Below are 224,932 nucleotides of genomic sequence, written 5' to 3'. Positions count from 1 at the left end.
GTTTGGCACCTCGATGTCGGCTCATCACATCCTGGGGCTGAAGCCGGTCCCAAGGGTATGGCTGTTCGCCATTTAAAGTGGTACGCGAGCTGGGTTTAGAACGTCGTGAGACAGTTCGGTCCCTATCTGCCGTGGACGTTTGAGATTTGAGAGGGGCTGCTCCTAGTACGAGAGGACCGGAGTGGACGAACCTCTGGTGTTCCGGTTGTCACGCCAGTGGCATTGCCGGGTAGCTATGTTCGGAAGAGATAACCGCTGAAAGCATCTAAGCGGGAAACTTGCCTCAAGATGAGATCTCACTGGAGCCTTGAGCTCCCTGAAGGGCCGTCGAAGACTACGACGTTGATAGGTTGGGTGTGTAAGCGCTGTGAGGCGTTGAGCTAACCAATACTAATTGCCCGTGAGGCTTGACCATATAACACCCAAGCAATTTGAGCGAAAGCCAGATTGCGGTGTTGTGAAGACTGCACAGCCGAAGATTTGTAACTCACAAACATCACATACCCGATTCGCTGGAGTGTCTTAAACAAGACCTTCTCGCAACAGAATTTCTTGACGACCATAGAGCATTGGAACCACCTGATCCCATCCCGAACTCAGCAGTGAAACGATGCATCGCCGATGGTAGTGTGGGGTTTCCCCATGTGAGAGTAGGTCATCGTCAAGATTAAATTCCGAAACCCCTATCTGCATATGCAGGTAGGGGTTTTGTCTTTCTGGCTGTTTCCTCTGTGGGCGGTGACCACAGAGGGCCATTCCTACAGCTCAGTTTTCTATGCAATCCCCACCTGCATGGCTATCATGCCCTCCTCATTGTGAGTCGAGATTGGCATGCTGAAGTTGTTGAAGCTCCTCAAGGATGGCCGGTTCCATTCCGGGCAAGACCTGGGCGCAGCCTTGGGCGTCAGTCGCGCCGCTGTCTGGAAGCAATTACAGCTTCTTGAGGCTGAGCTGAACCTGCCCATTCATAAAGTCCGTGGCCGCGGCTACCAGTTGGCCACGCCGTTGTCGTTGCTGGAAGAATCGGCCATAGCCGAGCTTTCCCAGGGCGAACAATGGCCAGTATTGATATTCGAATCCATCGACTCGACCAATGCCCAGGCCCTGCGCTCAATCAGCGAAGGCCAGGCTGCGCCGTTCCTGGTGCTGGCTGAGCGTCAGGCGGCGGGGCGCGGCCGACGCGGTCGTCAGTGGGTCAGCCCATTCGCGGAAAACCTCTATTACAGCCTGGTGTTGCGTATTGAAGGCGGCATGCGCCAGCTGGAAGGTCTGAGCCTGGTGGTTGGCCTGGCGGTAATGCGTACGCTGCAGGCCTTTGGTGTTGCCGGCGCAGGACTGAAATGGCCGAATGATGTTCTGGTAAACAATCAGAAGATCGCCGGTATCCTCCTGGAACTGGTCGGAGATCCTGCGGACGTCTGTCACGTCGTGCTGGGGATTGGTATCAACGTCAACATGCAGGTCAACGAGCAGATCGATCAGTTGTGGACGTCAGTGCGTCGTGAGACAGGGGTGGCAGTCGATCGTAATAAACTGGTGGCTGCGCTCAGTCAGAACCTGCAGCAGGATCTGCAGCGCCATCGGCAATCCGGATTCGCCGCGTTCCAGGCCGAGTGGGAACAATCCCATCTGTGGCAGGGGGCTGCGGTGTCCTTGATTGCCGGAGTCAACCGGATTGACGGAATTGTTCTAGGCATTGACCGGCAAGGGGCGCTGCGGCTCGAGGTCGATGGTGTTGAAAAGAGCTTTAGCGGTGGTGAGCTCAGTTTGAGGTTGCGTGATGATTCTTGAGCTCGATTGTGGCAACAGCTTTATCAAGTGGCGAGTCATCAGCGCTACTGAGGGCGCCGTTATTGCCGGCGGCATTGTGGACTCCGATCAGGCCCTGGTGGCTGCCGTCACGGCGCTCCCTGCAGCGCCCCGGCGCTGCCGCCTGGTCAGTGTCAGAAGTGAGGAGGAGACCGCTGGCCTTTCGGCGCTGCTCGCCCAGCATTTTGGCTTGAGCGTCGTGGTGGCTCAGCCTGCCAGGGAGGTCGCTGGCGTACGCAATGGCTATGAAGATTACCAGCGCCTCGGCCTGGATCGCTGGCTTGCGGTGCTGGGCGGCTTTCACTTGGCCCGTGGCGCGTGTCTGGTGATGGATTTCGGTACGGCGGCCAAGGCTGACTTCGTTTCGGCCGACGGCGAGCACCTGGGTGGCTTCATCTGCCCGGGCATGCCGTTGATGCGTAGCCAGCTGCGTACCCACACCCGACGCATCCGCTATGACGATGCCTCCGCTGAGCGCGCACTGTCGAGCCTTGCCCCTGGGCGTTCTACCGTCGAGGCGGTAGAGCGTGGCTGCGTGCACATGCTTCAGGGCTTTGTCCGCTCGCAGCTTGAGCATGCCCATGAGTTGTGGGGTGATGATTTCACTGTGTTGCTGACCGGGGGCGATGCGCTCCTGGTGCAAAAGGCCGCTCCACAGGCCCGGGTGGTTCCGGACCTGGTATTTGTTGGCCTGGCCATGGCTTGTCCCCTGGATTGAGGTGCCTATGCGTTGGTTGTTTCTGTTGTTGGTGGTGCTCAACGTCTTTTATTACGTCTGGCACCAGCAGGAAGCGCCGTTGAAGGCCAAGGAAGTGGCGCCGTTGTCGCTATACAAGGGAAATCAGCAGGATATTCGTCTGCTGAGCGAGTCGAGCAAGGGTAAAACTGCGCCCGAGCGTGGCCAGGAGTGCCTCTATGTAGGTGGCTTGGTGGGCCAGGATCAGCTTAAAGCGCTGCGTCAGCGCTTGCTGACCCTGGATATCGCTGCTGCTCCGGTGACCGGCCGCCTGGGGGACAGCACGGGTTTGTGGTTGCAGATTGCGCCCCAGAGCCAGCGTTTGCTGGACCAAACCGTGCTCGGGACACTTTCCCATGATTTCAAAGACTTAAAACATAAAATAATGTTGTGCGAGGGTATTGCAACTGGCGAATAGCTTGATAGAATGGCGCCCGCTTCACAGGGAACACCACTGAGGTGGTAGAGCTGGAAGCGGTGTTAAAGCAGCTAAGTTTCAGATTTGATTGAAAAAATTTGAAAAAACGCTTGACACTTGATCGGTATCTGAATAGAATGCCGGCCAATTCTGGAGGGATTCCCGAGCGGTCAAAGGGGACGGACTGTAAATCCGTTGCGAGAGCTTCGAAGGTTCGAATCCTTCTCCCTCCACCAGTTTTAGCGAGAGCCGCAAGCTCCGCGGGTATAGTTTAGTGGTAGAACCTCAGCCTTCCAAGCTGATGATGCGGGTTCGATTCCCGCTACCCGCTCCAGGTTTGCTGTTGTTGCACAGTGTTACGCTCTTGTAGCTCAGTTGGTAGAGCACACCCTTGGTAAGGGTGAGGTCAGCGGTTCAAATCCGCTCAAGAGCTCCATATAACAAGGCAGATATGAAAATATCTGCCTTTGTTTTAATGGTCATATTGACTTGCTTGTTTCTTATTGCTGAGGATTGTCTCGATGGCTAAGGAAAAGTTCGATCGTAGTCTGCCGCACGTAAACGTCGGCACCATTGGTCACGTTGACCATGGCAAGACCACGCTGACTGCGGCACTGACCCGCGTCTGCTCCGAAGTTTTCGGTTCGGCCGTCGTTGAATTCGACAAGATCGACAGCGCTCCAGAAGAGAAAGCTCGCGGTATCACCATTAACACCGCACACGTCGAGTACAACTCGAACATTCGTCACTACGCTCACGTCGACTGCCCAGGTCACGCTGACTACGTGAAGAACATGATCACCGGTGCTGCCCAGATGGACGGCGCGATCCTGGTTTGCTCGGCCGCCGATGGTCCGATGCCACAAACCCGTGAGCACATCCTGCTGTCCCGTCAGGTTGGCGTTCCGTACATCGTGGTCTTCCTGAACAAGGCTGACCTGGTAGACGACGCTGAGCTGCTGGAACTGGTCGAGATGGAAGTTCGCGACCTGCTGTCCACCTATGACTTCCCAGGCGACGACACCCCGATCATCATCGGTTCGGCTCGTATGGCGCTGGAAGGCAAAGACGACAACGAAATGGGCACCACCGCTGTCAAGAAGCTGGTTGAGACTCTGGACAGCTACATCCCAGAGCCTGAGCGCGCTATCGACAAGCCGTTCCTGATGCCAATCGAAGACGTATTCTCGATCTCGGGTCGTGGTACCGTTGTTACCGGTCGTATCGAGCGTGGTATCGTCCGCGTTCAAGACGCCCTGGAAATCGTTGGTCTGCGTGACACCACCACCACCACCTGCACCGGTGTTGAGATGTTCCGCAAGCTGCTGGACGAAGGTCGTGCTGGCGAGAACTGCGGCGTGCTGCTGCGCGGCACCAAGCGTGACGACGTTGAGCGTGGCCAGGTTCTGGTCAAGCCAGGTTCGGTCAAGCCGCACACCAAGTTCACCGCAGAAGTTTACGTTCTGAGCAAAGAAGAAGGCGGCCGTCACACTCCGTTCTTCAAAGGCTACCGTCCACAGTTCTACTTCCGTACTACTGACGTGACTGGTAACTGCGAGCTGCCAGAAGGCGTTGAAATGGTAATGCCAGGTGACAACATTCAGATGACTGTTACCCTGATCAAAACCATCGCGATGGAAGACGGTCTGCGTTTCGCTATCCGTGAAGGCGGTCGTACCGTCGGCGCTGGCGTAGTAGCGAAGATTATCGAATAAGTAGTTGATTTCTCTCGATCAGGCCGGCATAATGGTCGGCCTGATAAGCTTTTAGGTCAGTAGCTCAATTGGCAGAGCGACGGTCTCCAAAACCGTAGGTTGGGGGTTCGATTCCCTCCTGACCTGCCAGATTCACCTCGTGTGTCTGGCTTTCTTTTCACAGGATCTTCCTAGATGACTCCCAAGGCTGAAGCCCAAGACTCTCGTTTTGATCTGCTCAAGTGGCTGGCTGTTGTCGCTTTGGTAGTCGTTGGTGTTGTGGGTAACCAGTATTACTCTGCTTCGCCGATTCTGTACCGCGTACTTGCACTGCTTGCCCTTGCTGCTGTAGCTGGCTTTGTTGCCCTGCAGACCGCCAAAGGCAAGTCGTTCTTTGCGCTGGCAAAGGAAGCTCGCACCGAGATTCGTAAAGTCGTATGGCCAACCCGCCAAGAAACCACGCAGACCACGCTCATCGTAGTGGCGGTTGTCCTGGTGATGGCGTTGCTGCTGTGGGGTCTCGACTCCCTGCTGGGTTGGTTGATTTCCTTGATTGTTGGCTAAGGGTGTCCCGTGGCTAAGCGTTGGTACGTTGTGCATGCTTACTCGGGTTACGAGAAGCATGTCATGCGCTCGCTGATCGAGCGCGTAAAGCTGGCTGGCATGGAAGATGGCTTCGGCGAAATTCTGGTCCCCACTGAAGAAGTGGTTGAGATGCGCAATGGCCAGAAGCGCAAAAGCGAGCGTAAGTTCTTCCCAGGTTATGTGCTGGTCCAAATGGACATGAACGAAGGGACTTGGCACTTGGTCAAGGACACCCCTCGCGTCATGGGCTTCATCGGTGGTACTGCAGACAAGCCTGCACCGATCACCGACAAGGAAGCCGAGGCCATTCTGCGTCGCGTTGCCGATGGCAGCGACAAGCCGAAGCCGAAGACTCTGTTCGAGCCGGGCGAAGTGGTCCGTGTTATCGATGGTCCGTTTGCTGATTTCAACGGTACCGTTGAAGAGGTTAACTACGAGAAAAGCCGGATCCAAGTGGCCGTGCTTATTTTCGGTCGCTCTACCCCGGTAGAGCTCGAGTTCAGCCAGGTCGAGAAGGTCTAGCCGAACAAAGCATCCCATACCCCGCAGCCCTATGTGCTGCGGGGTTTTGTCGTCACTGGGATAAAACGCAAGTCATCCGGGGAGCCATCTGGCGTTCGTACCCGATATTGGAGTAGCTCATGGCTAAGAAGATTCAGGCTTACATCAAGCTGCAAGTAAAGGCCGGCCAGGCCAACCCAAGCCCACCCGTTGGTCCAGCACTGGGTCAACACGGTGTGAACATCATGGAATTCTGCAAGGCCTTCAACGCCCGTACCCAGGGTCAAGAAGCCGGCCTGCCGACTCCTGTGATCATCACTGTTTACAGTGACCGCAGCTTCACCTTCGAAACCAAAAGCACCCCTGCTTCGGTTCTGCTGAAGAAAGCAGCTGGCCTGACCAGCGGTTCTGCACGTCCGAACACCGTTAAAGTCGGTACTGTGACCCGTGCTCAGCTGGAAGAGATCGCAAAAACCAAAAATGCTGATCTGACCGCTGCTGACATGGATGCGGCCGTGCGTACCATCGCCGGTTCCGCTCGCAGCATGGGCCTCAACGTGGAGGGTGTGTAATGGCTAAGCTGACCAAGCGCCAAAAGGCCATTGCTTCGAAAATCGAAGCAGGCAAAGTCTACAACTTCGAAGAAGCAGCAGTGCTGCTGGCCGAACTGTCCACCGTGAAGTTCAGCGAATCCTTCGACGTTGCTGTCAACCTCGGTGTTGACCCACGTAAATCCGACCAGGTCGTACGTAGCGCTACCGTGCTGCCACACGGCACTGGCAAGACCGTACGTGTAGCTGTCTTCACCCAGGGTCCTGCTGCCGAGGCCGCTCTGGCTGCCGGCGCTGACCGCGTTGGTATGGACGATCTGGCTGCCGAAATGAAAGGCGGCGACCTGAACTATGACGTCGTTATTGCTTCCCCGGACGCAATGCGTGTTGTAGGTCAGCTGGGTCAGGTTCTGGGTCCTCGCGGCCTGATGCCTAACCCGAAAGTCGGTACCGTAACTCCAGACGTAGCCACCGCGGTTAAAAACGCCAAGGCTGGTCAGGTTCGTTATCGCACCGACAAAAACGGCATCATCCACACCTCCGTTGGCAAAATCGGCTTTGAAGCTGGCAAGCTGAAGGAAAACGTTGAAGCCCTGATCGCTGATCTGAAGCGTATCAAGCCAGCTTCCTCGAAAGGTATCTACGTCAAGCGCGTTACCCTGAGCACCACCATGGGCCCAGGTCTGGTCATCGACCAGAGCTCGCTGAACGCGTAAGACAAAACCCGGTGCGAGCGATCGCACCAGGTTGAAAAAATTGGGGTCCCTGCCTGGCGGGGGCTATCCAAGACCGTAGGCGACGCAAGTCTTAAACCACAAGCCTACGCAGATGGTGCCCCTGGTTCCTTACCGAATCAGACACCAAAACGACATCCGGCCCCGGCTGGATGAAACGGTAACAAGCAGGAGTTTTACCCGTGGCAATTAAACTCGAAGACAAGAAGGCCATCGTCGCTGAAGTCAACGAGGCTGCCAAAGTCGCTCTGTCTGCTGTCGTGGCTGATGCCCGTGGCGTGACTGTAGGCGCAATGACCGGACTCCGTAAAGAGGCTCGTGAAGCTGGCGTTTACGTACGTGTTGTACGTAACACCCTGCTCAAGCGTGCTGTTGCTGACACTGAATTCAGTGTCCTCAACGACGCCTTCACCGGCCCTACCCTGATCGCGTTCTCCAACGAACACCCGGGCGCTGCTGCCCGTCTGTTCGCAGAATTCGCCAAGGGTCAGAGCAAGTTCGAGATCAAGGCAGCTGCGTTCGACGGCAAGTTCCTTGCCGCAAACCAGATCGACGTGTTGGCTTCGCTGCCGACCCGCGACGAAGCTATTGCAAAGCTGATGAGCGTGATCCAAGGCGCTACCAGCAAGCTGGCTCGTACTCTGGCAGCCGTTCGCGACCAGAAAGAAGCTGCTGCAGCCTAAGGCGCAGAAAGCACTTTCGAAATCATACGTTTAATTTGATGGCTGCGTAGGCTGTCACCCCAATACAGGATTTAAGTCATGTCTCTGACTAACGAGCAAATCATCGAAGCAATCGGCCAGAAAACCGTTCTGGAAGTTGTTGAGCTGATCAAAGCAATGGAAGAAACCTTCGGCGTTACCGCTGCTGTTGCCGCTGCTGGCCCAGCTGCTGCCGCTGCCGTTGTTGAAGAACAAACCGAGTTCAACGTTGTTCTGGTTGCCGCTGGCGACAAGAAAGTAAACGTGATCAAGGCTGTTCGCGAACTGACCGGCCTGGGCCTGAAAGAAGCCAAGGAAAAGGTTGATACCGCTCCTCAGGTTGTTGCTGAAGGCGTTTCGAAAGAAGCCGCTGACAAAGCTAAAGCTGACCTGGAAGCAGCAGGCGCTACCGTCGAACTGAAATAATTTCGACTGTGCGTCTCCAGCCCGAGCGACAAGCGAAAGGCTGATGGCTGGTGGCTCTTGCCACCGGCCTTTTTCCGTTATTGGCAGCTGACCAGGTCGGCGCTGATAACGAGCTGCAACCACCAATGATGGTGGCGCAAACCAAGGGGTTTGCACGATTTTCTGGCTGCTCCCGTCGGGAGAAGCCAAACAAGCAGGTGACCAAGCTGGGGAACGCTGATGGCTTACTCATACACTGAGAAAAAACGTATCCGCAAGGACTTTAGCAAGTTGCCGGACGTCATGGATGTGCCTTACCTCCTGGCCATCCAGCTGGATTCGTATCGTGAATTCTTGCAAGCGGGAGCGACCAAAGATCAGTTCCGCGACGTGGGCCTGCATGCGGCCTTCAAATCGGTTTTCCCGATCATCAGCTACTCCGGCAATGCTGCCCTGGAGTACGTTGGCTATCGTCTGGGCGAACCGGCTTTTGATGTCAAAGAATGCGTACTGCGTGGCGTGACCTACGCGGTGCCGCTGCGGGTAAAAGTCCGCCTGATCATTTTCGACAAAGAATCGTCGAACAAAGCGATCAAGGACATCAAAGAGCAAGAAGTCTACATGGGTGAAATCCCCCTGATGACTGAAAACGGTACCTTCGTAATCAACGGTACCGAGCGTGTTATCGTTTCCCAGCTGCACCGTTCGCCGGGCGTGTTCTTCGATCACGACCGCGGCAAGACGCACAGCTCTGGCAAACTGCTGTACTCGGCGCGGATCATTCCTTACCGCGGCTCGTGGCTGGACTTCGAATTCGATCCGAAAGACTGTGTATTCGTCCGTATCGACCGTCGTCGCAAACTGCCTGCGTCGGTTCTGCTGCGCGCGCTGGGCTACAGCACTGAAGAAGTGCTGGACGCTTTCTACACCACCAACGTTTTCCACGTGTCGGGCGAGAAGCTCAGCCTGGAGCTGGTGCCTCAGCGCCTGCGTGGTGAAGTTGCGGTCATGGACATCCATGACGAAACCGGCAAGGTCATTGTCGAGCAAGGTCGTCGTATCACCGCTCGCCACATCAACCAGCTGGAAAAAGCTGGCGTCAAGCAGCTGGACGTGCCGCTGGAATACGTCCTGGGCCGCACCACCGCCAAGGCGATCGTGCACCCGGCTACCGGCGAGATCCTGGCTGAGTGCAACACCGAGCTGAGCACCGACGTCCTGGTGAAAATCGCCAAGGCCCAGGTTGTTCGCATCGAGACCCTGTACACCAACGACATCGACTGCGGTCCGTTCATCTCGGATACCCTGAAGATCGACTCCACCAGCAACCAACTGGAAGCGCTGGTCGAGATCTATCGCATGATGCGTCCTGGCGAGCCGCCAACCAAGGATGCCGCCGAGACCCTGTTCAACAACCTGTTCTTCAGCGCCGAGCGTTACGACCTGTCGGCCGTAGGCCGCATGAAGTTCAACCGTCGTATCGGTCGCACCGAGATCGAAGGTTCGGGCGTGCTGAGCAAGGAAGATATCGTCGAGGTCCTCAAGACCCTGGTCGACATCCGTAACGGCAAAGGCATCGTCGACGACATCGACCACCTGGGTAACCGTCGCGTTCGTTGCGTTGGCGAGATGGCCGAGAACCAGTTCCGCGTTGGCCTGGTGCGTGTAGAGCGCGCGGTCAAAGAACGTCTGTCGATGGCTGAAAGCGAAGGCCTGATGCCTCAGGACCTGATCAACGCCAAGCCGGTAGCGGCGGCGGTGAAAGAGTTCTTCGGCTCCAGCCAGCTCTCGCAGTTCATGGACCAGAACAACCCGCTGTCCGAGATCACCCACAAGCGTCGTGTTTCTGCACTCGGCCCTGGTGGTCTGACCCGTGAGCGCGCAGGCTTCGAAGTCCGTGACGTACACCCGACCCACTACGGCCGCGTGTGCCCGATCGAGACCCCTGAAGGTCCGAACATCGGTCTGATCAACTCCCTGGCTGCGTACGCTCGCACCAACCAGTACGGCTTCCTGGAAAGCCCGTACCGCGTGGTGAAAGAGGGCGTGGTTACCGACGACATCGTGTTCCTGTCGGCGATCGAAGAAGCTGATCACGTCATCGCCCAGGCTTCGGCCACGATGAACGAGAAGAAGCACCTGATCGACGAGCTGGTAGCTGTTCGTCACCTGAACGAATTCACCGTCAAGGCGCCGGAAGACGTCACCCTGATGGACGTTTCGCCGAAGCAGGTAGTTTCGGTTGCTGCGTCGCTGATTCCGTTCCTCGAGCACGACGACGCCAACCGTGCGTTGATGGGTTCGAACATGCAGCGTCAGGCTGTACCAACCCTGCGCGCCGACAAGCCGCTGGTCGGTACCGGCATGGAGCGCAACGTTGCCCGTGACTCCGGCGTTTGCGTCGTGGCCCGTCGTGGCGGCGTGATCGACTCCGTCGATGCCAGCCGTATCGTTGTTCGCGTTGCCGATGACGAAGTTGAAACCGGTGAAGCCGGTGTCGACATCTACAACCTGACCAAGTACACCCGTTCGAACCAGAACACCTGCATCAACCAGCGTCCGCTGGTTAACAAGGGTGACGCGGTTCAGCGTGGCGACATCATGGCCGACGGCCCGTCCACCGACATGGGTGAACTGGCGCTGGGTCAGAACATGCGCATCGCGTTCATGGCGTGGAACGGCTTCAACTTCGAAGACTCCATCTGCCTGTCCGAGCGTGTTGTTCAGGAAGACCGCTTCACCACGATCCACATCCAGGAACTGACCTGTGTGGCCCGTGACACCAAGCTTGGCCCAGAGGAAATCACCGCGGACATCCCGAACGTCGGTGAAGCTGCGCTGAACAAGCTGGACGAAGCCGGTATCGTTTATGTTGGTGCTGAAGTTGGCGCTGGCGACATCCTGGTCGGCAAGGTCACGCCAAAAGGCGAAACCCAGCTGACGCCGGAAGAAAAACTGCTGCGCGCGATCTTCGGCGAGAAGGCCAGCGACGTTAAAGACACCTCCCTGCGCGTGCCTACCGGCACCAAAGGTACTGTCATCGACGTACAGGTCTTCACCCGTGATGGCGTCGAGCGCGACAGCCGTGCGCTGTCCATCGAAAAGATGCAACTGGACGAGATCCGCAAGGACCTCAACGAAGAGTTCCGCATCGTCGAAGGCGCAACCTTCGAACGTCTGCGTTCGGCCCTGAACGGCCAGGTTGTCGACGGTGGTGCAGGCCTGAAGAAAGGCACTGTGATCACCAACGAAGTCCTGGACGGTCTGGAGCACGGCCAGTGGTTCAAACTGCGCATGGCCGAAGACGCGCTGAACGAGCAGCTCGAGAAGGCCCAGGCCTACATCGTTGATCGTCGCCGTCTGCTGGACGACAAGTTCGAAGACAAGAAGCGCAAGCTGCAGCAGGGCGATGACCTGGCACCGGGCGTACTGAAGATCGTCAAGGTCTACCTGGCAATCCGTCGCCGCATCCAGCCGGGCGACAAGATGGCCGGCCGTCACGGTAACAAAGGTGTGGTCTCGGTGATCATGCCGGTCGAAGACATGCCGCACGACGCCAACGGTACTCCGGTCGACGTGGTCCTCAACCCGTTGGGCGTACCATCGCGTATGAACGTCGGTCAGATCCTCGAAACCCACCTGGGCCTGGCGGCCAAAGGTCTGGGCGAGAAGATCAACCGCATGCTCGAAGAGCAGCGCAAGGTCATCGAGCTGCGCAAGTTCCTCACCGAGATCTACAACGAGATCGGTGGTCGTCAGGAACAACTGGAGACCTTCTCCGACCAGGAAATCCTGGACCTGGCGAAGAACCTCAAAGGCGGTGTGCCAATGGCCACTCCAGTCTTCGACGGTGCCAAGGAAAGCGAGATCAAGGCCATGCTGAAACTGGCAGACATGCCAGAAAGCGGTCAGATGCAGCTGTTCGACGGTCGTACCGGCAACAAGTTCGAGCGTCATGTGACCGTTGGTTACATGTACATGCTCAAGCTGAACCACTTGGTGGACGACAAGATGCACGCGCGTTCCACTGGTTCTTACAGCCTGGTTACCCAGCAGCCGCTGGGTGGTAAGGCGCAGTTCGGTGGTCAGCGTTTCGGGGAGATGGAAGTGTGGGCGCTGGAAGCATACGGCGCGGCATACACCCTGCAAGAAATGCTCACAGTGAAGTCGGACGACGTGAACGGTCGGACCAAGATGTACAAAAACATCGTGGACGGCGATCACCGTATGGAGCCGGGCATGCCCGAGTCCTTCAACGTGTTGATCAAAGAGATTCGTTCGCTCGGTATCGATATCGATCTGGAAACCGAATAACACGTGACGCGAATCGGGAGCGTGGCTGAAAAGCCCGCTCCCTGCTCCGCCAGGAGGAAAGGCCTTGAAAGACCTACTGAATTTGCTGAAAAACCAGGGTCAAGTCGAAGAGTTCGACGCCATCCGTATCGGATTGGCCTCGCCTGAGATGATCCGTTCGTGGTCGTTCGGTGAAGTTAAAAAGCCGGAAACCATCAACTACCGTACGTTCAAACCTGAGCGTGACGGCCTGTTCTGCGCCAAGATCTTTGGCCCAGTCAAGGACTACGAGTGCCTGTGCGGTAAGTACAAGCGCCTGAAACACCGCGGCGTGATCTGCGAGAAGTGCGGCGTTGAAGTCGCCCTGGCCAAGGTTCGTCGTGAGCGCATGGCGCACATCGAACTGGCTTCGCCGGTTGCCCACATCTGGTTCCTGAAGTCGCTGCCGTCCCGTATCGGCCTGCTGATGGACATGACCCTGCGTGATATCGAGCGCGTTCTCTACTTCGAGAGCTATGTCGTTATCGACCCGGGCATGACCACCCTGGAAAAAGGCCAGCTGCTCAACGACGAGCAGTACTTCGAAGCGCTGGAAGAGTTCGGTGACGACTTCGACGCCCGCATGGGTGCCGAGGCTGTCCGCGAGCTGCTGCACGCTATCGACCTGGAGCACGAGATCGGTCGCCTGCGCGAAGAGATTCCGCAGACCAACTCGGAAACCAAGATCAAGAAGCTGTCCAAGCGTCTGAAACTGATGGAAGCCTTCCAGGGCTCGGGCAACCTGCCTGAGTGGATGGTCCTGACCGTTCTGCCGGTTCTGCCGCCAGACCTGCGTCCACTGGTTCCGCTGGATGGCGGTCGCTTCGCGACTTCCGACCTGAACGACCTGTATCGTCGGGTGATCAACCGTAACAACCGTCTGAAGCGCCTGCTCGACCTGTCCGCGCCGGACATCATCGTGCGCAACGAAAAGCGCATGCTGCAGGAAGCGGTCGACGCCTTGCTGGATAACGGCCGTCGCGGTCGTGCCATCACCGGCTCGAACAAGCGTCCTCTGAAATCCCTGGCCGACATGATCAAGGGTAAGCAAGGTCGTTTCCGTCAGAACTTGCTCGGTAAGCGCGTTGACTACTCCGGCCGTTCGGTAATTACCGTAGGTCCGACCCTGCGTCTGCACCAGTGCGGTCTGCCGAAGAAAATGGCTCTCGAGCTGTTCAAGCCGTTCATTTTCGGCAAGCTGGAAATGCGTGGTCTGGCGACCACCATCAAGGCCGCCAAGAAGATGGTCGAGCGCGAGCTGCCAGAGGTCTGGGACGTTCTCGCCGAAGTGATTCGCGAACACCCCGTACTGCTCAACCGTGCGCCGACCCTTCACCGTCTGGGTATCCAGGCCTTTGAACCGGTACTGATCGAAGGTAAGGCTATCCAGCTGCACCCGCTGGTCTGTGCTGCGTACAACGCCGACTTCGACGGTGACCAAATGGCCGTTCACGTGCCGCTGACGCTGGAAGCCCAGCTCGAAGCGCGCGCGCTGATGATGTCGACCAACAACATTCTGTCGCCAGCCAACGGTGAGCCAATCATCGTTCCGTCGCAGGACGTTGTACTGGGTCTGTACTACATGACCCGTGAAGCCATCAACGCCAAGGGCGAAGGTCGCGTGTTCGCCGACCTGCAGGAAGTCGACCGCGTATTCCGCGCCGGCGAAGCTGCCCTGCACGCCAAGATCAAGGTTCGTATCAACGAAACCGTAAACGATCGTGATGGCGGCAGCGTCAAGAACACCCGTATCGTCGACACTACTGTCGGCCGTGCGCTGCTGTTCCAGGTTGTACCACCAGGTCTGTCGTACGACGTGGTCAACCAGCCAATGAAGAAAAAGGCGATCTCCAAGCTGATCAACCAGTGCTACCGCGTGGTTGGTCTGAAAGAGACCGTGATCTTCGCTGACCAGCTGATGTACACCGGTTTTGCCTACTCGACCATCTCCGGCGTTTCCATCGGTGTTAACGACTTCGTTATCCCGGATGAAAAAGCCCGCATCATCGGTACCGCTACCGACGAAGTGAAAGAGATCGAGAGCCAGTACGCCTCCGGCCTGGTAACCCAGGGCGAGAAGTACAACAAAGTCATCGACTTGTGGTCCAAGGCGAACGACGAAGTTTCCAAAGCGATGATGGCCAACCTCTCGAAAGAGAAAGTCATCGACCGCAACGGCGACGAAGTCGAGCAAGAGTCCTTCAACTCGATGTACATGATGGCTGACTCCGGTGCCCGGGGTTCGGCAGCTCAGATTCGTCAGCTGGCCGGTATGCGTGGTCTGATGGCCAAGCCGGACGGCTCGATCATCGAGACGCCGATCACCGCGAACTTCCGTGAAGGTCTGAGCGTGCTCCAGTACTTCATCTCGACTCACGGTGCTCGTAAGGGTCTGGCGGATACCGCGTTGAAAACCGCGAACTCCGGTTACCTGACTCGTCGTCTGGTAGACGTTGCCCAGGATCTGGTGGTTACCGAGATCGATTGCGGCACCGAGCAAGGCCTGCTGATGACGCCGCACATTGAAGGCGGCGACGTTGTAGAGCCACTGGGTGAGCGTGTACTGGGTCGTGTTATCGCCCGTGACGTGTTCAAGCCAGGCACCGACGACGTTATCGTTCCGGCCGGTACCCTGGTCGACGAGAAGTGGGTCGAATTCATCGAGCTGAACAGTATCGACGAAGTGATCGTGCGTTCGCCGATCAGTTGCGAAACCCGCTACGGCATCTGCGCCAAGTGCTACGGTCGCGACCTGGCTCGCGGTCACCAGGTGAACATCGGTGAAGCTGTCGGCGTTATCGCTGCCCAGTCGATCGGTGAGCCGGGTACCCAGCTGACCATGCGTACGTTCCACATCGGTGGTGCTGCAAGCCGGACCTCGGCTGCCGACAGCGTCCAGGTGAAGAACGGCGGTATGGTTCGCCTGCACAACCTGAAACAGGTTGAGCGTGCCGACGGTAACCTGGTTGCCGTATCGCGTTCCGGTGAGTTGGCGATTGCCGACGAATTCGGTCGTGAGCGTGAGCGTTACAAGCTGCCTTACGGTGCGGTCATTTCCGTGAAGGAAGGCGACAAGGTCGACGCTGGCGCAATCGTCGCCAAGTGGGACCCGCACACCCACCCGATCGTTACCGAAATGAAAGGTACCGTGACCTTCGTGGGCATGGAAGAAGGCATCACCATCAAGCGTCAGACTGACGAATTGACTGGTTTGACCAACATTGAGGTTCTGGACGTCAAAGACCGTCCGGCTGCAGGTAAGGAAATCCGCCCTGCAATCAAGATGGTCGACGCCAATGGCAAGGATCTGCTGCTGCCAGGTACCGACGTACCGGCTCAGTACTTCCTGCCGGCGAACGCCCTGGTTGGTGTGGCTGACGGTGCCCAGATCGGCGTCGGTGACGTTATCGCGCGTATCCCGCAAGAAACGTCGAAGACCCGTGACATCACCGGTGGTCTGCCACGGGTTGCCGACTTGTTCGAAGCCCGTCGTCCGAAAGAAGCCTCGATTCTGGCTGAAGTCAGCGGCACCATCGCCTTCGGTAAAGAGACCAAGGGCAAGCGCCGTCTGGTCATCACCCCGAACGATGGCAGCGATCCGTACGAAGAGCTGATTCCGAAGTGGCGTCACCTGAACGTCTTCGAAGGCGAACAGGTTAACCGCGGCGAAGTTATCTCCGACGGTCCAAGCGATCCGCACGACATCCTGCGTCTGCTGGGTGTAAGCGCGCTGGCCAAGTACATCGTCAACGAGATTCAGGACGTTTACCGTCTGCAAGGCGTGAAGATCAACGACAAGCACATCGAGACCATCCTGCGTCAGATGCTGCGTAAAGTTGAGATCACCGAGTCCGGCGATTCCAGCTTCATCAAGGGCGACCAGATGGAACTGACCCAGGTACTGGTAGAGAACGAGCGTCTCGGCGCAGATGACAAGTTCATCTCCAAGTTCTCGCGCGTACTGCTGGGTATCACCAAGGCCTCGCTGTCCACCGAATCGTTCATCTCGGCGGCTTCCTTCCAGGAAACCACCCGCGTACTGACCGAAGCGGCGGTAACCGGCAAGCGCGATTACCTGCGCGGCCTGAAAGAAAACGTGGTCGTGGGTCGTCTGATCCCGGCCGGTACCGGTCTGGCCTACCACAGCGAGCGCAAGCGTCGCCGTGATGCCGACAAACCGCTGCGCGTAAGTGCCAGTGAGGTGGAAGCCGCACTGACCGAAGCGCTGAATTCCAGCGGTAACTGAAAGTAGGATAGGGCCCCGGCAAACCTGTTTTGGCCATCGGCGACATAATTTGTTGCCGATGACCGGAAGGGGAGGGCCGGGGCCTTGTCTTGACTGGGGGCAAGATCCTCTTTAGACTCTTGTACCCCTAAATTTGGTGGGACTCCGTCCTGCCAATTTTTGCTTTTCTTGCAAGACAATAGCGTCGCAAGACAACAGTGGAGCTAGTAGATGGCAACTATCAACCAGCTGGTACGTCAGCCGCGTAAGCGTATCGTCGAGAAATCCGACGTTCCTGCGCTGCAGAACTGCCCGCAACGTCGTGGCGTGTGCACCCGTGTGTACACCACCACGCCGAAAAAACCTAACTCGGCACTGCGTAAAGTTTGCCGTGTGCGTCTGACCAACGGTTTCGAGGTTTCCTCGTACATCGGCGGTGAAGGCCACAACCTGCAAGAGCACAGCGTCGTACTGATCCGTGGCGGTCGTGTAAAAGACTTGCCAGGTGTTCGTTACCACACCGTTCGCGGCTCCCTGGATACCTCCGGCGTCAAAGGTCGTAACCAAGGTCGTTCGAAGTACGGTACCAAGCGTCCGAAGTAATCGGCCGTTTGTCGCAGTTTGCAGTTATCAATTTTATTGAGTCGATAAGAGTAAGGTCGGGCACGCACCCTTAAGGGGCACTGTCCCGGGCTAACCTGAAGACCGTTTGAGGGCTTATCAATGCCAAGACGTCGTGTAGCAGCCAAGCGTGAGATTCTGGACGATCCAAAATACGGAAGCCAGATCCTCGCCAAGTTCATGAACCACGTAATGGAAAGCGGCAAAAAAGCCGTTGCCGAGCGTATCGTTTACGGTGCACTGGACAAGGTTAAAGAACGCAAGAACAGCGATCCCCTGGAAATCTTCGAGAAAGCTCTCGACGCCATCGCTCCGCTGGTCGAAGTTAAGTCGCGCCGTGTTGGCGGTGCCACTTACCAGGTTCCTGTTGAAGTTCGTCCATCCCGTCGTAACGCCCTGGCAATGCGCTGGTTGGTAGACTACGCCCGCAAGCGTGGCGAGAAGTCCATGGCTCTGCGCCTGGCTGGCGAGCTGCTGGATGCTGCTGAAGGCAAAGGTGCTGCAGTCAAGAAGCGTGAAGACGTACACCGTATGGCCGAAGCCAACAAAGCGTTCTCGCACTACCGCTTCTAATTCTGGCATCACTATTTTTGCGAGGGCTCTATGGCTCGTACTACACCAATCAACCGCTACCGTAACATCGGTATTTGCGCGCACGTTGACGCGGGCAAAACTACCACTACCGAGCGGATCCTGTTCTACACAGGCCTGAGCCACAAGATGGGCGAGGTGCATGACGGCGCCGCGACCACCGACTGGATGGTGCAGGAGCAGGAGCGGGGTATTACCATTACCTCCGCTGCTGTTACCACCTTCTGGCAGGGTTCCCGTGGCCAGTATGACAACTACCGCGTAAACGTCATCGATACCCCCGGCCACGTTGACTTCACCATTGAAGTAGAACGTTCGCTGCGCGTACTCGACGGCGCGGTCGTTGTGTTCTGCGGCACTTCCGGCGTTGAGCCACAGTCCGAAACCGTATGGCGTCAAGCCAACAAGTACGGCGTTCCACGTGTTGTTTACGTGAACAAGATGGACCGTGCCGGTGCCAACTTCCTGCGCGTCGTAGGTCAGATCAAGAACCGTCTGGGTCACACCCCGGTTCCTGTTCAGCTGGCCATCGGTTCGGAAGATAACTTCCAGGGTCAGGTCGACCTGATCAAGATGAAGGCTATCTACTGGAACGACGACGACAAAGGCACCACTTATCGCGAGGAAGAAATTCCTGCCGATATGCTGGAGCTGGCTGAAGAGTGGCGCGCCAATATGGTCGAAGCCGCTGCCGAAGCCAACGAAGAGCTGATGAACAAGTACCTTGAAGAAGGTGAGCTGACCGTCGAAGAAATCAAAGCCGGTCTGCGCGCGCGCACCCTGGCCAGCGAGATCGTTCCGGCTGTCTGCGGTTCGTCGTTCAAGAACAAGGGCGTTCCCCTGGTTCTCGACGCCGTTATCGACTTCCTGCCTGCTCCGACCGAAATCCCGGCGATCAAGGGTATCCACCCTGATCTGATCGAGAAGCCGAAAGAAGAGCTGGTTGACGCCGACTACGACGAGCGTCATGCCGACGACAACGAGCCGTTCTCGGCTCTGGCGTTCAAGATTGCCACCGACCCGTTCGTGGGTACTCTGACCTTCGTCCGCGTTTACTCGGGTATGCTGCAGTCCGGCGACTCCGTGATCAACTCGGTCAAGGGCAAGAAAGAGCGCGTTGGTCGTATGGTGCAGATGCACGCCAACCAGCGTGAAGAAATCAAAGAAGTACTGGCAGGCGACATCGCTGCTCTGATCGGCATGAAGGACGTCACCACCGGTGACACCCTGTGCAACGCCGACAAGCCGATCATCCTCGAGCGTATGGACTTCCCGGAGCCTGTGATCTCGGTAGCTGTTGAGCCGAAGACCAAGCAAGACCAGGAAAAGATGGGTATCGCACTGGGCAAGCTGGCTCAGGAAGACCCGTCGTTCCGCGTCAAAACCGACGAAGAAACCGGCCAGACCATCATCTCCGGTATGGGTGAGCTTCACCTGGACATCCTCGTTGACCGCATGAAGCGCGAGTTCAACGTCGAAGCCAACATTGGTAAGCCACAGGTTTCGTACCGCGAGCAGATCACCAAGGACAACGTCGAGATCGAAGGTAAGTTCGTTCGTCAGTCCGGTGGTCGCGGTCAGTTCGGTCACTGCTGGATTCGCTTCTCGCAGCCAACAGTGGACGCACAAGGCAACATCACCGAAGGCCTGGAATTCACCAACGAGGTTGTAGGTGGTGTGGTTCCTAAGGAATACATCCCGGCGATCCAGAAGGGTATCGAAGAGCAGATGAAGAACGGCATCGTTGCCGGCTATCCGCTGATCGGCCTGAAGGCTACCGTGTTTGATGGTTCCTACCACGACGTCGACTCCAACGAGATGGCGTTCAAGGTGGCGGCCTCCATGGCGACCAAGCAACTCGCAGCCAAAGGCGGCGGTAAAGTGCTTGAGCCGATCATGAAGGTAGAAGTTGTGACCCCTGAGGACTACATGGGTGACGTGATGGGTGACCTGAACCGTCGTCGTGGTCTGATCCAGGGTATGGAAGATTCGGTGTCCGGCAAGGTTGTCCGTGCTGAAGTTCCGCTCGGAGAAATGTTCGGTTATGCGACCGACGTTCGTTCCATGTCTCAGGGTCGCGCGAGCTACTCCATGGAATTCTCCAAATACGCCGAAGCTCCGTCGAATATCGTCGAAGCACTCGTTAAAAAACAAGGCTAATCCAGCCCTTTAGGCAAGAGGTTCACTGTCGTGGCTAAAGAAAAATTTGATCGTTCCCTTCCGCACGTCAACGTTGGCACCATCGGTCACGTTGACCACGGTAAAACCACTCTGACCGCAGCTCTGACTCGCGTCTGCTCCGAAGTTTTCGGTTCGGCCGTCGTCGAATTCGACAAGATCGACAGCGCTCCAGAAGAGAAAGCTCGCGGTATCACCATCAACACCGCACACGTCGAGTACAACTCGAACATTCGTCACTACGCTCACGTCGACTGCCCAGGTCACGCTGACTACGTGAAGAACATGATCACCGGTGCTGCCCAGATGGACGGCGCGATCCTGGTTTGCTCGGCCGCCGATGGTCCGATGCCACAAACCCGTGAGCACATCCTGCTGTCCCGTCAGGTTGGCGTTCCGTACATCGTGGTCTTCCTGAACAAGGCTGACCTGGTAGACGACGCTGAGCTGCTGGAACTGGTCGAGATGGAAGTTCGCGACCTGCTGTCCACCTATGACTTCCCAGGCGACGACACCCCGATCATCATCGGTTCGGCTCGTATGGCGCTGGAAGGCAAAGACGACAACGAAATGGGCACCACCGCTGTCAAGAAGCTGGTTGAGACTCTGGACAGCTACATCCCAGAGCCTGAGCGCGCTATCGACAAGCCGTTCCTGATGCCAATCGAAGACGTATTCTCGATCTCGGGTCGTGGTACCGTTGTTACCGGTCGTATCGAGCGTGGTATCGTCCGCGTTCAAGACGCCCTGGAAATCGTTGGTCTGCGTGACACCACCACCACCACCTGCACCGGTGTTGAGATGTTCCGCAAGCTGCTGGACGAAGGTCGTGCTGGCGAGAACTGCGGCGTGCTGCTGCGCGGCACCAAGCGTGACGACGTTGAGCGTGGCCAGGTTCTGGTCAAGCCAGGTTCGGTCAAGCCGCACACCAAGTTCACCGCAGAAGTTTACGTTCTGAGCAAAGAAGAAGGCGGCCGTCACACTCCGTTCTTCAAAGGCTACCGTCCACAGTTCTACTTCCGTACTACTGACGTGACTGGTAACTGCGAGCTGCCAGAAGGCGTTGAAATGGTAATGCCAGGTGACAACATTCAGATGACTGTTACCCTGATCAAAACCATCGCGATGGAAGACGGTCTGCGTTTCGCTATCCGTGAAGGCGGTCGTACCGTCGGCGCCGGCGTCGTAGCCAAAATCATCGAGTAATCGTTGATCGCTTAAAAAGGCCCCCGCTCAGCGGGGGCTTTTTTATTGGGTTGACACTCAGTGGGGCCCTCTATAGAATCACGCCTCCTTTTAACGGGCGTAGTGCGCCCGGTGGGAATAGCAGCCTGGAGTCTGAAATCCAATGCAAAATCAGCAAATCCGTATCAGGTTGAAGGCTTTTGACCATCGCCTGATCGACCAATCCACCCAGGAAATCGTGGAAACCGCGAAACGTACTGGTGCTCAAGTGCGTGGTCCAATTCCACTGCCTACCCGTAAAGAGCGGTTCACCGTTCTGGTCTCCCCGCACGTCAACAAAGACGCGCGTGACCAGTACGAGATCCGTACTCATAAGCGCGTACTGGACATCGTCCAGCCAACGGATAAAACCGTTGATGCTCTTATGAAGCTTGATCTTGCGGCCGGTGTGGAAGTGCAGATCAGCCTCGGCTAAGACACGGTCTTAGTCGTGTAACGCTCTGAAATGGGCGGCCATAGCGGGTGAAAGCCCCGTACACTCATGAGGTTTACAACATGACTATTGGTGTAGTCGGTCGTAAATGCGGTATGACCCGTATTTTCACCGAAGAAGGTGTCTCCATTCCGGTCACGGTCATTGAGATCGAGCCGAATCGCGTCACCCAGTTCAAAACTGAAGAAACCGATGGCTATCGTGCAGTGCAAGTCACTGTCGGTGAGCGTCGCGCTTCGCGCGTGACTGCTGCTCAAGCAGGTCACTTCGCCAAGGCGAACGTTGCCGCGGGTCGCGGTGTCTGGGAGTTCCGCCTTGAAGAAGGTGAGTTCCAGGCCGGTGATTCGATCAACGCTGAAATCTTCGCTGCAGGTCAGCTGGTAGACGTTACCGGCCAGTCCAAGGGTAAAGGCTTTGCCGGTACCATCAAGCGCTGGAATTTCCGCGGTCAAGATAACACCCACGGTAACTCCGTCTCCCACCGCGTCCCGGGCTCTATCGGCCAGTGCCAGACTCCTGGTCGTGTATTCAAGGGCAAAAAAATGTCCGGTCACATGGGCGCCGAGCGCGTGACCGTTCAGTCCCTCGAAGTAGTGCGCGTCGACGCTGAACGCAATCTGTTGCTGGTCAAGGGTGCCGTTCCAGGCGCAACTGGCAGCGATCTGGTTGTGCGTCCGGCTGCCAAGGCTCGCGGTTAAGGGGAAGCTGACATGCAACTAAATGTAAATGACGCTCAAGCGATCGAAGTTTCCGAACTGACTTTCGGCGGCGAATTCAACGAGACGCTGGTACACCAAGCAGTCGTGGCCTACATGGCCGGCGGCCGTCAGGGCACCAAGCAGCAGAAAACCCGTTCCGACGTTGCTGGTGGCGGTAAGCGCCCATGGCGTCAGAAAGGCACTGGCCGTGCTCGTGCCGGTACTATCCGTAGCCCAATCTGGCGTGGCGGCGGTACCACTTTCGCAGCTCGTCCTCAGGATCACTCGCAGAAGCTCAACAAGAAGATGTATCGCGCAGCAATGCGTTCCATCCTCGCTGAGCTGGTGCGTACCGACCGTCTGGTCGTGGTTCAGGACTTCGCTGTTGAAGCACCGAAAACCAAAGACCTGCTGAACAAGCTGAACGGCATGGGTCTGAGCGACGTTCTGATCGTTTCGGACGCTGTTGATCAGAACCTGTACCTGGCTGCTCGTAACCTGCCGCACGTCGATGTACGTGACGTACAGGGTTCCGATCCGGTCAGTCTGATCGCATACGACAAAGTGTTGATCACTGTGTCGGCCGTGAAGAAATTCGAGGAGCTGCTGGGATGAACCAGGAACGCGTATTTAAAGTCCTCCTTGGCCCGCATGTTTCCGAGAAGGCTACCGTTCTGGCTGAGAAAAAAGGCCAGTTCGTATTCAAGGTTGCTACTGACGCAACCAAGCTGGAAATCAAGAAAGCTGTCGAAGGCCTGTTCGGCGTAAAAGTCGAAAACGTGTCGACTGTAAACGTTCTGGGTAAAACCAAGCGTACCGCACGTGGTCTGGGCAAGCGCAATGACTGGAAGAAAGCGATCGTTTCGCTTCAGCCAGGCCAAGATCTCGATTTCAGCAGCAGTGCTGAGTAAGGAAGGGGTGCATCATGGCAATCGTTAAATGCAAACCGACTTCCCCTGGCCGCCGTTTCGTGGTCAAGGTGGTCAACAAGGAGCTGCATAAAGGCGCTCCTCACGCACCGCTGCTCGAGAAGAAATCGAAGTCTGGTGGTCGTAACAACAATGGCCGTATCACTACTCGTCACGTAGGTGGTGGTCATAAGCAGCATTACCGTATGGTCGATTTCCGTCGCAACGACAAAGATGGCATCGTCGCCACTGTCGAGCGTATCGAATACGATCCAAACCGTACTGCTCACATCGCACTGCTGTGCTACGCAGACGGCGAGCGCCGCTACATCATCGCCCCTAAAGGCGTTGCTGCTGGCGACCAGCTGATCGCAGGCGCTCTGGCTCCAATCAAGCCAGGCAACTCCCTGCAACTGCGCAACATCCCAGTGGGTAGCACCATTCACGGCATCGAACTGAAGCCGGGCAAAGGTGCACAGATCGCTCGTTCCGCTGGTGCTTCGGCTCAGCTGATCGCTCGCGAAGGTGTCTATGTGACCCTGCGTCTGCGCTCTGGTGAAATGCGTAAAGTCCTGGCTGAATGCCGTGCGACCCTGGGTGAAGTCTCGAACTCCGAGCACAGCCTGCGTTCGCTGGGTAAAGCTGGTGCCAAACGCTGGCGTGGCGTTCGCCCAACCGTTCGTGGTGTTGCCATGAACCCGGTTGACCACCCACATGGTGGTGGTGAAGGTCGTACCTCCGGTGGTCGTCATCCGGTATCGCCATGGGGCTTCCCGACTAAGGGCGCGAAGACTCGTGGTAATAAGCGTACCGACAACATGATCGTCCGTCGTCGCAAGTAAATAGAGGGATACGACAGTGCCACGTTCTCTGAAAAAAGGTCCTTTTATCGATCTTCACCTACTGAAGAAGATCGAAGTGGCGGCGGAAAAGAACGATCGCAAACCAGTTAAGACCTGGTCGCGCCGTTCCATGATCCTGCCACAAATGGTCGGTCTGACCATCGCGGTACACAACGGTCGCCAACACGTCCCAGTTCTCGTGAACGAAGACATGGTCGGCCATAAACTGGGCGAGTTTGCCGGTACCCGCACTTATCGTGGGCACGTGGCTGACAAGAAAGCCAAGCGTTAAGGGGTAAGGAAATGGAAGTAGCCGCTAAGTTGTCGGGCGCTCGAATCTCCGCCCAGAAAGCCCGCTTGGTCGCCGACCAGATCCGCGGGAAGAAGGTGGGCGAAGCGCTCAACCTGTTGGCTTTCAGCAGCAAAAAAGCCGCTGAAATCATGAAGAAAGTCCTCGAGTCGGCCGTAGCCAACGCCGAGCATAACGAAGGCGCAGACGTTGATGACCTGAAGGTCTCCACCGTTTTCGTCAACGAAGGGCGTTCGCTGAAGCGCATCATGCCGCGTGCCAAAGGCCGCGCTGATCGCATCGTCAAGCGGTCTTGCCATATCACTGTCAAGGTTGCGGACAAGTAACGGAGTCGATCAGATGGGTCAGAAAGTACATCCCACTGGCATTCGCCTGGGAATCGTCAAGGAGCACACCTCCGTCTGGTACGCAGACGGTCGGACTTATGCGGACTATTTGCTCGCAGATCTGAATGTGCGTGAGTACCTCCAAGACAAACTAAAAAGCGCGTCCGTTAGCCGTATCGATATCCATCGTCCGGCCCAAACTGCACGCATCACCATCCACACCGCTCGTCCAGGTATCGTTATCGGGAAGAAAGGTGAAGATGTTGAGAAACTGCGTCAGGACCTGACCAAGCAAATGGGTGTGCCTGTGCACATCAACATCGAAGAGATCCGCAAGCCGGAACTCGACGGTATGCTGGTAGCTCAGAGCGTAGCTCAGCAGCTGGAGCGTCGTGTGATGTTCCGTCGCGCCATGAAGCGCGCCGTACAGAACGCCATGCGCATTGGTGCCAAAGGCATCAAGATCCAAGTGAGCGGTCGTCTCGGCGGTGCTGAAATCGCACGTACTGAATGGTATCGCGAAGGTCGTGTGCCGCTGCACACCCTGCGTGCCGATATCGACTATGCCACCTACGAAGCTCACACCACTTACGGTGTGATCGGTGTGAAGGTTTGGATTTTCAAAGGCGAAGTAATTGGTGGTCGCCAAGAAGAACTGAAACCACAAGCACCAGCGCCTCGTAAAAAAGCTGCTAAGTAAGGGGTACGCCAAATGTTGCAACCAAAGCGTACAAAATTCCGCAAGCAGATGACTGGCCACAACCGTGGTCTGGCACTGCGCGGTAGCAAAGTCAGCTTCGGCGAGTTTGCTCTGAAAGCTGTTGCTCGCGGTCGTCTCACCGCCCGCCAGATTGAGTCGGCACGTCGTGCTCTGACCCGTCACGTAAAACGTGGCGGTAAAATCTGGATCCGTGTGTTCCCGGACAAGCCGATCTCCAAGAAGCCTCTCGAAGTGCGGATGGGTAAAGGTAAAGGTTCCGTGGAGTACTGGGTTGCCCAGATCCAGCCAGGCAAAGTCCTGTACGAGATCGAGGGTGTTTCTGAAGAGCTGGCGCGTGAGGCTTTCGCCCTGGCGGCTGCAAAGCTGCCTCTCGCCACCTCCTTTGTTAAGCGGACGGTGATGTGATGAAAGCGAATGAACTTCGTGAAAAATCAGCACAGCAGCTGAACGAGCAACTGCTCGGCTTGCTGCGCGACCAGTTCAATCTGCGTATGCAGAAAGCAACTGGCCAGTTGGGGCAGTCGCACCTGCTCTCGCAAGTTAAGCGTGACATCGCTCGCGTGAAAACTGTGCTCAACCAGCAGGCAGGTAAGTGATCATGGCTGAAGCTGAAAAAACCGTCCGTACGCTGACTGGCCGTGTCGTCAGCGACAAGATGGACAAAACCATCACCGTACTGATCGAGCGTCGCGTAAAGCACCCGATCTACGGTAAATACGTTAAGCGTTCGACTAAGCTGCACGCGCACGACGAAACCAACCAGTGCCATATCGGCGACAAGGTCTCCATCCGTGAGACCCGTCCGCTGGCCAAGACCAAGTCCTGGGCACTGGTTGAAGTTCTCGAACGCGCTGTTGAAGTCTAAGGGCTAAGGGTCGGAGAAATTTTATGATTCAGACTCAATCCATGCTCGATGTGGCCGATAACAGCGGCGCTCGTCGCGTCATGTGCATCAAGGTTCTCGGCGGTTCGCACCGCCGTTACGCCGGCATCGGTGACATCATCAAGGTAACCGTCAAGGAAGCAATTCCTCGCGGTAAAGTGAAGAAAGGCCAAGTGATGACTGCTGTTGTAGTCCGCACTCGCCACGGTGTCCGTCGTGCTGACGGCTCCATCATCCGCTTTGATGGCAATGCTGCTGTTCTGTTGAACAACAAGCAAGAGCCGATCGGCACCCGTATCTTTGGGCCAGTGACCCGTGAACTTCGTACTGAGAAGTTCATGAAGATCGTCTCGCTCGCCCCAGAAGTGCTGTAAGGAGATCCGACATGCAAAAGATTCGTCGTGACGACGAGATCATCGTGATCGCCGGCAAAGACAAAGGTAAGCGCGGTAAGGTGCTCAAGGTTCTCGCTGACGACCGTCTGGTCGTTGGTGGGATCAACCTGGTGAAGCGTCATACCAAGCCTAACCCGATGTCGGGCGTACAGGGCGGTATCGTCGAGAAAGAAGCGCCACTGCACGCTTCCAACGTCGCCATTTTCAACGGCGAAACCAACAAGGCTGACCGCGTTGGTTTCAAAGTAGAAGACGGCAAAAAAATTCGTGTCTTCAAGTCGACCCAAAAAGCGGTTGATGCTTGAACACTGCTAGGTAGAAGACCATGGCACGACTGAAAGAGATTTACCGGAACGAGATTGCTCCCAAGCTTAAGGAAGAACTTAAGCTGGCGAACGTGATGGAAGTTCCGCGCGTTACCAAGATCACCCTGAACATGGGTCTGGGCGAAGCTGTCGGCGACAAAAAAGTCATCGAACACGCTGTTGCTGACCTGGAGAAGATCACCGGTCAGAAAGCCGTTGTGACTTTCGCTCGGAAATCCATCGCGGGCTTCAAAGTCCGTGAGGGCTGGCCGATCGGCGTTAAAGTTACCCTGCGCCGTGATCGTATGTACGAATTCCTGGACCGCCTGCTGGCGATCTCCCTGCCTCGGGTTCGCGACTTCCGCGGCCTGAATGCCAAGTCCTTCGACGGTCGTGGCAACTACAGCATGGGCGTGAAAGAGCAGATCATCTTCCCGGAAATCGACTACGACAAGATCGATGCTCTGCGCGGTCTGGACATTACCCTGACCACCACTGCCAAGAACGATGACGAAGGCCGCGCTCTGATGCGTGCTTTCAAATTCCCGTTCCGCAACTGATTGGAGTAGGAAAATGGCCAAGAAGAGCATGAAAAACCGTGAGCTGAAGCGTCAGCTCACTGTTGCCAAGTACGCCAAGAAGCGTGCCGAGCTGAAAGCGACCATCGTCAACCTGGAAGCAACTCCAGAAGAGCGTTTTGCCGCTGTCGTAGCTCTGCAGAAGCAACCACGTGACGCCAGCGCCTCGCGCCTGCGTAACCGTTGCCGCATCACCGGTCGTCCACACGGCGTTTACCGCAAGTTCGGCCTCGGCCGTAACAAGCTGCGTGAAGCAGCAATGCGCGGTGACGTTCCAGGTCTGGTTAAAGCCAGCTGGTAAGACGTACCGGCAGCGTCCAGGTGGCGGGGGAGCAATCTTCCGACCACCGGTGACCTTGCAACGAAACAAGCCCCTTCTGGGGCTTGTTTCGTTTCTGGGAACTGTCTAGAATGACCGGCTCTCCTGAGCCCGGGTTTTTACGCCCGGCGATTTCAGGGGACTGTAGTAGCCGAGAGGCTAATTTTTCTTGTATCAGGAGCGTCTAGCCCATGAGTATGCAGGACCCGTTAGCGGACATGCTAACTCGCATCCGTAATGCCCAGATGGCTGAAAAGTCCGTCGTAAGCATGCCTTCGTCGACTCTGAAGGTTGCGGTAGCCAAAGTTCTGAAAGATGAAGGTTACATCGCTGGCTACCAAGTCAGCAGCGAAGTAAAACCATCGCTTTCCATCGAGCTGAAATACTTCGAAGGCCGTCCGGTCATCGAGGAAGTCAAGCGCGTAAGTCGTCCAGGCCTGCGTCAGTACAAGTCCGTCGAAGAACTGCCGAAAGTACGTGGCGGTCTGGGCGTGTCTATCGTCTCCACCAACAAAGGTGTGATGACTGATCGTGCTGCGCGCGCTGCCGGTGTCGGCGGCGAAGTTCTCTGCACAGTGTTCTAAGGGGGGATAAGCATGTCTCGCGTCGCTAAGAACCCCGTTAAGCTGCCAGCCGGTGTCGAAGTCAAATTCGTCGGCCAACAGCTTTCGGTGAAGGGTGCCAAGGGCACTCTCGAACTGAACGTTCACTCGTCGGTTGAAATCGTTGAAGAAGCTGGTGAGCTGCGTTTCGCTGCTCGCAATGGCGATCAACAAACTCGCGCTATGGCCGGTACTACCCGCGCCCTGGTGAACAACATGGTCCAGGGCGTAAGCCAAGGCTTCGAGCGTAAGCTCCAGCTGGTCGGTGTTGGTTACAAAGCACAAGCCAAAGGCACCGTGCTGAACCTGGCACTCGGCTTCTCGCATCCAGTGGATTACGAACTGCCGGCCGGTATCACCGCAGAGACCCCAAGCCAGACCGATATCCTGATCAAGGGTATCGACAAGCAGCTGGTAGGTCAGGTGGCCGCTGAAATCCGCGACTTCCGTCCACCAGAGCCGTACAAAGGCAAGGGTGTGCGTTACGCGGACGAAGTCGTCCGTCGTAAAGAAGCCAAGAAGAAGTAGGGCCTAGCAAATGACCGACAAAAAAGTTACTCGACTGCGTCGCGCTCGCAAAGCACGCCTGAAAATGCACGAACTCGAAGTCGTGCGTCTCTGCGTGTTCCGCTCCTCGCAGCACATCTACGCCCAGGTCATTTCGGCCGACGGCAGCAAGGTTCTGGCCAGTGCCTCGACCTTGGACAAAGAACTGCGTGATGGTGCCACCGGCAACATCGACGCGGCCACTAAGGTTGGCAAGCTGGTAGCTGAGCGCGCGAAAGCCGCCGGTGTATCTCAAGTTGCCTTTGACCGTTCCGGCTTCAAGTACCATGGCCGCGTCAAAGCGCTGGCTGATGCTGCTCGTGAAGGCGGGCTGGAGTTCTAAGTTATGGCAAATAACGATCAAAAGCGCGACGAAGGCTACATCGAGAAGCTGGTTCAAGTTAACCGCGTTGCTAAAACCGTCAAAGGCGGCCGTATCTTCACTTTCACCGCGTTGACCGTGGTGGGTGATGGTAAAGGTCGTGTTGGCTTCGGCCGTGGCAAATCGCGCGAAGTACCTGCTGCGATCCAGAAAGCCATGGAAGCTGCCCGTCGCAACATGATTCAGGTAGACCTGAACGGCACTACTCTGCAGTACGCCACCAAGTCCGCCCATGGCGCGTCGAAGGTGTACATGCAGCCTGCCTCGGAAGGTACCGGTATCATCGCCGGTGGCGCAATGCGTGCCGTCCTGGAAGTTGCTGGCGTTCAGAACGTCCTGGCCAAGTGCTACGGCTCGACCAACCCAGTGAACGTGGTTCATGCCACTTTCAAGGGTCTGAAGGCTATGCAATCTCCTGAGTCCATTGCTGCCAAGCGCGGCAAGAGCGTTGAGGAGATCCGCTGATCATGGCTACCGTTAAAGTAACGCTGATCAAAAGCACCGCCGGCCGTCTCCCTAACCACAAACTGTGTGTTAAGGGTCTGGGTCTGCGCCGCATCGGTCACACTGTAGAAGTCCTGGATACTCCCGAGAATCGCGGGATGATCAACAAGGCTTACTACATGCTGCGCGTCGAGGGTTAATCGATGAAACTCAATGATCTGAGTCCAGCGCCGGGTTCCCGTCGCGAGAAGCATCGTCCGGGCCGTGGTATCGGTAGCGGTTTGGGTAAGACTGGTGGCCGCGGCCACAAAGGTCAGACCTCCCGTTCCGGTGGCACCATTGCTCCAGGCTTTGAAGGCGGTCAACAGCCGCTGCACCGTCGTCTGCCGAAATTCGGCTTCGTTTCCCTGAAAGCCATGGACCGCGCAGAAGTGCGTCTGTCCGAGCTGGCCAAAGTGGAAGGCGACGTTGTCACCGTGCAATCCCTGAAGGATGCCAACGTGATTAACCAAAACGTACAGCGTGTGAAAATCATGCTGTCCGGCGAAGTTACTCGCGCGGTCACCATCAAGGGTATCGCAGCCACCAAAGGTGCGCGTGCGGCTATCGAAGCAGCTGGCGGCAAGTTCGAGGAATAAATGGCTAAGCAAGGTGCTCTCTCTTCGCTCGGCAAAGGCGGGATGTCTGAACTCTGGGCTCGTCTGCGTTTTCTGTTCCTGGCGATCATCGTCTACCGGATAGGCGCACACATCCCAGTTCCAGGTATCAACCCGGACCGGCTGGCGGAACTGTTTCGACAGAATGAGGGGACCATTCTTAGCTTGTTCAACATGTTTTCCGGCGGCGCGCTGGAACGGATGAGCATCTTTGCACTGGGGATCATGCCGTACATTTCGGCATCGATCATCATGCAACTGATGACCGCCGTCAGCCCGCAGCTGGAGCAGTTGAAGAAGGAAGGTGAAGCTGGCCGTCGCAAGATCAGCCAGTACACCCGCTACGGCACCGTTATCCTGGCGCTGGTCCAGGCCATTGGCATGTCCATTGGCCTGGCTGGTCAGGGCGTGGCGTTTTCTGCTGACTTTGGCTTCCATTTCGTTGCGGTGTCCACGTTCGTGGCCGGCGCGATGTTCATGATGTGGCTGGGCGAGCAGATCACCGAGCGCGGTGTAGGCAACGGTATCTCGATGTTGATTTTCGCAGGTATCGTCGCCGGTCTTCCGAGAGCAATCGGGCAGTCTTTCGAGTCTGCACGCACAGGCGATATCAACATTTTCGCCCTGGTCGCTATCGGTTTGCTGGCAGTAGCGATTATCGGTTTCGTGGTGTTCATTGAGCGTGGTCAGCGTCGTATCGCCGTTCACTACGCCAAGCGTCAGCAGGGCCGCAAGGTCTTCGCTGCGCAGACCAGCCACCTGCCGTTGAAAGTGAACATGGCGGGTGTAATCCCTGCCATTTTCGCGAGCAGCATCTTGCTGTTCCCGGCTTCGCTGGGTGCCTGGTTCGGTCAGTCCGAAGGTATGGGCTGGTTGCAGGACATCTCGCAGTCGATCGCTCCTGGTCAGCCGTTGAATATTCTGCTGTTTAGTGCAGGGATTATTTTCTTCTGCTTCTTCTATACGGCGTTGATGTTCAATCCGAAAGACGTAGCGGAAAACCTGAAGAAGTCCGGTGCCTTTATTCCGGGCATCCGTCCAGGTGAGCAGTCGGCGCGCTACATTGATGGCGTTCTGACCCGCTTGACCATGTTCGGTGCTCTTTATATGACGGCCGTGTGTCTGCTTCCCCAGTTCCTGGTGGTCGCGGCAAACGTTCCGTTCTACCTTGGCGGGACCTCGTTGCTGATTGTGGTAGTGGTTGTGATGGACTTCATGTCCCAAGTACAATCGCACCTCGTTTCGCACCAGTACGAATCCCTGATGAAGAAAGCCAACCTGAAAGGCTACGGTGGCAGCGGTCTGCTGCGCTGATTGACCCTTAAGGTTCGAGGAGTTGGTGATGAAAGTTCGTGCATCGGTGAAAAAGCTGTGCCGTAACTGCAAAATTATTCGCCGCGAAGGTGTCGTTCGAGTAATTTGCAGTGCGGAACCACGTCACAAGCAGCGCCAAGGCTGATTGTGATCTGCGCTACAAACCCAGCAGCTAGTGCGCTGCTGGGTTGATTATTTGTTTCTACAGCGATATTATCTCGCGCCCTATTTCTTGGCTTCCGGGGCGTAGGTAGCTGTCAATTGGAGTCCCACTGAATGGCCCGTATTGCAGGCGTCAACATTCCAGATAACAAGCACACTGTTATCTCGCTGACCTACATCTATGGTGTTGGTCGCACTACTGCACAGAAAATCTGTGCAGAGACTGGGGTCAACCCAGCCGCAAAGATCAAGGATCTGAGCGACGAGCAGGTTGAATCGCTGCGTACTGAAGTCGCGAAGTACATCACCGAAGGTGATCTGCGCCGTGACATCAACATGAAAATCAAGCGGTTGATGGACCTGGGTTGCTACCGCGGCCTGCGTCATCGTCGGGGTCTGCCAGTACGCGGTCAGCGTACCAAGACCAACGCGCGTACCCGTAAGGGCCCGCGTAAGCCGATCCGCAAGTAATCGCACCAGCGAATCGACAGGAATTTAGAAATGGCAAAACCTGCTGCTCGTCCTCGTAAAAAAGTCAAAAAGACAGTGGTTGATGGCATCGCCCACATCCATGCCTCTTTTAACAACACCATCGTGACCATCACCGATCGTCAAGGTAACGCTCTGTCCTGGGCTACCTCCGGCGGTTCGGGTTTCCGCGGTTCCCGCAAGTCCACCCCGTTCGCTGCTCAGGTAGCTGCTGAACGTGCTGGTCAAGCTGCGCTGGAATATGGTCTGAAGAACCTCGACGTCAACGTCAAGGGTCCAGGTCCAGGTCGTGAGTCCGCTGTTCGTGCTCTGAACGGCTGTGGCTATAAGATCGCCAGCATCACCGACGTGACGCCAATCCCGCATAACGGGTGCCGTCCGCCGAAGAAGCGCCGCGTGTAATCAGGAGACAGATAAATGGCACGTTACATTGGTCCAAAATGCAAACTGTCTCGTCGTGAAGGCACCGATCTGTTCCTGAAGAGCGGCGTTCGCGCTCTGGAATCGAAGTGCAACATCGAAGCAGCCCCAGGTATCCACGGTCAGCGCCGCGGTCGTCAGTCCGACTACGGCACCCAGCTGCGTGAGAAACAAAAAGTCCGTCGTATCTACGGCGTACTTGAGCGTCAATTCAGCGGTTACTACAAGCAAGCGGCCTCCAAGAAGGGCGCTACTGGTGAGAACCTGCTGCAACTGCTCGAGTGCCGTCTGGATAACGTCGTTTATCGTATGGGCTTTGGCGCTACTCGTGCCGAATCCCGTCAGCTGGTTTCGCACAAAGCGATCAGCGTAAACGGCAAGACTGTAAACGTTCCGTCCTACCAAGTTCGTCCGGGTGACGTGGTCGCGGTTCGCGAGAAGTCGCTGAACCAGCTGCGCATTGTTCAAGCCCTTGAACTGTGCGCCCAGCGTGGCCGCGTTGAGTGGGTAGATGTGGATGCTGCCAAGAAGTCGGGCGTTTTCAAGAACGTTCCTGCTCGCAGCGACCTGTCCGCCGACATCAACGAAAGCCTGATTGTCGAGCTCTACTCCAAGTAAGGGCTAGAAAATAGGTGCATCCATGCAGATTTCGGTAAATGAGTTCCTGACGCCCCGCCACATCGATGTGCAGGTCGTCAGTCCAACCCGCGCTAAAATCACGCTCGAGCCTCTCGAGCGTGGCTTTGGCCATACCCTGGGCAACGCGCTGCGCCGCATCCTGTTGTCCTCCATGCCTGGCTGTGCAGTAGTCGAGGCCGAGATTGACGGTGTACTCCACGAGTACTCGGCAATCGAAGGTGTACAGGAAGATGTCATTGAAATCCTGTTGAACCTGAAAGGCCTGGCTATCAAACTGCACGGTCGTGACGAAGTTACGCTGACCTTGTCGAAGAAGGGTTCGGGGGTGGTTACCGCTGCCGATATTCAGCTGGATCATGATGTCGAGATCGTTAACCCCGATCACGTAATCGCTAACCTGGCGTCGAATGGCGCCTTGAACATGAAGCTCACCGTAGCTCGTGGTCGTGGTTATGAGCCGGCCGATTCGCGTCAGAGCGATGAAGACGAAAGCCGCAGCATTGGTCGCTTGCAGCTCGACTCTTCGTTCAGCCCGGTTCGCCGTATCGCATACGTGGTGGAAAACGCCCGTGTCGAGCAGCGTACCAACCTGGACAAGCTGGTAATTGATCTGGAAACCAACGGTACCCTGGATCCTGAAGAGGCCATCCGTCGTGCCGCAACCATCCTGCAACAGCAGCTGGCTGCGTTCGTCGACCTCAAAGGTGACAGTGAACCAGTGGTAGTCGAACAGGAAGACGAGATCGATCCGATCCTGCTTCGTCCGGTTGACGATCTGGAATTGACCGTGCGTTCGGCCAACTGCCTTAAGGCGGAGAACATTTACTACATCGGCGACCTGATTCAGCGCACCGAAGTAGAACTGTTGAAGACTCCGAACCTGGGCAAGAAATCCTTGACCGAAATCAAGGACGTTCTGGCCTCCCGTGGTCTGTCCCTCGGCATGCGCCTCGACAACTGGCCGCCTGCAAGTCTTAAGAAGGACGACAAGGCGACTGCCTGATCGTCGTAATCACCGAACGTAGTGTTTGGTAAGGAATGAACCCATGCGTCATCGTAAAAGTGGACGTCACCTGAGCCGTACTAGCTCTCACCGTAAGGCCATGTTCCAGAACATGGCGGTGTCGCTGTTCGAGCACGAGCTGATCAAAACTACTCTGCCAAAAGCCAAGGAACTGCGCCGCGTTGCCGAGCCGCTGATCACCCTGGCCAAGGAAGACAGCGTTGCTAACCGTCGTCTGGCTTTCGACCGTACCCGTTCGAAAGAAATCGTCGGCAAGCTGTTCAACGATCTGGGCAAGCGCTATGCCACCCGTCAGGGCGGCTACCTGCGTATCCTCAAGTGCGGCTTCCGCGCTGGCGATAACGCACCTATGGCGTACGTCGAGCTGGTTGATCGTCCTGTTGGTGGCTCGGTTGAAGCTGCTGAGTAAGGCGAACAGTCTGTAACAAGAAACCGGGCCTAGTGCCCGGTTTTTTGTGTCTATATGTATTGTAATAATCTATTGATCTGAGTCAGGCAATAAATTTGTTGTTGTCATAGTTGTGGTCGATACTCCTCCCAAGCCGATTAGCCGGCCGTTCAAGACCGATAGGGAGAGAGAGCATGAGCCAGAACAAAATACTGACCACCGCCAGCGGCGCCCCGGTAGCCGACAACCAGAATTCGCGTTCGGCAGGCCCACGCGGCCCGCTGTTGCTGGATGACTTCCATCTCATCGAGAAGCTCGCGCATTTCAACCGCGAGAACATCCCTGAACGCCGCGTACACGCCAAAGGCTCGGGTGCCTATGGCACCTTCACCGTTACCCGTGATATCACCCAGTACAGCTGCGCCAAGCTGTTCAGCAACCTCGGCAAGCAGACCGAAACCTTCCTGCGTTTCTCCACCGTCGGTGGCGAGCGAGGGTCGGCCGACACGGAGCGCGACCCGCGTGGTTTCGCCCTGAAGTTCTACACCGAGGAAGGTAACTGGGACATCGTTGGCAACAACACCCCGGTGTTCTTCATCCGTGATCCGCTGAAATTCCCCGACTTTATCCACACCCAGAAACGCCTGCCGCAAAGCAACCTGAAAAGCGCACAGATGATGTGGGACTTCTGGTCGCATTCGCCCGAAGCGCTGCACCAGGTCACTATCCTGTTCTCCGACCGCGGCATTCCGGACGGCTACCGGCACATGCATGGTTTTGGCAGCCATACCTACAGCCTGATCAACGCTCAGGGCCAGCGCACCTGGGTCAAATGGCACTTCAAGACCAAGCAGGGCATCAAGAACCTGGCTCCTGCCGAGGCCGCGCGCCTGGCCGGCACCGATCCGGATTACGCCCAACGCGACCTGTTCGAAGCGATCGAGCGCGGTGACTTCCCGAAATGGGCCGTGTGCATCCAGGTCATGAGCGAAGAAGAAGCGGCCAGCCGCGACGAGAACCCGTTCGACGTGACCAAGACCTGGTCGCAGAAGGACTACCCGCTCATCGAGATCGGCGAACTGGAACTCAACCGCAACCCGCTGAACTACTTTGCCGAAGTCGAACAAGCTGCGTTTGGCCCGAGCAACATGGTGCCGGGTGTCGGCCTGTCGCCAGACCGCATGCTGCAGGGGCGCGTATTCGCTTACGCAGACGCCCATCGCTACCGCGTCGGTACCAACCACCAGCAACTGCCGGTAAACGCCCCACGCAGCCCGGTAAACAGCTACCAGCGTGATGGTTCTATGGCGTTTGGCAGCAACGGTGGTGCGGCGCCTAACTATGAGCCGAACAGCTACGCCAATGCGCCCAAGCAAGCGCCGCAGTACGCTGAGCCGCCACTGGCGCTCAACGGTGTCGCCGATCGTTACGATCACCGCGAAGACACCGACTACTACAGCCATGCCGGTGCGCTGTTCCGCCTGATGAACCCGGAGCAGAAGGCGCTGCTGATCAGCAACATCGCCGGCGCCATGGGCGGAGTTTCTGAAGAGGTGGTCCAGCGTCAGTTGCAGCACTTCTTCAAGGCCGATCCGGCCTATGGCGAAGGGATTGCCAAGGCTTTGGGCATAAATCTCGCCTAAGTCGAAGTGATAAGAAGAACCGCCCTCATTTGGGCGGTTTTTCAATGAATATCACTACCGTTTACCCGCTTTTTTGCACTTTTTTGCCCAATTCTCAGTGACCTTCCGGTCATCCTGGTTCAAACTATGACTTTCACACAGGGAGAGGCAGGGCGATGCAAGGTCACCCGGACGTAATCGATTATCTCAACACGTTGCTGACGGGCGAACTGGCGGCACGTGACCAATATTTCATCCACTCGCGGATGTACGAGGACTGGGGCTTGAGCAAGCTCTACGAGCGTATCAACCACGAAATGGAAGAAGAGGCACAACACGCCGATGCCCTGATGCGTCGTATCCTCATGCTCGAAGGCACCCCGCGCATGCGTCCTGATGACCTGGACGTCGGCACCACCGTGCCGGACATGATCGCCGCCGACCTGCGCCTGGAGTACAAGGTACGCGCCGCACTGTGCAAAGGCATCGAGCTGTGCGAACTGCACAAGGACTACATCAGCCGCGACATCCTGCGTCTGCAGCTGGCCGATACCGAAGAAGATCACACCTACTGGCTGGAAAAACAGCAGGGCCTGATCAAGTCGATCGGTCTGGAGAACTACCTGCAATCGCAGATGTAATTTTCCGGAGCAAAAAAAGCCCCGCCAGTGCGGGGCTTTTTCATTTGCGAGCGGGCCGAATCAGGCGCGGTCACGTTCCAGCAGCGGCTTGAGGTAGTAGCCGGTATACGACTGCTTCATCTCGGCCACTTGTTCCGGTGTACCGAAGCCGATGATCTGTCCGCCTTTGGAACCGCCCTCGGGGCCAAGGTCGACGATCCAGTCGGCAGTCTTGATCACGTCCAGGTTGTGCTCGATCACCACTACGGTGTTGCCGTGATCGCGCAGGCGGTGCAGTACATCGAGCAACTGCTGGATATCGGCAAAGTGCAGGCCGGTAGTCGGTTCGTCGAGGATGTACAGGGTCTTGCCGGTGTCACGCTTGGACAGCTCGCGTGACAGCTTTACCCGCTGCGCTTCGCCACCGGAGAGGGTGGTCGCCGACTGGCCGAGCTTGATGTAGGACAGACCGACATCCATCAGTGTCTGCAGCTTGCGCGCCAGCGCCGGTACCGCGTCGAAGAACTCGCGGGCTTCCTCGATGGTCATTTCCAGGACCTCGTGGATGTTCTTGCCCTTGTACTTGATCTCCAGGGTTTCGCGGTTGTAGCGCTTGCTCTTGCACACATCGCACGGCACGTAGATGTCCGGCAAAAAGTGCATCTCGACCTTGATCAGGCCGTCGCCCTGGCACGCTTCGCAGCGCCCGCCCTTGACGTTGAACGAGAAACGACCCGGGCCGTAGCCGCGCGAGCGCGATTCCGGCACGCCGGAGAACAGCTCGCGAATTGGCGTGAACAATCCGGTGTAGGTCGCCGGGTTCGAGCGCGGGGTGCGGCCGATCGGGCTCTGGTCGATGTCGACCACCTTGTCCAGGTGCTGCAGGCCATCGCAGCTGTCGTGCGGCGCCGCTTCCAGGGTGCTGGCACCGTTGAGGGCGGTGGCGCTGAGCGGGAACAGGGTGTTGTTGATCAGTGTCGATTTGCCGGAGCCGGACACGCCAGTCACGCACGTCAGCAGGCCGATCGGAATTTCCAGGTCGACGTTCTGCAGGTTGTTGCCGCGCGCGCCCTTGAGCTTGATCGAGAGCTTCTTGTTACGCGGCGTACGCTTGGCCGGTACGGCAATCTTCACTCGGCCAGACAAGTACTTGCCGGTCAGCGAGTCCGGATGGGCCATGACCTCGGCCGGGGTGCCTTCGGCGACGATCTGGCCGCCATGCACGCCGGCGCCCGGGCCAATGTCGACGACGTAGTCGGCCAGGCGAATGGCGTCCTCGTCATGCTCGACCACAATCACCGTGTTGCCGATGTCGCGCAGGTGATTGAGGGTGCCGAGCAAGCGGTCGTTGTCGCGCTGGTGCAGGCCGATGGACGGCTCGTCGAGGATGTACATGACCCCGACCAGGCCGGCGCCGATCTGGCTGGCCAGGCGGATACGCTGGGCTTCACCGCCGGAGAGGGTATCGGCGCTGCGATCGAGGGTCAGGTAGTCGAGACCGACGTTGACCAGAAACTGCAGGCGCTCGCAGATTTCCTTGAGGATCTTGTCGGCAATTTCGCCCCGGCGACCGGTCAGCTTGAGGCCACCGAAGTAACCGCTGGCATCGCCGATCGGCAGGCAAGTGACTGCCGGCAGGGTCTTCTCGCCGACCCACACGTGCCGCGCTTCACGGCGCAGGCGCGTGCCACGGCAATCCGGGCAGGGCTGGGTGCTGAGGAACTTGGCCAGCTCTTCGCGCACGGTCGCCGACTCAGTCTCGCGGTAGCGGCGCTCCAGGTTCGGCACGATGCCTTCGAACGGGTGCGAGCGCTTGACGATGTCGCCGCGGTCGTTGAGGTATTTGAAATCAACGTTCTGCTTGCCGCTGCCGTGGAGGATGACTTTCTGCTGCTCGGCCGGTAGTTCGCCGAAGGGGATCTCGAGGCTGAAGTCATAATGCGCGGCCAGCGAGCCGAGCATCTGGAAGTAATAGACGTTGCGCCGGTCCCAGCCGCGAATCGCACCTTCAGCCAGGGTCAGCTCGCTATTGACCAGGCGCTTGATGTCGAAGAACTGCTTGACCCCCAGGCCGTCGCAGGTCGGGCAGGCGCCGGCCGGGTTGTTGAAGGAGAACAGCTTGGGCTCCAGCTCGCTGATCGCATGGCCGCAGATCGGGCAGGCGAAGCGGGCGGAGAAGATCATTTCTTCGAACGGTTGGTCGTCCATCGAAGCGACCAGGGCGATGCCGTCGGCCAGTTTCAGCGCGGTTTCGAACGACTCGGCCAGGCGCTGCTGCAGGTCATCACGCACCTTGAAGCGGTCGACGACTACTTCGATGGTGTGTTTTTTCTGCTTGTCGAGCTTGGGCAGTTCATCGAGCTCGAACAGCTTGCCGTTGACCCGCGCGCGGACGAAGCCCTGGGCGCGCAGCTCTTCGAATACCGCCAGGTGTTCACCCTTGCGCTCGCGAATCACCGGCGCCAGCAGCATCAGCTTGCTGCCTTCGGGCTGGGCCAGGACCAGGTCGACCATCTGGCTGACGGTCTGCGCTTCCAGCGGGATGTCGTGGTCCGGGCAGCGCGGGGTACCGACGCGGGCGTAGAGCAGGCGCAGGTAGTCGTAGATTTCGGTGATGGTGCCGACGGTCGAACGCGGGTTGTGCGAGGTCGACTTTTGCTCGATGGAGATCGCTGGCGACAGGCCTTCGATGGTATCGACGTCGGGCTTTTCCATCATCGACAGGAACTGCCGGGCGTACGCCGACAGGGATTCGACATAACGGCGCTGGCCTTCAGCGTACAGGGTATCGAAGGCCAGGGACGACTTGCCGGAACCGGACAGGCCGGTGATGACGATCAACTTGTCCCGGGGCAGGGTCAGGTCGATGTTCTTCAGGTTGTGGGTACGTGCCCCACGAATCAGGATCTTGTCCACTGCGGCCTCGCTCGGCGGGCATAAACGGTTGAGTATACGGCTCCATGCCATTACGCGGCAAAGCGTCGCGTATATGCCGTTATGCGATGGGACTGGTAGAATCGCCGCCGGTTCACACGAGGTTTATCCATGCACGATCCCCACAGCGAACGCATGAGTGGCAGCGAGACCCGCGCCGCAGGCGGCCTGGCCCTGGTGTTCGCCTTCCGTATGCTGGGCATGTTCATGGTCCTGCCGGTACTGGCGACCTATGGCATGGACCTGGCCGGTGCCACCCCGGCACTGATCGGCCTGGCCATTGGTGCCTACGGCCTGACCCAGGCTTTCCTGCAGATCCCGTTCGGGGTGATTTCCGATCGCATCGGCCGTCGCCCGGTGATTTACCTGGGCCTGGTGATCTTTGCCCTGGGCAGCGTGCTGGCGGCCCAGGCCGACTCGATCTGGGGGGTGATTGCCGGACGCATCCTGCAAGGCGCCGGGGCGATTTCTGCCGCGGTCATGGCCTTGCTCTCGGACCTGACCCGCGAACAGCACCGCACCAAGGCCATGGCCATGATCGGCATGAGCATCGGCCTGTCGTTTGCCGTGGCCATGGTCGTCGGCCCGCTGGTCACCCGTGCCTTTGGCCTCTCGGGGTTGTTCCTGGCCACCGCGGCCATGGCCGTAGTCGGTATTGCGATCATTGCCTTTGTCGTGCCGCCGTCCCACGGCGCGTTGCAGCATCGTGAGTCCGGGGTCGCCAAGCAGGCGCTGATGCCGACCCTGCGCCACCCGGACCTGCTGCGCCTGGACGTGGGCATCTTCGTCTTGCATGCCATTCTGATGGCCAGTTTCATCGCTTTGCCGCTGGCTTTCGTCGAGCGCGGCGGCCTGCCGAAAGAAGAGCACTGGTGGGTGTACCTGACCGCCTTGCTGATTTCATTCTTTGCAATGATCCCGTTCATCATCTACGGCGAAAAAAAGCGCAAGATGAAACGTGTCCTGCTGGGCGCGGTCAGTGTGTTGATGCTCACCGAGCTATTCTTCTGGCTGTCAGCAGACAACTTGCACGAACTGGTGATCGGCACCGTGATATTCTTCACCGCCTTCAACCTGCTGGAGGCATCCTTGCCTTCACTGGTAAGCAAGGTGTCGCCCGCCGGCGGCAAGGGCACGGCCATGGGGGTATATTCCACCAGCCAGTTCCTTGGTGCCGCGTTGGGAGGAATTCTCGGTGGCTGGTTGTTCCAGCACGGTGGCCTGAGCACGGTGTTCCTTGGCTGCGCAGCGTTGTGTGCCCTGTGGTGGGTCGTGGCGCTGAGCATGCGTGAACCGCCGTACGTGACCAGCCTGCGCATGCCGTTATCGGCCGAGGCGGTACGGGAAGCGGGGCTGACCGAGCGGCTGATGGCCGTCCCGGGTGTGACCGACGCAGTGGTGGTGGCCGATGAAGCCGCCATCTATATCAAACTTGATACACAAATTTTGGATCGCACGACCCTGGAACGCCTGGTAAACCCGGCTTCCTCCGCGTGCGAAGCCTAGGAGAACGTTATGGCCCGTGGGGTTAACAAAGTCATTCTGGTCGGTACCTGCGGCCAGGATCCCGAAGTCCGCTACCTGCCCAACGGTAACGCCGTGACCAACCTGAGCCTGGCTACCAGCGAGCAGTGGACCGACAAGCAGACCGGCCAGAAGGTCGAGCGCACCGAATGGCACCGCGTATCGATGTTCGGCAAAGTTGCCGAAATCGCCGGTGAATACCTGCGCAAAGGCTCGCAAGTCTACATCGAAGGCAAGCTGCAGACCCGCGAGTGGGAAAAGGACGGCATCAAGCGTTACACCACCGAAATCGTCGTCGACATGCAGGGCACCATGCAACTGCTCGGTGGCCGCCCGCAGAATCAGGACGGCGCCCCGCAAGGCGGCAACAATTACAACCAGGCGCCACGCCAACAGGCTCCGCGTCCACAGCAGTCCGCGCCGCAACAGCGCCCGGCGCCTCAGCAGGCCGCACCGCAGCCGGCTCCGGACTTCGACAGCTTCGATGACGACATTCCGTTCTAGCCCGGACTAGAGCCATTTATGTAAAGAGTGATCTCTTAAATGGCTGAATAAAATCATCTTTCTAGATGATGAGCCTCCACGATTTGTAAAGATCTTGGAGGCTTTTTTTTGCTCGCTGAAAAGCTAGTGGAGAATTCCTGATAAACGGCTTTTGACAAGATGAGAAATCGCGCTAAACCGAAATGTAAACATTGAGGGCTTAGTCGATGAGAGTGGAGCAGATCATTTTTCCAACAGGGGAGCGGTTGCCCATGCTGCTGGATGACGATGATCTTCCTGTTCCACAAGCCTGTGAGTGGTTTCTCAGTCGCAGGCATCTCGAGATTAATACACTAATGCGTAACGCGAATGAAGTTATCGTCATTCATAAGTGGGCTAAAGGCGCCGATTTAACATATATGAGCGAATTCGATCAGGAATACAGTTTACTGAGGCTGATCTGAAAGGTCTTATTGAAGAGTTAAGTCGTCCGCAGCCAAATAGTAATAAGGTCGGAAAGCTTGCAGTAAGTCCTGATACGCGAAATAAGCGTATTTCAACGGGCTTAAAGCACATTCTCTGGTATATAGATGAACTAATTGTTCTTCCTGATACGTCAATAGAGTTGGCGGATCGGCTCAGTGCTATGCGCGCAAAGGTGGTGACGGTTTTTCAGGATTCTTATCAAAAGCCAGAAGGCAATCGTAAGTATCATAAGCATCTAACGCTAGCACAAGCCAGATTTGTTCAGGACGCACTAGACCCGGATGGCACAATTAAATTTGGTACGGACGAGCGTGGTCGAGTACGAAATTTTATCATGGTATGCCTGTTGCTATTCTTGGGCCTACGTATTGGCGAGCTCTTGAGTCTTCGGGTGCAAGATGTGAAATTTGGGCCCATAACCTATATCATGATTAAGCGGCGGGGGATGAGCAATCTAGATACCCGCAAAAGGCCTGCGCGTGTAAAACGACTCGAGCGCTTGTTACCACTTGACAATGCTCGGCTCGCTATCCTCTTAGATAACTACATGCTGGAAGATCGTGAGTGGTGTCTAAAGCATGGTGGGGTCAGCGATAGTGGATTTCTCTTTCTGAGTGATGAAGGGGCGCCACTGTCTTCTGATCGAGTGCAACATTTGTTCAGAGATCTTCGCAAGCGTTTTTCTAAAGATCTCCCAGCCCACCTAACGCCGCACTCGATGCGTTACACGTTTACGAACGCTGTTAATGCAGAGCTTCACAGTCAAGGGTTAAATGAGCAGCTCATTGAGAAGTACCTGGCGTGGCTGAGAGGTGATAGCTCGGTCAAGTCCCAAGACACGTATATCGATTTTGGAGAGCAGACGAAAGAGGCGGTAGCCCGTTATCAGGCACGTTTCGCAAGTGGGAGGAGTTCAAGCGATGTCCCTTTTTAGTTCAAGTCTCTCTTTAGAGCAGCTTGTTTCGGATAATGGCTGGGCGGAGATTCCCGAGGAGTTTGTGACTAGGGAAGGCAAGTTGGCTATTGTCAGGAAGGGGCGCTGGTTCTTGCCATGCGAAACACGGTCAGGGTGGGTGAATATTGAGCGTTTTGGATCGCCCATTCTTAAATGGCTGATGACAAAATTTATGATCCATTCAGCGCAAGTGAACTCGTCCATACACACTGTCTCGTGTCTAAATGCGGTTTACTCTCAACTCAAATGCCGGGATTTCTTTAAAAAAGCAGCTGTTTGCATCGACCCTCAGTTGTTGAGGCCGGCTTTGATTGACCAGATGGAGATTATGCTTAAACGGCTCAAGAGTCAGCGCAAATTGTGGAACGCCTATCGCCCTATACGATGGTATCTCTGGTTGTAGTGGTCAACTAATCCCGGACACTGCGTTAAGTTTTTCTTCGGCAACAGCGGGCGCTAGCCCGCTGTTGAACTGATGCGGTCGCTGCCAGTTGTAGCGCTGCATCAGAAACCGACCAATATCCTGCTGTGCTAGCGAAGCACTCATATAGCCCACGGTCGGTACCCATTCCGTTTTCAGGCTGCGAAACAACCGTTCCATCGGTGCATTATCGTGGCAGTTTCCACGCCGACTCATGCTCTGCTTGAAGCGATAACGCCACAGCCGCTGACGGAAGCTTCGGCTGCTGTATTGGCTTCCTTGGTCGCTGTGAAACAGTACATTCTGAGGCCGGCCACGCTGCTCATAGGCCATATCCAAAGCCTTGATGACCAGGTCAGAATCGGGCTTCGATGAAAACGCCCAGCCCACTACACGACGAGCGAAAAGATCGATCACGGCCGCCACATAGTGCCAGCGGCCTTGAGCCCAGACATACGTGATGTCCCCGCACCAGACTTCATTCGGCGCCGAAACGGTAAACGCTCGATCCAGCACGTTCGGGATATCCGGCCGCTCCACCGTCGCCTTTTTGTAGGCGTGTGAGCCAGGCTGTTTGCTGATCAGCTTCATCTCATTCATCAGCTTGCGTACCTTGAATCGGCCAATTGCTATGCCGTCCTCGCGCATCATGAACATGATGCTTCGGCTGCCCGCCGCGCTGCGGCTTTGGGTAAACAGTTCGTTGACTCGACTGCGCAAAATCAGCCGCTTAACGTCTGGAAATCGGTGCTTGCGACAGTGCGCGTAATAGCAGGATCGGGTGACTTCAAATACCGAGCACAACAGATCAACAGGCTCTTGAGCACGGAGTTGATCAATTAACGCGAACGCTCGTGTTCCTCGGCCATCAAGAGCGCGGTGGCCTTTTTTAATATACTTTTTTCCCGTTCCAGGCGATTGATCCGAGCTTCCAGCTCCTGGATTTTCTGCTGTTCGGGCGTCAGCGCTTTACTGGTCGGAGTCACACCGTTTCGCTCTTCCTGATGCTGGTTAACCCATCGACGCAGGGCCGACTCCACCAGCCCAAGCGAACGGGCTGCTTCGATATGGCTGTAGCCCTGGTCGAGCACCAGACTGGCTGCTTCTCGCTTGAATTCGGGTGTAAAGGAACGACGTTGCTTGGTCATCGGACACCTCTCTGTGGCGAGCATTCTCGCCTAAATGGGTGTCCGGTTTCATTAGACCACTACAATTCGTGGATCGGCCAAGTCTCGAAAACAGCTGTGGGATGGAGGGCAGTCGTAACCAGCGCGGTTGCCTGGGCGCGTAGGAACGGTGAGGCCAAGATAAGGCCTGGGGTGCAGGTGATCGACCGAGCGACCATATGGGCTTGCTCCAAGCCTTTTGCCGTCAAAGGGATGCTCGCGTGATCCCTGGTAGGCTCGCCAGCGTTGGCGGCGCTCTCACCATGGCGTATCAGCCTGACGTCCTTCATGGAGTGACGGCACATTCGCCTAGGTGCGGGGGCTGATAGATCGAGGTGGTAATGGCTATTTGCCTCAATGCCAGTTAGATTTGGAGCTTTCTAAGCTCAAGGACGGACATGAAAAAGCTCATTGCAGCCATAGGTGTGTGTGTGGCGCTCAGCGGTTGTGCTACATCGCACTTCACAGCAGGTCGAGACTTCCCGTCGACAGGTGTCGCGAGCATCACTAAGGGTAAAACCACCACTGCTGAACTGAAGTCGCTATTCGGAGAGCCGTTCGCCAAGAGTGCTGTTTCTGAGACTGATGAGAAGTGGGTTTACACATACAGTAATGGCTCAGCCCATGCTCAAAGCTACGTCGTAACCATGAAGGTGACGACCACGGGCACCCAAAAAACTCTCGACGTTTTGATTCGCAATGACGTGGTCATCAATTACACGTTTAGTGAGGGGCCCGCGCCCGGCACAACCACCGCCACGAACTGACATCTTCGCCTTTAGAACGAGCAATCTGCCACGCTGGGTCAGATGGTGATGGAGCACGGCCATGAATAGAACGTATGCCTTCGTGGATGAGTCCGGGAACTCCAATCTTGATGTATCAAAGGGTGGGAGCTCGAGGTTCTTCATCGTGTGCTCCATCCTGGTTGCCGAGAAAGACCTGGATGCTGCCTATGCTCAGGCTGAAGCTATTAGGAGGGGTCATTTCCAAACAGGTGAAATCAAGTCCAGCAAGCTGAAGGCCAAGGATTCAGATCGCCGCGCCCGGATACTCACAGAGCTGGCTGAGCTACCATTTAAGCTCTATTTCACCGTCGTCGATAAGTCCCGGATTCACAAGGATGGTGGCCTCCGTATCAAAACCTCGTTTATTAAATACGTGAATGGGTTGCTCTATGAGCGTCTGTTTAGCGCCTTCCCTGACCTTCGCATGATCGTCGATGAGCATGGTGGGCAAGAGTTCCAGGAGAGCCTCAGAGGCTACGTCGTAGACCGATTCGTCAACGATTTGTTTGGTGATCAAGACGCGTTCCAAACCATATCCAGCAAAGACAACGTTCTGGTTCAGGTTGCCGATTTTTTCGCAGGCTCAGTCGCTCAGATTTATGAAGAAAAAGCATCGGAAGGAGCGGTTCTTGCGTACAAGAAGATCCTGCGCAATCTGACCCTTGGCATGCTTGAATGGCCGTCCAAGTACCAGTCTCTTTTGCCACCGCCGACGAATGAGTCTGGATACGCAGACTACCAAGTACACCAAGAAGCTCTCCGCCAAGCTGACCGTTTTTGCGAGCGGGTTGGTGCCCATCCTGATGAGGATGAGCGACTGCAGCTCAGCATCCTTCGGTTCTTAAGATTTCAGAGCGAATTCGTCACAAAGGACTACGTGCTTACTACGGAAATCATGGGCCACTTGAAGGACAAAGGGTTCGGGGAAGTCACAGGTCAGCGAATTCGCTCTAGTGGCGTGGCAAAGCTTCGTGACTCCGGTGTCATCATTTCCAGTGCGGTGAAGGGTTACAAGATTCCCCAGACTCGTGCGGACATCAACGACTTCCTCGAACGAGCATCTGGCATCGTCGTCCCTCTCCTTGAACGCGTCAAAAAAGCTCGTGAGGTCTATCGGCTAAGCAGCCAAGGTGAATATGACATTGTGACGGCAGCCAACCTTACTGAGCTAGCCAAACTGCTTGCTGCGCTCGAGGCGTTTGCGGATAACTGAACGCAAGTCGTGATAGTCGGATATTTATAGCCTAGTTGACCGAGGAAGTAATTGATGCAGCAGGACATCTTGAATCACCTACAAGTCATGAAATCGAAGTTTTCCAGCTATGACCAGGAGTGGGTGCGCTATAAAAATGAACCTGAATTTTATTCTGATGTGGCACATGGCTCACCTATTAGAGAACTATATTCCGAGGGTAGAAGTCTGTCCACGTATCTATCGGGGCGTCTGGAAACACAATATGTAAATGCCTCTATGCTTTTGAATGAGTATATAGAGCAAGTGAGGAAAGCTATTCCAAATGACAGCGACTACCTGAAAATTGGAGCAGATGCCCGAGCTGATTACGAAGCCAACTATCCTGGCAATTACACTGTGCGATATATGATTGAATTGTATGAGGAGCAATGGGAGAAGATCCCTATGGTTCGACATTTATTAGACCAATTAGCTGACACATCCTCGCATCAGGCGCTGGTAACCGCAGATCCAATACAGGTAATGACCCAGTGGATCTACGATTGGGAGCAAAATATCCAGCTTCACCAACGCGAAGACGAGAATGGTTTACGCGCGCAGCTTGCACTTGGGCTTAGAAACGCAGGCTTTGCAAGCGTAAGTGAAGGGTTTAATTATCAGGGCCGTGCGGACATCCTGATTCCAAGACCCCCAAAGCGAGGAGGCAATGCAGCAGGCAACGAGTTGGTCGTCGAATGTAAGATTTGGAGCGGACAGATGGCATTCGTTGCCGCTGTCTCGCAGCTATGTAAATATCTGACTCGACACGACGACCAAGCTGCCCTGATCATATTTGTTCGAAATGAAGACTTTGCTAGGGTTTGCGACTTTGCGTATGCAGGCTTGAAAATTTCCTCTGCTGCTAGCGACCTCGAGGGTAGCGGAGCCCTTTACAAATTGAAACTCAAGCCCGCTCAGGATAGTAGGTCGACCGTAGATACAACAGTCATTCTCTGCAACCTGGTGGTAAATCGTTACCAATGACTCCTATCAGCCGACCATCAGCCCCCTGAGCATTCCCGTGTCATCAAAGCACACTGCGTCTGGCTCGGTACGGTAGATCGCGCTTGATGAGTCGAGAATCGTGTCTACTTGAATTAAGTGGACACCATAGCCACGGTGAAAGGACGAGATCATGAAAAGAGATCTGAATAAGGTGCTCATGCCCGATCATCCCCTGTACACCGAGGCTGTGGAAGCGCTGAAGGTCTACCATCAAGCCGAAGCTGACGGGGTCGTGGGGGTGGAGCTGGAGCGTCTTCGGTTAATGGCCGAACATTTCAAGCCGTCACTGATTACCAGCTTCGAGCCCTGGGTGGGCCAGCAGAGGAGAGTCATTAGTGGTGCGCATTGCCACGGCGCGCAATTTTGATTGCCATAGGCTCAGAACGGCAGATCTTCATCGCTAATTGGCTCAGGCTCCATCGGCGGCTTGGGCGTGAGGGCTTGGTGGATGCTCTCCAGTCGTACTTGGAGCTCATCAAAAGTCACCACCAATACATCCTTCAGGCCGCTACGATACTGCTCAAAGGCACGCTGTTTTGCCAGATCCTTGGGGGTTCGGCCAATGATGACGATTGCCGCAATGGCGTGTGCGTAAACGCGCTCATCAAGCTCTTGGGACAGACCGAAGACCTCCCGTTGCAGCACGCTGCGTTGGCTAATGATCTGACCGACTGCACCGCTTAGCTCATAGGAAGGCACGAATGTCTGCCGGTATGACTGACCGAGCAGTTCAGTCTGAGGGTGCTTGATCTCGATGAGGGCAAGATTTCCGGTTGCTCTGGCCGCCATTAGGAAATCCGAGAACTGACCGCCCCGGCCACTGAAGCCCTTACCACCGATGTATGGCTGGTCTGCAATCTTCTTCACCGGATACCCAAATGCCATGTCGAGCACGAATGGGTGTTCGCTCAAGAAGCGCTGCCATCGAGGTTCGCTTACTTTGTTGTCCATCATTTTTCGATAGACCTCAATGAGCTCCCCGAGTGTAACCAGCTCGATTTCTGCCTTGAGGTTGTACAGTGAGCTGGGTGCGGACTTAGCGAGCGCGGGAACGTTCTGCTCTGTGAGTTTGGCTGCCTGCTGCTGATCTTTAGGCGAAAGCCGTGGTGACATTGATCCTAAAGACACGAGGCTAGCAAGCAGATCAGGGGGTAGTTTTCTAGCACGAGGTGGATAGAGCTCTGGCGCCGCTTGATGAAGCAGGCTGGTGTAACAGGCCAGCTTCTTGTCAGAAGCTGTCTCTCGCTGGTGGCGCTGGGTTAACCGATCCAGGCTTTTCCGCAGTTGTTCTAGACGATCAACGCCCAGGTAAAACTCGTTCCCTTTGAGTTTGGCATCGTTATGACCAGCACCCCCGTGGATCACAATGGTATCGACTCCGTTTAGGCTGCTCAGCGCCTGGACGATGCACCTGTATTCGTACATGAACCCCAGACCGTAACGCCAATCCGTATAGAGACCTTCCGGGAGCCCATCGAGCAACTCATCAACTTCGTAGGGAGTGGTTGGATGTGAGTACGGTGTAAATACAGGTCTTGTAATGATGAGCGACCTGATTCCGTGATATCGGGGCTGGCCGTACTCGGGATGATCGAACCTCGGGTTGATGGGGTAAATGGTCAGGGAAGAGGGCGCAACCTCCAGCAGAAGGTGCCAACCTGGCTCATCGTCTGACAAGGCGACGTCGCTGTAATAGACCCTGGAAATGCCATAGATCTGTTCACCGATAGATTCGTATTCATCATCGGATTCAATGGCCGAGAGTTCTACCTCACTCAAAGCTCCAGTGTCTTCGAGATCAAACCGAAGGAAAGGGCCGTCATCGATGCGCTGTTGCATGGCGTATTGAGAAGGACGCAGTGAAGGCATTTGTCATCCCTGATGGTCGGTGCGGTGCATTGCCGGACGCTCGGTGGCGACGCTGGTAGGTCAGGCTCGGGTATAGGCTGGCGTGAGGCTAGAAGGGAATTGGGTCGTCGAACGGATCGTGAGAAGTTTTCGGTGCTTGAGGCACCGTCAGCGGCGACACCACGAAGAGGTTCACGATGTCCTCCCTGTCCATAAAGAGAATCTGGCTTCGCTTGGACTGGTCAAGCTTGCCTCCGATCCAGTTCCGAGCAGCCTTGGTGATTTCGCCACCAGCAACGATGAACGCATGGTCAACCAGTACGCGCCTGTTCAGCTCGGAGTCGAAGATCTCATGGCCAAGCATCATCAGCACTTGGTTATGAATTTCCGCAACGTTAGCCTGTCCCCCTTTGGTGACGCCAGATGAGTCAAGCTTCCCTTTTTTCACCTGAATGCCAAAGTAGATGACATGAAGAGTAGGTAGCACAAACTTCATCCAAATGTCTTTCCCGTACTCCAGAGCCTTGTCTTTGTGTCCTGCTGAGGTGATACGGGTAAAGCCCAGTTGACGAAACAAAGGGAGCAGTACGTGCTCGATCAGGTCATCCTCAGAGCAGCCATCAAGGTAGGCGACTAGACAAGCCTTCTTTTCCGTTTCTGCCGCCGTGAATGGTCGGTGAGGGCTAGCCGATTCGTTAGCCACCGTACCGCTTCCGACATGCCGAAGGTAGCATTGGTCGTCCTGGCCATAGAATGCTTCGAATCCCTCTCGCTTGATTGCTCCATTTAGGGCCGCGAGTGCTTTCAGTCGAGGCGGCTCTTCGTTGAAAGCGTCTTCGCTGTCCATGAGCAGCCGAATGACGCGCAGCATGGCATCAGGTGGCGTCAAAGAGTTTGCGCTTGGAAAATCCAAAGTCTTCTGGAGGGTGTCGGCGACCCAGAACCTGCGTGTGGTGCCGTCGTGAGTGAAATCCGTATCAGCGTCTTTGAAAAACCGGGTTAAGTCGGGGCCGCTGAGGTAGCGGAAGTAGCTTTCGGGCTTGTCCCCGCAGATCATCACCGCTATTTGCTCCAGCGTACGAGACTTCCATTTCATGCTTGTCTACCTACCTTGGTCATCCATCTCTATGGGCGTGCTTTGCGAGCATAACGGTTTGAGTACCCGGAACGAACGGCAGTTGATCACCTGTCGACGGCTTCGTTGAACCCTCATGTGCTGAATATACTGAATATTGCCCAGTCCAGGGTCAGCGCTTACGTGCCTCTGCGTGACACAGCACGAGGCACTGTGACGCTGTATTCTCGCCACGCCAGCGATCTGGCTGAAGGGCATCTGGCTCGACTGCCAGTGACGCAGCTCACAAGGAAGCTTAGGGGAGATCGCCTTTATGACGACATGGGGGAGGCTGCCCGCGCCTAATGTAATGACCTGCGTTTGGTAGTGAGAGACCTGTCTCGAATCCTGCTTCACTAAACAGTCCATCCTTCGGGGCGTGACAGACAACATAAGGTGTTGCGTGATGTCATATTGATATTTGTTGCGTGATGTAATAGCTTGACCGGTCGAGCTCACGCATATGGAAAGCGCACGTGTACATAACCCGAATCAAGATTAAAAATTTTCGCTCATTAGTTGATGTGGAAATTCTGCCTGGTAATTACACCATTTTGGCAGGCGCCAATGATTCAGGGAAAAGTAATGTTTTGCGAGCATTGAATCTTTTCTTTAATAATCAAACAGACATAGGTAGGCAGCTGGTATTTGCAGATGACTACAGCCAAAGCGCCGTAGGTCGTGCAAACAGGGCGAAGGAAATTATGGTTGAGCTCGAGATTCAACCGCCGAAAAATTACACCGATAATGATCCTGTTGTGTGGCGAAGAACATGGCGCGAAGAAGCTACTATGCCATACGATGAATATTTGAGGATGGTTAGTGATAAAGATTTTAGCTCGCGTTCAAAAACGGAGTATTGGTTACGTCAAATAGGCTATGAATACGTACCTGCGATTCGTGGAGAGGAGTTTTTCAACACGCTTAAGAGAAGATTGCATAATACCTTGGCGGAGACTATCGCGCCGAAACTCGCTAGGGCATCAGGGCAATTCTTGAAGAGTCTACGTGCAGAAGTACGAGGAATTGAAGATGAGGCATTGAGGATATTAAATCTAAAGACAGAATTCTCTTTGCCGACGGACTTGGGCAGTCTTTTCGAAATCCTCGACTTCAAAACAGCGGATAAGCATGCCGCGACACCATTGCAGCACCGAGGTGATGGTGTGCAAGGTAGACATATTCCTGTAATTTTGCGATTTTTAGCTGATCAACGGAAGGCGAACTTCGCGAAAGGCAGACCCTCACCCGAAACAATTTTTGGGTATGAAGAGCCTGAAAATAATCTAGAGTTGGCTAGGCAGGTTGAAGAGGCTGAAGAGTTTTACCGATGCTCAGATGTGATTCAGGTACTTCTTACTACGCATTCGCCTGCATTTTATAGCATAGCAAAGTCACAAGATAAAGCACGCGCTTTATATGCCTCTCGCATTAATGGCGCAACGACCTTTTTAGATTCCACAACAACTGTGGCATTGGATAATGGGCTGGGATTGATGCCCTTTATCGAGCCGTACTTGAAAGTTGCTTTGGATCAGCGACATCATCTCTTTGAGCAGTTGAGAGAAATTGAAGGGCAGTCCCTACATGTGGATAAGTCTGTGCTTTGCGTTGAGGGTGATACGGATAAGCTCATTCTTGAAAAGGCCTGCTCTATACTGTTCGGCCCAACCATTCCATTCCAAATAGTAACTAAATCAGGATCTGGGGCTGGCACTAACTGGGTTGTCGGATATGCTACCGCTCGGGCCGTCATGACGGATGTGAAAGGTCGCACTGCAGTTCTGCTGGATGGTGACGAGGCAGGTGCGGCGGCAGAAACCACCTTAAGTCAACGGGCAGACTCATTAGATCTGAAGGGAAAAATAAAATACTTCAAGCTCAACAAGATTAATGGGGATGATGAGCTCCGGCAGGCGCTAAAATCAGGTTTTGAGTTATCCATCGCGATTGAAGAACTGTGCGGTGCTGCGGCTTGGGATCATGCAGAGTCGAAGCTTTGGCTGGAGCCACGCCCGGACGTGGTCAAACTTAACTCTCAAACTTTAAGCGCTGATAAATCCTTTAACAGCATTTTGGCCGAGAAGGTTGCTGATGAAAAATGCCGTAGATTGATTGCTAATCGTATTAGTTGGATGAAAAAGAATGACTTCTCCAAGTTTGTCATAAAGAAAATGGAGGAGACCAAACAGGTTCCTGTGAGCTTGGAAAAGCTAGCCCATGAAGTTCATAAATATTTTTCACGATAGTCTTAGCTGGGGAGCGCGTACCAAAAGTGTCGCATGCCATCCAAGGTTTGAATCGCGACGCATGATTATAATTCTTACCTTGCCGTTCAGTCGCTGTTGTTGGTTGGGCGAGAGATGGATCGTGGATGCCGACGCACGCTAGGCTGATTCAGGGGAGCCCACTGGATGGTCGTCATCATCCTCTAGCCCAGCCCATTCGCCATGAATGCCATGCGGTTATCCGTAGCGTAACTGGTTGGTGGCAACGTGCCTCACGCGAGTGTATTCGTTTGAGGAGGCGATCAGAATGTTGCATTGATACTACAGGTCACGAACAGTCTACCGACGCGTGGAGCAGAGGTTCTAATGCTGTCACGCTCTAAATCTGGATCGGTTCAAAGGCTTCCATTATTAGGGAAAGGGAGCTTTACAGAAATCTTTACAGGACGCATTGCTCAACCCCTTTTTTTGGCCTCCTGCAGCGGTTTTGACACGCTCCCATTGCTTTACAAAGATCAAGGTTGCCTTCTTTACAGAATCTGACGTATTGCTCGAGCGTTGATTTTAAAGAGCTTTTCTTTACAAAAATTCGCCAAGAAAGCCTGATTTAAAAGAAAATTGTAATTTATTCAGTCAGTTAAAGACTTTTGTCAGTACCCCCGTTCTGATTCGCCACGCTGACCGCAATACCCTCAAAACGCCCGGTGCATCGCACCGGGCGTTTTGCTTTTCGCCGACCGACAATCCGTTTTCATCCCGCTCCCGGGAATCTTGACTAGAGTGACAGTTGGCGGCCATCAATCTGCCGCCACCGTGATCGTTTCAAGAGACGCCGGCAACGTCCCGCGCGTCCACCACCTGATCAGGAGTGCACGATGGATCTCAACCGTCGGCAGTTCTTCAAGGTCGCAGCAGTTGGCCTTGGAGGCTCGAGCCTGGCAGCGTTGGGCATGGCCCCGACACCTGCCTTCGCCGAGCAGGTGCGCCACTTCAAGCTGGCGCACACTAAGGAAACGCGCAACACCTGCCCCTATTGCTCGGTCGGCTGTGGCCTGATCCTGTACAGCCAGGGGGACGGCGGCAAGAACGTTGCGCAGAACATCATCCATATCGAAGGCGACGCCGACCATCCGGTGAACCGCGGTACGCTGTGCCCGAAAGGCGCCGGCCTGCTCGACTTTATCCACAGCCCCAGCCGCCTGCAGTACCCGCAAGTGCGCAAGCCCGGCAGCAGCGAGTGGACGCGGGTGTCCTGGGATGAGGCGCTGGACCGTATCGCCGATCTGGTCAAGACCGACCGCGACGCCAACTTCATCGAGAAGAACGCCCAGGGGCAGACGGTCAACCGTTGGCTGACCACGGGTTTTCTGGCGGCATCGGCGGCGTCCAGCGAAGCCGGTTACCTGACCCACAAGGTCATTCGCAGCCTGGGCATGCTGGGGTTCGATAACCAAGCGCGTGTCTGACATGGCCCGACGGTGGCAAGTCTTGCCCCGACGTACGGCCGTGGTGCCATGACCAACCACTGGACCGATATCGCCAACGCGAATCTGATCCTGGTGATGGGCGGCAACGCAGCAGAAGCGCACCCGTGCGGCTTCAAATGGGTGACCGAAGCCAAGGCCCATAACAAGGCCCGGCTGATCGTGGTCGACCCGCGGTTTACCCGTACCGCGTCGGTGGCCGATTACTACGCGCCGATTCGCACCGGTAGCGATATCGCCTTCATGGGCGGCCTGATCAATTACCTGCTGAGTAACGACAAGATCCAGCACGAGTACGTGCGCAACTACACTGACGTGTCGTTTATCGTCAAAGCCGGCTTTGGCTTCGAGGATGGCCTGTTCAGTGGCTATGACGCGGCCAAGCGCAGCTACACCGACAAGTCCGGCTGGGGTTACGAGCTGGGCGAGGACGGCTTTGCCAAGGTCGACCCGACCCTGCAGGACCCGCGCTGCGTCTACCAGCTGATGAAGCTGCACTACAGCCGCTACACCGCGGAACTGGCGAGCATGACCTGCGGCATGCCGCAAGACCGCATGCTGAAGATCTGGGAAGAGATCGCCACCTGCTCGCAACCGGGCAAGACCATGACGATCCTCTATGCCCTGGGCTGGACCCAGCACTCGATCGGTGCGCAGATCATTCGCAGTGCGGCGATGGTGCAACTGCTGCTGGGTAACGTCGGCATGCCCGGTGGCGGTGTCAATGCCCTGCGCGGGCACTCCAACATCCAGGGCCTGACCGACCTCGGCCTGCTGTCGAACTCCTTGCCGGGCTACCTGACCCTGCCGGGCGATGCCGAGCAGGACTACGACGCCTACATCGCCAAGCGGGCGCTCAAACCGTTGCGGCCGGGGCAGCTGTCGTACTGGCAGAACTACGGCAAGTTCCACGTCAGCCTGATGAAGGCCTGGTATGGCGCCAATGCCAGTGCCGAGAACCATTGGGGCTACGACTGGCTGCCGAAGCTGGATATTCCCGGTTACGACGTGCTGAAGATGTTCGACCTGATGGGCCAGGGCAAGGTCAACGGCTACATGTGCCAGGGCTTCAACCCGATTGCCGCGTTGCCGGACAAAAACCGCGTGACTGCGGCCCTGAGCAAGCTGAAGTGGCTGGTGGTGATGGACCCGCTGGCCACCGAGACCTCGGAGTTCTGGCGCAACGTCGGGCCCTATAACGACGTGCAGAGCGAGGCTATCCAGACCGAAGTCATCCGCCTGCCCACCACCTGCTTTGCCGAAGAGGACGGCTCGCTGGTCAACAGCAGCCGCTGGTTGCAATGGCACTGGAAGGGCGCCGACGGCCCGGGGGAAACCCGCACCGACGTGCGCATCATGAGTGAGCTGTTCCTGCGCCTGCGCAAACGCTACCAGACCGAAGGCGGCGCCTTTGCCGAGCCGCTGTTGAACCTCAGCTGGCCCTACAAGGTAGCCGATGAGCCGTCGCCCGAAGAACTGGCCAGGGAGCTCAACGGCAACGCCGTCAGCGACCTTACCGATGCCACTGGCGCTACCCTCAAGGCCGGCCAGCAGTTGTCCGGTTTTGCCCAGCTCAAGGATGACGGCAGTACTGCTTCTGGCTGCTGGATCTTCTGCGGCAGCTGGACCGAGCAGGGTAACCAGATGGCCCGGCGCGACAACAGCGACCCATTCGGCATGAAGCAGAACCTCGGCTGGGCCTGGGCCTGGCCGGCCAACCGGCGGATCCTCTACAACCGCGCCTCGGCCGACCCGCAAGGCAAGCCGTGGGCCTCGAACAAGCGCCTGGTGTGGTGGAACGGCAAAGCCTGGGGCGGCACCGATACCCCGGACTACAAGGCAGACGTGCCGCCAGAAGCCGGCATGAACCCGTTCATCATGAACCCTGAAGGGGTGGCGCGCTTCTTTGCCGTCGACAAGATGAACGAAGGCCCGTTCCCCGAGCACTACGAGCCTTTCGAAACGCCAATCGGCATCAACCCGCTGCACCCGAACAACAAGCAGGCGACCAGCAACCCGGCCGGGCGCATCTTCGATTCGGTGTGGGACACCCTTGGCCAGGCCAAGGATTTCCCTTACGCGGCGACCAGCTACCGGCTGACCGAGCATTTCCACTTCTGGAGCAAGCACTGCAAGCTCAACGCCATTGCCCAGCCCGAGCAGTTTGTCGAGATCGGCGAAGTGTTGGCGCAAGAGAAGGGCATCGTCGCCGGCGACCGCGTGCGGGTCACTTGCAAGCGCGGGCATATCGAGGCGGTAGCGGTGGTCACCAAGCGCATCCGGCCGTTGCAGGTCAACAACCAGACCGTGCACCAGATCGGCATCCCGCTGCACTGGGGCTTCACCGGCAGTACCCGCCACGGCTACCTGACCAACACCCTGGTGCCGTTCCTCGGTGATGGTAATACGCAGACGCCGGAATCCAAGTCGTTCCTGGTCAACGTGGAGAAAATCTGATGGCTAGCCAAGACATCATCGCCCGTTCGGCCACCACCACGCCGCCCTCGTCGATCCGCCAGCTGGAGGAGGTGGCCAAGCTGATCGACACCACCAAGTGCATCGGTTGCAAGGCCTGCCAGGTGGCCTGTTCGGAATGGAACGAGCTGCGAGACGAGGTCGGTCACAACCATGGCACCTACGACAACCCCCAGGACCTGAGCGCCGAAACCTGGACGCTGATGCGCTTTACCGAGCACGAGACCGGCGACGGCAACCTGGAGTGGCTGATCCGCAAGGACGGCTGCATGCACTGCGCCGATCCCGGTTGCCTGAAGGCCTGTCCGAGCCCGGGGGCAATCATCAAGCATGCCAACGGCATCGTCGACTTCAACCAGGACCACTGCATTGGCTGCGGCTACTGCATCACCGGCTGCCCGTTCAACATCCCGCGAATCTCGCAGAAGGACCACAAGGCCTACAAGTGCACCCTGTGTTCCGACCGGGTGTCGGTGGGGCTGGAGCCGGCCTGTGTGAAAACCTGTCCGACCGGCGCCATTGTCTTCGGCAGCAAGCAGGACATGAAGGAGCACGCCGCCGAGCGCATCGTCGACCTCAAGTCGCGGGGTTTCGACAACGCCGGCCTGTACGATCCCGATGGTGTCGGCGGTACCCACGTGATGTACGTGCTGCACCATGCCGATACCCCGCGTTTGTACGCGGGCCTGCCGGACCAGCCGATCATCAGCCCGCTGGTAGGCCTGTGGAAAGGCGTGACCAAGCCGCTGGCGCTGCTGGCCATGGGCGCGGCGGTGCTCGCCGGGTTCTTCCACTATGTGCGCGTCGGCCCGCAGCGGGTCGAAGAGGACGAGCACCCGAGCCCTGCGGATACCAGTGTGCAGGTGGTCGACCCGGCGGTGCATGTCTATGACCCGAACCGGCCGGGCGGGCAAGGGGAGGAACGACCATGAACGACAAACCTATCCTGCGCTACAACGCCAACGAACGGACCAATCACTGGCTGGTGGCGATCCTGTTCATCATGGCCGGGTTGTCGGGGCTGGCACTGTTTCACCCGGCACTGTTCTGGCTCAGCCATCTGTTCGGCGGCGGGCCGTGGACACGGATTTTGCATCCGTTCATGGGCGTGTTGATGTTCGTGTTTTTTGTTGGCCTGGTGCTGCGTTTCTGGCGGGCGAACTACTTCATCGCCAACGACCGCCTATGGCTCAAGCGTATCGACCGGGTGATGCGCAACGAAGAGGAGGGCGTACCGCCAATCGGCAAGTACAACCCCGGGCAGAAGCTGCTGTTCTGGACCTTGCTGCTGTGCATGCTGGTGCTGTTGATCAGCGGCGTGGTGATCTGGCGGGCCTACTTCAGCAGTTATTTCGGTATCGGTTCGATTCGCCTGGCGACCCTGGCGCACGCCCTGGCGGCGTTCGTGCTGGTGCTGAGTATCATCGTCCATATTTACGCCGGGATCTGGATCAAGGGTTCGGTCAGCGCCATGCTGCATGGCTGGGTCAGCCGCGCCTGGGCGAAAAAACACCATGAGCTGTGGTATCGGGAAGTGACCGGCGACAAACAGCCGCCACCGCCGATCAATAAAAAAGGATGAGCGCTTGAGTACTCTTCTGGAACCCGGGCAGATCGAAGCGGCGGCCAGCACGCCGCCGTTTCTCTACCTGCCGCCGAGCAACCTGTTCGCCCTGCGTGCGCAGCGCCTGGAGCAACTGGCCGAGGGCAACCCGCTGGCGGATTACCTGCGTCTGCTGGCCGGCCTCTGCCATGTGCAACAGAGCCTGCTCGACCAGCCGCCTGCCGCAGCTCCCAGCGACAGCGAACGCCAGCGCCTGTGCGTCGAGCATGGCTTGCCGCCGCTGGCCGCCGACAGCTTGGTGCGCGACGGGCATTGGCTGGCTTATCTACAGGCGTTGTTGCAGCGCTATCCGGCTTCGAGTGGCGCCGTGGCCGATGCCGTGTCAGTGCTGCAACGCGCTGGCGATGAACAGCGCAAGCTGTGGGCCATCGCCTTGCTCACAGGTTCGTACAGCCTGGTGCCGGCGGCGCTGGTGCCGTTCCTGGGGGCGGCACTGCAGGCGGCCTGGAGCCATTGGCTGCTGAGCCTGCAGGGGGTCGAACTGAAAGCGGCGGACAGCCTCTGCCAATGCCCGGCCTGTGGCTCGCCGGCCATGGCCGGGGTCATCCGCCATCGCGGCAAGTACAACGGCCTACGTTACCTGGTGTGTTCGCTGTGTGCCTGCGAATGGCATGTGGTGCGGGTCAAATGCGTGTATTGCGAACAGAGCAAGGGCCTCAAGTACTTCAGCTTCGAGGATGACCGCTACGCCAGCGCCAAGGCGCCGCTGCAGGCCGAATGCTGTCCGGGCTGCAACACCTACCTAAAGCATATCTACCTGGAAAACGACGCCGATGCCGAAGCGCTGTCGGCCGACCTTGCCTGCCTGGCGCTGGACCTGCGCCTGGATCAGGAAGGCTTCCAGCGCCTGGCGCCGAACCTTTTGCTGGCACCGGGAGGGGAGTGAGATCGGGTCTACACTGAGGTTTTGCCCATGGCCAGCGCCCACTGAAGTTGAGAACCGTCTGCATGCCGTCCAACCTCGCCAAGCTCCCGATCCGCCTGCCCTCCATCGACACTCTGTTGCGTCACCCCGCCAGCCAGCCGCTGACCGAGCGTTACGGCCGCGACGCGCTGCTGGCGACCTTGCGTCAGTTGCTCGACGACCTGCGCGAGGACGCCCGGCTCGGCCAACTGGACGCCGCTGAACTGGCCGCGCCGGTGCTGCTCGGCCGCGCCGGCGAGCGCCTGGTGGTTCGCCACCGCAGCCAGGTGCGGCGGGTCTTCAATCTCACCGGCACGGTGCTGCACACCAACCTGGGCCGGGCCTTGCTGCCCGAGGAAGCCATCGACGCCGTGCAACTGGCGGCCCGCTATCCGCTCAACCTCGAGTTCGACCTGGCCAGCGGCAAGCGCGGCGATCGCGATGACCTGATTGAAGGCTTGATCCGCGAGCTCACCGGCGCCGAAGCCGTCACCGTGGTCAACAACAACGCCGCGGCCGTGCTGCTGGCGCTCAACAGCCTCGGTGCGCGCAAAGAGGGGATCATCTCGCGTGGTGAGTTGATCGAGATCGGTGGCGCTTTTCGCATTCCCGACATCATGGCCCGCGCCGGGGTAAAGCTGCATGAGGTGGGCACCACCAATCGCACCCATGCCCGCGATTACGAGGCGGCCATCGGCCCGCGCAGCGGCCTGTTGATGCGCGTGCATTGCAGCAATTACAGCATTCAGGGCTTCACCACCCAGGTGCCGACCGCAGAACTGGCGCGGTTGGCTCATCACCATGAACTGCCCCTGCTCGAAGACCTCGGCAGCGGCAGCCTGCTCGACTTGAGCCGCTGGGGCCTGCCGGCCGAGCCGACTGTGCGCCAGGCCCTGGCCGATGGCGCCGATCTTGTCACCTTCAGCGGCGACAAGCTGTTGGGCGGGCCACAGGCTGGCATCATTGTCGGGCGCAAGGACTTGATCGCGCGGATCAAAAAGAACCCGCTCAAGCGCGCCTTGCGGGTCGACAAGCTCACCCTCGCAGCGCTTGAGGCGGTGCTGGGCTTGTACCGTAATCCTGATCAACTGGCCGAGCGCCTGCCCAGCCTGCGCCTGCTGACCCGGCCGCAGGCCGAGATCCACCAGCAGGCCGAGCGCTTGCAGCCAGCGTTGGCGCAACAGCTGGGCGAACAGTGGACGGTCAGCGCAGAGCCCGCACTGGGCATGATCGGCAGCGGCAGCCAGCCGGTGGCGCGCCTGCCCAGTGCGGCCTTGTGCGTGCGCCCGCAGGTGTCCAAGCGCCTGCGCGGTCGCGCCTTGCATGGCCTGGAACGCGCGCTGCGGGCCTTGCCGATTCCAGTGCTCGGGCGCATCGATGACGATGCGCTGTGGCTGGACCTGCGCCAGCTCGATGACGAAACCGCGTGGCTGGCGCAACTGGCGCAGGTGCAGGCGTGATTATCGGTACCGCCGGGCATATCGACCACGGCAAGACCGCTTTGCTCGAGGCCCTGACCGGCCAGGCGGGCGACCAGCGCCGGGAAGAGCGCGAACGTGGCATGACCATCGACCTCGGTTATCGCTATGCCGCACTCAGCCCTGGCGCAGCTCTAACCGGCTTTATCGACGTGCCCGGCCACGAGCGGTTTATCCACAACATGCTCGCTGGCGCCCAGGGCATCGACCTGGTGCTGCTGGTTGTTGCCGCCGATGACGGGGTAATGCCGCAGACCCGCGAGCACCTGGCGATTGTCGAGCTGCTGGGCATTCCCCAGGCCTTGGTGGTGATCAGCAAGTGTGATCGGGTCGAGCCGCAGCGGCTGCAGGAAGTGCAAGCCCAGGTCAGCGTGCTGCTGGCTGCCGGGCCGTATGCGGGGGCATTGCAGTTTGCAGTTTCCAGCGTCACTGGCGAGGGCATCGAGGCGCTGCGCCAGGCCTTGCTGGCGGCTCAGGCTGAGGTTAGCGAGCGCAGCAGCCTGGGCGGTTTTCGCCTGGCCATTGACCGCGCTTTTGCGGTTGCCGGTGCCGGCATCGTGGTCACCGGCACGGCGCTGGACGGGCGTGTGCAACTGGGTGACAGCTTGCTGCTCGGCAAAGCCGGCAAGCCGGTGCGGGTGCGTGGCCTGCATGCGCAGAACCAGGCCGCCGTCGAGGCCCAAGCTGGGCAGCGGGTGGCCTTGAACATCAGTGCCGAGCGCCTGGCCCTTGAGCAGATTCACCGCGGTGACTGGCTGCTTGCCGAGTGGCTGCATGCGCCGACCCAGCGCGTGGACATCGAGCTGCAACTGCTGGCCAGCGAACTGCGCGCCTTCGAGCACTTCAGCCCGGTGCATGTGCACCTGGGCACCCAGGATGTCACCGCCCGGGTAGCGTTGTTGCAGGGCGAGCATGTGCTACCGGGCAAGCGCATGTTCGCCCAACTGCTCACCAATGCACCGGTACAGGCGGTGCACGGTGATCGCCTGGTGCTGCGTGACCAGCGTGCGCAACGTACCCTCGGTGGCGGCCGGGTGCTCGATCCCTTTGCACCTGCGCGCCAGCGCCGCAGCGAGGCGCGCATTGCCCAGTTGCAGGCCCTGGTTGGCGCCGACAGCCTTGAGCAGGCCTTGCCGGCGCTGCTGGCCAGTGATGACCTGGGCCTCGACCCGCAACGCCTGGAGCGCCAGTTCAATCGCCTGCGCAGCCGCTGGCAACTGCCGGCCAATGTCCAGGTAATCGCCACTCGCCAAGGCCCGCTGCTGTTCACCGATGAGCATTGGCAAACATTGCAAACGGCGTTGCTGGAGGGGCTGGCGCGGTTTCATGAACAGGAGCCGGACCAGCTCGGCCCGGATCGCGATCGCCTGCGCCGCTTTGTTGGCCTGACCCTTGAGCGCCCGGCCTTCATCAGCCTGGTGGATGAACTGCTCGCCAGCGGCAGGTTGGTCAGCAGCGGGCCCTGGCTGCACCTGCCCGAGCACCAGATACGCTTGAGCGATGCTGACTCGCAGCTGTGGAGCCAGGTGCAGCCATTGCTGGTCGAGGGGCTGTTCGACCCGCCCTGGGTACGCGACCTGGCCAGGTCACTACAAGTCGATGAAGCCGAGGTGCGCCTGTTGCTGCGCAAGCTTGGGCGTTTGGGCCAGGTGCACCAGGTGGTGCGCGATCTGTTCTATCCTGAGGCCACGATCCGGCAAATGGCGGCTATGCTCTTGCAGCTGGCCAGCGACGATCCGGTGGTGCAGGTGGCGGCGTTTCGCGATGTGCTGGGGATCGGGCGCAAGCGCAGTGTGCAGATACTCGAGTACTTCGATCGCATCGGCCTGACCCGGCGTGTCGGTGACCGACGCCAGGTTCGCGCCGACAATGCCCTGGCCCAGGCGCCGGGGCAGTAACCCGTTTAAGGAAGGCAATCGCGCCCGGTGGCGCGGCCGGGCTTCAAACCCGGTTGGGGACGGCAGCCGTTCCCGGGCAGGTTCGACTCCCGCTGCCTTCCGCCATTTCTACTGGGCGCGCTCGCCGCACAGGTCCTGGGCGAACCAGTGTTCCGCCGCTTGCACATCGAGCCCGGCACCGAGCAAGGCGAACATCTTGCCCAGCGCCGCTTCGCGGGTCATGCCGCCGGCGCTGACCAGGCCGGTATCGCGCAGGCGACTGCCGGCCGCATAGGTGTCGAAGTGCACCGCGCCTTCCGGACACTGGCTGATGGCCGCAATCAACACCCCGCCTTGGCGGGCGTCGTGCAGCGCATCGAGCAGGTCCTGATCGTCCGATGGCCCGGTGCCGCTGCCGTAGCACTCCAGCAGCAAGCCCTGCACGCCGCTAGAGAGCAGGCCGCGCAGATGGCCGACCTGCAGCCCGGGGAACACCGGCAGCACCATCAGGTTTACCGGTTGGCGTGGCTGGCGGTAATCCAGGCAGGCCGGGAGCGACTCGGCGCGTTGTCCATCGCGCTCACGCGGCAGCGCGGCGAAGGCATCGAAGGCTTCGCTGCGCAGCTTCGACGTGCGCGCGCCGTGCAGCAGCTGGCCGTGGAAATACAGCTGCACGCCATTGTCGATACCGGATGCCATCACCCGCAGGGCACCGCAAAGGTTGTCCCAGGCGTCGCTGTCGGCGGTGCCGGCCGGCAACATCGAGCCGGTCAGCAGTACCGGTACTGGCAGGCCGAGCAGCAAAAACGACAGCGCCGATGCGGTGTAGGCCAGGGTGTCGGTGCCGTGCAGCAGCAGGATACCGTCGTGGCCATCGCGCTCCACCGCCTCGACAATCGCCTCGCGCATGGCCAGCCAGTTGCTTTGCTGCATGTTGGCGCTGTCGATCAATGGCCGCAGTTCGCGCAGCCGCCAGCTCAACAGCGGTGCATGGGCCATTTGCTCCAGGTGCTCGCGCATACGCGCTTCAAAGCCGCCGGCAGGCGCCAGGCCCTGCGGGGTTTGCAGCATGCCGATGGTGCCGCCGGTGTACAGCACCAGAAGGTTGTTGACGGCGCGCATGTCAGCTCTGCGTCTGTGCGTTGGCGACGTTGACGTCGGTCCGGGTCTCGACCTGCGGATTCACTGGCCAGGCAGCCGGGTCCAGGTCCAGGTCAGAAAACTTCGACGCATCGAACACTGGCTGGGCGATACCGGCGCGGCGCTGTTCGTCGTAGTCGCGCATCACCCGCAGGCCGACCTTGAACAGCAGCGCCAGGGCCACCAGGTTGACGAACGCCAGGCAGGTCATGGTGATGTCGGCGAAAGCGAACACGGTCGACAGGTTCTGCACCGAACCCCAAAGAATCAGCAGCAGTACCAGGCCGCGGTAGCCCAGCAGCACCAGGCGGTTGCGGGTGAAGAACTGCAGGCTGGTTTCGCCCAGGTAGTAGTTGTAGAGGATGCAGGTGAAGACGAACAGCGACAGCGCGACGCTGACGAAAATCCGTCCCCAGTCACCGACTACCGCAGCCAGGGAGTTCTGGGTCAGGGCAATGCCGTCACCTTCAAAGCCTGGGGTGTAGAAGCCCGACAGCAGGATCAGCAGTGCGGTGCAGGTGCAGATCACGAAGGTGTCGAGGAACACGCTGAACGCCTGGACCACACCTTGGGCGGCCGGGTGTTTCACCGCGGCCACGGCGGCGACGTTCGGCGCACTGCCAAGGCCGGCTTCGTTGGCGAACACGCCACGTTTGACGCCCATGACGATAGCGCTGCCGAGCAGGCCGGCAAAGGCCGGATCAAGGCCGAAAGCGCTCTTGACGATGGTTTCGAGCATGGCCGGCACGTGTTCGATCTGGGTGAAAATCACGTACAGGGTCACGCCGATGTAGGCCAGAGTCTTGACCGGGACCAGCAGGTCGGACACCGAGGCGATACGCTTGATACCGCCGATGAACACCAGGCCGAGCAGGGCGGCGAGGGCGATACCGGTGTATTTCGGCTCGAAGCCGAAGGCGTTCTGCAGCGAGTGGGTCACGGTGTAGGACTGCAGGCCATTGAAGGTAAAGCCGTAGGTCACCAGCAGCAGAATCGCGAACACCATCGCCATCCAGCGCAGCTTCAGGCCGTGCTGGATGTAGTAGGCCGGGCCGCCACGGTACAGGCCGTCGCCGTCGCTACGTTTGTAGACCTGGGCCAGGGTGCACTCGAAAAAGCTGCTGGACATGCCCACCAGCGCGGTCACCCACATCCAGAACACCGCGCCCGGGCCGCCGAGGGTCACGGCGATGCCGACACCGGCGATGTTACCGGCACCGACGCGGCCGGCCAGGCTCAGCATCAGCGCCTGGAACGAGCTCAGCTGGCCTGCCTGGCCGCGCAGGGATTCCTTGAAGACGCTGAACATGTGGCCGAAATGGCGGAACTGGACGAAACGGGAGCGCAGGGTGAAGTAGCTGCCGAGTCCGACGATAAGCACGATGAGGAGTTTCCCCGAGAGGAAATCGTTGAGCGCTTCGAGCATGAAATGACCTCGATTCTTATTCTTCGCATGAAAGACGACAGGTCGGCGTCGATGCGCCGTGTCCGTGGGGCGCATGGTTGGTCATGACAAGACTGGTTACAATTTCGCGGGTTGCTCTCAGTTGATGCGACTTGATGCTAAACTGGCGTCTGTCGCATCACCTGGAACGGCTCACATGAGCGAACATCTCGGCGCCAATCTCAAGCTCGCCTGCAGCCACTACCGCTCTATCTCGGAAGTTTGCCGGCAGCTGTCGATCAATCGTGCACAGTTCAACAAGTACCTGAGCGGGCAAAGCCAGCCGACGGCGTACAACCTCAAGCGCATCGGCGATTTCTTCGGTGTCGAGGATTACGAACTGGGTTTGCCGCCGGAGCAGTTCGCGCGCCTGATTGGTGCGCGCAGTACCGCCAACCAGGCGCTCAGCCACAACGATCCGCTGGCCGAGCTGCTGCGGCCGTTGCGCGAACACGCCGGCAACCTGTCGCGCTATTGCGGTTACTACTTCGAATACTCCAACTGCATGTCGGTACCCGGCTCCATCCTGCTGTCGCTGGTGCACCTGCGCGAAGAGCGCGGCAGTTTTCTGTTCGAGCGCCAGGAGCGTCAGGAGCGCTCCAGCAGTACCGATGTGCAGGCCGAAGACTGGGTGCGCTGCCGTTACCTGGGCGCGGCGTTCCAGTTGCAGGACCGCCTGTTTCTGCTCGATTACGAATCGCTGACCGTCAACGAGATGAGCCAGACCATCCTCATTCCCAGCTTCAAGAGCCGCATCACCCGCCTCAACGGTCTCAAGACCGGGGTTTCCAGTGGTGACCGGCGTACCCCGGCCTGCACCCGGGTGGTGTGGGAGTTCCTCGGCACCGAGATCAACCGCATCAGCGCCTACCGCCAGGTCAAGCTGTACCGCCCGGACGATCCACGGATTGACGATGACGTGCGCGAACGCCTGAGCGCCGGGCCGATCCGCAACGGCCTGTTCGAGATTGAATAACCCGCTTAGCCGAGAATGAACTCGGCCACCACCTGCGCCACCTGATCGGCCACCGCCGGCTTGTCGCGCAGGTGTGCGGCAATGCCGTGATCGCAGTCGGTCAGCAGCAGGCATTCCAGGTGCGGTGCCGGCACGGCGCGCAGCAGGGCCTGGGTGACTTCTTCAGGGATCGGGCTATAGCGCTGGGCGCCGGCCAGCCACAAGGTGCCGGCCGAGGTGCCTTCGGCTTGCCCGTAGGCTTTGGAGTTGAGCCCGTCGAATTCGCCGATCACCAGCAGCACCCGGCCCGCAAACGTGCGCAGAAACTCGTAGCTGTCGCAGTCGAGAAAGCCGTAGGGCTGGCGGATCGCTGCGCTGAAGGCCGGGCCGAACGGCGCCTGGTGGGCGGCGTCCGGGTAAACCGCCGGGCAGATCAGCACCAGTTTGTCGATGGCGGGCGTTTGCGCTGCCAGTTTCAGCGCGATGGCGCCGCCCAGGCTGTGGCCGAGCAGGGTCTGGCAGCGCTCGGCGATATGCCGGTGAAAGCGCTGCGCTTCTTCCAGGTTGGTGGTCAGCGACGGCTGCGGCGCGCCGGGCTCGGCGGCCAGGCTGTGGCCGGAGAGGTTGCCGGTCAGTGAGCCGATCCCCTGCTGCTGCAGGCGATACAGCAGCGGGTTGAGGCGGGTGAAGTCCGAGCGCGCGCCACCGATCACGAACATCGGCGCAGCGCGCTCCTGGTCAGGTATAAGCAGCCGCGCCTGTTGCTGGAAACCGTCGAAGGTTTCGCTGATGAAGCGCTCGGTAGCCGGCGCGGGTTCGTCGTACTGCCAGGTGGACCGTTGGGTCGAAATTGCTTCCAGGTGCATGGACACCGCCTATAGAAACTGATGTTGCAGCCATTCGCCAAGGGGATTGCCGGCGCTGAGCAGCAGCTTGAGGGCCATGATGCAGCACACGCAGACCAGCAGCGGCTTGATCAGTTTAGGACCGAAATGCACCGCGCAGCGAGCCCCCAGTTGCGCGCCGACGAAGGCCGCGCAAGCCATCGCCAGGGCCAGCGGCCAGACGATCGCGCCGCTCAGGGAAAACACCGACAGCGCCCCGAGGTTGCAGGCGGCGTTGAGCAGTTTGCTGTTGCACACCGCGCGCAGCATCGGCTGGCCGAGCAGGACCACGCAGGCCACCATGTAGAACGAACCGACGCCGGGGCCGAACACCCCGTCGTAGAAGCCGATCACCGGCGCCACCGCCAGGCAGAACAGGCTGATCGAGATCCTCGCCTTGCGCTGCTGCTCGTCCGGCTTGGGGCTGAAGGCAAAGTAGGCGGCCACCAGGATCAGCAGCACCGGTACGCAGGCCTGGAGGAAACTCTTGGGCACCAGGCTCACCGACAGCGCCCCGAGGGCGCCACCGGCAAAAGCCATGGCCGCCATGGGCAGGCCGCGCTTCCAGTCGATCATGCCCTTGCGGGCAAAGGCAAAGGTGGCCGAGACCGTCGCCGAGGCGGCCTGGAACTTGTTGGTGGCGATCGCTGCCAGCGGGTCGATGCCGGCCACGAACAGCACCGGCAGGGTGATCAGCCCGCCGCCGCCGGCGATGGCGTCGAAAAAGCCGGCCATCAGCGCTACCGACGCCAGAGTCAGCAACAGGGTGATATCAATTTCCATCATCGGGGGGTTCCCTTGTTCAGCCACGCACCAGCAGCGGGTCATCGTTGAGGACTACCGGGCGCGCAAAGCGCGAGTAGCCGAACAGGCGCACCAACAGGCGCCGGTTGTCCTGGAGAATGTCGCGTCCATGCAGGGCGCGGCAGTTATTGATCAGCAAGGCGCTATCGGGTTGGAGCACGAACGGCAAGGGCTGGGCGTCCCGGACCAGCGCCTGGAAGGCGTCGAAGGCACGGGCTGCGGCGTCGCTGGCGTGATCGTTCAACGAGAAACGATACGAGTTGTAGCGCAGGCTGAAACCGCCGTCGGGATCGAACTGCAGCATCGACGTGGCCTGGCCGGCCTCGCCTTGACCAGCGACAAAGCACTCGCTGCGGGTGAAGTCGAAGGAGGCCGAGGTCAACGCCAGCGCATGCAGGCTGCCCAGTTGCTCGATGATGGCGCGCAGCGGGATGATCCGGGTCGGTTCGCCCGCCGGGTTCCAGCGCGCGGAAAGGATCAGCGCTGACGGCGCAGGTGAGCGGCCCTCGCTGGCGGCAACCGAACAGTTGTAGGGCGCTTCGGTATGCGGGCCCAGGCGCAACCCGGCGTGAGAGCTGAGTTCGACTTCGGTGTGCTGGTGCTCGTCGGGGCGGGGCACGCTGCCGCCGCCTTTGAAGTTGCCGACCAGCCGCATGATCTGGCCTTCGTTGTCGATATCGAAGGCAAAGGCCCGGTAGTTCACCAGCTCCAGCAGCAACTGGTTGCGCGAGGCCAGGTACAGGCAGCGCTCGCTCTGAGCCAGGGTGGCCAGCTCAGGTAGATGCTCGGGCAGCGGATCGCTGCCGGGGCAGGCCATCTGCGAGCACATCAGGGCGGACAACTGGCCATCGGCAAAGCGTTGCAACACGGCCTTCTGGCTGGCGTCGAGGGTAGGGTGCAGGCGTTGTGCCCACTGGCGCGCCTGGTTGGCGACTCCGCGGGCCTGAGGGCCGCCGAGTTCGGCGAGGTGCTGGCTTGCAGCTGCCAGCGTACGGGCCTGGTCCTGGTCGAAACTCAGGTACGCGACTTCCGAATCCTGCATGGGAAACATTCCTTTGTTATTGGTTTTATCTGGCAATCCGTGCCGACCAGGGTGCAGAAAGTGCTGCTGCGCCCCGGCGAACGAATAAGCTAACTATTCTCCTGGTTAATCCATTCAGGCGAGTCAGCTCATTCCGGGCGCAGTATAGGCAGTTTCCGGATTTGTGTAAGCACAGGAAAAACCTTGCCTTCAGCGCCGCGCCGGGCAGGACGGGCGCCCCTGTGTTGGACTTCCCCTGCCGGAAACCGCAAAATGAAGGCTTTCTTCCAATAATCTGATCGGACCTGCTGACTCTATGCGAATGCGCCTGATGCTGTTGGGTGGTGGAAGTGCCCTCGGGCAAGCGCTGATTCGACTCGGGGCCGAGGAAGATATCGGCTTTCTGGCACCGCGCCCGCCGGACAGCGGTTGGGATCCGGCGAGCCTGACCCAGTTGCTCGACGACACCCGCCCTGATGCGCTGATCAACCTGGCTTACTACTTCGACTGGTTCCAGGCCGAAGCGGTCAGCGAGCAGCGCCTGGCCCAGCAGGAGCGCGCCGTCGAGCGCCTGGCCGAGCTGTGTCAGCACCACAACATCATTCTTGTCCAGCCGTCCAGCTACCGGGTCTTCGATGGCTCGCGGGCGACCGCCTACAGCGAAAAGGACGAGCCAGTGCCGCTGGGCCTGCGTGGCCAGGCCCTGTGGCGCATCGAGCAGAGCGTGCGCGCCACCTGCCCGCAGCATGTGTTGCTGCGCTTTGGCTGGGTGCTCGACGAGAGTATCGATGGCGTCCTCGGCCGCTTCCTGACCCGCGCCGAGCAACCGCAGGAACTGCTGCTGGCCGATGACCGGCGCGGCAACCCGACGCCGGTGGACGACGCTGCGCGGGTAATCCTCTCGGTGCTCAAGCAGCTCGATTGCGCCGCGCCCCTGTGGGGCACCTATCACTACGCCGGGAACGAGGCGACCACGCCGCTGGCGCTGGGGCAGGCTATCCTCACGGAAGCGGCCCAGTTGCATAAGCTGGCGGTACAGGCCCCGACCGCGCAGGCCCACGCCGCGCGCCCGGACGCCAGCGAAGAACCGCAGCATGCGGTGCTGGCCTGCAAGAAAATCCTCCACACCTTCGGCATCAAGCCCCGCGCCTGGCGCGCCGGTTTGCCGCCCTTACTGGATCGCTTCTATCGTCATGGCTGATGCCCCTATTCTGATCACCGGTGGCGCCGGCTTCATCGGTTCCCACCTCAGCGATGCGTTGCTGGAAAAAGGCTATAGCGTGCGTATCCTCGACGACCTGTCGACGGGCAAGCGCAGCAACCTGCAGATCGACAACCCCCGGCTGCAACTGGTCGAAGGTGATGTCGCCGACGCCGAACTGGTCAAGCGCGCCGCGGCCGGTTGCCAGGCGGTGGTGCACCTGGCCGCGGTTGCCTCGGTACAGGCCTCGGTGGACGACCCGGTGAAAACCCACCAGAGCAACTTCATCGGCACCCTCAACGTGTGCGAGGCCATGCGCCTGAACGGCATCAAGCGCGTGCTGTTTGCCTCCAGCGCGGCGGTGTACGGCAACAATGGCGAAGGCCAGTCGATTGTCGAAGACACGCCCAAGGCGCCGTTGACGCCTTACGCGGTGGATAAACTGGCCAGCGAGCAGTACCTGGACTTCTACCGCCGCCAGCATGGTCTGGAGCCGGTGGTGTTCCGCTTTTTCAATATCTTCGGTCCGCGCCAGGATCCTTCCTCGCCGTATTCCGGGGTTATCAGCATCTTCTGCGAGCGCGCCCTGAACGGCACGCCGATCACCCTGTTTGGCGACGGTGAGCAGACCCGCGATTTTCTCTATGTTGGCGATCTGGTCACGGTAATGGTCCAGGCGCTGGAGTTGGCACAGGTCGAGGAGGGCGCGGTGAACATCGGCCTGAACCAGGCCACTTCGCTGAACCAGTTGCTGGCGGCATTGAAGTCGGTGGTTGGCGATTTGCCGGCGATCAGCCATGGTCCGGCGCGCTCGGGCGATATCCGCCATTCGCGGGCGAACAACCAGCGCTTGCTGGCACGTTTTGATTTCCCTGAGCCGACGCCGCTGGTAGTGGGGCTGGCGCGACTTTTAGGACGCTGAAAAGCAGCGCGGGGCAAGCCCGCTCCTACATCACGTTGTAGGAGCGGGCTTGCCCCGCGATGTGCGTTTGAAGACGCTTAGAACTTGTAACCCACGCCAACCATGTAGACCCATGGATCGACATCGACGTCGACCTTGGTCTTGCCAACGCCCAGGGCGCTCGGGCCGTCGATGGTGGCCTTGGTGTCGATGTCGACGTACCAGACCGCGGCGTTGATCAGGAAGTTGTCGTTGATCATGTAGTCCATGCCCAACTGACCGGCCAGGCCGACCGAATCTTTCAACTTCATGTTGCTGAAGCCTTGAGCCTTGCGGTTGCTGCTCAGGTCTTCGTCAAAGAACATGGTGTAGTTCAGGCCGATGCCGGCGTAAGGCTGGAACTTCGACGAAGCTTCCATCGGGTAGTACTGCAGCGACAGGGTCGGTGGCAGTTGCTTGATGTCGCCCAGCTTGCCATCCAGGCCAGCGCCCAGGCCCTTGACGCCCACGGTGTGCTGGAACGGAGTGGCGGCCAGCAGCTCGAGGCCGATGTGGTCGGTCAGCATGTAGGCAAACGCCAGGCCCAGCTGGGTGTCGCTGTCCAGAGTAGCCTTGGTGCCGGACATCTTGGTGCCGTCGAGCTTGATGTCGCCGCTGTTCTCGTTGGGAGCGGTAGTGATCGCACCGGCACGCAGGATGAAGTCGCCAGCCTGGTGGGCGTGGGCAACAGGGGCTGCAAGCGCCAGAGCAACGAGCGAGGCGCCAAGCAAGGACTTGTTCATGGAAGCTCCCAAAGGACGTTTAGAATTTAATGAGTCCAATGGTAAGGAGCTGACGGACGGCGACTTTTGACGCAGCTCAATGAAATCGTCAAAGGCTGACAAGCGGCCATTCATTCTAGCTCGTATGCGTAGATTTTCTCGGCTTCCATCTGATATCCGGCATCGGCCAGCTCGCTGCTGGAGGCTTTGACCTGCATCTGGCCTTCAATCCAGTACGGTTGGTAGAGGTCTTCGACCTTGACGCCGATCTCGCTGAAGATGTGAACGATCTGGTTCGACGGCGGTGGCGGTACATGAATGCAGGCGCCGTAGTAAGGCACCAGCAGGAACTCGGTGGTGCGGCCTTCTTCGCTGACCTCCAGCGGCACGATATACCCCGGCAGTTTGACCTGCTGGCCATCCAGGGCCTTGACCACCGGGGCATTGGGTGCGGTTTGCCGCGCAGCGGGTGCCGATTCGGCAGCCAGGGCGTCGCTCAGTTGCGAAAGGTCGTGCAGCGGCGCCAGTTGTGGCTGGATCACCGGCGCCCCGGCCGGGATCAGTTGCTGCCACTCCAGGGTGCGCGGTTCAGCGGCCCACAGGGGCGAGGCAATCAACAGCAGCAACAGCAGCAAGGCGCGGTTCATCGAGTTACTCACAGGTGAATGGACAGGCCGTCGGCCAGTGACTGTCGATAGGCGCGCCAGGCCGGCACGCTGCCCATCAGCAAGGCGGCGCCAAGGATGATGCCCAGCAGGGTCCATTCATGGGCGCTGGGCCAGGCCAGCGGCAGCAACAGGCCGTAGTTGGCCTGCACGTAACCCTGGGCCAGGGCGATGCCGGCGTACAACAAAGCCACCCCGGCGATGATGCCGGCCACCGCCAGGGCCAGTGCTTCGAGCACCAGCAGCCCGGCAATGTGCCAGGGACGCGCGCCGACCGAGCGCAGGATGGCCATTTCCCGGCGCCGTTCGTTGAGGCTGGTGAGGATCGCCGTGAGCATGCCAATCAGGCCGGTCAGCACTACGAACAGCGAGACCACGAACAGCGCCTGCTCGGCCGTGCCCATCAGGCTCCAGAGCTCTTGCAGGGCCACGCCCGGGAGGATCGCCAGCAGCGGCTCGTTGCGGTACTCGTTGATCTCCCGTTGCAGGCTGAAGGTGGCCACCTTGTTGTTCAGGCCGAGCATGAAGGCGGTGATGGCGGCGGGCTTGAGGTCCATGTTGCGCGCCTGATCGGCGCTGATACGCCCGGCGCCGCGGGCCGGCATACCGTTGTGCCAGTCGATGTGGATGGCTTCCATACCGCCCAGGCTGATGTGCAGGGTGCGGTCGACCGGGGTGCCGGTGCGTTGCAGCACGCCGACCACGGTGAACGGTTTGTCATCGTGTTTGACCAGGCTGATGGCCGCCACGCCATGGGCCAGCACCAGCTTGTCGCCCAGCTTGTAGTGCAGGGCATCGGCCACCTCGGCACCAAGCACCACCTCGAACGGGTCGCTGGCGAAGGCGCGGCCCTCGGCCAGTTGCAGGTTCTGCTTGCGGCCGTACTGGTAGTGCTCGAAATAGCGCGCGTCGGTGCCCATCACCCGGTAGCCGCGATGGGAATCGCCCAGGGAGATGGGAATGGCCCATTTCACCCGTTTGTCGCTGGCGTAGTGTTCGAAGCTCTCCCAGCGGATGTTGTTGGTGGCGTTGCCGATGCGAAACACCGAGTACAGCAGCAGGTTCACCGAGCCCGAGCGGGCGCCGACAATCAGGTCGGTGCCGCTGATGGTGCTGGCAAAGCTGGCGCGGGCTTCGGTGCGCACCCGCTCGACCGCCAGCAGCAGGCACACCGACAGGGCGATGGCGAAGGCGGTCAAAAATGCAGTAAAGCGGCGGTTGGCCAGGCTGGCCAGGGCAAGGCGGAGCAGGTACATCAGGCCTCCAGGTCGTTGGCCGGGCGGGCCGCGCGGTTGAGTTCGGCAAGGGACAGCTGGCGGTCGAACAACGGTGCCAGGCTCTGGTCGTGGCTGACAAACAGCAGGCTCGAGCCGGCCGCACGGCATTCGGCGAACAACAGGCGAATGAAGGCTTCGCGGGTGTCGGCGTCGAGGGCTGATGTTGGCTCGTCGGCGATTACCAGCTCCGGCTGGCCGATCAAGGCCCGGGCGGCGGCAACGCGCTGTTGCTGGCCGATCGACAGGCTGCCCGCGCGGCGGGCAAGCAGCGCCGGGTCTTTCAGGCCCAGGTGCGCGAGCAGGCTGGCGGCGGCCTGGTCGATGCTGCCATGGCGCTCGGCGGCGCGTTGTGCGCGGCTGCGCGAGAAGCGGCAAGGCAGTTCGACGTTCTCCCGTACCGAGAGAAACGGCAGCAAGTTGAACTGCTGGAAGATGTAGCCGGTGTGATCGACGCGAAAACGGTCGCGGGCGGCCAGCTTCAGTTCGCTCAAGTCCTGGCCGAGCAGGCGGATGCTGCCGCGATCGGGCTTTTGCACACCGCCCAAAAGGCCCAGCAGGGTGGTTTTGCCGCTGCCGCTGGGGCCTTTGAGAAACAACGATTCGCCGGCTTCCAGGCGCAGGGCGGGAATCTCCAGCAGGGGGGCTTGGCCCGGCCAGGCGAAGCCCAGGTCGGTCAGTTCAATCAGTGCCTGGCTCATAAATGAACGCCCGGGTTACCCCGGGCGTTTCGCTGCAAAAGGGCTATCAGAAGTTGATCGTGGCCTTGGCCGGGGTCGCTTCGACACCTTGCTGGCCGTTGGGCCCGATCAGTTGCAGGGTGATTTTCTGGGTGGCGGGGAAGGCCTTGAACAACGGAGTCAGGTCGAGGCTCTTGAGCTCAGCGGGCTTGTCGCAGGTCAGCCGGTAATGGGCATGGACCTCACTGTGCTCATGGCCTTCGTGCTCGTAGCCGTCATCATCGACTGCCGGCTTGTCGCCGAACAGCGGGCTTTCCAGCTCCTGGTCACTTTCGCTGCAGTTGGCCGCCTTGGCCAGGCCGAACAGCGCCAATGGTTTTTCCAATTGTGAACGCACGGCAGCAACCTTGGCTTTGTCGGCGGCGCTGGTGGCCGGGTGTTCGAAGCCGACCAGGTTCATCGCCGGGCTGTCCAGTTCCAGTTCCAGGGACTTGTCGTCGAGCACCACATTCAAGCGCGCGACGCCGTGTTCATGGGCGCCGAGGCTGCCATGGGCGTGGTCATGATCGTGGTCGTGGCCTACATGGGCGTGGGCGACGGCCAGGGGCAACAAGGCAAACGGCAAGGCGAGCAACAGACGACGCATGGGCTGACTCCGCGGAGGCATTGGATGGATTTAGTAATGTTATAACAACTTGTTCGGCGTGCGCCAGTATGCTTGGCGACGAAGCGCCGGCGTGGGAGCATGGGCCCATTGACTGCGCACAAGGACACCCCCATGCGAATTCGCGGACACATCGGCGACTGGCCGGTAGACCTGACCCTGGAGCTGGACCCGGCGGAATGGGCGCAACTGGGCGGCCAGCTGGCCGCTGTGACGCCAGCGCCTGCAGCAGCGGCGAGTGCGGTTGCGGCGGTGCGACCGGATGATGCGCTCTGGCAGGCGGCGCGCGAGGTACTGCGCAAGGCCGGGCAGCTCAACGGGCCGGAGTTGCTTGAACACTTGGAAGGGCTGGCGGGCAATACCGCGGCGGGCAAGCGACTGCTGGTGCGCCTGCGCCACAGTGCCGAGGTGAAGGTGCAAAGCGGGGCGGATGCGCCGGTTTATCACTGGGTGGGGTAATGAGGGTATCGCGGGCCAAGCCCGCTCCTACAGGATCAGTAGGAGCGGGCTTGCCCCGCGATCAATTCAATACAAGGCAGCAAACAACTTGCGACGGTAGCTGCCGACCAGTGGGTGGTCATTACCCAGCAGGTCAAACACCTGCAGCAAGGTCTTGTGTGCCACCCCGCCGTCATAGCCGCGATTGCGCTTGAACAGCTTGAGCAAGCCTTCCAGCGCCGCTTCGTACTGCTGACGCGACAACTGCTGGATGCACAGCTGGTACGCGGCCTCGTCATCTTCAGCATTCTGCGCCAGGCGCGCTTTAAGGTCGGCGACTTCCGGCAGGCTGGCGGCCAGGCCGAGGAAGGTCAGCTGCGCCTTGGCGCCGGCCAGGGCAGCCTTGTGCTCATCGCTCTTGACTGCGTCGAGCACGGTCTGGGCTTCACCCAGTTCGCCGCGCTCAGCCAGGCAGCGGGCGTAGAGGATCAGCGCGCCGGCATTGCTGTTGTCTTCGCTGAGCAGCGCCTTGAGGGTGCTTTCGGCTTCGCTGAAACGGCCTTCGGCAAACAGCGCCTGGGCTTGCTCCAGCGGGTCGGCGGCAGCCGGGGGCGGCAGTTGTACATGGGGTTCGAGCAGGGCGCGAATCGCCGACTCGGGTTGGGCACCGGCAAAGCCGTCGACCGGCTGGCCATCCTTGAACAGCACTACGGTGGGCAGGCTGCGGATGCCGAAGCGGGCGACGATGTCCTGCTCGATATCGCAGTTGACCTTGGCCAGCAGCAGTTCGCCCTGGTAGCTCTCGGTGATCTGCGCCAGCAGCGGCATCAGTGCCTTGCACGGCGCGCACCACTCGGCCCAGAAGTCGACCAGTACCGGTTTATGGAAAGAGTTCTGGATCACCAACTGTTCGAAGTCGGCGCCAGTGGCATCGAAAATGTACGGGGTAGCAGGGTTCATCGCGACTCTCGAAAATCCGTGAATGGCATCACTATAAAGGCTGGCGGCTGGCGTGGTACAGGCTGACCCGGCGGAATTCGTGCGGCTCGGCCAGGTCCGGCAGGGTCAGGGCATCGAGCACGCCCAGCGACCGGTACAGCGGGTGGCGGAAATCCCGTACCCGCGAATCGGCGACCAGGGCCTGCTGGCCACGGCTGAGAAACTCGTCCAGCAACGGCAGGTTGGCGCGGTCGTAGAGCACGTCGGCGACCAGGATCAGGTCGAAACGGTCGGCCTCCTGGAAAAAATCGCTGGAATAACTCAGTTCCACCTCATTGAGCTCGGCATTCGCCCGGCAGGCCTGCAGCGCCAGCGGGTCAAGGTCGCAAGCCACCACTTCCAGCGCGCCGGCCTTGGCTGCCGCGATACCGGCAATCCCGGAGCCTGCGCCAAAGTCCAGCACGCGCTTGCCTTCGACCCAATGCCGATGCTCATCCAGGTAGCGGGCCATGGCCAGGCCGCTGGCCCAGCAGAAACTCCAGTACGGCGGCTCGTGAAGGATGCGCCGGGTTTCTTCGGAGCTGAAGGCGCGGTCCATGTTCTGCGCATCGATCAGCCACAACTTGAGCGCGCATTCAGGCAGGTCGCTGACCACCAGTTGCGCATCCCCAAGCAACTCGCTCAAGGCCTGTTGCAGTGGAGCGGGCGCCATCATGGCGCCTTTTCGAAGCGCAGCGGGCCGGTGGCCTGGGTTTGCGCCTGGGCGATGCGCAGGGGCGGCAGGTGCAGGATCAGCTGGCCGGACTTGCTCGCGCGACCGCGCAGCTCGACCCGCGCCCCGGCGGGAAAGGCCTCGGGGTTGAAGCGCAGGCGAAACGGCAGCTCCAGGCCATTGCCGCTGAACGTGCTGCTGGCCAGCAAGCCTTGCGGCCGCCCGCGTTCATCGATCACCAGCAGGGCCAGTTCGACTTCGGCGCCGGCCGGAATGTTCTGCAAGGTGCCGCTCAATTCGCGTTGATAGGCCGGCAGTGGCCCGAGCTCCCTGGCCGGTTTGCTGGCTACCGGGGCTTTGGGCGCCGGCGCAGGCTGGGGTTTATCGCTGCTGCACGCGCTCAGCACGGCAGCAAAACTGAGCACGACAAGCGCTCTTGATGGCATGGGGAATTCCTTCGCGGCGTATTTCCTCACTGGATGGTAACCCCTTTGGCTTGTCTTGCCAGTGGGATGCGCTACCATGGCCCTCCCTTTTTTTGTTGCCTGCCACCATGCACTGTCCCTTCTGCGGTGCCAACGACACCAAGGTCATCGACTCGCGACTGGTTGCCGAGGGCGAGCAAGTGCGCCGTCGGCGCGAATGCGTAGCCTGCGGTGAGCGCTTCACCACCTTCGAAACCGCCGAACTGGTTCTGCCCCGGCTGATCAAGCAGGACGGCAGCCGCCAGCCTTTCGACGAAGAAAAACTGCGTGCCGGTATGCAGCGCGCCCTGGAAAAACGCCCGGTCAGCGTCGAGCGCCTGGAAGCGGCGCTGGCGCATATCAAGCACAAGCTGCGGGCTACCGGTGAGCGCGAGATCAAGTCGCTGGTGGTCGGCGAGCTGGTCATGGCCGAGCTGCAAAAGCTCGATGAAGTCGCCTATATCCGCTTTGCCTCGGTGTACCGGCGTTTCCAGGACCTCAACGAGTTCCGTGAAGAAATCGACCGCCTGGCCCGTGTGCCGGCTAAAGAGTGAGCATGTCCAGCGAACGCGCGGTGCTTGATGCGCACTACATGGCCCGGGCCATCGAGCTGGCCCGCAAGGGCCTGTACTCCACCCACCCGAACCCGCGCGTGGGCTGCGTGATCGTCCGCGACGGCCAGGTGGTCGGCGAAGGCTGGCACGTGCGCGCCGGCGAGCCGCATGCCGAGGTGCATGCCTTGCGCCAGGCCGGCGAGCTGGCCCGCGGCGCTTGCGCCTACGTCACCCTTGAGCCGTGCAGCCACCATGGGCGCACGCCGCCGTGTGCCGAGGCGCTGGTCAAGGCCGGTGTGGCGCGGGTGGTCGCGGCCATGCAGGACCCCAATCCGCAAGTCGCCGGCAACGGCCTCAAGCGCCTGGCCGATGCGGGTATCGAGGTTGCCAGCGGTGTGTTGGAGGCCGAGGCCCGCGCCCTGAACCCGGGCTTTCTCAAGCGTATGGAACACGGCCTGCCGTTCGTCCGGGCCAAGCTGGCGATGAGCTTGGACGGCCGCACGGCCATGGCCAGCGGCGAGAGCCAGTGGATTACCGGCCCGGCGGCGCGCTCGGCAGTGCAGCGTTTGCGCGCCCGCTCCAGCGTGGTGCTGACCAGCGCCGAAAGCGTATTGGCCGACAACGCGCGGATGACCGTGCGCGCCGAAGAACTGGGCCTGGACCCGGCAACCACCGCGCTGGCCCTGGCGCGTCCGCCCTTGCGGGTGTTGATCGATGGTCGCTTGCGTGTGCCGCTCGATGCGCCGTTCTTTACCGCCGGCCCGGCCCTGGTGGTCACCGCCGCCGAAGCCGACGCACGTTATGCCCAGGCCGGTCATGAGCTGCTGAGCCTGCCCGGCAGTGCTGGCCGCGTCGACCTGCCGGCGCTGATGCTTGAGCTGGCCGCGCGTGGCGTCAACGAAGTGCTGGTCGAAGCCGGTGCCGGCCTGGTCGGCGCCTTTGCCCGGCAGGGACTGATCGACGAGTACCAGATTTTTGTCGCCGGACGCATCCTTGGCTCCAGTGCCCGGCCGTTGCTCGACTGGCCCCTGGATAAAATGAGCCAGGCGCCCCATTTGCAGATCACCGAAATGCGCGCAGTAGGCGATGACTGGCGAGTCACTGCAGTACCCAAGCCTGCGCCCGGCGTATAATTTGCGGCTAGCGCCATGCGTAGCCCTGTTCTCGAGGAGGACTTCATGTTCACCGGCATCATCGAATCGATTGGCAGCATCCGTTCCCTGACCCCTAAAGGCGGTGACGTGCGGGTATATGTCGAAACCGGCAAGCTCGACCTGGGCGACGTCAAGCTGGGGGACAGCATCGCCGTCAACGGCGTGTGCCTGACCGCGGTCGAGCTGCCTGGCGATGGCTTCTGGGCCGACGTCAGCCGCGAAACCCTCGACTGCACCGCCTTCAACGAGCTCAAAAGCGGCAGCCGGGTCAACCTCGAAAAAGCCCTGACGCCGACCACCCGCCTGGGCGGTCACCTGGTCAGCGGCCATGTCGACGGCGTCGGCGAAGTGGTCTCGCGCAGCGATAACGCCCGCGCCATCCAGTTCCGCATCCGTGCACCCAAGGAGCTGGCCAAGTACATTGCCCACAAGGGCTCGATCACCGTCGACGGCACCAGCCTGACGGTGAACGTCGTCGATGGCGCCGAGTTCGAGCTGACCATCGTCCCGCACACCCTGGCCGAAACCATCATGGCCGACTACCGTCCAGGTCGTCGGGTGAACCTTGAGGTCGACCTGCTGGCACGTTACCTGGAGCGTCTGCTGCTGGGTGACAAGGCCGCCGAGCCAAGCAAAGGCAGCGGCATCACCGAAAGTTTCCTGGCCGCCAACGGCTACCTGAAATCCTGATTTGAAAGGGGGTGCCGAGTGGCGCTCAACAGCATCGAAGAACTGGTCGAAGACATCCGCCAAGGCAAAATGGTCATCCTCATGGATGACGAAGACCGCGAGAACGAAGGCGACCTGATCATGGCCGCCGAGTGCTGCAAGGCCGAGCACATCAACTTCATGGCCAAGCACGCCCGCGGCCTGATCTGCATGCCGATGTCGCGCGAGCGCTGCGAAACGCTCAAGCTGCCGCTGATGGCGCCACGCAATGGCTCGGGTTTCGGCACCAAGTTCACCGTGTCGATCGAAGCCGCCACCGGCGTCACCACCGGCATCTCCGCCGCCGACCGCGCGCGTACCGTGCAGGCCGCCGCTGCCCGTGATGCCAAGGCCGAAGACATTGTCAGCCCCGGTCACATTTTCCCGCTGATGGCCCAGCCTGGCGGGACCCTGGCCCGTGCCGGCCACACCGAAGCTGCCTGCGACCTGGCGCGCATGGCCGGTTTCGAGCCGAGCGGGGTGATTTGCGAGGTGATGAACGACGACGGCACCATGTCGCGTCGCGCCGAACTCGAGACTTTTGCCGCCGAACACAACATCAAGATCGGCACCATTGCCGACCTGATCCACTACCGGATGATCCACGAACGTACCGTTCAGCGGGTTTCCGAGCAGCCGCTGGACAGCGAGCTGGGCCATTTCAACCTGGTCACCTACCGTGATTCGGTCGAAGGCGATGTGCACATGGCGCTGACCCTGGGCAACATTTGCGCCGAAGAACCGACGCTGGTGCGGGTGCACAACATGGACCCGCTGCGCGACCTGCTGATGGTCAAGCAACCGGGACGCTGGAGCCTGCGCGCGGCCATGAGCGCCGTTGCAGACGCCGGCAGCGGCGTGGTGCTGCTGCTCGGCCACCCGCTCGATGGCGACGTGCTGCTGGCGCACATTCGCGAAAGCGCCGACGCTGGTGCCCAGGCGAAAACCCCGACCACCTACAGCACCGTCGGTGCCGGTTCGCAGATCCTGCGCGACCTGGGCGTGCGCAAAATGCGCCTGATGAGTTCGCCAATGAAGTTCAATGCGATATCCGGATTCGATCTGGAAGTTGTAGAATACGTGCCCTCCGAATAAAGCAGGCGGTTTTTCGCGCTGCCATTCGTGTCCCAAACACCCACAGGCCGCCTGTTTGCGGCCTGGCTCTTTAAGATGAGAACTCCGCAATGACCCTGAAGACCATCGAAGGTACCTTCATTGCCCCCAAAGGTCGCTATGCTTTGGTGGTTGGCCGCTTCAACAGCTTCGTCGTCGAAAGCCTGGTGAGCGGTGCCGTTGATGCCCTGGTTCGCCACGGTGTGAACGAAAGCGACATCACCATCATCCGTGCCCCGGGTGCCTTCGAAATCCCGCTGGTGGCACAGAAAGTCGCCCAGCAAAGCGAATATGCCGCGATCGTCGCCCTGGGCGCCGTGATCCGTGGCGGTACCCCGCACTTCGAATACGTTGCGGGCGAATGCACCAAGGGCCTGGCCCAGGTGTCCATGGAGTTCGGCGTGCCGGTCTCCTTCGGTGTCCTGACCGTCGATTCGATCGAACAGGCCATTGAGCGTTCCGGCACCAAGGCCGGCAACAAGGGCGCCGAAGCTGCCCTGTCCGCTCTGGAAATGGTCAGTCTGCTGGCGCAGTTGGAGGCCAAGTGATTAGCGACGAAAGCGATCGTTTCAACCCGCGCGATCCAAAACCTGCGGATGCTGGCAAGCCATCGAAAAGCGCCAAGCGTCGCGAAGCCCGTCAGCTCGCGACCCAGGCCCTGTACCAATGGCATATGGCCAAGCAGTCGCTGAACGAGATCGAAGCGCAGTTCCGGGTCGATAACGATTTCATCGATGTCGACGGCGCCTACTTCCGCGAAATCCTCCATGGGGTTCCGGCGAAGAAAGTCGAGATCGATGAAGCACTCAAGCCATGCCTGGACCTGGCCCTCGAAGAGCTCGATCCGGTTGAACTGGCAGTGCTGCGCCTGTCCACCTGGGAGTTCATGATGCGCGTCGATGTTCCGTACCGCGTCGTGATCAACGAAGGTGTGGAGCTGGCCAAAGTGTTTGGCGCCACCGACGGCCACAAGTTCGTCAACGGCGTGCTCGACAAGCTGGCACCACGCCTGCGTGAAGCCGAAGTCAAGGCGTTCAAGCGCTGATTCCGGCGCTCTGTGCCAATGGGTGAGTTCGAGCTGATCCGTCATTACTTCGCCGCCGCGTCCTGTGCGCAAGGCGGCGAAGGTGTGGCCCTGGGCATTGGCGATGATTGCGCCTTGCTCAGCGTGCCAGCCGGCGAACAGCTGGCGATCTCCACCGATACGCTGGTGGCCGGGGTGCATTTCCCGGCTGTCTGCGATCCTTTTCTGCTCGGTCAGCGTTCGCTGGCCGTCGCTGCCAGTGACCTGGCTGCCATGGGCGCCACGCCCATCGGCTTTACCCTTGCCCTGACCCTGCCCGAGGTTCGCGCCGACTGGCTGCAAGCCTATGCCCGCGGTTTGAACCAGATGGCCGAAAGCTGCCAGATGAGCTTGATCGGCGGCGACACCACCCGTGGCCCGCTGAGCCTGACCATGACCGTGTTCGGCCGCGTACCCGGCGGCCAGGCCCTGACCCGCAGCGGTGCCCGCGCCGGCGACCTGCTGTGCGTCGGCGGCGAACTGGGCAATGCCGCCGGGGCCTTGCCGCTGGTGCTCGGCGAGCGCATGGCCGAGGCGGCCCAGGCCGATCCGCTGCTGGCCCATTACTGGTCGCCACAGCCGCAACTGGCACTGGGCCAGGTGCTGCGCGGCAAGGCAACCTCGGCGCTGGATATCTCCGACGGCCTGCTCGCCGATTGCGGACATATCGCCAAGGCGTCGCAGGTGGCATTGCAGGTCGAGCTGGAGCGGCTACCGTTGTCGGCGGCGCTGCTGGCCTTTTTCGGTCGCGCAGGCGCGCAACAGGCGGCATTGGCCGGCGGCGACGATTACGTCCTGGCCTTCACCTTGCCCGAAGCCGAGCTTGCACCGTTGCTGGCGGCCGGCTGGCCGCTCCATGTGGTCGGGCGGGTGAGTGCCGGCAGCGGCGTGCGCCTGCTCGATGGCAGCGGCCAGGACATCACCCCGCACACCCGGGGCTATCAACATTTTAAGGAGACACCGTGACCGATCACCCCAAACAGGTGCCTGCGGAGTTCGTTCCGCCGTCGGTCTGGCGCAATCCCTGGCATTTCCTGGCGTTCGGCTTCGGCTCCGGAACCCTGCCCAAGGCGCCGGGAACCTGGGGCTCGCTGGTGGCTCTACCGTTTATCCCGTTGTGGCAGATGCTGCCCGACTGGGGCTACTGGCTGATGCTCGGGTTGACCATGCTGTTCGGCTTCTGGCTGTGCGGCAAAGTTGCCGACGACCTCAAGGTCCACGACCATGAGGGCATCGTCTGGGACGAAATGGTCGGCATGTGGATAACCCTGTGGCTGGTGCCAGAGGGCTGGATGTGGCTGCTGGCGGGCTTTTTGATGTTCCGTTTCTTCGACATCCTCAAGCCCTGGCCGATCCGCTGGATTGATCGTCATGTGCATGGCGGGGTCGGGATCATGCTCGACGATGTTCTGGCCGGGGTGTTTGCCTGGCTGGGCATGCAGGTTCTGGTATGGAGTTTCACCTAAGGAGCGGGGCGATGACGGGATGGCGGCTGTTGCTGGTGTTGCTGGTCCTGGCGGCAGGTGTGGTCAAGGCGGCAGACGCGCCGTCGGCGACACCTGGCCAGGTTCGTCTGGTCAGTGAAGAGTGGCTCGACTACACCAACGCCGACGGCAGCGGCCTGGCCTGGGACGTGCTGCGCAAGGTGTTCGAGCCGGCCGGCGTCAAGGTTCGCACCCAGAGTGCGCCGTACAGCCGCGCGGTAGGCCTGGTCAAACGCGGTGAGGCCGATGCCTGGGTCGGTTCCTATCACGAAGAGAACGCCGACAACCTCTATCCGCGCTGGCATTTCGATATGGACCATATCTATGCCCTGGGCCTGGCCACCAGCCCTGTGCCGACCCAGCAGACCCTCGGCCAGTATCGCCTGGCCTGGGTGCGCGGCTATGACTACAAAAGCTATCTGCCCAATGTCGGTCACTTTCGCGAAATCCAGCGCCGCGAGGGGATCTTGCCGATGCTTGAACATGATCGCGTCGACTACTACATCGATGCCCTGACCGAAGTCGACTATGTGCTCGGCCAGGCCTCCGATCCCAAGCTGTTTCGCCGCAGCCACCTGGCGGAGCTGCCGCTGTACCTGGCCTTTGGCCGCACCGCCGAGGGCAAGGCGTTGCGCGCGCTGTTCGACCAGCGCATGGACAAGCTGGTGGCCAGTGGCGAGTTGCGGGCGATCTTCGAGCACTGGAAGCAGCCCTATCCGTTCGACGGCGAGGGCAAGCGGCCGTAGCTGATATCGAACTTGTCGATCTGTTTGCCCAATAATTCAGCCTAAGCAGCGGCGCCACGCTGCTGATACAATCGGCCCACGTCAATTTTCAAGTTACTGATCAGGAGCACAACGTGCCCGTCGTTTTTGTTGCCGCTTCCAAGCTGCCTACCCCGTTTGCGACCTTCACCATGCATGGTTTTCTCGATGAAGCCACCGGCCGCGAGCACGTCGTGCTCAGCCTGGGTGATGTGGCCGATGGGCAGCCGGTGCTGGGGCGCCTGCATTCCGAATGCCTGACCGGCGACGCCTTGTTCAGCCAGCGCTGCGACTGCGGTTCGCAACTCGAAGCGGCCCTGCAGGCGATCGCCCGCGAAGGCCGCGGCGTGCTGCTGTACCTGCGTCAGGAGGGTCGTGGCATTGGCCTGTTGAACAAGATCCGCGCCTACGAGCTGCAAGATGGCGGCGCCGACACCGTCGAAGCCAACGAGCGCCTGGGCTTTGCCGCCGACCAGCGTGACTACGGCATGTGCCAGCCGATGCTCGAGCACCTGGGGGTCAAGTCGCTGCGGCTGATGACCAACAATCCGCGCAAGGTCAAGGCACTGACCGGCATGGGCATTCCGGTTGCCGAGCGGGTGCCGCTGCACACCGGCCACAACCCGCATAACAAACACTACCTGGCGACCAAAGCCGGCAAGCTCGGCCACATGATGGGCAACGAGCACCAGGGCGAGGCCGGTCGGGCGTGACCCGCGCCCAGGTTCGCCGTCGCCTGGAGCTGGCCTGGTGGCAGTACCTGGCGGTGGCGCTGGCGCCGTTGCTGGTGTTTGCCTGGGCCTTCGGTGGCGTGCAGGCGTTGATTCCGATCCTGGCCATGCCGATGTTCATCGCCGGCGTGGCCTCGATGTTTCTCAGCCTGCCGCGCTTTGGCGCCTACAAGCACGGGCTGATCGCCACCCAGAAAGCCCTGAACAGCGACGATGAACCTGCGGCCTGGATCGAGCTGGCACGTATCCGCCGCCTGGGCATGTTGTTCGCCTGCCTGCCGGCCTGGGTCGCCGCGTTGTCGGTATTCGTTGGCCTTGAGGCGGTGCCGCAGATCCTCCTGGCAATCTCCAGCGTGGTCCTGCTCTACCTCTATCGCATTCCTCGCCAGCTCGGCTGATGCGTCGCTACCTGTGGCTGTTGCTGCTGGCCTTCGGCATGCCGCTGGCCGCGGCGCCGCGGGTGGTCAGCCTGGCGCCCTCGATCACTGAAATCATCCTCGAGCTGCAAGCCGGCGACCTGCTGGTGGGCATGGCCGAGTGGCACGAACGGCCGGCGCAGTTAAGCACCGTACCGTTGGTGGGCCGTTATGGCCAACTGGACATGGAGCGCCTGCTCAGCGTGCGCCCGGACCTGGTGCTGTACTGGCCGGGCAGCGTGCCGGCGGCCCAGCGCGACCAGCTCGAACGCCTGGGTATCCCGCTATATAGCGTCGATGTGCACGAGCTGGATGACCTGGTGTCACAGGTGGACGAAATTGGCCTGCGGATCGGGCGCAAGGCGCAGGGCGGGCAGTTATCCACAGCCTTGCGCCAGCGCCTTGCCGCGTTGCGCCAGCAGTACCATCGCGAGCAGGCGCTGACAGTGTTCTACCAGGTCTGGGACAAGCCGCTGTACACGGTTGGCGGTTACCAGATCATCTCCGATGCGCTGAGTGTCTGCGGCGCGCGCAATGTGTTTGCCGACCTCACCCAGCCGGCGCCGCAGGTTAACCTGGAGACCGTGCTGGCGCGCAACCCGCAGGTGATCCTTGCCCCCGATCAGCTCCAGCTCGAGGCCTGGAAGGCCTGGCCGCACGTCGCTGCCGTGCGTGATGGCCTGTTGCTGCAGGTGCCGGACAAAGGCCTGGAGCGCCCCAGCGGGCAGATGATCGAAGCGACGGCCAAGCTGTGCGAACTGCTGCAGGCTAAAGCGCCGGTGTCCAGGTGACGCCCAATAGCCAGGTGCGGCCTTCTTCGCGGTAGCCGTAGCTTGCACCCTCGTAGTTGTACAGGGCGCGTGAGTAGGCCTTGTCGAAGAGGTTATCCAGCTTGAAGTCCAGCTTGATCTCGCGGTTTAACGCCCAACTGCCACGCAGTCCGAGCAGGCCGTAGCCGCCGAGCTTGCTGCTGTTGGCTTCATCGTCGTAACTGCTGCTCACTGCTTGCCAGCTGGCGCCCACGCCCCATTTATCGTATTGCCGGTCAAGGTCCAGGCTCAGTGTTCTGCGGGCTCGTCGTGCCAGGGTGTGACCGCTGTCGCGGTCACGGGGGTCGATCAACGCCAGGCCCAGATTGCTTTGCCAGCCAAACCATTGCTGATGCAATGCAGCCTCGAAGCCGCTCACTCGCGCGGAGGCGACGTTTCTTGGGATCGAACCTTCACCGAAAATGATCGCATCGCGCAGCTCTGTACGATAAATCGACGTTTCCAGTCGGCTGTCTTCACTCAGCTGGCTGCGCCATTGTAATTCGTAGCTTTTCGAGCGCTCAGGCTTTAGGTTCGGGTTGCTGTACTGGGGGTAGTACAGGTCATTGAACGTGGGTGCACGAAAGCCTTCGCTGTAGGAGAGCAGCAGGTCATTGTTGGCGTTGACCGGCAAGGTCAGGCTGCCACTCCAGGTATTATTCCCGCCGAATTGCTGGTTCTGATCGCGGCGCAAGCCGATTTCGGTGGCGAACCATTGGCCTTTGAAGCGGTGCTGAACGAAGGCTGCGCGATTCCAGCGGCTATCTTCGTCGAAGTTGGTACTGCCATGTACGCGGTCCTGGTACCAGTCGGCGCCCAGCATCACGCTGTTCTGGTCATCGAAAGCCAGGTCGTTCTGCCAGCTGGCGGAGTCGCGATAGGTATTGAACTCGCTGGCATCTGCGCTGAGTTTGTCGCGTTTCTTGTCGCGGTTTTCGCTATGGCCGAGTTCCAGGCGCGAGTACCAGCGATCATTGAGCTGGGCGCCTAAATACGTCCCCAGGCTGCTGACGTTGAAATCGGTGTAAGGGGCCTGGCCGAAGCTCTGGAAAGTGTCCATGTCGAAGCGCCCGTACGGGTTGTCGTACTCGCTGCGGCCATGGCTGTCGAGCAGGTTCAGACCGGCCTCGATGTTGTCGTTGAAACTATGGCTCAGGCTCAGGTTGAACGACTTGTTACGGTAGGCGTCGTGGTCGCCATCGCTGGGGTAGGAGGTGTGGGTCCAATTGATACCGGCGCTTTCATCGAGGCTGGCGCCAAGATTGAAGCGGGTATTCTGATCACCGCCTGAAACACCGAGGCTGCGCTGCCAGGTCTGTTCACTGCCGGCGGCCAGGCGCAGGCGTGGTTGCAGGCCCTGTTGTGCACTGCGGCGAGTGAAGATCTGAATGACGCCACCAATGGCGTCGCTGCCATAGACCGCCGAGCGTGAACCGCGCAGTACCTCGACACGTTCGATCTGGTCAATATTGAGAAACTGCAAGCCACTGTCACCGGAGGTGGCATTGGCAATGCGCACACCGTCCACCAGTACCAGGCTTTGTGCTGTCTTGCTGCCACGGATGTAAATGCCCGGAACGCTGCCGCGCCCGCCTGTAGGTGCCACCTGAACCCCCGGCACCCGAGTCAGCAGGTCAGTAACACTGGAAGGCTGCAGGCGGTCGATGTCGTCGCGGGTGAACACCGTATTGGCGGCGCTGGTTTGCGTGCGGTCTTCGACCTGGCGGTTGGCGCTGATCAGCGTGTTGGGCAGCTTCAGGGCGCTTTCGCGGTCGATCGGGTCGGCCAGCAGGGTGGTTGGCAATAGCAGGAGGGGGGCAAGGCGCAGGGATTTCATGGGCAGTTCCATTGCTATCGCGGGTCAAGCCCGCTCCCACAAAACCTGTAGGAGCGGGCTTGACCCGCGATGCGGTCTCAAAGACCGAGCAGTTGCATCCGCTGACGCACCGAAGCCTCGATGCCGGCGGCATCCAGGCCGCACTCGGCGAGCATCTGCGCAGGCTTGGCATGCTCGACATACACATCCGGCAGGCCCAGGTGCAGCACTGGCTTGAGCACCGCTTCGCGGGCGAGGAACTCGCTCACTGCCGCACCGGCGCCGCCCATGATGGCGTTCTCTTCGATGGTCACCAGCAGTTCGTGGCTACCGGCAATCTCGCGCACCAGGGCTTCATCCAGCGGTTTGACGAAGCGCATGTCAACCACGGTGGCATCGATCTGCTCGGCAACCTTGAGGGCTTCGCTCAGTTGCACGCCGAATACCAGCAAGGCGACCTTGCTGCCCTGGCGGCGGACGATGCCCTTGCCGATTTCCAGTGGCTCGAGGTTGTTCTCGATGGTTGCGTTCGGGCCGCTGCCACGTGGGTAGCGCACGGCGGCCGGGCCGTTGTACAGGTGGCCGGTGCTGAGCATCTTGCGCAGTTCGTTCTCGTCGCTCGGGGTCATCACCAGCATGCCGGGGATGCAGCGTAGGAACGACAGGTCGAAGCTGCCCGCGTGGGTCGGGCCGTCTTCGCCGACCAGGCCGGCGCGGTCGATGGCGAACAGCACGTCGAGATTCTGCACCGCGACGTCATGGATCAACTGGTCGTAGGCGCGCTGAAGGAAGGTCGAATAGATCGCCACCACCGGCTTGGCGCCTTCGCAGGCCATGCCCGCAGCCAGGGTGACCGCGTGCTGCTCGGCAATCGCGACGTCGAAGTAGCGATCCGGGTAGCGCTCGCTGAAGGCCACCAGGTCGGAGCCTTCCTTCATGGCCGGGGTGATGCCGACCAGGCGCTGGTCGGCAGCCGCCATGTCGCACAGCCATTGGCCGAACACCGCGGAGTACTTCGGCCCGGCAGCCTGTTTCGGCGCGGCGGCGGGTTTGTCCACCGGTTCGAGCTTGGTGATCGCGTGGTAGCCGATCGGGTCGACCTCGGCCGGAGCGAAACCCTTGCCCTTTTTGGTGACCACGTGCAGGAACTGCGGGCCCTTGAGGTCACGCATGTTGCGCAGGGTGGTGACCAGGGTTGGCAGGTCGTGGCCATCGATCGGGCCGATGTAGTTCCAGCCCAGCTCTTCGAACAGGGTGCCGGGTACCAGCATGCCCTTGGCGTATTCTTCGGTGCGGCGGGCGATTTCCCAGGCGCCGGGCAGGCGCGAGAGGACCTTCTTGCTGCCCTCGCGCATGCTCGAGTAGGTGCGGCTGGAAAGAATCTTGGCCAGGTAGTTGGACAGGCCACCGACATTGCGCGAAATCGACATGTCGTTGTCGTTGAGGATCACCAGCATGTCGGCATCGACTTCCTGGGCGTGGTTCAACGCCTCGAAGGCCATGCCGGCGGTCAGCGCGCCGTCACCGATCACGGCAATCGACTTGCGCGGATCGTTCTGCAGACGGGCGGCGATGGCCATGCCCAGGGCCGCACTGATCGAGGTGCTGGAGTGACCGACGCCAAAGGTGTCGTACTCGCTCTCGGCGCGGCGCGGGAAGGCGGCCAGGCCGTCCTTCTGGCGCAGGGTGTGCATGCGCTGGCGGCGACCGGTGAGGATCTTGTGCGGATAGGCCTGATGACCGACGTCCCACACCAGACGGTCGTCCGGGGTGTCGAAGACGTAGTGCAGGGCGATCGTCAGCTCGATGACGCCCAGGCCGGCACCGAAATGCCCGCCGGTCTGACCAACGGTATAGAGCAATTCCTGGCGCAACTCGTCGGCCAGGTTCTCCAGGTCGGCTTCAGCCAGGCGGCGCAGGCCGGCAGGCGTATCGGCACGGTCAAGCAGCGGCGTGACCGGGCGTTCGCGGGGGATCTCTTGAAACGTCGTGGGCATCAGGCGAATCGTTATAGATATGAAGTGGCGGCAGTTTACCTTATTGCGGTGTTGGCTGCCCATTTGAGCTAATCGCGGGGCAAGCCCGCTCCTACAGTGATCGCTGTGGGAGCGGGCTTGCCCCGCGATACCCGCGCTGCTTAGTTACGGCGCTCGACGATGTACCGCGCAAGTTCGCGCAGCGGCTCGGCTGCCGCGTCAAACGGACGCAGGGCATGCAGGGCCTGGTCGCGCAGTTCCAGGGCGTAGGCCTTGGCTGCCTCGAGGCCGAGCAGGGCCGGGTAGGTCGGCTTGTCGCGGGCGATGTCGGCGCCCTGGCGCTTGCCCAGGGTGGCGGTGTCGCTCTCGACGTCGAGGATATCGTCCTGAACCTGGAAGGCCAGGCCGATGGCCTGTGCATAGGTTTGCAGGGCCTTGAGCTGGGTCTGGTCGGCGCGGGCGCTGGCCAGGGCGCCGAGCTTGACGCTGGCTTCGATCAGCGCGCCGGTCTTGTGCCGGTGCATGAACTCCAGCGCCGTCTGGTCGAGCTTGAGGCCCACCGAGCCCAGGTCGATGGCCTGGCCGCCGACCATGCCGGCAGGCCCTGCAGCCAGCGCCAGGGTCTGGACCATGGCCAGGCGGATGCTGTCTTGCTGCGGGCTCAATTGCGGGTCGAGCAGGGCGCTGAAGGCCAGGCTCTGCAAACCGTCGCCAGCGAGGATCGCGCAGGCTTCATCGAAAGCCTTGTGAGTGGTCGGCTGGCCGCGGCGCAGGTCGTCATCGTCCATCGCCGGCAGGTCGTCGTGCACCAGCGAGTAGGCGTGAATCAATTCGACCGCGCAGGCCGCGCCGTTGGCCTGCTCCGGTGCAGCACCGAGGGCCTGGCAGGCGGCATAGGCGAGCAGCGGGCGTACCCGTTTGCCGCCATTCATGACGCTGTAGCGCATGGCCTCATAGAGGCGGCTGAGCTCAACCGAGGGGGCGATGAACAGGTGTTCGAGGGCGGCGTCGACCCGCGCCTGGCAACTGGCCTGGTAGGCGGCGATCATTCCGGCTGTTCCGCATCGAAAGGCTCGGCCGCCAGTTCGCCATCGCGCTCGAGCAGCACCTGGACCTTCTGTTCGGCCTGGGCCAGCGCGCTCTGGCAGTCGCGGGTCAGGCTGATGCCTTGCTCGAAGGCGGTCAGCGAGTCTTCCAGCGACAGCTCGCCGTTCTCCAGGCGCTCGACCAGGACCTGCAGGTCGGCGAGGGATTGCTCGAAATCAATGGAGGCTTTTTTTCGGGCCATGGCGGCTGTCTCGGTGGCAGTATAAACGGCGCGACACTAGCAGAGCGGGGCGGGGGGAGCAAATCGATAGGGTCGATCTTTCGTCGCATTCTGTTGCACAAAGGCCGACGGTGAAGTCTTGATTTTTCTACAGGGCTCGCATTGTGAGGGCTTGTGGCTCTCTGCCATAATCGCGCCCGCTTTGCCCCGCGGCTCTGCGGCGGTAACGCCTCCTATTTCTGTTGTCACGTAATGGACTACGTTGTGAGCTTCCTTTCGATCGAGTTCGGCCTCTGCTTCACACTGTTTTTCATCGTTTACTGGAGCCTGTGCTGGAGCGTTCGCTTGCAGAACGTCCTGCTGCTGGCCGCCAGTTACGGCCTGGTGGCCAGTTTCAGCTTCAACTCCCTGTACATCCTGCTGGGCTACAGCGCCCTGGTGTATCTGCTCGGCCTGGTCGGTGAGCGTTATCCCGGGCGGCGCTTCAGCTATTTGTTGGTGTTGCTGCTGGTGCTGGGCTGTTTCTACCTGTTCAAGTACCAGGAGTTCTTTGTCGGCGGCGTGCAGGGCGCCCTGGCCAGTGCCGGGCTGGACGTGTCGCTGCCGGTGCTGGAAGTGCTGGTGCCGATCGGCCTGTCGTTCTACGCCTTTCACTCGGTCAGCTACCTGGTGTCGATCAACCGCCGCGAGATGCCCTCGGCTTCGCCGTTCGACCTGGCCCTGTACCTGGCGTTCTTCCCCAGTCTGATCGCCGGCCCGGTCAACCGCGCCAGCCACATGCTGCCGCAGATTCGCACGAGTACTATCCGTGAAGTGCTGGAGCCGCAACGGGCCCTGGGGTTGATTGCCCTGGCGGTGGTCAAGCTGTTCTTCTGCAGTGCCTGGCTGGCCAGTGAGTGGGTTGACCCGGTGTTCGAGACGCCGGGCAGCTATTCGCCCGAGCAGATACTGCTGAGCGTGTATGGCTACAGCTTTCTGATTTATTTCAACTTCAGCGGTTACACCAACCTGGTCACCGGCATTGCCTTGCTGCTGGGCTTTCGCCTGCCCGACAACTTCAATGCGCCTTATGCCGCGCACAACCTCAAGGAGTTCTGGGGCCGCTGGCACATCAGCCTGTCGCTGTTCATTCGCGACTATGTCTACATTCCGCTGGGCGGCAATCGCCAGGGGGTGTGGCGCGGCAACCTGAACATGCTGCTGGCGATGCTGATTTCCGGCCTGTGGCACGGGGCGAGCATCAACTTCATCATCTGGGGGGCGCTGCATGGTATTGGCCTGGCGCTGTACAAGGCTTCGACCTACATCCTGCCGCAGCCGATGCGCTGGCCGGGCGCCGGCCTGGCGGCGCGCCTGCTGACCTTCCACTACGTGGCCTTCGCCTGGATCTTCTTCCGTAGCGCCAGCCTTGATGAAGCCATGGACATGCTCGCCGGTATCGGCGGCTTGAGCCTGGATGGATTGTTCTCCAGTACCGGCCTGCTGTTGCTGGCGAGCGTGTTGTATGTCGCCGTCTACCCGCAGTTGCTGGTGCTGCTGCGCCAGTTCTTTGCTACCACCACGCGCTTGCCCTGGCAGCTGTATCCAATACCGCTGGGGTTGTTCATTTCCTTGGTCATTTTTGCTTCGCAATCGGGCGTACCGGGGTTCATCTATGCAAGCTTCTAATGCCGGTCGTTTGCTGTCGTCGCAACTGGGCGCGGCCAAGGCTTTCTACGCCGTTGTCATCACCACGCTGTTGCTGTTCTGGCTGAACCAGGATTCGATCAGCCTGTATTGCCAGCAGAAGTATCACCAGAGCTGCGAGCTGCCGGTACTTGGCCAGAGCCCGGCCTGGCGCATGGGCGGTAACCTCACTCATGCCCTGGGCGATGCTCGCGACAGCTTTATCGACAGCCTGGAAAAACGTAGCGAGCAGGTGCTGGTGGCCAAGGTTGAGACCAACGACACCGTGGAGCTGCCAGCGCCGATTCCTGTGGTCCCGGTGCACCTGGACAAGCCGCCGGTTGCGGCTCACCCGGTGCCAGTCAAGGTTGCGACAACGTCTGCGCCTGTGCCGGCAACAGTGGCTACGCCAGTGCCGCAACCCGCAGCGCAAGTTGCCCAGGCACCTTTGCAAGCCGGCACCGTGGTGTCCCTGGCGGCGGGTGACGAAGTCTTCCTGGTCGGCGACTCACTGATGCAGGGCGTCGCTCCGCACCTGGCCAACAGCCTGCGCAAGCGTTACCAGATCAAGAGCGTCAACCTCAGCAAGCAGAGCACCGGCCTTGCCTATCCCGGTTTCTTCAACTGGCCGCAGACCGTGGCCAAGACCCTGGAAAGCGAGCCGAACATCCGCCTGATGGTGATCTTCCTCGGCCCCAACGACCCCTGGGACATGCCCCAGGGCAAGGGCAAGCCGTTTTTGCGCTTCAAGTCGCCGGAGTGGGAAGTCACCTATCGCCAGCGTATCGACTCGATCCTCGACCAGGCCCGTGAGCACAATGTGCAGGTGATCTGGGTCGGGCCGCCGAACATGCAAAAGCCCAAGCTGTCTACGGCCATGGCTTACCTGAGCGGGCTGTACGAGCAACAGACCGGCCTGTATCAGCAGCATTACGTTTCGGCCAACCCGGTCCTGGGTTACAACGACGACAGTTTCTCCTATACCTTGCAGAACGCTCAGGGCAAACGGATCAAGACCCGGGTCGATGACGGCATCCATTTCACTACCACCGGACAGAAGCTGATCTCGGAACGGATTCTCTCGTTGATCGCCTTTCCCGGCCTCACTGTAACGGGACACTGATGCCTCGACTGCACAACATTCTGGGGTTGGCCCTGCTGATCTGCGCGTTGCCGGGCTGTAGCCCGGTGGCGGCGGTCAACACCTCGGCCAAGCCTGCCAATACGGCGGCCAAGGCCCCGGCCAGCCGCGTCGACGGCAACCTGGCGGTACTGGCGGGCAAGTTCAAAAACGCCAACCGCGCACCGGTCAACATCATCCAGTTCGGCGATTCGCACACCGCTGCCGACCTCTTCAGCGGCGAGATGCGCCGCCTGCTGCAGGCGCGTTATGGCGATGGCGGTATCGGCCTGATTGCCGCCACGCCGGTGCCCGGCACCCGCTACGACCAGGTGATCCTGAAAACCGCCAAGCGCCAGTGGGAGCTGGTGTCGGCGCGCAACCAGCAGAGCACGCAATTCCCGCTTGGCGGTTACCTGTCGGTGCCGATGGCGGCCAACCCCAGCGTGCGCATCGAAGCCCGCGAGCCTACGGCGCAACGCTATCGGGTGCAGGCGCTGTACCAGGCGCGGGAAAACAGCACCCTGGTGCTGCGCGATGGCCGTGGGCGCAACCAGCGCCTGCTGGCGGCCACCGGCGGGCAGTGGCGCTTCGGCCCGCAAGTCAGCAACCTGGCTCTGCCGCTGGACCTGAGCGTCAGCAACCGCCCCGGCACGCTGCTGGGTGGCTGGTATATCCAGGGCCAGAAGAATGCCGGGGTGATCTACTCGGCGCTGGGCATCAATGGCGCGCGCCTGGAAGTGCAGGACAAATGGCAGGCCGGCTGGCAGGACAACCTCAAGACCCTGCGCCCCGACCTGGTGATTCTCGCCTACGGCACCAATGAAGCCTTCGATGACACCCTCGATCTTGGCCTGTACCAGACGCAACTGCGCAACACCCTCAAGCGCCTGCGCCAGGATCTGCCGCGCGCGGTGATATTGCTGGTCGGCCCGCCGGACTCGATCAAGCAGCGCAAGGCTCGTAGCTGCAGTGCGCGCCAGCCGCAGCAACTGGCCCAGGTGATCCGCATCCAGCGCCAGGCGGCCAAGCAGGCCAATGCGCTGTTCTGGGACTGGCAGGCGTACATGGGCGGGCAGTGCTCGATTGTCGGCTGGCAGGCGTCGGGCCTGGCCCGTGGTGATCTGGTGCACCTGACGGCTGATGGCTACAAGAAAAGCGCGGCCGGCCTGCACGAGTTTTTGCGCAACCAGCTGGGCTTGAAGTAGGGCAGAAAAAAGTAGAGGCGGGGACGACTCAGGGTTGGCTTGCGGCGCCCCATGAAGTCGTCTTCCCGCCCCTTAACAGAGGCAAACCCGGGGGCGTGCAACCGCCCCCGCTCAGCACGATGCGACTGCCTTGAATCAGTCGCGGTTCATTCCTCTGCATTCACCTTAGTAGCTGTGTGCGGGGCTGTAAATTTTCTCGAACAGATTATTTCTCAGGTGCTTTCCGGGGCTGCCTGGCGCGCACTCAAAGGCCCAGGGCGTAGTCCAGGTAGCCTGGGTAGGCCTTGCGCCAGTCGTCCTGGAAGGTGTGGCCTTCAGGGTGTTCGTGGCTCTGCACCTTGTTGTTGCTGGCGAAGGCTTTTTCGGTGGTGGCAGTCAGTTGCAGGTTGCTTTCATGCTCCTGGGCGCCGTGGACCACGACCAGGCGCTTGTCCTTGGCCTTCTGCACGGTGAACGGCATCTTGAAGCCGCCCGGCGACAGCAGCACCGCGCCGCGGTAGTTCTGCGGGTACTGGGCGATCAGGTGGGCGGCGTGTTCGGCACCCTGGGAGAAGCCGATCAGGGCGACTTTCGAGCGGTCGATGCGGGTGTCTTTTTCCAGCTTCTTCAGCGCTGCGGCCACCGCTTGTTCGGTCGGCTCGACCGACTGCTGCTGCCACATGAACTGATGCTCGTCGCGCTTGAGGGTACCGTTCAGGGCCACCAGCACGGCCTTGTCGCCGACCAGGTCGGCGCGCATGTTGGTGCCCTTGACGCCTTCGGTGCCAAAGCCTGCCAGCCACACCACCACCGGCCAGCCGCCAGCCGGGGCCTTGCCTTCAGGGATGCTGAAGGCGGCGAGGCCGGCGTCCTTGGCCTGGGTCGGGTAGTTCTTCTCGGCCGCTTGCAGCAGCTTCTGGTAGGCCGGGTCGTTTTTCATCGGCTCCAGTTCGTCGTCTTCCTTGAGGATCACCGCTTGCCAGAAGCCGCGCTCGCGGGCCTCGTCGAGGTATTGCGCGGCCAGTTCCGGGCTGTCCATGGACGACAGCGCGGCAGCGGCCTGGTACGCGGCGAAGGCGTTCTTCGGGTCGAGGCGGGCGGCGGTCAGGTAGAAGGCCAGGGCGCCGGCATAGTTGTCGTGCTCGCTCTTCTCTTTGTCACCGGCATCCATGAACTCGGCCGGGGTGGCGTTGTTGAGGTACAGGTTGGCCATGGCGGCCATGCCTTGCCAGCGGCCTTTGTGCAGGGCCTGGTCGGTGGCCTCGTCGGCGAAAGCAGTGGTTGCGGTGAGGCTGAGGCCGGCCAGCAGGCCGAAGGAGCAGAGGTGCAGGCGGGTCGCTGTCAGCAATGACATGGCCGAGAGTCCTTTTTCGGTAGTGCTCGGCCAGGTGCGGCCGAAGAGGGCGCGGATTCTAGCACCCTGTTCAGCCCTTGAGTTGATTCCAGTCCAGGCCAAAGCGTGCCAGGTATTTGCGCAAACGGTCGGCGTCATTGGGCTTTTCTTTTTCCAGGCGCGAGACATCGAACAACTGGCGCCCGGCCTCGGACAGTGTGCGGGCGTTGCCGCACACCTTGAGTACCGCCTGCAGTTGCAGACGGTCGAACTGGTCAAGGGCCCGGTCGCCGAGCAAGCCGTCGAGTGGGTCGGCACCTTGCTCCAGGCCCCAGGCGTGTTGCAGGCGCTCGATTTCTTCGAGTACCAGCGGCTCGTCGATACGGCCGCTGTCGGCGAGGGTGGCCATGCGCGTGATCGACGCCGACAGCTCGCGAAAGTTACCGGCCCAGCGCGCTTGCGGCGAGTTGGCAAAGGCCAGGTAGCGGCGCTTGGCTTCGAGGTTGAAGCGCACCTGGCGGTTCTGTTCGCGGGCATGGCGCTGCAGTTCGAAATCGATGTTCGGCTCGATGTCTTCGCGGCGCCCTGCCAGGCCTGGCAGGGCGAAGGTCCAGAGGTTGATGCGCGCGTACAGGTCTTCGCGAAACAGCCCTTCGGCGACCCGGCTGCGCAGGTCGCGGTGGGTGCCGGCGATCAGCTGGAAGTCGCTCTCTACCTCACGGTCCGAGCCCAGCGGGAAGAAGCGTTTTTCTTCGATGGCCTTGAGCAGCATGGCTTGTTCATCAGCACCCAGTTCGCCGATTTCATCAAGGAACAACATGCCGCCATCGGCGGCGCGCAGTAGACCTTCGCGGGCGTTCTGGGCGCCGGTGAAGGCGCCTTTGCTATGGCCAAACAGTGTCGACATGGCGCCGTCGCCGCGCAGGGTGGCGCAGTTCACTTCAACGAAGCGTCCCTCCAGCTGATGGCGGCCGCGCTTGAGCTCATAGATGCGCCGGGCCAGGAACGACTTGCCAGCGCCGGTCGGGCCGACCAGCAGCATCGGTGCCCGTGAGCGCAGCGCCACCCGCTCGATCTGCTCGATGGAGCGGTTGAAGGCGGCGTTGCGGGTGGCGATGCCGGCCTTGAGAAAATTCAGGCTGTCGGCCTGCTCGCGCTGAAAGCGCGATGCGATGTGGTCATAGCGCGACAGGTCGAGGTCAATCAGCGTGCTGGTGCCGGCCGGGTCGGCGATGTCTTCCTTGCCGCGCGCTGGCGAGGTCTGGATCAGCCGCGCCGGCAGGTAGCGCGCCTCGGTCAGCAGGAACCAGCAGATCTGCGCCACGTGGGTACCGGTGGTGATATGCACCAGGTAGTCCTCGTGCTCGGTATCGAAGGGGTAGGCGCTGGAAAAGTCGTGCAGCGCGCCATAGACCTCCTCGAAGTCCCAGGGGTTACGCAGAACCATCGGCTGCAAACGCACCTCGGTGTGCGGCGAGATGCTCTGGATATCTTCGCGAATGCGCTCGGCCAGGCCCAGGTCGCGAGCGCTGGTGCCGTGGATCAGCTCCAGGCGGTCGATGGGGGTTTGTGCCTGCTGGCACAGGCTGATGGTCGGCCGCCAGCGCTGCCAGCGCGCCGCGCCTTTGCCGTTGCGATCCAGGGTGGTGCCGAGAAAGCCGATGGCGACGCTGCGCTTGCTCATTGCTGTTTAGCTCAAGAGATAAATGTGTATCTCATAATATATAAAAATCTTGTCTGGTGTGGGCTGAGAAAACTCATGGTTTTTTGTTGGTAAAAATAAAAACCTTATAAATCAATATGATAAGAGTTAATTTTGGACCTTATTCAAAACCTGGCACGCCCCTCGCAATATCTTCCCCGACCGCATCGCCAAGCTGGCCAACGGGACGGGGTTTATGTCCCCGCCGGTGCACGAGCCCACCCCTGGTGTAGGTGTCGTGCATGCCGCCGCCGCAACGAGCAGTCGATAGCGTGGCTCCTCACGGAGACGCTGGTCTCGAGGCCTGACTCGAACCTTACATACCCTCCAAGGTATTCGAATGTTGTACCCGCCGGTGGGGCGTAGCCAGGGAAAGGCTGCAAGGTGCGCACGGAGCGCACACGCCCACCGCCGATTTGCCCGGCTTGCCGGCCGGGCCCGGAGCAAGGCAGTTGCCGCACCGCAGGATGCGGTCAGTGGACAGGATGTCCCGGCAACTGCCTCCTCCGGGCCACGCCCGCAACGCTCGGCGCTTTGGCAACACCGGCACCAAGGACTTAATTGCACAGGATGACCAAGATGAAACTGTTGAAACGCTTTATCGTGAAAAAGAACGAACGCGGCCTGCTGTTCTGCGAAGGCGACTTTGTGTCGATCCTCGAACCTGGCGTGCACAAGCGTTTCGACCTGCACAACCGGCTGACGGTAGAAACCTTCAGCCTCAATACTTCGCTGTTCGAACATCGCCTGGCGGGCTACCTGCGTCAGAGCGAGCCGGCCTTGGTCGAGCAGTATTTCGAGCGCATGGACCTGGCGGAAAACGAAGCCGGCCTGCGTTTTGAGGACGGTGCCCTGGTCGAATTGCTGGCTCCGGGCAGTCGCCAGCTGTACTGGAAGGGCCAGAGCGCGCAGACCCTGCAGCGCATCGACCTGAGCCAGACCTATCGCCTGGATAGCGCCCTGGTAGCCCAGCTCAACCAGCCTAAACTGCGCGGTCGCAGCCTGGCCGGGCTGGATGCGGTGTTGCTGGCGGCGGTGCCGGCGTTCCATGTCGGTGTGTTGAAGGTCGATGGCGTGGTGGAAGAGTTGCTGGGTGCCGGGCAGTACGGCTTCTGGCGCTTCAACCGTCAGGTGAGTGTCGAGTTGGTCGACATGCGGATCCAGGCCATGGAAATCAGCGGGCAGGAAATTCTCACCCGCGACAAGGTCAGCCTGCGCCTGAATCTTGCGGCCAACTGGCGCTACAGCGATGTGCTCGGTGCGTTCGCGCAGTTGAGCAAACCGCTGGAGCATCTGTACCGCGAGGTGCAGTTCGGCCTGCGGGCGGCGGTGGGTACCCGCACCCTCGATGAGCTGTTGGAAAACAAGCAGTTGATCGACGATTCGGTCAGCCAGTACCTGCAGGAAAAACTCGCTGGCAGCGGCATCGAAGTCAGCGGCCTGGGGGTACGCGACATCATCCTCCCAGGCGAGATGAAAACCCTGCTGGCGCAGGTGGTGGAGGCAGAGAAAGCGGCGCAAGCCAACGTCATCCGCCGCCGTGAAGAGACCTCGGCGACCCGATCGCTGCTCAACACCGCCAAAGTCATGGAAGACAACCCGACGGCCCTGCGCCTGAAGGAACTGGAGACCCTGGAGCGGGTGGCCGAGCGCATCGACCGGATTTCGGTGTTCGGCGGCCTGGATCAGGTGTTGAATGGACTGGTCAGCATCAAGGCCGGATGAGCGTTGCCGGGCTCAAGCAGCCCGGCAGCAACAGATAAAAATGGAAGTACCGACATGAACATACTCGAAGTGGCCGGCGGCAAGCCGATCAAGCTCTGGACCGACGGCGTCCCGGTGGACGAGGGCGCCCGTGAGCAACTGCTGAACACCGCGAAGATGCCGTTCATCTTCAAGCACCTGGCGGTGATGCCCGATGTGCACCTGGGCAAGGGCTCGACCATCGGCAGCGTGATCCCGACCCTGGGCGCGATCATCCCGGCGGCGGTTGGCGTCGACATCGGCTGCGGCATGATTGCCGCGCGCACCTCGCTGAGCGCCAGCGACCTGCCGGACAACCTGCACGGCCTGCGCTCGGCGATCGAAAAGGCTGTGCCCCACGGCAAGACCTTCGGCCGCCGTGACCAGGGCGCCTGGGACAGCGTGCCGGCCATGGCCGACCGTGCCTGGCATGACTTGGCGGCGCGCTTCAAGGCGATCACCGACAAGTACCCGAAGCTTGAGAAAACCAACAACCGCCAGCACCTGGGCACCCTCGGCGGCGGCAATCATTTCATCGAGGTTTGCCTGGATGAAGCCAACCGCGTCTGGTTCATGTTGCACAGCGGTTCACGCGGGGTCGGCAATGCCATCGGCAACCTGTTCATTGAACTGGCCCAGGCCGACATGCGCCAGCACATCGCCAACCTGTCGGACCGCAACCTGGCCTATTTCGAAGAAGGCAGCCGGCACTTTGCCGACTACGTCGAGGCGGTGGAGTGGGCTCAGGATTTCGCCCGGCAGAACCGTGCGCTGATGATGCACGCGGTGATCGCCGCTACACGCAAGGTGCTCGGCAAACCCTTTGAGGCCAACCTCGAAGCGGTCAACTGCCACCACAACTATGTGCAGCGCGAGCATCACTTTGGCCACGACGTGCTGGTCACCCGCAAGGGCGCAGTGTCGGCGCAAAAGGGCGAGCTGGGGATCATTCCCGGCTCCATGGGCGCCAAGAGTTTCATCGTTCGTGGCCTGGGCAACGAAGAGGCGTTCTGCTCCTGCAGCCATGGCGCCGGGCGGGTGATGAGCCGTACCCGGGCCAAGCAGGCGTTCACCGTTGAGGATCAGCGCCGCGCCACTGCCCATGTCGAATGCCGCAAGGACAAGGACGTGATCGACGAGATCCCCATGGCCTACAAGGACATCGACGCGGTGATGCAGGCCCAGCGCGAACTGGTGGAAGTAGTGCACACCCTGCGTCAGGTGGTGTGCGTAAAGGGATAGAAAGGAATACACCATGAACAAGGAAGACCGTCACCCACTGCCGGGGGCCATGCGCGAGTGGGTGCTTGAAGAATTGCGCCGGGTCGAGCTTGAACACGATGTGCGCGTGCTCTACGCCTGCGAATCCGGCAGCCGTGCCTGGGGCTTTGCCTCCACCGACAGTGATTTCGACGTGCGCTTCATCTACGTCCCGCGCCAGGACTGGTAGCTGTGTGTCGACGAGCCGCGCGACGTGATCGAACGGCCGCTGACCGACGAGCTGGACATCAGCGGTTGGGAGCTGCGCAAGACCCTGAAGCTGCTGCGCAACTCCAACCCGACCCTGCTCGAATGGCTCGGCTCGCCGCTGGTGTATCGCGCCGAGCCCGGTGCGGTCGAGTCGCTGCGGGCGCTGGCGCTGAACTTCTACAGCGCCCGGGCGGCGCGGCATCACTACTTGTCGATGGCGAAAAAGAACCACCGCGACTTTCTCCAGGGCGAGCAGGTGCGCTTCAAGAAGTACCTTTACGTGCTGCGTTCGCTGTTGGCGGTGCGCTGGATCGACCTGGGCCTGGGCATGCCGCCGACGGCCTTTGCCGACCTCTTGGCAGGCACCTTGAGCGAGCCTCAGATGCTTGCCGAGATCGATGAATTGCTGCGCATCAAGCGCCAGGCGGTCGAGGCCGATTACGGGCCGCGCCGGGTAGTGCTGCAGCAGTTCATCGACAGTGAGCTGCTGCGCGCAGAAACTTCACCAGCCTTGCCGCGGCTGCGCGGTGATACGCAACAGCTGGATGACTATTTGCGCGATACTGTGCGGCGTTATTCATAGGAAGCGCGTCTTGGCGTGCCTTCCTTGTCGAAAGGACTCGGACCGTTTTCATGCCTGACAGTAAGTACCAACGCCTGCCCCATGCCGGAGACTTCGAGCAAGTCTCTGGCACCGAGATCGTCTACCTGTCGCCCAAACCCTTGCCCACGGGTGTCGAGGCCTATAGCTACCAGCTCCTGCACCGTGATGCCAACGAGGTCTACCTGGACTTCGGCATCGGCCGGGGCAACTTCGAGTTCATGGCGCGCTGCGGCATTGCCGCGGTCATGGGCGTGATCACCAGCTTTGTGATGACGGCGCTGCTCGCGGGCTGGGCGCGGCGCAAGTACGAGCCGTTCTGGTCGGGTGTTCTCGACTTTCTCGCCTCGCCGCCGATCTGGGGCTTTATCGGCGCGTTGGCGCTGATGTACGTGTTCATTTTCTGCAAGACCGTACGCGAGCTCAGAGTTCAGCCGCCGATCCGCTTCAACCGCCAGCGACGCGAAGTGGCGATGGTGCCGAAGAAGGGTGCAGCCCCCCATTATGTGCCCTGGGAAGAGGTCATCGCCTGTGTCTCGGCCGGCAAACTGGTCACCGAGTACGCGGTGCTGCCCGAGTTCAAACTGATGATCGGTCTGCGTGACGCCGCCAGCGGTAATGTCCTCTGGCTGACTGTGGCCTGCGGCAGCCTGCGCGCAGCGGTGGCCGAATGGGAGGCGATTCGCGCCTACATGGAAGAGGGCCCGGCAGCCTTGCCGGCGCCACCGTCAGAAGAATTCGAAGAGGGCACGGTGGCGTTTTTCCACATGGCGCGCCTCGGCTATCGCGAGAATTTCCCGTGGCTGCAGTACGTGTTTGGCTTTCTGTTCGTCCAGGCGTTCGGTGGCTGGACCTTGCCGTGCCATATCTCCAACTGGGTCAACAATCGCCCCAGGGCCCTGTTCCCCAAAGCGGTGCAGGAGTGGTCCCGGCCCTTGCCGGCGGATCAGCATGCGCTCCCCAGTGAGGCGCTGCTCAAAGAAAGTGCCGAGGTACGCGAGGTTTTTTACCGGGGCAAAACCCTGCTGGATTACTTCAAGGTGAAATTTGCCGAGGCGGCCTGACGGTGCGCCGTTACGCAAAGGAGTTGAGCATGAACAAGGACGTGATTCAGAGCGCGGCATGCTGAAGCTGCGCGTGAGAGAACGCTGGCAACGGTTGCAGATAAGCGGCAGCGATCACGTAGTGATGCTGCTGCTTTCAGTGATGGTCGGCTTGTGCATCGCGGCGGCGTACTGGACGGCCCACCCCAAGTCCGGGTGTATCCGCCTTGGGCGCGGTAATAGCGGGCCGATCAGTTGCGATCCGCAGGTCATTGCCGGTGAAGCGATGAACATCGTGCTGTTCAGCCTGCTGTTCGCGGTACCACTGCTCTACATACTTGGCCGGCTATTGGTGCAACTGTTCAGGCCGTTGAATTCGCCGCCGTGATGGAATGTTCAAGGCCAGCACACTGATCAACACGACCACCGCTGCGACTATCACCATCAGCGAAGGCTGCTCGCCGAGCAGCGAGGCCGCGATCAGCATGGCGCAGGGCGGGATCAGGTACAGCGCCATGGTTGCCCGGCTGACCTGCGTGTGGCTCAGTACAAAGGCCCAGCCCAGGTAGGCCAGGGCGCTGGGAAATACGCCCAGCATCAACACCGCCAGGTCTGCCTGCAGTGGCGCGGCCTTCACGGCGCCGGCCAGGCCCGGCAGATACACCAGCAGCAAGGCGGTGCCGGCCCAGATGGTGTAGCAGACCATGGTCAGGCCGTCGTACCGATGGCCATGAAGTTTCTGCAGGGTGAAGTAGATACTCCACGACAGCGCGGCCAACAGCACCAGCAGGCCGTGGGCGTTCAGTGCGCCTGGCCCGTGATCCCCGGCAACCACCATCGCCGCGCCAAGCATGCCCAGCACCAGGCAGCCCCAGTGCCAGGCGCTGGCCTTCTGACGCAGAACAAAACAGCCGATCAACAGGCTGAACAACGGTGTGGATTGCGCCAGCACACTGGATGCCCCGGCACTGATCCCGCGCTGGCCGAAGTTGATCGCCACATGGTGGGCAAACACTGCGAAAAAACCGAGCAGCATCAACAGCGGCAAGTCCTTGAGCCGGGGCAGGCTGATCCCTCGCCACAGTGCGACAAAGGCCATGAATACCGACGCCACGATAAACCGCGCCAAGGCCAGATGGCCCGGTTCGTAGCCTTGCAGGGCGATATGGATGCCCGTGGGTGAGTAGGCCCAGCACAGCACCACGAACAGGGTCGCCAGGACGATTTTCAGGGATTGGGCGCGTGGCATCGCAAGAGGCTCCGGGGGGCTGGGAGCTTCAGTATCAGAAAGGCCTATGCTCACCACAATCGACTTATACTGAGCGTATCGTTCACTTTGGGTGATGTATGGAGCTGATGCAGATTCGCATGTTCAAGACGGTCTACGACACCGGCAGCATCGCCCGTGCGGCCGAGGTGTTGCACTACGTGCCGTCGAACATCACTGCGCGGATCAAGGCGCTTGAACAAGAGCTGGGCGTGGCGCTGTTCTTTCGCCATGGTCGCGGTTTGAAGATCAGCCCGGCAGGCGAAACCTTCCTTGAATACGCCACCCAGATGCTCGCCCTGGCCGAAGCCTCGAAGGCCGCCCTGAGCCCGCAAGCCATGCCCAGCGGGCGCCTGCGTATCGGCGCCATCGAGTCCTCGGCCAGTGGCCGGCTTCCGCGGTTACTGGCCGAATGCCATGCGCGCTTCCCGCAGGTATCACTGGAATTGAGCACGGGCACCTGGTCGCAACTGCTCGATGACGTGCTCAACCATCGCCTCGACGGGGCGATTGTCGCAGTGGAGGTCGAGCGGCCGTTGCTCAAGCGCACGCCCATGTACCAGGAAGACCTGGTGCTGATCGCGCCTGAATCGCTGGGGCCGATTCGCAGCGCTGAAGACCTGCAGGGCAAGGCTATCTTCATGTGGCCGGAAGGTTGCCCATACCGCGCGGCTCTGGAGCACTGGATGCTCGAACAGGGGCAAAAACTGCCGATTGTCGGCATTGCCAGCTATGGCGCCATCGTCAGTTGCGTCAGTGCTGGCGCCGGAGTGTCGCTGGTGCCCAGGGGCATCTTCGAGCAATACCGCAAGGGCGCCGGCTGGAGCGGCCATGAATTCGCCGAACTCAAGGCCATCAGCAACGCCTTCTACTGGCATGCCCAGGCAGCAAGGCATCCAGCCCGGGATGCCTTCGTGCAGATGCTGCGCGAGGGGTTGGCGCCGGACGCTATTCGATCGGGTACTTGAGCATCGCCGGATGCCCTTCGATCTTCTGCGCCAGACGCTGCACATGCGCATAGTCGCTGGCCGCAACCACCTCGGCGCATACGTACTGGGTGAACGACCAGGCCACTGCCGTGGTGATTTCTGCCTGGCTCAAGGGCAGGCTGGGGCACTTGCTCGGCTGTTCGGCGAGCAAGCCGTCGAGCTGCGCGTACGCCGCCTGCAACTGCCCGGTCACCCGCTCCAGCCAGGGCGTGTGCAGCTTCTCTTGCGGGCGCAGGTTGTGCTCGTAGTAGATCTGCACCGACTTCTCACTGGCCGCCAGCGCCAGGCCGATCACCTGCAAATCGCTGGCGCGGGCCAGCGGGTCTTGTGGCAATAACTTTTTGGCGGGTACGGCCAGGGCTTCGAAGTAATCCAGAATCAGCGTCGAATCCATCAGCAGCGTGCCGTCGTCCAGCACCAGGCTCGGCGCCTTGACCACCGGATTGATCGCGGCGAACTCGGCAAAATTGCGAAACACCGACAGCGCCTGGTGTTCGAAGCTGATGCCGTACAGCTCCAGCGATACCGCGACGCGGCGCACGTAGGGGGAATCGAGCATGCCGATGAGTTTCATGACCACTCCAGTGAGAACAGGTTACGACCGAGTAAAAGTAGTCGAGTTTTCCCGGCTCGAAGTGTGGGCTTGGCAGCTCAGGTGTGCGCAGGGGAATGTTTCAGGCATTAAAAAGCCGGCTTGTGGCCGGCATTTATAGAATCTACGTACTTCTGCCGATTTCCAGTTTTTCATAGAAAACATGGGGGTTGCAGGCTATCATAACTCCAGTGAGCTCCACTAATATCAGTCGATAGCCAGTGATATAAGTGTGGGTCAGGGTGTGGGTCGGTAGCGTGTAGGGAGGCGGAATGCCAAAGCTGACGGTAAAAACTGTAGATAGCCTTGTGAAGGCGGCGGCGCCGGGACTGACTGGTGATGGCGAGGGGCTGTACTTTCAGATCAGTCGGACTGGAGGCACCAGTTGGGTATTCCGCTTCAAGATCGCGGGAAAGGCTCGCACGATGGGGTTAGGACGATATCCGGAGACTACCCTAGCGAATGCGCGCCAAAAGGCCGCTGACGCGCGAAAATTAAGCAAGTCAGGCGTTGATCCGCTATCGGCCCGTGAAGCAGAGCGCAACCGTCAACAGGATGTCCTGCGTCAACTGGAGGCTAAGAAGCGCACCTTTGAAATGGTCGCTGTCGAGTACAGAGACGCCCATGGTGCGGACTGGTCGCCCAAGTGGCGGAAGGGTTGGTTACGTAAGCTTGAGCTATACGCGTTCCCTGTAATTGGCGACCTACCTGTCGGCGCCGTCGACCTTGAGCATGTACTCAAGGTGCTTCAACCCATTTGGGCATTAAAAACTCGTACCGCAGACGAAGTTCGAGGGCAAGTTGAGCAAGTGTTAGACGCCGCCAAGGCTCGGGGGTTGCGTATCGGCGAGAACCCGGCACGTTGGCGTGGGCATCTTGATAACCTGCTGAGCAAGGCCGAAAAGAAAAAAGCGAGAAAACGTCAGCATTTTTCGGCGATGAAATGGAAAGACGTGCCGGCTTTGATGTTCAAGTTGAAAGAGAGTGATGTGCGTGACGCAATTGCGGCCCGCTTGCTGATCCTGACAGGCGCACGCTCGCAAATGATTCGATTTGCTGCATGGGACGAATTCGATCTAACGACCGGCGTGTGGTCGTTGCCTGCCGAGCGCATGAAAATGCGGCAAGCCTTCGACATTCCTTTGGCGCTGGAAGCTGTTGAGTTGCTCAAGGCCTTGCCACGAGTTGAAGGTAGCCCCTATCTGTTTGCAGGTCAGGGTAAGAGCGGGGTTATGCATGCAAACGCAATACGTACTCTCTTACACGGTCTGGGGCATGACAACATTACCCGTCATGGTTTTCGTAGTTCCTTTCGGGACTGGTCAGGTGAATGTACTCAATATCCACGTGAAGTCTGTGAGTTGGCTCTTGCCCACGATGAGCGTGATCAGACTGAAAGTGCTTATTCGAGATCTGATTTCATCGAGAAGCGTCGAGCGCTGATGGCCGATTGGGCTAAGTTCATTTCAAATCCTGCCGCGCCCAACGCCGTCGCCGCTGATTTTCAAACGCACTTGAGCGCCAGGAGCTAGCAAATGACAAAGCAGGTACGCATGGAGAAAGCTCGGCCGACGCGTGAAAAAATTTCTGCTTTGCCGGACATTCCGCCCTACCTCCAAAGTGAAATCGATGCGGCACGGAAAGCTTGGCGGTCATTTGTTGAAGAGTACGAAGTGAACCCGCTGAAATGGGGGTTGGCATCGTTTGAGGAAATTGCTCGACCTTATGCAGCGAGTGTGGAACTAGCTCACTCAAAAATACTGGAGTACCTAGAGTCGACACCAGCGCATCTCACATCAGGCTCGGTTTTATTTGTTTTGGCGGAGTTCAAGGACATCATTTTGTCGCAGCATCAAAGCAGAATCGCTAAGCAGCCCAAAGAGTCAAAACGACCAAGTAATGATGGCACCAAATGGGATGCCAAACGCATAGCAGAAGCTGCTCGCACCGCAGGCTACAGCGAGAGTTCAGACAAAAAAAGCATAGTTTCTAGCCTTGTCGCTCAATCTCAGAAAAGTGAAACCATAGTAAGGCGTGCTTTACGAGAGCATGGATTATCCAAGTCACAAAGTAAAAAGAAGCCACGCTGAAAATATCCGAAATTGTCGTAACCGGTGACGACAATTTCGGCCTTTATCTTCCATAGCCATTCCATCAAGCGCTAGTGAGCGCAAAGGAGATTTGGCTATGTCCATTACTACCCCACAAAACCGCCGCATCATGCGGTTGCCAGAAGTTAAAGCTTCTACTGGTTTCGGCCGCGCATGGATTTACCAATTGATGAGCGAGGGCAAGTTTCCCAAGGCTCGCCGCATCGGTGCGCGTGCCGTGGGCTGGCCAAGCGACGAAATTGAGCAATGGGTAAATGATCGTATGGAGGGCCGTTCGTAATGAAAAACGACCACTTCCTGATGTTTCTTGCTGCTCTGCAAGCCGTCTATGGTCCGCTTGATTTTCAGCCGGTGCCAGACGGCAATATCCATCGCTTCCACGTCCCCGGTGACAAGCCTGGCAGTCTGAACGGCTGGTATCTGCTGTTTGCCAACCCCGTCGCTACGGGCTGCTTCGGTAGCCCAATGGCTGGTGGTGTGTACATCGGCGAGGTGCTCTAAATGAAAAAGAGCCGCCCCCCATACCAGCAGAGCAGCCCGTCGCGTGGTCAGCTTATCACCCTCATCGGCGTCTTGTCGGGCCTTGAGTACGCCCTCCGCCTGCCTGTGCTGCTGACGTTTGTAGCACTTCTGTATCGGCTGATCATGGAGGCAGCATGAACAAAATCGCCCTTCACAACCACGTTGAACCACTCAGCGTGCTGCTTTCGCGTATGAAAGGCGTCAAGCAGCACGGCGACAGCTTCATGGCTGTATGCCCCGCACATCAAGACAAGTCTCCATCCCTGAGTCTGTCGCGGGCCGGGGATGGCAGCGCACTGGTTCACTGTTTTGCCGGCTGCAAGACCCAAGACGTACTGGGCGCGGTTGGCTTGGCTACGCGAGACCTGTTTCCTGAGAACATGAGCAAAGACCAGCAGCAAAAGTTCCGGCGCTTCAAGCTGGAAGGCGAACGCGATTCTGAGTCATTGATTATTGAGATTGCAAAGGCAGAGGCTAAGGCTGGTGCCTTGAGTAAAGAGAGCACCGCACGGTTGGCACTCGCACACGAACGAGTCGACCAGTTGGCTCGTCAGCTGGTAGAGCTCGGGAGCGCCGAAACACCGCCGCGCCTTGCGTTGCTGGAGGTGAAGTTGGACGACGTTATGAGCGCCAGCCCGGATGTTGTGCGCTATGCCGTGAAACCGTTGATGCCTCTCCGTCATGTGACTCTGTTCGGGGGGCATGGCGGTATCGGTAAGTCGAGCCTCGCATTGGCTATCAGCGCGCATGTTGCATGCGGTCTTCCCTTCGCAGGTCAGGAAGTCGAGCAATCCCCAGTGCTGTTCGTTAGCTTGGAAGATGAAGCCAGCATCGTGCGTCTGCGCTTGCGCAGTATCATTGAGGCGTACGGGCTGCCCGCAGAGCGTGTGCTTGCCTCCCTTCGCCTGTTGGACGGCACGCAAACCATCACCGCTCTTATGACAGAGGGAGATGGCTTCAGCGCGCAACCCGTTTTCACCCAGGCATACCGGGAGCTGGAAGCGGGTGCTCATGGGTCGGGGTTGATCGTGATCGACAACGCTTCTGATGCGTTCGATGCGAACGAAAACAGCCGCCGTATGGTACGTGCGTTTGTGCGTGGTTTGGCCGACATTGCCCGCAAGCACAATGCTGCCGTGGTGCTGCTGGCGCATATCGATAAGAGCGCTGCCAAGGATGGTGCACGCGGTAACAACTACAGCGGTTCGACTGCCTGGCACAACAGCGCACGCTCGCGTTTGGCGCTTATGGAGCAGGATGGGCACATTCTTCTCGTACATGAGAAGGCGAACCTTAGCGCGCGTGCTGAGCCTATGGCTTTTTTGTTCGTGGATGGCGTTCCCGTGCCTGAGGCGGGTTCTCAAGGTAATGGCCTAACCACTGAGAGCTTCGACCAGGCTGAGATCATCCGTGTCTTTACGGCAGCAAATGACGCGGGTATCAAGGTGCCAGCCATCCTGACCCCTGGCGCGCACTCGGCAATGAAGGCGCTGCAATCACTGCCAGAATACAGCCGAATCTTCCGGGGTAAGGCGGGCGGTCAGCGTGCGGCGAATGCCATTACTGCGTTGATCCGCACCGGGCACGTACGGCGCATCAAATACAGGACGCCCCAGCGTAAAATCCGTGAGCTCTTTGAGCTGGTTGAGCTGTCAGAGACACTGGTAGATCAGCTCGACAATGTGCCGATTGCGTGCGCTTAAAGTGCGCCGCGCTACCCCCTATAACCCCCCGCGCATCAGCGCAGCGCATAAGGATGCTTGCGCCAGTGCGCCAATCATCAACGGCGCAGCGCCAAATACCATCGGCGCAACGGCGCAAAGCAGAGTCTTCCCTGATGCCGCTCAATCTCGGATTATGCGGCTGTGGGGAATGTGAAAGGTTCATATCGAGGAGTACGCGATGAGCAAGAATCGTCTGTTCAAGAATCAGCCAAAAATCCGACTGATTGTGTCGGTTGAGGGCGATACAGTGGAAAGCATTGACGAGCTTATTGGTTATCCCTTTGGCGGCGGTCACCTGGCGAAAGGCAACCGATCAGAGTTCGTGCGCTTGGCTATCGAAGAGAAGCTGGAGCGTGACATGGTTCAGTTTCAGAACCGGGCTTCAGCGATTGACTAAGCGTTTCTGAGACGGAGGGATGATTTTCGTGAGCCCTTCAGCGTGGAAACTTTGATGATTTTTGTACCAGTACGCGCGTACGCGCGCGAGAAATACACCGCCTCCATGCGAACTGTCAACGCCAATAGCAAATTGGGGTAGGACGACCGTAAGCGTCCGCTCAACTCACCTTGCGCAATTCAGGCCAGCATCCTTTGATGCGGTGGCAAATACCAGATCTCACAGGCCCGCTGTCGGCGCTTCAACACATCTTTTTGATAGGCATATTGATCCTGCCCATTCATGCGCGCCGACCGGAGCTCATGATTGCCGCGGGCCGTCTACAGCAACGTAATGATCCCGCAAACGTACGAGTGCCCATGGCCGTATCTGGTTCTCGACCGGTAGGTTGTCGATAGACACAGCCTTATTGTCCATGAAGCGCGTCAGCGCTACTCAGCGTATCAGGCTGTAATTAAGGGCTTTGGCGCATGGGAATCCTGGCGAATAAGGGTGATCAAGTCCGCTTAAAATACGCGGACACCACCGCCCTTAATGCTGAAGTTCGGAAGGAGAGTCTGCCGGACGCTCACCGCTGTGCGTCCCAGATCTTGGCCACTCAGTCAGAATCGTCCAAGAGCTCATCTAGAATTCGCTGAGGTACCTTGAATATCTCCACGAAACCTCCGCCGACGAACTCGTCGTGGTTTGCCAGCGCTCTCAACAAGGTAGGTCGCCAGTGGTTGGTGTAGAAGCTTTCAGCCTCAATTGCTCCCTGGTTGCGAAGAAGCTTCCTAACGCCGCGTTCACCCTTTCTGGCGTGTTCAAGGTGAACCGCCGTCGCGTGGGACATTACGTAGTTGTTCAATTCTTTTTCATAACGTTCGTTGAGTTTCAACGTAATCATTTGGTTAGAAAGGCGATCACTGATGCCTTCATCCAGTGCAACCTCTGGTATCACTTGGAACGTTGCAACCAGCCCACCTTCAGAGATGTCTATTTGCGCCTCCAAAAACTGGAAGTCAGGCAGTGCATCAAAATAGGCGTGGACAAATGCCAGCTCTTCTTCGCTTTGCCCCCCGAAACCGGCAAGTTTGATGTGGTTGCAATCGTGGCAACTCGGCACGAGGTTTCGAGCATAGATCGCGAGCGGTGCGAAATGAGAGCGAGGGAGAAAGTGATCGAGCTCGGAGACCGGACCAATTCCACAGATAGGACATAAGCCTATTCCCTTGAAGAGTCGTTCGCGCAGCGGGTATAGCGATCGAGTCTCGTAGGTTTTCTCATAGGCCGCGTCCAGTGCGTCAATCAGTGTTTGAGGGAAGTTGGAGCCTTTGAGCAACTCGCTCGCTGTCCCCCTGTCTTCATCGTATTGGTCGTACAGGGCAAGCAGCTCTGATATTTCGATTTCAGACAGTGCATGTCCTTGCGGGCCGCGATAGTTGTACTGGCGGATGGATGCAATCAGATCTGCCCTGGAGGTTTCGCGATGAGGGAGGGGGAGGTTTCTCATCGTGCCAGCCTGCGTTTCGCCATCTTGGACAACACATAGGCACGAGCCTGAGCGCTGAGCCCGAACTCAAATATGGTGTCGATCTCTTTGAGGGTATCGTACTCTGCAGCCAGCAGATCTAGGGCGGCATGATAGTCAGTGCTGGCCGCCGTCAGGCCGAAGCTGTCATATGTCAGGATGCCGATGTTCTCCCCGTAAGTTTCGAGCGTCGGTGCAGTAATCGTTAGAGTTGAACCATTTCGTTCGACGTAGCGGACATGGCGGGCCAGTGTCTCTTGCAGAAGAACAGGCGAATGTGTTGCAACCACGCAATACGCGTTCACCTCGGTCAAAATCAAACGTACGGAATGCATCAGAGCCGCCATCAATGGTGGATGCAGGTGCGTTTCCGGCTCGTCAAAGAGCACAAGGGATTGTGGGCGGGTATGAGCTACCAATGATGCGATTACGTGCAACGCGATTTTGTGGCCGGTACTCCATTGCATGAAGTATTTACGCGCCAGTCGGGTACTGTTTAGAAGCTCATCAAGCTCAACGGTGAAATCCCGGAATGACGGATCTGTCATTAGCGGCTCAATCGCTGCTTTGAACAGGTTTTCATCCTTGTTCTCTATGATGGTCTTCAGGAGTTTGATGAACTCATTTGCAAGGGCGTCAATAGGCTTAAGCTCAGTGGAACTCCGGCGATCCATCGAGACCCTCGATCGGACACTTTCTGGCTTACTCTCAGCTCTTGCCAAGTCTTTACTCACCTCTCCAACGATGTCTCGAAGCCCGCAGAACACAAAGCGGCTGTCACCGTTGTCGATGTCCTTAACGATCTGGTTCAAGTCCTTTTCGGCCAGTCCCGGTACGACGAAGCTATCAAACGCGCTGTAGGATATGGTGACCACTCGCATGAAACCAATACTCGCTGGCGTAATCTCACCCATTGCTAAAAGTTCTTTCTTATTCCGCTCTTGAGGAGAGGCGTAGGCCAAGTGAGCTAGCCTCGAAAGGATAGTGCTCTTGCCTGATCCATTGCGTCCGACCAACACAACAATGCGCTCTGGCAGCAGTACCTTTTTGCGACTAGGCCCGATTCTTCGAAATGAACCACAGTAGTCAGGTGGGACGGGGGCTTCAAAGTTGAAATCAATGGACTCGGTGGCTCCTTTGGGGAGAAATGAAAAATCTTCCATTCCAACCAGGGCGCTGAAATTCCCCTCGTAGAGAACACGGGCGTCGGAGAGAAACTTATTCCAGTTGGACGTGTTTCGAAAGATCGACGTCTTCCATCCCGTTTCATTCTGGAACTCCTCGATCAGTTCTGGGATCGCCACGGCGTCTTGCAAGGCAGACATGATCTTTTCGCGGTGCTTGATTGGTATCTCATTCAGCCGTTGGTAGTAATCAAGTGATGTGCCTACTGACACCCATCCGCGACCAAGACGGGTAAAAGGCTTCTGAATGAGCTGGGGGCCTGTTTCTTGGTCTCGCTTGAGAATTTTCACACCGCCGATGTATTTAACTTTGTCCGGTTTACTGGCGCTCGGGCGGTAGTACAGGTGGTAGAGGGTTCTGTAACTGTAGTCGTCCCAATCGTCCTGCTGGAGGGCAAATTGGGTGTCGATGCTTTTGAGGTTTCTGCTCGAAGGTGAGTAGATGCTGATAGGCATAAGAATTGAGAGTCCGTTCAGGGCCAGTGGCGATCCATTGCTTTGAATTGGCATTCAAGCTTGCGTAGCTAGGTTTGCCAAGAGTCTGTTGACTTATGCGAGAGCATCCGCACATCAGGCTATGAACTCATATTCTCCCCGAAGAGAGCGGTCAACTTTGACGCAAGATATAACTTCATGTGGACGTAGCGTAAGTCAAGAGTGTTGTCTTTTCATATACGACGAAAGCCATGCGGGGGGCTTGGCCTTCGGCAGATGCTGTACTACTTGGCCAGTTGCTGTTCGATGGTTTTCTTGAAGAGCTCTGACTTTCCAAGGTAATGGCCTAGATGCTTGATTTCAAACTGGCCGTTGGGTTCTAGGGCGAGTGTCGGAACACCCCTCGCTTGGATCAGGGCCATCAGCTCATCGCTGTACTGGATAGGAGGTGCAGTGCGATCCTAAGAGCGCACCGCCACATCAGAGCAGTCAGAAATTCAAGGAGGCGCTGAGGTCTACTTCTTCACCGCGAAACCAGCCCAGGATTTTCGTTTTTTTCATCGAGCCCCGGATAAAACGCTGCCTCGCCTCCTCCTTAGGAATTTGGTAGGAAGCTGCAAGATCGCTATCCAATCGTCCTTGGCCGCGTTGCCAGGCCAGCTCCAGGTCGAGATCATATTTCTCAAGTTTCTTTACGAAGACTGCACCTGCAAAGTTCAGCTCTTGATTTTCGTATGCGGCACGGATCTCAATGCCGCCGTCCTCGAAAGATTTGCAAACCGATTCCTCTTCCAAGCCCTTGCTGACCAGCTCGGTGATCATTTTCTCCGACCATGATGCGTAATCCATACTGACCTTAAATCCTTGTTTGATGGGTTATTGGTAGTCTCGCGACTACTCATTTTTGGCTTGAATTGCGCCGGGTGGCAAGGCCTGTACGCGGTAAGCGTCTGGTCGTGGCTGAGCCGTTGGGCATCTGACGCATCATAGTTGCCGCTGGTGGAGCATACGAAGCTAGAGCCAATTTGTTAGCCTCACTCCTCATCGAAGTAGTCGCTATCCAGTTTCGGCAACTTGAGTAGTTGCGACGTAACTCCAACTTCATGATCCATCATCAGGTTAACAAGCCGACTGCCATCTACCAGCACCATACCCTCCACTGAACGAGCAAAGTCGATGCCTTGGACAGTGTATCCAGAGGTGGTAATAAATACTCCGCGCTTCGCCTTTTGCCCGGCTAGTGCGCCGTAGAAGGCTTGCAGCTCGGGGCGGCCAACCGTACCTTGCCAACGTTTGGCTTGGACGTAGACCTTTTCCAGTCCGAGCTTGTCGAGCGAGATCACTCCATCGATTCCGCCATCTCCGCTACCGCCTACGCGCTGCAAGTCATTGCGGCTAGCGCCGTAGCCCAGGCTGTGCAATACATCCAGCACTATGACTTCGAAGCGATTAGGGCTGACTTGCAAAAGGCTGTCTAGTAGGTTCGCTGCAGTCGCCTCGCGTAGCTCGCGCAATGCCTGCTCCAGCCGATCATCTGGGCTGACAGTGGCTGAGCTTGCTATGTGAGCAACCTGCTCTTGTCCGTCGAGCGGAATAGCGTCAGAGACACCCCTGAGCTTTACATCCATAAATCCGATAGCGAGCTGTTCTATCTGGTTTTTAGTAAGGGGATGGGGATGCTGCGCGGCGTAGGTGACGCCTGCATCAGTTAGCTTCCAATAGCCTCGTTTAGCGCTGGTGGATAGGCCTGCGCGTTTGAGGCGGTCGTGGGCCCATCCTGCACGGTTCTTGTATGTTGCCTGTCCGCTTGCAATCAGCTCTTGCCGTTGTGTTTCCGACAGGTTTAGAGCCCCGGCAGCAGCTTCATGGGTGTCACGTGCTGTCGCGCCTTCGGGTGTAGCTGCCAGGTAGCGCAGTAGTGGCTCAATGAACTGGTCGTATGTAGGGACGGGCATTGCAACTCCAAGCGCAAGGTTGATGGCGAGGGCGAAGGTTTCATACGGTTCTGCACATTTTCGGAAGCATCTCTCGGAGATGCTGTCCGAATGGTTTGCTCTTCAATCGTTCAAGTTGGAAGTCCCGTTTGAGCGATTTCGCTCCAACCCCGGTCGAACGTGAACGTCTTAGCGTGAGAGATGGGATTCTGAATTCTCAGTACGCGAGCTCTTTCCGGGTTCGACGCATGTTCGACCACGTAAAGCCAATACGCATCACCCTTTTCCCGGGCGCATTCGAACTGTGTGCGTGATAGTCCCACGGGACGGTTTTCCAGACTGCCCGTCATTGACTTCACTTCTACCCACCGAATGTACCTGCCACTGCTGTCAGCCTCGTAAAGGTCAAAGCCGGGATTGCCGTCAGGCGTGCGACGCAACGTCGGCTCAAAGCCAATGATTAGGCCGATGCCGTGCCCCTCGATCTGCATCCGCGTTGCTTGATCGAGGCCATCGGGGTCTGCGCCGTCATCATATGGATGCGCGCCGACGTACGAAATGAAGGGGCGCGCCCCGGTCTGTCCGGGCGTTCTTTTACCACCGCCAGTTCCACCTCCTCTACCGCCATATCCGCCGTTCTCACCTGAGCCACCTTGAACGCCGCCATTGCCGCTTGGTGTGCCAGTACTAGTATGGTCTGATCCGCCGCGTCTCCCGCCATTGCCCTGGCCGTCGCCACCATCGGGATCAGGTGTTCCAGGCGGGATATCTGGCATGTCGTCGCCATACAGGTCTTTCGCATCGTCGTAAACGTCACCGTTGGATGGCTCGTCGGCCTCAGGCTCGAGGTCGGTGGATGATTCGGGTTCCGGTGTTGAACTGGCGCTTAAGCGAGATACCAGCTCAGCAACGATAGAGGGGTCTCTTCGTAGTAAATCGAGAATTGCCGGATCAATGCCTGCCTCTCTGGCTAACTGATCGATGATCGGCGGCTTGAATGCAATCTTGGTCAGCAGGAAAGAATTGGGTTTCCAGCCAAGGGTTTCGAATACTACGAGCGCCGGAGTTACGAGCTCGCCGTCGGCGTTCGGCACCCAGGCGGCCTGATTTAGCGTCCGAATGAAGGCTGCGTCGAATCGGGCGGTCTTTGTCTCGTGGTAATAGCTCCATTTGTAGGAACCGTAGAACGCGGCAGTGCCGCGCGCCTCAAGGTCAGCTAACGCCTCCCACAGCACCTTCACTTTGGCTGCTGCCTCCTGGGGTTTCAGCATGGGTAAGAACTCCAGCAGCTGCGTCAGCCCCCGAAGAGTGAAGTCTTCTGGTTGGCTTTCCCATTTCGCGCGCTCAAGGCCTGCTTCACGGCGAATCTGCACCTTTTCGGAATGCGCCAGCCCCGACGGTGTTGCTTGAGGAATGAGATAGCGGCTTGCGCCACACGACACCAGCAGGTCGCGGATGTCTTCACCGCGCAAGCAGTCGTATTCGTTGTCGACGATCAGAATGTCCTGCACCCCGGAGAAGAGCTGCTGCAGGCGGTCGGTTGCGATATAGATGTCTCCGGGCTTGGCGACGTAGGTTTTACCATCACCAGTGTTGACCACCATTACAAAGTTGGTATCGCGCAGGACTGAGCGGAGCTTCTCCTTCTGACTGGCCGAATCGGTGTTGAAGGCAGTACGGATGCGTTCGATGTCAGCAGCGTAGACATCGTCGTCCACATTCACTTCTTCCTGCTGGTACTTCGGCAGGAGGTTCCAGATCACGTCATCAACCGGGTTGGGTTCGGTGATCCCTAGCGAACTCAGGAACAGGCGCGCCTCGGGTGTCGCGCACACCGCGGGGCGCATCGTCGGGAAGCTGGTGGCAATGGCGCTTGGCAAGAATGCTTTGGCTTTCCCGTTCTCGTGGGCGACAACGTGGCTGCCATCATCAAGGCGGATGAGCGGAACGCTGTCGAGGTGGCGACTCAGAGCCTTCCCCTGGCCGTTCAGGAATTCGTACAGCCGCAATACCCACTCATCAGGTTGAGTCTCAAGGAATGACTGGCTCAGGCTTGGCACCAACTTTGTTGGTGTGATCTCGTCGATGTCGAGTTCGCGCATCAGGTACTGGCGAATCTCGGGTGCCTTGTCCTGAGTGATGTCGCCAGACAACCAAGCTGCGACCTCCGAGTCGAACAGTGCCGCAACCTGCTCTGGGCTGAACAGCTCGCGCAACTCTTGTGTACGCGCCAGCTTGGCCTGATCGGCGCTAATATGCCCGCCGTCGAAGGTCGGAAGCAGCGCTTCCTTCTGAAATGCCTGCTGGACGGCATCGAACATCGGCGCGAACCGCGAGTCTTGTGGGAACTTCTCGCGGTCAAGTGGAAGACACCGAAGCGCCGATACATCCAGCATCGCCTTGTCCCGCATCCAGCGCATCGCCTCCACCAGCAAGCTGGACGTTTCCTTGACCAGATGTTGGTTCCACGGCTCGCCAGGCGGAATGTTGTCGCGGCTGGGCGTGGTGCGGTACGGCCCCTGCACGAGGAAGCCAAGGTGGCTTTCAACCACGGTCGGGAAGAACACAACCAATGGTGATTTGGCCAGTGGCTGCACTGCCCAGCGGCCGGGAGCGTCCTTCACTGTGGTCAGCGAGAAGGCGATTTCTACTCGTCCGATCTTTTGCTGTTCAGCAGAAAACACGTCGCGATGGAACACCAGCCAGTTCTGATCGACTTCGGGGCGATCATCCTCGTTACCGATCACTGTGATGCGCTGAACATTGGCCCCAAGCGTTTCCGGGCTGTTACGCAAGTAGAACCCGGAGGCGCCGCCTTCGACGCTCCAGTTGATTTCGTCGATGTGACGCAGGAAGAGCAGCGCGCCTGGTCCTAAGTGGCGAAACCCTGCCGTGATGTCCTGGGCTGCGCTAGTGTCCTCTGGTTTCAGGGGCAAGATGATCTGCGTCTCGTCCGCCGCGCGCGCCAAACGTGTCATTCGCTTGGGAAAGACGTAGTTCTCGATGGCGAAGTCCTCATCACCAGAGTGAATCTCCGGCAGATCGGTGACGGTGTAAACCGACTTGAAGCCAAGGCCAAATCGGCCAATCGAGGACTCGTTTTTAGTGCTCTCGGCAATGTCGCAGACGCTTCGGACATCAGCCTCGTCGAACGGCTTGCCGAAGTGCGAGAGCGTCAGGCGATCCGGGTTCAGGGAGAACGCAACCTTGCGTGATCCGCACCACTCGCCGCGCCTGCCGAGGGCATCCTCGGCATTTTGCAGCAGTTCGAAGATAAAGTGCGTGCGGTCGTCGTACAGGCCCGCGGCCAACTTCCCCGACTTTTGAGCTCCCTTGGTACCGTAGCTCTCCCGGTTTTCCTCGCAAATTGCCTCGTAGTTCGATGTCACCGTTGTTCCCTCTCGGTCAGGCACCTTTCCGATGCCAAGTTTGCTCAAGTCTGCACAATCAAGAAATAAAATGACAAGATATGGCAGTAAACTAAGCACTCCGCAAATGAAATGGGAAAGCCGATGAGCGACCAGCCAGACGAGATCCTCACGATTGATGAGGTTTCTGCCTTTTTGAAGGCAGGCAAGCGCACGGTCTACCGCCTGGCCGCCAGTGGCAAGCTCCCGGCGTTCAAGCTCGGCGGCACTTGGCGCTTTCGGCGCAGCGATCTAGATAACTGGATTGCCAGTCGCATTGGCAAGGCGATGGTAGACGACGAGGGCACTGAATGACCTCCAGCGCCAGTGCCTCCGTCCTCGAGTCAAAGGCCAACCCCCAGCAACTTGAAGCCATCCTGACCACCGATGGCCCAGTGCTCATCATCGCCGGGCCCGGATCTGGCAAGACCTTCACGCTGGTTGAGCGCATCGTCTACCTCATCACCCACAAAGGCATCGCACCCGAATCGCTGCTGGTCGTCACCTTCACTGACAAGGCCGCGCGAGAGCTGACCACTCGCATCTCCAACCGGCTGGCCGAGCTGGACATCCAGTTCAACCTCAACGAAATGTACCTCGGAACCTTTCACGCCATCTGCCTGCGGTTGCTGGAGGATTACCGCGAATTCACCCGGCTTAAGCGCAGCTTCACGCTATTCGACCAGTTCGACCAGCAGTACTTCCTCTACCAGCACATCAAGGGCTTCCGTGAACTGCCCGATGCCCAACTCGTGATAGGTGATGACAAGACGGGGCGCTGGGCTCAGTCGGAGAATTTGCTCAAGTGGCTCAATAAAGTCAGTGAGGAGGCGCTCAGTACGGCGACTCTCGCGGCGGCACCGGAAGTAGAAATCCGCGCGCTGGCTACCTGCTTTGCCAAGTACCAGGAACTTCTCAGCGAGCACAACTCGCTGGATTTCTCCGGCATCCAGTACGAGGCGCTGCAATTGCTGGAAAAACGCCCTGAAGTGCTGGCGCAACTGCGCGAGAAGCTCACTCACCTGATGGTGGACGAGTACCAAGACACCAACACTATTCAGGAACGCATTCTTCTGTTGCTGGCGGGCGAGCGCCGCAATCTGTGTGTAGTGGGAGACGACGACCAGGGCTTGTACCGCTTTCGCGGGGCCACCATCCGTAACATTTTGGAGTTCCCGAAGCTGTTCGACAGCGGCCAGTGCAAGCAGGTCAAGCTCACCGTCAACTACCGCTCTCACCCGGACATCATCCGTTTCTATAACGAGTGGATGAAGGAGCAGATTTGGGGCGACGGCACCCATGTCTTTCGCTTTGCCAAGCAGATCGTCCCCCGCGAGGACGACTTCCCCGACCTGCCCACGGCAGTGCGGCTGGCTGCCAAGGATGACAGCGGCGAAACTACCAACTGGCATGCCGAGGTGTTGGCCTTTCTCTACGGTCTCAAGGACTCGGGCCAACTTGCGGACTGGAATCAGGTAGCCTTTCTGTTTCGCTCTGTTAAGAATGACAAGGTAGTCGCGCTGGCGCGCTTCCTTGAAACCCAAGGCGTGCCGGTGTTCTCGCCTCGCTCGAACATGTTCTTTGGGCGCGAGGAAATCCGTTTGATGATTGGCGCGCTGATCTTCCTATTCCCGCAGTTTCCCAAGGTAAGAGCGTGGGCTGAGGGTGTCACGCTGCCCATTTGGGACTACTACGATCAGCTTTGTTTCAAACCCTTCATTGACGAGCTTCGCAAATCTGAGAACAAGGCGCTGCTTGACTGGGCGCGCCCTCTGGCAAAGCGCCACGCTCTGCTAACGAAGAACACCGACTACGCTTTTTCCAGCTTGTTCTATCAACTGCTGCAATTCCCGCTGTTCTCGCGATTCCTCACCGATGAGGCCTTACAAGGCGTGGATAAGGGGCGCGCGGCGCGCAATTTAGGCACCTTCTCCAAGCTGCTTACCAAGTTCGAGTACCTGCACTTTGTCAGCGTGCTCAACCCCGAGTGGTTGGAAAAGAATCTGCGTGATCTGTTCAACCAGTTCCTGCGCTTTTTGCATGACGGCGGCATCGGCGAATACGAGGATGAGGCTGAGTACGCGCCCAAGGGGTGCGTCTCCTTCCTCACCACTCACCAGTCAAAAGGGTTGGAGTTTCCGGTGGTGGTATGCGGTTCGCTGGAAGCGGTGCCTCGCAAGCAATACAGCGCGCTCGACGTATTGCTGGAAGATGGCGGTTACCTTTCCAAAGAGCGCTTCGAGCCGCTCGACCACATAAAGAATTTCGACTTTCGGCGACTGTTTTACACCGCCTTCTCGCGCGCGCAGAACCTGCTGGTGCTGGCCGCGCAGGAGAAGCAAGGACACGGCAAGTCGCCGTCAAAATACTTTGAACGGTTGTTCTATGAGCTGCCCAGTTGGCGAGATGTGAATCTCGCTGCGCTCACCTTCGAGGCTGTGAAGCAGATCAACCTCAAGCGCGAATACTCCTTTACGTCGCACATCACCGTTTTCGAGAACTGCGCGGAACAGTATCGCTTCTTCAAGGATTTGGAGTTCACACCGATCCGCGAAAGCCCGATGCTGTTCGGTACGCTTGTGCACCAAACCATCGAGGATATTCACAAGACTGTGCTACGAGGCGAAGAATCCACCATAACCTTTGATTGCATCGAAGGCTGGTTTTCGACGAACTACGCCATGCTATCGAGAAAGGAGCGAGTCTACCTTGCGCCCTCCTCGCAACAAGCAGCGCTGCTGCACGTACTGCGTTACTACGAGCGCGAGAACAAACACTGGGATCGCATCAAGGAAGCGGAAGTAGAAATCTCGCTCATCAAGGAGCATTACATCTTAAAGGGCAGCGTCGACCTAATTCGGGGCGAGAACGACACAGTAGAGATCGTAGACTTCAAGTCGGAGAAAAAGCCCGACATGGAGAAAGATCGGGATCGCCTGCGCCAGTACCAGCACCAGCTGGAGGTTTACGCTCACTTGGTAGAAGAACGCACCGGCCAGAAGGTTAGTCGGATGCATCTTTATTACACCGGCGAAGACGGCGGCAACCCCTATGTGTCGTTTACCAAGGACGACCGCTCCATCGGAAAAACCATCGCACGCTTCGACGACATCGTCGCACGCATCGAACGGCAGGATTACCAGATCGCAGCACGCCCGACCAAGCTGTGTCAGAGCTGCGACATCCGTGCCTACTGCGATAACAAGAATTGGAAATTTAGGAACAACGACAAATGAGTGATAACCCTCTTTCGCAGGCCAGCCTGCAACTGACCACACCCGACGGAGGCACTACCAACGTCGATAAATATGAGTTTGGGCCGATAAAGGGTTACCCGATGCTCAACTGGCGCGGTAAGCGCCCGTTCACCTCCACCCAGTATTACCCGGCGCAGTTGAAGGAAGTCCACGGCGAAGAAGTGGGTGGCTGGCGCAACAAGATCTTCTGGGGCGATAACCTGCAAGTGATGAGTCACCTGCTGAAGGAATTCCGAGGCAAGGTTGATCTGATCTACATCGATCCGCCATTTGATTCGAAGGCGGATTACAAGAAGCGTATCAGCCTCAAGGGCGGCTCGGCAGAGGGTGACCAAAGTTCGTTCGAGGAAAAACAGTACGGCGATATTTGGAACAACGACGAATACCTACAGTTTCTGTATGAGCGGCTGGTGCTGCTGCGCGAACTGTTGACGGACAGCGGCTCAATCTATGTCCATTGCGACGCTAACCGTGGGCACTACATCAAGTGCCTGATGGATGAGGTGTTTGGCGTGGGGAATTTCCGGAACGAGATAATCTGGAAGCGAACAAGTGCACGAGCTGACTCCAGCACCTACAACCATGTTCACGATACGATTTTCTTTTACACCAAGACCGAATCATTCACTTGGCACAAGCAGTTCACCGAGCACAGTGAGGCGTACCTTAAAAGCAAGTACAGCAGCGTCGATAAGGAAGGGCGCAAGTACCGGTTGGATAACATCACCAGCCCGAATCCGCGGCCCAACATGACGTATGAGTGGAAGGGGTTTCCACCGCCAGCAAATGGTTGGAGATACAGCCAAGAGAAGATGGCTGAACTAGATGCACAAGGCCGAATTTGGTATCCGAATGTCAAAACCAAGCGACCACAACTGATTCGCTACTTGGATGAGTCGGATGGTCGTCCGCTGGATTCGGTGTGGACGGACATCTTCCCGGTCAACTCGCAGGCGAGTGACCGACTCGACTACCCCACCCAAAAACCCATTGATCTAATGGACCGCATCATCAAAGCGTCCTCAGATGCCGGCTCGCTCGTGTTTGATTGCTTCATGGGCTCGGGCACGACTCTAGAGGCCGCGATGCGCCTTGGCCGTCGCTTTATCGGCGCGGACATTAACCTGGGTGCCATACAGACGACGGCAAAGCGCCTGATTAGCGTTTCCGGAAATTTGAGTCAGATGCCGATTCATGAAGCCAAGCACTTTACCGGCTTTGAACTACATAACGTCAATCACTACGACATTTTCCGCAATCCTGTTCAGGCCAAGGAGCTGTTGATCGAGGCACTGGAAGTACAGAGGCTGGAGTTCAGTACTGTGTTCGACGGCGAAAAGGACGGCCGCATGGTGAAGATCATGCCGGTCAACCGCATCGCTACGCGCGCAGACCTGAACGAGTTGGTCGCAGGTTTTGACTACAAAGCTTGGGAGCGCAAACAAAACGAGTCCCCGAATCGCCCAGTCGAGAAGATCACCCTCGTCTGCATGGGCCATGAGTCGGACTTGGCCGCGAGACTGGAGCTGGCCGCTAAACCATTCAAGATCGACGTGGAAGTGGTGGACATCCTGCGCGACAAGGCCAATCTAGAATTCAAGCGTGAGTCGCAGGCTAAGGTCTCCATCAAGAACGGCGAATTAGTGGTCGAGCGCTTCTACCCGATGAACCTGCTGCAAAAGCTCTCGCGACAGAAAGAAAATGTCGAGGATTGGAAGGAGATGGTCGAGTCGGTGTTGATCGACTGGAATTACGATGGCGCAGTGTTGCAACCCGCAGTAGTGGACATCCCCGGCAAGAACGTTCTGGTCAAAGGCGCTTACAAAGTGCCGGAGGAAGCTGGCACCATTCGCGTGAAGATCACTGACCTGCTTTCGGAATCCTGGGAAGGGAGCGTGAGCCATGGCGACTAAGCGTGTAGCCAAAGCGGCAAGCGCGTCGCTCGACTTCGCCTTCTTCCAGTTCCTCTGGCAATTTTACCAAGGCAACCGGGGCGCGATCCGCCAGCACTATAAGGAGCTGACGCGCAAGTTTCTCGACTTTAACAACCCGGAGCGAAACCCCAAAGCTTTCCTGCGTCAGCCGCAGTTCGAGGCGCTGGAAACCTACATCTTCCTGAAAGAGTTCCTCGGCAACGCCAAAGTCGAAGAAATCTTCCAGCAATGGTTCCAGAAGCAAGGCCGTTTTGCCGACCGCGCCGAAGGAGGTGTGGTGTCGGGTGGTGGGGGCCAAGTGGGCCTCTTCGACAAGATTACGCAGGATCAGTACAAGGCCGTGTTCGCGGCAATGCGCAAGAACTCGCGCACCTACCCGAACTACATCTTCGCGCTGACGATGGGTACTGGTAAAACCATCCTGATGGCGACCTGCATCTTCTACGAGTTCCTGCTCGGCAACAAATTCGAGAAGGACGCACGCTACTGCCACAACGCCTTGGTTTTCGCGCCGGATAAGACTGTGTTGCAATCGTTGAAGGAAATCGAGTCCTTTGACCTAGCCCATGTGGTGCCGCCGGAGTATGTCCACTTCCTGACCACGCACCTGCGCTTTCACTTCCTCGAAGAAGCGGGAACCTCGCTGGACACGTTGGATCGCTCGCGTTTCAACATCATCGTCTCCAATACGCAGAAGATCATCCTCAAGCGCCAGCATAAGGAGAAGACGCCTGCCGCCAAGCTGTTCGGCGCGAGCGGCGAAACCTTCGCTGCTTCCGGTGTCTATGCGGATGCCGCAGATCTCTACAGCTTCGATCAACCGGAAGAAGTAGGCGAACTAACCACTAACCAGCGCTTCGAGAAACTACGCCGTTTGGAACAGCTCGGTATCTTTGTGGACGAGGCCCATCACGCCTTTGGCAAGGCTTTAGCCAAGGACATGGGCGTGGGTGCGAAAGAAACCGACACCAGTTTGCGCACCACCATCGACATCCTCGCCGCCAGTCTGAACGCGGCGGGCACACGAGTGGTGGCCTGTTATAACTACACAGGCACGCCGTATGTGGGGCGCGAAGTGTTGCCCGAGGTGGTCTACGCCTACGGCCTAAAGGAAGCCATCGATAAGAGCTTCCTCAAGAAGGTGACACTGCACGGCTACGCAAATACGCGCACCGACGAGTTTGTCGACATCGCCATCGAGAACTTTCTAAAGGAAACGGACGGGTTGCGACCCGAAGGACTTTCCCCGAAGCTGGCATTCTTCGCTTCCACTGTAGAGGAGTTGACTGGCGAGCTGAAGCCAGCCGTGGAGCGGGCGCTGCTCAGGCATGGCATCCCGACCTCGCGCATCCTAGTCAACGTGGGCGATAGCAAAATCACAACCAATGACGACATCCGCGAGTTCAACCGGCTGGACACTGAAGGCTCGGAGAAACAGTTCATCCTGCTGGTCAACAAGGGGCGCGAAGGCTGGAACTGTCGCTCTCTGTTTGGCGTGGGGCTGTTCCGCGAACCCAAGTCAAAGGTGTTTGTGCTACAGGCTACGATGCGCTGTCTGCGTGCCATTGGCCAAGCGCAACACACCGGCCACGTTTTTCTCTCGGAGTCCAACCTCAACACGCTCAACGACGAGCTGCAGCAAAACTTCCACATCAGTGCCAACGAGCTGCAGAAAATCGGAACGGACAAAGAACGCGTGGAAGTGCGGGTGGTCGAGCCCCCTGTAAAACTCAAGCTGGTGCGTGTACGCAAGCTTTATCAGATGCGCGAGAAGGTACTGGTACCTGGTCAGACGCTGGGCATCGACCGCGCCGACAAGGAAAGCTGGAATACGCTGGTCGAGAAGTACCGCCTGATCGAAACGCAACAAGACGGATTGACCGCTGCCGATGCGGCACGTGCCTCCGGTAGTCGAACTTTCGACCTGACCTCACGCCGGGAAAAACGTACCTTCTCACAGCTTTCGCTGGTGGCCGAGGTGTCTCGCTATCTGAATCGAAGCCCCTTAGAGATCGAGGAGATACTCGACGCGACCAGCGAAGGCACCGACGAACTGGTGGCCATCACCAACGAGTTCAACGAACTGCTCTACGACGAGATCATCCCACGCCTTTTCCGTCTGCTGTTTGATCTTGACGAGTATGAGAAGAAGGACGAGTACGAGGTCGACCTGATCAAAGCGCCTGCTACCGGCTACTACGAGGTGTCGGCAGCGAAGGACAAGATCGTCCGGATGAACGACGCGCAGATCAAGGACGAGGAGCGCGCCAAGAGCTTCCACCTCGACACCTACTGTTTCGATTCGGGCTCGGAGAACTGGCTCTTTTGGGACCTGCTGCGCGAACAGCGGGTGAGGAAGATCTACTTCACCGGAATGCTGACACACGGTCAGTCCGACTTCTTTATTCAGTACATCGACCCGGACTCACGCACCGTGCGCAGCTACTATCCTGACTTCATCTTCCAGCGTGAAGAGCCGGATGGCAGCCTAAAGTACGTCATCGTCGAGGTGAAAGCCGACAACCAGATTGAAGATGCCGTGGTGCAGGCCAAAAAGGACTTCGCCCAGCAAATTGCCGTGGCCAGTGGGATGGAGTACCGAATTCTCAAGTCGTCGGATGCTGACAAGCGGCATTTTCGAGTGTTGCTTTAAATAAGGGCGGTAGCGCGGGAGGTGGGGCTAGAGTCTCAGCCTCCTGAGCCCGACGCATGATACAGATGGGCTTTTCTTCCGACGTTGAATAGCCGACACCAACCATGTTCGTCGAATGCGAAGCGATCGGGCTTTGGCACCAACCCAGTGTTTGAGTGTGGGTCAAAGTGTGGGTCAAGAATAGCGTTTTGTATAAGGCCCTTATTTTGCTTGGATTTCAGGCATTAAAAAGCCGGCTTGTGGCCGGCTTCCGGGGACGGGCTTGGCTAATTTTTGGTAAGCCGCAACCGCCTTAAAATCGTTGCTCCGGCGCTGGGGCCGGGAGGTGGCGGGCAAGCTGTGGAGTGCCGCGCCAGGGCCGCGGACGGGCTGGGCCGTCGGGCTAAATGTGCGGCGTAGCATACTGGGATTGGCCGGTGATGCCCAGCAAAAAATCACTGGCCGGTGCTCAGCCCGGGCGGCTGTCGCGCAGGTGGCCCCACCAGAATACCCAGCCCAGGACTTCCAGATGCTGGGTCTTCAGTTGCGCCGGGCTGTAGGTTTCGGTGGGATATTCGTCGCTGTCCTGGCTGTGCAGGCGCAAGGCGCCGTTGGCGCGGCGGCTGAGGCTGTTTATGCGCAGGCGGCCGTTGTGCAGCAAGGCATAGATTTCGCCTTCGACCACCCGGGTCAGGCTGCGGTCGACGGCCAGGGTGGTGCCGCGTGGCAGCAGCGGGCTCATGTTGTGCCCGGGCATGCTCAGGCACAGGGCATCGCCCGGGTCGACGCCGACGGCGTCGAGGGCACGCAGCGGCAGGCGCAGGTAACGGTCTTCGACCGGTTTTAGCTGGCGGGTCTGGATGCTGTAGAACGGCACCTGGATGTCGTTGTAGCTGTGTGCCGCCAGCGCGCTGGCATCGGGGCCTTCGACGCCGGGGCGGGCGGCCTGGCTGTTGAGGCGCGGCAAGGGGTTGGGGTGCTTGGGGCCTTCGCCATTGCGCAGCCAGCGGCTGCGCACGCACAGCAGTTCGGCGATTTCATCCAGCCGGGCGAGGGGCACGCCGCGCTTGAACCAGTTGTTGACGTGCTGCGGCGTGACCTTGCGCTGCGCGGCAAAGTCGGAAGGGGACAGGTTGCACTCGCTCAGGAGCGCTTTGAGACGATCACCGGATGTATTCATGAGGCCCGAGTGTAGTGGGCTCGTACAGCAGGGGCTATAAACGCGAAGTTCATTTTCAAGGCTGAAAAATGGCTGGATTACAGGTGGTTGCTTAGGCTCGCGTAGGAGGTTTCTCGGCAAAAAAATCCACTTGAATGACGTTCGGAACTATCCTACGCACGCTGCTGCCTTTTCACTGTTGTGATAAAGGTGCTACAGGGTTAGTTTCCTCGGGTCGCTACGTTGGCGACCGGGTGTGAGAGCTCGAGTAGATAGTAGAAGCAGCTAGTTATGGCAGCTGTGCGCGGGCAGACCTCGGTCTGGCCGGGTTTCCTATGTCTACCGGTCTCTCACCCCGCGTACGGCTGCCACCCTAATCCTGTGAGAGGGATGCGGAGGTAGCTCCTGATAGATATAGGAGGTACGTCATGAAGAAGATCGTCCCCGACCCACCGTATTCCGATATATCTCGCAACAACATCACCACCCCCTACTTCTCCATCCACAGCGACCTGATTCCTTCTGATTCCCTGGCCTATGCCAGCGAACTGCTGCGCGGTATCCATGAAACCACCGACGAATTCTGCCGAGCCCATGCCAACGAACCCGGCCAGGGCATGCTGGTGAATGTGCTGCATTCGGCCGAGATGGCCAGGGCGTTGGTCGAGCATGTGCTGAGCAAGCTGCTGGCCGTGAAGACGGCGACATGATATGGGCCGCTTTTTATCTGAGCGGGCTCGCCAAGGCGATTGTTGATGATGTGGGTTTGGGAATGAATAGGGCTTAAGAAGGTAGCTGTCTTTGCTGTGGGAGCGGGCTTGCCCCGCGATGCGATGTGGCTGACAGTCGGCTATCGCGGGACAAGTCGAGGCGTCGCACCGCCGCTCCTACCTTGATGGGTTGTTCTTGCCCTGAAACAAAAAGCCCCGCGTGTGCGGGGCTTTTTGCTCAAGCGCTTGCTTAGCCTTTGTAAGCGGCAACCGACTTGGTGATCGCAGCGCGGGCGGCGTCAGCGCCATCCCAGCCTTCGATCTTGACCCACTTGCCTTTCTCGAGATCTTTGTAGTTCGCGAAGAAGTGCTCGATCTGCTGGATCAGCAGGGCTGGCAGGTCGGTGTATTCTTTGACGTCGACGTACAGTTGCGACAGTTTGTCGTGCGGTACGGCGATGACTTTGGCGTCGCCGCCGCCGTCGTCGGTCATGTTCAGGATGCCGACCGGACGGGCGCGGATGACCGAGCCTGGCGCTACCGGGTACGGGGTAACAACCAGCACGTCGAGGGGGTCACCGTCGTCGGCCAGGGTGTTGGGGATGTAGCCGTAGTTGGCCGGGTAGAACATCGGGGTAGCCATGAAACGGTCAACGAACAGGCAGTCGCTGTCCTTGTCGATCTCGTATTTGATCGGCGCGTGGTTGGCTGGAATCTCGATGGCGACGTAGATGTCGTTCGGCAGGTCTTTGCCAGCCGGAATCTTGCTGTAGCTCATTGGGCAGTGCCCCCATGTTTGGCCAAAAATTGGTCGCGATTATAGGCACATTCCAGCGCGCTTGCCACGCCCGGGCGGATGTCCGGCAGGCTCAGTCCTGCGCGTCCTGGTAATGCGGGTGGTGGCGCTGCAACTGCTGCAGGCGGGCCAGCGGGTCCTGGCGGTAGAAGCCGCGCAATTGCTGGTACACCGCGGGGTAGGCGTCGTTGAGCAGGTCCGGGGCGCTGAAGAAGTATTCGCAGGTGACGGCGAAGAATTCTGCCGGGTTTTCCGCGGCATAGGGGTCGATGGCGGTTTCGGCGTCGGGGTTGCGGTCGAGCTGGGCGTTGAGGTCGTCAAAGGCCGCTTGCATGACCTGGGCCCAGTCGCTGACGCGCAGGTCGCTGTGCAGCGGCGGCAGGCCGTTGGCATCGCCATTGAGCATGTCGAGCTTGTGCGCCAGTTCGTGGATCACCAGGTTGTAGCCTTCCCAGCCGCCACTGGCCAGCACGCCAGGCCAGGCCAGGATCACCGGGCCCTGCTGCCAGGCTTCGCCGCTGTGCTCGCCGTCCCATTCGTGTTCGATGCCGCTGGCGTCGCGATGGCGCTGGGGGCTTACGAAGTCGTCGGGGTAGAGGATGATTTCGTGAAAACCCTGGTACCAGTTCAGCTCGCCCAGGTGCAGCAGCGGCAGTTGCGCCTGGGCGGCAAGAAACAGCCGCTGCTCGCCGTCCAGTTCGACCCCGGGCAGGGCAGTCAGGTGCTTGCTATCGAGGAACAACACGCAGGCTTCACGCAGCCATTGGTCTTCTTCGTCGCTCAGGCCATCGAGCATCGGCAGGCGCTCGCGCACCCGCTGCCAGCGCTGCGGGTCGAGCGGGTGTCGGGCCAGGGTACGGCGACGGCGCCAGGCGCTCAGCGACCACATAAACCGGGCTTAGTGAACCTTGGCTTCGTTGCGGCCCATGCGGCTGCGCACGATGCCGATGATCATCGGCACCAGCGACAGCAGGATGATGGCGACGATCATCAGCGACAGGTTCTGCTTGATGAACGGCACGTTGCCGAAGAAGTAGCCGAGGGTGACCAGGCCGCCTACCCAGAGCACGGTGCCGGCGACGCTGAAACCGAGGAAACGCGGGTAGTGCATTTTGGCGATGCCGGCGACGAACGGCGCAAAGGTGCGCAGGATCGGCAGGAAGCGCGCCAGGGTCACGGTCTTGCCGCCATGACGCTCATAAAAGTCGTGGGTCTGCTGCAGGTAGTCGCGGCGGAAGATCTTCGAGTTGGGGTTGCGGAACAAGCGTTCGCCTGCTGTTCGGCCAATCACGTAATTGGTGCTGTCGCCCAGGATTGCCGCCGCCATCAGCAGGCCGCCGAGCAGCACCGGGTCCATACCGCCGCCTGCGGCCACGGCGCCGGCGATGAACAGCAGGGAGTCACCCGGCAGGAACGGCATGACCACCAGACCGGTCTCGCAAAAGATCACCAGGAACAGGATCGCGTAGATCCACGGGCCGTAGTTGTTGACCAACAGGTCCAGGTAGGCGTCGAGATGCAGAATAAGGTCCAGCGGGTTGAAATCCATGTACAGCACCTTGTGTTCTTGACCCGGGCGACGGGCTTGCGATGGCTGGCAGTGCGAATGCGGACGGTCGCTACCCGGAAGATGGGTAAAGTTTCACACACAATGAAGAGGCGCATTATACGGCTACGAACAGATTGTGCCTGCGCAGTTTGTAGCGGCGGATGTCGAATGGATGTGAACGGCAGGCATCGCGCCTGCCGTTGCGCCCGGATCAGTCCGAGTGGATAGGCAGGATGTAGCTCTTGAACTCGGTGTCTTCGTGAAATCCGATGGACTCGTAGGTTTTCATCGCCACTTCGTTGTCGCTGCTGGTCGATACCCGCAGGCGCACGGCGTTGGTTTCCTTGGCCAGCTTCTTGGCTTCGCGCATCAGGTGGTCGGCCACCAGCATGCGCCGGGAGTCTTCGGCGACATAGATGTCGTTGAGAATCCACACGCGCTTGAGCGACAGCGACGAGAAGCTTGGGTAGAGCTGGCAAAAGCCCATCAGTTTGCTGTCGTCATCGTCCGGCAGGGCCAGGTAGATGATCGACTCGCCACGCTCCAGGCGTTTTTCCAGGAACGAGCGCGAGGAGTCCGGATAAGGCAGCTGGCCGTAGAACTCGCGGTATCTGACGAACAGCGGGGCAAGCAGGTCCAGATGTTCCAGGGTTGCTTTGATGATTCGCATAAGCAGGCCTCAGGGTCCATGGGAGTTTGCGGCGAATCGCCGGCAGCCTTGGCAGATGCTGCCTGAAAGCAATTAGAAAGCGCAATCTACGATCTCAAGGTTTACTCAACAGGAAATTTCCGCTTTTCGGCGTATCGGTGTCTGACTCAAGGGTTTGCACCTGGGCTTCGTCCTTCAGATTGACCCCCGACAACTGCCGCCGACAGGCCTCGCGCATCAGGTACAGCAGGCGGTGGGCGGCCATGCCGTAGCTCAGGCCTTCCAGGCGCACGTTGGAGATGCAGTTGCGGTAGGCGTCGGTGAGGCCGACCTTGGGGTTGTAGGTGAAGTACAGCCCGAGGCTGTCCGGCGAGCTCAAGCCCGGGCGTTCGCCGATCAGGATCACGGTCATTTTCGCCCCGAGCAGCTCGCCCACTTCATCGGCCACCGCCACCCGGCCTTGTTCGACCAACACCACCGGTGATGTCGACCAGCCGTCGGCGGCGCTCTGTTCTTCCAGGCGGGCGAGAAACGGCAGGGTATGGCGATGCACGGCCAGGGCCGAGAGACCGTCGGCAACCACGATGGCCAGATCGACGCCGCCGGGGTTGGCCTGGGCGTGTTCGCGCAGCCGTTGTGCTGAATCTTCGTGCAGGCGGCGCCCCAGATCGGGGCGTTGCAGGTAGCTGTGACGATCGGCGGCGGCGCTGTGCAGCAGCAGGCTTTCACGTCCGCGCTCGCTCAATTGCTGGCGCAGGCCGGCATGGTCGAAGGCCAGGTGCACGGCATCGCGGGCCTGGGCGTGGGCGAACTGAAAGTCCAGCTGGGCGCCGGTTGGCAGGCTGGTGCCGGTGCGGCCCAGGGCGATGCGCGCCGGGGTCAGGCGGCGCAGTTCCAGCCAGGGGTTGGCGCTGTTGTCGTGTTGGGGAGTGTTGGCCATAGTCGACTCGCTTATCCCAGTTGCGCCAGGGCCTGGCGGAAGGCCGGTGGCAGGTTGTCACCGAAACGCACCCGGCCATCGGCCTGGGTGAAGATGCCCATGCGCGCCAGCCAGCTTTCGAACTCCGGCGCAGGCTTGAGGCCCAGGGTTTGGCGGGCGTAGAGCGCATCATGGAATGAAGTGGTCTGGTAGTTGAGCATGATGTCGTCGGAGCCGGGGATGCCCATGATGAAGTTGATTCCGGCAACACCCAGCAGGGTCAGGAGCATGTCCATGTCGTCCTGGTCGGCTTCGGCATGATTGGTGTAGCAGATGTCGCAGCCCATGGGCACGCCCAGCAACTTGCCGCAGAAGTGGTCTTCAAGCCCGGCGCGAATGATCTGCTTGCCGTTGTACAGGTACTCCGGGCCGATGAAACCGACCACGGTGTTGACCAGAAACGGCTTGAAATGGCGGGCCACGGCGTAGGCGCGGGTTTCGCAGGTCTGCTGGTCGACGCCATGGTGGGCGTTGGCCGAGAGGGCGCTGCCCTGGCCGGTCTCGAAGTACATCAGGTTCTGCCCGAGGGTGCCGCGGTTGAGGCTCAGGCCAGCGTCGTAACCCTCCTTGAGCACATTGAGGTTGATGCCGAAGCTGGCGTTGGCCGCTTCGGTGCCGGCAATCGACTGGAACACCAGGTCCAGCGGCACGCCGCGGTTGATCGCCTCGATCGAGGTGGTGACGTGGGTCAGCACACAGGCCTGGGTGGGGATGTCATAGCGCTGGATAATGGCGTCGAGCATCTCCAGCAGGGCGCAGATCGAGGCAATGCTGTCGGTGGCCGGGTTGATGCCGATCATCGCATCGCCATTGCCGTAGAGCAGCCCGTCGAGAATGCTCGCGGCAATCCCGGCCGGCTCGTCGGTGGGGTGGTTGGGTTGCAGGCGGGTCGAAAGCCGCCCGCGCAGGCCCATGGTGCCGCGAAAGCGGGTGACCACGCGGATCTTCTGCGCCACCAGCACCAGGTCCTGCACGCGCATGATTTTCGACACGGCCGCAGCCATTTCCGGAGTCAGGCCCGGGGCCAGGGCACGCAGGGTGTCTTCATCGGCGGCTTCGCTGAGTAGCCAGTCACGCAGCCCGCCGACGGTCAGGTGGCTGACGGCGGCAAAGGCATTGGCATCATGGGTGTCGATGATCAGCCGGGTGACTTCATCGTCTTCGTAGGGGATCAGCGCTTCAGTCAGAAAATGCTTGAGCGGGATGTCGGCCAGGGCCATCTGCGCCGCCACCCGTTCGCCGTCGTTGCTGGCGGCGACACCGGCGAGAAAGTCACCCGAACGCGCCGGGCTGGCCTTGGCCATGACTTCCTTGAGGCTGTCGAAACGGTAGGTCTGGTTGCCTGCCGTGTGAACAAAACTTGCCATACAGACTCTCCAGAACGCCGCAGGGCTGGCCTGCGGCGTAGGTGGCGTTGATCAGTGCAGGGCCTCTTCGGCCTTCTGGATCGCGGCGAATTCTTCTTCCGGGGTCCCGGCGACCAGGTGGTGCCGGCTGTAGAAAGCAAAGTAGGCAATCAATACCGCATAAATCGCCGCGGCGCCAATCACTACCCGTGGGTCGACCAGAAAGCCGGCCACCACCGCGATGCAGGCCAGCACCAGGGCCACGCCCGAAGTGAAGATGCCGCCCGGGGTGCGATACGGCCGCTCCATTTTTGGCCGACGGATGCGCAGGGTGATGTGCGCGGCCATCATCAGTACATAAGACAGCGTAGCGCCGAACACCGCGACCAGGATCAGCAGGTCGCCCTGGCCGGTCAGCGACAGGCCAAAGCCGATGATCCCGGGGATCACCAGGGCCAGTACCGGCGCTTTGCTCTTGTTGGTTTCCGAGAGCTTGCGTGGCAAGTAGCCGGCACGCGACAAAGCAAAAATCTGCCGCGAATAGGCGTAGATAATCGAGAAAAAGCTGGCGATCAGGCCGGCCAGGCCCACCAGGTTGACGAAACCGCCCATCCAGGTCGAACCGCCGTAGGCTTTCGACAGCGCCTCCACCAACGGGTTACCGGAGGCTTTGAGCGCCTCGGCACCGGCACCACCCGGGCCGACCACCAGGATCAGCAGGGCAAAGGCCAGCAACACCAGCATGGCGCCGATCAGGCCGCGGGGCAGGTCGCGCTTGGGGTTCTTGGTTTCTTCGGCAGCCAGCGGCACACCTTCGACGGCGAGGAAGAACCAGATCGCGTAAGGGATCGCCGCCCATACCCCGACATAGCCGAACGGCAGGAAGCTGCTGGCGCCGACGGCGTCGGTCTGGGCTATATCGAACAGGTTGTTGACGTCGAAGTGCGGCACCATCGCCACCAGGAACACGCCCAGGGCAATGGCGGCCACGGCGGTGATGATGAACATCAGCTTGAGCGCTTCACCGACCCCAAAAATGTGGATGCCGATGAAGATGATGTAGAAGGCCAGGTAGATCATCCAGCCGCCGATGCCGAACAGCGACTGGCAGTAGGCGCCGATGAACACGGCAATGGCCGCCGGGGCAATCGCGTATTCGATGAGGATCGCCGTGCCGGTGAGAAACCCGCCCCAGGGCCCGAAGGCGCTGCGGGCAAAACCGTAGCCACCACCGGCGGTAGGGATCATCGACGACAGCTCGGCCAGCGAGAAGCACATGCACAGGTACATGGTCGCCATCAGCAAGGTGGCGAGGAACATGCCGCCCCAGCCACCCTGGGCCAGGCCGAAGTTCCAGCCGGCATAGTCGCCGGAAATCACGTAGGCAACGCCCAGGCCCACCAGCAATACCCAGCCGGCGGCGCCCTTTTTCAGTTCACGTTGTTGGAAATAGTCGGAGCCGACCTTTTCGAAGTCGACAGAAGAGCCTGCCGGCACGCTGCCGGTATGATCGCTTGGCATAGGATTCACCTGTTGTTTTTATCAATACCGGCGGGTGCCGGTTTGTCTGGTGATGGTCTTGCAGGAAGCGAGCCAGCGCGGCCCCGGTTCGAAGCCGCGCTGTATCTCGTTTAGAAGAAGCCCAGCGGGTTGATGTCGTAGCTGACCAGCAGGTTTTTGGTTTGCTGGTAGTGATCGAGCATCATCTTGTGGGTTTCACGGCCGACACCGGACTTCTTGTAGCCACCGAACGCGGCGTGGGCCGGGTACAGGTGGTAGCAGTTGGTCCAGACGCGACCGGCCTTGATGCCGCGGCCCATGCGGTAGGCGCGGTTTATGTCGCGGGTCCAGACTCCGGCGCCGAGGCCGAACTCGGTGTCGTTGGCAATCGCCAGGGCTTCGGCTTCGTCCTTGAAGGTGGTGATGCTCACCACCGGGCCAAAGATTTCTTCCTGGAACACGCGCATCTGGTTGGTGCCCTTGAGCAGGGTCGGCTGGATGTAATAGCCGGTCGAGAGGCTGCCTTCGAGTTTTTCCACCTTGCCGCCGGTGAGCAGTTCGGCGCCTTCCTTCTCGGCGATTTCCAGGTACGAGAGGATCTTGTCGAACTGTTGCTCGGAGGCCTGGGCGCCGACCATGGTGTCGGTGTCCAGCGGGTCGCCGCGCTTGATCTGCTTGATCTTCTTCATCACCTCTTGCATGAACGCCGGGTAGATCGACTCCTGCACCAGTGCTCGCGATGGGCAGGTGCACACTTCGCCCTGGTTGAAGAATGCCAGCACCAGGCCTTCGGCGGCTTTCTCGATGAAGCTCTGCTCGGCCTGCATGATGTCTTCGAAGAAGATGTTCGGCGACTTGCCGCCCAACTCGACGGTTGACGGAATGATGTTCTCGGCGGCGCATTTCATGATGTGCGAACCGACCGGGGTAGAGCCGGTAAAGGCGATCTTGGCGATGCGCTTGCTGGTGGCAAGGGCTTCACCGGCTTCGCGGCCATAACCTTGCACCACGTTGAGCACGCCAGGCGGCAGCAGGTCGCCGATCACCTCCAGCAGTACGCTGATACCCAGCGGGGTTTGCTCGGCCGGCTTGAGTACCACGCAGTTGCCGGCGGCCAGGGCCGGGGCGAGTTTCCACGCGGCCATCAGGATCGGGAAGTTCCACGGGATGATCTGGCCGACCACACCCAGTGGTTCATGGATGTGGTAGGCAACGGTGTTGCCGTCGATTTCGGCGGCGCTGCCTTCCTGGGCGCGCAGGCAACCGGCGAAGTAGCGGAAATGGTCGGCAGCCAGCGGGATGTCAGCGTTGAGGGTTTCGCGGATGGCCTTGCCGTTGTCCCAGGTTTCGGTGATGGCCAGCAGTTCGAGGTTCTGTTCGATACGGTCGGCGATTTTCAGCAGGATCAGCGAACGTGCCTGCACCGAGGTTGTGCCCCAGGCATCAGCGGCGGCGTGGGCGGCATCCAGGGCTTTTTCGATGTCTTCGGCAGTCGAGCGGGGGAATTCGGCGATCAGCTGGCCGTTCACCGGCGAGGTGTTTTCGAAGTACTGGCCTTTGACTGGGGCAACGAACTCGCCACCGATGTAGTTCCCGTAACGGCTCTTGAAGGAAACCTTGGCGCCTTCGGTACCGGGATGTGCATAACGCATGATGTTTCTCCTGGCTATTGTGCTTGTTGGGGAGGATGTAAAGCATAGAGCAAGGGTTGGGCCAGTGTCGGCGACCCCAGGTAAATCAAGGGCTTGACAGCTTTTTACGCAGGTGCAGGAAGGGCGCTGTAGCGGCGCCGGTACAGCCTGGGTGACACTTTGTACCGTTGCTGACACAAAGCGTGACCCGGCGGTCAAGCCAGCATTGCATTGCGCCGACGGGTGGAGGATGCTGGGCTTATCTCGTCTGCGGAGAACAATAAAAAGTGCAGAGCAATCACCTTAGCCGGCATGCCCGGCAAGTCCTCACCGTGACCCAGGGCAAGGCCCTGGCACAGGGCCCCGGCAGCGATCCGTCGATTGCCCGTTCCTGGCTGCGTTGCCTTGAGGACTATCACCTGGATCCGGCCCAGAGCATGGCCCCGACCGTGCTCGAGCACGGCCGCGTGCTGGAAAGCCGCGAGCGCTTGCAGCAGGTATTGCAGATCGCCGGCAACGAGATGAACAGCCTGCACCAGCAGCTGTCCGGTGCCGGCCATGCGGTGCTGCTCACCGATGCCCGCGGGGTCATCCTCAATTGCGTCACCGCGCCTTCCGAACGGCGCATCTTCGAGCGCGCCGGGCTGTGGCTGGGTGCCGACTGGAGCGAGGCACGTGAAGGTACCAACGGCATCGGCACCTGCCTGGTCGAGCGCCAGGCGGTAACCATCCACCAGGATGAGCACTTTCGTGGCCGTCATACCGGCCTGACCTGCTCGGCCAGCCCGGTGTTCGACCCGCACGGCGAGTTGCTGGCGGTGCTCGATGTGTCGTCTGCCCGCGCTGATGTTTCGCGCCAGAGCCAGTTTCACACCATGGCGCTGGTCAACCTCTCGGCGAAGATGATCGAGAGCAGCTACTTTTTGCGCTATTTCGATAACCAGTTCCTCCTGCGCTTTCATCTGCAGGCCGAATCGGTAGGAATGTTCAGCGAAGGGCTGCTGGCTTTTGATGGCGACGGGCGGATCTGCGCGGTCAACCAGAGCGCCTTGAACCTGCTGGGCACCATCCGTGGCGGTGTGCTCGGCAAGCCTGTGGATATGTTCTTCGATTGTGCCCAGGACGAGCTGTTCAGCCGCGCCACTGCCCAGGCCAACACCAGTTGGCCATTACGCACCCGCGATGGCCGGGTATTGTTCGCCAGTCTGCGCGGCCAGGTGCGTTCGCTGCCGCCGGCAGCGGCGCCGTTTGTTGCCCCGGCGAAAACCTCGCAGCCCGGTGGTATCTGCCTGGTCGATCCGGCCCTGCAGAACGATTTTCGCCGGGCCGTTCGTGTGTTCGAACGCGATGTGCCATTGCTGCTGCGCGGCGAGACCGGTTGCGGCAAGGAGGCCTTCGCCAAAGCCGTGCACCAGGCCAGCCAACGCAGCAGCAAGGCGTTTGTCGCGCTTAACTGTGCGTCGATCCCCGAGAGCCTGATCGAGAGCGAGCTGTTCGGCTATCGCGGCGGCAGTTTTACCGGGGCGCGCAAAGAGGGCATGCGCGGCAAGCTGCAGCAGGCCGACGGTGGCACGCTATTGCTGGACGAGATCGGCGACATGCCGCTGGCCCTGCAGACCCGTCTTTTACGCGTGCTCGAAGACCGCATGGTGGTGCCCATCGGCGGCGAACCGCAGGCCGTCAACGTGCGCATCATCAGCGCCAGCCACCGCAACTTGCTCGAGCGGGTCGAGGATGGCAGTTTCCGCGAAGACCTTTACTACCGTCTCAACGGCCTGGAAATCGATCTGCCGGCCTTGCGCGAGCGCAGCGACAAGTCGCAGTTGCTCGACTTCATCCTGGCCGAAGAGGCCGGTGAGCAAAGCGTAAGCCTGGACTCTGCGGCGCGCCGGGCGTTGCTCGACTTCGCCTGGCCGGGCAACGTGCGCCAGCTGCGCAACGTCCTGCGTACCTTGGTGGCGCTGAGCGAAGAGGGGCACATCGAGTTTGCCGACCTGCCGGCGGTCGTTCGCCAGCCGCCGGCACTTATCAAAAGCTCCTCACCTGTGGATAACCCCGCGCCGCTGCTGGACAGCGCCGAGCGCAACGCCTTGCTGGCAGTACTGGAGCAGCAGCGCTGGCACATGACCCATGTCGCCGCGCAGTTAGGGGTTAGCCGTAATACCTTGTATCGAAAACTTCGCAAACACGGCATCGCCCGGGACGCCTGAGCGAAACACAGGATGCGATTTGTCGCGCCCTAGGCTACCCTGCCTCGACGTTTTGCGAGGTCGATCATGCACATTCATATTCTCGGTATTTGCGGCACTTTCATGGGTTCGCTGGCCGTGCTGGCCAAGGAGCTTGGCCATCGGGTCACCGGCTCCGATGCCAACGTCTACCCACCGATGAGCACCCAGCTTGAAGCCCAGGGCATCGAACTGACCCAGGGCTATGACGCCGCCCAACTGGACCCGGCGCCCGACCTGGTGGTGATCGGCAACGCCCTGTCGCGGGGCAACCCGGCAGTCGAGTACGTACTGAACAAGGGCCTGCCCTACGTGTCGGGGCCGCAGTGGCTGGCCGACCACGTGCTGCAAGGCCGCTGGGTGCTGGCGGTTGCCGGCACCCATGGCAAGACCACCACCAGCAGCATGCTTGCCTGGGTGCTGGAGCACGCCGGCATGAGCCCGGGCTTCCTGATCGGCGGCGTGCCGCAGAATTTCTCGGTCTCGGCGCGCCTGGGCGGCACGCCGTTCTTCGTGGTCGAGGCCGATGAATACGACAGCGCCTTCTTCGACAAGCGCTCGAAGTTCGTGCACTACCGTCCCCGTACCGCGATCCTCAATAACCTTGAGTTCGATCATGCGGATATCTTCCCAGACCTGGCCGCCATCGAGCGACAGTTCCACCACTTGGTGCGAACCATTCCAAGCGAAGGCCTGGTGATCCATCCGACCACCGAGCCGGCCCTTGAGCGCGTCATCAAGATGGGCTGCTGGACGCCGGTGCAGACCACCGGTGAAGGCGGGCAGTGGCAGGTCAAACTGCTCAGCGCCGACGGTTCGCGTTTCGAAGTCAGCTTCGAAGGCGCAACCCAGGGCGTGGTCGAGTGGGAGCTGACCGGCCAGCACAACGTCGCCAACGCCCTGGCTACTTTGGCGGCGGCGCGTCATGTCGGCGTGGTGCCGGCCATGGGTATTGCCGCATTGAGCGCGTTCAAGAGCGTCAAGCGGCGGATGGAAAAGGTTGCTGAAGTACAGGGCGTGACCATCTATGACGACTTCGCTCACCACCCGACCGCTATCGCCACCACCCTCGACGGCTTGCGCAAACGCATCGGCGATGCTCCGCTGATTGCCGTGATCGAGCCGCGCTCCAACTCGATGAAGCTCGGCGCCCACCGTGATGGCCTGCCCGAGAGCGTCAACGATGCCGACCAGGTGATCTGGTACGCACCGCCGAACTTGGGCTGGGACCTGGCCGCCACCGCCGCCGAATGCAAGGTGCCGGCTGTGGTGGCCGACAGCCTTGAAGCGATCATCGAACGGGTCAAGAGCCAGGCCAAGCCCGGCACCCAGGTGGTGATCATGAGCAATGGCGGCTTCGGCGGCCTGCACGGCAAGTTGGCCGAGGCGCTGAAATGAGCGGGCCGGAACGCATCACCCTGGCCATGACCGGGGCTTCGGGGGCGCAGTATGGGCTGCGCCTGCTCGATTGCCTGGTGCGCGAAGACCGCGAGGTGCATTTTCTGATCTCCAAGGCCGCGCAACTGGTGATGGCCACCGAGACTGATGTGTTGCTGCCGGCCAAACCGCAAGCCATGCAAGCCTTCCTCACCGAGTACACCGGCGCTGCCGCCGGGCAGATCCGCGTGTATGGCAAGGAAGACTGGATGTCGCCGGTCGCCTCGGGCTCCGGCGCGCCGGGGGCGATGGTGGTGGTGCCGTGCTCGACCGGGACCTTGTCGGCGATTGCCACCGGCGCCTGCAACAATCTGATCGAGCGGGCTGCAGACGTGACCCTGAAGGAGCGTCGGCAGTTGATCCTGGTGCCGCGTGAGGCACCGTTCTCGACCATCCACCTGGAGAACATGCTCAAGCTGTCGAACATGGGCGCGGTGATCCTGCCGGCGGCGCCGGGCTTTTATCATCAGCCGCAGACCATCGACGACCTGATCGACTTTGTTGTTGCACGGATCCTCAACCTGCTGAACATTCCCCAGGACATGCTGCCGCGTTGGGGCGAGCATCATCTGGGCGCGGATGAATGAAGCGCCTGCTGGGCGTGATGCTGCTGTGCGTGATGGCTAGCGGTTGCGCCAGTGTGCGCACCCTGGACGCGGCCAAACCGGGGGCGCCGGTGGTATATGCCGGTACGCGCCTGGATCTGTATGCGTTGCAGGGCGGTTGTTGCGCCATTGACCGCTTTGGCGCCGAGGCGCCGAAGTATCCCGGGCTGGACCTGCCGGGCAGTGCCTTGCTTGATACCGTGCTGCTACCGCTGTCGGTATTGACCGCGCTGGGAATTGGCTTTCAGGCGACGGGCGGGTTGTAGCGGCTGGCCTGATCGCGGGGAAAGCCCGCTCCCACACACTCTGTGGGAGGGGGTTGCCCCGCGATTGCTACTTGCCCAACCGGCGCAATTCATCCGACTCGACAATCCGGATCCCGTCCTGCTCTTCCAGCGCCAAACGCCACAGCGCCCTGGCCAGTTGGCAGGCCTCGATGCCCCGGTACTTGCCCGGGATCAGCTTCGACAGCGGCCCGGCCAAGCGTTCCGACATCCGCGGTTCGATGCGGTCACCCAGCAGCAGCGAAGGCCGGGCGATGGTCAGTTGCGGCCAGTCCTGGGCCTTCAATGCGGCCTCCATTTCGCCTTTGACCCGGTTGTAGAAGATCGGCGATCTGCGGTCGGCGCCCAGGGCGCTGACCACCAGCAGGTGCCGCGCGCCCATCTCCCGGGCGCGCTTGCCGAAGGCGACGACCATGTCCAGGTCGACCGCGCGAAAGGCCGGCTCGGACCCTGCCTGCTTGATCGTGGTGCCCAGGCAGCAGAAGGCGATGTCGACGCGACCTGCCAGTTGCGGGAGGAACACCGCCGGGTCACCCACCGGGTTTTCCAGGTGCGGGTGTTCGGCCAGTGGGCGACGGGTGGGGGCCAATACGCGGCTGACGGTGGGCTCGTTGAGCAGCCGATCAAGTAAGTGTTCACCGGTAAGACCGGTGGCTCCGGCAAGCAGGATGTGCTGAGGCGTCAAGTACATGATGTCTCTCCCTTGATACAGTCAGCTTAGTGGTTGCCAGCATTTTTTGCATGCTCGGCCTGTTGCTTGCCCGCATCACTTTGCAAGGCTTTGCGCGCTTGTTGCTGGCGCAGGCGCTGCCAGTGATCGAGTACGCCCTTGGGTGCCCAGATCTGCGGCTCGGAGGCATCGAAGCCTTCAATGGCCTCGCGCTCGGAGACGCTGGCGCTGGCCCGCTCGAAGGCCTGCTGCAGGTCGTCGGTCTGGTTCAGGGCCTGGGCGAACAGGGCGTCGCCAAAGTAGGTGAAGTCGGCTTCTTCGGAGCAGCCGAACGACACCCGGTCGGCGCGCGAGGCGGTCATGATCAGGGTCCGCTCGTCTTTGAGCGGGGCGATATAGCCGCCTGAATAACAGGCCGAGATGACAATGATCTTGTCGCGGTCTTTCAAGGGCGCCAGGGTCGTGGCCAGGGCATCGGCGGGCAGGTCTGCCAGTTGCAGGCGCGGCTGGTCGAGTACCAGTTCGTGCTCGTGGCTGCCGTGGCTGGTCAGGTAGATGAACACCAGGTCTTCCGGGCCGCTGCGTTCGGCCAGGGTGCGCACGGCGCGGGCAAGGTTCTCGCGGGTGGCCATGGGCCGGTCGCTGAGGTGGTCGCGGTGGTTGACCAGGCTGATCTGGCCGACCGCGCCAAAGCGGCTCTTGAGCATGTTGCTGACGTAATCGGCCTCGCGCAGGAACACGCTCTGTTTGCCATCGCCCCCCAGGGCCAGGCTGTAGAGTTCGATGTCCGGGGTCGAGGCCGGCACCTTGGCCAGCGCTTGGTCGAGCAGGCCGCCCTGGTTGAGCAGCGCCAGTTCCAGTGGGTCGGGCAGCAGTTTGCCGTGCTCGTCGCGCACGCGCTGGCCATTGAGCCACTGGCCGCTTTCATTGCGCCCGTCGAGCAGGGTCAGGCGGCCGTTGCCCTGGTAGGTGTCGTTCTCGAAGCCGCCGACATAGACACTGCCGTCCGGCAACTGCAGGCGCCCGTTACCGGAAAACCGCCAGTCGCGAAAATAACCCTTGTAGTGGCTGCCGTCGCTGCCGATCAGCTCGCCCTTGCCGCTGAGCGAGCCGTCCTTGAACTGGCCGATCCACACGTCACCATCAGTGTTTTCGTAACGGCCGCGGCCTTCCAGGCGGTTGTCATGGAAGGCACCGATGTACTGGTCGCCTTCGGCGCTGTTGAAGGTACCGCTGCCTTCGAGCTGGCCGTTGACGAAACGGCCGCTGAACTGGTTGCCGCTGGCGTCGCTGCGGATGCCTTCGCCATTGGGTTTGCCGCGGGCGAACAGGCCCTGGTACTGGCTGCCGTCAGCCAGTTCGAGATGGCCGGCGCCGTGGTACTGATCGTCCTTGAACTGGCCACGGTAAAGCAGGCCGGGTTCCCTGAGGGTGCCTTCGCCGTCGCGGCGGCCGAGCTTGAACCCACCGGTGTAGCTGCTGCCCGGTGTTTTCAGGGTGCCCAGGCCGTGGAACAGGCCCTGCTGGAACCCGCCGCGGTAGACCTCGCCATTGCTGCCATGCCATTCACCCTGGCCATGCCACTGGCCATTGAGGAAGTTGCCCTTGTACCAACTGCCGTTGGGGTAGTCGATGCGCCCGGCACCTTGCAGCAGGCCGTTGACCACCTCGCCCCGATAGCGGCCGCCATCGGGCAGGCGCGCATCAGGCGGCGACAGGGGTTCGCCGTCACCGCAAGCGGCCAGTAGCAGGGTCAGGGCAAGGGGAACGAGTGGGCGCATGGCGGGGTCCGGACAAGTGAGGCCCCGAGTATGCCGTAGAACGCGGGGGGTGAAACAGTCGCCAGGACGGTTTCACCCAGTGCCTGGCTCAGATGAAGCAGAGCGACAGCGGTTCGGCGATGTAGGCAGGTTTTTCCTGGCCTTCGATTTCCAGGGTGGCGGTGACCTTGAGCAGCCACTGTCCGGGTTTCTTCTCGGTCACCTCGGCCAGATCGACCTTGAGCCGCACCTTGCTGTCGACTTTCACCGGCTGGATGAAACGCACGCTGTCCAGGCCATAGTTGACGGCCATTTTCAGGCCTTCAGGCACAACCAGAATGCCTTCCATCAACTTGGGGATCAGCGACAGGGTGAGAAAACCGTGAGCGATGGTGCTGCCAAATGGCGTTTTTGCCGCCTTGTCCGGGTCGACATGGATGAACTGAAAGTCGCCGGTCGCCTCGGCAAACAGGTTGATGCGCTGTTGATCGATGGTCAGCCATTCGGAACGTCCCAGTTCCTTTCCAACGTACTGCGAAAGCTCTGCAACAGGTACATAGGGCATTGTGACTCTCCAGATTGTCTTTGGTTTTGTTATGACTTCGGCAGATTCGAAAGTCTAAGATCAGCACGCCTGCAGGAAGTGGTCAAGTCGGCGAAGATCGGCTTATAGCCCGGTCGTTAGCGTGCTTATAATGGCCGCCAGGCCTCAAGGAGATGCTTATGCTGTTGCGTGGTTTGACCTGGCTGGTGCTGTTCCAGTTGCTTGGAACGGCGATCAATCACCTGGTGGTGCCGATCCTCCCCGGGCCGATCATCGGCCTGCTGTTGCTGCTGGTGTACCTGATGCTGCGTGGCGAGGTGGGCGCGCCCCTGAGCGAGGCGGCCAACAGCCTGCTGCGCTACTTGCCACTGCTGCTGGTGCCGCCGGCGGTGGGGGTAATGGTCTATGCCGCGGATATCGCCGCCGACTTCTGGGCCATCGTCGGCGCCCTGGTGCTGTCGGCGCTGCTCACCCTGGTGTTCGTCGGCGTGCTGATGCACAAGCTGATGGCCCGCCAGGGCAGCCATGAGGAGCAGCCATGAGCCTGGACTGGAGCGGCGCCGTCAACGCCGTCATTCACCATCCGCTGTTTGGCATCGGCATCACCCTGGGCGCCTACCAGCTGGTGCTGGCGGCCTACGAGAAAACCCGCTGGATCTTCCTGCAGCCGGTGCTGGTGTCGATGCTGGTAGTCATTGGCGTACTGCTGGGCTGTGGCCTGACTTACAGCGAATATCGCAAAAGCACCGAGATCATGAACATCCTCCTGGGCCCGGCGACCGTGGCCCTGGCGGTGCCGCTCTATCTCAACCTGCGGCGCATTCGCCAGCTGTTCTGGCCGACCTTTACTACGCTGGTAATCGGAGGAGTGTTCGCCACCGGCGCCTGCCTGTTGCTGGGCTGGTGGTTTGGCGCCGAGCACATGATCCTGATGACCATGGCGCCAAAATCGGTGACCTCGCCGATTGCCATGCTGGTGGCCGAGCAGATTGGCGGTGTGGCTGCGCTGGCAGCGGTGTTCGTGTTGATCACCGGGGTGATCGGGGCGATTTTCGGCCCGGCGCTGCTGTCGCGTTGTGGTGTGCACAGCCCTGAAGCGCGCGGCATGGCTTTAGGCGTGACTGCGCATGCGGTTGGTACTTCGGTAGCGCTGCAGGAAAGTGAAGAATGCGGGGCCTTCGCGGCCCTGGCGATGAGCCTGATGGGGGTTGCCACGGCGGTATTCCTGCCACTGGCGGTTAGCCTGGTTGCTTGAGGAGTTGCAATGACGTTACCCCTGTTTCCGCTCAATACCGTGCTGTTCCCGGGCTGCTTTCTCGATCTGCAGATCTTCGAGGCGCGTTACCTGGACATGATTGGTCGCATCATGAAGCAGGGCGGCGGTTTTGGCGTGGTGTGCATCCTTGAGGGCGAGCAGGTTGGCGCTGCGCCCAGCGGTTTCTCGCAGGTTGGCTGCGAGGCGCTGATTCGCGATTTTCAGCAGCAGGACAACGGCCTGCTGGGGATTCGGGTCGAAGGCACCCGGCGCTTTCGTGTCGGGCCGTTCGAGGTGCAGAAGGACCAGTTGCTGGTCGCTGATGTGTCGTGGCTGCCGGAGCTTGCCGACGAGCCGCTGGAGGATGACCATCACGACTTGCTGGCGCTGCTGCAAGCCCTGGGCGAGCACCCGATGGTCGAGGCGCTGGGCATGCCGGTGACGGTCCAGGGCCAGCAGGCCCTGGCCAACCAGCTCGCCTACCTGCTGCCGTTCGTTGAAGAAGACAAACTCGACCTGCTGGCCATCGACTCACCGCACAAGCGCCTGGAGGCTATCCAGGCGCTGCTTGACCGGCTGCAAGGCGAGCTGTTCGCCTGATGCCTCAGTACTGGTAGCGCAGCAAGGCGTGCGGCAGCGAGTGCAGGGCGAAGAACGCCAGCAGGGCGACGCAGGCCGGCAGGATCAGCCACCAGACCCGTAGCGGCAGGGCGGTGAGCGGTTGCCGGTATTGGGTCAGGGTCAGGCTGGTAGCGCACACGCAGCAGGCGAGCATGGCGCCGGCGAGGATGTCGGTCGGCCAGTGCGCCCCCAGGTACACCCGTGACAGCGCGATCGACAGCGCCGGAATGCAGCCCAGCATGATCCAGGTCAGGCGCATGCGCGGCGGCTGCCCGCGCCCGGCCAGCACCGCCAGCACCAGGAAGAACGCAAACGACGCCGAGCTGTGGCCGCTGGGCATGCTGTAGGTGGTCAGCGGATCAGTGAGTACCTCCGGGCGCGCCCGGGCAAACAGCCACTTGAGGCTGCCATTGGCCAGGGCCGTGCCGATCAGGGTGCTGCCGGCGAAAATCGCCGGGCGCCACTGGCGGGCCAGCAATAACAGGCCGGTGAGCAGGCCGCCGAGGAAGAACTGGGTTCGGAAATCGCCGAGGCGGGTGATCAGCACCACCGTGCCGTCGATGGCGCGGCTGCGGTTCTCCTGGATCAGGGTCATCAGGCCCTGGTCGAACTGGGTCAGGTATGGCCAGCCGAGAAACAGCCCGGTCAGGGCCAGCAAGCTCATCCCGGCAATCAGCCGGGTGCCGCGGCGCATGCTGCGCAGGCTGCTGTTGATGCTCAGGCCGACCAGCACCGCCAGGCCGCCCATCACTACCCCAGCCTGTGGCCAGAAGCCTTCCGGCAACGGCAGGCGCATGGCCGCGCCGGTTGCCCAGCCCGGCAGCAGGTAAGCCACTGCCCAACCGGCCCCGGCCAGCAGGCTGACGGCGATAAAACGCGGCAGCGGCATGTCGAACATGCCGGCGACCATGGGCAGCATCGGCCGCAGCGGGCCGATGAAGCGCCCGACCAGCAGGCTGGCGATACCATAGCGCTGAAAGTAGGTTTCGGCGCTGCCGATCCATTCCGGATGGTGGCGCAGCAGCGGCAAGCGGCGGATGTTCTGGTGAAAGCGCCGGCCTAAGGTGTAGGAGATCGCGTCGCCGAGCAAACCACCGGCAAAGCCCAGCAACAGGGTTTCGCCCAGGCTCAACGCACCGCTGCCGGCCAGTACCGCGACGGCGAACAGCAAAACGGTGCCGGGGACGATAATCCCGGCAATCGCCAGGCATTCCACGCAGGCCACCAGAAAAATCGCTAATCCCAGCCACTGCGGGTTGGCGCTGAGCCAGGTGGTCAGGCTGTCGAGCCATGGGCCCATCGTGTCAGTTTCCTTGTGTCAGTAAAAAGTAGTCCCGGCCTTCGACTTGGCCCCGGCGCAGCGGGTTCCGTGTGCAATGGCGGGCAAAGTCGGCGTCGACGAAACGGTAGGGCAGATGTTCATCGCGGCCGTGGGGAATCCCCAAGCGGGTGGTCTGGATAATTTGTTTCACTTTGATACCGCAGTCCTCGACAAACAGCTGCTCGGGATCAAAGCGTTTGCCGTCCCAGTGCGGCACTTTCAGGCCCAGGGCCTTGCACAGCAGGGTCTGGCCGGCGCACAGGCGTTCGGGCGGGCGCGCCTGGCCGCTGGCGTCAGGGTTGTTCAGTTGCATCTGTGCCAGGCTGTTGTCATCCGACAAGGCATCGACGAAGGGGTAGGCCGATTTGATCAACACCGCATTGCCCGGCCCGTGGGCGCTGAAGTTCAGCGAGTCGCCGCCGCGGGCGTAATACATGTAGATGTGCCCGCCGTCGAGGAACAGCGCCCGGCGTTTTTCGGTGTAGCCGAGCGAAGCGTGGCTGCCCTTGTCGCTGAGGTAGTAGGCCTCTGTCTCGATAATCCGTGCCGCCAGCCAGTACGGGCCGTGGCGGTGGCGGATGACCTTGCCCAGCAGGGCCCTGGCCAATTCGCCAGCGTCGCGGTCGAAGAAGCTGTCGGGCAGGGCCTTGGGCGGGCAGGGGGCGGAGTCTGGCATGCGGGCAGGTTCGCGGGTGGACAGGTGGGCGATGATAGCAATTTCTGTCTTAACCAACCCTGAATGGCCATTATGAAGCGAGGGGCCGGCACTCTTTTCGACCATCCGCCTGTCACCGCTGGGCGTGGGGCCACACGACAGTTATAATCATCCGATTTTCCCCTTCGCCAAGACCACTGAGCCCATGACTGAGTCCGTTCTTGACTACATGACCCGCCTGGGTCGCGCTGCCCGCGCGGCGTCGCGCGTGATCGGCCGTGCCAGCACTGCGCAAAAGAACCGCGCCCTGCAAGCCGCCGCCAACGCCCTGGACGCTGCCCGCGCCGAGCTGACCGCCGCCAACGAACTGGACCTCGCTGCTGGCCGCGCCAATGGCCTGGAAGCGGCCATGCTCGAGCGCCTGGCGCTGACCCCGGCACGCATCGACGGCATGATCGTCGGGCTGCGCCAGGTGGCCAGCCTGCCGGACCCGGTCGGCGCGATCCGCGACATGAGCTACCGGCCATCGGGTATCCAGGTCGGCAAGATGCGCGTGCCGCTGGGGGTGATCGGCATCATTTACGAGTCGCGTCCGAACGTGACCATCGACGCTGCCAGCCTGTGCCTGAAGTCGGGCAACGCCACCATCCTGCGCGGCGGCTCCGAAGCCATCCACTCAAACCGTGCCATTGCCGCCTGCATCCAGCGCGGCCTGGCCGAGGCCGGCTTGCCGGCGGCGGTGGTGCAAGTGGTCGAAACCACCGATCGCGAAGCGGTCGGTGCGCTGATCAGCATGCCGGAGTTCGTCGACGTCATCGTGCCGCGTGGCGGCAAGGGCCTGATCGAGCGCATCAGCCGCGACGCGCGCGTGCCGGTGATCAAGCACCTCGATGGTATCTGCCACGTCTATGTGGCTGAGCACGCCGAGCTGGACAAGGCCCGGCGCATCGCCTTCAACGCCAAGACCTACCGCTACGGCATCTGCGGGGCGATGGAAACCCTGCTGGTCGATCAGTCGGTCGCGGCCGAGTTCCTGCCGGAAATGGCCCGACAATTTCGGGAAAAAGGCGTCGAATTGCGCGGTTGTGAGCGCACGCTGAAAATCATCGAGGCGCTGCCGGCGACCGAAGCGGACTGGAGCACCGAATACCTCGCGGCGATTCTGTCGATCCGCGTAGTGGACGGTCTGGACCAGGCCATCGAACACATCAATCGCTATGGCTCGCACCATACCGATTCGATCGTCACCGAACACCAGGCGCAGGCTCGCCAGTTCATGGCCGAGGTCGATTCGTCGTCGGTAATGATCAACACCCCGACCTGCTTTGCCGACGGTTTCGAGTACGGTCTGGGCGCGGAGATCGGGATTTCCACCGACAAGCTGCACGCCCGAGGCCCGGTTGGCCTGGAAGGCCTGACCTGCGAAAAATACGTGGTGATCGGCGACGGTCAGCTGCGCGGACAGGAGTCGCTCTGACTTGGCCGAGCGCAAACCGCTCGCCCCAGTCTCGACGATGGCGCCCGCCCGGCGCATCGGCGTGCTCGGCGGGACTTTCGACCCGGTGCACATCGGACACCTGCGCAGTGCGCTGGAGGTCGCCGAAGTGCTGGCGCTCGACGAGCTGCGGCTGATGCCCAACGCCCGCCCGCCGCACCGTGATACGCCGCAAGTGTCGGCCCAGGACCGGCTGGCGATGGTCCAGTGCGCGGTTCGGGGCGTGTCGACGCTGTCGGTCGATGCTCGCGAACTGGCCCGAGACAAGCCGTCGTACACCATCGAAACGCTGGAACTGATGCGTGCCGAAATGGCCGCCTCGGAGCAGCTGTTTCTGCTGCTGGGCTGGGACGCGTTCTGCGGCCTGCCCAGTTGGCACCGTTGGGAAGAATTGCTGCAACACTGTCACATCCTGGTGCTGCAACGCCCGGATGCCGACGTCGAACCGCCGGATGCCTTGCGCAACCTGCTGGCCGCACGTTCGGTCAGTGATCCGCAGGCCCTTGAAGGGCCTGCCGGGAATATTGCATTCGTCTGGCAGACGCCGCTTGCGGTGTCAGCCACGCAGATCCGACAGCTGCTGGCCAGCGGCAAGTCGGTGCGGTTTCTGGTGCCGGACGCAGTACTGGCCTACATCGATGCGCACAACCTTTACCGTGCGCCGAACTGAGGGTGCTGAGAAGCGCCTCAAACTATAGAGTTGAATGAGTTTTATATGACCAAGCAAAAACACAACGTCAGCGCCGAAGAGCTGGTCGAACTGACCAAGTCCGCCCTGGAAGACGTCAAGGCCCAGGACATCCAGGTTATCGACGTAAAAGAAAAGCACAGCCTGACCGACTACATGATCATCGCCACCGGTACCTCCAACCGCCAGATCAGCGCGATGCTGGAAAAGGTCCGTGAGCAGGTCAAGGCCAAGGGCGTTCAGCCACTGGGCGAAGAAGGCAAGGGCGACAGCGACTGGGTACTGCTGGACCTGAATGATGTCATCGTCCACATGATGACTGCCGCTGCCCGTCAGTTTTACGACCTTGAGCGTCTGTGGATGGGTGCCGAGCAGAGCCGTGCCGCCGATGGCAAGCACCACAGCCCGGAAAACACCCACGACTTTGCAGACAAGCTGAAAGATCGGGAATAAGGAAGGCTCGTGCGTCTGCGTCTGATCGCGGTCGGCTCGCGCATGCCCAAGTGGGTCGAGGACGGTTGGCATGAATATGCCAAGCGCCTGCCCGCGGAGCTGTCGCTGGAGCTGGTGGAAATACCGCTCAATACCCGGGGCAAGAATGCCGACGTCGCCCGCCTGATCCGTCAGGAGGGTGAGGCCATGCTTGCCAAGGTCCAGCCAGGGGAACGGATTGTCACCCTGGAGGTCCATGGCAAGCCCTGGAGTACCGAGCAACTAGCGGTCGAGCTGGACCGCTGGCGGCTGGATTCGCGTACCGTCAACTTCATGGTCGGCGGCCCCGAAGGGCTGGCGCCGGAAGTCTGTGCGCGGGCCGAGCAGCGCTGGTCGCTGTCGCCGCTGACACTGCCCCACCCGTTGGTAAGGATACTGATCGGCGAACAGCTGTACCGCGCCTGGACCGTATTGTCCGGGCACCCCTACCACAAATAAGCCTTAAGCCTTTTCAATGTCGCAGCCGATTCGCCTCAAGGATCACGAGAAAGACGCCCGTCTGGTGCGTAGCCGCGTCGTGGTCGGTGCAGTGGCGATCGTCCTGCTGATTTGCGTGTTGATCGCCCGCCTGTATTACCTGCAGGTGATCCAGTACGACTATCACTCGACCCTGTCGGAAAACAATCGGGTGCATGTGCAGCCGATTCCGCCGACTCGCGGGCTGATCTTCGACCGCAACGGGGTGATCGTCGCCGATAACCGGCCAAGCTTCAGCCTGACCATGACCCGTGAGCGCTCCGGCGACTGGCAGCAGGTACTCGATGTGATCGTCGAGGTGCTCGAGCTGACCCCGGACGACCGCACCCTGTTTGAAAAGCGCATGCGCCAGGGCCGCCGGCCGTTCGAGCCGGTGCCGATCCTGTTCGAGCTGACCGAAGAGCAGATCGCCCGCGTTGCGGTGAACCAGTTCCGCCTGCCCGGCGTTGAGGTGGTCGCCCAACTGGTGCGCCATTACCCGCAGGGAGCGCACTTCGCTCACTCGGTCGGTTATGTCGGGCGGATCAACGAGAAAGAGCTGAAGACCCTCGATCCGGTCAACTACAGCGGTACCCACCATATCGGCAAGACCGGCATCGAGCGCTTCTACGAGCCGGAACTGCACGGCCAGGTGGGTTACGAAGAGGTTGAGACCAACGCCCGTGGCCGGGTATTGCGGGTGCTCAAGCGCACCGACCCGATCCCCGGCAAAGACATCGTCCTGAGCCTCGACATCAAGCTGCAGGAAGCTGCCGAGGCCGCGCTGGGCGGGCGCCGCGGCGCCATTGTCGCACTCGACCCAAATACCGGCGAAGTACTGGCGATGGTCAGCCAGCCAAGCTTTGACCCCAACCCGTTCGTCACCGGCATCAGCTTCAAGGCCTATGCCGAGCTGCGCGATTCGATCGACCGACCGCTGTTCAACCGCGTGCTGCGTGGCCTGTACCCGCCGGGTTCGACCATCAAGCCGGCAGTGGCCATCGCCGGACTCGACAGTGGTGTGGTCACCGCCAGCAGCCGGGTGTTCGACCCGGGCTTCTACCAGTTGCCCAACTATGACCACAAATACCGCAACTGGAACCGCAGCGGCGACGGCTGGGTCGACCTCGACCTGGCGATCATGCGCTCCAACGACACCTACTTCTACGACCTGGCGCACAAGATGGGCATCGACCGTCTGTCCAGCTACATGAACAAGTTCGGCCTCGGGCAGAAAGTCTCCCTCGACATGTTCGAGGAGTCCGCCGGCCTGATGCCGACCCGCGAATGGAAGCGCGCCACCCGCCGTCAGGCCTGGTTCCCGGGCGAGACGCTGATCCTTGGTATCGGCCAGGGCTACATGCAGACCACGCCGTTGCAAATGGCCCAGGCTATTGCCCTGATCGCCAGCAAGGGCAAGTGGAACCGTCCGCACCTGGCCAAGACCATCGAAGGCCAGCCGCCGGTGGACGAGAACCCGATGGAAGACATCGTGTTGCGCGACAAGTCCGACTGGGCCAGGGTCACCCATGGCATGGAGCAGGTGATGCACAACGCCCGCGGTACTGCCCGCGCTGCCGCCGCCGGTGCCCAGTACCGGATTGCCGGCAAGAGTGGTACCGCCCAGGTAGTGGCGATCAAGCAGGGCGAGAAGTACGACCGCAACAAGGTTCAGGAGCGCCACCGCGACCACGCCCTGTTCGTCGGCTTCGCCCCGGCAGAGAACCCGAAGATCGTGGTCTCAGTGATGATCGAAAACGGCGAGGCGGGTGGCCGCGTCGCGGCGCCGGTGATGCGTCAGGTAATGGACGCCTGGTTGCTGGACGAGCATGGCCGGCTCAAATCCGAGTTCGCTCCCGCCACCGTCGTTCAGGAATCGGCCCAGTGAAGAACAATTTCGATCGCATGCTTTCCAGCGAGGACGTTATGCGTCGTCGCGCCAGCTTCCTGCAGCGCATCCATGTCGACGGCCCGTTACTGATCCTGCTGCTGACCCTGGCTGCTGGCAGCCTGTTCGTGCTCTATTCGGCCAGCGGCAAGAACTGGGACCTGCTGCTCAAGCAAGCCAGTTCGTTCGGCATCGGCCTGGTGTCGATGTTCGTCATTGCCCAGCTCGAACCACGTTTCATGGCGCGCTGGGTGCCCCTTGCCTATGTGGTCGGGGTGATCCTGCTGGTGGTGGTCGACGTCATGGGCCACAACGCCATGGGCGCCACGCGCTGGATCAACATTCCCGGGGTGATCCGCTTCCAGCCCTCGGAGTTCATGAAGATCATCATGCCGGCGACCATCGCCTGGTACCTGGCCAAGCGCTCGCTGCCGCCGCACCTGAAGCACGTGGTGATCAGCCTGATCCTGATCGGCCTGCCGTTCATCCTCATTGTGCGTCAGCCAGACCTGGGTACCGCCTTGCTGATCCTCGCCTCCGGCGCCTTCGTGCTGTTCATGGGCGGCCTGCGCTGGCGCTGGATCCTCAGCGTGGTGGCGGCGGCAGTGCCGGTGGCGGTGGCGATGTGGTTCTTCGTCATGCACGACTACCAGAAGCAGCGGGTACTGACCTTTCTCGACCCGGAAAGCGATCCGCTGGGCACCGGCTGGAACATCATCCAGTCGAAAGCGGCGATCGGCTCGGGCGGGGTGTTCGGCAAGGGCTGGCTGCTGGGCACCCAGTCGCACCTGGACTTTCTTCCGGAAAGCCACACCGACTTCATCATCGCCGTGCTCGGCGAGGAGTTCGGCCTGGTCGGTATCTGCGCGCTGCTTTTGATCTACCTGCTGCTGATCGGCCGCGGCCTGGTGATTACCGCCCAGGCCCAGACGCTCTACGGCAAGTTGCTGGCTGGCAGCCTGACCATGACCTTCTTTGTTTATGTGTTCGTCAATATCGGTATGGTCAGCGGCTTGTTGCCCGTGGTGGGGGTGCCGCTGCCCTTCATTAGTTATGGCGGAACTTCGTTGGTGACGCTGCTGTCAGCGTTTGGGGTTTTAATGTCGATCCATACGCATCGCAAATGGATTGCGCAGGTTTGAATAAGGTGAAGAATTACATGCAAGCAATGCGTGGCTGGGCGGCTCGTTGTGCGCCCTGGGTCGGCTTTCTGGGTTTGCTTGGCGGCGCGCAAGGCGCTGCTGCCGGCGACTACGACGGCTCGCCCCAGGTGGCCGAGTTCGTCGGCGAAATGACCCGCGACTACGGTTTTGCCGGTGAGCAGTTGATGGGGGTGTTTCGCGAGGTTCAGCGCAAGCAGTCGATCCTTGACGCGATCTCGCGCCCGGCTGAACGGGTAAAACCCTGGAAAGACTACCGGCCGATGTTCCTCACCGACGCCCGCGTCGCCCGCGGCGTTGACTTCTGGCGCCAGCATGAGGCCACCCTGGCCCGCGCCGAACAGGAATACGGCGTGCCGGCCCAGGTGATCGTCTCGATCATCGGCGTCGAAACCTTCTTTGGCCGCAACACCGGCAACTACCGGGTGATCGATGCGCTGTCGACCCTGGGCTTCGATTACCCGCCGCGCGCCGAATTCTTCCGCAAGGAACTGCGCGAGTACCTGTTGCTGGCCCGTGAAGAGCAGGTCGACCCGCTGACCCTCAAAGGCTCCTACGCCGGAGCCATGGGCCTGCCGCAGTTCATGCCGAGCAGCTTTCGCGCCTACGCCGTGGATTTTGACGGCGACGGCCACATCAACATCTGGAACAACCCGGACGATGCCATCGGCAGCGTTGCCAGCTACTTCCAGCGTCATGGCTGGGTAGCCGGCGAACAGGTGGTCAGTCGCGCCACGGTGCGTGGCGAACGCGTCGACGAGGGCCTGAGCCCGGGCATCGACGCGGTCAAGACGGTCGGGGAGTTGCGAGCACTGGGCTGGTCGAGTCATGATGCGCTGCGCGATGATCTGCCGGTCACCGCCTTCCGGCTCGAAGGTGACAACGGCCCGGAATACTGGCTGGGCCTGAAAAACTTCTACGCGATCACTCGCTATAACCGCAGCGTGATGTATGCCATGGCAGTGCATCAGCTCTCGGACCTGCTGGTTCAAGCACGGGGCGCCAAGTAATGCGCGTAATGTTCTCCGCTACATCGCTGAAAATGCTGGGTTGCGCCGCCCTGGGCCTGGTGCTGGTGAGCTGTTCGAGCAGCCGCCCGAGCACCTCCACCCAGGGTAATGCCAATGTCGTGCGGGCCAAGCCCGGCCTGGATATCAACCGGGCCCACAAGGACGGCGCGCCGTGGTGGGATGTCGACGTCTCGAAGATCCCCGACGCGACCCCGACCGTGCACACCGGTAACTACAAGGCCAACCCCTACACCGTGCTGGGCAAGACCTACTTCCCGATCCCGGATTCGCGCAACTACCGCGCCGAGGGCACGGCGTCGTGGTACGGCACCAAGTTCCACGGCCAGAACACCGCCAACGGCGAGGTCTATGACCTTTACGGCATGAGCGCGGCGCACAAGACCCTGCCGCTGCCGGCCTACGTCAAGGTCACCAACCTCGACAACCAGCGCAGCGTGATCCTGCGGGTCAACGACCGCGGGCCGTTCTATTCCGACCGCATCATCGACTTGTCTTACGCGGCGGCGAAGAAGCTCGGCTATGCCGAGACCGGCACCGCGCGGGTGCGCGTCGAAGGCATCGACCCGAAACAATGGTGGGCCCAGCGGGGCCAGCCGGCGCCGATGGTCCTCGACCAGCCGCAAGTGGCCCAGACCCAGGCGCTGCCGGCCAGCACCGGCACGGTCGAGCAATGGACGCCACCGCCGCAGCAGCACGCCGCTGCGGTCGTACCCCTGCAGGTCGCCAGCAACAATACGATGGCCAGCAATGGTCTTTACTTGCAGGTCGGCGCTTTTGCCAACCCCGATGCCGCCGAACTGCTGCGCTCCAAGCTCAGCAGCATGGTCAGCGCACCGGTGTTCATCAGTTCGATCGTGCGTAACCAGCAGACCCTGCACCGGGTCCGCCTGGGGCCGATCAACAGCCAGGGCGAGGCCCAGCAGATGCAGGACAGCGTGCGCCTGGCCAATCTGGGGCAGCCCAAAGTCGTCACGGCAGACTGATCGGGGGGACTGATCGGTTTGTCATGCAGCCGGGCGCAGCCGCCATGTACAATGGCGGTTTTGCCCGTCAGGCCATGCGCCTGTAAACGTTTTGCCCATGAGGGCATGAGCCCATTAGCCATTTCGAGAGACGGATGAACATAACCAGCTTTGCCAAACGCCTTTGCCTGCTTGTACCGCTGATGATTGCCCCTGCCGCCTTCGCGGCAGAGCAGATGATGCCGTCGCCGCCGCAACTGGCTGCCAAGTCCTACGTGCTCATGGAAGCCTCCAGCGGCAACATCCTGGTCGAGAACAATGGTGACCAGCGTCTGCCTCCGGCGAGCCTGACCAAGCTGATGACCGCCTATATCGCGACCCTGGATATCCGTCGCGGGCAGATCGGCGAAAACGATCCGGTCACCGTCAGCGAAAACGCCTGGCGCACCGGCGGTTCGCGGATGTTCATCAAGGTCGGCACCCAGGTCAGCGTCAGCGACCTGCTGCACGGCATCATCATCCAGTCGGGGAACGACGCCAGCGTCGCCCTCGCCGAGCACATCGCCGGCAGCGAAGACGCCTTCGCCGACATGATGAACAAGACCGCCGGCGATCTGGGCATGAGCAACAGCCACTTCATGAACCCGACCGGCCTGCCGAACCCCGAGCACTACTCGTCGGCCCACGACATGGCAGTGCTGGCGCGGGCGATCATCCACGAAGACCCGGCTCACTATGCGATCTACTCGCAGAAGGAGTTCTTCTGGAACAACATCAAGCAGCCTAACCGCAACCTGCTGCTGTGGCGCGACAAGACCGTCGACGGCCTGAAAACCGGCCACACCGACGAAGCCGGCTACTGCATGGTGTCTTCGGCGGTACGTGACGGCATGCGCCTGATCGCCGTGGTCTTCGGTACCAACAGCGAGCAATCGCGTGCGGCCGAAACCCAGAAGCTGCTGACCTACGGCTTCCGCTTCTTCGAAACCCAGACCTTCTACCAGAAGGGCACCGAGCTCGCCCAGGCTCCGGTCTGGAAGGGCGCAACCAGCCAGGTCAAAGCCGGTCTCGCCGAAGACCTGACCATGACTTTGCCTAAAGGCCAATTGAAAAAGCTGGCCGCAAGCATGACCATGAATCCGCAATTGATCGCTCCGATCAACAAAGGTGACGTGATCGGTAAAGTGGAAGTCAAACTGGATGACAAGGTTGTCCACAGTGCCGACCTGATCGCGCTGGATGGCGTTGAGGAAGGTGGTTTCTTCCGTCGTGTGTGGGATAGCATTCGGCTATTCTTCTACGGGTTGTTCAACTGATATCGTGACCTGCCACGCCCCCGCCACTCATGCGGGGGCGTTGTTGTTGCCACGGCTTACGAGGCCGTTACTGCTATGACCGAAGCTGACAAGTCGCACAAAATCGAATTCCCCTGCGCCGATTACCCGATCAAGGTCATCGGCGACACCGTGGTCAATTTCAAGGACACGGTGATCGAGATCCTCAAGAAGTACGCCACGGTCGACATGAGCACCCTGGCCGAACGTCAGAGCAAGGAAGGCAAGTACACCACGGTGCAACTGCACATCATCGCCACGGGTGAAGACCAGCTGCACGATATCAACAGCGCCCTGCGCGCGACCGGAATCGTGAAAATGGTGCTCTGATGCCCGCGTGCCTCGGCTTTCGCGACCTCGGCCTGCTGCCTTACGAGCCGGTGCTGGAGGCCATGCGTCGGTTCACCGACCAGCGTGGCCCGGGCACGGCGGATGAGGTATGGCTGGTTGAACACCCGGCGGTGTTCACCCAGGGCCAGGCCGGCAAGGCCGAGCACTTGCTGGTACCGGGTGACATCCCGGTGGTGCAGACCGATCGCGGCGGCCAGGTGACCTACCACGGCCCGGGCCAGTTGGTGGCGTACCTGCTGCTGGATGTACGGCGCCTGGGCTTTGGCGTGCGCGATCTGGTCAGCCGTATCGAGCGCTGCCTGATCGAGTTGCTGGCAAGCTACAACGTCGAGGCGGCGGCCAAGGCCGATGCGCCGGGCGTTTATGTCGACGGGGCGAAGATCGCCTCGCTCGGCCTGCGGATTCGCAATGGCTGTTCGTTCCACGGCCTTGCCTTGAACGTGGACATGGACCTGGCGCCATTCCGCCGGATTAACCCCTGCGGGTATGCGGGGCTGGCCATGACCCAGCTGCGCGACCAGGCAGGCTCGATCGAACTCTCTGAGGTAAGGGCAAGGCTGCGCGGGCAGCTGGTCAAGCACCTCGACTATGCTGAGCAGACGACCCTTACGGGCGGAATCTTCTGAATATGACTACTGTTGTGCAAGAACCAGTGCAAAGCGTGACGCCAGCGCCTCGGCCGAAGGTCGAGGCGGGTGTCAAACTTCGTGGCGCGGAGAAAGTCGCGCGTATCCCGGTAAAGATCATCCCCACTGACGAGCTGCCAAAGAAGCCTGACTGGATTCGCGTGCGTATCCCGGTTTCGCCGGAAGTCGACCGCATCAAGCAACTGCTGCGCAAGCACAAGCTGCACAGCGTCTGCGAAGAAGCCTCCTGCCCGAACCTGGGCGAGTGCTTCTCGGGCGGCACCGCGACCTTCATGATCATGGGTGACATCTGCACCCGTCGCTGCCCGTTCTGCGACGTCGGCCATGGCCGGCCGAAGCCCTTGGACGTCGACGAGCCGAAGAACCTCGCCGTGGCCATTGCCGACCTGCGCCTGAAGTACGTGGTGATCACCTCGGTGGACCGCGACGACCTGCGCGACGGTGGTGCCCAGCATTTTGCCGACTGTATCCGTGAGATCCGCGCGCTGTCGCCGGGTGTGCAGCTCGAGACCCTGGTGCCGGACTACCGCGGGCGCATGGATGTGGCCCTGGCGATTACCGCTGAAACCCCGCCGGATGTGTTCAACCACAACCTCGAAACCGTACCGCGCCTGTACAAGGCCGCGCGTCCGGGTTCGGACTACCAGTGGTCGCTGACCTTGCTGCAGAAGTTCAAGGAACTGGTGCCGCACGTACCGACCAAGTCCGGGCTGATGCTGGGCCTTGGCGAAACCGATGAAGAAGTGATCGAAGTGATGCATCGCATGCGCGAGCACAACATCGACATGCTGACCCTCGGCCAGTACCTGCAGCCGTCGCGCAGCCACTTGCCGGTGCAGCGTTTCGTGCACCCGGACACCTTCGCCTGGTTCGCCGAAGAAGGTTACAAGATGGGCTTCAAGAACGTTGCTTCCGGTCCGCTGGTGCGTTCTTCGTACCATGCCGACCAGCAGGCGCATGAGGCCAAGATCAAGCTCTGATCGACAGCCTGGTTGTCTCGATGCCGATGTCTGCTGCAAAGCGACATCGGCATTTTTGTTTGCCGACCTGTCCACACAAGGAGTTGTCTGGATGAACCTACCTTTTACTCAAGAGGCTGGCGTGCTGGCGCATGCCTTGCCGTTACCGAGCGCCTTGCCCGCTGGCGGGCTGATCGCAATCATCGCCCCGGCAGGTCCCGCCCAGGTCGATACGCTCAAGGTCAACCAGTGGTTCGAAGCGCGCGGCTATCGCTGCCGGATCTACCCGGGAGTAACCGCCGCCGAGGGTTATCTGGCCGGTAGCGATGCGCAGCGCCTGCAAGACCTGCACAGTGCATTTGCCGCTAAGGATGTCGATGCCATCATCTGCCTGCGCGGTGGCTACGGCAGTATGCGCCTGCTGGAAAACATCGATTTCGACTTGCTGCGCCGGCATCCCAAGCCGTTGGTCGGCTACAGCGACATTACCGCGCTGCACACGGCGATTGCCCGTCATGCCGGGTTTGTGTCTTTCCATGGTGCCATGCTCAAGTCGGAGCTGCTGGGCAACAAGCAGGAGCCGACACTCTCTTCGCTGTTCGAGCAGCTGCGCGGCCAGCTGGGCGCCGGTGACCGTCTTGAGCACCCTCAGGCCTGGCCATTGACCACCATCCTGCCAGGCACTGCCAGCGGGCCTTTACTGGGGGGGAATCTGTCGTTGTTGTGCGCGACCCTGGGCACCCCGGCAGAACTCCACTGTGATGGCGGTATTCTGTTTATCGAAGACGTCAACGAGCCGCTGTACCGGGTCGACCGCCTGCTGACGCAATTGCGTCTGGCGGGCAAGCTCGAAGGGATTCGTGGTGTGCTGGTCGGGGATTTTGCCGGGATTGCACCAGAGGCGCTGGCGCCCTTGCTGCGCCAGTTCTTTGCACCGCTGCAGGTGCCGGTGCTGGCCGGCTGGCGCAGTGGTCATTGCGACCCGAACCTGACGTTGCCGATGGGGGCCAGGGTGTGCCTGGATGCCGATGGCAAGTGTTTGCGACTGGAGCAGGATTTGTTTGAGCGCCATCGCGGGGCAGGCCAGAGTGACCTGCCCCGCGAGGTGCTTCAGCGCTGACGCAAGCTATCGAGCAGCTTGTGCGTCGGATAGCCATCAGCCGGCCAGCCCAGCGCCTGCTGGGCGCTGCGGATGGCCTTGCGGGTGTTGGCGCCGATGATGCCGTCGGCGGCGCCGGCGTCGTAGTTGCGGGCACTGAGCAGGGTCTGCAGCTCGACACGCTCGCTGCGGCTCAGTGGCAGGTCATCCTTGGGCCATGAGCCGGCAATGTAGCCCGAGCCATCGAAGCGCTGGCCGAGCAGGCCGACGGCCATGGCGTAGGACGACGAGTTGTTGTACTTGAGGATCGCGCGGAAGTTGTCCAGTACCAGGAATGCCGGGCCGCGATAACCGGCCGGCAACAGCAGGGCGGCGGACAGCTGCTCGCTGCCGGCTGGCAAACGTACGCCGGCGGGCAGTTTCAGGCCCATCTGCAGCCATTCCGATACCGGCTTGCGCTGGCTGCCATCGGCCAGCCAGTAGTCGAAGCCAGGCGCCAGCTGCACCTCAAAACCCCAGGGTTCGCCGCGTTTCCAGCCGGAGCTCTGCAGGTAATGCGCAGTCGAGGCCAGGGCGTCAGCCGAGCTGTTCCAGATATCCCGGCGGCCGTCGCCGTCAAAATCCACGGCATGGGTGTTGTAGGTGGTGGGGATGAACTGGGTCTGGCCCATGGCCCCGGCCCACGAGCCCTTCATGGCGTCGGGCTGGATATCACCGTTTTGCAGGATTTGCAGCGCCGCGATCAACTGCGCCTGGGCGAAGGCCGGGCGGCGGCCTTCATAGGCCAGGGTGGCGAGAGAGCGGATAACCGATTTGTTGCCCTGGAACTGGCCAAAGTTGCTCTCCATTCCCCACACCGACACCAGCACATTGCGGTCGACGCCGTAGCGTTGTTCGATCTGGCTCAGCAACTCGGCATGTTTTTCCAGCAGGCCTTTGCCGTTGCGTACCCGCAGTGGCGACAGCGCACCATCGAGGTACTCCCATACCGGCCGGGTAAACTCAGGCTGGCTGCGGTCGGCCTTGATCACGTCCATGTCGGGTGTGACACCGAGGAATGCGCGGTCGAAGGTGCTGGCATTGATACCCGCTTGCAGGGCTTGCTGGCGGAATCCCGCCTGCCATTGGGCGAAGCTTTGCAGCGGCTGGATCTCGCTGAGCGTGTCGACGGCAGGGGTGGGCAGGGTGACGACTGGAGCCGGTTGGGCAGGGGCCAGCGGCAGCGCATCGGCAGCGGTGGGTTTCTCCGCGCAGGCGACAAGCAGGATGAGGCTGGAGGCGGCAATCAGCTGGCGAGGTTGCCAGCGACGGGAAAGACAAAGGGGCATGCACAGGTCCAGGTATTTCAGGTCAGGTGCCGACCATACCATGCCTGCCGGATTCTTGCCTTTATGCGGCCAAAAAGTAAGAAGCCTCCCAATCTCTCGATTGGAAGGCTTCGCGGCGGTAGCTGCCTTTGCCTTTGCCGGCGCGTTCCTGGCGGCTGCGGAACAAGGGCTGGGCGACGATGGATTTGGCCTTGTTGGGCCCGGGCTTTGCGGGTTTTTTGCTCATGACAGGGGGTCCTGTAGGGTGGGTGTGGGGCGCAATATAGGTGTGAAGTTATCGCGGGGCAAGCCCGCTCCCACACAAATCGGTAGGAGCGGGCTTGCCCCGCGATACATTTTCACTCCGCCGGCAAAGCCAGGCGCTGCCCCGCCATCAACAACGACAAGCGCGCCAGGCTGGTCCACGGCGAACCCTGGGCCTGGCCCTTGATCTGCGCATCGATGCGCTGGGCATCCTGCAGCAACTGGCTCCAGCGCTGCGCCGAATGGCGTTGCAGGGCTTTGCTCATCAGCGGCTTGCGCTTGTCCCAGACCGGCGGCCGGGCCTGGCTGAAGGCCTTGTCCAGCGGCACGCCCTGGCTGAACTGCTGGGCAAGCCCGGCCAGCAGGCGCAGTTCCCGGGCCAGGGCCCAGAGAATCACCGGTGGCTCGACCCCTTCGCCGCGCAAGCCCTCAAGCATGCGCAAAGCATGGGCTGCCTCGCCATTGAGGATCGCATCGACCAGGCCGAACACATCGAAGCGGGCACTGTCGGCTACCGCCGCCTGGACCGTTTCAACCGTGATCTGATTGCCTTCGGCCAGCAGCTTGAGCTTCTCGATCTCCTGGGCTGCTGCCAGCAGGTTGCCTTCAACCCGGGCGGCGATCAGGTCAACCGCGTCGCGCTGGGCGCTCAGCCCGGCCTGGGACAGGCGCTGGCTGATCCATTGCGGCAACTGGTGGCTGTCTACCGGCCAAATCTGCACGAACTGGACGTGCTGGCCTTCGATCAAGGCCTTGCCCCACTTGGTCTTCTGCGCACTGCCATCGAGCTTGGGCAGGCTGATCAGCAGCAGGGTGTCTTCGGCAGGCTTGGCGCAGTACTCGATCAGTGCTGCCGCGCCCTTGTCGCCAGGCTTGCCGGAGGGCAGGCGCAGCTCGAGCAGGCGGCGCTGGGCGAACAGCGACAGGCTGGCCCCGGCCTGGAGCAGGGTGCCCCAGTCGAAGTTGGCGTCGGCGCTGAACACCTGGCGTTCATCAAAGCCTTGCTGGCGCGCCGCGGCACGCACGGCGTCGGCCGCTTCCTGGCACAGCAGCGGGTCATCGCCGCTGATCACGTAAACCGGCGCGAGGTTGCCTTGCAGGTGTTTGTTGAGCTGGGCGGGAGTGAGTTTCATGATGGCAGACGGGGCACCGAAGTGCCCCGTTCAGTCTCAGTTGCGCGGCAGTTGCAGCGGCGACTGCTGAGGCGTTTCGTCCTGGGCACGGCGGGCAGCTTCCAGGGCGTCGGCTTCGGCTTGCGCACGTTCGTCAGCCTTTTGTTGCAGGCCTTCAAGCTGGCTCGGGGTCAGCAGTTGCAGGCGTACGAGCATGTTCTGCACCAGGTCGCGGCGCATTTCCTTGCGGGTCTGGTTGGCTTCCTGGTCGGAACCGGTGATGTTGTTGCCGTCATGCACGTAGATCTTGCGCACTTCGAGCTTGTCGTTGAGCAGGTTGGTGTCGTTGTGACCTTCGATGCTGTAGCTCAGCACGGTGGTCAGTTCGTACTCGGCCGAGCGCCCGGAACCGGCGTAGGTTGCCGCACGCTGGGACTCTTGTTCGTTGGTCAGCACCAGCTTGTAAGGCGCGCCGGCGTGGACATTGACGCCGTTGCTTTGCAATGCCTGGCGCAACTGCAGCACGGTATCGCCGTAGGCGTTACGCGCGCTCAGGTCCAGTTCCTTGATCGCCAGTTCCGTGTTGCCGGTACCGCGCAGCTGGAAACCGCAGGCGCTGAGCATAACGGCCAGGCCCATTACCAGCAGATTGCGTTTGATCATGTTGTAGCTCCCTTGTGGGCCGATTCTGTGCGCCGGCCCGCGCTGTGGCGGGCCGGCTTTTCCTGTCAGTTGGCGACGATGTTGACCAGCTTGCCCGGTACCACGATGACCTTGCGGATGCTCAGGCCTTCGGTGAAGCGCAGCACGTTCTCGTTGCTGCGCGCGGCGGCTTCGACTTCTTCACGGCTGGCCGCGGCCGGCATTTCGATCTGGCCACGCAGCTTGCCGTTGACCTGGATGACCAGGACGATGCTGTCCTGGACCAGGGCGCTCTCGTCCAGTACCGGCCAGGCCGCATCGATCACTGCGTCCTGGTGGCCCAGGCGCTGCCACAGCTCGTGGCTGATGTGCGGGGTGATCGGTGCCAGCAGCAAGGTTACAGCTTCCAGGCCTTCCTGCAGCAGGGCGCGGTCCTGTTCGCTGGCTTGCGGGGCTTTCTCCAGTACGTTCATCACGGTCATCACCTGGGCGATGGCGGTGTTGAACTTGTGGTGCTGGCCGACATCGGTGCTGGCCTGCTTGATGGCTGCGTGGATGGCGCGGCGGATCACTTTTTGCCCGTCATCGAGGCTGGCGACATCCAGCTTGCCCGGCAGGCCCTGGGCCACGTGGGCCTGGGCCAGGCGCCAGACGCGGCGCAGGAAGCGGTTGGCACCTTCGACACCGGAGTCGGACCATTCCAGGCTCATGTCCGGCGGCGAGGCGAACATCATGAACAGGCGGCAGGTGTCGGCGCCGTAGGCTTCGATCATCGCCTGCGGGTCAACGCCGTTGTTCTTGGACTTGGACATCTTCTCGGTGCCGCCGATCTCGACCGGCAGGCCGTCGGTTTTCAGCGTGGCGCCGATGATCTTGGCCTTGGCGTCGCGCTCGATCTCGACGTCGGCCGGGTTGAACCAGTCCTTGCCGCCGTTGCTGGCAACGCGGTAGTAGGTTTCGGCAACGACCATGCCCTGGGTCAGCAGGTTCTTGAACGGCTCGTTGGAGGTGACCAGGCCTTCGTCGCGCATCAGCTTGTGGAAGAAGCGCGCGTACAGCAGGTGCAGGATCGCGTGTTCGATACCGCCGATGTACTGGTCGACCGGCAGCCAGTGGTTGGCTGCTTTCGGGTCGACCATGCCGCCTTCGTAGTTTGGCGAGGCGTAGCGGGCGAAGTACCACGACGACTCGACGAAGGTGTCCATGGTGTCGGTTTCACGCTTGGCCGCGGTGCCGCATTTCGGGCAGCTGCACTCGTAGAACTCGGGCATGCGCGCCAGCGGCGAGCCGGCGCCATCGGGCACGACGTTTTCTGGCAGGATGACCGGCAGTTGCTCTTCCGGTACCGGCACATCGCCACAGGACGGGCAGTGGATAATCGGGATCGGGCAGCCCCAGTAGCGCTGGCGGCTGATGCCCCAGTCGCGCAGGCGGAACTGGGTGCGGGATTTGCCCAGCTCTTTCTTGATCAGCGCCACTTCGATGGCGTCGAACGCGCCGGCGAAGTCCAGGCCGTCGAATTCGCCGGAATTGATCAGCTGGCCGTGCTCGCCATAGGCGGCCAGCCACTCGTTGCCGACTTCATCGCCGGCACTGGTGCGTACCACGGCCTTCACTGGCAGGTTGTACTTGTGGGCGAACTCGAAATCGCGCTCGTCGTGTGCCGGTACCGCCATTACTGCGCCATCGCCGTAGTGCATCAGCACGTAGTTGGCGACCCACACCGGCAACTTCTCGCCGGTCAGCGGGTGCTCGACGAACAGCGAGGTGGCCAGGCCCTTTTTCTCCTGGGTGGCGATGTCGGCTTCAGCGACGCTGCCGCTCTTGCATTCATCGATGAAGGCTTGCAGCTCGGGGTTGCCCTGGGCGGCCTGGGTGGCCAGCGGGTGCTCGGCGGCAACGGCCACGTAGGTGGCGCCCATCAGGGTGTCCGGACGGGTGGTGAAGACTTTCAGCACCCCGGCGTGGCCGATGCTGGCCTGGTCGTAGGGGAACTGCACTTCCATGCCGCGGGACTTGCCGATCCAGTTGCGCTGCATGGTCTTGACCTGCTCAGGCCAGCCCGGCAGCTCGTCGAGGCTTTCCAGCAGCTCGTCGGCGTAGTCGGTGATCTTGAAGTAGTACATCGGGATTTCGCGCTTCTCGATCAGCGCGCCCGAACGCCAGCCGCGACCGTCGATGACCTGCTCGTTGGCGAGCACGGTCTGGTCGGCCGGGTCCCAGTTCACGGTACCGTTCTTGCGGTAGATCACGCCTTTTTCGAACAGGCGGGTGAACAGCCACTGTTCCCAGCGGTAGTAGTCCGGCTTGCAGGTGGTGACTTCACGCGACCAGTCGAATGCCAGGCCCAGGCTCTTGAGCTGGGTCTTCATGTAGTCGATGTTTTCGTAGGTCCACTTGGCCGGGGCGACGTTGTTCTTCATCGCGGCGTTTTCCGCCGGCATGCCGAAGGCGTCCCAGCCCATTGGCTGCAGGACGTTCTTGCCGAGCATGCGCTGGTAACGGGCGATCACGTCACCGATGGTGTAGTTGCGCACGTGGCCCATATGTAGCTTGCCGCTTGGGTACGGGAACATCGATAGGCAGTAGTACGTGTCCTTGCCTGGCTGTTCACTGACTTCAAAAGACTTTCGCTCATCCCAGTAAGACTGGGCGGCGGCTTCGATTTCGCGGGGCTGATAGAGTTCGTGCATGGCTACTTTGCGCTGAGAAATGGGAGACCTTATCCAGGCAGCGATCAAACCGCTGCATCGGCAATCCGGTGTCAAGTATGGTGAACGCCCTAGCATACATGACCCCTGTCCACCGAGGGAAACCCTGATTGCACCGCCTTTGGCGCGGCGGGCCGTTGGTCGCGGCGTCCGGCTGCTTTTGCGAGTAACGCTAAGCTCATGTGTGGGGGGAGATATATTTATCTTCAATGAGGTGAACGGATGGGAGAGTCGCAGCAACAAGTAACCAAACCGGAGCTTTACGAACGGCTGATCGATCGTCTGGGCCTGGCCCTCGAGGTCGCCAGAACCTCCGTTCGATTACGCGATGAAGTGCCTGCTGAATTGGAGTTGCGTGGTTTGAGCCGCGCTGAATTCGAAGTGATCAAGGCCTATCTGGAATCCCTTCCGGAGGGCGGGCATGGACGCGTCGGCGCATTGCCACACGTGGAGACGCCACCTGCGGCCAGAGTTGTCTGGCTCAAGGACAAGCGCTCCGCTACCACAGCGAAGTCCAGGACGCTGCATTTCAAGTAGCTGTTCGGGTTTTTCCGGCGCAAGGCGGAGTGCGCCACTGCAGCAAAAACTTCCCGGAGCGGCACCTGACTATTGTTGCCAGGTGCCGTTCCTCTTAGGCTGCGCACCTCCAAGGAGGTGTCCTGTGCCCATTCGCTATCTCATCAAACAAATGATCATGCCGCCCGGCATCCTGTTTCTTTTGCTGATTGCTGCCTGGTGGCTGCGCAATTCCTGGCCGCGGCTGTCGACCCTGTGCTTTGTCCTGGGCCTGGGCGGCTTGTGGCTGATGAGCCTGCCGATCGTGGTGGAGCAGGCTGCCCGGCAACTGGAAAGCGAGCCGGCCCTGGCCAGCAGCCAGTGGGCGGGGCTTGCGCAGCAGGCCGATGCCATCGTCATCCTCGGGGCCGGGCGCGAGCGCGGCGACCCTGCCTGGGACTCGCAGGACCAGCCCACGGGCGTGGCCATGGAGCGCATGCGTTACGCGGCGCAACTGGCCAAGGCTTCGGGCTTGCCGGTGCTGACCAGCGGCGGCCTGCATTACGGTACGCCGCCCAGCGAAGCGCAGCTGATGGCCGATTCCTTGCAGCGAGACCTCGGGGTCAGCGTGCGCTGGAAGGAAGAGCGCAGCCGTACCACCTGGGAAAACGCGCAGATGAGTGCCGAGTTGTTGCAGCCTCTGGGGATCAAGCGCGTAGTGGTGGTGACCCAGGCCTGGCACATGCAGCGTTCACGCTGGAGCTTCGAGCAGGCGGGGTTTGTCGTGGTGCCGGCACCGGTGGGCTTTCTGGGTCGTGACCATGCCCGGCCCTTCGGTGGCTGGCTGCCGGAAGGCAAGTCGTTGTGGCAGAGCGGCCAACTGCTCAATGAGGCAGTCGGCCTGCTCGGCTACAAGCTGTTCTACTAGACGGTCTTGGCGATCCGGCTGGCCAGCAGGGCCCAGCCCAGCAGCAGCGCGCAGAGAATCACCAGTGGCCAGGAGCGCCACTGCAGGTACGGGGTGAGTTGCTGCATCGGCACCACTTCGCCATAGAGGATGCCACGCTCGAACTGCGGGATCTGTGCGGTGATGCGCCCGAACGGGTCGATCAGGCCGGTGACACCGTTGTTGGTGGCGCGGATCATCCAGCGGCCGGCTTCCAGGGCACGCATCTGCGCCATCTGCAGGTGCTGCAGGGGGCCGATCGAGGTGCCGAACCAGGTGTCGTTGCTGATGGTCAGGAGGATATCGCTGCGGGCCGCCAGGCTTGCGGCAAACTCCGGATAAACCACTTCGTAGCAGATGTACGGCGCGATTTGATAGCCCTTGGCCTGCAACAGTGGCTGATCGGCCGGGCCACGGGCGAAGTCCGACATTGGCAGGTCAAAGAAGGCGATCAGGCCACGGAGCATGTCCTGCAGCGGCACGTACTCGCCAAATGGCACCAGTTTCTGCTTGAGGTAGGTGCCATCGCCTTCGCCGGTGACAGTGATGCCGTTGTAATAGCGGCGTTGCTCGTGCACCACTTCACGTACCGGAACCCCGGTGATCAAGGCGGTATTACGCTCGGCGGCGAAGTTGCCCATCATGTCCAGGTAGCCCTGGGCCTGGTCCTTGAGGATCGGCACCGCGGTTTCCGGCCACACCAGCAGGTCGACCGGCTTGGAGCTGAAGCTCATGTCGCGGTACAGGGCCAGTTGAGCGTTGACGTGTTCGGGGTTCCACTTCATTTCCTGCTCGACGTTGCCTTGCAGCGCAGCAACGGTCAGCGGCTTGCCCGCCGGGCTGGTCCAGGCGTGGTTTTTCAGCGCCAGGCCGATGGCCCAGGGCGCCAGCAGCAAGACCACGGCCACCGCCAGAAACGACGTGCGCGCGCGCAGGCGTGGCAGGTTGCACAGCAGCGCCGCGCACAGCGCCAGGCAGAACGAGATCAGCCACATGCCGCCCAGCGGCGCCAGGCCCGACAGCGGGCCGTCGAGCTGGCTGTAACCGGAGTACAGCCAGGGGAAACCGGTAAGGAACCAGCCGCGGAACGCCTCCTGGCCGACCCATAAGGCGGCGAAGCACAGAGCATCGGCCAACGGCGCCTCGTTGCGCCGTAGCCAGCGCGCCCAGAGCCAGGCGGGCAGGGCGAAGAACCAGGCAATGGCGGCAAAGAACGCCAGCAACAGCCCGGTGGCCAGCAGCGGCGTGGCGCCGCCGTAGGTATTGATGCTGACGTAGATCCAGCTGGTGCCGGCGGCGTACAGGCCAAAGCCGAAGCACCAGCCGCGGCCCAGGGCCTGGCGCGGGCTGAGCTCGCGCAGGCCGAGGTAGAACAGGCCGGCCGCAAGCAATGCCAGCGGCCAGATGTCGAACGGCGCCAGGGCCAGGGTGGTGATTGCACCGGCCGCCACGGCCAGCAGGTTACCGGGCCAGCCGGGGCGGGTGATCCAGCGCATGGTTGTCCTTAACGGGTGATAGGGGTCAGACGCAGCAGGTGAATCCGGCGGCTGTCGGCGTTGAGAATACGGAAACGGTACGGGCCGATCTCGGTGGTCTCGTTACGCTTGGGCAGGTGGCCGAAGGCGCTCATCACCAGGCCGCCGACGGTGTCGAACTCGTCGTCGGAGAACTGGCTGTCGAAGAACTCGTTGAAGTTCTCGATCGGCGTCAGCGCCTTGATCAGGAAGTCGCCGCTGGGCAGTGGCTTGATGTAGCTGTCTTCCTCGACGTCATGCTCGTCTTCGATGTCGCCGACGATTTGCTCGAGGACGTCTTCGATGGTCACCAGGCCCGCCACGCCGCCGTACTCGTCGATGACGATGGCCATGTGGTTGTGGTTGGCGCGAAACTCGCGCAGCAGCACGTTCAGGCGCTTGGACTCGGGCACGAAGGTGGCCGGGCGCAGCAGGTCCTTGATGTTGAAGCTGTCGCCGTTCTCCTTGAGGATCAACGGCAGCAGGTCTTTGGCCAGCAGCACGCCGAGCACGTCATCGTGGCTTTCGCCGACCACCGGGTAGCGCGAGTGGGCGGCGTCGATCACCGCCGGCAGGAACTCACGCGGCGACTGGGTCGCCTTGATGCTCATCATCTGCGAGCGCGGCACCATGATGTCGCGCACCTGCAGGTCGGCGACCTGGATGGCGCCCTCGACAATGGTCAGCGCCTCGCTGTCGAGCAGCTTGTTCTGATGGGCTTCGCGCAGCAGCTCAAGCAGCTCCTGACGGTTTTTCGGCTCGTGGGCAAAAGCCTGGGTCAGTTTGCCCAGCCAGGACTTTTGCCCGTTGCTCGATCGATCTTCGCTCATGGCGGTTACTCGTGATCCTTTGCAGATATCAGTGTTGAATTGTCGTCGTGTTCGTCGTCGGCGTACGGGTCCGGATGACCCAGTTCAGCAAGCAACGTTCGTTCCAGTGCTTCCATTTCCTCGGCCTCATCGTCGTCGATGTGGTCGTAGCCCAGCAGGTGCAGGCAGCCATGGATGACCAGGTGCGCCCAGTGGGCCTCGAGCGCCTTGCCCTGTTCGACAGCCTCGCGTTCGACCACGGCGATGCAGATCACCAGGTCGCCGAGCAGCGGAATGTCGAGCAACTCGTCAGGCACATCGGCCGGGAACGACAGCACGTTGGTGGCGTAGTCTTTGTGCCGCCAGGTGTGATTCAGTTCGCGGCCTTCGGCTTCATCGACCAGACGGATGGTCATTTCCGAGTCGGCCGTGCGCTGGCGCAGGGCCAGCTCGCACCATTGGCGGAATTGATCTTCGGTCGGGTGGTTCGCATCGCTTGCCAGCTGCAGATCGAGCTCAAGCATCGCGGTGTTTGCCTTCGGTCGGGTTCTGCTGCTGGCTGTCGAAGCGCTCGTAGGCCTCGACAATGCGCTGCACCAACGGGTGGCGGACCACGTCCTTGGGCTGGAAGTGCGTAAAGCTGATGCCCGGCACGCCCTTGAGCACCTCGATGACATGGGCCAGGCCCGACTTGGTGCCACGCGGCAGGTCGACCTGGGTGATGTCACCGGTGATCACCGCGGTGGAACCGAACCCAATGCGGGTGAGGAACATCTTCATCTGCTCGACCGTGGTGTTCTGGCTTTCGTCGAGGATGATGAAGCTGTTGTTCAGGGTGCGCCCGCGCATGTAGGCCAGCGGCGCGATCTCGATCACCTGGCGTTCGATCAGCTTGGCCACGTGTTCAAAGCCGAGCATCTCGTACAGCGCGTCATACAGCGGGCGCAGGTACGGGTCGATCTTCTGTGCCAGGTCGCCGGGCAGGAAGCCGAGTTTTTCACCCGCTTCGACCGCCGGACGCACCAGCAGGATGCGTCGCACCTGTTCACGCTCCAGGGCATCAACCGCGCAGGCCACGGCCAGGTAGGTCTTGCCGGTACCGGCCGGGCCGATGCCGAAGTTGATGTCGTTGCCGAGGATTTCCTTCACGTAGCGCTGCTGGTTCAGCCCGCGCGGACGAATCATGCCCTTGCGCGTGCGCAAGGAAACACTGACTTCGTTGACGGCCGGGTTCTCCAGCTCTTCGACGGCCGATTCCTGCAGGTACAGGTGGACCATTTCCGGCGACAGCTCGGTGGCCTTGGCCTCGCGATAGAGGCGGCGCAGCAGTTGCTCGGCAGAGGAGGTGTGCTTGGGTTCGCCGATCAGTTCGAACTGATTGCCGCGGTTGCGGATTTCGATGGCCAGGCGCTGTTCGATCAGGCGCAAATGCTCGTCGAACTGCCCGCACAGGTTGGCGAAGCGATGGGCCTCGAAAGGCTCGAGGATGAAACGATGTGGTTCGATAGGTGCGTTCAAGGTCGTTTTTCAGCCGCCCAACGGCAAAGGATATGGTCTCAAGGATAACCCTAGCCGCTGCAGGGCGAAAGCGCTGAAACGATCAAGGGTCGCCGGGCCTGTAACCAGGCCCGGCAGGACAGCTCAGTGGGCCAGCGAGCCGAACAGCGAGTGTGGGCGCGCGTCGTCGATATGGATATCGACGAACTGGCCGATCAGCTTGGGATTGTCGCAGCGAAAGTTGACGATACGATTATTCTCGGTACGCCCCTGCAACTGGCCAGGATCGCGGCGCGAGTAGTCGGTGACCAGAATGCGCTGGACCGTACCGACCATTTGTCGGCTGATCTCGAAGCCCTGGGTGTCGAGGCGGTGCTGCAGGGCCTTGAGGCGCTCTTTTTTCAGTTCTTCCGGGGTTTCGTCCGGCAAGTCCGAGGCCGGGGTGCCCGGGCGCTGGCTGTAGACGAACGAGTAGGAAAAATCGAAACCGACGTCGGCCACCAGCTTCATGGTCTGCTCGAAGTCTTTCTCGGTTTCGCCGGGGAAGCCGACAATGAAGTCCGAGCTGATGCAGATGCCCGGTACCGCCGCCTTGAGCTTGCGCAGCTTGGACTTGTACTCGAGGACGGTGTGGTTGCGCTTCATCGCCGCCAGCACCCGGTCGGAGCCCGATTGCACCGGCAGGTGCAGGTGCTTGACCAGCTCCGGCACCTCGGCGTGGGCCTGGATCAGGCTGTCGGAAAATTCCAGCGGGTGCGAGGTGGTGTAGCGGATGCGCTCGATGCCATCGACGGCGGCGACCACGCGGATCAGCTCGGCAAGGTCGGCAAGGCGGCCGTCGTGGGTCTGGCCGCGGTAGCCGTTGACGTTCTGCCCCAACAGGGTGACTTCACGCACGCCGTTCTCGGCCAGGTGGATGACCTCGGCCAGCACGTCGTCGAACGGCCGGCTGACTTCCTCGCCGCGGGTGTAGGGCACCACGCAGAAGGTGCAGTACTTGCTGCAGCCTTCCATCACTGAGACATAGGCGGTGGGGCCGTCGATGCGTGGCTCGGGCAGGTGGTCGAATTTTTCGATCTCCGGGAACGACACATCGACCTGCGGCAGGCGCGTGGTGCGTGCGGCGTCGATCATCTCCGGCAGGCGGTGCAGGGTCTGCGGGCCGAAGACCACGTCGACATATGGCGCGCGCTTGCGGATCGACTCGCCTTCCTGGCTGGCCACGCAGCCGCCGACGGCGATGACCATGTCCGGTTTGAGGTCCTTGAGTTCACGCCAGCGGCCCAGCTGGGAGTACACCCGGTCCTGGGCACGCTCGCGGATCGAGCAGGTGTTGAGCAGGATGACGTCGGCGTCTTCGGCGCGGGCCGTGACTTCAAGGGCTTGATGTTCACCCAGCAGATCGACCATGCGCGAGCTGTCGTACTCGTTCATCTGGCAACCGTGGGTTTCGATGTAAAGCTTCTTGGCCATGGGAGATCATCTGGTAATTCGAAGAACCGCACATTATAAGGGGCCGGCGCCGTGGATCCTAGCGTTGTCGGCCCGGTGCCTATGTTATAGTTTGCGACTTCTTTACCACCCTTGATTGTCCCCGCCCAAAATGACCAAACGCGAAGCTCCGATCTACAAAGTGATCTTTCTCAACCAGGGCCAGGTGTACGAGATGTACGCCAAACAGATCTACCAAAGCGATCTGTGGGGCTTCCTTGAGGTCGAGGAGTTTGTCTTTGGCGAGCGCACCCAGGTGGTGGTCGACCCGAGCGAAGAAAAGCTCAAGGCCCAGTTCGAAGGCGTGGTGCGCAGCTTTGTGCCGATGCATTCGATCGTGCGTATCGACGAGGTGGAGCGTCTGGGCACGCCGAAGATCAGCGAAGCACGCGGTACTGGCAATGTAATGCCATTCCCGATGCCAATGCCGGAAAAGTAAGCGGGGATCAGGGCAGCGGCGAGAAGGGCGTGCGGCCTTCGGCGGTCTGCAGCTCCAGCAGGTACTTGCGGAAAATCTGCCCCAGCACCTGGGTGGCGACTTCCAGTTCATCGCGGGGCATCTTCGCAGACACCTCGTCGGCCATGTCCAGGGCATCTTCGGCGCCGTTGACCGCCGCCATCTTCAGCACGATGTAGGCCTGCACATTGTTGGCCGCCACACCTTCACCCTTGTAGAACATGCTGCCCAGGCGGTATTGCGCCTCGGCGTGGCCTTGCAGCGAGGCTTGCTCGAAGTAGCTCAGGGCCTGGTTGAGGTCGCGCGGGGTGTTGGTGCCCTCGTAGTAGAACTCACCCAACTCGTACTGGGCCTGGGCATCCCCGGACTTTGCCGCGTCCTGGCAGGCGGCGAGGGCTTGCGGCAGGTCTTCGGGCTGGGAATCGAGGTTGCAGCGGCCCGTTGCCGGAATCAGCAACGAGTTACCGCCTGCCGTGGCCAGCAGGGGCTGAAGAAGCAACAGGCAGCCCAGGGCGAGGGCGCGGCCGGTGCGGTTCATGGGGATCGACATACCTCTGCAAAGCTGCGGCCAAAGTGTCTGGTGGCACATTATGGGATAAGCAGCGCCTACCTTACAAAGTCTTTACTCGATTTTCTGCTTTGCAAGGCCCCATCGCGGGGCAATCGTGCGCCTGCAGGCGCACGATTGCCCCGCGATGGTCCACTGAATTACAGCTTGGCAAACGCCTTCTCAGCCGCATCCAGGGTGATCTGCAGCTCGGTGTCACCGTGGGCGATCGAGGTAAAGCCGGCTTCGAAGGCGCTTGGCGCCAGGTACACGCCACCTTCGAGCATCAGGTGGAAGAAGCGCTTGAAGCGCTCGGCATCGCTGGCCATGACGTCATCGAAAGTAACGATATCGTCGGCGCCACTGAAGTACAGGCCGAACATGCCACCGGCCTGGGTGGTGACGAACGGGATGCCAGCAGCATCGGCGCGCTGTTGCAGGCCATCGAGCAGGCGGCTGGTGAAGGCGCTCAGCTCGTCATGAAAGCCCGGGCGGCTGATCAGCTTGAGGGTGGTCAGGCCGGCGGCCATGGCCAGCGGGTTGCCCGACAGGGTGCCGGCCTGGTAGACCGGGCCCAGCGGCGCGATCTGTTCCATGATCTTGCGCTTGCCGCCGAAGCAGCCCACCGGCATGCCGCCGCCGACGATCTTGCCGAAGGTCGACAGGTCCGGGGTAACGCCGTAGTGTGCCTGGGCGCCACCCAGGGCGACGCGAAAACCGGTCATCACTTCGTCGAAAATCAGCACCACGCCGTGCTTGTCGCACAGGGTGCGCAGGCCTTCGAGGAAGCCCGGCGCCGGCGGTACGCAGTTCATGTTGCCGGCTACCGGCTCGACGATGATGCAGGCAACCTCCTGGCCGACTTCGGCGAGCATCTTCTCGACCGCGTCGATGTCGTTGAACGGCAGGGTCAGGGTGTGTTTGGCAAAGGCTGCCGGCACGCCGGCCGAGCTTGGCACGCCCTGGGTCAACAGGCCGGAACCAGCTTTGACCAGCAGGCTGTCGGAGTGGCCGTGGTAGCAGCCTTCGAACTTGATGATGCTGTCGCGGCCGGTGTAGCCACGGGCCAGACGGATGGCGCTCATGGTCGCTTCGGTGCCGGAGCTGACCATGCGGACCATTTCCATCGAGGGCACGATCGAGCAGACCAGGTCAGCCATTTCGGTTTCCATGGCGGTTGGCGCGCCGTAAGACAAGCCGTGTTCCAGCTGCTTGCGCACCGAGTCGAGCACGTCCGGGTGGCTGTGGCCAAGGATCATCGGGCCCCAGGAACCAACGTAGTCGACGTAGCGTTTGTCATCTTCATCGGTGACATAGGCGCCAGCGGCATGCTTGAAGAACAGTGGCGTGCCGCCAACGCTCTTGAACGCCCGCACCGGCGAGTTGACGCCACCGGGGATGTGTTTCTGGGCGTTGGCAAACAGGGTTTCGGAACGAGACATGATGGGCTCTCTCAATCAGGCAGAAGCGAACAGGGCGTTGAAGGCGCGTGCACGGCGGGTGACTTCCTGCGTGCTGTCGGCGCCGAACAGGCCGTGAATCACCGCCAGCAGGTCGGCGCCGTGGGCGACCAGCGGGGCGGCGTTGTCGAGGGTGATGCCGCCGATCACGCAGATCGGCAGCTTGATGCGGGTGCGCGCTTGTTCCAGCAAGGCGATGTCGGCGGCGGGCACGCCCGGCTTGGTCACCGAGTTGAAGAAGCGGCCAAAGGCGACGTAGCTGGCGCCTTCGCGGGCGGCCTGTTCGGCCAGCTCAAGCTGGGCATGGCAGGTCGAGCCGATGATCGCTTCGCGGCCGAGCAGGGTGCGCGCTGGCGTCAGCGGGCCATCGGTCTGGCCCAGGTGCACACCGACACCCAGGCGCGCGGCCAGCTCGGCATCGTCGTTGATGATCAGTTGGGTCTTGTAGCGTGCGCAAAGCTCGGCCAGGGCTTCGGCTTCGCGCAGCCGACGGGACTCGTCCTGGCTTTTGTCACGGTACTGCAGCAAGGTCACGCCGCCTTCAAGCGCCGCTTCGACATAGGGCAGGAACTTGCCGGCCAGCAACTGGCTGTCAGTGATGGCATACAGGCCGCGTAACTTCATGGTGTAGACCTCAAGCGAAGATCAGGAACAGAAATCCAGGGGCAGGCGGCGCGGCACGTACTGGCCTTTGCCCAGTTGCTCGGCGTCGCGCAGGGTCCGCCAGGTGTAGTCCAGGGCCGAACGCACCGCGCTTTGCAGTTGCTCGCCAAGGGCCAGGCGGCCGGCCAGGGCGCTGGCCAGGGTGCAGCCGGAACCGTGGTAGCTGCCGGGCAGGCGCTGGCAGGTCCAGGTATGACGCTGGCCGTCGCGGCTGTACAGGCGGTTGTGGATTTCGTGTTCGTCACCGTGACCGCCGGTGATCAGCAGGTGTCTGACAAACGGCAGGAGTTTTTCGGCGCATTCATCGGCGCTGCCGTCGGGCAGCTCGGCCAGGATGCGCGCTTCGGGAAGGTTGGGGGTAGCAATGGTTGCCAGCGGCAGCAGGCGTTCGCGCATGGCGTAGCCGACTTCATCCTTGCCCAGGCGGCCACCGCCGCCAGCGCGCAGGACCGGGTCGCAGACCAGCGGCAGGTGCGGGTGGGCACTGAGCAGTTCGACCACGGTATCGACCATTTCGGTCGAGCCGAGCATGCCCAGCTTGACCGCCGCTACGGTCGAATCGGCAAGCACGGCATTGGCCTGGGCCAGTACCCACTCGCGGTCGAGGACACGGAAGTCAGTGACATTGACGGTATCCTGAACGGTCAGGGCGGTCACGGCCGGAGCGGCATGACAGCCTTGCGCAATCAGGGCTTCGATATCTGCCTGCAAGCCGGCACCGCCACTGGGGTCGTGGCCGGAGAGACAGAGGACAACGGGGCGGGAGCTGTAGGTATTCATGGTGCGCGAGCTTATCACCAAACGCTTTTGCTGGGTCCGCCCCGGCGCCGGGGATTTTTCAACGGGCGTTTGAACTGTACTTGTGAAATCGCTGAAAGTGGCGTTCTAGAGCCTTCGGCGTAAAGTTTTCAGTGGCATCTGGCAGGCTCGGAAAGCTATGCTAGAGTGCTCGAATAAACCGATAACGGTTACTGCCGGATTGCATCGCCTCAAACGGACAGGAGGCTACGCGACGCGACCGGGACAGGCCATGCTGGGGCTGTATGCGCTATTTGCTGATTGTTGTGCTGGGCTGGTTGCCGTTACTGGCCCCGGCGGTCGATTTCGACGACTCCACCCGCAGCTTGCCGCTGGGGCAAGTGATGCAAGTGTTCGAAGACCGCGATGGCAATGCCAGCATTGCGCAGGTCAGTGCGCCCTCGTTCGCCGAGCATTTTCGCCCGCATCGGGCCGAGGTCCTCAACGCCGGTTACTCCACCTCGGTGTTCTGGCTGAAAGTCCAGCTGCGCTACACCGCCTTGCCCTCGGCTGCGCCCCGCGCCTGGTTGCTGGAACTGGCCTACCCGCCGCTCGATCACCTGGAACTCTACCTGGCCGACGCCAGCGGCACCTTCCACCTGGCCCAGCGCACCGGCGACGCCTTGCCCTATGCCAGCCGGCAGATCAAACAGAACAACTACCTGTTCGAATTACCGTTCACCCCCGGCCAGACCACCACCGCTTATTTGCGCCTGCACAGCGAAGGTTCGGTGCAAGCGCCGCTGACCCTGTGGTCGGCCCAGGCTTACCTCGAAGCACAGCCCACCCGCTTGTACGTGTTGGGCCTGATCTACGGCGTATTGCTGGGGATGCTGGTGTACAACCTGTTCATCTACCTGAGCGTACGCGACACCAGTTACCTGTACTACATCCTCTACATCGCCTCGTTCGGCCTGTACCAGGTGTCGGTCAACGGCGCCGGCGTTGCGTATTTCTGGCCGGACAGTCCCTGGTGGGCGAACGCCGCCACGCCGATGTTCATCGGCGCGGCAGGTTTGTTCGGTTGCCAGTTTGCCCGCAGTTTCCTGCAACTGCGCAATCACAGCCGTGTCTTCGATGCAGTGCTCAAGGTGCTGATGGGCTGCGGCGCGCTGGTCATGCTGTTGTCGCTGACCAGCAGCTACGGTGTTGCCCTGCGCCTGGCCACCGCCTTGGCCCTGCTGTTTACCGTGTGCATTTTCGCCGCCGGGATTTTCGCCTGGCGCCGCGGTTTGCGCGTGGCCCGCTACTTCATCATCGCCTGGTCGGCGTTCTTGCTCGGCGGCCTGGTCAACACCCTGATGGTGCTGGGTTACCTGCCGAACGTGTTCCTGACCATGTATGCCAGCCAGATCGGTTCGGCGCTGGAGGTCGGCCTGTTGTCCCTGGCCCTGGCCGACCGCATCAACAGCATGCGCGACGAGCAGGCCCGGACCCTGCGCGAAACCGGCCGTACCCTGGAACAGCTGAACATCGAGCTGGCCAACAGCAACCGTCTCAAGGACCAGTTCCTGGCTACCGTCACCCACGAACTGCGCACGCCGATGAACGGTGTGATCGGTTCGCTGGAACTGATGCAGACCATGTCGCTGGACGGCGAGCTGGCCCAGTACCAGCACACCGCAAGCTCCGCGGCCCAGGACATGATGGGCATGGTCGATGACATCCTCATCCTCACCGAACTGCAGGCCGGCCGCCTCAGCGCGCAAAATGCACCGTTCAGCCTGCGCTCGCTGCTGCAGGAAGTGCGTGCCGAATACGCCGCGCCGGCCATGGCCAAGGGCTTGTACCTGAGCCTGGATATCCCGGCGGAGCTGCCTGACGTACTGATCGGCGATCGACACAAGCTGGCCATGTGCCTGGGTTACCTGATGGACAACGGCATCAAATTCACCCACCAGGGTGGAGTCATGTTGCAGGCCCGCGGCACACGGCTGGGGCCGGACCTGTTGGGCCTGAGCATCAGTGTCAGCGACAGCGGCATCGGTTTTGACTGCCTGGACGAAGCCACGCTGTACCAGCGCTTCTTCCAGGTCGATGGTTCGATGACCCGTGAATACGGCGGCTTGGGCATTGGCCTGGCGATTTGCCGGCAGCTGGTCGAGTTGATCGGTGCACGCCTGCAGCACGAATCCAACCCGGGCCTGGGCAGCCGTTTCGAGCTGAACCTGAGCGTGCCCTTGAGCCCGCCCCAGGCGCAGTTGGGCATGCCTCGGCCAGGGTTAAACCACGGCTAGTTAGGCGTTTTTGTCACTTTGACAGGGGGGCAGGGCGTGATTCACTGAAAATTCAGTCACGCCAGGATCCAGGAGGCCCCTCGATGAACCTGCACCAGTACGCTGAAACCCATGAGGTCACCAACCAGCCACCGTCCCTGGACGGGGCCAACCTGTACCGCATCGACCTGCCACTGCAGGAATGGTCGCGGCGCTACGGGGCGGGTTGGGCGCAGGAGCGCATCGACGCGTACGGTGCCCTGGCCGGCGGGCCGCTGATGGCCGCAGGCTTTCTGGCCAACCAGAACAAGCCGCAGTTCAGCAGCCATGACCGTTATGGCCATCGCATCGACCTGGTGGAGTTTCATCCGGCCTATCATGAACTGATGCGCACGGCCATCGAGCATGGCCTGCCGTCCTTGCCCTGGACCGACCCGCGTGAAGGCGCGCATGTCGCCCGCGCCTCGATGACCTACCTGCACAGCCAGGCCGAAGCCGGCAGTGGTTGCCCGCTGACCATGACCTTTGCCGCGGTGCCGGCGCTCAAGCTGCAACCTGAGCTGGCCGAGTACTGGCTGCCGAAAGTGCTGGCCACCGAATACGACCCGCGCAACCTCGGCGATCGCCACAAGGCCGGCGTGACCCTGGGCATGGCCATGACCGAGAAGCAGGGCGGCACCGATGTGCGTGCCAACACCACCCGCGCCTATCCGGTGGGTGCGCCCGGCCCGGGCCAGGCCTATGAGCTGGTCGGGCATAAATGGTTCTGTTCGGCGCCGATGTGTGATGCCTTCCTGACCCTGGCGCAGACTGACAAGGGCTTGAGCTGCTTCCTGCTGCCGCGCCACCGCCCGGATGACAGCCGCAACCAGTTCTATATCCAGCGCCTGAAGAACAAGCTCGGCAACTGCTCCAACGCCTCCAGCGAGGTCGAGTTCCGTGGCGCTCTGGCCTGGATGATCGGCGAAGAAGGCCGCGGCGTGCCGACCATCATCGAGATGGTGGCCATGACCCGCTTCGACTGCATGGTCGGCTCCAGCGCCCTGATGCGTCAGGCCCTGACCCAGGCTGCCCATCATTGTGCCCATCGCCAGGTCGGCGGGCGCTTGCTGGCCGAGCAGCCATTGATGCAGAACGTGTTGGCCGATCTGGCCCTGGAAAGCGAAGCGGCGCTGGCCCTGAGCCTGCGCATGGGCCGTGCCCTCGACCAGCCGGATGATCCGCACCAGGCGCGTTTTGCCCGCTTGATTACCGCCGTGGGCAAGTACTGGATCTGCAAGCGTGCGCCGGCAATGATCAACGAAGCGGCCGAATGCATGGGCGGCGCCGGTTATGTCGAAGACAGCATCCTGCCGCGGCTGTACCGCGAAGCGCCGGTCAACTCGACCTGGGAAGGTTCGGGCAATGTCCAGTGTCTGGATGTGTTGCGGGCACTGTCCAAGGAGCCAGGTGTGCTCGACACGTTGTTCGCCGAGCTCGGTGATGGCCACGGCGACCCGCGCCTGGCCGCACATATCGGTAACCTCAAGGCGGCCTTTGCCGACACCGCGGACATCCAGTACCGCGCCCGCCAGCTCACCGAAGACATCGCCGTCGGCCTGCAGGCCAAGCTGCTGCTCGAAGCCGGTAACGCCGCGGTCAGCGATGCCTTTATTGCCAGCCGCCTGGGCGGCAATGGCCGGGTGTATGGCGTACTGCCCCGTGGCGTCGACGTCGCCGCGCTGGTGCAACGCTCGACCCCGAACTGGCCGCTCTAACGTGCGTGCCTTTGCCGCCGGATGTAGGCAAGATGGGCGTATGCATGTCAGACAGGAAGTACATTGTGAGCCGTACTGATGAAGCCTTCGTTGTCGTAGAAACCGCCGAGCAGGCCGTCGATCGCCTCGCCGCCCTGCACGAACAAGCCACCGCGGCCCTGAGCCAGGCGCTCAAGCGCTACCTCAAGGACCGCACCGAGCCGGATGCCGAGGAGCGCGCACTGTTCCGCTACCCCGAGCTGCGCCTGACCTACCAGTACCATGGCGAAGTGCCGGCGATCACCCGTGCCTACGCCAAGGTCCAGTTGCCGGGCACCTACAGCGTGACTGTGACCCAGCCGGCGGCGTTCCGGGGTTACCTGCTGGAGCAATTGAAGCCGCTGATGCGCGACTTCACCGTCACGGTTGAAGTGGGCGTCAGTCAGCAGAACATTCCGTACCCCTATGTGGTCGAGCAGGGCGACGAACTGGCCGGTACGGGCATTACGGCTGCGGCGCTGGCGCGGGTGTTCCCCAGCACCGATCTTTCTGCCGCCACCGATGGCATCGCTGACGGCCTGTACGACTGGGCCAACGTCGACCCGCTGCCGCTGGCGCTGTTCGACGCCGCGCGGGTGGATTTTTCCCTGCGCCGCCTGGTGCATTACACCGGCAGCGACTGGCGCCATGTGCAGCCGTGGATCCTGCTGACCAACTACCACCGCTATGTCGACCAGTTCATCAGCCACGGCCTCGAGCGGTTGCGTGACGACCCGCGCTTCGTGCGCATGGTCCTGCCCGGCAACGTAATCATCGAAAAGGCCATGGACAACGGCGAAGCCCAGGCCCTGGTTGCCGGAGTGGTGTGGCACCGCTACCAGATGCCGGCCTACCACCTGATCGCCGCCGATGGCGACGGCATCACCCTGGTCAACATCGGCGTCGGCCCGTCCAACGCCAAGAACATCACCGACCACTTGGCGGTACTGCGCCCGCATTGCTGGCTGATGATCGGCCACTGCGGCGGCCTGCGCCAATCGCAGACCATCGGCGACTACGTGCTGGCCCACGCCTACATGCGCCGCGACGGGATTCTCGACCGGGTAGTGCCGCCGAACATTCCGATTCCGGCCCTGGCCGAAGTGCAACTGGCCTTGCAGGAAGCGGCGGCGCAAGTGACCGGCGAGCGTGGCGACGAGCTGAAAAAGCGCCTGCGCACCGGCACCGTGCTGACCTACGACGACCGTAACTGGGAGTTGCGCTGGGCGCAGGAGCGGCCGTTGATCAACCTGTCGCGGGCGGTGGCGGTGGACATGGAAAGCGGCACCATCGCCGCCCAGGGCTATCGTCTGCGGGTACCGTACGGCACTTTGCTGTGCGTTTCCGACAAGCCGCTGCACAGCGAGATCAAACTGCCGGGGGCTGCCAACGCCTTCTACAACCGGGCGGTCAGCCAGCACCTGAAGATCGGCATCGCTGCCCTCGACCTGCTGCGTACCGAGCTCAACTCGCTGCACTCGCGTAAACTGCGCAGTTTTGACGAGCCGCCGTTCCGCTGAGGCCCCATGTCGTTACCCCCACGCTCCAAGCCGCGGCGCCCCGCGGCCAAACCCGCCGGCCCGCGTCGCCACGCCAAGGCGCCGCCGGCCGAGCCGCGGTTGATCCTGTTCAACAAGCCCTTTGACGTGCTGACCCAGTTCAGCGACGGCGAAGGGCGCGCGACCCTCAAGGACTTCATCGCCATCCCCGGCATCTACCCGGCTGGGCGCCTGGACCGTGACAGCGAGGGCCTGCTGCTGTTGACCAACGACGGCCAGTTGCAGGCGCGGATCGCCGACCCCAGGCACAAGCTGGCGAAAACCTATTGGGTACAGGTAGAAGGGGAGCCGAGCGAGGAGCAACTGCAGCGTTTGCGCGATGGCGTCGAGCTCAACGACGGCCCGACCTTGCCGGCCCAGGCCCGTCAGCTCGACGAGCCCCAGCTGTGGCCACGCAACCCGCCGGTACGCTTTCGCAAAAGCGTACCGACAAGCTGGCTGGAGCTGGTCATCAAGGAAGGGCGCAACCGTCAGGTGCGGCGCATGACCGCTGCCGTCGGCTTGCCGACCCTGCGCCTGGTGCGCGTGCGGATCGGCGACTGGAGCCTGGATGGCCTCGATCAGGGCCAGTGGCGGGAAGTCCCGGCCAGGCTTTAGACGCCTTCGATAAAGCCGATCACCACGCTTTTGATGATGAAGGCGAGGATGCCCAGGCCCAGCACGAAAAACAGGATGAAGGTGCCGAACTTGCCGGCCTTGGATTTTTTCGCCAGGTCCCAGACGATAAAACCCATGAAACCAATCAGGATGGTGACCAGGATGGTCATCATCCACTCTTCGAACAACGCAGGATCCATCGATACTCTCCGGCAGGTTGAGGCGCGCGATTATACGCCGCCGTTGCCAACCTGACTAACGCAGGTGCGTGAGCGGCAGTTCGGTGCTGGCCAGTACCTGGTTGAGAACAAAGCTGGAGCGCACGCTGGTCACGCCTTCGATACGGGTCAGGTGGCCGAGCAGCAACTGCTGGTAATGGTCCATGTCGGGCACCACGACTTTCAGTTGGTAGTCGGCATCCATCCCGGTCACCAGGCTGCATTCGAGCACCTGCGGCAGGCTGCGGATCGCCGCCTCGAAGGTCTCGAAACGCTCGGGAGTGTGCCGGTCCATGCCGATCAGCACATAGGCGGTCAGGCTCAGGCCGAGCTTCTTGCGGTCGAGCAGGGCGACCTGGCGGGCAATATAACCGTCGTCTTCCAGTTGCTTGACCCGACGCGAGCAGGGCGAAGGTGACAGGCCGATGCGTTCGGCCAGTTCCTGGTTGGAGATACGCGCATCGCGCTGCAATTCGGCAAGAATGCTCAGGTCATAACGGTCGAGCTTGCTCATGGGATTGGCCTTTTCTGTTTCGATTGCGTCGAATTATCAATCTGTAGGCAAAAATTGCGCAAGTGATATTTAAATGAGCAATCTTAGCAATCCTCTGCCGCTGCCATCGCCGTATTCTTATCACCAGAATCACTGCCCGGACATCAGTCCAGTGCGGCGGGCCGAATCAGGCCAGCTGCGGCCAGCAACCCCACCAGGTTGTGCTCGGCCCCCGGGCTACACACTGTCCACAAGACGGCGTGAGGTGAGCCGGTGTCACAAGCGCCGAGCACGGACAAAATTCTCAAAGGGAGACCCCAGGGTCTCCCTTTTTTATTACTCAAATTTCATCTGGCGGCCGATAACCCCTGGCAGACGGCCTGATAGAGTAATCACAGGCCCCTTGTTATCGGTCCGAGAGGAAAGTATGAAGTCGCGTGTCTGGGGTATGGCGGGTGTGGGTGTGCTGTGCATGAGTGTCAATCTGCCGCTGCTGGCTGAGGGGCAGGGAGCTTCACCCTTGCAGTCGCGGCCCGATGAAGTGCGCCAGACCCAGGAGCCACGCACCGGCTATTACCAGGATATCCCGCGGCGCAACGACAACCGCTATTACAACGCCGGTGGCGGCGGGCATGGGGATGGCCACGGCAATGGCTGGGGGCCGGGGCCGCAATACCGTCCGGGGCAGACCATCGAACGCTTTCCTGACCAGTACTGGAAGGTGCCGTATCGCGGGCATGACTACTTCTATTCCGGCGGTTACTGGTATCGCCCGCAAGGCCCGCGTTATGTGGTGGTGACTCCGCCCTATGGCGTGCGGGTCAACTACCTGCCCGACTATGCCCAGCAAGTGTGGATAGGCAGTGCGCTGTTCTTTCTGGCGGCAGGGACGTATTACCAGTACCTGGAAGACAGCCGCGAGTATGTGGTGGTCAACCCGCCGGCGGCCAGTACGCCGGCCCGAAGCGGCCCAGGTTATGACGTGATTGCTTATCCCGCGCAGGGCCAGAGCCCGCAGCAGCTTGATCGCGACCGCTACGAATGCCATCGCTGGGCGGTGCAGCAGACCGGTTTTGACCCGGCTGCGGCCAGCTACGCGCCGTCGGCGCAGGTGGCCGATAACTATCGGCGGGCGCAGGGTGCTTGTTTGAGCGGGCGAGGTTACAGCGTCAATTGACCCAGGGCTGCTGCGCAGCCCATCGCTGGCAAAGAGCAGCCTTGCCAACTGCCTCACATCACCGGATCTGCATGCACCAGCACTTCAGCCTTGGGGTACTTGCTGTTGATCGCCGCCGCTGCCTGGTCACACAAGGCATGAGCCTGGGTCAGCGGCAGGTCCCCGGGCAACTCCAGGTGCAATTGCACGAACCAGTGGCTACCCGACACCCGCGTACGCAAGTCGTGGGCGCCGCGCACCCCCGGCACACTGCAGGCCAGCGCGAGCATCTGCTCGCTGATGTCGCCGGGCAGCTCCTGATCCATCAGGATCGAGCTGCTCTCGCGGGCAATCTGCAGGGCGCTCCAGAGGATGTACAGGGCAATGCCCAGGCCGAAGATTGCATCCAGCTGTGGCCAACCAAAGCGCGCCAGCACCAGGGCAACGAGGATGCTGCCGTTGAGCAGCAGGTCGGAGCGATAGTGCAGTGAATCGGCGCGCACCGCGGTCGAGCCGGTGATGCGGATCACCTTGCCCTGCAGCATCAGCAAGGCAATGGTCAGCACCAGCGACAACAGCATCACCGCAATGCCGATGCCGGTGTCACCCAGAGGCTGCGGATTCTGCAGCCGCTCAACCGCCTGCACGCCGATCAGCACCGCGCTGACGCCGATGAACAGCGCCTGGGCCATGCCGGCCATGGCTTCGGCCTTGCCGTGGCCGTAACGGTGGTCGTCATCGGCCGGGCGCAGGGCGTAGTGCACCGCCAGCAGGTTGAGGAACGAGGCGACGCCATCGAGCGCCGAGTCGGTCAACCCGGCCAGCAGGCTGACCGAACCGCTGAGCCACCAGGCCAGCGCCTTGGTCAGGATCAGGATACTGGCCACCGCCAGCGATGCGCGGGTGGCCAGGCGCAGCAGGCGTTGGTGTTCAGCCGAGGGAGTCATGCCTAAAGTGGCTTCCTGTCAGAGATCAAGCAGCGGGCTTGAGGCCGTACATGGCCAGTTGCTCGACACTACCCTTGTGCTGGATCAGGCGCGGGTCGTTGAGCGGTAGGCGCTGGCCCAGTTCGCTTTCGAGAATAGCCTGCAGCTTGCTGTTGTCGACCTTGCCGTCGGCGCTGATGGCTTCATTGAGTTTTTCAGGCGCGACCTGGGCGGTGGTTCCGCCGGGCAGGTAGATGGCGCCGGTGGCGAAGTCGATGCCGAAAGCGATCAGGCCCGGGATCACATAGAAAAGAATGCCGATGGCGTCGAGGGCGGCGACCACCGGGTCGATCTTGCCTTCGATCTGGCCGCGCCGGTCGGGGAAGAACAGGGTGCCGCAGGCGGTCAGTTGGCTCAGCAGGGTGGCGATCACGACGCCGCCAATGACACGGGAGGGAATACGCATGGAAGTCTCCGGAATGAAGGCGACAAAGATACAGGCAAAGAGCCTGTATCTACAGCTAAGACCATGATAAGGCAGGCTCGGTTCGCCGTTATACTCGGCGGATTGTTTGAGGGCCACCATGAAATCATTACCGATCGATGCCGTACTGCCAGCCTTGCGCGCCGCCTTGAGCCAGCGCCACGAAGCGGTGCTCGAAGCGCCCCCTGGCGCCGGCAAGACCACCCGCGTACCGCTGGCGCTGCTCGATGAGCCGTGGCTGGCCGGGCAGCGCATCCTCATGCTCGAACCTCGGCGCCTGGCGGCGCGGGCGGCGGCCGAACGGCTGGCCAGCGAGTTGGGTGAGCAGGTCGGGCAAACGGTTGGTTACCGCATCCGCCTGGACAGCAAGGTCGGGCCGAACACGCGCATCGAGGTGGTCACCGAAGGGATTCTCACCCGCCGCCTGCAGGCCGATCCGGCGCTGGACGGAGTGGGTTTGCTGATCTTCGACGAATTCCACGAGCGCAGCCTCGATGCTGACCTGGCCCTGGCCCTGAGCCTCAATGGTCGCGAATTGTTGCGTGACGACCCGCCGCTGAAAATCCTGCTGATGTCGGCGACCCTTGAGGGCGAGCGCCTGTCGAGCCTGCTCGACGATGCTCCGGTGGTCAGCAGCGAAGGGCGCATGTACCCGGTGGATATTCGCTGGAGCCGGCCGTTTCAGGCGGGCGAGTTCATCGAGCCGCGGGTGGTCGATACGGTGCTGCAGGCCATCAGCGACGAGTCGGGCAGCGTGCTGGTGTTCCTGCCGGGGCAGGCGGAGATTCGCCGCGTGCATCAGTCACTGCAGGAGGCCCTGGGCGAGCGCCGCGATATCCTCCTGTGCCCGCTGCATGGCGAGCTCGATCTCAATGCCCAGCGCGCCGCCATCGACACCCCAGCCGCCGGCCTGCGCAAAGTGGTGCTGGCGACCAACATCGCCGAGACCAGCCTGACCATCGACGGTGTGCGCGTGGTGGTCGATGCGGGCCTGGCGCGGGTGCCGCGCTTTGATCCTGGCAGCGGCATGACCCGCCTGGACACCCAGCGCATCTCCCGCGCCAGCGCCACCCAGCGTGCTGGCCGCGCTGGGCGCCTGGAGCCCGGCGTGTGTTATCGCTTGTGGTCCGAAGCCCAGCACGAGCAACTGGCGGCCTATGGCGCGGCCGAAATTCTCCAGGCTGACCTGGCTGGATTGGCCCTGCAACTGTCGCGCTGGGGCGTTACCCCCGAACAACTGCGCTGGCTCGATCAGCCACCTGCGGCCGCCTATGGCCAGGCGCTGGAGCTGTTGCAGCGCCTGGGCGCATTCAAGGCCGACAGCCCGGACAGCCTCAGCGCCCACGGCCAGGCCATGGCCGAACTGCCGGCGCATCCGCGCATCGCCCACCTGCTGTTGCGCGGCCAGGACCTGGGCCTGGCCGACATGGCCTGCGATGTCGCCGCCTTGCTCGGTGAGCGCGACATTCTGCGCGGCGGCGGTGCCGACCTGCATAGCCGCCTGGCCCTGCTCAGCGGTGAAACCCGCGCGGCCAAAGGCGCGCAGGGCGGTGTGCAGCGCGCCCGGCAACTGGCCCGCCAGTACCGCGGTTACCTGCGCGGCAAAGCCACTGCAGCCGTCGCCGACCCCGAGCATTCGCGCTGGCTCGGCGCCCTGCTGGCACTGGCCTATCCCGACCGCGTTGCGCAGCAGCGGCGTGCCGGCGGTGCGGAGTATCGCCTGGCCAACGGTCGCGCTGCGTTGTTTGGCGAAGCCGATGCCTTGATGAAACATTCGTGGCTGGTGATCGCCGATCTGGGCAGCCGTCAGGGCCAGCGCGAGGAGCGCATTTACCTGGCCGCCGATTTCGACCCGGCGCTGTTCGACGGGGTGCTGGCCGAACAGGTGCGCAGCCTGGATATCCTTGACTGGGACGAACGCGAGAACGTTTTGCGTGCCGAGCGTCAGCGCAAGGTCGGCGAGCTGGTGCTCAGCCGCGAGCCTTTGACCGGCCTGGATGAAGACGCCCGCGCCCGGGCCTTGCTGGAACTGGTGCGGCGCAAGGGTCTGGAGTTGCTGCCGTGGACGCCCGAGCTGCGCCAGTGGCAGGCGCGGGTGGCGCTGTTGCGCCAGCTCGACCTGGCAAGCCGTGGTGAAAGCGAGTGGCCGGACCTCAGCGATGCCGCGCTGCTGGCGAACCTGTCCGAGTGGTTGCAACCCTACCTGGGCAAGGTCACCCGCCTGAGCCACTTCGCCCAGCTCGACCTCGCGTCGATCTTGCGCAACCTGCTGCCCTGGCCGCTGCCCCAGCGCCTGGATGAGCAGGCGCCGGTGCACCTGAGTGTGCCCTCGGGTTCGAACATTCGCCTGGACTACAGCGAAACCCCGCCGATTCTCGCCGTGCGTCTGCAGGAGCTGTTCGGCCTGGCCGAAACTCCGCGCATCGCCCAGGGCCGTCAGCAAGTCCTGCTGCATTTGCTGTCGCCCGCGCGCAGGCCGGTACAGGTGACTCAGGACCTGGCCAACTTCTGGCGCAGTACCTATGCCGAAGTGAAGAAAGACCTCAAAGGGCGCTACCCCAAGCACTATTGGCCGGATGACCCGTTGGTGGCCGAAGCCACGGCGCGGGCCAAGCCGCGCAAGTAGTCACGGCTGCGCAGGCAACAGCAGGCGCGCCGTCACTGGCAGGTGATCGGAAATCTCCAGGGTGTCCTGCTGAATTACCCGTGCCCCCAGACGCTGCAGTTTGGGGCTGTGGAACAGGTAGTCGAGGGTGCGGTCCGGGCCTTGCAGGTTGCGGTCGTTGGGGTAGTGGGTCAGCCAGGCCGCGCGGTCGGCGCCGCTGGCTTCGGCGTTGCTGGGGATCATCGGGTATTTGTCCCAGAGCAGATGCAGGTCGCTGTCGGCACCGTACTGGCCGCGCAGTTCGGCCGGCAGGCGGCGGTACTGGCCGAGCGGCAGCAGGTTGAAGTCGCCGCCGATCAACCATGGCGTGCCTTGGCTTTCCAGCTTGTCGAGCAGGCGCGTCACCTGTTGCACCTGCTGGCGCTGGATATCGCTGCCGGCTTCGAAGGTCGCCAGGCGGGTGTTGAGCACCGCCAGCTGACCGCCATCGCGCAGCGGCAGGTAGCTGGCAACAATCGCCTGCTGCGGTTGCAGCAAGCGCCGCCAGGCATTGCTGGCGTCGACCGGCAATTGCAGGCGCTCGGCCTGCTTGATCGGGTAGCGGCTCAGGGTCGCCAGGCTGCGGCCGACACTGCCGAAGATGTGCCAGTCGGGGACGAAATCGGCTTTCCAGTCGTAGGCCTGCACCGCGCAGGGGTAAATATCCACCAGCCGTTCGCGCAGCAGTGCCAGTTGGTCTTGGTAGCCGCTGGCCTTGGCGTTGTTGTCCAGTTCCTGGAGCAGGACGATGTCCGGCTGCTCGGCGCGGATTACCCGCGCCACTTCATCAAGGTTGAAGGCGAGGTCTTCAGGGGTAGGGCGGGTGTCGTCGCCGCGGCCCTGGTCGTACCAGAATACGTAGCGCTTGCCGGCCAGGTACTGCACGTTCCAGGTCATCACCTTGAACACCTGGCCGGGTACCAGCGCCGCCGTGCTGGCCCGGCAACTGACCGCCAGGCTCTCGCGCGGTTCAGGTTGCCAGCTCAGCTGGCTGGCCAGCAGCCACAGCAGGGCGATCACAACAAGCAGGGTCAGCAGGGCGTTGCGCAGTAGTCGGGTCATCGGCTAACCAGTCAGGACAGCGGTGGCTCTGTCGCCGGTTCGCTGACCAGCATGTACAGGCGGAACATCATTACGGTGCTGAACAACTGCAAAAAACCGTTGCCGCTGTCCAGAGCCAGTTGCGCCAGCGGCGAAGGCTCGGGCACCAGCATCATGCTCAGGCCGTCGATCAGCCACAGCACTGCCATTACGCCGAGGACGCAACTGAAGATGCGCCAGAAGTTGCCGGTGGTCATCTGGAAACTGGTACGCATGGCTTCGATCGGTGGCTGGCCGCGCAATACCAGGGCGTATTCGGCAAACACCAGGTGGATCATCACCCAGATACCAGGAATGATGAACAGCGCGGCGCCGGCCATGATCAGCAACGAGCTGAGCATCACCATCAGCGCAAACGACGGCCACAGGCGCAAGGCCATGGCCAGCAGGTTGCGCTTGAGCGGGGCGTAGCCGTTGCTGCGGCTGTCGAGGTAGAGGATCAGCGCGGCGCTGTACAGCGGGTAGAACAGCAGGCTGACCAGCATGCCGTAGCCTGGCGAGGCGTCCTTGCCCAGTTGCTGGTACAGCAACTGGGCGCACAGGGCTTCGAGCACCACCAGCGGCAGGCACAACTGGGCAATGCTCAGCAGGTGACGGCGGAAGAAATACAGGGAGTCGCGCAGAACACTAAGCGGATTCATCGGTCGATATCGCATTGAATAAAAGCAGGGCGTCACTTTAGCCCAGGCGCTGGCCAACCTGAAGAAAGTTTAATCCCGGCTTGTGTTGAATCTGGCGCCTCGGCACCCCATTTTACCGGTACCCGTTTTTCCGCTTTTGCAGTGAGGTTGCCCATGAACAGTGAAGAACAAACCCTGATCGACGGCCTGTTCGGTCGGCTCAAGCAGGCCGAAGATCCGGCCGTGCCGCGTGATGCCCAGGCCCAGGCGCGCATTGGCGAGCACCTGCAGCAGCAACCGGCGGCGCCTTACTACATGGCCCAGGCGATCCTGGTGCAGGAAGCAGCGCTCAAGCGCCTGGATGAACAGAACAAGCAACTGCAGGCCGAGCTCAAACAGGCCAAGGCCCAGGTAGCCGCTACCGCACCGAGCAGCAGTGGCGGCTTCTTGTCGAGCATCTTCGGCAGCGGCACCCGCGACCCGCAGCCGGTGCAAAACCAGGCGGCCAGCGCTCCTGCCAGTGGTGGCGGCTGGCGCGAACCGTCGCGCCCCTCGTTCAACCCGCCGGCCCAGCAGCAGGGCTTCAACGCAGCTCCCGCCCAGGCCCCGGCCCGCGGCGGTGCCAGCAGCTTCCTTGGTGGCGCGTTGCAAACTGCTGCAGGCGTGGCCGGCGGGGTGATGCTGGCCCAGGGCATCAGCAGCCTGTTCAACCATCACTCGCAACCTGAAGAGGTGGTCGAAGTGATCAAGGAAGAACCAGCACCCGCCAGCGATAGCGGCGGCTGGGGCAGCAACGACGAGCAGCGCCTGACCGCCGACAACGGCGGCTATGGCAACGACCAGGGCGGCTTCATCGACACCGACTACGGCAGCGATGATGGCGGCTTCTTCGGCGGCGACGACGACAGCTTCGTCTGACCGCGCTTACCCGCATGGCCCGCGGGCTGGCATACTGGGCGCCGAAACGGCCCCGGTGTGCGGCGGCCGGCAACAGCGCCGTGGCGCCATGAGGAAAAGCGGTGAAGAAGATCGCGGTATTCGCCGATGTGCAAAACCTCTACTACACCGTGCGCCAGGCCTACGGTTGCCACTTCAACTACGCGGCGCTGTGGGCCGATATCAGCCAGCACGGGCAGATCGTCGAGGCGGTGGCTTACGCCATCGACCGCGGCGACAGCAAGCAGCAGCAGTTTCAACAGATCCTGCGCAACCTCGGTTTCACGGTCAAACTCAAACCCTACATCCAGCGCAGCGACGGCTCGGCCAAGGGCGACTGGGACGTGGGCATCACCCTCGATGTGATCGATGCCGCCGCGCGGGTCGATGAGGTGGTGCTGGCCTCCGGCGACGGCGATTTCGACCTGCTGCTGGAACGGGTCATCAGCCGTCACGGCATTCAGGCCGTTGCCTATGGCGTGCCGGGGCTGACCGCCAATTCACTGATTCGCGCTGCCAGCCGATATGTGCCCATCGAGGGCAGCCTGCTGCTCAAGCATTAAGATTTTTGAGGTTGTCGTTTTGGAACGTATCGCTGTCATCGACTTTGAAACCACTGGCATTTCACCCGGCGCCGGTTGCCGCGCCACCGAAGTGGCGGTGGTCATGCTGGAACGCGGGCGCATCGTCGAGCGCTACCAAAGCCTGATGAATGCCGGGGTACCGGTACCGGCGTTTGTCGCTGGCCTGACCGGTATCACCACCGCCATGCTGCGCAGCGCGCCGCCAATTGCCCGGGTGATGAACGAAGTAGCCGAGTTCGTTGGCGATACGCCGATGCTCGCCCACAACGCCTCGTTCGACCAGAAGTTCTGGGACTACGAACTGGCGCAGATCGGCCGTAGCCGTAGTCAGCGTTTCGCCTGCTCGATGTTGCTGGCGCGGCGCCTGATGCCCTCGGCGCCAAACCACAAGCTGGGCACCCTGACCCGCTGGGCCGGCCTGCCTGACACCGGCACCGCGCACCGGGCCATGGCCGATGCCGAAATGGCCGCCAACCTCGCCCAGCACCTGGCCGGACAATTGCGTCAGCAGGGCGTCAACGGCGTTTCCCACCAATTGTTCTGCAGCCTGCAGAAAGTCCCTGCGGCGAAGATCGGCGAAGCGCTTAAAACCTATCGCTAGGCCTTCTTGCCGTTGTGCTCCAGGTGGCCCAGCGGCAAACGCCGCTCCACGGCGCTGGAGAGAATGATCGAGGTCTTGCTGAAGCCGAACCGGGCGACCCGGTTGATCAGCTCTTCGAGTTCCGGCATCGAACCCACTGCCGCTTGCATGATCACGCAGGGGTCGCCGGTCACCCGGTGGCACTCGGTCAGTTGCGGAATCTGCGTGAGTTCTTCGTAGGTTTGCTGGTTGCCATGGCTGGCCAGGCGCAGTTCGATCACGCACTGGATCGGCAGGCCGATCTTCTCCAGGTCGACCTTGGCCTGGTAGCCGGTAATCACCCCGCTGGCCTCAAGCTTGGCCACCCGCTCGGCCACCGCCGGAGCGGAGAGATTGACCTTGCGCGCGAGCTCGGCGAAGGAGGCGCGGCCGTTGTCCAGCAGGGCGCTGAGGAGCATGCGATCGTATTTGTCCATGGGTTTCCAGGGGCGGGTTGTTGATTCCAAGGCGCAAGGCCAAAAGATCCGTTGTTTCAAAAGTGTACGGTTCGTTTAAACAGGTTTTGTAACTTATGTTTACTGCGCTGCCTTTCTAAACTAACTGCCCGACACCCATAATTCGAGCCCCCCATGCCTGCCTCCCGTCGCTTCCCGTTAGTCTTGATCGGCGCCTTTCTCGCCTTGTACCTGGTCTGGGGCTCGACTTACCTGGTGATTCGCATCGGCGTCGAATCCTGGCCACCGTTGCTGATGGCCGGGGTGCGTTTCGTCATTGCCGGCTCCTTGCTCTACGGCTTTTTGCGCTGGCGCGGCGTGCCGGCGCCGACCTGGCCGCAATGGCGGGCGGCGAGTGTCATCGGCGTATTGCTGCTCAGTTGCGGCAACGGCGGCGTAACCCTGGCTGAACATGCCGGTGTAGCTTCAGGCGTGGCAGCGCTGGCGGTGGCCACAGTGCCGCTGTTCACCTTGATGTTCGGCCTGCTCTGGGGCCATCGCAACACCCGTCTGGAATGGGCCGGGATTGTCCTCGGCCTGGTCGGCATCGCCTTGCTCAACCTCGGCTCCAACCTGCAGGCCAGCCCGGTCGGCGCTGCGCTGATCCTGTTTGCCGCCGCCTCCTGGGCCTTCGGTTCGGTCTGGAGCAAAAGCCTGCCGCTGCCCGCCGGGCCGATGGCCAGCGCCGCAGAAATGCTTGTCGGTGGCGTGGTCTTGCTGCTCGGCAGCGCCCTGAGTGGCGAACGCATGACCCAGATGCCCACCGCCGCTGGCTGGGGGGCGCTGGCCTATCTGGTGTTCTTCGGCTCGATCCTGGCCTTCAGCGCCTACATGTACCTGCTCAAGCATGTGCGCCCGGCCGCGGCCACCAGTTATGCCTATGTCAACCCGGCGGTGGCGGTGTTGCTGGGGATTGTTTTTGCCGGCGAGCAAATTGGTTTCGAGGAATGCGTGGCAATGGCGGTTATCATTGGCGCCGTTGTGCTGATCGGTGTGCCGCAGTGGCGCCGGCCGGCAGTGGAAAAAGCCAAAACTGTTGGCGAAGTGGAAGGTGAACTGTGTAAATGAAAGGACGTTTTGCCAGGAAGGCAGTGAAGATTTTTGCTTGTGTGGCCTTGCTCGTAATGGGCGTGGTGATGCTGTATGACGGTAAGCAAACCTTCATGACCCTGTATTTCCAGGAACCCATCTCTCTGGAAAACAGTTTCGAAATCGAGGCCGCCTATTTGCAGGCCGTGCGCCAAGCCATGGCCCCCTGGCCGATCCCGGCGGGCAAGCTCGAACTGCGTCTTGAGCCCGGCAACCGGCAAGCGTTGCAGGTGCGTTTTGCCAAGGATGCCCTGGACGCCGGGCAGCGTCAGCAACTGCGGGCGCTGTTCGAGTCATTCGAGCCCGCTCGGGAAGAGGTCCGGCCCACAGGCCGGCTGCTGGTCGACATGCGTCAGGCGCGTCAGGTGGGCCTGGGTGTTTACGATTTTGGCCCGGCGCCCGCTGAAGTCGTCGCGCTTGGCGAGATGTCGCTGCCGCTGCACTTCAGCTTTCCTTCGCAAATCGATGTGCAACTGCGGCGCAACGAGCAGGCGACTGCGCAAAAGCCGCAAGCCGATATGATCTGCGAGGCTAGCGCCAGGCTGAATGGCGCCTTGCCCTTCGAAGTCACCGACTTCAATGTCAGTGGCGCCGACCTGCGCGGCGAGATGAAACTGCGCATGCCCAGCGGTTTACAACTGCGGGCGCCGGCGCAATTGTCGTTCGATGAGCCGCGATTGCTTGAGCGCCTGGAAATGGGCGATATGCGGGTGCGGATCCAGCGCCCGGAGACTATCGACCGGTTGGTGTTCGAGTTCGGCAAAATTGGCACTGTCAGGGATCAGCCTTACCTGTTTTTCATCCGCAGCGATCCCGAAGCATTCGCGGCATGTCGTGCGATTGCCTACCAGAGCGGCAGGCCGTTTTCGTTCTACCTGGGTGAAGGGCTCGATCGCCTGCTCAAGGTACGCTTTGCACCGCAAGGCTGATAGCGATGGCGGCACGCGCCGGGCCTGAACAAGGTAAACTGCCGCCATTGCTGAATTCCCCTGACGGTATTGCCATGACTTTCGCCAAACTCGGCCTGATCGAACCCTTGCTGCGCGCGCTCGAGCGCCTGGACTACAACACCCCGACACCGGTCCAGGCCCAGGCCATTCCTGCCGTACTGGCCGGCCGCGACCTGATGGCCGCCGCCCAGACCGGCACCGGCAAGACCGCAGGTTTTGCCCTGCCGCTGCTGCAACGCCTGACCCTGGAAGGGGCCAAGGTCGCCAGCAACTCGGTGCGCGCCCTGGTGCTGGTGCCGACCCGTGAACTGGCCGAACAGGTTCACGCCAACATTCGTGAGTACGCCGAGCACCTGCCGCTGAGCACCTATGCGGTGTACGGCGGGGTCAGCATCAACCCGCAGATGATGAAGCTGCGCAAGGGCATCGACCTGCTGGTGGCCACCCCGGGCCGGCTGCTCGACCTGTTCCGCCAGAACGCAGTCAAGTTCAACCAGTTGCAGGCGCTGGTGCTCGATGAAGCCGACCGCATGCTCGACCTGGGTTTTGCCGAAGAGCTGCGCGCGGTGTACGCCGCCCTGCCGGCACGCCGGCAAACCCTGCTGTTCTCAGCGACGTTCTCTGACGAGATCCGCCAACTGGCCGCGCAGACCCTCAATGACCCGCTGAGCATCGAAGTCAGCCCGCGCAATGTCACCGCCAGTACGGTCAAACAGTGGATCGTGCCGGTGGACAAGAAGCGCAAGCCGGAGCTGTTCAGCCACCTGATGCGCAAGCAGCGCTGGAAGCAGGTGCTGGTGTTCGCCAAGACCCGCAATGGCGTTGACCAGTTGGTCGAGCGCCTGCGTGGCCAGGGCGTCAATGCCGACGGCATTCATGGCGACAAGCCCCAGGCAACCCGCCAGCGTGCCCTGGACAGCTTCAAGGCCCGCGAGATCCAGATCCTGGTCGCCACCGATGTGGCGGCGCGCGGGCTGGATATCGACGACCTGCCGCTGGTGGTCAACTTCGACCTGCCGATCGTCGCCGAGGACTACATTCACCGCATCGGTCGTACCGGGCGCAAAGGCAATAGCGGTGAGGCGATTTCGCTGGTGTGCGCCGACGAAGTGCAGCTGCTGTCGGCGATTGAAACCCTGACCCGCAAGACCTTGCCACGCCACGAAGAGCCGGATTTCATTCCGGACCACAAGGTGCCGATGACCGATGCCAGCGGCCAGGTGCTGAAGAAGCCGAAAAAGCCGAAGAAGCCCAAGGAAAGCAGCAGCAAGCGCAGCCTCGGGCGCTGGATGGACAGCGCTGAAGCGCCAGCGGCAGCGCCGCAGGCCAAGCCGGTACGCAAGGTGCCGGCCTTCAATACCGGGCCGCGCAAGCGCAAGCCTTGACCCGCGATTATTCAGCCGTTAAGCCACTCCAGCAGACCCAACCCGGCCTTGCGCCCACTGGCAAAACAGGCAGTCAACAGATAGCCGCCGGTTGGCGCTTCCCAGTCGAGCATTTCACCGGCACAGAACACGCCGGGCAGTTGCTTGAGCATCAAGCGCTGATCCAGTGCTTCAAAGGTCACCCCGCCCGCGCTGCTGATCGCTTCGTCCAGCGGGCGAGGGCGCACCAGGGTGATCGGCAAGGCCTTGATCGCCTGCGCCAGCAAGGCCGGGTCAGCAAAGGTCGGTTGATCGGTCTGCTCTCGCAACAACGCCGCCTTGACCCCGTCCAGCCCCAGTTGACTGTGCAGGTGCTTGGCCATTGAGCGCGAACCTCGCGGCTTGGCCAGGGCCTGCTGGATTTTATCCACAGGCCGGTTGGGCAGCAGGTCGACCAGCACCCTGGCGCTGCCATCGCGGTTGATCGCTTCGCGGATCTGCGCCGACCAGGCGTACACCAGGCTGCCCTCCAGGCCTTGGGCAGTGAGCACGCATTCGCCCAGGCGCGGCGCCTGGCCGGCAAGGCTCAGGGCGATGTTCTTCAGCGGCGCGCCGGCAAACTTGTCCTTGAGCAGCGCGCTCCAGCCTTCGACCTCGAAGCCGCTGTTGGCCGCCTGCAATGGCGCGATCTGCACGCCTTGCGCTTGCAGCCAGGGCAGCCAGGCCGCATCGGAGCCCAGGCGTGCCCAGCTGCCGCCGCCCAGCGCCAGCACGGTGGCGGTCGGCTTTAGTGTCAGCTCGCCCTGTGGATAAGCGATTCGCAAACTGCCATCGGCATTCCAGCCCAACCAGCGATGGCGGGTGTGGATAACGACCCCGGCATCGCGCAGGCGCTTGAGCCAGGCGCGCAAAAGTGGCGCGGCTTTCATGTCGCGGGGGAACACCCGGCCGGAACTGCCGACGAAGGTTTCGATGCCCAGGTCGTGAATCCACTGGCGCAGCACATCGGCATCGAAGCCTTCGAGCAGGCGGGCAACGTCTTGCGTGCGCTCGGCATAACGGGCGATGAATGCCGGGTAAGGCTCGGAGTGGGTGATGTTCATGCCACCGACCCCGGCCAGGAGAAACTTGCGCCCCACCGAGGGCATGGCGTCGTACAGCTCGACGGCGACCCCGGCCTGGCTCAGCACTTCGGCGGCCATCAACCCGGCCGGCCCGCCTCCGATAATGGCAACGTGTGGGCGGTCGGTGGTGCAAGTGTCGGTCATGGTCGGCTGCAAGCTGGAAAAAAGAGCCGGCATTCTACCTTAGCGCGGCGCCCGGAATCACTGATCAAAAAACGTACATCGGCCTCAAGGCCCCGTGGTTAAAGGCCTTGAGGGGCTTTCCCGCAGGTTATCCACAGGCGGTTCCACAGTCATTGTGAGTAACCCAGCACACGGCTGGCGCTGTGGTGCAGTATGCCGTGGCGGCGGGCGAGGGCTTCGCGGTCCTTGCTGTAGCCACCACCAATCACCCCAACCACCGGAATGTCCCGGCCCAGGCAGTGGCGCAGCACGCTTTGGTCACGGGCGGCGACGCCTTCATCGGTCAGTTGCAGATAACCCAGGGCGTCGTCCTTGTGCACATCGACCCCGGCGTCGTACAGCACCAGGTCCGGGCGGTACAGCGGCAACAGGTAGTTGAGCGCGTCATCGACCACCTTCAGGTACGCCTGGTCGCCCATGCCGCGCGGTAGAGGGATGTCCCAGTCGCTTTCGGCCTTGCGCGCGGGGAAGTTCTGCTCGCAATGCAGCGATACGGTGATCGCGTCCGGGGTGTCATGGAGGATGCGCGCGGTACCGTCGCCCTGGTGCACGTCGCAATCGAAGATCAGCACCTTGTGCACCCGCCCGGCGGCGAGCAGGTAATGGCTGATCACCGCCAGGTCATTGAAGATGCAAAAGCCGGCCGGGTGATCGTAATGGGCGTGATGGGTGCCACCGGCCAGGTGACAGGCGATGCCATGCTCCAGCGCCTGCTCGGCTGCCAGCAGCGAGCCGCCGACCGCGCGCACGGTACGCCGCGCCAGGGCTTCGCTCCAGGGCAAGCCAAGGCGGCGCTGGTCTTCACGCGACAGCTCGCCGTTCATGTAGCGCTCGATATAGGTGCGGTCATGGGCCAGGGCGAGGATGTCGTTGGGGCAAACCTCGGGGCGTAGCAACGCCGCGTCGGTAGTCAGGCCGCTGGCGACCAGGTGGTCGCGCAACAGGCGGAACTTGTCCATCGGAAAGCGGTGCTCGGCGGGAAACCCCGGGCTGTAGTCGTCGTGGTAGATCAGCGGCAGCGGCATGGCAGGGTCTTGAGCGAGACAGAAGCTGATCTTGCCAGTTACCAAGGCCGTTACGCCAGCTTCTACAATGAGTAGCAATCCCTTGCACAGGCGTACTTATGGTGTTGGCTTCATGGACTTTCTGGGCGGTGTTATCCGCCGTGTTCGCCGCGTTGACCGCGATCTTCGCCAAGGTCGGCATCAGCGGCATCAACTCCGACTTCGCCACCTTGCTGCGTACGGTGGTGGTGCTAATCAGCCTGGCGCTGATTCTGTATGCCACCGGCCAGTACCAGTCGCTGAGTTCGATCCCGGCCCGCAGCTATCTGTTTCTGGTGTTGTCGGGGCTGGCCACCGGCGCCTCGTGGATCTGTTACTTCCGAGCCCTGCAGCTGGGCCAGGCGTCACAGGTGGCGCCTGTGGATAAACTTAGCGTGGTGCTGGTGGCGGTACTTGGCGTAACCCTGTTGGGCGAGCGACTTGACTTGCGCCAGTGGGCCGGCATCAGCCTGGTCACTCTGGGCGTAGTGATGCTGGCGTGGCGTTGATCAACGCCGGCGTGCGTGCTCTGGTCGCCACCCGCGCGGGAGCCTGTAATGCCAGCCGGCCGTAAAAGAACAGTGCTGTCAGCCAGGTCGTCAGCCAGACGAAAATCCCTGCCCAGAAGGTGTGCGACATATAGTGCCAGCCCTGCAGCACGCGCGTGGTGCCAAACACCAGCCCCAGCAACAACACCGCCACCAGCAGTTTGCGCGCATGCGCCCAGCGATGGCGCCGGGCAACGAAGTACAGCGCCAGCAAGGTAAAGCCGCTGGAGGCGTGGCCACCCGGCCAGCAACGCCCGGCACCGGCCTTGTCCAGCCAGGTGAAGTTCTCGAACCATTCCTGGCGCAGCTCGCTGCCGCCGTACAGGGTGGTCTCCACCGGGCAGTACACGCTGGTGTGGCTTTTCAGGTAATGGATGACCGTGGTGCTCAGGGCGAAGGCCACCACCACGAACAGCAAGTCGCGACGGTAGCGGGTGGTCAAGCGCAGCACCGCAGCGATACGCCAGGTGTTCAACATGCGGCTGGCAGTGGACTGTGGATAAGCGGCAAAGCGTGGCCAGATAAACGACAACAGCGAGCCGATGACTGCCAGCTCGCCGGTCCAGTTCGGCAAGATGCGCGGCCACTTGTGGGTCACTTTCTCGAACCATTGGTTGTGCAGCAGCGGGAACTGGCCGCTGGCCGGGTCGAGCAGCAGGTTGCTGATCATTCGGTCGAGGCTGGTGAGGTCGAACAGCAAAAAAACCACGGCAGCCAGCAGCAGCGGCAAACCCAGGTTGGTCAGATAGAAGTCGCGGCGAGAGGGGCCCGGCATGCTTTACATTCCTGCGCTGGCGACAAGTTTGCGCCATTCATTGGCGTTCATCTGCCCGAGAATCCGCGCCTTGCCGTTGCTGCCCATGGACACGAACAAGGCACTGGCATAGGCGCTGGAGCGTTCACCACCGGGCACATTCAACTGCCGCTCAAGATGATCGATGCAACCACTGTGGGTGACCAGCACCAGGTTATGGTCGGCGCGCTTGTGCTTGAAGGCGGCATCGGCAAAACCCTTGTCGCATTGCTTGAGCCAGTCCTCGCTGGCGATCGCCTTGCCGAACATGAAGTGCGCAGTTTGCTGGGTGCGCACCTCCGGGCTGCTCAGCACCTGAGCGTTGTTCAGGCCCAGGCGCTGGATGCCGTTACCGACGTCGCTGGCCGCCTGGCTACCCTCGAGGGTAATGCCGCTGGGGTCGCCCAGGCAGCGGTTGTGCGAACGGTCGCAACGTTCGGCATGGCGGATCAGGACGATGACCGCGCCCTTGGCCCATTCGCTGTAAACACCACTGTTGTGCATCTGATTGTCGCTGCCCAGGTCCACGATCGGTGTCCTCGATGTCCACCACAGTGCAAGGATGACCAGGGCGAGCAGGAGGCCCAGCCCGGTCAGCGGTTGGCGCCAGGGAGCGCCGCGTCGTCGCTGGGTGGCAGTGCTGGCGGTAAGCGCAGGCGTCAGGTGGGAAGATGACATAGGACCACTTCAGGCAGGTTCAAGAGTGAACGCACTGTAGAAAAGGTCAGGTTCAGAACCAGTGAAAGGGATGTGAAAAATAGCTTGGAGCCGAGGTTGTTACCTACGCTATAAACAGCAGGCTGTGGATAAGGAGCCGAGCATGACCCCGATATTGCAACTGGAAAGCGCACGGTTGCTGTTGCGCCAATGGCAGGATGACGACCTCAGGGAGTTCGCCGCGATGTGCGCCGACCCGCAGGTCATGCGTTACTTTCCTGCACCCTTGACCCGGGTCGAGAGCGCTGCGCTGATCGGCCGGATTCGCGGCCACTTCAATGAATACGGCTTTGGCCTGTGGGCCCTGGAGCGCAAGGACACCGGCGCCTTTATCGGCATGACCGGCCTGCTCAACGTGAGTTTTGCCGCCGATTTTACCCCGGCGGTGGAGATCGGCTGGCGCCTGGCCCGGCGCCACTGGGGGCTGGGTTTTGCCAGTGAAGCGGCCTGGACCAGCCTGCGCTGCGCCTTCGCTCAACTGGGCCTGGAGCAGGTGGTGTCGTTCACCACCGAGAGCAATCTGCCATCGCAAAAAGTCATGCAGGCCATCGGCATGCAGCAGGACCTGGCCGGCAGCTTCGAACACCCCAGGCTAGAGCCTGGCGACCCTTTGCGAGCGCACGTGTTGTACCGCATCGACCGTGCCCAGTGGCAGGCCACCCTGCGCGGCTGAATTGCACAACATACGGGCCGGCAATGACAAACCCTGTATTATTTGCCGCAGTTGCGCATTGCCTTGGAGAATCTTGAATGAGCCACGTGTTGGACGATCTGGTTGACCTGTTGAGCCTGGAATCGATCGAGGAAAACCTGTTCCGCGGGCGAAGCCAGGACCTGGGCTTTCGTCAGTTGTACGGTGGGCAGGTACTGGGCCAGTCGCTGTCGGCGGCCAGCCAGACGGTCGAGGAGGCGCGCCACGTGCACTCGCTGCACGGCTACTTCCTGCGCCCGGGCGACGCCAGCATGCCGGTGGTCTATTCGGTCGACCGCGTACGCGATGGTGGCAGTTTCAGCACCCGGCGGGTGACGGCGATCCAGAAGGGCAAGACCATCTTCACCTGCAGCGCCTCGTTCCAGTACGACGAGGAAGGCTTCGAGCACCAGAGCCAGATGCCCAAGGTGGTCGGCCCGGAAAACCTGCCGTCGGAAGTCGAGCTGGCCAAGCGCATGGCCGATCGCCTGCCTGAAGCCATTCGCGACAAGATGCTCTGCGCCAAGCCGATCGAAATGCGTCCGGTAACTGCCGAGGATCCGTTCAACCCCAAGCCCGGCGAGCCGGTCAAGTACGTCTGGTTCCGTGCTGACGGCAACCTGCCGGACGTGCCGGCGCTGCACAAGTACATGCTCGCTTATGCCTCGGATTTTGGCCTGTTGACCACCTCGCTGCTGCCCCATGGCAAATCGGTGTGGCACAAGGACATGCAGATCGCCAGCCTCGACCACGCGCTGTGGTTCCACGGCAACCTGCGCGCCGACCAGTGGCTGCTGTACGCCATGGACAGCCCGTGGGCCGGCAATGCCCGTGGTTTTGCCCGCGGCAACATCTACAACCAGGCCGGGCAACTGGTGGCCTCGTCGTGCCAGGAAGGCCTGATTCGTCATCGCCAGGACTGGCAATGAGCCTGCAGCAGATTCGCCACTGGGTGTTCGACATGGACGGCACCCTGACCGTTGCCGTGCATGATTTTGCCGCGATCAAGGTGGCGCTGGAAATTCCCCAGACCCACGACATCCTCACCCACCTGGCGGCCCTGCCGGCCGATGAAGCCGCAGCCAAGCACGCCTGGTTGCTGGAGCATGAACGTGAGCTGGCGATTGGTTCACGCCCGGCTACCGGTGCCGTGGAGCTGGTCCGCGAGCTGGCGGCGCGCGGTTGCCAGCTGGGTATCCTTACCCGCAATGCCCGGGAGCTTGCGCATATCACCCTTGAGGCAATCGGCCTGGCCGACTGCTTTGCCGTCGAGCACGTGGTCGGGCGTGATGAAGCACCACCCAAGCCACACCCTGGCGGCTTGCTGAAGCTGGCCGACGCCTGGGTGGTGGCGCCGAGCGAGATGGTCATGGTCGGCGACTACCGCTTTGACCTGGACTGCGGCCGGGCGGCGGGGGCGCGGACGATTCTGGTGAACCTGCCGGATAATCCCTGGCCAGAGCTGGCCGACTGGCATGCAGCGGATTGCCGGGCGTTGCAGGTGATGCTCGACAATTGAGTTGAATTCATCGCGGGTCCAGCCCGCTCCTGCATTCGGTGTGCAGGAGCGGGCTTGCCCCGCGATGGGGCCTCAGAACTCCCAGCGCGTCGTCAGCATCACATTGCGCGGATCACCGTAGTAGGTGGTGTCGAAGTTGCCCAGCCCGGTCAGGTAGCGCTTGTCGAAGACGTTGTTGGCATTGACCGTGAAGCTCAGCTGGTCGTTGTATTGATAACGGGTCATCAGATCGACCAGGGTATAGCCGCCTTGCTTGATAAAGCTGTAATCCTCGATCGAGCGGTTGTAGATCTTGCCGTAAAACGCGCTCTGCCAGTTGATTCCACCCCCCACTGTCACCTTGTCCAGCACCCCCGGCAGGCGGTAGGTGGTGAACAGCCGCACCAGGTGTTCAGGTTTGCTGGTGCTCATCGGGAAGCCATAGATACGCTGCTCGTCGGCATCGCGTGAACGCGCGTAGGTATAGCCGGCCGAGAGGTTCCAGCCTTCCTGCAGCTCACCAGCCACTTCCAGCTCGATGCCCTGGGTGGTGGCGCCACTGGTCGCCTTGTAGATGCCCTCATTGGTCGCAGGGTTGGTGCCGATCGACTCGGCGACGTTGTCCTGCTCGATGCGAAACAGCGCCAGGCTGGCGTTGAGCTTGCCGTCGAAGTAGGCCGCTTTCAGGCCGGTTTCGTAGCTGTCGCCTTCGACCGGGTCGAGGGTGGCACCGTTGCTGTCTTTGTTGCTCTGTGGCTGGTAGATCGAGGTGTAGCTGGCGTACACCGAGTAGGTGTCGTTCAGGTCATAGACCACTCCGGCGTAGGGCGTGACCACGCCGTGTTGCTTGTAGCTGGCCTGGCTGTCGGCAAAGTTCGGGTTCAGGCCGTCGTAGTCGTAATTGTCGCTGTACTTGAAGGTGCTGACCCGGGTGCCGAGGATGACTGAAAAGTCATCGGTCGGGTGCAGGCGGGTGGCGATGTAGGCGCCGTTCTGGCTCTTCTTCTGTTCGTACTTGCCGTTTTTCGGGAAGTCCGGCACGCCGATGTGGCCGTCCCAGTCAAAGATGCTGCCGGGCACCGTGCCAAATTCGCCGGTGTCCCAGGTGGCGCCGGTCTGGCGCGAATGGTTGGTGTCAAGGCCAACGACCAGGTCGTGCTGGCGGCCGAACAGGGTGAACGGGCCGGAGATGTTCAGGTCGGCACTGTTCTGCACCCGGTGGCCTTCCCAGCGGCCCCAGAAAAAGTACATGCCGTCACCATTGCGATCCGGCGCGCCACCGCTGGCCGAGGCCAGGCGGGTGTCGTGATCGCTCTGCAACTGGTTGACGCTGAGCTTGAGCGACCAGTCGTTGGCCAGCGCCTGTTCCAGCGAGGCGAAGTAGGTGCGGTTCTGGAAGTCGCGGCGGCTCCAGTCGGCGCCCGGGTTGAACGAGCGGGAGAAGTCAGTGCGACCGCCGTCGGTGTAGTACACCGGGTTGCCGGTCCAGGAGCTGCCGCGCGGGGTGGTGGTCTGCTGGTCGATACCGACGGTCAGCAGGGTATCCGGGGTGATGTCGGCCTCGAGGATGCCGTAGTACACCTCTTTGTTCTGCTGGTAATGGTCCTGGTAGCCCTTCTTGTCCTGCTGGGCGCTGACGAAACGCCCACGCACGCTACCGCTGCTGTTGATCGGGCCGGAAACATCGACTTCGCCGCGGTAGTTGTCCCAGCTGCCGGCACTGCCGGTGAGCGAGCCCTGGAACTGCGCGGTCGGTTTCTTGCGGATCAGGTTGACCGTGGCCGACGGGTCGCCGGAGCCGGTCATCAGGCCGGTGGCGCCCTTGAGCACCTCCACACGGTCATAGATCGACATGTCGACATGCGCGGTACCTTCGCCGTACACCCCGTCATACACGGTGTTGACGCCGTCGTACTGGTAGTTGGTGATCACCAGGCCGCGGCTGGTGAACTCGGTGCGGTCGCTGTCATAGGTTTGCGCCGAGACGCCGGGGGTATTGCGCAGCACATCAGAAATACTCTGGGCGCCCTGATCGTCCATCTGCTGGCGGGTAACCACGGTGATGGTTTGTGGCGTCTCGCGGATCGACAACGGCAGCTTGGTCGCAGTACGGGTCGCTGCGGTAGTGTAGGAATGCGTACCCTCGGTGGTTTCACCCAGGCCTTGAGCATTGATGCTGGTGGCGCCCAGTTCCATCGCCGCGCCGGTATTGGCGGGCACCAGCACGTAGCCGCCGTTGGACTGACGCTGGGCCTGCAGGCCGGTGCCGCTGAGCAGGCGCGCCAGGCCTTCCTCGACCGAGTAGGTGCCGTGCAGGCCGGCCGACTGCTGGCCTTGAGTCTGGCGGGCATCGAACGACAGGGTGATGTTGGCGCGGGTGGCGAACAGGCTCAGGGTAGTGCCCAGCGGGCCCGGGGCGATCTGGAACTGGGTGCTGGCGCTTTGCGCCATGGCCTGGGCCGGCAGCAGCGCGAGCAGCGGCAACGGTGCCAGGGTCAGGCCGAACAGCGCCAGGTGGACAGCGCGAACCAGCGGGCGAGGGGCGCGCGGACAAGTCGGGGTCATGCAGGATTTCCTTCGATTGGCTGGGCAGAGGGGCGGTCGAAATTTGCCGCTTTAACTGCGTAGCCGAATGAGAATGAAAATCGGCAACCCTTTGTGCGAAATTTCTTCAGACAGCTTCAATGCTGACCCAGTAGCGAGTCATGTAACGCACCCTGACCGGCAACGACACGCCGAGGTTTTCCAGGATCGTGTCGGTGTCGTCGATGCGAAAGGCACCTGACAGGCGCAGGTCAGCGATGCCCTCGGCGCAGCGCAGCACGCCGGGGCGGTAGCGGCGCAGTTCGCTGATGAAATCGGCCAGGCGCCATTCGATCACGGTCAGCATGCCCTGGGTCCAGGCGCCGGTGCCGGGCAGGGCGGTGCTGGCGGCAGCAATCTGCGTGCGGTTGAAGCTGACGCTTTGCCCGGCCTCCAGGCGCAGCATCAGCAGCGGCTGGTCGAGCGGGCGCACCTGTACCGCATGTTCGAGCACGCTGACCCGGCTCAGGCCATTGTCGCTGCGCACGTTGAAGCGCGTGCCGAGGGCGCGCACCCGGCCTTCGGCGGTTTCGACCATGAACGGGCGCGCCGCGCTGTCAGGGGCGGTTTGCACCATGATCTCACCACTGTACAGGCGCAGCAGGCGTTGCTGGCTGTCGTAGCGGATATCCACGGCGCTGTCGGTGTTCAGTTCAAGCTGGCTGCCATCGTCCAGGCGCACCTGGCGGCGCTGGCCCTTGCCGGTGCGCAGCTCGGCCATCCACGCCTGGCCCGGTGTACTTTGTTGTACCGCCCAGCCGGTTGCGCCAACGGCCATGAGCAGCGCCAGGGTCTTGAGCACGGCGCGGCGCCGGGCGCGCACGCCGGCAAGCGTCGGCAGGGCGACATCAGCGGGCAGCCGGCCCAGTTGGCGCTGCAGCTTTTCGACCCGCGCCCAGGCCTGGGCATGGGCCTGGTTCTTGCCCAACCAGTCTTGCCAGGCCTGCAACTGCGCAGCGCTGGGCGGCGCGGCGTTGAGCTGCACGTACCAGGTGGCGGCAGCTTCGAGGGTGCGATAGTCCAGCGGCTGGGCCATGTCAGTCGTCCGTGAGCAGCAGGCAGTGGGTCATGGCGCGGATCAGGTGTTTTTTCACCGTGGTCACCGATATCCCCAGGCGTTCGGCGGTAGCCACATAGCTCAGGCCTTCGAGTTGCACGGCCAGGAAGATAGAGCGCGTGCGCTCGCCCAGGCCATCGAGCATCTGGTCCACCGCCAGCAGGGTTTCGAGGATCAGCAAGCGGCTTTCCGGTGATTCGGCGACCCGCTCCGGGCGCAGCGCCAGTTCGTCCAGATAGGCCTGTTCAAGCGCCTTGCGGCGAAACTTGTCGATCATCAGCGCATGGGCGATGGCGCCCAGGTAGCTGCGCGGCTCGCGAATGGTGTCTGCATTGCGTGCATTCAATACCCGGATAAAGGTGTCCTGGGCAAGGTCGGCGGCATCGGCGGCATTGCCCAGGCGGGTACGCAGCCAGTTTTTCAACCAACCGTTATGTTCGCTGTAGAGCGCGTGCAGGGCAGCATGATCGGGAGCGGGCATGGCGGGGCAATATCGAGTAATTGATAATTAGTCGCATTATTGTGGTTTGCTGGCGCACTATGCAAGCGCTCGTGCTTGACCTGGGGCAGGGTCGGGCGAAGACTGGTCAGCTATTTGCCGAATCGACTCAGGAGGTTTCCATGACCAGCAGGGCCATTATCGTCCAGACCGGCGGTGGTTACGACAAGGTGCAGGTAGGCACCCGCGAGGCAGCCGCCCCGCAAGCCGGCGAAATCAGCGTGCGCCTGCATGCCAACTCGCTCAACTATCACGACTTTGCCGTGGTCAGCGGCATGTGGGGGCCGACTGCGCCGCGTATTCCCATGGCCGATGGCGCTGGCGTGGTGACCGCAGTGGGCACTGGCGTCAACGAGTTCGCTGTCGGTGATTCGGTGGTCAGTACGTTCTTCCCGGACTGGCTGGACGGCCAACCGTTGGTCGAAGGTTTCGCCAGCGTTCCGGGCGACGGCATCGATGGTTACGCCCGCGAACAGGTCACCGCTCGCGCGACGTCCTTTACTCATGCACCCAAGGGCTACAGCCACGCGCAAGCGGCGACCCTGACTACCGCCGGCCTGACTGCCTGGCGTGCGCTGATGGCCGACGACTCGCTCAAGCCGGGTGATACCGTGCTGGTGCAAGGCACCGGTGGCGTGTCGATTTTCGCCCTGCAGTTCGCCAAGCTGGCGGGCGCCACGGTGATCGCCACGTCCTCCAGCGACGACAAGCTCGAACGCCTCAAGGCCCTGGGCGCCGACCACCTGATCAACTACCGCAAAACCCCGGCCTGGGGCGAGAAAGTACGCCAGCTCACCGCCAACCGCGGTGTCGATCACGTGATCGAGGTCGGTGGCCCGGCGACCCTGGAGCAGTCGATGATCGCCGCGCGTATCGGCGGGCATGTGTCGTTGATCGGCATTCTTACCGGCGTGGCGGGCAACCTGCCGCTGGTCCAGGCGCTGGTGCGGCAGATCCGCCTGCAGGGTGTGCTGGTTGGCAGCCGCGCCCAGCAGCAGGCGATGGTCCGCGCCATCGATGCCAATGGCCTGCGCCCGGTGATCGACAAGACCTTCGAGCTGGAACAGATCGTCGAGGCCTTCCGTTACCAGGAAAGCAACCAGCACTTCGGCAAGATCTGCCTGAGCATCTGAGCCAGCGCCTCAGATCTGCCCCAGCAACCAGCCGCGAAATGCCGCCAATGACGGCAGCGACTGGTTGCGCGGCGGGTAGATCAGGTAATAGCTGCGCTGGCTGGCAAACGGCGCGCCGACGCTGACCAGCTCCCCGCTGGCCAGCTCGTCGGCCACCAGGATGCGCGGCACCAGGCCGATACCGATGCCGGCGCGCACCGCCTGGATCAGGTGCGAGGTCAGCTCGAAGCTTGGCCCCAGGCGCATGCTGCGGTGCGCCAGGCCATGATGGGAAAACCACTCGCCCCAGGCGTTGGGGTTGTTGGCCACGTTGAGCAGCAATTGCTCAGGCAGGCGCGGCGGCGACCAGTCGGCCTGGCTGGCGGCAGTCTCCGGCGACAGAATCACCAGCAACTCTTCGGCATGCAGGCGATGACAGACCAGCCCGGGCACATCGGCATTGCCGACGACGATGGCGGCGTCGATGCCGCTGGTTTCGAAATCGATGGCTTCGATGCGCGAATTGATGTGCACCAGCATGCCCGGGTGCAATTTGTAGAATTCATGCAGGCGCGGCAGTAGCCACTTGGAGCCGAAGGTCGGCAGGGTGGCCAGGCGCAGGCTGCCTTCGCCGGACTGATAGGCCATGGCCTGCAAGGTGGCGCTGCGAATGCGCCCAAGGGCTTCGCTCATCTCCCGTTGATACAGCCGGCCGACATCGGTCAGGCGCACCTGGCGGCCTTCGCGGCGGAACAGGGTCAGGCCCAGTTGCTGCTCCAGCGCCTGCACCTGGCGGCTCACCGCGCTTTGGGTCAGCGACAGCTCGGTGGCGGCGCGGGTATAGCTTTCATGCCGGGCGGCGGCTTCGAACGCCAGCAGCAATGACATGGACGGTGTGAGATGGCGGTAATTCATTCGTAAAAGTCATCGATAGCGGCAGAAATATCCAGTTGTCCGCAGCGTCGCGCTCCGGGATCATTGGCATATCAGTGTCTTGAGGCTGACCTAATTATGCTCAGCCAGCAAGTGTTCCGATATTCCCGTGATTAGCCAAATTAAAGAGGCCATCCTTTGATGATCGCCCAGCTGCCGACCAGCGCCCCCGCTGGCGACTATGCCGAGTTTCTCGCCGCCCTGCGCGCCAGCGGTTTCCGTGGCCAGTTCAGCGCCGACTACGCTACCCGCACGGTGCTCGCCACCGACAACTCGATCTACCAGCGCCTGCCGCAAGCGGCGGTGTTCCCGCTGGATGCCGAGGACGTCGCCCGCGTCGCTACGCTGATGGCCGAACCGCGCTTTCGCCAGATCAAGCTCACCCCGCGCGGCGGTGGCACCGGCACCAACGGCCAGTCGCTGACCGACGGCATCGTCGTCGACCTGTCGCGGCACATGAACAACATTCTCGAGATCAACGTCGAGGAGCGTTGGGTGCGGGTGCAGGCCGGGGTGGTCAAGGACCAGCTCAACGCAGCGCTCAAGCCCCACGGGCTGTTCTTCGCCCCGGAACTGTCGACCTCCAACCGTGCCACCGTCGGCGGCATGATCAACACCGATGCCAGCGGCCAGGGCAGTTGCACCTACGGCAAGACCCGCGACCACGTGCTCGAACTGCACAGTGTGCTGCTCGGCGGCGAGCGCCTGCACAGCCTGCCGATTGATGACCAGGCGCTGGAGCAGGCTTGTGCACAAGAAGGCCGCAGCGGTGAGGTGTACCGCATGGCCCGGCAGATTCAGGAAACCCAGGCCGAACTGATCGAGACCATCTTCCCCAAGCTCAACCGCTGCCTGACCGGCTACGACCTCGCGCACCTGCGCGACGAGCAGGGCCGCTTCAACCTCAACAGCGTGCTGTGCGGTGCCGAAGGCTCGTTGGGTTACCTGGTCGAGGCCAAGCTCAATGTGCTGCCGATTCCGAAATACGCCGTGCTGGTCAACGTACGCTACAGCAGCTTCATGGATGCCCTGCGCGATGCCAATGCGCTGATGGCGCACAAGCCACTGTCGATCGAGACGGTGGACTCCAAGGTGCTGATGCTGGCGATGAAGGACATCGTCTGGCACAGCGTTGCCGAGTACTTTCCCGCCGAAGCCGAGCGCCCGACCCTGGGTATCAACCTGGTGGAGTTCTGCGGTGATGATCCGGCCGAAGTGAACGCGCGGGTGCAAGCCTTCGTCGCCCACCTGCAGGCCGATACTGGCGTCGAGCGCCTGGGCCACACCCTGGCTGAAGGCGCCGAAGCGGTGACCCGCGTCTACACCATGCGCAAGCGCTCGGTGGGCCTGCTTGGCAACGTTGAAGGCGAAGTGCGCCCGCAGCCATTCGTGGAAGACACCGCCGTACCGCCCGAGCAACTGGCCGACTACATTGCCGATTTCCGTGCCTTGCTCGACAGCTACGGCCTGGCCTACGGCATGTTCGGCCACGTCGATGCCGGCGTGCTCCACGTGCGCCCGGCGCTGGACATGAAAGATCCGGCCCAGGCGGCGCTGGTCAAGCCGATTTCCGATGCCGTGGCGGCGCTGACCCATCGCTACGGCGGCCTGCTCTGGGGCGAGCACGGCAAGGGCCTGCGTTCGGAATACGTGCCGGATTTCTTCGGCGCCCTGTACCCGGCGCTGCAATCGCTCAAGGGCGCCTTCGACCCCTACAATCAGCTCAACCCCGGCAAGATCTGCACCCCGCCGGACAGCGAACAGGGCCTGATAAAGGTCAACGAAGCGCCGATGCGCGGCGACTTTGACCGGCAGATCGATGAGCGGGTGTGGCAGAGCTTTGGCAGCGCCGTGCACTGCAACGGCAACGGCGCCTGCTACAACTTCGACCCCAACGACGCCATGTGCCCATCGTGGAAAGCCACCCGCGAACGCCAGCATTCGCCCAAGGGCCGTGCCTCGCTGATCCGCGAATGGTTGCGCCTGCAGGGTGCGGCCAGCATCGATGTGCTGGCGGCGGCAAAGAACAAGACCTCCTGGCTCAAGGAGCTGCCCAAGCGCCTGCGCAACAACCAGGCTCGCTCCCGTGGCGAGGCTGACTTTTCCCACGAAGTCTACGAAGCCATGGCCGGCTGCCTGGCGTGCAAATCCTGCGCGGGGCAGTGTCCGATCAAGGTCAACGTGCCGGAGTTTCGTTCACGCTTTCTGGAGCTGTACCACGGCCGCTATCAGCGTCCGCTGCGTGACTACCTGATCGGTTCGCTGGAGTTCAGCATTCCTTACATGGCTTATGCGCCAGGCTTGTACAACGCGGTGATGGGTTCGAAGTGGGTCAGCCGCCTGCTTGAGCGCCATGTCGGCATGCTCGACAGCCCGCTGATCAGCCGCTACAACCTGCAGAACACCTTGACCCGCTGCAACGTGCGTGCAGCCAGCGTGCCGGCGCTGCGCGAACTGACCCCGGCCCAGCGCGAGCGCAGCATCGTACTGGTTCAGGATGCCTTCACCCGCTACTTCGAAACACCGTTGCTGGCGTCGTTCATCGAACTGGCCCATCGGCTGGGTCACAAGGTGTTCCTCGCGCCCTACAGCGCCAACGGCAAACCCTTGCATGTCCAGGGCTTCCTCGCAGCCTTTGGCAAAGCGGCGATTCGCAACGCCACCCAGCTCCAGGCCCTGGCCGATTGCGGCGTGCCGCTGGTCGGCCTCGATCCGGCCATGACTCTTGTGTATCGCCAGGAATACCAGAAGGTCGAAGGCCTGAGCGATTGCCCGAAGGTGCTGCTGCCGCAGGAATGGTTGATCGACGTGCTGCCTGAACAGGCTGCGGGCGCCAGCGAAACCTTCCGCCTGCTGGCCCACTGCACCGAAAAAACCAACGTGCCGGCCAGCACCCGTCAGTGGGAACAGGTATTCGCCCGCCTGGGGCTGAAGCTCGTTACTGAGGCTACCGGCTGCTGCGGCATGTCGGGTACCTATGGCCACGAAGCGCGCAACCAGGACACCTCGCGGACCATCTTCGAGCAATCCTGGGCCGGCAAGCTGGATAAACCGGGGGAAGCATTGGCCACCGGTTATTCCTGCCGCAGCCAGGTCAAGCGCATGGCTGAGCGCCAGTTGCGTCATCCGCTGGAGGTGCTGCTGCAGTACGCCAAGGGCTGATGGCCGCTCAGGGCTCGAGGGTATCGACGCTGACGGTGATGTAGAAGAACTCGATCTGTGCCCACTGCGAGCGCTGGTTGGCCAGCGTCTCTTCGGAGGCCATGAGGACTTGGTAAGTGATGCCGCTGTGTGGGTCGCGGTGGAAGTGGCGCAGCGAGTCCCACATGCAGCAGAAAAACTGCAGGCGGCCCATGCCATAGGTTTGCTGCAGGTGGGCCTCGGCCACCGCTGCGTCGGTGCCCTTGACCTTGTAGGTCGCGATCAAGGGCGCCGTCTGTCCTTCGATGTCCTGATGGCAGCCCTGGTACTGGATGCCCTTGGGGTACGCGCCCAATGTGCCGAGGAAGTCCTCGCACTTAGGTGCGGCCTGCAGCGACCCGCACAGCAGGAGCAGGGTCAGGATAATCAATGGGCGCAATGGTTTCGTCCTTGAAGTACGCCGGATCAGGCAAAGCTGATGTTGGTGCGCTGCTTGCCGTAAACAACCCGGGCGGCGGACATCAGTTGATGCGGGATTTCGACGAACGGGATATCCGAGTTGGTGATGGCGATGTCCACAAGTTGCAGCATCATCGAGTTCTTTTTGACCAGGATGACATCCGACCAGTCAGTGTTGGTCACGGCCACAGGCACGAAGTCGGAACGCTTGAGGAAGCTGCTGAGGGCTTCCAGTACACCCAGGTTCTGCTTGGTGCCTTGCAGGCTATGGCAGCAATCGTTGAGAAGCATGAAGCCATCATCGGCCAGCAGGTCCTGGTAGTACATCATGTCGCGCAGGATGTACTCGTATTGATGGTTGGCATCAATGTAGATCAGGTCGAATTTCTCGATACCGGTTCTTGGCTGGATCTCAGGAATGGCGTCGATCGTCTCGGCGCGAATGAGGGTGACGTTGGGCTTGTCGGCGAATTTGCCCTGGCATTCTTCATACAGGTTGTCCCAGGTGGCCATGTCATAAAGCGAGCCGCCATAGTAGTAATCATAGCTATCTACAGGGTCAACCCAAGGTGGCAGCTGGTCGAACGGGCTGTAGGCTTCGGTGGCCGAGGGGCTCCAGCTGTCGATCAAGACCATCTGTTCAGGGCTGAGGGCGTTATAGAGGTTCAGCGCATTTTGCCCGCGCAGGACGCCAAGCTCGGCGATGACCGGCTTTTTATTGCAGGCGTCAAACACTGCCTTGAGAACGTGGTAGAAGGTCTCGCGGTGGGTCATACAGACTTTCATGCCTGCTCCTGTTCTGTGGTGGTTGCGGCCCCCCGGAGTCGACAAGGATACGAGACGGGGCGGTCCTTCCAGGTGTTTATCGACCGCTGCGCCAATAGGATGAGCACGGTTTTGTCCGCAGCGTGTCGATGGCCGACAGGCGGGTTCAGTCAGGGTTCTGCGGGCAACAAAAAAGGCATCGGCGCAAGCGCCAGATGCCTTTTTCGTTTTGCGTATTTGGTGGAACCGGGGGGATTTGAACCCCCGTCCGCCAGTGATCCGCTGTCGGTACTACATGCTTAGCCGTGTCTATTGAGTTAATCCGCAGCCGCCCGACGGGCAGGGTGCTTTGGACGAGTTGTGTAAGTTTTAGCCGCTTCGTCCACAACGTACTGCACGGCGATCCTGTTCTGTATGACAATCACTTCGGGTTTACAGGCATCCCCTAGTGATTGCTGGAGCCGAAGCTACCAGGAGAGCGGGCTCGGCTGCTTACGCAGCGAGAGCGTAACCCTCGTAGTTTTCGTCATTGGCAACTATAGAAAGTTGCAACAGTGGATTTACGAGTTCTGTTACCAACTCGGCATGCACCTAGAGTTTCACTACCGGCGTCGAATCCTAATCGGCCCCATGTGTTGCGCTCTAGCTGTAAGCGTTTTTCAACGCTCGAGGTCCAGTATACGCCATCGGTCGGGCGACGTCGACTGCTGGTCTGACATCGCCCGGCAGACGGGTTATTGGCCGTTGCTGCCTTTCTCGGTTTTCTCCAGGCGCTCCAGAGTCTTGCTGGTAATAGCAATGCAGTCTTTCGTGTTGTCCGCTGCCTGGGCAGCCTTGGCGTCCTTGACATCCTCCGCCACGGCATTGTCCATACCTTCGGAGGTAGCACCGGCGGTGGCCGTGGCATCTTCAATCTTCTGCAGGTTTAGGGCGCACAGGTCTTCTTCCGCAAACACAGGGGAGGCAAGCAGTGCGGCGGCAATGAACAGTCCGGAAATCGCAGTACGCTTCATGTGAATCTCCTTGGCTGGGAAGGCCTCGGGAAAGGGGGGCCTAATTTGATGGACTGTTCCGCTCTCACAAAGGTTCAGATAGCCCGCGCCCGGGTTACCCGGTCCACCAGGTACACCAGCCCGTGATAATCGATCCCGCCATGGTTCGACAGGCCGATCTCGCAGGTGCGGCTGGTGGAGATGCCTTCGCTGCAGTACTGCACCGCATCCTTGAGGCTGCGCAGCGAATGGGCATTGAGCTGCGGGGTGGTAAAGCCCTTGTCACCGGCAAAACCGCAGCAATGGATGCCTTCGGGAATCACCACCTGCTTGCTGCAACGTCGCGCCAGGTCGATCAGCGCCTGGCTTTCACCCAGGTGCTGGGTGCTGCAGGTCACGTGTACGGCGATCGGTTCGTCCTGGGGGGTGAACTCCAGCTTGTCGACCAGGTGGGTGCGGATGAAGCGCACCGGGTCATACAGGTCCAGGCGCGTTTCGGCGAGATCCTGGACCAGGCGCAAGGTGCACGGGCTGGTATCGCAGTAGATCGGGTCAAGGCCGCCGCGGCTGGCGTGCAGCAGGGCGTTGATCAGCTCCTGGCGCTTGTGCTCGGCCTGCTCGGCATAGCCCTTGGAAGCAAACGGCTGGCCACAGCACAGGTTGTCCTGGTTGTCCGGGAATACCACTTGATAGCCGGCCTTCTCCAGCAGGGCGCGGGTCTTGTCCAGCAACGAGGTTTGCTCGCGATCCGCCGCCGCCGGACCCATCACCCTTGAAACACAGGCGGCCAGGTAGACGACTCGGGGCCGCGCATCGTTGCTGGCCGGGCTGAGCTGCAGCGCTTTTAGCGGTTGTGGCATGGCCGGCGTCCACTGTGGTACTCGGCCGTGGCTGAGCTTACTGAGGCTGGCGCTCAGGCGACTCAGGCGCGGCGCGCCAAGCAGGCGACGGGCGCCGTTGGCGGCTTGCAAGGTAAGGCGCGCGCCACTGAGGGCGGTATGGAAATTGTCAGCCAGCCAGTCGGCAGTCTTCACGTGTCCGGCGGCCTGGCCGCGCAGCTTTTTCACCAGCTCACCGGTATTGATACCCACCGGGCAGCGTTGGGCGCACAGGCCGGTGGCGGCGCAGGTGTCGATGCCCTGGTACTGGTAGTTGCGTTCCAGCTCGCGGGTATCGCTGCCAGCGCGTTTTTTCGCCTGGATATCGCGCCACATGACGATGCGCTGGCGCGGGCTCAGGGTCAGCCCCTTGGACGGGCAGACCGGCTCGCAGAAGCCGCATTCGATGCACTTGTCGACGATCTCGTCAGCCGCCGGTAGCGGCTTGAGGTTCTTCAGGTGAATCTGCGGGTCTTCGCTGAGCACTACATCCGGGTTGAGAATGCCATTGGGGTCGAGCAGGCGCTTGAGCTGCCACATCAACTGGTAGGCATCGCTGCCCCATTCCAGCTCGACAAAGGGCGCCATGTTGCGCCCGGTGCCGTGTTCGGCCTTGAGCGAACCACCGAATTCGACCGCCACCAGTTGCGCCACGTCGTCCATGAAGGCCTGGTAACGCGCAACCTCTTCGGCGCTGTTGAAGCCCTGGGTGAAGACGAAGTGCAGGTTGCCTTCCAGGGCATGGCCGAACAGGATCGCCTCGTCATAGTGATGTTTGTCGAACAGCGCAATCAGGCGATTGACGCCGATGGCCAGTTGCTCGACCGGGAAGGTCACGTCTTCGATGATCACCGTGGTGCCGGTCTTGCGCACCGCGCCAACGGCCGGGAAGGTGTCCTTGCGGATGGCCCAGAGCTTGGCGTTCTCCTTGGCGTCTTCGGTAAAGTTGACCTGCTTTTCCACCGGGAAGCTGGCCAGCGAGGCCATGATCTGCGCCAGTTGCTCGTGCAGCAGCGCCTGGGTTGCTGCGCGGGATTCGATCAAAAGTGCGCAGGCGCCATCGGACAGTTGCTGGACGAAGGCCGGCATCCCGGGCTTGTCCTGCACCGAGCGCAGGCTGCGTCGGTCGAGCAGTTCCACCGCCGATACCGGTTGGCTTTTGAGTACGGTAACGGCGTTGCAGCAGGTTTCTACATCCGGGAAGACGATCAGTGCCGAGGCTTTGTTCGGGTGATCGATCACCGTGTCGTAGGTCACGGCACTGATAAAGCCCAGGGTGCCCTCGGAGCCGACCAGCAGGTGGCTGAGGATATCCAGCGGCTGGTCATAGTCGATCAGGGCATTGAGCGACAGGCCGGTGGTGTTCTTCAGGCGGTACTTGTGGCGAATTCTGGCGGCAAGCTCAGTGTTGGCGCGGGTGTCCCGGGCCAGGCGCGCGAGCTCATCGAGCAGGTCGGCGTGGCTCTGTTCGAAGGCGGCGACGCTGGCCGGGTCTTCGCTGTCCAGGCGCGTGCCGTCGGCCAGCACCAGGCGCATGCCGGCCAGGGTGTGATAGGTGTTCTGCGCGGTGCCGCAGCACATGCCGCTGGCATTGTTGGCGACGATACCGCCAATCTTGCAGGCGTTGATCGAGGCAGGGTCCGGGCCGATCTTGCGCCCGAACGGGGCTAGCCAGGCATTGGCCTGGGCGCCGATCACGCCCGGTTGCAGACGGATCTGCTGGCCCTGGTGACGAATCTCGCGGCCGTTCCAGTTATCGCCGAGCACGATCAGCAGCGAATCGCTGATGGCCTGGCCGGACAGGCTGGTGCCGGCGGCGCGGAAGGTGACCGGCACGCGCTCGCGCTGGGCCAGCTTGAGCAGGGCGACCACTTCATCTTCGGATTCGACCCGTATCACCAGCTTGGGAATCAGCCGGTAGAAGCTGGCATCGGTGCCGAAAGCCAGGGTCGACAGCGGATCGTCGAAACGGCGCTCGGCCGGTATCAGGCGTGCTACCGAGTCGAGAAACGCGGCGGGCAGACTCATGCAATCTCCTCGCGGGGCCGTGGCGTCTGGTGCGCCGCGTGCCCCGGTCAATCAGGCGGTGATTCGAAGGCGCGGCTATCAGGCACCCAGTTCGCGGACCAGCGAGTCGCGGGTGATTTCGCTGATCGATTTGGCGCCTGTCAGCACCATGGCCACGCGCATTTCTTTTTCGAACAGCTCCAGCAGGTTCTTCACCCCGGCTTCACCGGCGGTGGCCAAGGCGTAGAGGAATGCACGGCCGATCAACACGGTGTCGGCACCCAGGGCGATCATGCGCACCACGTCCAGGCCGCTGCGGATGCCGGAGTCGGCGAGAATCTTCAGATCGCCTTTGACCGCGTCGGCAATCGCCGGCAGGGCGCGGGCACTCGACAGCACGCCATCGAGCTGGCGGCCGCCGTGGTTGGAGACGACGATGCCGTCGGCGCCGAACTTCACGGCGTCCTTGGCATCTTGAGGGTCGAGGATGCCCTTGATCACCATCGGGCCTTCCCAGAATTCGCGGATCCACTCAAGGTCTTTCCAGGAAATCGACGGGTCGAAATTGGCGCCCAGCCAGCCGATGTAATCGGCCAGCCCCGTGGGGCTGCCGCGGTAGGCGGAGATGTTGCCCAGGTCATGGGGTTTGCCCAGCAGGCCGACATCCACGGCCCACTGCGGGTGGGTCATGGCCTGCCAGACGCGGCGCAGCGGCGCGTTCGGGCCGCTCATGCCGGAGTGCGCATCGCGGTAGCGGGCGCCGGGCACCGGCATGTCCACGGTGAACACCAGGGTGGTAACGCCAGCGGCCTTGGCGCGCTCCAGGGCGTTGCGCATGAAGCCGCGATCCTTGAGCACATAGAGCTGGAACCACATCGGCCGGTCAATGGCCGGCGCCACTTCTTCGATCGGGCACACCGACACCGTCGACAGGGTGAACGGAATGCCTTTGGCCGCTGCCGCCCGCGCCGCCTGGACTTCGCCGCGGCGTGCGTACATGCCGGTCAGGCCGACCGGGGCCAGGGCCACCGGCATGCTCAGGGTTTCGTTGAACAGCTGGGTCTCGAGGCTCAGCTCGGACATGTTCTTCAATACGCGCTGGCGCAGGGCGATGCCGGCCAGGTCTTCGACGTTGTGGCGCAGCGTGTGCTCGGCGTAGGCACCGCCGTCGGCGTAGTGGAACAGGAATGGCGGCAGCTTGCGTTGGGCTGCTGCGCGGTAATCGGTAGCGGCAGAAATGATCATGGGGTCTCGCAGCGTTGGGTGAAGGGGAGCTGCCGGGCGCACCACAACGCGCGCCCGGCCCCTGACACTTTAGTGAACCAGCATGCCGGTCAGCCAATAAGCCTGGATCAAGGTGATCAGGCCAACGATAGTGGCGAAGAACAAGCTGTGCTTGAGGGTGAAGCGGAACAGGTCCGACTCTTTGCCGACCAGGCCGGTAGCGGCGCAGGCCACGGCGATCGACTGCGGCGAAATCATTTTGCCGGTCACGCCGCCGCTGGTATTGGCGGCCACCAGCAGGGTGTCGTTGACCCCGATCTGGTGCGCGGTGGTGGCCTGCAGCGAGCTGAACAGGGCGTTCGACGAAGTATCGGAACCGGTCAGGAACACGCCCAGCCAGCCGAGGAACGGCGAGAAGAACGGGAACGCCGCGCCAGTGCCGGCCAATACCAGGGCCATGGTCGACGACATGCCCGAGTAGTTGGTGACGAAGGCAAAGGCCAGGACCATGCCGATCGACAGGATCGGCCAGCGCAGTTCGAAGAAGGTCTCTTTCAAAGTGGTCAGACCAGTTTTGAAATTGATCTTCAGCACCAGCATCGAGATCAGCGCCGAGAAGAAAATCGCGGTACCGGTGGCAGAAATCGGGTCGAGCTTGAACACCGCCGGGATCGCCGTCGGGGTGGCGACGATCGGTGCGGTCTTGATCACCAGTTGGTCAAGGTGCGGGATGGCGAAGTTGAATACCCAGCTGTACATCGAACCACCGGCGGCGAAAGCGGCCTTGAACGGCTTGAGGGTCCAGATGGTGACCAGCACGGTGAGGATCAGGAACGGCGACCAGGCCTTGAAGATCTCGCCGAAGCTGTACGGCGAAGGCTGGCTGCCACCGCTCTGTACCACAGCGGCGCCAACGCTGCCGGGGGCGGCGGCGAACGAACGCTTGGGCTGCCAGACCTTGAGGAACAGGGTCAGGGAAATCAGGCTGGCCAGGGCCGAGGTGATGTCCGGCAGTTCCGGGCCAATGAAGTTCGAGGTGAAGTACTGGGTCACGGCAAAGCTCAGGCCGGCCACCAGGGCGGCTGGCCAGGTCTCTTTGACGCCGCGCAGGCCGTCCATCATGAACACCAGCCAGAACGGTACGAACAGCGACAGCAAGGGCAGCTGGCGGCCGGTCATGGCGCCGATCTTGAACGCATCGATACCGGTCACCTGGCCGGCGACGATGATCGGGATGCCCAGGGCGCCGAAGGCCACAGGCGCGGTGTTGGCGATCAGGCACAGGCCGGCGGCGTACAGCGGGTTGAAGCCCAGGCCCACGAGCAGGGCGGCGGTGATCGCCACCGGGGCGCCGAAGCCTGCCGCACCTTCAAGGAAAGCGCCAAAGCAGAAACCGATCAACAGCACCTGCAGGCGCTGGTCGTCGGTAATCGACAGCACCGAGCTGCGGATCACTTCGAATTGGCCGCTCTTGACCGTCAGCTTGTACAGGAACACTGCGGCGACAATGATCCAGGCAATCGGCCACAGGCCATAGGCAAAGCCGTATCCGGCGGCGGCAAGGGCCATGTCGGCAGGCATCTGGAAAGCAAAGATCGCCACCAGGATCGACAGGCCCAGCGTGATGCTGCCAGCCACGTGACCCTTGAGGCGGAACACCGCCAGCGCGAGGAAAAAGAACACGATCGGGATGACTGCCGCGAGCGCGGACAGGCCAAGACTACCAAGCGGACTGTAAAGCTGTTGCCAGGTTTGCATATGGGGTGGCCCCTAATTGTTGTTGGTCAGGCACTGGCATTGGATAATTGGTAAGACCAATTTACAATGTCGAGGCGCTAGGTTAAAAGCCTCGAAGTGGCTGTGTCAATTTGTCCCAGGAAACTTTTCTTGGGATGGTTGAAGGGGAGCGGGCCTGAACGGCAGGGAAATTTGCCAACTGATTAGTGTCGGCGGGTCGCGGATGCGCCAGAATAGACAGCCCCGAACGCACTCGGGATTGTGGAGAGCATGTGATGGTTTTTGATCAGGTCCGCCAACGCCGTTTGTCCGACGATATCGTCGAACGGCTGGAAGGGATGATTCTCGAAGGCACCTTGACGGCCGGTCAGCGCCTGCCTGCCGAGCGGGCGCTGGCCGAGCAGTTCGGCGTGTCACGACCGTCGTTGCGCGAAGCGATCCAGAAGCTGGTGGCCAAGGGCTTGTTGGTCAGCCGCCAGGGCGGTGGTAACTATGTGGCCGAATCGCTCGGCTCGACCTTCAGTGACCCGTTGCTGCAGTTGCTCGAAAGCAACCCTGAAGCGCAGCGCGATTTGCTGGAATTCCGGCATACCCTGGAGGCATCCTGTGCCTATTATGCGGCGATCCGCGCCACCGAGCCTGATCGCCAGCGGCTCAAGGCGGCGTTCGATACCCTGCAGGACTGCTACGCCCGTGCCGATGAAGTGGACCGGGCCGAGGAGGGCGCGGCCGATGCGCGTTTTCATCTGGCAATCGCCGAAGCCAGTCATAACGCGGTGTTGTTGCACACCATTCGCGGCCTGTTCGACTTGCTCAAGCGCAACGTGGTGACCAACATCGGCGGCATGTACAAACAGCGCAGCGAAACCCGCGACATGCTCATCAGCCAGCACCGCGAGCTGTACCTGGCGATTGTCGAAGGGCGTGCCGAAGATGCACGCGAAGTCTCCAGCCGGCACATCACCTATGTGCAGGAAGTGCTCGATGAAGTGCGCCAGGAGGTTCAGCGGGTGGCGCGGGCGGAGCGGCGCAGCGGGCGCTAGCAATCGTGGGGCAAACTCGCCCCTGTAGGAGCGGGCTTGCCCCGCGATGAGGGCGCTTCAGGCTGGAATCAGTCTTCCTTGCCCTTGTTGCGTACCGCGCGCTGCAACTCGCGGTCGGAATCGCGCTCGCGCTGGGTATCGCGCTTGTCGTATTCCTTCTTGCCCTTGCCCAGTGCGATTTCGCACTTGATCAAGTGCTTGCTCCAATAGATCGACAAGGCCACGCAGGTGTAGCCCTTCTGCTGGACAGCCGCATGCAGGCGTTCCAGCTCTCGACGGTTGAGCAGCAGTTTGCGGGTACGTGTCGGGTCGGCGATGACGTGAGTACTGGCGGCTGTCAGCGGCGTGATGTGGCTGCCCATCAGCCAGGCCTCGCCATCCTTGAGCACCACGTAACTGTCGGTCAGGTGCGCCTTGCCGGCACGCAGACTTTTTACTTCCCAACCGGACAGGACCAATCCGGCCTCGAACTTGTGCTCGATGAAGTAATCGTGACGCGCCTTTTTATTCTGCGCGATAGTCCCTGTCGGATGTTTCTTTTGTTTAGCCATAGGGGCGGCATTATAGGCAGTCGCCGCGCTGTCGGCTATGGGTAGCGGTGCGCTTGAGCCATTGCCGTGAATCCCGGACAATGCGCGCACTTGATGCGCTCAATGGCGCCCATCGGCATTCGGGTTGCGTTTGCCGCTCAGCTTTGGAATCGACCCCTGGATGACTACCCATATTCAACGTTCGGCCCTGCTGCCATATCCCGCCCAGGCCCTGTACGACCTGGTCAATGATGTCGCGCGCTACCCGGAGTTCCTGCCCTGGTGTTCGTCCAGCACCGTGATCGAAGAAAGCGACACGCACATGCGCGCACGCCTTGAGGTAGCCAAGGGCGGGATGAGCCAGCAGTTTGTAACCAGCAATGTGCTGGTGCCGGGCCAGTCCATCGAAATGAACCTTGAAGAAGGGCCATTTTCCCAGCTGCATGGTGTCTGGGTGTTCAAGCCGTTGGGCGAGAAAGCCTGCAAGATCAGCCTCGACCTGTCGTTCGATTACGCCGGGCCATTGGTGCGTGCCACCTTGGGGCCGTTGTTCAACCAGGCCGCCAACACGCTTGTCGATGCTTTCTGCCAGCGTGCCAAGCAGCTCCATGTCTGAAGCCTTGCTGACCGTCGAGGTGGTGTATGCCGTGGCTGAGCGGCAGGTGCTGCTCAGT

Annotated in this window: 222 protein-coding genes, 5 tRNA genes, 2 rRNA genes, 1 other RNA gene and 4 pseudogenes (2 of these 234 only partly in view); 150 read left to right on the top strand and 84 right to left on the bottom strand. The window is 61.0% G+C overall.

Features of this window, described 5'->3' with window-relative positions; all coding sequences use genetic code 11:
* From LOY37_RS24685 to bfr, 52 genes are all read left to right on the top strand, one after another.
* Window positions 1-415: ribosomal RNA gene (locus LOY37_RS24685) — 23S ribosomal RNA — on the top strand (it extends 2,476 nt beyond the left edge of the window).
* A gap of 136 nt (window positions 416-551) precedes the next feature.
* Window positions 552-667, top strand: a 5S ribosomal RNA gene (rrf, locus tag LOY37_RS24680).
* Between the two features lie 164 nt (window positions 668-831).
* Window positions 832-1,791, top strand: coding sequence for a bifunctional biotin--[acetyl-CoA-carboxylase] ligase/biotin operon repressor BirA (birA, locus tag LOY37_RS24675; protein WP_258595105.1), 960 nt, complete (start codon window positions 832-834; stop codon window positions 1,789-1,791).
* Window positions 1,781-2,527, top strand: a complete 747-nt coding sequence (locus LOY37_RS24670) for a pantothenate kinase (protein ID WP_258715917.1) — start codon at window positions 1,781-1,783, stop codon at window positions 2,525-2,527. The genes birA and LOY37_RS24670 overlap by 11 nt, the downstream gene beginning before the upstream one ends.
* Before the next feature lie 7 nt (window positions 2,528-2,534).
* A complete protein-coding gene (locus LOY37_RS24665; protein WP_045202405.1) occupies window positions 2,535-2,963 on the top strand; it encodes a hypothetical protein in 429 nt (142 codons plus the stop codon).
* 152 nt (window positions 2,964-3,115) lie between these two features.
* Window positions 3,116-3,199 (top strand) — tRNA-Tyr (locus LOY37_RS24660).
* A 24-nt stretch (window positions 3,200-3,223) separates the two neighbouring features.
* Window positions 3,224-3,297, top strand: a tRNA-Gly gene (locus tag LOY37_RS24655).
* Between the two features lie 26 nt (window positions 3,298-3,323).
* Window positions 3,324-3,399: transfer RNA gene (locus LOY37_RS24650), tRNA-Thr, on the top strand.
* 85 nt (window positions 3,400-3,484) lie between these two features.
* Window positions 3,485-4,678, top strand: a complete 1,194-nt coding sequence (gene tuf, locus LOY37_RS24645) for an elongation factor Tu (RefSeq protein WP_010220303.1) — start codon at window positions 3,485-3,487, stop codon at window positions 4,676-4,678.
* 53 nt (window positions 4,679-4,731) lie between these two features.
* Window positions 4,732-4,807, top strand: a tRNA-Trp gene (locus tag LOY37_RS24640).
* Between the two features lie 45 nt (window positions 4,808-4,852).
* Window positions 4,853-5,221, top strand: a complete 369-nt coding sequence (gene secE / locus LOY37_RS24635) for a preprotein translocase subunit SecE (protein WP_045202238.1) — start codon at window positions 4,853-4,855, stop codon at window positions 5,219-5,221.
* A gap of 9 nt (window positions 5,222-5,230) precedes the next feature.
* Window positions 5,231-5,764, top strand: a complete 534-nt coding sequence (gene nusG, locus LOY37_RS24630; RefSeq protein ID WP_010220294.1) for a transcription termination/antitermination protein NusG — start codon at window positions 5,231-5,233, stop codon at window positions 5,762-5,764.
* A 119-nt stretch (window positions 5,765-5,883) separates the two neighbouring features.
* A complete protein-coding gene (gene rplK, locus LOY37_RS24625; protein WP_010220295.1) occupies window positions 5,884-6,315 on the top strand; it encodes a 50S ribosomal protein L11 in 432 nt (143 codons plus the stop codon).
* Complete coding sequence (gene rplA / locus LOY37_RS24620) at window positions 6,315-7,010, top strand: 50S ribosomal protein L1 (protein ID WP_045202241.1); 696 nt, start codon at window positions 6,315-6,317, stop codon at window positions 7,008-7,010. Before rplK ends, rplA begins: the two co-directional genes overlap by 1 nt.
* A 200-nt stretch (window positions 7,011-7,210) precedes the next feature.
* Window positions 7,211-7,711: a 50S ribosomal protein L10 gene (gene rplJ / locus LOY37_RS24615; protein WP_045190247.1), complete on the top strand. Its 501-nt coding sequence runs from the start codon at window positions 7,211-7,213 to the stop codon at window positions 7,709-7,711.
* A 78-nt stretch (window positions 7,712-7,789) separates the two neighbouring features.
* Window positions 7,790-8,155: a 50S ribosomal protein L7/L12 gene (gene rplL, locus LOY37_RS24610; RefSeq protein ID WP_043861936.1), complete on the top strand. Its 366-nt coding sequence runs from the start codon at window positions 7,790-7,792 to the stop codon at window positions 8,153-8,155.
* Between the two features lie 219 nt (window positions 8,156-8,374).
* On the top strand, window positions 8,375-12,448 hold the full coding sequence (gene rpoB / locus LOY37_RS24605; RefSeq protein WP_045202245.1) for a DNA-directed RNA polymerase subunit beta: 4,074 nt from the start codon (window positions 8,375-8,377) through the stop codon (window positions 12,446-12,448).
* A gap of 64 nt (window positions 12,449-12,512) precedes the next feature.
* Entirely contained in the window at window positions 12,513-16,712 is a 4,200-nt protein-coding gene (gene rpoC / locus LOY37_RS24600; RefSeq protein WP_045202248.1) for a DNA-directed RNA polymerase subunit beta', read from the top strand.
* A gap of 210 nt (window positions 16,713-16,922) precedes the next feature.
* Complete coding sequence (gene rpsL, locus LOY37_RS24595) at window positions 16,923-17,294, top strand: 30S ribosomal protein S12 (protein ID WP_003186084.1); 372 nt, start codon at window positions 16,923-16,925, stop codon at window positions 17,292-17,294.
* Between the two features lie 120 nt (window positions 17,295-17,414).
* A complete protein-coding gene (gene rpsG, locus LOY37_RS24590; RefSeq protein WP_008089143.1) occupies window positions 17,415-17,885 on the top strand; it encodes a 30S ribosomal protein S7 in 471 nt (156 codons plus the stop codon).
* Between the two features lie 30 nt (window positions 17,886-17,915).
* Window positions 17,916-20,063 carry an elongation factor G gene (fusA, locus tag LOY37_RS24585; RefSeq protein WP_045202252.1) on the top strand — a complete coding sequence of 716 codons (2,148 nt, stop codon included), beginning with the start codon at window positions 17,916-17,918 and terminating at the stop codon, window positions 20,061-20,063.
* Window positions 20,064-20,093: 30 nt separating this feature from the next.
* The gene (gene tuf / locus LOY37_RS24580) at window positions 20,094-21,287 is read left to right on the top strand and encodes an elongation factor Tu (protein ID WP_010220303.1); all 1,194 of its coding nucleotides are present in this window, start codon (window positions 20,094-20,096) and stop codon (window positions 21,285-21,287) included.
* A 142-nt stretch (window positions 21,288-21,429) separates the two neighbouring features.
* Window positions 21,430-21,741 (top strand): 30S ribosomal protein S10, encoded by a 312-nt coding sequence (rpsJ, locus tag LOY37_RS24575; RefSeq protein ID WP_003186070.1) that lies wholly within the window; start codon window positions 21,430-21,432, stop codon window positions 21,739-21,741.
* Between the two features lie 80 nt (window positions 21,742-21,821).
* Complete coding sequence (gene rplC, locus LOY37_RS24570) at window positions 21,822-22,457, top strand: 50S ribosomal protein L3 (protein ID WP_010220304.1); 636 nt, start codon at window positions 21,822-21,824, stop codon at window positions 22,455-22,457.
* 12 nt (window positions 22,458-22,469) lie between these two features.
* Window positions 22,470-23,072 carry a 50S ribosomal protein L4 gene (gene rplD, locus LOY37_RS24565; RefSeq protein ID WP_010220305.1) on the top strand — a complete coding sequence of 201 codons (603 nt, stop codon included), beginning with the start codon at window positions 22,470-22,472 and terminating at the stop codon, window positions 23,070-23,072.
* Window positions 23,069-23,368, top strand: coding sequence for a 50S ribosomal protein L23 (rplW, locus tag LOY37_RS24560; RefSeq protein WP_010220306.1), 300 nt, complete (start codon window positions 23,069-23,071; stop codon window positions 23,366-23,368). The genes rplD and rplW overlap by 4 nt, the downstream gene beginning before the upstream one ends.
* A 14-nt stretch (window positions 23,369-23,382) precedes the next feature.
* The gene (gene rplB, locus LOY37_RS24555; protein ID WP_038606161.1) at window positions 23,383-24,207 is read left to right on the top strand and encodes a 50S ribosomal protein L2; all 825 of its coding nucleotides are present in this window, start codon (window positions 23,383-23,385) and stop codon (window positions 24,205-24,207) included.
* 16 nt (window positions 24,208-24,223) lie between these two features.
* Window positions 24,224-24,499 (top strand): 30S ribosomal protein S19, encoded by a 276-nt coding sequence (gene rpsS, locus LOY37_RS24550; RefSeq protein ID WP_002555486.1) that lies wholly within the window; start codon window positions 24,224-24,226, stop codon window positions 24,497-24,499.
* A gap of 11 nt (window positions 24,500-24,510) precedes the next feature.
* On the top strand, window positions 24,511-24,843 hold the full coding sequence (rplV, locus tag LOY37_RS24545) for a 50S ribosomal protein L22 (RefSeq protein WP_003103908.1): 333 nt from the start codon (window positions 24,511-24,513) through the stop codon (window positions 24,841-24,843).
* A 13-nt stretch (window positions 24,844-24,856) separates the two neighbouring features.
* Window positions 24,857-25,543, top strand: a complete 687-nt coding sequence (rpsC, locus tag LOY37_RS24540) for a 30S ribosomal protein S3 (RefSeq protein WP_010220308.1) — start codon at window positions 24,857-24,859, stop codon at window positions 25,541-25,543.
* 12 nt (window positions 25,544-25,555) lie between these two features.
* Entirely contained in the window at window positions 25,556-25,969 is a 414-nt protein-coding gene (gene rplP, locus LOY37_RS24535) for a 50S ribosomal protein L16 (RefSeq protein WP_003255479.1), read from the top strand.
* Complete coding sequence (rpmC, locus tag LOY37_RS24530) at window positions 25,969-26,160, top strand: 50S ribosomal protein L29 (protein ID WP_002555481.1); 192 nt, start codon at window positions 25,969-25,971, stop codon at window positions 26,158-26,160. Before rplP ends, rpmC begins: the two co-directional genes overlap by 1 nt.
* Window positions 26,161-26,162: 2 nt before the next feature.
* Window positions 26,163-26,429 (top strand): 30S ribosomal protein S17, encoded by a 267-nt coding sequence (gene rpsQ / locus LOY37_RS24525; protein ID WP_008374160.1) that lies wholly within the window; start codon window positions 26,163-26,165, stop codon window positions 26,427-26,429.
* 23 nt (window positions 26,430-26,452) lie between these two features.
* Window positions 26,453-26,821: a 50S ribosomal protein L14 gene (rplN, locus tag LOY37_RS24520; protein WP_002555479.1), complete on the top strand. Its 369-nt coding sequence runs from the start codon at window positions 26,453-26,455 to the stop codon at window positions 26,819-26,821.
* 11 nt (window positions 26,822-26,832) lie between these two features.
* Window positions 26,833-27,147, top strand: coding sequence for a 50S ribosomal protein L24 (gene rplX, locus LOY37_RS24515; RefSeq protein WP_009397501.1), 315 nt, complete (start codon window positions 26,833-26,835; stop codon window positions 27,145-27,147).
* Between the two features lie 20 nt (window positions 27,148-27,167).
* Entirely contained in the window at window positions 27,168-27,707 is a 540-nt protein-coding gene (rplE, locus tag LOY37_RS24510; RefSeq protein WP_010220311.1) for a 50S ribosomal protein L5, read from the top strand.
* Window positions 27,708-27,720: 13 nt separating this feature from the next.
* Window positions 27,721-28,026 carry a 30S ribosomal protein S14 gene (rpsN, locus tag LOY37_RS24505; protein ID WP_010220312.1) on the top strand — a complete coding sequence of 102 codons (306 nt, stop codon included), beginning with the start codon at window positions 27,721-27,723 and terminating at the stop codon, window positions 28,024-28,026.
* Window positions 28,027-28,235: 209 nt separating this feature from the next.
* Complete coding sequence (gene rpsH, locus LOY37_RS24500) at window positions 28,236-28,628, top strand: 30S ribosomal protein S8 (protein ID WP_010220313.1); 393 nt, start codon at window positions 28,236-28,238, stop codon at window positions 28,626-28,628.
* Window positions 28,629-28,640: 12 nt separating this feature from the next.
* A complete protein-coding gene (rplF, locus tag LOY37_RS24495; RefSeq protein ID WP_010220314.1) occupies window positions 28,641-29,174 on the top strand; it encodes a 50S ribosomal protein L6 in 534 nt (177 codons plus the stop codon).
* A 10-nt stretch (window positions 29,175-29,184) separates the two neighbouring features.
* A complete protein-coding gene (rplR, locus tag LOY37_RS24490) occupies window positions 29,185-29,535 on the top strand; it encodes a 50S ribosomal protein L18 (protein ID WP_009397496.1) in 351 nt (116 codons plus the stop codon).
* 3 nt (window positions 29,536-29,538) lie between these two features.
* Complete coding sequence (rpsE, locus tag LOY37_RS24485; RefSeq protein ID WP_010220316.1) at window positions 29,539-30,039, top strand: 30S ribosomal protein S5; 501 nt, start codon at window positions 29,539-29,541, stop codon at window positions 30,037-30,039.
* A 2-nt stretch (window positions 30,040-30,041) separates the two neighbouring features.
* Entirely contained in the window at window positions 30,042-30,218 is a 177-nt protein-coding gene (gene rpmD, locus LOY37_RS24480) for a 50S ribosomal protein L30 (RefSeq protein WP_010220317.1), read from the top strand.
* Window positions 30,219-30,221: 3 nt separating this feature from the next.
* Window positions 30,222-30,656: a 50S ribosomal protein L15 gene (gene rplO, locus LOY37_RS24475; protein ID WP_010220318.1), complete on the top strand. Its 435-nt coding sequence runs from the start codon at window positions 30,222-30,224 to the stop codon at window positions 30,654-30,656.
* Window positions 30,657-31,988 carry a preprotein translocase subunit SecY gene (secY, locus tag LOY37_RS24470; RefSeq protein ID WP_010220319.1) on the top strand — a complete coding sequence of 444 codons (1,332 nt, stop codon included), beginning with the start codon at window positions 30,657-30,659 and terminating at the stop codon, window positions 31,986-31,988.
* 28 nt (window positions 31,989-32,016) lie between these two features.
* Window positions 32,017-32,133 carry a 50S ribosomal protein L36 gene (gene rpmJ / locus LOY37_RS24465; RefSeq protein ID WP_002555468.1) on the top strand — a complete coding sequence of 39 codons (117 nt, stop codon included), beginning with the start codon at window positions 32,017-32,019 and terminating at the stop codon, window positions 32,131-32,133.
* A gap of 131 nt (window positions 32,134-32,264) precedes the next feature.
* The gene (gene rpsM / locus LOY37_RS24460; RefSeq protein ID WP_010220320.1) at window positions 32,265-32,621 is read left to right on the top strand and encodes a 30S ribosomal protein S13; all 357 of its coding nucleotides are present in this window, start codon (window positions 32,265-32,267) and stop codon (window positions 32,619-32,621) included.
* A 30-nt stretch (window positions 32,622-32,651) separates the two neighbouring features.
* A complete protein-coding gene (gene rpsK / locus LOY37_RS24455; protein WP_002555466.1) occupies window positions 32,652-33,041 on the top strand; it encodes a 30S ribosomal protein S11 in 390 nt (129 codons plus the stop codon).
* Window positions 33,042-33,056: 15 nt separating this feature from the next.
* Window positions 33,057-33,677 (top strand): 30S ribosomal protein S4, encoded by a 621-nt coding sequence (rpsD, locus tag LOY37_RS24450; RefSeq protein ID WP_010220321.1) that lies wholly within the window; start codon window positions 33,057-33,059, stop codon window positions 33,675-33,677.
* Between the two features lie 22 nt (window positions 33,678-33,699).
* Window positions 33,700-34,701 carry a DNA-directed RNA polymerase subunit alpha gene (locus LOY37_RS24445; RefSeq protein ID WP_003186012.1) on the top strand — a complete coding sequence of 334 codons (1,002 nt, stop codon included), beginning with the start codon at window positions 33,700-33,702 and terminating at the stop codon, window positions 34,699-34,701.
* 43 nt (window positions 34,702-34,744) lie between these two features.
* Entirely contained in the window at window positions 34,745-35,131 is a 387-nt protein-coding gene (gene rplQ / locus LOY37_RS24440; protein WP_002555463.1) for a 50S ribosomal protein L17, read from the top strand.
* Window positions 35,132-35,304: 173 nt separating this feature from the next.
* Complete coding sequence (locus LOY37_RS24435; RefSeq protein ID WP_258715916.1) at window positions 35,305-36,753, top strand: catalase; 1,449 nt, start codon at window positions 35,305-35,307, stop codon at window positions 36,751-36,753.
* Between the two features lie 155 nt (window positions 36,754-36,908).
* Window positions 36,909-37,373, top strand: a complete 465-nt coding sequence (gene bfr / locus LOY37_RS24430) for a bacterioferritin (protein ID WP_045200027.1) — start codon at window positions 36,909-36,911, stop codon at window positions 37,371-37,373.
* Between the two features lie 60 nt (window positions 37,374-37,433).
* On the opposite strand, the gene uvrA is transcribed toward bfr, so the two are convergent.
* Window positions 37,434-40,268, bottom strand: a complete 2,835-nt coding sequence (gene uvrA, locus LOY37_RS24425; RefSeq protein ID WP_045200024.1) for an excinuclease ABC subunit UvrA — start codon at window positions 40,266-40,268, stop codon at window positions 37,434-37,436.
* 129 nt (window positions 40,269-40,397) lie between these two features.
* Between uvrA and LOY37_RS24420 the strand changes: the two genes are divergently transcribed.
* From LOY37_RS24420 to LOY37_RS24405, 4 genes are all read left to right on the top strand, one after another.
* Window positions 40,398-41,792, top strand: a complete 1,395-nt coding sequence (locus tag LOY37_RS24420) for an MFS transporter (RefSeq protein ID WP_045200021.1) — start codon at window positions 40,398-40,400, stop codon at window positions 41,790-41,792.
* A 9-nt stretch (window positions 41,793-41,801) separates the two neighbouring features.
* Window positions 41,802-42,314, top strand: coding sequence for a single-stranded DNA-binding protein (locus tag LOY37_RS24415; RefSeq protein ID WP_045200019.1), 513 nt, complete (start codon window positions 41,802-41,804; stop codon window positions 42,312-42,314).
* 251 nt (window positions 42,315-42,565) lie between these two features.
* Window positions 42,566-42,757, top strand: a complete 192-nt coding sequence (locus LOY37_RS24410; protein WP_258715915.1) for a hypothetical protein — start codon at window positions 42,566-42,568, stop codon at window positions 42,755-42,757.
* Window positions 42,758-42,939: 182 nt separating this feature from the next.
* A complete protein-coding gene (locus tag LOY37_RS24405; RefSeq protein ID WP_258715914.1) occupies window positions 42,940-43,713 on the top strand; it encodes a site-specific integrase in 774 nt (257 codons plus the stop codon).
* Window positions 43,714-44,140: 427 nt separating this feature from the next.
* Here the strand turns inward: LOY37_RS24405 and LOY37_RS24400 are convergent.
* Together LOY37_RS24400 and LOY37_RS24395 are read right to left on the bottom strand one after the other, a co-directional pair.
* Window positions 44,141-45,303 (bottom strand): IS3 family transposase gene (locus LOY37_RS24400; RefSeq protein ID WP_258715913.1). Its coding sequence is split into 2 segments (ribosomal slippage): window positions 44,141-45,048 and window positions 45,048-45,303, totalling 1,164 coding nucleotides; the frame shifts between segments, so codons are not numbered across the junction.
* A 65-nt stretch (window positions 45,304-45,368) separates the two neighbouring features.
* A pseudogene (locus LOY37_RS24395) lies at window positions 45,369-45,611 on the bottom strand (phosphoglycerate mutase family protein); the annotation flags it as partial.
* Window positions 45,612-45,719: 108 nt separating this feature from the next.
* On the opposite strand from LOY37_RS24395, the gene LOY37_RS24390 reads away from it, so the two are divergent.
* From LOY37_RS24390 to LOY37_RS24375, 4 genes and pseudogenes are all read left to right on the top strand, one after another.
* On the top strand, window positions 45,720-46,088 hold the full coding sequence (locus LOY37_RS24390; protein ID WP_258715912.1) for a hypothetical protein: 369 nt from the start codon (window positions 45,720-45,722) through the stop codon (window positions 46,086-46,088).
* A 61-nt stretch (window positions 46,089-46,149) separates the two neighbouring features.
* A complete protein-coding gene (locus LOY37_RS24385; RefSeq protein ID WP_258715911.1) occupies window positions 46,150-47,322 on the top strand; it encodes a DUF3800 domain-containing protein in 1,173 nt (390 codons plus the stop codon).
* Between the two features lie 54 nt (window positions 47,323-47,376).
* Window positions 47,377-48,327 (top strand): hypothetical protein, encoded by a 951-nt coding sequence (locus LOY37_RS24380; protein ID WP_258715910.1) that lies wholly within the window; start codon window positions 47,377-47,379, stop codon window positions 48,325-48,327.
* Between the two features lie 151 nt (window positions 48,328-48,478).
* A pseudogene (locus LOY37_RS24375) lies at window positions 48,479-48,684 on the top strand (hypothetical protein).
* A gap of 42 nt (window positions 48,685-48,726) precedes the next feature.
* Here LOY37_RS24375 and LOY37_RS24370 read toward each other — a convergent pair.
* The gene (locus LOY37_RS24370) at window positions 48,727-50,217 is read right to left on the bottom strand and encodes a Shedu immune nuclease family protein (protein WP_258715909.1); all 1,491 of its coding nucleotides are present in this window, start codon (window positions 50,215-50,217) and stop codon (window positions 48,727-48,729) included.
* Window positions 50,218-50,305: 88 nt separating this feature from the next.
* Complete coding sequence (locus LOY37_RS24365; RefSeq protein ID WP_258715908.1) at window positions 50,306-51,292, bottom strand: restriction endonuclease; 987 nt, start codon at window positions 51,290-51,292, stop codon at window positions 50,306-50,308.
* Between the two features lie 494 nt (window positions 51,293-51,786).
* On the opposite strand from LOY37_RS24365, the gene LOY37_RS24360 reads away from it, so the two are divergent.
* From LOY37_RS24360 to LOY37_RS24325, 8 genes are all read left to right on the top strand, one after another.
* On the top strand, window positions 51,787-53,559 hold the full coding sequence (locus tag LOY37_RS24360) for an ATP-dependent endonuclease (RefSeq protein ID WP_258715907.1): 1,773 nt from the start codon (window positions 51,787-51,789) through the stop codon (window positions 53,557-53,559).
* A gap of 854 nt (window positions 53,560-54,413) precedes the next feature.
* Window positions 54,414-57,479, top strand: coding sequence for a formate dehydrogenase-N subunit alpha (gene fdnG, locus LOY37_RS24355; RefSeq protein WP_258715906.1), 3,066 nt, complete (start codon window positions 54,414-54,416; stop codon window positions 57,477-57,479).
* On the top strand, window positions 57,479-58,429 hold the full coding sequence (gene fdxH, locus LOY37_RS24350; RefSeq protein ID WP_045200013.1) for a formate dehydrogenase subunit beta: 951 nt from the start codon (window positions 57,479-57,481) through the stop codon (window positions 58,427-58,429). The genes fdnG and fdxH overlap by 1 nt, the downstream gene beginning before the upstream one ends.
* Entirely contained in the window at window positions 58,426-59,079 is a 654-nt protein-coding gene (locus LOY37_RS24345; RefSeq protein WP_045200010.1) for a formate dehydrogenase subunit gamma, read from the top strand. Before fdxH ends, LOY37_RS24345 begins: the two co-directional genes overlap by 4 nt.
* Before the next feature lie 4 nt (window positions 59,080-59,083).
* A complete protein-coding gene (gene fdhE, locus LOY37_RS24340) occupies window positions 59,084-60,007 on the top strand; it encodes a formate dehydrogenase accessory protein FdhE (RefSeq protein ID WP_258715905.1) in 924 nt (307 codons plus the stop codon).
* 62 nt (window positions 60,008-60,069) lie between these two features.
* Entirely contained in the window at window positions 60,070-61,485 is a 1,416-nt protein-coding gene (gene selA / locus LOY37_RS24335; protein ID WP_258715904.1) for an L-seryl-tRNA(Sec) selenium transferase, read from the top strand.
* Window positions 61,482-63,401 carry a selenocysteine-specific translation elongation factor gene (selB, locus tag LOY37_RS24330; protein WP_258715903.1) on the top strand — a complete coding sequence of 640 codons (1,920 nt, stop codon included), beginning with the start codon at window positions 61,482-61,484 and terminating at the stop codon, window positions 63,399-63,401. Before selA ends, selB begins: the two co-directional genes overlap by 4 nt.
* A gap of 9 nt (window positions 63,402-63,410) precedes the next feature.
* A tRNA-Sec gene (locus LOY37_RS24325) sits at window positions 63,411-63,506 on the top strand.
* Window positions 63,507-63,509: 3 nt separating this feature from the next.
* On the opposite strand, the gene LOY37_RS24320 is transcribed toward LOY37_RS24325, so the two are convergent.
* Together LOY37_RS24320 and LOY37_RS24315 are read right to left on the bottom strand one after the other, a co-directional pair.
* Window positions 63,510-64,502 (bottom strand): asparaginase, encoded by a 993-nt coding sequence (locus LOY37_RS24320; protein WP_258715902.1) that lies wholly within the window; start codon window positions 64,500-64,502, stop codon window positions 63,510-63,512.
* A 1-nt stretch (window position 64,503) separates the two neighbouring features.
* On the bottom strand, window positions 64,504-65,946 hold the full coding sequence (locus tag LOY37_RS24315) for a sodium:alanine symporter family protein (RefSeq protein ID WP_045200000.1): 1,443 nt from the start codon (window positions 65,944-65,946) through the stop codon (window positions 64,504-64,506).
* A gap of 175 nt (window positions 65,947-66,121) precedes the next feature.
* On the opposite strand from LOY37_RS24315, the gene LOY37_RS24310 reads away from it, so the two are divergent.
* On the top strand, window positions 66,122-66,940 hold the full coding sequence (locus tag LOY37_RS24310; protein ID WP_045199998.1) for a helix-turn-helix transcriptional regulator: 819 nt from the start codon (window positions 66,122-66,124) through the stop codon (window positions 66,938-66,940).
* Between the two features lie 5 nt (window positions 66,941-66,945).
* Here LOY37_RS24310 and LOY37_RS24305 read toward each other — a convergent pair whose 3' ends face one another.
* From LOY37_RS24305 to LOY37_RS24295, 3 genes are read right to left on the bottom strand one after another with little or no spacing between them, the layout of a single operon-like run.
* Window positions 66,946-67,785 (bottom strand): alpha/beta hydrolase, encoded by an 840-nt coding sequence (locus tag LOY37_RS24305; protein WP_258608260.1) that lies wholly within the window; start codon window positions 67,783-67,785, stop codon window positions 66,946-66,948.
* A 9-nt stretch (window positions 67,786-67,794) separates the two neighbouring features.
* Window positions 67,795-68,589 (bottom strand): TSUP family transporter, encoded by a 795-nt coding sequence (locus tag LOY37_RS24300; protein ID WP_045199995.1) that lies wholly within the window; start codon window positions 68,587-68,589, stop codon window positions 67,795-67,797.
* A gap of 16 nt (window positions 68,590-68,605) precedes the next feature.
* The gene (locus LOY37_RS24295; RefSeq protein WP_258715901.1) at window positions 68,606-69,649 is read right to left on the bottom strand and encodes a TauD/TfdA family dioxygenase; all 1,044 of its coding nucleotides are present in this window, start codon (window positions 69,647-69,649) and stop codon (window positions 68,606-68,608) included.
* A gap of 295 nt (window positions 69,650-69,944) precedes the next feature.
* Between LOY37_RS24295 and LOY37_RS24290 the strand changes: the two genes are divergently transcribed.
* A complete protein-coding gene (locus tag LOY37_RS24290) occupies window positions 69,945-70,829 on the top strand; it encodes a sugar nucleotide-binding protein (protein WP_045199991.1) in 885 nt (294 codons plus the stop codon).
* The gene (locus LOY37_RS24285; RefSeq protein WP_045199989.1) at window positions 70,822-71,751 is read left to right on the top strand and encodes an NAD-dependent epimerase/dehydratase family protein; all 930 of its coding nucleotides are present in this window, start codon (window positions 70,822-70,824) and stop codon (window positions 71,749-71,751) included. Before LOY37_RS24290 ends, LOY37_RS24285 begins: the two co-directional genes overlap by 8 nt.
* 77 nt (window positions 71,752-71,828) lie before the next feature.
* Here LOY37_RS24285 and LOY37_RS24280 read toward each other — a convergent pair whose 3' ends face one another.
* The 5 genes from LOY37_RS24280 to LOY37_RS24260 form a co-directional block, all read right to left on the bottom strand.
* A complete protein-coding gene (locus LOY37_RS24280; RefSeq protein ID WP_038998518.1) occupies window positions 71,829-72,512 on the bottom strand; it encodes an OmpW family protein in 684 nt (227 codons plus the stop codon).
* A gap of 110 nt (window positions 72,513-72,622) precedes the next feature.
* A complete protein-coding gene (locus tag LOY37_RS24275) occupies window positions 72,623-73,138 on the bottom strand; it encodes a DUF3299 domain-containing protein (protein ID WP_093379026.1) in 516 nt (171 codons plus the stop codon).
* 8 nt (window positions 73,139-73,146) lie between these two features.
* A complete protein-coding gene (locus tag LOY37_RS24270; RefSeq protein ID WP_213603136.1) occupies window positions 73,147-74,412 on the bottom strand; it encodes an ABC transporter permease in 1,266 nt (421 codons plus the stop codon).
* Window positions 74,412-75,131: an ABC transporter ATP-binding protein gene (locus LOY37_RS24265; protein WP_123565079.1), complete on the bottom strand. Its 720-nt coding sequence runs from the start codon at window positions 75,129-75,131 to the stop codon at window positions 74,412-74,414. The genes LOY37_RS24270 and LOY37_RS24265 overlap by 1 nt, the downstream gene beginning before the upstream one ends.
* Window positions 75,132-75,177: 46 nt before the next feature.
* On the bottom strand, window positions 75,178-75,756 hold the full coding sequence (locus tag LOY37_RS24260) for a DUF2796 domain-containing protein (protein WP_258715900.1): 579 nt from the start codon (window positions 75,754-75,756) through the stop codon (window positions 75,178-75,180).
* A 132-nt stretch (window positions 75,757-75,888) separates the two neighbouring features.
* Between LOY37_RS24260 and LOY37_RS24255 the strand changes: the two genes are divergently transcribed.
* Window positions 75,889-76,233 (top strand): hypothetical protein, encoded by a 345-nt coding sequence (locus tag LOY37_RS24255; RefSeq protein WP_045199981.1) that lies wholly within the window; start codon window positions 75,889-75,891, stop codon window positions 76,231-76,233.
* A 66-nt stretch (window positions 76,234-76,299) separates the two neighbouring features.
* On the opposite strand, the gene trxA is transcribed toward LOY37_RS24255, so the two are convergent.
* From trxA to LOY37_RS24240, 3 genes are read right to left on the bottom strand one after another with little or no spacing between them, the layout of a single operon-like run.
* The gene (trxA, locus tag LOY37_RS24250; RefSeq protein WP_258715899.1) at window positions 76,300-77,172 is read right to left on the bottom strand and encodes a thioredoxin; all 873 of its coding nucleotides are present in this window, start codon (window positions 77,170-77,172) and stop codon (window positions 76,300-76,302) included.
* Window positions 77,173-77,203: 31 nt separating this feature from the next.
* Window positions 77,204-77,863: a methyltransferase gene (locus LOY37_RS24245; protein ID WP_045199977.1), complete on the bottom strand. Its 660-nt coding sequence runs from the start codon at window positions 77,861-77,863 to the stop codon at window positions 77,204-77,206.
* Complete coding sequence (locus LOY37_RS24240; RefSeq protein WP_258715898.1) at window positions 77,863-78,309, bottom strand: YbaY family lipoprotein; 447 nt, start codon at window positions 78,307-78,309, stop codon at window positions 77,863-77,865. The genes LOY37_RS24245 and LOY37_RS24240 overlap by 1 nt, the downstream gene beginning before the upstream one ends.
* Window positions 78,310-78,416: 107 nt before the next feature.
* Here LOY37_RS24240 and nrdR point away from each other — a divergent pair, with 107 nt between their 5' ends.
* The 12 genes from nrdR to LOY37_RS24180 all read left to right on the top strand — a co-directional run bounded on the left by nrdR (window position 78,417) and on the right by LOY37_RS24180 (window position 87,105).
* Window positions 78,417-78,881, top strand: a complete 465-nt coding sequence (gene nrdR / locus LOY37_RS24235) for a transcriptional regulator NrdR (RefSeq protein ID WP_010222838.1) — start codon at window positions 78,417-78,419, stop codon at window positions 78,879-78,881.
* Window positions 78,882-78,883: 2 nt separating this feature from the next.
* Complete coding sequence (ribD, locus tag LOY37_RS24230; RefSeq protein WP_093379045.1) at window positions 78,884-80,014, top strand: bifunctional diaminohydroxyphosphoribosylaminopyrimidine deaminase/5-amino-6-(5-phosphoribosylamino)uracil reductase RibD; 1,131 nt, start codon at window positions 78,884-78,886, stop codon at window positions 80,012-80,014.
* Between the two features lie 45 nt (window positions 80,015-80,059).
* Window positions 80,060-80,725 (top strand): riboflavin synthase, encoded by a 666-nt coding sequence (locus tag LOY37_RS24225; protein ID WP_010222840.1) that lies wholly within the window; start codon window positions 80,060-80,062, stop codon window positions 80,723-80,725.
* Between the two features lie 18 nt (window positions 80,726-80,743).
* Entirely contained in the window at window positions 80,744-81,838 is a 1,095-nt protein-coding gene (ribBA, locus tag LOY37_RS24220; RefSeq protein ID WP_038998529.1) for a bifunctional 3,4-dihydroxy-2-butanone-4-phosphate synthase/GTP cyclohydrolase II, read from the top strand.
* A gap of 89 nt (window positions 81,839-81,927) precedes the next feature.
* The gene (gene ribE, locus LOY37_RS24215; RefSeq protein ID WP_258715897.1) at window positions 81,928-82,404 is read left to right on the top strand and encodes a 6,7-dimethyl-8-ribityllumazine synthase; all 477 of its coding nucleotides are present in this window, start codon (window positions 81,928-81,930) and stop codon (window positions 82,402-82,404) included.
* Complete coding sequence (nusB, locus tag LOY37_RS24210; RefSeq protein ID WP_045199970.1) at window positions 82,401-82,901, top strand: transcription antitermination factor NusB; 501 nt, start codon at window positions 82,401-82,403, stop codon at window positions 82,899-82,901. Before ribE ends, nusB begins: the two co-directional genes overlap by 4 nt.
* An 18-nt stretch (window positions 82,902-82,919) precedes the next feature.
* Window positions 82,920-83,885, top strand: a complete 966-nt coding sequence (thiL, locus tag LOY37_RS24205) for a thiamine-phosphate kinase (RefSeq protein ID WP_258715896.1) — start codon at window positions 82,920-82,922, stop codon at window positions 83,883-83,885.
* Window positions 83,882-84,385 (top strand): phosphatidylglycerophosphatase A, encoded by a 504-nt coding sequence (locus LOY37_RS24200; RefSeq protein WP_045199966.1) that lies wholly within the window; start codon window positions 83,882-83,884, stop codon window positions 84,383-84,385. The genes thiL and LOY37_RS24200 overlap by 4 nt, the downstream gene beginning before the upstream one ends.
* 11 nt (window positions 84,386-84,396) lie before the next feature.
* Entirely contained in the window at window positions 84,397-85,149 is a 753-nt protein-coding gene (locus tag LOY37_RS24195; RefSeq protein WP_258715895.1) for an ABC transporter substrate-binding protein, read from the top strand.
* A gap of 113 nt (window positions 85,150-85,262) precedes the next feature.
* Window positions 85,263-85,880, top strand: a complete 618-nt coding sequence (gene ribA, locus LOY37_RS24190) for a GTP cyclohydrolase II (RefSeq protein WP_010222848.1) — start codon at window positions 85,263-85,265, stop codon at window positions 85,878-85,880.
* Window positions 85,877-86,296: a hypothetical protein gene (locus LOY37_RS24185; RefSeq protein WP_045199962.1), complete on the top strand. Its 420-nt coding sequence runs from the start codon at window positions 85,877-85,879 to the stop codon at window positions 86,294-86,296. Before ribA ends, LOY37_RS24185 begins: the two co-directional genes overlap by 4 nt.
* The gene (locus LOY37_RS24180; protein WP_258715894.1) at window positions 86,296-87,105 is read left to right on the top strand and encodes a cobalamin-binding protein; all 810 of its coding nucleotides are present in this window, start codon (window positions 86,296-86,298) and stop codon (window positions 87,103-87,105) included. Before LOY37_RS24185 ends, LOY37_RS24180 begins: the two co-directional genes overlap by 1 nt.
* Here LOY37_RS24180 and LOY37_RS24175 read toward each other — a convergent pair.
* The 4 genes from LOY37_RS24175 to LOY37_RS24160 all read right to left on the bottom strand — a co-directional run bounded on the left by LOY37_RS24175 (window position 87,083) and on the right by LOY37_RS24160 (window position 92,203).
* Window positions 87,083-88,960 carry a TonB-dependent receptor domain-containing protein gene (locus LOY37_RS24175; protein WP_258715893.1) on the bottom strand — a complete coding sequence of 626 codons (1,878 nt, stop codon included), beginning with the start codon at window positions 88,958-88,960 and terminating at the stop codon, window positions 87,083-87,085. The genes LOY37_RS24180 and LOY37_RS24175 overlap by 23 nt on opposite strands.
* A gap of 77 nt (window positions 88,961-89,037) precedes the next feature.
* Entirely contained in the window at window positions 89,038-90,936 is a 1,899-nt protein-coding gene (dxs, locus tag LOY37_RS24170) for a 1-deoxy-D-xylulose-5-phosphate synthase (RefSeq protein WP_045199956.1), read from the bottom strand.
* Window positions 90,937-91,076: 140 nt separating this feature from the next.
* A complete protein-coding gene (gene ispA / locus LOY37_RS24165) occupies window positions 91,077-91,964 on the bottom strand; it encodes a (2E,6E)-farnesyl diphosphate synthase (protein WP_093379067.1) in 888 nt (295 codons plus the stop codon).
* Window positions 91,961-92,203 (bottom strand): exodeoxyribonuclease VII small subunit, encoded by a 243-nt coding sequence (locus LOY37_RS24160; protein ID WP_045199952.1) that lies wholly within the window; start codon window positions 92,201-92,203, stop codon window positions 91,961-91,963. The genes ispA and LOY37_RS24160 overlap by 4 nt, the downstream gene beginning before the upstream one ends.
* A gap of 243 nt (window positions 92,204-92,446) precedes the next feature.
* Between LOY37_RS24160 and LOY37_RS24155 the strand changes: the two genes are divergently transcribed.
* From LOY37_RS24155 to LOY37_RS24145, 3 genes are read left to right on the top strand one after another with little or no spacing between them, the layout of a single operon-like run.
* Window positions 92,447-93,850, top strand: coding sequence for an MBOAT family protein (locus LOY37_RS24155; protein ID WP_045199950.1), 1,404 nt, complete (start codon window positions 92,447-92,449; stop codon window positions 93,848-93,850).
* Window positions 93,837-94,970 carry a DUF459 domain-containing protein gene (locus LOY37_RS24150; RefSeq protein WP_258715892.1) on the top strand — a complete coding sequence of 378 codons (1,134 nt, stop codon included), beginning with the start codon at window positions 93,837-93,839 and terminating at the stop codon, window positions 94,968-94,970. Before LOY37_RS24155 ends, LOY37_RS24150 begins: the two co-directional genes overlap by 14 nt.
* Window positions 94,970-96,175 carry an SGNH/GDSL hydrolase family protein gene (locus tag LOY37_RS24145; RefSeq protein WP_093379073.1) on the top strand — a complete coding sequence of 402 codons (1,206 nt, stop codon included), beginning with the start codon at window positions 94,970-94,972 and terminating at the stop codon, window positions 96,173-96,175. Before LOY37_RS24150 ends, LOY37_RS24145 begins: the two co-directional genes overlap by 1 nt.
* Window positions 96,176-96,419: 244 nt before the next feature.
* On the opposite strand, the gene LOY37_RS24140 is transcribed toward LOY37_RS24145, so the two are convergent.
* Together LOY37_RS24140 and rtcR are read right to left on the bottom strand one after the other, a co-directional pair.
* A complete protein-coding gene (locus LOY37_RS24140) occupies window positions 96,420-97,508 on the bottom strand; it encodes an alpha/beta hydrolase (protein ID WP_258715891.1) in 1,089 nt (362 codons plus the stop codon).
* 70 nt (window positions 97,509-97,578) lie between these two features.
* Complete coding sequence (gene rtcR / locus LOY37_RS24135) at window positions 97,579-99,171, bottom strand: RNA repair transcriptional activator RtcR (protein WP_258715890.1); 1,593 nt, start codon at window positions 99,169-99,171, stop codon at window positions 97,579-97,581.
* Window positions 99,172-99,768: 597 nt separating this feature from the next.
* Between rtcR and LOY37_RS24130 the strand changes: the two genes are divergently transcribed.
* The 5 genes and pseudogenes from LOY37_RS24130 (at window position 99,769) to LOY37_RS24110 (ending at window position 104,434) form a co-directional block, all read left to right on the top strand.
* Window positions 99,769-100,914 carry a slipin family protein gene (locus tag LOY37_RS24130; RefSeq protein ID WP_093387259.1) on the top strand — a complete coding sequence of 382 codons (1,146 nt, stop codon included), beginning with the start codon at window positions 99,769-99,771 and terminating at the stop codon, window positions 100,912-100,914.
* A 54-nt stretch (window positions 100,915-100,968) separates the two neighbouring features.
* On the top strand, window positions 100,969-102,174 hold the full coding sequence (locus LOY37_RS24125) for an RtcB family protein (protein WP_258715889.1): 1,206 nt from the start codon (window positions 100,969-100,971) through the stop codon (window positions 102,172-102,174).
* Between the two features lie 13 nt (window positions 102,175-102,187).
* Window positions 102,188-102,985, top strand: a pseudogene (locus tag LOY37_RS24120) (nucleotidyltransferase domain-containing protein).
* Window positions 102,986-103,035: 50 nt separating this feature from the next.
* The gene (locus tag LOY37_RS24115; RefSeq protein WP_093379088.1) at window positions 103,036-104,067 is read left to right on the top strand and encodes a hypothetical protein; all 1,032 of its coding nucleotides are present in this window, start codon (window positions 103,036-103,038) and stop codon (window positions 104,065-104,067) included.
* Between the two features lie 58 nt (window positions 104,068-104,125).
* Window positions 104,126-104,434, top strand: coding sequence for a hypothetical protein (locus LOY37_RS24110; RefSeq protein WP_258715888.1), 309 nt, complete (start codon window positions 104,126-104,128; stop codon window positions 104,432-104,434).
* Here LOY37_RS24110 and LOY37_RS24105 read toward each other — a convergent pair.
* On the bottom strand, window positions 104,393-105,295 hold the full coding sequence (locus LOY37_RS24105) for a DMT family transporter (protein ID WP_195885123.1): 903 nt from the start codon (window positions 105,293-105,295) through the stop codon (window positions 104,393-104,395). The genes LOY37_RS24110 and LOY37_RS24105 overlap by 42 nt on opposite strands.
* A 98-nt stretch (window positions 105,296-105,393) precedes the next feature.
* Here LOY37_RS24105 and LOY37_RS24100 point away from each other — a divergent pair, with 98 nt between their 5' ends.
* The gene (locus tag LOY37_RS24100) at window positions 105,394-106,281 is read left to right on the top strand and encodes a LysR family transcriptional regulator (RefSeq protein WP_258715887.1); all 888 of its coding nucleotides are present in this window, start codon (window positions 105,394-105,396) and stop codon (window positions 106,279-106,281) included.
* On the opposite strand, the gene LOY37_RS24095 is transcribed toward LOY37_RS24100, so the two are convergent.
* Window positions 106,262-106,876, bottom strand: a complete 615-nt coding sequence (locus tag LOY37_RS24095; RefSeq protein ID WP_258715886.1) for a glutathione S-transferase family protein — start codon at window positions 106,874-106,876, stop codon at window positions 106,262-106,264. The genes LOY37_RS24100 and LOY37_RS24095 overlap by 20 nt on opposite strands.
* 290 nt (window positions 106,877-107,166) lie before the next feature.
* On the opposite strand from LOY37_RS24095, the gene LOY37_RS24090 reads away from it, so the two are divergent.
* The 7 genes from LOY37_RS24090 (at window position 107,167) to LOY37_RS24060 (ending at window position 111,648) form a co-directional block, all read left to right on the top strand.
* Window positions 107,167-108,426, top strand: coding sequence for a phage integrase central domain-containing protein (locus LOY37_RS24090; protein WP_258715885.1), 1,260 nt, complete (start codon window positions 107,167-107,169; stop codon window positions 108,424-108,426).
* A 3-nt stretch (window positions 108,427-108,429) separates the two neighbouring features.
* Window positions 108,430-108,984: a hypothetical protein gene (locus LOY37_RS24085; protein WP_258715884.1), complete on the top strand. Its 555-nt coding sequence runs from the start codon at window positions 108,430-108,432 to the stop codon at window positions 108,982-108,984.
* A gap of 97 nt (window positions 108,985-109,081) precedes the next feature.
* Entirely contained in the window at window positions 109,082-109,285 is a 204-nt protein-coding gene (locus tag LOY37_RS24080) for an AlpA family transcriptional regulator (protein ID WP_258715883.1), read from the top strand.
* Entirely contained in the window at window positions 109,285-109,506 is a 222-nt protein-coding gene (locus LOY37_RS24075) for a hypothetical protein (protein WP_309475537.1), read from the top strand. Before LOY37_RS24080 ends, LOY37_RS24075 begins: the two co-directional genes overlap by 1 nt.
* A complete protein-coding gene (locus tag LOY37_RS24070; RefSeq protein ID WP_258715882.1) occupies window positions 109,507-109,665 on the top strand; it encodes a hypothetical protein in 159 nt (52 codons plus the stop codon). It abuts the gene before it with no gap.
* Window positions 109,662-111,230 carry an AAA family ATPase gene (locus tag LOY37_RS24065; protein WP_258715881.1) on the top strand — a complete coding sequence of 523 codons (1,569 nt, stop codon included), beginning with the start codon at window positions 109,662-109,664 and terminating at the stop codon, window positions 111,228-111,230. The genes LOY37_RS24070 and LOY37_RS24065 overlap by 4 nt, the downstream gene beginning before the upstream one ends.
* A gap of 199 nt (window positions 111,231-111,429) precedes the next feature.
* A complete protein-coding gene (locus LOY37_RS24060) occupies window positions 111,430-111,648 on the top strand; it encodes a ribbon-helix-helix domain-containing protein (RefSeq protein WP_258715880.1) in 219 nt (72 codons plus the stop codon).
* A gap of 179 nt (window positions 111,649-111,827) precedes the next feature.
* Here the strand turns inward: LOY37_RS24060 and LOY37_RS24055 are convergent.
* From LOY37_RS24055 to LOY37_RS24025, 7 genes and pseudogenes are all read right to left on the bottom strand, one after another.
* Window positions 111,828-112,128, bottom strand: a pseudogene (locus LOY37_RS24055) (transposase); the annotation flags it as partial.
* A 118-nt stretch (window positions 112,129-112,246) separates the two neighbouring features.
* The gene (locus tag LOY37_RS24050) at window positions 112,247-113,140 is read right to left on the bottom strand and encodes an HNH endonuclease (protein WP_258715879.1); all 894 of its coding nucleotides are present in this window, start codon (window positions 113,138-113,140) and stop codon (window positions 112,247-112,249) included.
* The gene (locus LOY37_RS24045; protein ID WP_258715878.1) at window positions 113,137-114,798 is read right to left on the bottom strand and encodes an AAA family ATPase; all 1,662 of its coding nucleotides are present in this window, start codon (window positions 114,796-114,798) and stop codon (window positions 113,137-113,139) included. The genes LOY37_RS24050 and LOY37_RS24045 overlap by 4 nt, the downstream gene beginning before the upstream one ends.
* Before the next feature lie 263 nt (window positions 114,799-115,061).
* Window positions 115,062-115,199 carry a hypothetical protein gene (locus tag LOY37_RS24040; protein ID WP_258715877.1) on the bottom strand — a complete coding sequence of 46 codons (138 nt, stop codon included), beginning with the start codon at window positions 115,197-115,199 and terminating at the stop codon, window positions 115,062-115,064.
* Between the two features lie 67 nt (window positions 115,200-115,266).
* Complete coding sequence (locus LOY37_RS24035) at window positions 115,267-115,626, bottom strand: hypothetical protein (RefSeq protein ID WP_258715876.1); 360 nt, start codon at window positions 115,624-115,626, stop codon at window positions 115,267-115,269.
* A 185-nt stretch (window positions 115,627-115,811) separates the two neighbouring features.
* On the bottom strand, window positions 115,812-116,732 hold the full coding sequence (locus LOY37_RS24030; RefSeq protein ID WP_258715875.1) for a restriction endonuclease: 921 nt from the start codon (window positions 116,730-116,732) through the stop codon (window positions 115,812-115,814).
* Window positions 116,733-116,842: 110 nt separating this feature from the next.
* Complete coding sequence (locus LOY37_RS24025; RefSeq protein WP_258715874.1) at window positions 116,843-120,148, bottom strand: DUF3883 domain-containing protein; 3,306 nt, start codon at window positions 120,146-120,148, stop codon at window positions 116,843-116,845.
* Window positions 120,149-120,223: 75 nt separating this feature from the next.
* Here LOY37_RS24025 and LOY37_RS24020 point away from each other — a divergent pair, with 75 nt between their 5' ends.
* From LOY37_RS24020 to LOY37_RS24005, 4 genes are read left to right on the top strand one after another with little or no spacing between them, the layout of a single operon-like run.
* The gene (locus LOY37_RS24020; RefSeq protein WP_258715873.1) at window positions 120,224-120,433 is read left to right on the top strand and encodes an AlpA family transcriptional regulator; all 210 of its coding nucleotides are present in this window, start codon (window positions 120,224-120,226) and stop codon (window positions 120,431-120,433) included.
* A complete protein-coding gene (locus LOY37_RS24015) occupies window positions 120,430-123,354 on the top strand; it encodes an ATP-dependent DNA helicase (protein WP_258715872.1) in 2,925 nt (974 codons plus the stop codon). The genes LOY37_RS24020 and LOY37_RS24015 overlap by 4 nt, the downstream gene beginning before the upstream one ends.
* Window positions 123,351-125,288 carry a site-specific DNA-methyltransferase gene (locus tag LOY37_RS24010; protein ID WP_258715871.1) on the top strand — a complete coding sequence of 646 codons (1,938 nt, stop codon included), beginning with the start codon at window positions 123,351-123,353 and terminating at the stop codon, window positions 125,286-125,288. Before LOY37_RS24015 ends, LOY37_RS24010 begins: the two co-directional genes overlap by 4 nt.
* Window positions 125,278-127,962, top strand: a complete 2,685-nt coding sequence (locus LOY37_RS24005) for a TnsA endonuclease N-terminal domain-containing protein (RefSeq protein WP_258715870.1) — start codon at window positions 125,278-125,280, stop codon at window positions 127,960-127,962. Before LOY37_RS24010 ends, LOY37_RS24005 begins: the two co-directional genes overlap by 11 nt.
* A gap of 448 nt (window positions 127,963-128,410) precedes the next feature.
* Here LOY37_RS24005 and LOY37_RS24000 read toward each other — a convergent pair whose 3' ends face one another.
* On the bottom strand, window positions 128,411-129,121 hold the full coding sequence (locus LOY37_RS24000; RefSeq protein ID WP_258715869.1) for an XRE family transcriptional regulator: 711 nt from the start codon (window positions 129,119-129,121) through the stop codon (window positions 128,411-128,413).
* A 407-nt stretch (window positions 129,122-129,528) separates the two neighbouring features.
* Between LOY37_RS24000 and LOY37_RS23995 the strand changes: the two genes are divergently transcribed.
* Together LOY37_RS23995 and LOY37_RS27680 are read left to right on the top strand one after the other, a co-directional pair.
* A complete protein-coding gene (locus tag LOY37_RS23995) occupies window positions 129,529-129,810 on the top strand; it encodes a hypothetical protein (RefSeq protein WP_258715868.1) in 282 nt (93 codons plus the stop codon).
* The gene (locus tag LOY37_RS27680; protein ID WP_408980734.1) at window positions 129,807-129,887 is read left to right on the top strand and encodes a DUF3077 domain-containing protein; all 81 of its coding nucleotides are present in this window, start codon (window positions 129,807-129,809) and stop codon (window positions 129,885-129,887) included. Before LOY37_RS23995 ends, LOY37_RS27680 begins: the two co-directional genes overlap by 4 nt.
* A gap of 173 nt (window positions 129,888-130,060) precedes the next feature.
* Here the strand turns inward: LOY37_RS27680 and ppa are convergent, their stop codons facing one another.
* The 8 genes from ppa to LOY37_RS23955 form a co-directional block, all read right to left on the bottom strand.
* Entirely contained in the window at window positions 130,061-130,588 is a 528-nt protein-coding gene (ppa, locus tag LOY37_RS23990) for an inorganic diphosphatase (protein WP_007933577.1), read from the bottom strand.
* Between the two features lie 91 nt (window positions 130,589-130,679).
* Window positions 130,680-131,495 (bottom strand): zinc-dependent peptidase, encoded by an 816-nt coding sequence (locus tag LOY37_RS23985; protein ID WP_123565101.1) that lies wholly within the window; start codon window positions 131,493-131,495, stop codon window positions 130,680-130,682.
* Between the two features lie 9 nt (window positions 131,496-131,504).
* Window positions 131,505-132,155 carry a DedA family protein gene (locus LOY37_RS23980; RefSeq protein ID WP_038998563.1) on the bottom strand — a complete coding sequence of 217 codons (651 nt, stop codon included), beginning with the start codon at window positions 132,153-132,155 and terminating at the stop codon, window positions 131,505-131,507.
* A 211-nt stretch (window positions 132,156-132,366) separates the two neighbouring features.
* Window positions 132,367-132,825 (bottom strand): GNAT family N-acetyltransferase, encoded by a 459-nt coding sequence (locus LOY37_RS23975; protein WP_123565102.1) that lies wholly within the window; start codon window positions 132,823-132,825, stop codon window positions 132,367-132,369.
* A 94-nt stretch (window positions 132,826-132,919) separates the two neighbouring features.
* Window positions 132,920-133,744 carry an ethanolamine ammonia-lyase subunit EutC gene (gene eutC, locus LOY37_RS23970; RefSeq protein WP_093379147.1) on the bottom strand — a complete coding sequence of 275 codons (825 nt, stop codon included), beginning with the start codon at window positions 133,742-133,744 and terminating at the stop codon, window positions 132,920-132,922.
* Between the two features lie 11 nt (window positions 133,745-133,755).
* Window positions 133,756-135,150 carry an ethanolamine ammonia-lyase subunit EutB gene (locus tag LOY37_RS23965; RefSeq protein WP_195885119.1) on the bottom strand — a complete coding sequence of 465 codons (1,395 nt, stop codon included), beginning with the start codon at window positions 135,148-135,150 and terminating at the stop codon, window positions 133,756-133,758.
* 51 nt (window positions 135,151-135,201) lie between these two features.
* The gene (eat, locus tag LOY37_RS23960; RefSeq protein WP_045199911.1) at window positions 135,202-136,650 is read right to left on the bottom strand and encodes an ethanolamine permease; all 1,449 of its coding nucleotides are present in this window, start codon (window positions 136,648-136,650) and stop codon (window positions 135,202-135,204) included.
* A 110-nt stretch (window positions 136,651-136,760) separates the two neighbouring features.
* Complete coding sequence (locus LOY37_RS23955) at window positions 136,761-138,281, bottom strand: aldehyde dehydrogenase family protein (protein WP_123565105.1); 1,521 nt, start codon at window positions 138,279-138,281, stop codon at window positions 136,761-136,763.
* Between the two features lie 266 nt (window positions 138,282-138,547).
* Between LOY37_RS23955 and LOY37_RS23950 the strand changes: the two genes are divergently transcribed.
* From LOY37_RS23950 to LOY37_RS23935, 4 genes are all read left to right on the top strand, one after another.
* Window positions 138,548-140,470, top strand: a complete 1,923-nt coding sequence (locus tag LOY37_RS23950) for a sigma-54-dependent Fis family transcriptional regulator (RefSeq protein ID WP_258715867.1) — start codon at window positions 138,548-138,550, stop codon at window positions 140,468-140,470.
* 66 nt (window positions 140,471-140,536) lie between these two features.
* A complete protein-coding gene (gene mpl / locus LOY37_RS23945) occupies window positions 140,537-141,886 on the top strand; it encodes a UDP-N-acetylmuramate:L-alanyl-gamma-D-glutamyl-meso-diaminopimelate ligase (RefSeq protein ID WP_195885117.1) in 1,350 nt (449 codons plus the stop codon).
* Window positions 141,883-142,512, top strand: coding sequence for a flavin prenyltransferase UbiX (gene ubiX / locus LOY37_RS23940; protein WP_258715866.1), 630 nt, complete (start codon window positions 141,883-141,885; stop codon window positions 142,510-142,512). Before mpl ends, ubiX begins: the two co-directional genes overlap by 4 nt.
* On the top strand, window positions 142,509-142,796 hold the full coding sequence (locus tag LOY37_RS23935) for a YceK/YidQ family lipoprotein (RefSeq protein WP_093379169.1): 288 nt from the start codon (window positions 142,509-142,511) through the stop codon (window positions 142,794-142,796). The genes ubiX and LOY37_RS23935 overlap by 4 nt, the downstream gene beginning before the upstream one ends.
* 67 nt (window positions 142,797-142,863) lie before the next feature.
* Here LOY37_RS23935 and LOY37_RS23930 read toward each other — a convergent pair whose 3' ends face one another.
* From LOY37_RS23930 to LOY37_RS23920, 3 genes are all read right to left on the bottom strand, one after another.
* Window positions 142,864-143,505, bottom strand: coding sequence for an oxidoreductase (locus LOY37_RS23930; protein WP_045199893.1), 642 nt, complete (start codon window positions 143,503-143,505; stop codon window positions 142,864-142,866).
* 26 nt (window positions 143,506-143,531) lie between these two features.
* On the bottom strand, window positions 143,532-145,265 hold the full coding sequence (locus tag LOY37_RS23925) for a C13 family peptidase (RefSeq protein ID WP_258715865.1): 1,734 nt from the start codon (window positions 145,263-145,265) through the stop codon (window positions 143,532-143,534).
* 88 nt (window positions 145,266-145,353) lie between these two features.
* The gene (locus tag LOY37_RS23920) at window positions 145,354-145,809 is read right to left on the bottom strand and encodes a MaoC family dehydratase (protein WP_045199890.1); all 456 of its coding nucleotides are present in this window, start codon (window positions 145,807-145,809) and stop codon (window positions 145,354-145,356) included.
* Between the two features lie 158 nt (window positions 145,810-145,967).
* Between LOY37_RS23920 and LOY37_RS23915 the strand changes: the two genes are divergently transcribed.
* From LOY37_RS23915 to LOY37_RS23905, 3 genes are read left to right on the top strand one after another with little or no spacing between them, the layout of a single operon-like run.
* Complete coding sequence (locus LOY37_RS23915; RefSeq protein WP_045199889.1) at window positions 145,968-146,330, top strand: CidA/LrgA family protein; 363 nt, start codon at window positions 145,968-145,970, stop codon at window positions 146,328-146,330.
* A complete protein-coding gene (locus tag LOY37_RS23910) occupies window positions 146,327-147,043 on the top strand; it encodes an LrgB family protein (protein ID WP_045199887.1) in 717 nt (238 codons plus the stop codon). Before LOY37_RS23915 ends, LOY37_RS23910 begins: the two co-directional genes overlap by 4 nt.
* Window positions 147,044-147,052: 9 nt before the next feature.
* A complete protein-coding gene (locus LOY37_RS23905; RefSeq protein ID WP_093379175.1) occupies window positions 147,053-147,643 on the top strand; it encodes an LON peptidase substrate-binding domain-containing protein in 591 nt (196 codons plus the stop codon).
* Window positions 147,644-147,647: 4 nt separating this feature from the next.
* Here LOY37_RS23905 and LOY37_RS23900 read toward each other — a convergent pair whose 3' ends face one another.
* A complete protein-coding gene (locus LOY37_RS23900; RefSeq protein WP_258715864.1) occupies window positions 147,648-148,964 on the bottom strand; it encodes a bifunctional DedA family/phosphatase PAP2 family protein in 1,317 nt (438 codons plus the stop codon).
* A gap of 4 nt (window positions 148,965-148,968) precedes the next feature.
* Entirely contained in the window at window positions 148,969-149,661 is a 693-nt protein-coding gene (locus LOY37_RS23895) for a DNA-3-methyladenine glycosylase (protein WP_258608174.1), read from the bottom strand.
* Between the two features lie 184 nt (window positions 149,662-149,845).
* Here LOY37_RS23895 and LOY37_RS23890 point away from each other — a divergent pair, with 184 nt between their 5' ends.
* The 13 genes from LOY37_RS23890 (at window position 149,846) to LOY37_RS23830 (ending at window position 162,223) form a co-directional block, all read left to right on the top strand.
* Window positions 149,846-151,117 (top strand): glutamate-5-semialdehyde dehydrogenase, encoded by a 1,272-nt coding sequence (locus tag LOY37_RS23890; RefSeq protein ID WP_258715863.1) that lies wholly within the window; start codon window positions 149,846-149,848, stop codon window positions 151,115-151,117.
* Between the two features lie 37 nt (window positions 151,118-151,154).
* The gene (gene nadD, locus LOY37_RS23885; protein ID WP_258717223.1) at window positions 151,155-151,805 is read left to right on the top strand and encodes a nicotinate-nucleotide adenylyltransferase; all 651 of its coding nucleotides are present in this window, start codon (window positions 151,155-151,157) and stop codon (window positions 151,803-151,805) included.
* Between the two features lie 45 nt (window positions 151,806-151,850).
* Window positions 151,851-152,276 (top strand): ribosome silencing factor, encoded by a 426-nt coding sequence (gene rsfS, locus LOY37_RS23880; protein WP_045199877.1) that lies wholly within the window; start codon window positions 151,851-151,853, stop codon window positions 152,274-152,276.
* Window positions 152,277-152,285: 9 nt separating this feature from the next.
* Window positions 152,286-152,753, top strand: a complete 468-nt coding sequence (gene rlmH, locus LOY37_RS23875) for a 23S rRNA (pseudouridine(1915)-N(3))-methyltransferase RlmH (RefSeq protein ID WP_045199875.1) — start codon at window positions 152,286-152,288, stop codon at window positions 152,751-152,753.
* A 16-nt stretch (window positions 152,754-152,769) separates the two neighbouring features.
* The gene (gene mrdA / locus LOY37_RS23870; RefSeq protein WP_045199872.1) at window positions 152,770-154,659 is read left to right on the top strand and encodes a penicillin-binding protein 2; all 1,890 of its coding nucleotides are present in this window, start codon (window positions 152,770-152,772) and stop codon (window positions 154,657-154,659) included.
* Window positions 154,660-154,697: 38 nt separating this feature from the next.
* Window positions 154,698-155,801 (top strand): rod shape-determining protein RodA, encoded by a 1,104-nt coding sequence (rodA, locus tag LOY37_RS23865; protein WP_045200058.1) that lies wholly within the window; start codon window positions 154,698-154,700, stop codon window positions 155,799-155,801.
* Between the two features lie 17 nt (window positions 155,802-155,818).
* The gene (gene mltB, locus LOY37_RS23860) at window positions 155,819-156,829 is read left to right on the top strand and encodes a lytic murein transglycosylase B (protein WP_258715862.1); all 1,011 of its coding nucleotides are present in this window, start codon (window positions 155,819-155,821) and stop codon (window positions 156,827-156,829) included.
* Window positions 156,829-157,833 carry a septal ring lytic transglycosylase RlpA family protein gene (locus LOY37_RS23855; protein ID WP_258715861.1) on the top strand — a complete coding sequence of 335 codons (1,005 nt, stop codon included), beginning with the start codon at window positions 156,829-156,831 and terminating at the stop codon, window positions 157,831-157,833. Before mltB ends, LOY37_RS23855 begins: the two co-directional genes overlap by 1 nt.
* 134 nt (window positions 157,834-157,967) lie before the next feature.
* The gene (locus LOY37_RS23850) at window positions 157,968-159,128 is read left to right on the top strand and encodes a D-alanyl-D-alanine carboxypeptidase family protein (RefSeq protein ID WP_258715860.1); all 1,161 of its coding nucleotides are present in this window, start codon (window positions 157,968-157,970) and stop codon (window positions 159,126-159,128) included.
* Between the two features lie 75 nt (window positions 159,129-159,203).
* The gene (locus tag LOY37_RS23845) at window positions 159,204-159,476 is read left to right on the top strand and encodes a DUF493 domain-containing protein (protein WP_045199865.1); all 273 of its coding nucleotides are present in this window, start codon (window positions 159,204-159,206) and stop codon (window positions 159,474-159,476) included.
* Window positions 159,476-160,123, top strand: coding sequence for a lipoyl(octanoyl) transferase LipB (gene lipB, locus LOY37_RS23840; RefSeq protein ID WP_045199863.1), 648 nt, complete (start codon window positions 159,476-159,478; stop codon window positions 160,121-160,123). The genes LOY37_RS23845 and lipB overlap by 1 nt, the downstream gene beginning before the upstream one ends.
* Before the next feature lie 2 nt (window positions 160,124-160,125).
* Complete coding sequence (lipA, locus tag LOY37_RS23835; RefSeq protein WP_010222903.1) at window positions 160,126-161,124, top strand: lipoyl synthase; 999 nt, start codon at window positions 160,126-160,128, stop codon at window positions 161,122-161,124.
* 91 nt (window positions 161,125-161,215) lie between these two features.
* The gene (locus LOY37_RS23830; protein ID WP_258715859.1) at window positions 161,216-162,223 is read left to right on the top strand and encodes an LD-carboxypeptidase; all 1,008 of its coding nucleotides are present in this window, start codon (window positions 161,216-161,218) and stop codon (window positions 162,221-162,223) included.
* Here LOY37_RS23830 and LOY37_RS23825 read toward each other — a convergent pair.
* From LOY37_RS23825 to leuS, 5 genes are all read right to left on the bottom strand, one after another.
* On the bottom strand, window positions 162,214-163,530 hold the full coding sequence (locus tag LOY37_RS23825; protein ID WP_045200053.1) for a lytic murein transglycosylase: 1,317 nt from the start codon (window positions 163,528-163,530) through the stop codon (window positions 162,214-162,216). The two genes, LOY37_RS23830 and LOY37_RS23825, sit on opposite strands and share 10 nt — an antisense overlap.
* Window positions 163,531-163,591: 61 nt before the next feature.
* Window positions 163,592-163,756: an alternative ribosome rescue factor ArfA gene (gene arfA / locus LOY37_RS23820; RefSeq protein WP_045199858.1), complete on the bottom strand. Its 165-nt coding sequence runs from the start codon at window positions 163,754-163,756 to the stop codon at window positions 163,592-163,594.
* 112 nt (window positions 163,757-163,868) lie between these two features.
* Window positions 163,869-164,906: a DNA polymerase III subunit delta gene (gene holA, locus LOY37_RS23815; protein WP_258715858.1), complete on the bottom strand. Its 1,038-nt coding sequence runs from the start codon at window positions 164,904-164,906 to the stop codon at window positions 163,869-163,871.
* 36 nt (window positions 164,907-164,942) lie between these two features.
* Window positions 164,943-165,548, bottom strand: a complete 606-nt coding sequence (gene lptE, locus LOY37_RS23810; protein ID WP_045199854.1) for an LPS assembly lipoprotein LptE — start codon at window positions 165,546-165,548, stop codon at window positions 164,943-164,945.
* Window positions 165,549-165,613: 65 nt separating this feature from the next.
* Window positions 165,614-168,220 (bottom strand): leucine--tRNA ligase, encoded by a 2,607-nt coding sequence (gene leuS, locus LOY37_RS23805; protein ID WP_123565119.1) that lies wholly within the window; start codon window positions 168,218-168,220, stop codon window positions 165,614-165,616.
* 240 nt (window positions 168,221-168,460) lie between these two features.
* Here leuS and LOY37_RS23800 point away from each other — a divergent pair, with 240 nt between their 5' ends.
* A complete protein-coding gene (locus LOY37_RS23800; protein ID WP_045199850.1) occupies window positions 168,461-168,775 on the top strand; it encodes a hypothetical protein in 315 nt (104 codons plus the stop codon).
* A 124-nt stretch (window positions 168,776-168,899) separates the two neighbouring features.
* The gene (locus LOY37_RS23795) at window positions 168,900-169,661 is read left to right on the top strand and encodes a YdcF family protein (RefSeq protein ID WP_045199847.1); all 762 of its coding nucleotides are present in this window, start codon (window positions 168,900-168,902) and stop codon (window positions 169,659-169,661) included.
* On the opposite strand, the gene lnt is transcribed toward LOY37_RS23795, so the two are convergent.
* The 5 genes from lnt to miaB all read right to left on the bottom strand — a co-directional run bounded on the left by lnt (window position 169,658) and on the right by miaB (window position 174,972).
* Window positions 169,658-171,175, bottom strand: coding sequence for an apolipoprotein N-acyltransferase (lnt, locus tag LOY37_RS23790; RefSeq protein WP_045199845.1), 1,518 nt, complete (start codon window positions 171,173-171,175; stop codon window positions 169,658-169,660). The genes LOY37_RS23795 and lnt overlap by 4 nt on opposite strands.
* An 8-nt stretch (window positions 171,176-171,183) precedes the next feature.
* Entirely contained in the window at window positions 171,184-172,023 is an 840-nt protein-coding gene (locus LOY37_RS23785) for an HlyC/CorC family transporter (RefSeq protein ID WP_010222913.1), read from the bottom strand.
* A gap of 5 nt (window positions 172,024-172,028) precedes the next feature.
* Window positions 172,029-172,526 (bottom strand): rRNA maturation RNase YbeY, encoded by a 498-nt coding sequence (gene ybeY / locus LOY37_RS23780; protein ID WP_045199843.1) that lies wholly within the window; start codon window positions 172,524-172,526, stop codon window positions 172,029-172,031.
* Entirely contained in the window at window positions 172,519-173,520 is a 1,002-nt protein-coding gene (locus LOY37_RS23775; protein WP_045199842.1) for a PhoH family protein, read from the bottom strand. The genes ybeY and LOY37_RS23775 overlap by 8 nt, the downstream gene beginning before the upstream one ends.
* A gap of 123 nt (window positions 173,521-173,643) precedes the next feature.
* Complete coding sequence (gene miaB / locus LOY37_RS23770; RefSeq protein WP_045199840.1) at window positions 173,644-174,972, bottom strand: tRNA (N6-isopentenyl adenosine(37)-C2)-methylthiotransferase MiaB; 1,329 nt, start codon at window positions 174,970-174,972, stop codon at window positions 173,644-173,646.
* 130 nt (window positions 174,973-175,102) lie between these two features.
* On the opposite strand from miaB, the gene LOY37_RS23765 reads away from it, so the two are divergent.
* The gene (locus tag LOY37_RS23765) at window positions 175,103-175,429 is read left to right on the top strand and encodes a DUF1820 family protein (RefSeq protein ID WP_010222917.1); all 327 of its coding nucleotides are present in this window, start codon (window positions 175,103-175,105) and stop codon (window positions 175,427-175,429) included.
* Window positions 175,430-175,436: 7 nt separating this feature from the next.
* On the opposite strand, the gene LOY37_RS23760 is transcribed toward LOY37_RS23765, so the two are convergent.
* The 4 genes from LOY37_RS23760 to LOY37_RS23745 all read right to left on the bottom strand — a co-directional run bounded on the left by LOY37_RS23760 (window position 175,437) and on the right by LOY37_RS23745 (window position 178,897).
* On the bottom strand, window positions 175,437-175,985 hold the full coding sequence (locus tag LOY37_RS23760) for a tetratricopeptide repeat protein (protein ID WP_258715857.1): 549 nt from the start codon (window positions 175,983-175,985) through the stop codon (window positions 175,437-175,439).
* A 170-nt stretch (window positions 175,986-176,155) separates the two neighbouring features.
* A complete protein-coding gene (gene hemL, locus LOY37_RS23755; RefSeq protein WP_045199836.1) occupies window positions 176,156-177,436 on the bottom strand; it encodes a glutamate-1-semialdehyde 2,1-aminomutase in 1,281 nt (426 codons plus the stop codon).
* 15 nt (window positions 177,437-177,451) lie between these two features.
* Entirely contained in the window at window positions 177,452-178,078 is a 627-nt protein-coding gene (gene thiE / locus LOY37_RS23750; protein ID WP_093379204.1) for a thiamine phosphate synthase, read from the bottom strand.
* A 21-nt stretch (window positions 178,079-178,099) separates the two neighbouring features.
* The gene (locus LOY37_RS23745; protein WP_045199832.1) at window positions 178,100-178,897 is read right to left on the bottom strand and encodes a hydroxymethylpyrimidine/phosphomethylpyrimidine kinase; all 798 of its coding nucleotides are present in this window, start codon (window positions 178,895-178,897) and stop codon (window positions 178,100-178,102) included.
* A gap of 263 nt (window positions 178,898-179,160) precedes the next feature.
* On the opposite strand from LOY37_RS23745, the gene LOY37_RS23740 reads away from it, so the two are divergent.
* The 4 genes from LOY37_RS23740 to LOY37_RS23725 all read left to right on the top strand — a co-directional run bounded on the left by LOY37_RS23740 (window position 179,161) and on the right by LOY37_RS23725 (window position 185,062).
* A complete protein-coding gene (locus tag LOY37_RS23740) occupies window positions 179,161-181,152 on the top strand; it encodes a hybrid sensor histidine kinase/response regulator (RefSeq protein WP_258715856.1) in 1,992 nt (663 codons plus the stop codon).
* 83 nt (window positions 181,153-181,235) lie between these two features.
* Entirely contained in the window at window positions 181,236-182,888 is a 1,653-nt protein-coding gene (locus LOY37_RS23735) for an acyl-CoA dehydrogenase family protein (protein ID WP_258715855.1), read from the top strand.
* Between the two features lie 32 nt (window positions 182,889-182,920).
* Window positions 182,921-184,426: an AMP nucleosidase gene (gene amn / locus LOY37_RS23730; protein ID WP_371128634.1), complete on the top strand. Its 1,506-nt coding sequence runs from the start codon at window positions 182,921-182,923 to the stop codon at window positions 184,424-184,426.
* 6 nt (window positions 184,427-184,432) lie between these two features.
* Window positions 184,433-185,062, top strand: a complete 630-nt coding sequence (locus LOY37_RS23725; RefSeq protein ID WP_258715854.1) for a pseudouridine synthase — start codon at window positions 184,433-184,435, stop codon at window positions 185,060-185,062.
* Here LOY37_RS23725 and LOY37_RS23720 read toward each other — a convergent pair.
* Entirely contained in the window at window positions 185,059-185,262 is a 204-nt protein-coding gene (locus LOY37_RS23720) for a DUF2788 domain-containing protein (protein ID WP_010222926.1), read from the bottom strand. The genes LOY37_RS23725 and LOY37_RS23720 overlap by 4 nt on opposite strands.
* Window positions 185,263-185,317: 55 nt before the next feature.
* Entirely contained in the window at window positions 185,318-185,794 is a 477-nt protein-coding gene (locus LOY37_RS23715) for an Lrp/AsnC family transcriptional regulator (RefSeq protein WP_010222927.1), read from the bottom strand.
* Between the two features lie 406 nt (window positions 185,795-186,200).
* Between LOY37_RS23715 and LOY37_RS23710 the strand changes: the two genes are divergently transcribed.
* Window positions 186,201-186,950, top strand: coding sequence for a DUF6515 family protein (locus tag LOY37_RS23710; RefSeq protein WP_258715853.1), 750 nt, complete (start codon window positions 186,201-186,203; stop codon window positions 186,948-186,950).
* 53 nt (window positions 186,951-187,003) lie between these two features.
* Here LOY37_RS23710 and LOY37_RS23705 read toward each other — a convergent pair whose 3' ends face one another.
* Entirely contained in the window at window positions 187,004-187,876 is an 873-nt protein-coding gene (locus LOY37_RS23705; RefSeq protein WP_045199818.1) for a cation diffusion facilitator family transporter, read from the bottom strand.
* A 25-nt stretch (window positions 187,877-187,901) separates the two neighbouring features.
* Complete coding sequence (locus tag LOY37_RS23700; protein WP_093379221.1) at window positions 187,902-188,321, bottom strand: polyribonucleotide nucleotidyltransferase; 420 nt, start codon at window positions 188,319-188,321, stop codon at window positions 187,902-187,904.
* A gap of 118 nt (window positions 188,322-188,439) precedes the next feature.
* On the opposite strand from LOY37_RS23700, the gene hrpB reads away from it, so the two are divergent.
* On the top strand, window positions 188,440-190,965 hold the full coding sequence (gene hrpB / locus LOY37_RS23695) for an ATP-dependent helicase HrpB (protein WP_258715852.1): 2,526 nt from the start codon (window positions 188,440-188,442) through the stop codon (window positions 190,963-190,965).
* Here the strand turns inward: hrpB and LOY37_RS23690 are convergent, their stop codons facing one another.
* The gene (locus LOY37_RS23690) at window positions 190,966-192,045 is read right to left on the bottom strand and encodes an endonuclease/exonuclease/phosphatase family protein (protein WP_258715851.1); all 1,080 of its coding nucleotides are present in this window, start codon (window positions 192,043-192,045) and stop codon (window positions 190,966-190,968) included. It lies immediately after the preceding gene.
* Window positions 192,046-192,056: 11 nt separating this feature from the next.
* Window positions 192,057-192,725, bottom strand: a complete 669-nt coding sequence (locus LOY37_RS23685; RefSeq protein WP_258715850.1) for a hypothetical protein — start codon at window positions 192,723-192,725, stop codon at window positions 192,057-192,059.
* Between the two features lie 153 nt (window positions 192,726-192,878).
* Here LOY37_RS23685 and LOY37_RS23680 point away from each other — a divergent pair, with 153 nt between their 5' ends.
* The 3 genes from LOY37_RS23680 to LOY37_RS23670 all read left to right on the top strand — a co-directional run bounded on the left by LOY37_RS23680 (window position 192,879) and on the right by LOY37_RS23670 (window position 194,825).
* Window positions 192,879-193,622, top strand: a complete 744-nt coding sequence (locus LOY37_RS23680) for a DUF2076 domain-containing protein (RefSeq protein ID WP_258715849.1) — start codon at window positions 192,879-192,881, stop codon at window positions 193,620-193,622.
* A 101-nt stretch (window positions 193,623-193,723) separates the two neighbouring features.
* Entirely contained in the window at window positions 193,724-194,203 is a 480-nt protein-coding gene (locus LOY37_RS23675; RefSeq protein WP_036996945.1) for an NYN domain-containing protein, read from the top strand.
* 19 nt (window positions 194,204-194,222) lie between these two features.
* Window positions 194,223-194,825 (top strand): PolC-type DNA polymerase III, encoded by a 603-nt coding sequence (locus LOY37_RS23670; RefSeq protein ID WP_045199808.1) that lies wholly within the window; start codon window positions 194,223-194,225, stop codon window positions 194,823-194,825.
* Here LOY37_RS23670 and LOY37_RS23665 read toward each other — a convergent pair.
* A complete protein-coding gene (locus LOY37_RS23665; protein ID WP_045199806.1) occupies window positions 194,822-195,280 on the bottom strand; it encodes an Lrp/AsnC family transcriptional regulator in 459 nt (152 codons plus the stop codon). The genes LOY37_RS23670 and LOY37_RS23665 overlap by 4 nt on opposite strands.
* Before the next feature lie 153 nt (window positions 195,281-195,433).
* Here LOY37_RS23665 and yedA point away from each other — a divergent pair, with 153 nt between their 5' ends.
* The 3 genes from yedA to LOY37_RS23650 all read left to right on the top strand — a co-directional run bounded on the left by yedA (window position 195,434) and on the right by LOY37_RS23650 (window position 198,722).
* Window positions 195,434-196,366, top strand: a complete 933-nt coding sequence (yedA, locus tag LOY37_RS23660; protein WP_045199804.1) for a drug/metabolite exporter YedA — start codon at window positions 195,434-195,436, stop codon at window positions 196,364-196,366.
* A 41-nt stretch (window positions 196,367-196,407) separates the two neighbouring features.
* Window positions 196,408-197,316: a hypothetical protein gene (locus LOY37_RS23655; RefSeq protein WP_258715848.1), complete on the top strand. Its 909-nt coding sequence runs from the start codon at window positions 196,408-196,410 to the stop codon at window positions 197,314-197,316.
* 74 nt (window positions 197,317-197,390) lie between these two features.
* The gene (locus LOY37_RS23650) at window positions 197,391-198,722 is read left to right on the top strand and encodes a DEAD/DEAH box helicase (protein ID WP_045200051.1); all 1,332 of its coding nucleotides are present in this window, start codon (window positions 197,391-197,393) and stop codon (window positions 198,720-198,722) included.
* 11 nt (window positions 198,723-198,733) lie between these two features.
* Here the strand turns inward: LOY37_RS23650 and LOY37_RS23645 are convergent, their stop codons facing one another.
* Together LOY37_RS23645 and LOY37_RS23640 are read right to left on the bottom strand one after the other, a co-directional pair.
* Window positions 198,734-199,969 carry a TIGR03862 family flavoprotein gene (locus tag LOY37_RS23645; protein ID WP_176794209.1) on the bottom strand — a complete coding sequence of 412 codons (1,236 nt, stop codon included), beginning with the start codon at window positions 199,967-199,969 and terminating at the stop codon, window positions 198,734-198,736.
* 149 nt (window positions 199,970-200,118) lie between these two features.
* Window positions 200,119-201,033, bottom strand: a complete 915-nt coding sequence (locus LOY37_RS23640; RefSeq protein ID WP_258715847.1) for a histone deacetylase — start codon at window positions 201,031-201,033, stop codon at window positions 200,119-200,121.
* Between the two features lie 98 nt (window positions 201,034-201,131).
* Here LOY37_RS23640 and LOY37_RS23635 point away from each other — a divergent pair, with 98 nt between their 5' ends.
* On the top strand, window positions 201,132-201,560 hold the full coding sequence (locus LOY37_RS23635; protein ID WP_123565145.1) for an EamA family transporter: 429 nt from the start codon (window positions 201,132-201,134) through the stop codon (window positions 201,558-201,560).
* On the opposite strand, the gene LOY37_RS23630 is transcribed toward LOY37_RS23635, so the two are convergent.
* Together LOY37_RS23630 and LOY37_RS23625 are read right to left on the bottom strand one after the other, a co-directional pair.
* On the bottom strand, window positions 201,526-202,374 hold the full coding sequence (locus tag LOY37_RS23630; RefSeq protein ID WP_258715846.1) for a phosphatase PAP2 family protein: 849 nt from the start codon (window positions 202,372-202,374) through the stop codon (window positions 201,526-201,528). The two genes, LOY37_RS23635 and LOY37_RS23630, sit on opposite strands and share 35 nt — an antisense overlap.
* Window positions 202,375-202,377: 3 nt before the next feature.
* A complete protein-coding gene (locus LOY37_RS23625; RefSeq protein WP_195885078.1) occupies window positions 202,378-203,070 on the bottom strand; it encodes a histidine phosphatase family protein in 693 nt (230 codons plus the stop codon).
* Window positions 203,071-203,212: 142 nt separating this feature from the next.
* On the opposite strand from LOY37_RS23625, the gene LOY37_RS23620 reads away from it, so the two are divergent.
* From LOY37_RS23620 to LOY37_RS23610, 3 genes are all read left to right on the top strand, one after another.
* A complete protein-coding gene (locus tag LOY37_RS23620; RefSeq protein WP_093379253.1) occupies window positions 203,213-203,782 on the top strand; it encodes a GNAT family N-acetyltransferase in 570 nt (189 codons plus the stop codon).
* Between the two features lie 77 nt (window positions 203,783-203,859).
* Window positions 203,860-204,729 (top strand): acyl-CoA thioesterase II, encoded by an 870-nt coding sequence (gene tesB / locus LOY37_RS23615; protein WP_045199789.1) that lies wholly within the window; start codon window positions 203,860-203,862, stop codon window positions 204,727-204,729.
* Entirely contained in the window at window positions 204,726-205,319 is a 594-nt protein-coding gene (locus tag LOY37_RS23610; RefSeq protein WP_258715845.1) for an HAD family hydrolase, read from the top strand. Before tesB ends, LOY37_RS23610 begins: the two co-directional genes overlap by 4 nt.
* Before the next feature lie 72 nt (window positions 205,320-205,391).
* Here LOY37_RS23610 and LOY37_RS23605 read toward each other — a convergent pair whose 3' ends face one another.
* From LOY37_RS23605 to LOY37_RS23595, 3 genes are all read right to left on the bottom strand, one after another.
* Window positions 205,392-207,863 (bottom strand): TonB-dependent siderophore receptor, encoded by a 2,472-nt coding sequence (locus LOY37_RS23605; RefSeq protein WP_258715844.1) that lies wholly within the window; start codon window positions 207,861-207,863, stop codon window positions 205,392-205,394.
* Window positions 207,864-207,969: 106 nt separating this feature from the next.
* Window positions 207,970-208,917 (bottom strand): FecR domain-containing protein, encoded by a 948-nt coding sequence (locus LOY37_RS23600; protein ID WP_258594982.1) that lies wholly within the window; start codon window positions 208,915-208,917, stop codon window positions 207,970-207,972.
* A 1-nt stretch (window position 208,918) separates the two neighbouring features.
* The gene (locus tag LOY37_RS23595; protein ID WP_045199783.1) at window positions 208,919-209,419 is read right to left on the bottom strand and encodes a sigma-70 family RNA polymerase sigma factor; all 501 of its coding nucleotides are present in this window, start codon (window positions 209,417-209,419) and stop codon (window positions 208,919-208,921) included.
* Window positions 209,420-209,559: 140 nt separating this feature from the next.
* On the opposite strand from LOY37_RS23595, the gene LOY37_RS23590 reads away from it, so the two are divergent.
* A complete protein-coding gene (locus tag LOY37_RS23590; protein ID WP_045199781.1) occupies window positions 209,560-210,570 on the top strand; it encodes an NAD(P)-dependent alcohol dehydrogenase in 1,011 nt (336 codons plus the stop codon).
* Window positions 210,571-210,579: 9 nt separating this feature from the next.
* Here the strand turns inward: LOY37_RS23590 and LOY37_RS23585 are convergent, their stop codons facing one another.
* A complete protein-coding gene (locus LOY37_RS23585; protein WP_195885075.1) occupies window positions 210,580-211,464 on the bottom strand; it encodes a LysR substrate-binding domain-containing protein in 885 nt (294 codons plus the stop codon).
* 159 nt (window positions 211,465-211,623) lie between these two features.
* On the opposite strand from LOY37_RS23585, the gene LOY37_RS23580 reads away from it, so the two are divergent.
* Window positions 211,624-214,644 carry an FAD-binding and (Fe-S)-binding domain-containing protein gene (locus LOY37_RS23580; protein WP_258715843.1) on the top strand — a complete coding sequence of 1,007 codons (3,021 nt, stop codon included), beginning with the start codon at window positions 211,624-211,626 and terminating at the stop codon, window positions 214,642-214,644.
* A 7-nt stretch (window positions 214,645-214,651) separates the two neighbouring features.
* Here the strand turns inward: LOY37_RS23580 and LOY37_RS23575 are convergent, their stop codons facing one another.
* From LOY37_RS23575 to LOY37_RS23545, 7 genes are all read right to left on the bottom strand, one after another.
* On the bottom strand, window positions 214,652-215,062 hold the full coding sequence (locus tag LOY37_RS23575; RefSeq protein WP_258715842.1) for a DUF4952 domain-containing protein: 411 nt from the start codon (window positions 215,060-215,062) through the stop codon (window positions 214,652-214,654).
* Between the two features lie 26 nt (window positions 215,063-215,088).
* Entirely contained in the window at window positions 215,089-215,868 is a 780-nt protein-coding gene (locus tag LOY37_RS23570) for a class I SAM-dependent methyltransferase (protein WP_045199772.1), read from the bottom strand.
* Between the two features lie 217 nt (window positions 215,869-216,085).
* Window positions 216,086-216,477, bottom strand: a transfer-messenger RNA (tmRNA) gene (ssrA, locus tag LOY37_RS23565).
* A gap of 104 nt (window positions 216,478-216,581) precedes the next feature.
* Window positions 216,582-216,860, bottom strand: coding sequence for a hypothetical protein (locus LOY37_RS23560; protein ID WP_258715841.1), 279 nt, complete (start codon window positions 216,858-216,860; stop codon window positions 216,582-216,584).
* A gap of 74 nt (window positions 216,861-216,934) precedes the next feature.
* On the bottom strand, window positions 216,935-219,745 hold the full coding sequence (locus LOY37_RS23555; RefSeq protein ID WP_258715840.1) for an FAD-binding and (Fe-S)-binding domain-containing protein: 2,811 nt from the start codon (window positions 219,743-219,745) through the stop codon (window positions 216,935-216,937).
* A gap of 78 nt (window positions 219,746-219,823) precedes the next feature.
* On the bottom strand, window positions 219,824-220,969 hold the full coding sequence (gene lldD / locus LOY37_RS23550; RefSeq protein WP_045199765.1) for an FMN-dependent L-lactate dehydrogenase LldD: 1,146 nt from the start codon (window positions 220,967-220,969) through the stop codon (window positions 219,824-219,826).
* Between the two features lie 69 nt (window positions 220,970-221,038).
* On the bottom strand, window positions 221,039-222,706 hold the full coding sequence (locus LOY37_RS23545) for a lactate permease LctP family transporter (protein WP_093379286.1): 1,668 nt from the start codon (window positions 222,704-222,706) through the stop codon (window positions 221,039-221,041).
* Window positions 222,707-222,960: 254 nt separating this feature from the next.
* Between LOY37_RS23545 and LOY37_RS23540 the strand changes: the two genes are divergently transcribed.
* Window positions 222,961-223,728, top strand: a complete 768-nt coding sequence (locus LOY37_RS23540) for a GntR family transcriptional regulator (protein WP_036996926.1) — start codon at window positions 222,961-222,963, stop codon at window positions 223,726-223,728.
* 68 nt (window positions 223,729-223,796) lie between these two features.
* On the opposite strand, the gene smpB is transcribed toward LOY37_RS23540, so the two are convergent.
* Window positions 223,797-224,279, bottom strand: a complete 483-nt coding sequence (gene smpB, locus LOY37_RS23535; protein ID WP_028944546.1) for an SsrA-binding protein SmpB — start codon at window positions 224,277-224,279, stop codon at window positions 223,797-223,799.
* 160 nt (window positions 224,280-224,439) lie between these two features.
* On the opposite strand from smpB, the gene LOY37_RS23530 reads away from it, so the two are divergent.
* On the top strand, window positions 224,440-224,874 hold the full coding sequence (locus tag LOY37_RS23530) for a type II toxin-antitoxin system RatA family toxin (protein ID WP_045199756.1): 435 nt from the start codon (window positions 224,440-224,442) through the stop codon (window positions 224,872-224,874).
* Window positions 224,867-224,932, top strand: the beginning of a protein-coding gene (locus LOY37_RS23525; protein ID WP_258715839.1) for an RnfH family protein. 252 nt of this gene lie beyond the right edge of the window; only the first 66 of its 318 coding nucleotides appear in the window; it begins with the start codon at window positions 224,867-224,869; its stop codon lies beyond the right edge, outside the window. The genes LOY37_RS23530 and LOY37_RS23525 overlap by 8 nt, the downstream gene beginning before the upstream one ends.

It is taken from the genome of Pseudomonas sp. B21-012 (genome assembly GCF_024749305.1).
Classification (GTDB): domain Bacteria; phylum Pseudomonadota; class Gammaproteobacteria; order Pseudomonadales; family Pseudomonadaceae; genus Aquipseudomonas.
This window is presented reverse-complemented; position numbering and strand designations above follow the sequence as displayed.

Coding starts and splice junctions, on each gene's coding strand:
- lipA (WP_010222903.1), top strand. CDS start 160,126: ATGACTACTGTTGTGCAAGAACCAGTGCAAAGCGTGACGCCAGCGCCT.
- ybeY (WP_045199843.1), bottom strand. CDS start 172,526: ATGCTTGAGCTCGATCTGCAGCTGGCAAGCGATGCGAACCACCCGACC.
- LOY37_RS24090 (WP_258715885.1), top strand. CDS start 107,167: ATGCCAAAGCTGACGGTAAAAACTGTAGATAGCCTTGTGAAGGCGGCG.
- eat (WP_045199911.1), bottom strand. CDS start 136,650: ATGCCAAGCGATCATACCGGCAGCGTGCCGGCAGGCTCTTCTGTCGAC.
- LOY37_RS23955 (WP_123565105.1), bottom strand. CDS start 138,281: ATGCGTTATGCACATCCCGGTACCGAAGGCGCCAAGGTTTCCTTCAAG.
- LOY37_RS24300 (WP_045199995.1), bottom strand. CDS start 68,589: ATGATGGAAATTGATATCACCCTGTTGCTGACTCTGGCGTCGGTAGCG.
- rodA (WP_045200058.1), top strand. CDS start 154,698: ATGCGTCGTCGCGCCAGCTTCCTGCAGCGCATCCATGTCGACGGCCCG.
- ispA (WP_093379067.1), bottom strand. CDS start 91,964: ATGATCGCCGCCTACCAGGCCAGTTGCCAGGCGCGGGTCGACGCCGCC.
- LOY37_RS24305 (WP_258608260.1), bottom strand. CDS start 67,785: ATGCACCTGGAAGCAATTTCGACCCAACGGTCCACCTGGCAGTACGAC.
- LOY37_RS24175 (WP_258715893.1), bottom strand. CDS start 88,960: ATGAAATCCCTGCGCCTTGCCCCCCTCCTGCTATTGCCAACCACCCTG.
- LOY37_RS23785 (WP_010222913.1), bottom strand. CDS start 172,023: ATGAGCGAAGATCGATCGAGCAACGGGCAAAAGTCCTGGCTGGGCAAA.
- LOY37_RS24445 (WP_003186012.1), top strand. CDS start 33,700: ATGCAGATTTCGGTAAATGAGTTCCTGACGCCCCGCCACATCGATGTG.
- LOY37_RS23850 (WP_258715860.1), top strand. CDS start 157,968: ATGAACATAACCAGCTTTGCCAAACGCCTTTGCCTGCTTGTACCGCTG.
- LOY37_RS23995 (WP_258715868.1), top strand. CDS start 129,529: ATGAAGAAGATCGTCCCCGACCCACCGTATTCCGATATATCTCGCAAC.
- rpoB (WP_045202245.1), top strand. CDS start 8,375: ATGGCTTACTCATACACTGAGAAAAAACGTATCCGCAAGGACTTTAGC.
- LOY37_RS24435 (WP_258715916.1), top strand. CDS start 35,305: ATGAGCCAGAACAAAATACTGACCACCGCCAGCGGCGCCCCGGTAGCC.
- secY (WP_010220319.1), top strand. CDS start 30,657: ATGGCTAAGCAAGGTGCTCTCTCTTCGCTCGGCAAAGGCGGGATGTCT.
- LOY37_RS24390 (WP_258715912.1), top strand. CDS start 45,720: ATGAAAAAGCTCATTGCAGCCATAGGTGTGTGTGTGGCGCTCAGCGGT.
- LOY37_RS24415 (WP_045200019.1), top strand. CDS start 41,802: ATGGCCCGTGGGGTTAACAAAGTCATTCTGGTCGGTACCTGCGGCCAG.
- amn (WP_371128634.1), top strand. CDS start 182,921: ATGGGCGTATGCATGTCAGACAGGAAGTACATTGTGAGCCGTACTGAT.
- LOY37_RS24420 (WP_045200021.1), top strand. CDS start 40,398: ATGCACGATCCCCACAGCGAACGCATGAGTGGCAGCGAGACCCGCGCC.
- LOY37_RS24005 (WP_258715870.1), top strand. CDS start 125,278: ATGGCGACTAAGCGTGTAGCCAAAGCGGCAAGCGCGTCGCTCGACTTC.
- rpsE (WP_010220316.1), top strand. CDS start 29,539: ATGGCAAATAACGATCAAAAGCGCGACGAAGGCTACATCGAGAAGCTG.
- LOY37_RS24260 (WP_258715900.1), bottom strand. CDS start 75,756: ATGCGTCGTCTGTTGCTCGCCTTGCCGTTTGCCTTGTTGCCCCTGGCC.
- LOY37_RS24150 (WP_258715892.1), top strand. CDS start 93,837: ATGCAAGCTTCTAATGCCGGTCGTTTGCTGTCGTCGCAACTGGGCGCG.
- rsfS (WP_045199877.1), top strand. CDS start 151,851: ATGACCAAGCAAAAACACAACGTCAGCGCCGAAGAGCTGGTCGAACTG.
- LOY37_RS24270 (WP_213603136.1), bottom strand. CDS start 74,412: ATGTACCTGCTCCGCCTTGCCCTGGCCAGCCTGGCCAACCGCCGCTTT.
- rpsH (WP_010220313.1), top strand. CDS start 28,236: ATGAGTATGCAGGACCCGTTAGCGGACATGCTAACTCGCATCCGTAAT.
- LOY37_RS24195 (WP_258715895.1), top strand. CDS start 84,397: ATGACGGGATGGCGGCTGTTGCTGGTGTTGCTGGTCCTGGCGGCAGGT.
- LOY37_RS24035 (WP_258715876.1), bottom strand. CDS start 115,626: ATGGATTACGCATCATGGTCGGAGAAAATGATCACCGAGCTGGTCAGC.
- LOY37_RS23855 (WP_258715861.1), top strand. CDS start 156,829: ATGCGCGTAATGTTCTCCGCTACATCGCTGAAAATGCTGGGTTGCGCC.
- LOY37_RS24000 (WP_258715869.1), bottom strand. CDS start 129,121: ATGAATACATCCGGTGATCGTCTCAAAGCGCTCCTGAGCGAGTGCAAC.
- rpsM (WP_010220320.1), top strand. CDS start 32,265: ATGGCCCGTATTGCAGGCGTCAACATTCCAGATAACAAGCACACTGTT.
- LOY37_RS24065 (WP_258715881.1), top strand. CDS start 109,662: ATGAACAAAATCGCCCTTCACAACCACGTTGAACCACTCAGCGTGCTG.
- rplX (WP_009397501.1), top strand. CDS start 26,833: ATGCAAAAGATTCGTCGTGACGACGAGATCATCGTGATCGCCGGCAAA.
- LOY37_RS24265 (WP_123565079.1), bottom strand. CDS start 75,131: ATGAGCCAGGCACTGATTGAACTGACCGACCTGGGCTTCGCCTGGCCG.
- LOY37_RS24080 (WP_258715883.1), top strand. CDS start 109,082: ATGTCCATTACTACCCCACAAAACCGCCGCATCATGCGGTTGCCAGAA.
- LOY37_RS24045 (WP_258715878.1), bottom strand. CDS start 114,798: ATGCCTATCAGCATCTACTCACCTTCGAGCAGAAACCTCAAAAGCATC.
- LOY37_RS23545 (WP_093379286.1), bottom strand. CDS start 222,706: ATGCAAACCTGGCAACAGCTTTACAGTCCGCTTGGTAGTCTTGGCCTG.
- LOY37_RS23705 (WP_045199818.1), bottom strand. CDS start 187,876: ATGACTCCCTCGGCTGAACACCAACGCCTGCTGCGCCTGGCCACCCGC.
- rplK (WP_010220295.1), top strand. CDS start 5,884: ATGGCTAAGAAGATTCAGGCTTACATCAAGCTGCAAGTAAAGGCCGGC.
- LOY37_RS24405 (WP_258715914.1), top strand. CDS start 42,940: ATGCGCGCAAAGGTGGTGACGGTTTTTCAGGATTCTTATCAAAAGCCA.
- LOY37_RS24145 (WP_093379073.1), top strand. CDS start 94,970: ATGCCTCGACTGCACAACATTCTGGGGTTGGCCCTGCTGATCTGCGCG.
- LOY37_RS23915 (WP_045199889.1), top strand. CDS start 145,968: ATGCTGTTGCGTGGTTTGACCTGGCTGGTGCTGTTCCAGTTGCTTGGA.
- LOY37_RS23905 (WP_093379175.1), top strand. CDS start 147,053: ATGACGTTACCCCTGTTTCCGCTCAATACCGTGCTGTTCCCGGGCTGC.
- LOY37_RS23605 (WP_258715844.1), bottom strand. CDS start 207,863: ATGACCCCGACTTGTCCGCGCGCCCCTCGCCCGCTGGTTCGCGCTGTC.
- tuf (WP_010220303.1), top strand. CDS start 3,485: ATGGCTAAGGAAAAGTTCGATCGTAGTCTGCCGCACGTAAACGTCGGC.
- LOY37_RS24280 (WP_038998518.1), bottom strand. CDS start 72,512: ATGAACAAGTCCTTGCTTGGCGCCTCGCTCGTTGCTCTGGCGCTTGCA.
- hemL (WP_045199836.1), bottom strand. CDS start 177,436: ATGTCTCGTTCCGAAACCCTGTTTGCCAACGCCCAGAAACACATCCCC.
- LOY37_RS23585 (WP_195885075.1), bottom strand. CDS start 211,464: ATGAATTACCGCCATCTCACACCGTCCATGTCATTGCTGCTGGCGTTC.
- fusA (WP_045202252.1), top strand. CDS start 17,916: ATGGCTCGTACTACACCAATCAACCGCTACCGTAACATCGGTATTTGC.
- LOY37_RS23530 (WP_045199756.1), top strand. CDS start 224,440: ATGACTACCCATATTCAACGTTCGGCCCTGCTGCCATATCCCGCCCAG.
- LOY37_RS24020 (WP_258715873.1), top strand. CDS start 120,224: ATGAGCGACCAGCCAGACGAGATCCTCACGATTGATGAGGTTTCTGCC.
- LOY37_RS23610 (WP_258715845.1), top strand. CDS start 204,726: ATGAGCCTGCAGCAGATTCGCCACTGGGTGTTCGACATGGACGGCACC.
- LOY37_RS24345 (WP_045200010.1), top strand. CDS start 58,426: ATGAACGACAAACCTATCCTGCGCTACAACGCCAACGAACGGACCAAT.
- rplN (WP_002555479.1), top strand. CDS start 26,453: ATGATTCAGACTCAATCCATGCTCGATGTGGCCGATAACAGCGGCGCT.
- LOY37_RS23925 (WP_258715865.1), bottom strand. CDS start 145,265: ATGCGCCCACTCGTTCCCCTTGCCCTGACCCTGCTACTGGCCGCTTGC.
- LOY37_RS23580 (WP_258715843.1), top strand. CDS start 211,624: ATGATCGCCCAGCTGCCGACCAGCGCCCCCGCTGGCGACTATGCCGAG.
- LOY37_RS23745 (WP_045199832.1), bottom strand. CDS start 178,897: ATGAATACCTACAGCTCCCGCCCCGTTGTCCTCTGTCTCTCCGGCCAC.
- rpsK (WP_002555466.1), top strand. CDS start 32,652: ATGGCAAAACCTGCTGCTCGTCCTCGTAAAAAAGTCAAAAAGACAGTG.
- LOY37_RS23920 (WP_045199890.1), bottom strand. CDS start 145,809: ATGCCCTATGTACCTGTTGCAGAGCTTTCGCAGTACGTTGGAAAGGAA.
- mrdA (WP_045199872.1), top strand. CDS start 152,770: ATGTCGCAGCCGATTCGCCTCAAGGATCACGAGAAAGACGCCCGTCTG.
- trxA (WP_258715899.1), bottom strand. CDS start 77,172: ATGAACCCTGCTACCCCGTACATTTTCGATGCCACTGGCGCCGACTTC.
- LOY37_RS24255 (WP_045199981.1), top strand. CDS start 75,889: ATGCGAATTCGCGGACACATCGGCGACTGGCCGGTAGACCTGACCCTG.
- LOY37_RS23715 (WP_010222927.1), bottom strand. CDS start 185,794: ATGAGCAAGCTCGACCGTTATGACCTGAGCATTCTTGCCGAATTGCAG.
- LOY37_RS24040 (WP_258715877.1), bottom strand. CDS start 115,199: ATGGCCCTGATCCAAGCGAGGGGTGTTCCGACACTCGCCCTAGAACCC.
- LOY37_RS23625 (WP_195885078.1), bottom strand. CDS start 203,070: ATGTCATCTTCCCACCTGACGCCTGCGCTTACCGCCAGCACTGCCACC.
- LOY37_RS23800 (WP_045199850.1), top strand. CDS start 168,461: ATGGGAGAGTCGCAGCAACAAGTAACCAAACCGGAGCTTTACGAACGG.
- dxs (WP_045199956.1), bottom strand. CDS start 90,936: ATGCCCACGACGTTTCAAGAGATCCCCCGCGAACGCCCGGTCACGCCG.
- LOY37_RS23725 (WP_258715854.1), top strand. CDS start 184,433: ATGTCGTTACCCCCACGCTCCAAGCCGCGGCGCCCCGCGGCCAAACCC.
- LOY37_RS23555 (WP_258715840.1), bottom strand. CDS start 219,745: ATGAGTCTGCCCGCCGCGTTTCTCGACTCGGTAGCACGCCTGATACCG.
- LOY37_RS24380 (WP_258715910.1), top strand. CDS start 47,377: ATGCAGCAGGACATCTTGAATCACCTACAAGTCATGAAATCGAAGTTT.
- rplW (WP_010220306.1), top strand. CDS start 23,069: ATGAACCAGGAACGCGTATTTAAAGTCCTCCTTGGCCCGCATGTTTCC.
- selA (WP_258715904.1), top strand. CDS start 60,070: ATGCCGTCCAACCTCGCCAAGCTCCCGATCCGCCTGCCCTCCATCGAC.
- rpsG (WP_008089143.1), top strand. CDS start 17,415: ATGCCAAGACGTCGTGTAGCAGCCAAGCGTGAGATTCTGGACGATCCA.
- LOY37_RS24075 (WP_309475537.1), top strand. CDS start 109,285: ATGAAAAACGACCACTTCCTGATGTTTCTTGCTGCTCTGCAAGCCGTC.
- LOY37_RS24370 (WP_258715909.1), bottom strand. CDS start 50,217: ATGCCTTCACTGCGTCCTTCTCAATACGCCATGCAACAGCGCATCGAT.
- LOY37_RS24310 (WP_045199998.1), top strand. CDS start 66,122: ATGAGCGAACATCTCGGCGCCAATCTCAAGCTCGCCTGCAGCCACTAC.
- LOY37_RS24130 (WP_093387259.1), top strand. CDS start 99,769: ATGAAACTGTTGAAACGCTTTATCGTGAAAAAGAACGAACGCGGCCTG.
- LOY37_RS23740 (WP_258715856.1), top strand. CDS start 179,161: ATGCGCTATTTGCTGATTGTTGTGCTGGGCTGGTTGCCGTTACTGGCC.
- arfA (WP_045199858.1), bottom strand. CDS start 163,756: ATGAGCAAAAAACCCGCAAAGCCCGGGCCCAACAAGGCCAAATCCATC.
- eutC (WP_093379147.1), bottom strand. CDS start 133,744: ATGGCCAACACTCCCCAACACGACAACAGCGCCAACCCCTGGCTGGAA.
- LOY37_RS23985 (WP_123565101.1), bottom strand. CDS start 131,495: ATGTGGTCGCTGAGCGCCTGGCGCCGTCGCCGTACCCTGGCCCGACAC.
- LOY37_RS23965 (WP_195885119.1), bottom strand. CDS start 135,150: ATGGCAAGTTTTGTTCACACGGCAGGCAACCAGACCTACCGTTTCGAC.
- secE (WP_045202238.1), top strand. CDS start 4,853: ATGACTCCCAAGGCTGAAGCCCAAGACTCTCGTTTTGATCTGCTCAAG.
- LOY37_RS23600 (WP_258594982.1), bottom strand. CDS start 208,917: ATGGCCCAGCCGCTGGACTATCGCACCCTCGAAGCTGCCGCCACCTGG.
- LOY37_RS27680 (WP_408980734.1), top strand. CDS start 129,807: ATGATATGGGCCGCTTTTTATCTGAGCGGGCTCGCCAAGGCGATTGTT.
- LOY37_RS24100 (WP_258715887.1), top strand. CDS start 105,394: ATGGAGCTGATGCAGATTCGCATGTTCAAGACGGTCTACGACACCGGC.
- lnt (WP_045199845.1), bottom strand. CDS start 171,175: ATGCGCTGGATCACCCGCCCCGGCTGGCCCGGTAACCTGCTGGCCGTG.
- LOY37_RS23765 (WP_010222917.1), top strand. CDS start 175,103: ATGACCAAACGCGAAGCTCCGATCTACAAAGTGATCTTTCTCAACCAG.
- rpsQ (WP_008374160.1), top strand. CDS start 26,163: ATGGCTGAAGCTGAAAAAACCGTCCGTACGCTGACTGGCCGTGTCGTC.
- thiE (WP_093379204.1), bottom strand. CDS start 178,078: ATGAAGTTACGCGGCCTGTATGCCATCACTGACAGCCAGTTGCTGGCC.
- LOY37_RS24670 (WP_258715917.1), top strand. CDS start 1,781: ATGATTCTTGAGCTCGATTGTGGCAACAGCTTTATCAAGTGGCGAGTC.
- LOY37_RS23645 (WP_176794209.1), bottom strand. CDS start 199,969: ATGACCGACACTTGCACCACCGACCGCCCACACGTTGCCATTATCGGA.
- LOY37_RS23900 (WP_258715864.1), bottom strand. CDS start 148,964: ATGGGCCCATGGCTCGACAGCCTGACCACCTGGCTCAGCGCCAACCCG.
- LOY37_RS23685 (WP_258715850.1), bottom strand. CDS start 192,725: ATGAATCCGCTTAGTGTTCTGCGCGACTCCCTGTATTTCTTCCGCCGT.
- LOY37_RS23665 (WP_045199806.1), bottom strand. CDS start 195,280: ATGGACAAATACGATCGCATGCTCCTCAGCGCCCTGCTGGACAACGGC.
- LOY37_RS24125 (WP_258715889.1), top strand. CDS start 100,969: ATGAACATACTCGAAGTGGCCGGCGGCAAGCCGATCAAGCTCTGGACC.
- lldD (WP_045199765.1), bottom strand. CDS start 220,969: ATGATCATTTCTGCCGCTACCGATTACCGCGCAGCAGCCCAACGCAAG.
- rpmD (WP_010220317.1), top strand. CDS start 30,042: ATGGCTACCGTTAAAGTAACGCTGATCAAAAGCACCGCCGGCCGTCTC.
- LOY37_RS23650 (WP_045200051.1), top strand. CDS start 197,391: ATGACTTTCGCCAAACTCGGCCTGATCGAACCCTTGCTGCGCGCGCTC.
- LOY37_RS23620 (WP_093379253.1), top strand. CDS start 203,213: ATGACCCCGATATTGCAACTGGAAAGCGCACGGTTGCTGTTGCGCCAA.
- LOY37_RS24140 (WP_258715891.1), bottom strand. CDS start 97,508: ATGTCATTGCTGACAGCGACCCGCCTGCACCTCTGCTCCTTCGGCCTG.
- LOY37_RS23560 (WP_258715841.1), bottom strand. CDS start 216,860: ATGAAGCGTACTGCGATTTCCGGACTGTTCATTGCCGCCGCACTGCTT.
- LOY37_RS23980 (WP_038998563.1), bottom strand. CDS start 132,155: ATGGATTTCAACCCGCTGGACCTTATTCTGCATCTCGACGCCTACCTG.
- LOY37_RS24410 (WP_258715915.1), top strand. CDS start 42,566: ATGCTGCTGGATGACGATGATCTTCCTGTTCCACAAGCCTGTGAGTGG.
- LOY37_RS24245 (WP_045199977.1), bottom strand. CDS start 77,863: ATGGCGCCCGCTCCACTGCAACAGGCCTTGAGCGAGTTGCTTGGGGAT.
- leuS (WP_123565119.1), bottom strand. CDS start 168,220: ATGCACGAACTCTATCAGCCCCGCGAAATCGAAGCCGCCGCCCAGTCT.
- smpB (WP_028944546.1), bottom strand. CDS start 224,279: ATGGCTAAACAAAAGAAACATCCGACAGGGACTATCGCGCAGAATAAA.
- LOY37_RS23760 (WP_258715857.1), bottom strand. CDS start 175,985: ATGAACCGCACCGGCCGCGCCCTCGCCCTGGGCTGCCTGTTGCTTCTT.
- mltB (WP_258715862.1), top strand. CDS start 155,819: ATGCAAGCAATGCGTGGCTGGGCGGCTCGTTGTGCGCCCTGGGTCGGC.
- rpsC (WP_010220308.1), top strand. CDS start 24,857: ATGGGTCAGAAAGTACATCCCACTGGCATTCGCCTGGGAATCGTCAAG.
- rplQ (WP_002555463.1), top strand. CDS start 34,745: ATGCGTCATCGTAAAAGTGGACGTCACCTGAGCCGTACTAGCTCTCAC.
- LOY37_RS23830 (WP_258715859.1), top strand. CDS start 161,216: ATGAACCTACCTTTTACTCAAGAGGCTGGCGTGCTGGCGCATGCCTTG.
- rplV (WP_003103908.1), top strand. CDS start 24,511: ATGGAAGTAGCCGCTAAGTTGTCGGGCGCTCGAATCTCCGCCCAGAAA.
- LOY37_RS23975 (WP_123565102.1), bottom strand. CDS start 132,825: ATGCGAATCATCAAAGCAACCCTGGAACATCTGGACCTGCTTGCCCCG.
- LOY37_RS24085 (WP_258715884.1), top strand. CDS start 108,430: ATGACAAAGCAGGTACGCATGGAGAAAGCTCGGCCGACGCGTGAAAAA.
- LOY37_RS24315 (WP_045200000.1), bottom strand. CDS start 65,946: ATGCTCGAAGCGCTCAACGATTTCCTCTCGGGGAAACTCCTCATCGTG.
- LOY37_RS24110 (WP_258715888.1), top strand. CDS start 104,126: ATGCTGAAGCTGCGCGTGAGAGAACGCTGGCAACGGTTGCAGATAAGC.
- LOY37_RS23825 (WP_045200053.1), bottom strand. CDS start 163,530: ATGCCCCTTTGTCTTTCCCGTCGCTGGCAACCTCGCCAGCTGATTGCC.
- LOY37_RS24290 (WP_045199991.1), top strand. CDS start 69,945: ATGCGAATGCGCCTGATGCTGTTGGGTGGTGGAAGTGCCCTCGGGCAA.
- bfr (WP_045200027.1), top strand. CDS start 36,909: ATGCAAGGTCACCCGGACGTAATCGATTATCTCAACACGTTGCTGACG.
- LOY37_RS23910 (WP_045199887.1), top strand. CDS start 146,327: ATGAGCCTGGACTGGAGCGGCGCCGTCAACGCCGTCATTCACCATCCG.
- LOY37_RS24160 (WP_045199952.1), bottom strand. CDS start 92,203: ATGGCCCGAAAAAAAGCCTCCATTGATTTCGAGCAATCCCTCGCCGAC.
- LOY37_RS23930 (WP_045199893.1), bottom strand. CDS start 143,505: ATGTACTTGACGCCTCAGCACATCCTGCTTGCCGGAGCCACCGGTCTT.
- LOY37_RS24320 (WP_258715902.1), bottom strand. CDS start 64,502: ATGCGCGCCGTCAACAACCTTCTGGTGCTGTACACCGGCGGCACCATC.
- LOY37_RS24365 (WP_258715908.1), bottom strand. CDS start 51,292: ATGAAATGGAAGTCTCGTACGCTGGAGCAAATAGCGGTGATGATCTGC.
- LOY37_RS23935 (WP_093379169.1), top strand. CDS start 142,509: ATGAAGCGCCTGCTGGGCGTGATGCTGCTGTGCGTGATGGCTAGCGGT.
- LOY37_RS23890 (WP_258715863.1), top strand. CDS start 149,846: ATGACTGAGTCCGTTCTTGACTACATGACCCGCCTGGGTCGCGCTGCC.
- LOY37_RS24060 (WP_258715880.1), top strand. CDS start 111,430: ATGAGCAAGAATCGTCTGTTCAAGAATCAGCCAAAAATCCGACTGATT.
- fdxH (WP_045200013.1), top strand. CDS start 57,479: ATGGCTAGCCAAGACATCATCGCCCGTTCGGCCACCACCACGCCGCCC.
- mpl (WP_195885117.1), top strand. CDS start 140,537: ATGCACATTCATATTCTCGGTATTTGCGGCACTTTCATGGGTTCGCTG.
- LOY37_RS24105 (WP_195885123.1), bottom strand. CDS start 105,295: ATGCCACGCGCCCAATCCCTGAAAATCGTCCTGGCGACCCTGTTCGTG.
- LOY37_RS23690 (WP_258715851.1), bottom strand. CDS start 192,045: ATGACCCGACTACTGCGCAACGCCCTGCTGACCCTGCTTGTTGTGATC.
- LOY37_RS23630 (WP_258715846.1), bottom strand. CDS start 202,374: ATGCCGGGCCCCTCTCGCCGCGACTTCTATCTGACCAACCTGGGTTTG.
- LOY37_RS24275 (WP_093379026.1), bottom strand. CDS start 73,138: ATGAACCGCGCCTTGCTGCTGTTGCTGCTGTTGATTGCCTCGCCCCTG.
- lptE (WP_045199854.1), bottom strand. CDS start 165,548: ATGATCAAACGCAATCTGCTGGTAATGGGCCTGGCCGTTATGCTCAGC.
- LOY37_RS23595 (WP_045199783.1), bottom strand. CDS start 209,419: ATGCCCGCTCCCGATCATGCTGCCCTGCACGCGCTCTACAGCGAACAT.
- birA (WP_258595105.1), top strand. CDS start 832: ATGCTGAAGTTGTTGAAGCTCCTCAAGGATGGCCGGTTCCATTCCGGG.
- LOY37_RS24050 (WP_258715879.1), bottom strand. CDS start 113,140: ATGAGAAACCTCCCCCTCCCTCATCGCGAAACCTCCAGGGCAGATCTG.
- LOY37_RS24665 (WP_045202405.1), top strand. CDS start 2,535: ATGCGTTGGTTGTTTCTGTTGTTGGTGGTGCTCAACGTCTTTTATTAC.
- LOY37_RS23720 (WP_010222926.1), bottom strand. CDS start 185,262: ATGGATCCTGCGTTGTTCGAAGAGTGGATGATGACCATCCTGGTCACC.
- rplC (WP_010220304.1), top strand. CDS start 21,822: ATGACTATTGGTGTAGTCGGTCGTAAATGCGGTATGACCCGTATTTTC.
- LOY37_RS23590 (WP_045199781.1), top strand. CDS start 209,560: ATGACCAGCAGGGCCATTATCGTCCAGACCGGCGGTGGTTACGACAAG.
- LOY37_RS24225 (WP_010222840.1), top strand. CDS start 80,060: ATGTTCACCGGCATCATCGAATCGATTGGCAGCATCCGTTCCCTGACC.
- LOY37_RS23700 (WP_093379221.1), bottom strand. CDS start 188,321: ATGCGTATTCCCTCCCGTGTCATTGGCGGCGTCGTGATCGCCACCCTG.
- LOY37_RS24240 (WP_258715898.1), bottom strand. CDS start 78,309: ATGCCATCAAGAGCGCTTGTCGTGCTCAGTTTTGCTGCCGTGCTGAGC.
- yedA (WP_045199804.1), top strand. CDS start 195,434: ATGCCTGCCTCCCGTCGCTTCCCGTTAGTCTTGATCGGCGCCTTTCTC.
- rtcR (WP_258715890.1), bottom strand. CDS start 99,171: ATGAGCAAGCGCAGCGTCGCCATCGGCTTTCTCGGCACCACCCTGGAT.
- LOY37_RS24295 (WP_258715901.1), bottom strand. CDS start 69,649: ATGCAGGATTCGGAAGTCGCGTACCTGAGTTTCGACCAGGACCAGGCC.
- LOY37_RS23640 (WP_258715847.1), bottom strand. CDS start 201,033: ATGCCGCTGCCGCTGATCTACCACGACGACTACAGCCCGGGGTTTCCC.
- rplR (WP_009397496.1), top strand. CDS start 29,185: ATGACCGACAAAAAAGTTACTCGACTGCGTCGCGCTCGCAAAGCACGC.
- LOY37_RS23735 (WP_258715855.1), top strand. CDS start 181,236: ATGAACCTGCACCAGTACGCTGAAACCCATGAGGTCACCAACCAGCCA.
- rplA (WP_045202241.1), top strand. CDS start 6,315: ATGGCTAAGCTGACCAAGCGCCAAAAGGCCATTGCTTCGAAAATCGAA.
- nadD (WP_258717223.1), top strand. CDS start 151,155: ATGGCGCCCGCCCGGCGCATCGGCGTGCTCGGCGGGACTTTCGACCCG.
- LOY37_RS23710 (WP_258715853.1), top strand. CDS start 186,201: ATGAAGTCGCGTGTCTGGGGTATGGCGGGTGTGGGTGTGCTGTGCATG.
- LOY37_RS24385 (WP_258715911.1), top strand. CDS start 46,150: ATGAATAGAACGTATGCCTTCGTGGATGAGTCCGGGAACTCCAATCTT.
- LOY37_RS24010 (WP_258715871.1), top strand. CDS start 123,351: ATGAGTGATAACCCTCTTTCGCAGGCCAGCCTGCAACTGACCACACCC.
- LOY37_RS24030 (WP_258715875.1), bottom strand. CDS start 116,732: ATGCCCGTCCCTACATACGACCAGTTCATTGAGCCACTACTGCGCTAC.
- lipB (WP_045199863.1), top strand. CDS start 159,476: ATGCCCGCGTGCCTCGGCTTTCGCGACCTCGGCCTGCTGCCTTACGAG.
- LOY37_RS23845 (WP_045199865.1), top strand. CDS start 159,204: ATGACCGAAGCTGACAAGTCGCACAAAATCGAATTCCCCTGCGCCGAT.
- miaB (WP_045199840.1), bottom strand. CDS start 174,972: ATGGCCAAGAAGCTTTACATCGAAACCCACGGTTGCCAGATGAACGAG.
- LOY37_RS23680 (WP_258715849.1), top strand. CDS start 192,879: ATGAACAGTGAAGAACAAACCCTGATCGACGGCCTGTTCGGTCGGCTC.
- LOY37_RS23540 (WP_036996926.1), top strand. CDS start 222,961: ATGGTTTTTGATCAGGTCCGCCAACGCCGTTTGTCCGACGATATCGTC.
- rplB (WP_038606161.1), top strand. CDS start 23,383: ATGGCAATCGTTAAATGCAAACCGACTTCCCCTGGCCGCCGTTTCGTG.
- rplO (WP_010220318.1), top strand. CDS start 30,222: ATGAAACTCAATGATCTGAGTCCAGCGCCGGGTTCCCGTCGCGAGAAG.
- tesB (WP_045199789.1), top strand. CDS start 203,860: ATGAGCCACGTGTTGGACGATCTGGTTGACCTGTTGAGCCTGGAATCG.
- LOY37_RS24180 (WP_258715894.1), top strand. CDS start 86,296: ATGCGTCGCTACCTGTGGCTGTTGCTGCTGGCCTTCGGCATGCCGCTG.
- ribE (WP_258715897.1), top strand. CDS start 81,928: ATGACCCTGAAGACCATCGAAGGTACCTTCATTGCCCCCAAAGGTCGC.
- rpsN (WP_010220312.1), top strand. CDS start 27,721: ATGGCCAAGAAGAGCATGAAAAACCGTGAGCTGAAGCGTCAGCTCACT.
- rplF (WP_010220314.1), top strand. CDS start 28,641: ATGTCTCGCGTCGCTAAGAACCCCGTTAAGCTGCCAGCCGGTGTCGAA.
- rpmJ (WP_002555468.1), top strand. CDS start 32,017: ATGAAAGTTCGTGCATCGGTGAAAAAGCTGTGCCGTAACTGCAAAATT.
- nrdR (WP_010222838.1), top strand. CDS start 78,417: ATGCACTGTCCCTTCTGCGGTGCCAACGACACCAAGGTCATCGACTCG.
- holA (WP_258715858.1), bottom strand. CDS start 164,906: ATGAAACTCACTCCCGCCCAGCTCAACAAACACCTGCAAGGCAACCTC.
- rpmC (WP_002555481.1), top strand. CDS start 25,969: ATGAAAGCGAATGAACTTCGTGAAAAATCAGCACAGCAGCTGAACGAG.
- rplP (WP_003255479.1), top strand. CDS start 25,556: ATGTTGCAACCAAAGCGTACAAAATTCCGCAAGCAGATGACTGGCCAC.
- LOY37_RS24115 (WP_093379088.1), top strand. CDS start 103,036: ATGCCTGACAGTAAGTACCAACGCCTGCCCCATGCCGGAGACTTCGAG.
- rplL (WP_043861936.1), top strand. CDS start 7,790: ATGTCTCTGACTAACGAGCAAATCATCGAAGCAATCGGCCAGAAAACC.
- rpsD (WP_010220321.1), top strand. CDS start 33,057: ATGGCACGTTACATTGGTCCAAAATGCAAACTGTCTCGTCGTGAAGGC.
- LOY37_RS24095 (WP_258715886.1), bottom strand. CDS start 106,876: ATGAAACTCATCGGCATGCTCGATTCCCCCTACGTGCGCCGCGTCGCG.
- LOY37_RS23570 (WP_045199772.1), bottom strand. CDS start 215,868: ATGAAAGTCTGTATGACCCACCGCGAGACCTTCTACCACGTTCTCAAG.
- LOY37_RS24015 (WP_258715872.1), top strand. CDS start 120,430: ATGACCTCCAGCGCCAGTGCCTCCGTCCTCGAGTCAAAGGCCAACCCC.
- ribD (WP_093379045.1), top strand. CDS start 78,884: ATGTCCAGCGAACGCGCGGTGCTTGATGCGCACTACATGGCCCGGGCC.
- rplE (WP_010220311.1), top strand. CDS start 27,168: ATGGCACGACTGAAAGAGATTTACCGGAACGAGATTGCTCCCAAGCTT.
- ppa (WP_007933577.1), bottom strand. CDS start 130,588: ATGAGCTACAGCAAGATTCCGGCTGGCAAAGACCTGCCGAACGACATC.
- rpsL (WP_003186084.1), top strand. CDS start 16,923: ATGGCAACTATCAACCAGCTGGTACGTCAGCCGCGTAAGCGTATCGTC.
- ubiX (WP_258715866.1), top strand. CDS start 141,883: ATGAGCGGGCCGGAACGCATCACCCTGGCCATGACCGGGGCTTCGGGG.
- LOY37_RS23895 (WP_258608174.1), bottom strand. CDS start 149,661: ATGCCAGACTCCGCCCCCTGCCCGCCCAAGGCCCTGCCCGACAGCTTC.
- LOY37_RS24070 (WP_258715882.1), top strand. CDS start 109,507: ATGAAAAAGAGCCGCCCCCCATACCAGCAGAGCAGCCCGTCGCGTGGT.
- hrpB (WP_258715852.1), top strand. CDS start 188,440: ATGAAATCATTACCGATCGATGCCGTACTGCCAGCCTTGCGCGCCGCC.
- rplD (WP_010220305.1), top strand. CDS start 22,470: ATGCAACTAAATGTAAATGACGCTCAAGCGATCGAAGTTTCCGAACTG.
- rpsJ (WP_003186070.1), top strand. CDS start 21,430: ATGCAAAATCAGCAAATCCGTATCAGGTTGAAGGCTTTTGACCATCGC.
- LOY37_RS23635 (WP_123565145.1), top strand. CDS start 201,132: ATGGTGTTGGCTTCATGGACTTTCTGGGCGGTGTTATCCGCCGTGTTC.
- LOY37_RS24285 (WP_045199989.1), top strand. CDS start 70,822: ATGGCTGATGCCCCTATTCTGATCACCGGTGGCGCCGGCTTCATCGGT.
- thiL (WP_258715896.1), top strand. CDS start 82,920: ATGGGTGAGTTCGAGCTGATCCGTCATTACTTCGCCGCCGCGTCCTGT.